Here is a 161578-nt window from a genome sequence, read left to right as displayed (position 1 = left end):
CGCGATGAATCAGGAGGAAGACGCGATGAATCAGGAGGAAGACGCGATGAATCAGGAGGAAGACGCGATGAATCAGGAGGAAGACGCGATGAATCAGGAGGAAGACGCGATGAATCGCGTCTCTACAAGGGGGGATCGCAAAAACGATCGCATTCCCATTCTGTTCACGATATATGTTTTATTAGGGGCGATCGCCTCTGCCACAGTTTCCCCTAAGATAACCAAAGCACCTGGAAGAATTTTGATAGCTTTGGTTCACAACACAAGTTCGTTTGAATTTATAGTCGGTAGCTTAGGCACAATGAAGTTAAAAGTCAAGTATAAAAGCTAGTTACTTCCATCATTTCCAGTGATTGCGGCATAATAAAAACTAAACCTTGAAATTATGAAGTAGGCAATGAATACTACCGATAATTCTCCGATGGATGATGGGTCATCAGCAGATTTGATCTCTGTCGCCGAGTTGCAGCAACAGCTTAATGACTTACTCCAGCAACTATCTCCAGAACGATTACAGGTGCTGACTGATTTTGCTGCTTATTTGGCAAATGCTGAAAGCGAAGCTGCAACGCAAGAGCTTTTGGCAATTCCTGGATTGTTAAAGCGAGTTAAGCAAAATCAAGTAACGCCTAAAGCCCAATACACCGCCTGGAGAACTCTTCGCTCTGATGTATGAAGTTATTCTTCATCCCGATGTCCAGGAAGTTTATGTCAATGCTGACAGAGCTTTTGCTAAGAAAATTGCCCGATGTTTGCAGCAGCTAGAACAAACTCCTCGATCGCACCCCAACATTAAAGCCCTGAAGGGAGATTATGCAGGTTACTATCGCTACAGAATCGGGGATTATAGGGTCATTTATTCTATAGACGATGAAGTTGTGCAGGTACTTGTTGTAGCGTTCACTCATCGCAGTGAGGTATATAAACCATAAAGGTGATCGCTTAATCAATTCATCGCGGCGATCATAAAGAGCGATCGCTTTCTTGCTAATTCTGCAAACAATATTAATTGGCGTAAATGCCGAAAACCGCCTTCAGCAAGGAGGCTCACCAATCGAGGTTTTAATCTGGATGATTAACCAGTGTATTCCAGTTCTGAAACAAGCCAGCAATTTGCAAGAAAAACAGAAAAAAAGCCTGTTACCCACACATCGCCGTTCTGAGAATAAATAATATCACAAGCCCTTCTTTGCTTGCAGAGAGGGGCTGTGGCTATATTGGTTGATTTATATAGGAATCCGGTTTACAGCGATTTTCAGGTAAATATACCACGCGGTAGGGGCAATTCATGAATTGCCCCTACGACAGATGTGGTTCAAATACATGAAAACTGCTGTAATTGCGTGAAAAAATCTAATAACAATTTAATTAATGATTGCAGCACATCCTTGGTTCAAATTCAAGACGCGATGAATCGCGTCTCTACAAGATGTATGGTCTATTTGTTACGTTCTTTTTTTAAATTGGTATAAATATGGCGTTTCTCGATTGCGTGCAATCCGGTTCGGATCGGGTTTTTTGATAAAAATTATAATAGATGACAAAAACGCCTTCCTTGTAGAGACGGCGATTTATCGCGTCTCTCTTGTTCGTCCCAACGATTTTTTGTCTATCGTCTGTTAAAGTATGGCAAAGACAGCCGAGAATAGGAAATGACAGGCGGAGTACGCAAAAGCGATGCCTGCGGCGGGCTACACCTACGCATTCGTAAAGCCACCATTACGCGGTTAAAATCGACCGCAGACTCAAAAGCGGCTTTGACACAGACGGCGTAACGAGCAACAAGCAGGCATCATTCACGGTGAATGATGCTCATTGCTTGGCGTAGGCGTAGCCCGCCGCAGGTATCGCACGATCGCACCTTAGTAGTTAACAAAATGCGATCGCTGCCCGTCTCCTTCATTCAGATTTGCTTAGAGGAAGATGTTCCGTGTCACTAAATGACTACAGTCTTATTTTGCACTGGCAACACCACCTTGTATCAGTTAAAGCACTCTGGCACTTGAGAGCGCATAGAATAAGTAAATAGGTCATTAGTCATTAGTCCTTTGTCATTTGTAAATGACCAATGCCCCATGCCCAATGCCCAATGCCCCATAACTAATAACTAATGCGTAATTTTATCAAACAAACTTTTGCTAGTTTAGTTGGCACCTTATTAGGACTAATTATTTTCGGTGGTTTGGGAACCACTGGACTGTTCTTGCTGGTATTGGCCGCTACTTCCTCTAAAGATACTGGGCCAAAGGTGAAAGATAAGTCCATGCTGGTTTTTGACTTGTCAATGAAAATTACTGATAGTGAACCTAGTTCAGACGAAGTGTTTCAAAACACAATATCAGGTGTGGATGACGAGAGAATGGCACTCCGCAAAGTTGTAGAAACTTTAGAGAAGGCGCGGCGCGATCCGCGAATTGTCGGGATCTACCTGGATGCAACTAGCGCCAGCCAAGCTAGTAACGTCGGCTATGCCTCCCTGAAAGAAATTCGGAAAGCGCTGGAGGAGTTTCGCGCAGCTGGCAAAAAGATTGTCGCTTATGGCAGTGATTGGAGTAAAAAGGAATATTACGTCAGTTCAGTGGCAGATTCCATTATAATTAATCCTCTGGGAATGATGGAAGTCAACGGTTTAAGTTCACAACCGATGTTCTACGCGGGAGCATTGCAAAAGTACGGTATTGGTGTTCAAGTCGTGCGGGTAGGGAAGTTTAAGGGAGCCGTTGAACCGTTTATCCTCACTAAGTTGAGTCCAGAAAACCGCGAACAAACTCAGAAATTATTGGATGATGTTTGGGGAGAGTGGCGCACTGCTATAGGTGCAAGTCGGAAAATTCAACCTGAACAGTTGCAGGCGATCGCAGATAATCAGTCCATACTAGAAGCCACAGAAGCCAAAACTAACGGTTTAGTTGATCAAGTAGAATACCCCGATGAAGTGGTTAATGACCTCAAAAAGTTGACAGATAGCGATAAAGAAGACAAAACATTCCGACAAATTAGCCTGAATAGCTACGCAGAAGTTTCCGGCAAATCCTTGGGTGTAGAGCGTAACTCCAAAAATCAAATTGCCGTTGTTTATGCTGAGGGCGAGATTGTCGATGGTAAAGGTGATGATGGGCAAGTTGGAGGCGATCGCTTTGCCAAAATCTTCAACAAACTACGCCAAGATAAAGATGTGAAGGCCGTTGTATTAAGGATTAATAGTCCTGGTGGTAGCGCTACCGCAGCCGAAGTTATGCAGCGAGAAGTGAAATTAACTCGTCAGGTCAAACCAGTTGTGGTGTCAATGGGTGATGTCGCCGCCTCTGGTGGTTATTGGATTGCTAGCGACTCTAATCGCATTTTTGCCGAACCAAATACCATTACAGGCTCTATAGGGGTTTTTGGGATGCTATTTAATGGGGAAAAGCTGGCCAATAACAACGGCATCACCTGGGATTCGGTGAAAACTGCACGCTATGCTGATAGTCAAACAGTTTCGCGTCCGAAATCGCCCCAAGAGTTGGAACTTTATCAACGCAGTGTTAACCGTATTTATAGTATGTTTCTGAATAAAGTTTCTCAAGGTCGGAACCTACCAGGACAAAAAGTTGCAGAAATTGCCCAAGGAAGGGTTTGGTCTGGTGTGGCGGCCAAGGAAATTGGTTTGGTAGATGAAATTGGTGGTTTGAATACTGCGATCGCTTATACTGCTAAAGAGGCAAAACTAGGAGAAGACTGGGAAGTGCAAGAATATCCTCGCACTAGCAGCTTTGGAGAACGCTTTTTTGGGCGTGCAACAGAAGAGGCGCGGACTGCTTTAGGAATTGAGTCGGCGCAAGTCAAACAATCCAATCCCCTCACCATTGAATTCCAGAAACTCCAACAAGAAATCGGGATTCTGCAAAAGATGAACGATCCACAGGGGATCTACGCCCGTTTGCCTTTCAACTTGAAGATTGAGTAGATGCTTTTTTGAGCATCAGTGGGCAACCCATTCACAACTACTACTTTGTCAAACTAGTAATAAAGAGTTCGTAGTCAGGACTTTAGTCCTGACTACGAACTTGCTTACCCATCAATTTAAACTTGACACACTACTAGGGCGAGGCGCATGAATTGGCCTCGCCAGCCATAAACCAGCTGACATTTGCAGCCCTGATGTGTAGAGTAGTTGAGAGTCAATTACCATCTCTAACTTTTGACAGAATTTTAGATTTAAAATTTTGCTGAGGCAGCCCGCTTAAATAGTGGCTCAACTATGGAAAAATCTAAAATTCTTGATTCAGACCAACTGTATTCACATATTAAGCCCAGTCTAAAATACAAAATTGAGTAAAACATCCATCTATGGCTAGAAAAACACAACGCCTTTTGCTACTAATTATTTCCTGTAGTGTGACTGGTGTAATTTTAGGAGGTACTGCTGGTTGGGCAGAAAGTAATCTCTGCTTGGAAGACAGTAAGGTTACAAGTCAGTGTCTAACCCAAGATCCAATCCAAAAAACTATTGAAGGAATGAGTACCGGATTGTTAGCTGGGGCTGGGGCTGCTTTCGGTGCAGTATGGCAGTTACGGCATGAAGATTGAGCATGAACTACCACTAACCCGAAGTTTCGGGTTAGATTAGGTTCCTGTACGCGGTCAATCATCCTGATTTATGTGGCTTTGGAAGAATACCAATCTATTAATGCATGAGCAAATTTCTGGTGTTGTTCAGCTAGATTTTGAGGAGAGATGAACTGAGCATTGCCCATGAAGCGGTACACCCAGCGACAAAACTCCTCCAGCGATCGCTCAGGAAGTTTAACAATATAATCTATGCAAGTAGGTTTGCTATATGTCTTATTCATAAGTCTGGGTTAATCGCCTGGATTGGTAAACGAAATAATCAGCTTTTTGGTCACTTACGTTGTTTTATTGACAAAAGCTAGTCATCTCAAAATTTTTAACGTTCTGCTGCTTTCTGTGTGACTGAGGCAGTTGGATTTAGACTTGAAGTGATGGCAATACTGCTCGGTTAAGGTGGATAGTCATTGGAGATCCCCCTTAGTCCCCCTTAAAAAGGGGGAAAATAAGGCATTTTGAGCAAGCCTTTTTAAGGGGGGTTGGGGGGATCGACTCTTAACCGAGCAGTATTGGAAGTGATGGGACTGGAGGAAAGACTGGTGACGAGAGCAATTGGTCTAGAGCAAATTATTGCCCAAAAGGTTCTTACCTTATCAAAGGAACAACAGCAGCAAGTACTTGACTTTATAGAATTTCTGCAATTGAAATCACTAACAGTGGAGTTTAAGCACCATGATGGCACGCCAATGTCTGCTTTAGAAGCAGCAGGAGACTTAGTTGGCTGCGTGGATTCTGGGCCTGGGGATCTCTCGACAAACAAGGAGTACCTTAAAAGACCATTAACAGAATGAAGCAAGCGGTACTGCTAGATACAGGGCCATTAGTAGCTTTAGTCAACCGGAGAGAGCAGTTTCATAAATGGGTGACAAATCAGTTTGGACAGATTGAACCACCTTTGTTAACTTGTGAAGCGGTAGTTACAGAGGCTTGTTTTCTCTTACAGAATGTTTATGGAGGAGAAGCAGCAGTAATTTCTTTTGTACAAAAGGGAATTATTCATCTCCCGTTGAGCTTGAGTGAAGAAGCTGGGGCGGTTTATGAGTTGATGCTGCGTTATCAGTCTGTACCGATGTCGTTAGCGGATGCCTGTTTGGTGAGGATGGCAGAACTGTATCCTACTCGTGAATTGCTCACATTTGATAGTGATTTTAGGATTTATAGGAAGAATCGGAATCAATTAATTTCTGTGATTATGCCAGAAGAACTGTGAGACTACAAATTTTAATCCCTAATAGGGATTTTGGTTATTTGCAATATCAATCCCTATTCAAATGAAAGCTTTGCTGTATTTGGTTTTCGAGGTTCAATTGCCTGAATGTAAAAATTATAACTTATAACATTGTGATTGTAATTTGGCTAAATGTAAATCCCTGAGAACTAATCTCCATAAAATGTGCGAATTGTTGAGAAATGCGTTCGCGTTTTTAGTGGCAGAAGTCTGACAACAAATAAATGGCTAGACACTATTAGAAAGAAGAAAGCTGATTTATATGAAAAACTATGTAATAATAAACCACCTTCTAAAAGACCTGATTTACTATTCTTCGATGCTCAAACTCATCCTTTAGGTTCCCCAAATATAAAAATACAAGATAATTGAAAAAATAGACAATTCTGGCTTCCATCCCCAACTCGTCTACCCAACAAGCATTACATATCTAGAGAATACCTTACACCAACGGAGGTGCGATCTCTTTTGATTGGGGCGATTTATGACATTTCAGCATCTGCGTGTGAAGTGAGTTTTAAGCACCTCATGCCAATAAGAAAAAGACTCGAACTAAGATAAAGCCTGCTGTTGAGTTTATTGCTCCTTTTATACATTTACAGCCAATGATTTCCATGCTTTCTGACAAGCCAATTGTCTAACTGTGCTAACACTTAGCTGCAACAGACTGAATCGATATCTGGGTTGGGATGCAAAGAAGCAAGCGTATGGACGCATTTGCATTCAGGGTAGCTTATAGAGAATAATCACAAATAAAGCAGCTTTGGCCTCTTCATGCGAGATAATAAATATAAAATATGGCGATCGCAATCGATTTTGGTACTAGCAACACAGTCATTGCTCGTTGGAACCCTGTCACCCAGCAGCCAGAAACCCTGAATCTACCAGGTTTATCAATTAAACAAAGTCTCAATCCGCCACTGATTCCCAGCTTGGTTTATGTTGAAGACGCAACCCAAAATAAAGTCTTGGTAGGGCAACAAGTGCGCGATCGCGGTCTTGACCTCAAGGGCGAAACCCGATTTTTCCGCAGCTTCAAGCGCGGTATCGGTGCAGATATCCAAGGTTTCTTACCAGAATTAGATGGGCAAATTGTCACCTTTGAACAAGTCGGGCAATGGTTCCTCACCAAAGTAATTGAAGAACTAGCACCCCTGCAAGGTGGCTTAGATTCTCTAGTACTAACCGTACCCGTAGATAGTTTTGAAGCCTATCGTCACTGGTTGGGGAAAGTTTGTCAAGCACTTCCCGTTGAACAGGTGCGAATGCTAGATGAACCCACAGCCGCAGCCTTGGGTTATGGCTTGGCAGATCAGGAAATTCTCTTGGTGATTGACTTTGGTGGCGGTACTTTGGATTTGTCCCTTGTCCGATTGGATCGAGGCGTACAAGCAACTACCAAGCCACTAGGATTTATCCTCAAGTGGGGTAATAAGTCCTTGGCTGAAGATTCAAAGCAAAAAGTTAAAACTGCGCGTGTCCTGGCGAAAGCTGGGCAAAATCTGGGCGGTACTGATATTGATAACTGGTTAGTAGATTACTTTGCTAAAACTCAAGAGTTGGCGGTAAGTCCCTTGACAACAAGATTGGCAGAACGGGTAAAAATTCAGCTATCAACTCAAAACCAAGCTAGTGAAGTTTATTTTGACGATGAAACATTTGAAAGTTATGAACTGGAACTAAATCGGGACACTTTTGAAAATATCCTCAAAGAACACGCATTTTTTGAGTTATTAGATGAGTCGATGACAACACTGTTGCAGCAAGCAAAACGCCAAGGCATAGAACTTGCAGATATTAATGCAGTTTTGTTAGTTGGTGGCACAGTGCAATTGCCGGCAGTGCAGACATGGATCAAACAGTATTTTCAGCCAGAAAAAATCCGTTGCGAACGTCCCTTTGAAGCGATCGCTCAAGGTGCATTACAGCTAGCCCAAGGGATACAAATTAAAGACTTTCTCTACCACAGTTATGGTATCCGCTACTGGGATCGCCGCAATCAGCGTCACAAATGGCATTCTTTAATTAAAGCTGGACAAGCATATCCCATGAGTCAGGCGGTGGAATTAGTCTTAGGCGCTTCTGTGGAAAATCAGCCCAGCATTGAGTTAATTATGGGAGAATTGGGAGCAGAGACAGGTAATACCGAAGTTTATTTTGATGGCGATCGCTTAATTACTCGCCGTCTGGATGGTAGTGAAACCAGCGTCAGACCCCTCAACGATCAAGAAGGCGCGAGGACAATTGCCCAACTGACACCAGCCGGATATCCGGGAAGCGATCGCATCAAAATTGTCTTTCAAGTTGATGAGCAACGCTTTTTGCGAATCACCGTTGAGGACTTATTAACGAATGATACACTTTTGGAGAATCAACTTGTGGCACAGTTGAGCTAGATATAATTTCACTGTTTTTAATATCAAAGGCAACAAATATCATCTGATATAGGAATCCGATTTGATATATGTATGAAAAAATCTAAGTATGTGTAGTGGCGTGGCAAGCTTAAAATAGTGCATTAAACGTAGGTTGGGTGGAGCGGAGCGCAACCCAACATCCTGATATATGTTGGCTTTGGCAAAGCCTCCAACGCCACTTGCTACAACGCTCTTAACCCGCGCAACGCAGTGGCTCCCCAACAAAGCAATTTTTTTGCAACATTTTAGCCTTGTCACGCCACTACGTATATTTCAAAAATCAAATATGAGTCCTATAGTTGACTTGGTTTACAGTGACCAAATAATTTATCTTAAATACATTTTGACGCACGCAGAATACGATCAGGATAAGTGGAAAAATGACCCTTACTTTTAACCGTGAAACTTATGCTATAGCGGTTCCCATTCAGATGCAGTACAACGTTACATCACGAGGTGTAGGGGCACGGCAATGCCGTGCCCCTACGGGTGTACCTCACGTAAACGATAACTGCTATAGTTTGCTTGCTAAATCTCAACCCAAGGTTATTAAAACAGATGAAGAAAATGAGCAAGCTATTGCACTAGCCCAGGAACTATCTCATCGAGTTAACCGAACTTTGGAAGAGTCAGCATTATTAGATTTGTTGGTCACTCTGATAGAAAAGTATCAGGATGAGCATTATCCAATAGAAGAATCAACGGCACACTCAATGCTCCTCCATCTGATCGATGCTCAGAGTGTTAAGGAACCTGAGTTGGTAGCAATTCTCGGTTCAAGAGAGGTTGTTTCTCAAGTTATGAGTGGCAAACAAGAAATTACCCAGGAGATGGCTAAAGTATTAGCGAACTTTTTTCACGTTGATACTAGTTTGTTTGAGAATTAGGCGATGTCTACCACGGGCTACGCCTACGCTTTTTCGCATTGCAGCCAAGTTATTTCTATTTGCCCATTTTTAACCATCCAAAAACTTGATTGACAGTTAGTGCAAGTTCAATTTCTGGTAATACTGGCAAAAAATCTTCTCCCTGGAGTAGCACTGGCTGTTGCTCTGGTAGAAATACCAAGATACTCAAATCATCAGGGTCAAGAAACCATCCCAGGCGGCTGCCATACTTCAGACAGTGAAGAATGTTGCCAATTACTTTGTTGGGTTTCTGTTCTGGCGAGAGAATCTCAATCGTCCAGTCTGGCGGAAGTTCAAAATTATCAGGTACTTCATCATCAACAGTGAACGGTATACGTTCCCACTGAAATACAGCTACATCAGGTATAATTGAACGCCCCCCAAAAGTACACCGTAATTCGGGAAACCCATAGGCAATCTTCTGATTCTCCGTGACTTCATTAACAACACCACAGAGTTTACCTTGTAAGCGGCTGTGTCTCCCTTTCGGCATTGGCTTTTGAATAATCTCTCCGTTAATATATTCACTTGCAGGCTTTGTTTCTGGGAGCTTCAGAAACTCTTCCAATGTGAGAGGTTGAGTTATTATGACGCTCATAGCTCCTAAATCCCTCGAAAACGTGTTTTTAGTCTAGCAATATGTATAGACAGGTGGTTAAATTCGTTAACGCACCCGTCCATACATCAAAGGAAGAATTGCAACTCTTAATTACGAATTATTTCCGCACTACTACTAAAGTTCCCATTGAAGTCCAGTTGTAAAGATTACGAGCTTGCTGAACAGGTAAATTTACGCAACCGTGGCTGACTGGAGTCCCAAAACGCTTATGCCAGTAAGCACCGTGGATAGCATAACCTCTGTAGAAATACATTGTGTAAGGAACATCAGGAATATTGTAGTCCTTGCCTCGCATCCGGTGAGTGCGATACTTAGAATTAATCCGAAATCTACCTAGGGGTGTAGGGGTCGATCGCTTACCTCCAGAAATGCGGTATGAATAAACAAGTTTATTACCTTCCCATGCCCGTAACCGTTGCTCTGACAGGTCAATTTCAATCCAGCGAGGTTGGGATGTTTGCCTGATATATCCAGTGATGCTGTTTTCATCGACTGACGTGGCTGTTGCTGTAGTCGAGTTTGGTGTACCTGTTAACGGTGATGACCAAGAGAATAAAGTCATTACCATTAGCGCCACGCCTGTACAAAAAGTTCCTGAGGAACGAATTCCACCACCGCGAATCCAGGATTGCATTATGCCTCACCTTCTAAACTACGCAAAAATCATGAAGCGAAGTAATTTTTTGGAACATGACAAATTTCCAGATTTACTACTCGCTTTGTGTGCAGGATTTACGCAGTTCATCCGCTAATGCTTCTCAAGACAAGTCCAATACAAAAAATCTCTCATTTAAATGCCTAAATGCAAACTTTCCCCAATTCATATTTGCATTTGTAATTTCACACAGTAATCGTCAGGATTTACGCTGATTTTTTGGGCAAATCGTTAAATGCCCTCTTCTATATTTTATTTCAAGTTCAGTAATTCCGACTCCGAAGATTCCCAGCATAAAATCTTGCTGGGAATTACTTAATTGTCTTGATTTATTGTTATTTCGGATTTTGCTTAAACTGCCTTCCGACTGCTTTACGTACTATTTAGTGATGACTACTGGTGTCCCTACCGATGCCCACTCGAATAGCCATTTTGCATGTTTAGGTGAGATATTCACACAGCCGTGGCTCACTGGAGTACCAAATTTTTTATGCCAGTAAGCTCCGTGAATAGCGTAATTACCTTGGTAAAACATCGCATAAGGAACGTTGGGAACATTGTAGTCTTCTCCCCGCATCTGTGTAGTTTTGAATTTGGATTGAATCTTAAAAGTACCAACAAGGGTAGGAGTGGATTTTTTACCGGAGGAAATAGCACTTCCATAAACTACTCTGTCACCTTCCCAAGCTATTAATTGTTGCTTAGAAAGATTAATTTGAATCCAGCGCTGATCCGATTGTTGTAATGTCTGGATTGTTTGTGCAATCACTTGCTCTTTGGAATTTGCCCAAACTTCACTCGTTCCAGTAGTAGTAAAAACACTTAAGGACAGTGCTGTACCAGTGAAGAGTATTTGTAAGCGACGCACCCAGTCAGGATAAATCAGTCTTTTCATTTTAGATACACTCACACTCAAATAATGGGGTCTTGAGAAACTTATCAGGTTTCACTTTTATTTCCATATCTATTACTTTAATAGACGTGAATGTTTGATGATTTGATTCTAAGTTAACGTAACTGTCCCATGAGGTTTTTTGCCTGAGTTGCGATCGCTGGCCAATTTCCTTCTGTGACAAGCTTTTTGGGAAATAATTCACCGCTCAAACCAACAGCGATCGCTCCGGCTTGTAAAAATTCTTTCGCATTTTCTAGAGTCACGCCGCCAGTAGGAATTAAGGGAATCTGACCCAGTGGCCCTTGCAAACTTCTGATATAATCAGCCCCTCCCACTGCTTGCACGGGAAACACTTTTACACAACTAGCACCCTGACTCCAGGCGGTAACAATTTCTGTGGGAGTCATAGCTCCTGGTATGATAGGCACATTTTGTTCTTGGGCTGCTTGAATCATTTTCAGATCAACGTGGGGTGTGAAGAGAAATTGGGCACCAGATGCGATCGCTTCTTCTAACTGCTGCACATTGAATAGCGTACCAGTGCCAATGATACAGCCTGGTAATTTTGAGCGTAGTTGACTGATTAATTCCCCAGCGCGATCGCTATTCCAGGTAATCTCAATTAGCTGCATTCCCCCAGATGCTACAGCCATTGCCATTTGCTGTCCCACTTCAATTTTAGGGGCGCGGATGACTGCGATCGCTCGGTGTTTTTGCAACTGTGATAACCAAATTTGATTAGGCATTTTAACTGGGGACTAGGAATTGGGACTAGAGAATAGTTTTAACTCTAGTAAACACCTAATTTTCAATACTAATACCCAGTCCTCAATCCCCAATTCCCTTAAAACTTGCTTCTTGCATCAAGCTATGAGATATTGTACATAAATAACAGTAAATCTATCGACTTACCGTAATTTATAATTAAATGCCTCAGCGTTTGGGTATAAAGGAGTAATTAAAATGACAATTGCAGGAAAAAACACAGCAGCATCCTTATCAATCACTATTCATGATTCCGAAAGCGTGGATATAGGCAACCTGTGGAAGCTTGTGCGACTACGTGCAAATGGATTTTGGTGGCACACTAAGTCATATACAACGATTCTGGGCGTTATGCTGCTGACCTTGGTAAGTCTGATTTTCCTAAGTATGCATTGGTCTTACCGCAGACTATTCCCATTTATCAGCCATCGTCTCAATCGCCTGATTTTGCTTTCTTTACATTACTTTAGAGACAGTCTTTGAAAACTCAGCTTAATTCTTCTAGTAGAGGAGAGAGCTAATTAAAAAGGCATATACTGCAATTACCAAGCAATAGTTTGATCAGCTCCTAGTTAAAGACCTACTAGGAGCTTTTTTTTAATTGATTATCTACCTTAATTGGGTTATATATCAAAAAACCTAGTAGTAATTAACTATTCCTTATGGATATTCTTAATTAATTCTGATGGTAGATGGATTCAGGAATGAACATAGTTAATATGTATTTGTAAGTCGAAAATGTTTACCAACTTAACAACAATGAATATTCTTGCTTGGATTGTTTTAGGTCTAATTGCTGGTGCGATCGCAAAAGCTATCTACCCCGGTCATCAAGGTGGCGGGATTCTAGGAACAATATTATTAGGAATCATCGGTGCTTTCGTTGGCGGTAGTTTAGGTGTATTCTTCAGTACGGGAACTTTAGCTCTAGCAGCTCCTACTTTTAGCATTCCAGGTATTGCAGTAGCAGTTCTTGGTGCAATTGTCGCAGTTTTCTTGTGGAACTTGTTAAATAACCGCAGTGCTGTATAAAAATAAAATTGCGGTGAATCAATTAGGACTTACGCAAAACTACACCTGGTAGGGGCAATTTATCAATTGCCCTTAAGAAGAAAATCGCTGTTTCGGTTATTATTTGCGTAACTCCTGTAAATAACGAATATTTAGCAAATTCATTTAACTATTTTTAGTTGTGGTTTAAATTAAAAAAATAGCGTCACCACGATTACAGGTAGGCGTTATTTTTTTGATTGCAAAATTATTAAAATTAGCACTAGTAGTCTGTCAAGAACTAATTGACGAATAAATTTTCTGTAGAGACGGCGATTTATCGCGTCTCTCTAACCGTCAAAATGAATTTGACAGACCACTAGTAAGACGAAATAGTAATTAATTAAGCAAAAGTTGCTGTCCAGATTCCCTACTTATTGAATAAGTTGGGGATCTAAATCCAAAGCCTAAAGTGAGTGACAGCAAAGTTACTTCTAATTTAAATAAATATAAATACCCTAGAACCTACAGATTTTATGAAATTTTCAACAAGTTGCACTAGTCGCTACACACAATCCGACAATGTTTCGTTAAGCTGTAAGCGCTATGATTAAAGTTTATTGAACGTCTTATGCACTGGTTGTTATCTGGGCCGTTGAGTACAGAAAAATTGACGGTTAACATTGCAGGATTGCCTGTATCGTTGCAAGGTAAGAAGCTGGTGCAGTTGTCAGATTTTCACTATGATGGTTTGCGGCTGTCGGAAGATATGCTAGAAAAAGCGATCGCAGTTACTAACGAAGCTAAACCAGATTTAATTTTATTAACTGGTGATTACGTAACTGACGATCCGATGCCGATTCACCAACTGGTACTTCGACTTAAACATCTGCAAAGTCGCAGTGGTATTTATGCTGTTCTTGGCAATCACGATATATTCTATCACAAACACGCAAAAGCAGAAATAACAAAAGCCCTGACTAGCATTGGAATTCACGTCCTTTGGAACGAAATCGCCTATCCACTAGGAAAAGAATTACCACTCGTCGGACTAGCGGATAGTTGGTCAAAGGAATTTAATCCGGTACCAGTTATGAACCAGCTAAACCCCGACACACCCTGCATCGTTTTATCTCACAATCCAGATACGGCAGAGATATTACAAGCATGGCGAGTCGATTTACAATTATCTGGTCATACTCACGGTGGTCAAATCGTGATTCCCGGAATTGGCCCCGTGGCGTTGTTTTACGAAAAGCTTGTGGAAAAAATACCCAGAAAAGTGCGGCGTAGAGTTCCCTTTTTACAAGTAGATGTTTCTGTAGTCAACCATTGGGAATGGGCACAGGGTTTCCATCGGGTAGGAAAAAATCAGCTATATGTCAATCGTGGTTTGGGAACTTACCTCCCAGGACGCTTATTTTGTCGCCCAGAAGTGACTATAATCACGCTACAAGGTGAGTAAGTCATTCCAAATTGAAAATAAAAGAACGCAATCATAGCAGGTATTTTGGCTAATAAGTACCTGCAAACTCCGGCAAAACCTGCTTAGTTTCATCAGATAACATAATTTAAATCAATCAATTAATTTTATCTGGAGTAGATGACATAAATTATTGCATTTTATCAAGTTACATTTTTATTTTTGGTAAGCTGTAAGCGCTGGTATGAGGAGTATCGGTTAGCTTATGCATTGGTTGTTTACGGGACATTTAAGAGTAGATAAAATAACGGTTAAGATTGCAGAACTTCCTGCATCTTTACAAGGTACAACGTTAGTGCAGTTGTCAGATTTTCACTATGATGGTTTGCGACTGTCGGAAGATATGCTAGAAAGAGCGATCGCACTTACTAACGAAGCTGAACCAGATTTAATTCTATTAACTGGTGACTACGTAACTGACGATCCCACGCCGATTCACCAATTGGTGCTTCGACTCAAGCATTTGCAAAGTCGCTGTGGTATCTACGCCGTACTTGGGAACCACGATATCTATTACAGCCACTCCAAGGTAGAAGTGACGCAGGCGTTAACTAGCATTGGGGTGCATGTGCTTTGGAATGAAATCGCCTATCCACTCGGAAAAGAATTACCACTAGTAGGACTAGCTGATTATTGGTCACAGGAATTTTACCCCGCACGAGTCATGAATCAACTAGACTCTGTTACACCCCGCATTGTTTTATCCCATAACCCAGATACAGCCAAGATATTGCAACGATGGCGTGTAGATTTGCAACTATCTGGTCATACCCACGGTGGCCACATTGTAATTCCGGGCATTGGGCCTGTAGTACTCCATTACAAAAAGCTACTCAAACAAATTCCCAAAAAATTAAGGCGTTGGGTAACATTTTTCTTCGGAGACTGCTCGAAAGTGGTGCGATATTGGGAATGGGCGCAAGGGTTTCACCAGGTGGAACAAAATCAACTATATGTCAATCGTGGTTTAGGAACTTACCGCCCAGGACGTTTATTTTGTCCGCCAGAAGTGACTGTAATTACCTTAATTCGTCATTAGTCATTGGTCATTGGTCATTGGTCTAAATAAATAACACTCAACGCAGAAACCGCCGGAAGCTACGATGGATAAATATCAGCAGCTTGGGGCGGTTTCTTGAAGATTGGAGAATTCAGAATTTAACTAACTCAACTAATGTGGACAGCATTTGCAATCGCTCTACTCCAAATTGCACATCCTTATATTCCAACTAGACAGGCATTTTCTGGCTGTGCGTTCTCAAACCTCCAAAACAACTCATTGAACTCAAGGTAAAAACACATTCAATGGATGCCATAAGTTTAGAGCGATGTCTACGACGGGCTATGCCTACGCAAGAACATTAGAGCAGGAGGCACAGGCTCTAACTTCAAAAGTTTTTGTTTAACTTTTAACCTGTTTGTACCTGGCTCTTAATCTAGCATTATGTTTCTTAAGCTACACTACATCTTTACTAAACTTGAATACCCTTAATTTATCGCAATAATTCCCAAATATTGCTTAAAAATTGTCCCACTTGTTATGTATTGGCGTGAATGCCAACATTAATCATGTGGGCTGAAAGTTCAGAAGCCGTTATTGAGCAGAACCGCCTGGAGTAGTATCACCTGCGGTAGAAGAACCGCTATTAGATGTACTGTTTGACTGGTCTACTCCTTGAGGTGGAGTGGTTTTAGAGGTATCACTTTTCGTACCTGGAGCGACAGTATTAGTAGAACTATCGCCCTTATTGTTATTACTAGTTGGGCTCGTCGCCGGACTTTCTGCTGCTTTAGGGGTTGGTTGAGTTACAGAAGGTGCTTTTTCTGCCGCAGGCTGTTGGGGTGGAATAGTAATGTTAATATCCGGTTGGCGAGGTGCAGATGGAGGTATAACTTGCTGTTGTGGAACAGGAACAAGAACAGGTACTTCCCTAGTTCTTTCGATTATCGTCCTTTGTGGTTGAGGAGATGCACTAGGGGTTGGATTACTCTTGCTCGGTACAGGAACCAAGACCGGCACAGTATTGTTAACGGCTGCGTTATTCTGCTGGTTGAAGTACCAAACCCCACCTATAACCAAACCAAGCAGGGAAGTAACGATAATACCCAATAGCAAACCACGACTAGCATTGTCATTGTCACGCTCGGCTAAATCAGCTTGCTGATTGCTACGCTCAGTATTTCGACCTTGTATGTAACCGTTACTGTAAGAGTTGGGATTAGCTGTGCTGTTCTTGACTGTTTCAGTAGTTCGCGTCAAGTCAGTGTGAGTATTACCATTAATATCTGTGTAAGATTCTTGCTTGACTTCACTGTTTTTGCTTTCGCGTTCATTGGAAATAGACATAGGTGTTGATTTCACTCCTCAAATAGGATATTGACAAACTAAAGCTTTGTAAGAACAAAAGGTTTTAATGAGTCGAAAAATGTATGTTGCTGATAAGAATGAGTTTTATTTGCTACTTCATCTTTGGTAATCACCAGTATAAATTCTGTGATCAGCAAGTGACTCTATCTCTAGGGAGTTAATACTTAATCTTAAGAAAGAGTATCCCAAAGATGGATGTTATTAAGCTGTCAGATGATGTTTTGATAAAACAATCTAGAAATTTACTCAAATCATCTAAATTTTTAATTTGTCGTTAGATATCGCATCGCCAAAGCTTGATAGTCATGTCTCGACTACCAGTAGTAAGGGTTTTACCATCGGGACTGAAAACCACAGAGTTAACCCAATCTGAATGGTTATCCAAAGTGTAAAGTTCTTGTCCAGTGCTAACATGCCATAGCTTTATAGTATGATCTGCACTACCACTGGCAAGATGATGACCATCGGAGCTAAAAGCGATGGAACAAACATAATTATGATGTCCGGCAAGTGTGTTAATTAGCTTACCTGTATTGATGTTCCATAACTTGATAGTCTGGTCATAACTGCTACTAGCTAAAATTTGTCCATCAGGGCTAATGGCGACACAAGTCACCCAACCTGAAAATCAATTTTGGTGGAAGTGGAAATAGATTGATTTGTCTCATTTGGCTGATAAGACTTTAACCTTGCATAAGCTTGATTGATTTCTTTGATTTTTTCTTCCGCTTCTAGCTTTTGGTGCGGTTCAAGAAAACAATCTGGATGCCAAGTCTTAGCCATCTGGCGGTAAGCTTGCTTAACCTCGTCAACAGACGCACCCGGTTTTAATCCCAGAATATTGTAAACATGATTTATGTCAAAGCGATCGCTCATACAAGGAATACTAAAAAATCAGCAGCAAATCTTACTATACTTAGTATTCCCAAACATAAGTATTATCTAACTCCAGGTATGATGTCGCCATCTGAAGCAACACGCAGTATGGAAACATTACTCGTAAATAATCAAGTGCGATCGCCTTGAGTTTATATTAGAAACTGTGACTCAGCAGGGGCTAAACGCCCCGCTACCGCTAACAGAACTCATAATTGGAGCAAAGTAACTGGTGAGCAGCTTATTACAAGGAGTCAACCTCTACTTAATTGGTAAGATGGGCGTTGGTAAGACGACAGTAGGGCGCTTACTAGCAAAGGAACTGGGCTATGGGTTTGTGGATACCGATGATGTCATTGCCCAAGCAACAGGTAAATCTATTAATCAAATATTTGCCGAGTCAGGGGAAGCAGCATTTCGCCAGGTAGAAAGCGACGTGTTGGCACAAGTCTGTGCTTTTACAAAGTTGACTATCGCAACCGGTGGGGGTATTATATTGCGGAGAGAAAACTGGGGTTACTTGCACCACGGTTTAATAGTGTGGCTAGATGCGCCAGTGGAGCTAATTTACAGCCGATTAGCTGAGGATAGCACAAGACCACTGTTGCAAGATCCTGATCCTAAAGGGAAATTGCGATCGCTCCTCGAAGAACGAATACCACTTTACTCCCAAGCCGATTTGCGAATCCCCGTGGGAGAGGGAGATACACCTGAAGACATTGCCAAGCGAGTACTTGAGGGAATTCCTAGCGTCCTCAAAAAACCTGTTTCTCATTAATGGGGATGGGAAATATCAAGCAGTATTCGGACAGATGCAATTGGTGCAATCAATCAATATCAAACAAAATCCACCTAAACATGAAAGTTTTCGGTGGATTTGTTACTTATTCTGAGTGGATCCGAGCAGAGTCGAACTGCTGTCCAAATTGGGTATTGACCCCCCGCTCATTCACAGGTTTAGCCTTTCTGACCCTCAAGGCGGGAATCGTTCATTATCCCGAACGTAGGATGCTCTGATTTAATCTTAGCCAGCAAGCCAACCAGAGAACGCTTACTAGAGCATCCGTTGGGGTTTGGTCTTCAGTCCTTAACGGAGTCAAACTAAAGACGCTCGAACCTATAAGAGGCGTTTAGGCAGCTACTAGAGCTTCCCGACGAGCAAAGTTAACGATGTTGTTCGCATTTACTTTTTTTTCGAGCCTTTGATTTCCGAGAGGAGACTCACTCTCGACCTGAATCACAGAGCAGCGTTCGCCAACCTGTCGAAACCGTGACGGACCCATGCGCTTTATATTTCAATTATAATACGCGATTTGTAATTTGTAATTATCAAAGTCAGAATATATGGCTCCAATTACTGAAAATAGCCAATCACTAATTTTCAAATAACTAGCAATTGGCTATTTTCTAATTATCCACAACAAGTATTTTTCTAAGTTAGTGCTTCTGCACCACCTACGACCTCAAGAAGTTCTTGGGTAATTGCAGCTTGTCGAGCTTTGTTGTAAGACAAGGTGAGGGTATTAATCAGTTCACCAGCATTTTCACTGGCATTACTCATAGCTGTCATCCGCGCTGCTAGTTCACTAGCCGCCGATTCTTGCAATGCCCGCAATAGCTGGTTACTGAGATACAGGGGTAACAAAGAATCGAGAATCTGCACTGGGTCTTGCTCGAAAATCATGTCAGGAGCCAAGGTGCGGACTTGCTTACTTACTTTCTCCCGTTCGACTTCAAATTTACCGCCACGGGTTGTTAAGCGGAAGATTTCGTCATCGGCTGCTTCTAGACCTTGAGTATCTAGAGGAAGTAGGGTTTGCACCACAGGACGAGAGCTAACCAAGGAAAGGAATCTGGTATAGATTAATTCGATGCGGTCAACTTTTTCCGAAAGGAACAAGGAAAGTAGTTGGTCAGCAATGTCATTGGCTTCGGCGGCGGTGGGAATTTGCTCTAAGCCGCTATAGGTGGCATCAATGGGCTGATCGCGGCGTTGAAAGTACTGGGTGGCTTTGCGTCCGACTAACACAAATTGATAGTTTAAACCTTCTGCCTTGATTTCTTTGGCGCGGTTTTCTGCACGACGGATAACGTTATTATTGTAGCCGCCGCATAGACCGCGATCGCCGGAAATTACCAACAGCCCAACGGACTTAACTTGGCGTTTTTTGAGTAGTGGTAGGTTTGCTTCTTCAAAGCGCAGACGGCTTTGCAAACCATATAATACTTGTGCCAAGCGATCGGCAAAGGGGCGAGTTGCTAGCACTTGTTCTTGCGCCCGACGCACTCTAGCCGCAGCTACGAGTCGCATGGCTTCTGTGATTTTTTTGGTGTTTTTGACCGACTGAATGCGATCGCGTATTGCTTTTAGATTGGCCATATTTTTTTCCTTAGTAGTTAGTCATTTGTCCTTTGTCATTAGTCAGTAGTCATTAGTTCTGTACCAATGACCAATGACCAATGACTAATGACTAATTACGCTGTTGCTTTGAAGGTCTTCTTGTATTCGGCGAGTGCTTCCTTCAAGGCTGCTTCTTCTGCGTCACCTAGTGCTTTGGAGGCTTTTACTCCTTCGGCATACTGGGTTTTACCAGTCTTTAAGTAGTCCCGCAGACCTTTGGTGAAGGTGGTTATTTGATTTACAGGGATGTCATCTAAATAACCATTAATACCAGCGTATAAAATTGCTACTTGCTCGTATACCGAGAGTGGCGAATTTTGTGGCTGCTTGAGAAGTTCGCGCAACCGTTGACCCCGTGCTAACTGGTCTTGAGTGGCTTTATCTAAGTCAGAAGCAAATTGAGCGAAGGCTTGCAGGTCGTCAAATTGGGCTAGTTCCAATTTAATCTTACCAGCAACTTTTTTCATTGCCTTGGTTTGAGCGGCAGAACCCACGCGGGATACGGAAATACCAGGGTTTACAGCCGGACGGATACCAGCGTTAAACAAGTCAGAAGACAAGAATATCTGACCATCGGTAATGGAAATTACGTTGGTGGGGATGTACGCTGAAACGTCACCAGCTTGAGTTTCGATAATTGGTAGGGCGGTCATACTGCCTTTACCTAATTCGTCACTCAACTTTGCGGCTCTTTCTAACAAGCGGGAGTGGATGTAGAATACATCTCCGGGGTAAGCTTCGCGTCCGGGTGGACGACGTAGCAATAGGGACATTTGGCGATAAGCTTGGGCTTGCTTGGAAAGGTCATCATAAATTACCAGGGTAGCTTTGCCTTTGTACATAAAGTACTCAGCAATAGTTGCGCCTGTGTATGGAGCTAAGTATTGTAGGGTTGCTGGTTCACTGGCACTAGCAAAGACAACGACGGTGTAATCCATCGCGCCTTTTTCTTGCAATGTCTGCACCACGTTAGCTACGGTGGAAGCCTTTTGACCGATGGCAACGTAGACACAAACTACATCTTCTTCTTTTTGGTTGATGATGGTGTCGATGGCGATCGCAGTTTTACCGGTTTGGCGATCGCCAATAATCAATTCCCGTTGACCACGACCAATGGGAATCATGGAGTCAATAGCTGTGATACCCGTTTGCATGGGTTCGTGTACAGATCGACGGGCAATGATACCGGGTGCTGGAGATTCAATCAAACGGCTTTCTGAGGATTTGATTTCTCCCTTACCATCGATGGGAAGACCCAAAGCGTTTACAACTCGTCCAATTAAGGCTTCCCCTACGGGTACTTGGGCAATTTTACCAGTAGCGGTTACAGAGCTACCTTCTTGAATTTCCAGCCCTTCACCCATGAGAACCGCGCCCACGTTGTCTTCTTCTAAGTTCTGGGCGATGCCAATTGTGCCATCTTCAAATTCTAAGAGTTCCCCAGACATCGCCTTTTCCAGACCATAAATCCGGGCAATACCGTCACCAACTTGCAGAACGGTACCAACATTAGCAACTTTGACCTCTTGATCGTATTGCTCGATTTGTTGTTGGATAATGCTACTAATTTCGTCAGGTCTAATTGATATGCTCATGTGTCTATCTTTTTTGCTTTGGAGACGGAAAAATTCAAGAGTTAGGAATTAACAGTTAGGAGTGATGAGTTAAGAGTGATGAGTTAAAAATGCAAAAATTACAAGTTAAAAGTCAAAATAAATTACTATTTACTTAACTCCTAACTCCTAACTTCTAACTCCTAACTTCTAACTCCTAACTTCTAACTTTCTAACCACTGGTTAAGCGCAATGAAAGGCGGCGTAACTGACCCCGGATACTAGCGTCAATTACCTGCGAGCCTACTTTAATGATCACACCACCAATTAACTCGCTGTCTACCTTGGTTTCTAGTTCTACCTGGCGAGCATTGGAGATGGCGATGACCTTTTGGATGATTGCCTGCTGTTGAGCTTCTGTGAGGGGAACGGCTGAAATTACTTCCGCTAATACGGTTTGATTCAGCTGCCGCAACAGCGCCAGATATTGTTCAAAAATTGATTCCAAGAAGGCAATGCGGCGTTTGTCTACTAAAACTAACAAAAAGTTGCGTAAGTAGGGGTTAGCGCCTTCACCGAGTATTTGTTTGATGAGAGCTTTTTTGTTCTCAGACTGAATAAACGGGTTGCTGAAGAAGTTATGTAGCTGTTTGTCTGCCCTGAGCAGTCCCAGGAAAGTACGCGCATCTGTCCCGAATTCTTCTGTCAAATTTTTTGATTGCGCTATTGACAAAAGTGCCTGTGCGTAAGGTTGGGCTACTTCGGCTGATGCTACTTGACTTGTCATACATTGCCTCCCAGTTGTGCGATGCTGCGGTCAATTAAACTTTGTTGAGCATCGTCGGCAATCCCGCCTTTAAGTTGCGATTCGACTTTTTGCAATGCTAGTGTAGCAACTCGTTGCCGCAGTTGAGCGATCGCTCGATCAGTTTCAGTATTTAAATCTGCTGCTGCCGTTTGTTTCAAGCGTTCTACGTCTTGCACTGCCTTCGCTAACAAAGCTTCTTTCGCTTTTTGGGCGTTTTCTTCAGCAGATTGGCGGATGCGTTGTGCTTCTGCCTGAGATTGCTTCAACTGCTCTTGCGCTTTCGATAAGGCAGCCTTTGCCTCTTTTAAGCGTCCTTCTGCTTCCTGAATTGAGGTGGCAATATTGGATTGTCGCTCGTTCAGGATGTTGCTTAAAACTTTACGTCCGAAGTAGAATAATATGCCAATCAGAATCGCTAGATTTATCAGGTTGGTTTCAAAAATGTCTAAGTTTAGACCGAAACCACCTTCTGCTGCGCCTTCTGCCAATTCAGACCCAACAGCGTTCGCTTCTGCGGCAAGTAATAAGAATGTGCCCATGATACCCATTTACAAGTGCGCTGCTCGCTTGGTAATACGTTGTATTTTCCCTTTGGGAAATGAAGTATCTTCCCCCTTTGGGAAATGAAGTATCTTCCCCTTTGGGAAATGAAGTATCTTCCCCCTTTGGGAAATGAAGTATTTTTTCCCGAAAGGAAATAAAGTATCTTTTCCCGTAGTAAATAAAGTATCTTTATCCCGTAGGGAAAAAGTGTCTTGATTTGACACTTAAATTTTGCGTTCTGGACTAGGGACCAGTTGCGCGTATGCTTTCATAGAACCAGTCTCGTTAACTTATCTAACTGGAGTTGGCCCCAATAGTTTTTCTAGAATCTGCCTGCTTAGAGCATCAACTTGTTGCTCTAAAGTGCGAAAAGCTTCCTGCTTTTGTTTTTCTATTTCAACAGCAGCTTGTTCTCGTTGAGACTGAGCTTCCTGTTGGGCTTCAGCGATTTTCTCAGCAGTAATTTTTTTAGCTTCCAGTTGAGCGGCTTCTACAGTCGCTTGCGATTGTCTGCGAGCGTCTGCGAGTTGCTGTTCATATTCGGCGGCTAAACGCTCGGCTTTTGCCAAGCTCTCCCGCGACTCAAGGGTATTCGTTCGGATATAATTATCGCGATCGTCTAGTACCTTGGTCAGTGGCTTATATAAAATTGCATTCAACAACGCTGCTAATAGCAGGAATTGCAATGCCATGAAGGGCAAGGTAGCATCGAAATCAAACATTTCTCTCCTCTTTGGCTGGAGTAGCAGGTTTAGATGGCTAGCAAAATCATCCAGCCTTTGATATTTTAGAAACCCAGAGCCAACAGGGGTCAAGGTATTTTGGATTTGCAATTTTAGATTGACGACTTGAGATTTGTTCAGAAGACAAGGTTAGGCAATGTACCCAAAACTCTTGATAATCCAAAATCCAAAATCTAAAATTGTTAGTCAATTAGAGCGGATAACCAAAATATTTTCGATTGTAGAGGCGTGATGGTTCACGTCTCCACAGTCACAAAAACTTTCAGGTATTAGGCGAAGGGGTTAGCAAACAGCAATACCAGAGCAATCACTAGACCATAGATAGTCAAGGATTCCATGAAAGCCAAGGTCAATAGCAGAGTACCGCGAATTTTTCCTTCTGCTTCAGGTTGACGAGCAATACCTTCTACTGCTTGTCCAGCAGCATTACCTTGACCAATACCAGGGCCAATTGCAGCTAAACCAATCGCTAAAGCAGCAGCGAGAACTGAAGCAGCCTGAACTAATGGATCCATGTTGATTTTCCTTGCTTTGATTACAAAACTAACAGACATTACGTTAACGATTAGAACGTGTTTTTCACGCTGCACTGGGTTCTTCAGATCGCGCTTTGCGATGTTTTGAGCGAATATGCTCTTGGAACTGTGCTATCAACTGAGAAGCTTAATGCTCCTCATGCTCTTCTTCACCATGTCCCTCTATAGCCTCATGAATGTAAGCGCCGGCTAGGGTGGCAAAAACCAGGGCTTGAATGGCGCTGGTAAATAAACCCAAGGCCATTACAGGCAAAGGTACAAATAGAGGAACTAGCAGCACCAGCACCGCTACAACCAATTCATCCGCCAAAATATTACCAAATAGCCGGAAGCTTAGGGAGAGGGGCTTGGTGAAATCTTCGAGAATTGCGATCGGCAATAGAATGGGTGTCGGCTCGATATATTTCTTAAAGTAGCCCAAACCACGCTTGCTAAAACCTGCGTAAAAATACGCTAAAGAGGTCAGCAATGCCAATGCAACAGTCGTATTGATGTCATTGGTGGGAGCTGCCAATTCACCCGAAGGTAGCTTGATGAGCTTCCAGGGAATTAGCGCCCCTGACCAGTTCGATACGAAAATAAACAGAAATAATGTGCCAATAAATGGCACCCAAGGGCGGTACTCTTTCTCACCGAGTTGGTCTTTCGCCAAACCACGAATAAATTCTAGGGCATACTCCATCAAATTTTGGATGCCACTAGGAATTCTTTTTGCATTGCGAGTAGCTGCTATTGAAGCCACTACTAGAATGCTAATCACAAACCATGAGGTGAGAAAAACTTGCCCATGAATTTTAAGATTGCCCAATTGCCAGTAGAAATGATGACCTACTTCTAATTCGGCGAGGGGAAAAGAATTAAAGGCGTTTAAGACACTAAGCATTTGCATTCTTCAAGCATTTTCCCCAACGAGCGAGGATGGGATTACTATGTTTGTGAGCCTGACTTTTTAAGAATCAGGAATGAACGCAATTTGCACCATATAGACGAGCAGGGTGGCTTTGTAAGTTAGAAACCCCAAAAATATGGGTAGAATCTGTAGCTCACGCCATTGAGTTGCCACGATCATTACTCCCATAAACAGAGCAAAACGAGTTTTGCTCAGACTGGTTTTCTCACTACCGAGTTGCTCAACGTCTTTAGCCAGCATTCTTAAGTAAACCACACCTGTACACGCCCCAATTAAATAATTTAGGGCAATGTTTAAGGAATAAAAAATCCACACAGAGATAAAAATAACCCCCGTCAAGACAAGCGTGATTACCAATAATCGCTGGAAGAGTTGATAAAACTCTTGCATGGAGTTACCTGATTCTGTGTCTTCAGAACCAGTTTTAGCATCTTGTTGCGTTGTCGGAGTGGGCGCAATTGATTCGTCAGACAAGCTCACGGGACTTGAAACCAGTACAGTTAAATATGATGACTGCACATTCAGTCAGATGAATCATATCACGATCCGGTAACAATACTTTAGGAAAAAACAATTAACTTCTTGGCAACGTTAGATAGTCAGTAAATCACGCTCACAGTAGTGAGAGTGCGGCTGATGAGGTGAGAAGGTGAAGGGAGAATTATCAAGAATTACTGCCTGCAAAATTCAAAATTTCTTCCAATTTCGCTTTTTTTCGGTGAATAATTGTCCTCCAGGGTTTTTGTATAACTAGCATCTTGGTGCTTCAAATCAAATGGTGCTTGAGGAGCATAGACGCGGGCTGCAAATCAGAAATTGTAGAGTAGCAGATCGTCGTTAGACATTGCACCACTGCTGAATTCCCAAAAACTCCAATTCTTTGGATGTACGATAACGCCTTTCTTGGGCACTTTACTAATTTACATTAGATTTACTAAAAGTAGTGATGGGCGATCGCTCATCACCACGAGTATAAATTGCTCTGATTAACTCCGTATCAAAATCCAATAATCCAGGCGATTAGAAATCGCGGCTACACAAACTCTCGTCCGCCTGCGCGGACTAACATCAAAATAGGCTTTCAAATTTAATCTGACGAGAGTTAAGCTGGTGTCAACAAAATCAACTGTTGCTGCACAAGCCTTCTTACTTCATCCAATCCCAGTTCTACACCTGCCAAAATATCTGCAACTGTGGAATTATTATCACATCTTTGCATAAACTCAAACTCTGCTACTGATAAATTAACAATCTGGTAATCGTAATTAAAGAAACATTGACTGGGAAATCCCTCAATACAAGGATTAAGTTCGGGAATCGCTGTTATTAGGGTGTTATCGTCTGACCAGTCGGCTTTGATTAAGGGAGGACGACCGAGGAAAAACTCGTAATGAGTGACTTCTGGATCTAGTAATTCTATCAGACGGTAAAGCTGGCGATCGCTCAATTCTTTTGCCCGTTCGACTAACTCCGGTGCTTTACCCAAAAGTCTCTCTAAATCCCAAAAACTCGGATTCGAGAAACCAATAAATTCTAATCCCGAAGCATCAATTAATTCAAATAGCGTCTCCGTGTTGTAGTCAATTTCTTGGGGATGAACGTACATATCAGCAAAGTATTCATCCTTGTTGTTTTCTAGTGACCAACGTTGTTTATCGTATTTGACAATTCGGTTATTTTCTGGTAGGGAAGAAAATATTTGTCGTCCGACTTGAACACCATCGCGGTAGTCGCCTTTTTTGTCACCTTGAATCAGTGCGATCGCTTTTTGCATCAGTTGAATTTCCCAGCGTCCCAATTCCCCATACACAAAAATATGCATTAAGCCGCCTGGGGCTAACTTCTTCGCCAAAGCTTGAATACCGCGAATTGGATCGGGGGTATGATGCAAAACGCCAACACAGTTAATTAAATCAAACTCACCTGGTAACTCTTCCACATCAAACAAGCTGAGGTGATGAAATTCCACGCGGGTAGCCCCTGAACGCTGACAACGTTCTTTGGCTACACCTAAAGCGCCAGTACTGAGGTCAATTCCCACAACCGAAGCTTGAGGATTGAGGTGAACTAGGTACTCTGTACCCACACCAGTACCGCAACCTGCATCTAAAATCCGAATATCTTGCTTTTGGGGTTTTTGACCTGTACAGAAGTTATGAGCGGCTAGCCAATTCCAGCGCCAGTTGTAGCCTGGAGGTGGTTCATCCAACAGGGCTTCCGGCGGAAAGGGGTAGGTATTGTAGAGTTTGGCAACAGCAGCACTAACAGTTTGGGAATCGGACATGATGAGGAATAACGCAGCATTACTGAGTTTAGCGGATAGTGGCAAAGATTACTATTGCTTATAGCGCTTATCAGTTGAGTCCAATACAGACCTAACCCCCAGCCCCAACCCTTGTAGCGTTGGGGGGTAAGATTCAAAGTCTCTCTCCTTTTAGGAGAGAGGTCAGACTGTATTGCATACAAACGATAAGCGCTATATTTCCTGCTACTTATCCAACAGCAAAGTCAGTAAATTCGCATTTATAAGGAGCGTGAAATCCTAATACAATATCTTCTTTTGATACTCCAGCAGCAACTAATTCATTAGCGATGCCGATTTCTGTACCATCTCTTTGTATCCAAATTTTGTTGTCTTTGATATCAACATTTCTGGATGACTCCATAAATTCTCCGTTGTTCTTTCCAGCCAATACTTAAGACTTGATAATGATGGCGTTCTGCGTCCAACAACAACTGAACCTCTGTGCCATTAGCCACATCATTAGCGCAATGGGTACTTAAAATATCTTGAATGATTTGAGAGTAATTTATTCCTTCCATAAAACAATATCTTTCAGGTATACAGATAATTGCGATCGCCATCAGCCCATATATTTTAGGCAGGGAAGTTGTTTCAGTAAAAGCACTAGTGTTTAAGTATTCATTAGCCAATAAAATTTAATTATATATTTTGTATAATAATTTACTCAATCAGGAGCATTAAATGGCTGTAGGAATGCCTGAATTTGTTGAAAATCCAGAAAATCGTTGCCCTGTAATTCTCTTGCTTGATACTTCTGGCTCTATGACAGGTAAGCCTATCCAAGAGTTAAATCGAGGACTTGTTGCTTTCAAACAAGATGTACAAAAAGATTCCCAAGCATCGCTGAGTGTGGAAGTAGCCATGATCGCATTTGGCCCCATAGTTAAACTCACGCAAGACTTTGTAACGATTGACCAATTTACACCGCCTACATTGGAAGTAGCTGGTGTTACGGCAATGGGTGCAGCGATTGAGTATGCTTTGGATTTTCTAGAAAACCGGAAACAGACTTATAAAGACAACGGTATTCTCTATTATCGCCCTTGGGTGTTTTTGATTACAGATGGAGCGCCAACTGACTCCTGGAATTCAGCCGCGCAAAGATTGAGAGAAGCAGAAGCACAAAACCGACTGTCATTTTTTGCGGTTGGTGTAAAAGATGCTGATATGAATATCCTCAAACAAATTTCTCCTCCTGAACGTCCACCAGTTACGCTAAATGGCTTAGATTTTCGTGAGTTGTTTGTCTGGCTTTCTGCTTCGATGAAACGGGTTTCTAGTGGCAAAGTAGGGCAAGCTGTAGCTTTACCGGCTATGGGATGGGGTCAAATTACTAGTTAGAGGAAATTTTGTGAATTGGAAAGCTGTTGCACGTTCTGCGATTGGAACAAGTCATCAAAAACAGGGGATAGGTTGTCAAGATTATGGGGATTATCGCATCTTTGATGATGTGATTGTAGGCGCTGTTGCTGATGGTGCTGGTAGTGCTAAACATTCTGATGTTGGTTCTCGGTTGGCGGTAGAAACAGTACTCAAATGCTTTTCTGAAATTAATGAATTTCCTCAGAAGCAAGATTCTCAACCACTATCCCAAGAAGAAGCTCAGAAAGTGTTTGCTGAGATTGTGAACAAAGTTATTACAGAATTACAGAAGCAAGCAAATGAAGAAGATTATTCTATCAATGATTTAGCTTGTACGTTATTGGTTTTCCTGGCAACTCCTGACTGGGTTGCAGCTATGCAAATCGGGGATGGATTTATTGTAATGCGTTCCCAAGAGTCAGAATATCAACTGTTGTTTCAGCCAGATAAAGGTGAGTTTGCTAATGAAACAACTTTTATTACCTCAACAAATGCACTAATAGAAATGCAGGTAAAGGTCATTAACGAAAAACAAGAGTTTATTTGCGCTTCCACTGATGGACTAGAAAAAGTAGCAATTCGTTTGAGCGACTGGAAACCCTTCTCGCCTTTCTTTAAACCTTTGGAGGAATACTTGCACGAACCTGTTAGTGAGGAGGAAGAAGATAAATATCTGACGGAATTCCTCAACTCTGAACGGCTAAATTCTCGCACTGATGATGATAAAACCTTACTTTTGTGCTTCTTTGATAGAGAGTAAAATTCGATAACACCAATAATGACGAAGCTCACTGTTTACGGGGTTCTAGCCATTATTTGAATGGTAATAAGTATCAAGGAATGGAAGATTTACGGAAATCTGCAAGCTTAGGAAACGAAAAAGCTAGGGAAATCCTCAAAGATGTTAAATAATAGCCAGATAATCAGTAATGTAACCATGTATTATACAAAAATGACAAAAGCAACATTCCAGAAAAAGCTGCTGTAGTTCTAGACACTCAGCTAGTGGTTGAGAAAATCAAAGAAAGTATTTATAATGAGTGTAGTACTACAAGTTGACATTAGTGAATTACCTCCAGAAGTTCAAGCTACTATCAATCTTATTTCCGTAGGGGGTTCTTACCCTCATAGCAAAGATGGCATTGTGTTCAAAAACCTTGAAGGATTACTGCCACCACAACCGCGAGGATATTACAGAGAGTACACAGTACCAACTCCCGGATCAACAGATAGAGGTAGTCGCCGTCTCATTACTGGGCAAAATGCCGAACTTTATTATACTGCTGATCACTACAATAGCTTTCAAGAAGTCATCTACTAGTCGTGATAAGTAAGGAGGAATATATGAGTGAATTTCTAAATATTTCGTCAATAGATGTAAAACAAGGCATACGTGAAGCAGTGGAACAAATAGCCGCAGAACCGGGAACTAAAGTTTTTTATTTTGATGGTACAAAAATTAATAGCAAAGAAACATTTTTAAGTAAAGCTGCTGAAGCAATGCAATTTCCTACATACTTTGGTGCTAACTGGGATGCTTTTGATGAATGTATCACCGATTTAACATGGTGTCCGGCTGAGAGATACGTCATATTTTATGACCATGCTGATATCTTTGCTCAAGCTGAACCTACACAGTACCAAATAGCATTGGATATTTTAAATTCAGCCAAAGAATACTGGGAAGCTAATAATATTACTCTGAATTTTTTAACTATAAATAGGTCAATTTAGCCTTGAGACAAATTAAGATATAGTCCAATCTTCTAAACTTAAATTAGGAACTCTCTCAAAATCCTTCCGGTTGCGAGTAACTAAAATCCCATTCACTGACAGCGTAATTGCCGCAATGCGTAAATCTTGAGTACCAATGCGGATTCTTTGACGCATTAAGTCTTCGTAATAATTGATAACATACTCGTTAAATCCTAGCCAGTATGGAGTAAAACATTATTAATAATCAACGTCAACTTATTCCCAGAGAGGGCAGTATAGGTACTTATGGGAACTTACTCAAATTAGGAAGTAGAGGCGATAACCTTACACCTCATCATATACCTGCGGATGCTTTGATGAAAGCTAAAGTTCCTGGTTATACTACAGATAAAGGAATTGCCATTATGATGGAACATTTATCACCAGGAAAAGGAGGTCGTCATCGGCAAACAATTTCTTACGGTAAATCTCCTAATTTAAGCTTATCAGCAAGAGAAATATTGGCCCAAGAAGTTTGGGATGCGCGTTCTATTTATCTTCGTCAAGGTTTGTACAATAGAGAAATCAGGAAAAGTTTGCAAGGTTTAATTAACCTGAATAGACTAACTTGGTAAGGTATTTTTGATAAAGTAGGTTGAAACCCATGAATCAAAACAATCTATTGGCAATTTTAAGAGAAAATCGCTTGATGCAAAATCAACAGCAAGTTACCGACTTTGAAAATGCTTTAGCTGAAATAGCTGATAATCCTGATGAGCAAAATTTATCTGCATATCATCTTGTTTTAGATGATCAATGTCAACAGGCAGAAGTGATGTTCAGCTTAATTCATTTTCTCGAATCTTTTGATATAGAAGAACAAATTGCGGCTTTTATTAAAGTTGTACCCCAATTAATGATCAATGCACCTGAATGGACAAGAATCATTCATGACAGGATTTTAAATGATCATTCAGCTTGCCAAGTTTATCAAAAACTTTTACACTCAGCTAATTTGAACACACCTCATTTTCTCTATCATCTATTGGAAGAAAGTATTATAAATAAATCAAAAATTAAAGAAAGTTTGTCTAGTATAACTCAATAAATATTAAAATACTTTGGCGATCAAACTCAGATTAAATTCTGAGGAGTAGTAGATTACCCAGTTTTTTAGGTTGTAAATTTTAAGATATAGTCCAATCTTGTAAACGCAAATTAGGAACTTTCTCAAAATCTTTCCGGTTGTGGGTTACTAAAATACCATTCACCAACAACGTAATTGCCGCAATGCGTAAATCTTGAGTACGAATGCGGATTCTTTGACGAATCAAGTCTTCTTAACAATTAATAGCATACTGATCAAATGTTAGCGATACCTAGGGTAGGCTTTGCCAACGCACATTTTTGAAAAACTCTAAAGTAGCCTGTAGCTTTGCGTTACTAGTGGATGACTATTTTGAAATAACGGCGTTTTTTGATGAAAATTCTAAATCACAAAGACGGCGATTTATCGCGTCTCTTACCTTAACCGAACCGTATTGATTTGACTCCGTTCCGCTTCTATATATTCCAACACCTCAGCAAAAAGAGGGTTATCTTTGTGCATTCCCGCAAATTTCATCCAAGGATGTTCGGTTTGGGGAGGTTCAATTTCCAAAGTCACTATTTCTGGTTCTCGCTCTTGTAAAAGTTGAATTAGTTTCTCTAGTGCTTTTTCTTTAGTCATACCAGAGGCTTTAAAATCTGGCAAGCCTAGCACTGTCGCACTAACTCCGCCATCTTGTTGATTTTCAATCAGCACATCATAAGTTAACTTTGGTGTAGTTGTTATAGAGGTACTTTTTACAGCTAAATTCATAATATTTTGATCTTTCAAGTTTGATATTAATTATAACATTTAGGTCAATTTAGCCTTGAGACAAATTAAGATCACTGACTTGGTTAATTTGTGGTTTGATTTTGATCGTATTGTCTTTTGCGATCGCACCAATGATTTACAACCAATCAGAGTTTGATTTACGCTGTGAGTGGGGTCTACAAGGAGTTGCTCAACTCGCTCCCATCAGTGATGTAGTTGTGATAGTTGATGTTCTCTCTTTTTCCACCTGCGTAGAAATTGCCACCAACAACGGCGCAATAATTTTCCCCTACGCAATGAGAGATGAGTCTGTCATAGATTATGCCAAATCAGTGCGAGCAGAATTGGCAAGTCATAGACAACGTTGGACAATAAGTGGATATTCTCTCTCGCCAAAATCGGTGCTTCCGATTCCTGCTGGAACTAGATTAGTTTTACCATCACCTAATGGCTCTTTTCTGACCTTACATACTGGGAATATACCAACTTTGGCTGGTTGCTTGCGAAATTGCCAAGCAGTGGCGCAGTTTGCTCAAAAGTATGGTGATAAAGTCGCTGTGATTCCTGCCGGTGAAAGGTGGAAAGAAGATGCTAGCCTACGTCCTGCATTTGAAGATTTAATTGGTGCTGGGGCAATTCTCAATTATTTACATGGCAGTCTATCACCAGAAGCTGAAGTGGCTGTGGCAACATTTCAGGCTTTCCAGCACGATTTATTAGGCTACTTGAAAAAATGCAGTTCTGGTAAAGAGTTGATTGAAAAAGGTTTTGAGTCAGATGTTGAACTGTCCGCCGCCTATAACGTTAGTGATTGCGTGCCTTTCTTTACTGATAATGCTTATGTAAATTATAGGCTACAGGCTTAATTAAACGTCGCACTGATTGGTTTGGCAATATTTGGCATTATCTATAAACTCTTGCAACTTATTCAAGGGAATTATCTGCAATGATGAGCCACCTTGCACCTCAGCAGCGATGTAAGCAAACTTTTGTCCGCGATAAAACTGGTCACGTCCAACTTTGGTGACATATCGAGACTTCTGAAAGTCATCGGCAATATTAAAATTATAAATATTTTGTAACAATTTCACTGCATTGGCATTTTTTGTGGTGAACTTTAGGCGTTTATCACCACTAACGGTTATGCCTTCTTTATTCACTGTCCCATTTTCTCCGGTGACATCAGCATAGAAGTATAAATTTCCCTTTGTACCCTCGTAGCCGTGGGCTTCGCTGTTGTATCTCAGAGTTGGTAATTGAGGTCTAGTCTTTGCCCACTTAACAACAGTGTTGATGTTTTGTTCTGGAAGCGCATTTGCCGGAGTGACAGCTAAAATAATTGCGATCGCAGACAAAGTAACATTGAATAAATAGTTAAATTTACAACTCTTATGCATAGTATTTTCCCTATATATAAATGCTGATAGTTACAGATTAAACCACCACAAACTAAGAATTCCTTCCGGTGCAGTTTCAGATGTAAGTATGAATTCATCAGTAGCAAAAACAACTTAACATCGACTAATAACCACTGTCCAGTGACTAAGTATAAAATTTTATTAATTGGTAGCGAATTCTTTGCGTGCCTCTGCGCTTACCTCTGCGCCCCTACCCTACGGGAAGGCGTTCGCGTAGCGTCTCGTAGAGAAGCACCTATGCGTTTAAATAAAAAATAAATCGGCACACAGTTCCCAACTTCTACTTAGTTACAAAACTTAGATATTATCTCAGTCAAACTAAGGTATGCACTTTTAAGACTAGAGGCATTCAAGATACAGGTTCTACATACTTCTTAATAAACCCGCCTTGAGAACGCAAAACGTTCTAATCTAAAAGCTAACTGGGTTAATTTACTGGCAGTTTTGCAGGCAATACTCTCAAGCTCATAAAGCATAGACACAACGATGTGTCAAGCCTCAAAACGATCCAGACTTAACACATAAACGCTTATGATGGGAGTTTTACAAATCCGATGAGTGTTAAGGCGAGTGGTGGAAGCTCGGTTGCGCGTCCGCAACTATATCAAACCCTAACGGTAGCGACAATTACCCAAGCGGAGCAGCAAGACCGCTTTTTGGGAAATGGTGAACTAAGTGAACTGGCAAGCTATTTTGCATCTGGTGCAAAGCGTCTAGAAATTTCCCAGACGCTGACGGACAATGCCGAGATTATCGTATCTCGTGCTGCCAACCGGATTTTTGTTGGTGGTTCGCCAATGGCTTTTTTAGAAAAGCCCAGAGAAGCAGAATTAGTAACTGCTGGTGGTGGTGCAAATGTTCAACAAGGGATGCAACTAGGAACTGTAACCTACGTTGAAAGTCGTGGCGGGTTCCTAGAAAATTTACGCTCAATCTTCAACTCATCCCCCAGTGGTCCGACACCCGCAGGTTTCAGACCAATTAACATTGCTCGTTATGGCCCAAGCAACATGGCCAAGAGCTTGCGGGATTTATCCTGGTTCTTGCGTTACGCTACTTATGCGATCGTTGCTGGCGACCCCAACATCATAGCGGTGAATACAAGGGGTTTGCGGGAAATAATTGAAAATGCCTGCTCTGGTGAAGCAACGCTAGTAGCTTTGCAGGAAATCAAAGCCGGGTCACTTTCATTTTTCCGCAACGATGCTGAGGCTACAGAAATTGTGTCTCAGTACATGGATGTTTTGTTAACAGAATTCAAAGCAGCCACACCTTCAAATAAAGTTCGCCAACGCCCCTCTAGCGACCAGCAAGGGTTGCAACTGCCGCAAATTTACTTTAATGCAGCAGAACGTCGTCCCAAGTTCGTCTTGAAGACTGGGTTATCAGCTAGCGAAAAAAATGAGGTAATCAAGGCCGCATATCGGCAAATCTTTGAGCGCGACATTACCCGTGCTTATAGCTTATCCATATCTGACCTAGAATCCAAAGTCAAGAATGGCGACATCTCGGTGAAAGAGTTTGTCCGTCGTTTAGCGAAATCTCCCCTTTACCAAAAACAGTTTTATCAGCCTTTTATTAACAGCCGAGTCATCGAACTAGCTTTCCGTCACATTTTAGGACGGGGGCCAAGTAGCCGCGAAGAAGTACAAAAATACTTCTCGATTATTTCTAATGGTGGCCTACCAGCCTTGGTAGATGCCTTAGTCGATTCTGCTGAATACGGTGATTATTTTGGTGAAGAAACAGTACCCTACCTCCGGGGTCTGGGTCAAGAAGCCCAAGAATGTCGCAACTGGGGACCGCAGCAAGACCTGTTTAACTACAGTGCGCCTTTCCGCAAGATACCTCAGTTTATTACCACATTTGCTGCCTACGAGCAACCGTTACCAGATCAACATCCCTACGGTTCTGGTAATGACCCCTTGGAAATTCAGTTTGGGGCGATTTTCCCGAAAGAAACTCGCAACCCCAGCACCCGTCCGGCTCCTTTTGGCAAGGATACCAAGCGCATCCTGATTCACCAAGGGGCAGGGATTAATAACCAAAATAGCAATCCCAAAGCGCGGGGTGAAGCTCCTGGTACCCTTGGTCCCAAGGTGTTCAAGTTAGACCAGCTACCTGGTACTAGAGGTAAAAAGGCTGCCAAAAATTCTAGCGTCAGATACTCCGAAAGCTCCACGCAAGCACTGATTAAAGCTGCTTACCTGCAAGTTTTTGGTCGTGATTTATACGAAGGTCAGCGCCCGAAAGTATTAGAAATTAAGCTGGAAAACGGCGATATCTCGGTGCGGGAGTTTATCCGCGCTTTAGCTAAGTCAGATGTATTCCGCAATCTGTACTGGTCATCGTTGTATGTTTGTAAAGCGATCGAGTATATTCACCGTCGCTTGTTAGGTCGTCCGACTTATGGCCGTCAAGAAATCAACAAATACTTTGACATTGCGGCTAAACAGGGCTTTTACGCGGTAGTTGATGCCATTATTAACAGCGTAGAATACAGCGAAGCATTTGGTGAAGATACAATTCCTTACGAACGGTATCTGACTCCTAGTGGCGTATCAGGGCGACAATTACGCGTTGGTAGCATTCGTGAAGATGTTGCGGCAAAAGTCCAGAAGGAAATAACGCCGAGCTTTGTAACACTGGGTACAGTGACCGAAAATCGGTCAGAACCAGATATTCAGTTCCGCATTAACCAAGGTGTCAGCAAGCAACGGGAACAAACCAAAATCTTCAAATTGGTGGCGAATACCAGTGATAAAGTTGCAGTGCAAACTTTGATCAGTGCTGCGTATCGTCAGATATTTGAGCGGGATATTGCACCCTACATCGCCAAAAACGAATTTACGGCGTGGGAAAGCAAGCTGGGGAATGGCGAAATTAGTGTGAAGGAATTTATTGAAGGTTTGGGTTACTCTAACCTCTACCTGAAAGAGTTCTACACACCTTACCCCAACACCAAGGTAATTGAGTTAGGAACCAAGCACTTCCTGGGACGTGCGCCACTAGACCAAGCAGAAATCCGCAAGTATAACCAGATTTTGGCTACTCAAGGTATTCGTGCCTTTATTGGTGCTTTGGTAGATAGTGTGGAATATAACCAAGTGTTTGGTGAAGATACAGTGCCTTACCGTCGCTTCCCAACCCTACCTGCGGCAAACTTCCCGAATACAGAGAAGTTGTACAACCAGCTTACCAAGCAAAACGATGATGTAGTTGTACCTAGCTTTAAGCCAGTACAGCCGCGCGTTGGATCGACTACTACTCCGCTTTTAGCCCAGGCGATCGCAGATATAGCAGCGCATACAAACGGTAAGCCCTCATTTGCTGAACTGGGTCGTTCCTACAACGATGGTAGCGGACAATCCGTAGAACAGGGTGTGCGTAAACATGCACGGATTTTCCGTCTAACGGAAAGCACCAACCAAGCCGAAACACAACAGGCAATTAACGCCATTTACCGTCAAGTGTTGGATGTATTTAGCGGTGAAGTGCCTGATAATTTCCGCCGTACTGACTTAGACAGCAAACTCCAGAATGGTGAAATTTCCGTCCGCGAGTTTGTGCGTGAACTAGCCAGTTCCGAAATCTATCGCCAGCGCTTCTTGTCACCTTATCCTCATGCCAAGGTGATTGAGTTCCTCTTCCGCCACCTGTTGGGGCGTACACCCGCAGATCAGGAAGAAATTAGCCAGTATAACCAGCTGCTAGCCGATAGCGGTTTGTCAGCTGCTGTAGAAGCGATAGTCGAAAGCCAAGAATATAGCCGCTACTTTGGTGAAGATGTTGTGCCTTACAACCGCTTCCCATCTCTGCCAGCAGGTAACATCTCGGTAGTGTAGCGGTTGATTAGGGAATAGGGAATAGGGAATAGGGAATAGGGAATAGGGAATAGGGAATAGGGAATAGGGAATAGGGAATAGATTATTTCCAGTCCCCAGTCCCCAGTCCCTAGCCCCCAGTCCCCAGTCCCCATTCCCAGTCCCCTGTAACCCTTCCCCTGCCCCATTCGTAACCTTTCGTAATAACGCTCTCAGATTGCAGCTAAAACAGTGAATTCTGAAAAGCAATATTACAAAGTGTTAAGAGCAGTCATAAATGCTCAACAGAATGCCGGAAAATGTTTTGCGGAAGGTAACTGAGTTTAAAAGCTTGTGTACTTATGTGGACTCAAGCAAACTCGTAATTTATCAGCCGTAACAGTTATCAAACTGTTGTGTCTAAAAGAACGAGAAAAGAAACTCAGTAAACCAAATTTAAAGTCGCGCCAGTTTAATCAAATCCTGGTTTCATTCGTATTGGAGGAATCCATTAATGAGTATCGTCACGAAAGCTATCGTGAATGCTGATGCAGAAGCCCGCTATCTCAGCCCTGGTGAGTTAGATCGGATCAAATCCTTCGTTGCAAGTGGTGAGCGCCGTGTGCGGATTGCTCAAATTTTGTCAGAAAACCGCGAACGGCTCGTTAAGCAAGCTGGCGATCAACTGTTCCAAAAGCGTCCTGATGTTGTGTCTCCTGGTGGGAACGCTTACGGTCAAGAATTGACTGCTACTTGTCTGCGTGACCTAGATTACTACCTCCGCCTCGTTACCTACGGTATCGTTGCTGGTGATGTTACCCCCATCGAAGAAATCGGTGTTATCGGTGCCCGTGAACTGTACAAGTCCTTGGGAACTCCTATCGATGGTGTTGCTGAAGGTATCCGTGGGTTGAAGAATGTAGCTGGTACATTGCTGTCTGGTGATGATGCTAGTGAAGCTGGTAGCTACTTCGACTACCTAGTTGGCGCTCTTCTAGGATAGGGTAAAGCTGTTTACCTACTTAAACAGAAGTATTGCAATACGGTTGGAAATAAGGAATTAACAACATGGCTCAAGACGCAATTACCGCTGTCATTAACTCCGCAGACGTTCAAGGTAAATACCTTGACTCTTCTGCTTTAGAAAAGCTAAAAGGCTATTTTGCCACTGGCGAACTACGGGTACGTGCTGCTAGCACCATCAGCGCTAACGCTGCTGCGATCGTTAAAGAAGCTGTAGCAAAATCTTTGCTATACTCTGACATCACCCGTCCCGGCGGCAATATGTACACCACCCGCCGCTACGCTGCTTGCATCCGTGATTTGGACTACTACCTCCGCTATGCCACCTACGCTATGTTGGCTGGCGACCCTTCCATTTTGGATGAGCGTGTATTGAATGGCTTGAAGGAAACCTACAACTCTTTAGGAGTTCCCGTTGGTGCTACCGTGCAAGCTATCCAAGCGATTAAGGAAGTAACCGCTAGTTTGGTTGGTTCTGACGCTGGTAAGGAAATGGGCGTTTACTTAGACTATATCTCCTCTGGCTTAAGCTAAGAATTAGTTTGCGCTTAAGAATTTAGGTGCGACTTTATTAAGGTCTGGAAATCAGCCGTGAGTGCTAGAACGGTATATTGCTTATCTTGGTAAATTATCAGTGATGAGTGTTAGTGGTCTAGTATTGATGTTTGATTTCCAGCCTTTGAATGATTAAAAGATTTGCACTCAAGATTTTGAGATAAAAAAGTTTTCACAAAATATACAGGAGATTTTCAAAATATGTCCCGTTTGTTTAAAATTACTGCTCTAGTTCCCAGCCAAACCCGAATTCGTACCCAACGCGAACTGCAAAATACATACTTTACTAAGCTAGTTCCCTATGAGAACTGGTTCCGCGAACAGCAACGTATTCAAAAAGCAGGTGGCAAAATCATTAAGGTGGAACTGGCAACTGGTAAGCAAGGCGCTAATACTGGCTTATCGTAATTCTGTAAATAGAACATTATTTTAGGAAATTGGTAAGAGGTCGAGAAAGACCTCTTTTTTGTGGCTCGGATTTCTGCAAATCAACAGTTAAACATATTTAAAAGGCGATATCCGCGAGTATAAAGCGGAACTGGAGCGTCAGGATTTTGTCTATTCTTAGCCTGTTCAACAGTTTCATCAAACACAATTAGCCTTTCCTTACCAACCTTCAGCCAGTCTTCATAAGGGATGCTCATATCTTCTTCAATACCACCAATATTAGGTGCTACCATCGCTCGGTAAGCTTCATTGAATTTTCTGCGGAACCGGAAATCTACTGAAATTCTCAGACCTTCATTTTTCCTTCTTACTGTTTGATGCAATCCACGGGCATCATTAAAGTACATTGTGCCATGTTGTAGTTGTGCTTCGGTGTAGGAGACAACCATCGGAATATCCCGACCTTCATCGAAGTCTGACATCACCTGCATAGATTGTAGTTCCATCTCGCGGGGCATTTCACCTGCTTCGATGGTTATATTATCGATGTCACCAAATAATGGCAGAACCACTACAGTTGCATCAGCAGCCACACCTGCCCAGACATCGCTATGGCACTTTGAGCTAGCGAAGGGCAAACCCAACTTCTTGGCATCAGTTTTGCCGTAGACCATGCGAAGATTGACTGGTAAATCCACTGCATCAATCAGGTCATTTGCTCCTAGTTGGTAGAAAGCCTCTGCGACGCTCTTTTGAAAAAGGTTAAATGCCAGAATGTGTTCTCGCTTGGGCATTAAAAGACCAGTGCCGGTGTAGTTGGGCAAAGTACTTCTTGCTTCTAGTAGTCGTTCAAGCATTTCAGCTTCCGAAAGAATGATGGGACTATTCAGACACGCTGAAATATAACCCGCAGCAGCAATTCGGATTTGCTGGAATAACTCAGGCTTTAATGTGTGTTCAAACAGTAGTCGGTATTGTCGCTTTGTAGCAATTTTATCAGCAAGTTCGTCAAAGAGGCGATCGCCAAGTTCAGAAAATGCGGTCGCACGTTCATATTGTAAGCGATCGCGCACTGGTGATTCCGCTAAGAGTTCTTCTAACATCATTTCTTCCAACGTTATTCTAAATTGGCTAAATGCATCCAAAGCCAGTTCGTTTTCAAAACGAATCTAGCTATTACAAAATTAACAATATTCTTCTTTTTATACTTCGTAAAATATACTGTTTTATTTCTCTTACTTATCTTGATTAAAAGAGTTAATTTTAACTTTGTTAGTAAAGCATAGATGAAGTTCCAGCTTAAAAATCGAACTATCTATATGTGAAGCTACTATTAACTAAGTAGTAACCCAACTTCATGAAGTTAAATGTAATTTAGCTGTTTATATTTAAAGAAATTAACAAGATGACAATTTCGGGGTAGCTACTCTTTTGAAAAGGCTAGTTTTTAAACACAAAATCGACAAGTAAACTAAAATCGGTAAGATCAACCTTATCAATAAAACAGATTCATTATTAAATTATAGATGTTCAGGATTTTAGTCCGATCAGACTCAATTAAGTAATCATAAATCAAGTATAAAATAACACTGATAAATGTCAAATGTGAATCACAAAAACTCAACTAAAAACTTATATAATCGCACAGCATCAGAGTGGATTAGAGGAGAACCTACTTCACTGTCAGACTTTACAGCCCGCCCTTTTGTACTAGAGCTTTGTGAGCCTGTTGCTGGGTTGCGAGTACTTGATATAGGTTGTGGAGAAGGTTATTGCAGTCGAGAATTACGCCGACGTGGTGCTGCACAAGTACATGGAATAGACCTTTCCCAAGGCATGATTGCAGCAGCAAAGTTGCAAGAAGTAGAAGATGCATTGGGTATTAGCTATGAAGTAGGATGTGCTACCAATCTGAAGCAGTTTGATGATGGCGAAATTGACCTAGTTGTTGCAGTATTTCTATTTAACTATTTGACAATTGCTCAGACCCAAGAATGTATGGCAGAAGTTGCACGCATTCTTCGTCCAGGCGGTCGATTTGTATTCAGCGTTCCCCATCCATCTTTCCCATATATGCGGGAAGCGGCATATCCGTTTTATTTTCAAGTCGAGGGTGCAGGCTACTTCAGCAAACGAGATCAGCAGTTTCCTGGTCGTATTTGGAAACGAGATGGTTCTTGGCTAAATGTCCAATTGATTCACAAAACTCTTGAAGATTACTTTAATGCTCTGAAAATGGCTGGCTTCAATACCATGCCAACTTTACAAGAATTGCGTGTGACTCCAGAACATATCGCAATAGATGAATCATTTTTTAGCCCCTTAGTTGACCAACCCCTCCACCTAGCCCTACAAATATCACGATGACACAAACATCTTCTTTAGTTAGAAATTCCTTCCGTGAAATAACAGTTAATCATCCTCTATGGAATCATGAGTTCTTAACTCGCTGTCGGGCTGGAAATTTATTTTTACCAGACATACAGGTACTAGCTGTTCAAATGTACAAATTCTCCAAAGAATTTAATCGGATCTTGGCTAGCATTTTGTCTTGCTGCCAAGATGAAAGTAGTCAGTTAGTCATTTTGGAAAACCTATTTGATGAAATGGGACAGGGAGATATAACTCAGTCTCACCCAGAATTGTTTCGTCAATTTACCCGCGCACTTGGTATCGACGACGAAAGTCTGATAGCACTACCCACTGCACCTGAAACTCTCGCCCTTATTGAAACCTACTTGCAGATGCCACATAAGTACGGCTATTTAGCTGCATTGGGTGCCGTCTGTTATGCTTCCGAAGGGATTGTTAATTCCCTGTACACGCAACTATACAAAGGAATTGTTGGTGCTGCTCCCTTACCCAAAGAATCGCTGATCTTTTTTGAAGTCCATATTGATGTGGATGATAGTCATGCAGCGAAGCTAGCAGCAGTGATTGAACCTCAAATTACCACGAATGAAGAGGATGTCAAGGTAAAGCTGGCTATTACAGAAGCTATGGATGCCCGTGTCCAATTTTTTAACGGAATTCAGCGCCAAGTCTCTAAATATAGCTTGTATCCTGATGCATGGCTGATTTTTGATGCATCGCTGTAGTAGTTTTTCAAGCTTAAATTGATGGGTAAGCAAGTTTGTAGTAAGGACTTTAGTCCTTATTTTCTAAGCACTCAAGCGCTTACTACAAACCTCAAAATTAGCTGGGCAAAAGGAATAAGTGAAAATACGGTTGTAATAATGAGTATTTGTAGCATTAAAATGCTAACAGTTTTCCCTATTTTTTCGGTTTTTAAAGCTGTAATCAAATATTTCCAGGTTTGATTACAGAAAATTTTGTCATTTAAATAACCCTTTTAAGGAATTAGTTGTTGAGTCTTGGGCAAATTTACAAAACAAAATTAGGTGCAGCAAGAGGAGGCTCCATGTACGGATTAGTGAATAAGGCAATTCAAGACATGGTGTGCAGTCGCTTTGGCGAAGATACTTGGAAAGAAATTAAGCACAAAGCAGAGGTGGATGTAGATGTTTTCCTCAGTATGGAAGGCTATCCCGATGACATCACCCACAGGCTGGTAAAAGCTGCTAGTGTCATTCTCGGTCTATCTTCCAAAGATATTATGCAAGCCTTTGGGGAATTCTGGGTTCAGTACACAGCCCAAGAAGGCTATGGCGAAATGATGGATATGAGTGGAGATACACTCCCTGAGTTTTTAGAAAACCTCGACAATCTTCATGCTCGTGTGGGAGTTAGTTTTCCCGAACTTCAGCCCCCATCATTTGAATGTACTGACATGGAGGAAAAGTCTCTGAGCTTACATTATCGCTCTGATAGAGAAGGGCTAACGCCAATGATTCTTGGACTAGTCAAAGGATTGGGAAGCAGGTTTGACACAGAAGTTCATATTACCCAAACCCAAAGTCGAGATGATGGGGCTGAACATGATGAATTTTTAGTGATTTATAAACCAAATTGAGTGCAGTAGCATGGCTCCTCCTCACCTTACACTTTCACCAGAGTCGTTGACGAAAGCTTTTCCCTTCCACTTTGCCTTTAGCCGTAATCGGGAAATTATCCAAACTGGTGATGTCTTAGAGCGCATCAGTCCTGAACCATTGGTTGGTAAATTCATTGAGCAGCATTTCCAGATCAATCGCCCAAAAATTTTGGTTGATTTTGATGCTATTAGTAAACAGTCTCGTGCCCTGTTCATATTAGAGTTTCTCCACAATGGAATGCATCTCAAGGGTCAGATGATGTATGAACCAGAGCAGGATGTGATATTTTTTTTAGGTTCTCCCTGGATTACAAATACAACTAGCCTGGCTCCTGTGGGTATCAAACTCAAAGACTTTGCGATTCATGACCCAATTGTTGATTTTCTCTTTCTACTACAAGCTCAGAACATCGCTTTGGCTGATGCCAAAAAGTTAACAAGTGAACTGAAACAGCAAAGGGCACAACTACGGAGTGCGCTACAAATCAAGGAGAATTTAGCGGAAATTGCTGAGGCTCAGTCTAAAAAATTGGAAAAATCCCTTCGTGACTTACAGCAAGCTCAAGCCCAATTAGTCCAGGCTGAGAAAATGTCTAGTCTGGGACAGTTAGTTGCAGGAGTCGCTCACGAAATTAACAATCCTGTTAACTTTATTTACGGGAATTTGAAATATGCAAAGGATTATACGGAAGATTTGCTGAAGCTTGTGCATCTCTACCAACAATTCTATGCCAATCCTGCCTCAGAAATTCAAGAATACATTCAGGAAATTGAGTTAGATTTTTTACTAGATGATTTGCCCAAAATCCTCAATTCGATGGAAGTAGGAGCGGAACGGATCTCTGAAATTGTCTTGTCCCTGCGGAATTTCTCTCGTCTTGATGAAGCGGAGAAGAAAAGAGTTGATATTCACCAGGGAATTGATAGTACTTTGCTGATTTTACAGAGTCGTTTCAAGAATAGTGTTGAGCATCCTGGGATCAAAGTAGTGAAAAATTATGGAAATCTGCCTTTAGTAGATTGCTACGCTGGTCAACTCAATCAAGTATTCATGAATATTATCAGTAATGCAATCGATGCGCTCGATCACTATAACAGTAAACGTGCGATCGCAGAAATTCACGGCAGTCCTAATAAAATTACAATTACTACGGAAGTCATTGAAACGAATTGTGTGATCCGAATCGCTGATAATGGTTCAGGAATGACGGAAGCAGTTAAGGAAAGACTGTTTAATCCATTTTTCACAACTAAGCCTGTAGGTAAGGGTACAGGATTAGGTTTATCAATTAGCTATCAGATTGTAGTTGAAAAACATGGAGGAACACTGAAATGTCTATCAGAGCCTGGGCAAGGAACTGAGTTCTCGATTGAAATTCCCCTATCTATGGACAAACAAGTAGTTAATTACGTGAAATCATTAAGTTTAATTAAATAGACATCTCCAGAAATTAAATATGCGTTAACCAGAACCCTTGTAGAGACGTAGCAGTGCTAGGTCTCTACATTCTTTTTCACCAGATGTCTATAAAATAGTACTTTATGTTTGCAGGATCGCGATGCCTTCTCTAACGCTACGCGTAGCTTTCTTGTAGGACTACTGGGGGGCATAGCCAACGCAATTTGTCAGAAATGTTGAACTAGCGGTGTATTTAAGTTGACAACTCGAAGATTTATGGTTGCCAAGCCTACTTATGAGTTATAAGTTATGATTTATGAGTTTTATTTCTAACTCCTAATTTCTAACTTTTTACCTGTACTGATCGTGAATCTACGCCGCCTGATTCCAATTTTTGATAGTTCAGTCTCCAACTGGGCTTTAGAAGCGCGGTTGTTGCGCTGGTTAACGTTGATTTGGCTGTTCGTCGGCTTGATCATGCTATTTTCAGCATCCTATGCCGTTGCTGACGCTCGTCAGAATGATGGGTTGTACTACTTTAAGCGTCAACTGCTTTGGGTCTTAGTTTCGTTAATCGGATTCAATATTATTGTTAATTTGCCGTTGCAGAAAATTTTGGGACTATCCCATTGGTTTTTATTGCTGTTTTTGGCGTTAATTTTCGTCACCCTGATCCCCGGATTGGGAAAAAAAGCTTTTGATGCAGCGCGTTGGATTGCGATCGGGCCAATTCCAATTCAACCCTCAGAATTAATTAAACCTTTTTTGGTGCTGCAAAGTGCGCGGCTTTTTGGTCAGTGGGAACGAATCAGTTGGCGGGTTCGCTTGGCTTGGTTGGGTATTTTCGGTCTGGTACTTTTAGGAATTCTTGCCCAGCCTAACTTGAGTACAACAGCACTTTGCGGTATGACTATCTGGCTAATTGCTCTAGCATCTGGATTATCTTACAAGTACCTGGGAGGAACAGCAATTGGTGGAGTGATGTTGGCAATACTCAGTATTAGCATTAAAGAGTATCAGCGTAAGCGCGTGATGTCATTCCTCAATCCCTGGGCGGATGCTACAGGAGATGGCTACCAGTTGGTGCAAAGTCTACTAGCCGTGGGTTCTGGTAGAACTTGGGGTTCTGGATATGGGCTTTCTCAACAAAAGCTGTTTTATTTACCAATTCAGGACACCGATTTTATTTTTGCAGTGTTCGCTGAGGAGTTTGGCTTTGTTGGCAGTATGGTATTGTTGGCACTTTTAGCGACATTCGCCACTCTCGGATTAATGGTGGCGCTGAAGGCTAAAAATACAGTACATCGATTAGTAGCGATCGGTGTGACGATTTTGATGGTGGGACAATCATTGCTCCATATCGGTGTTGCTACAGGTTCTTTGCCGACTACTGGCTTACCTTTGCCCATGTTTAGTTATGGTGGTAATTCCATGATTGCCAGTTTAATAGCTGCTGGATTGCTGATTCGGGTAGCACGCGAGAGTAGTGAAGCTGAGGTAGTTCCGTTGCGAAAACCCCTGTTTGAAAATGGGCGCAGACGCAGAGCTTTTCAGAAAAATCGGAATTGAGATCATGTCCGTATAAACTCAAGTGAAAGGTTATTAGCCCCACTCCCTCAAAATTGCTAGACTGAAAAAAGTTATGAGGACGGAAACTATGACTGACAAAAATCGTTCTCAATGGGACTTAGGCAGGTTTATCGAAACCCTGACTTACTTTGAGGTAATTCCTTTCCTTAACTGGGTACAACAGTTAATCCAAGGTCGTCCTCAGGATAATCAAGATAGACCCAATGGAGGAAGAAACGTGGGTGTAATATTAGTAGCAGGTGCAACAGGTGGTGTAGGTAAACGAGTGGTGCAGCGATCGCTCCAACAAGGTTATAAAGTTCGCGCCCTAGTTCGAGACATTGACAAAGCTCGGTCAATTCTTGGTAATGATATAGATTTAGTAGTTGCGGATATCACGCAACCAGAAACTTTAAATCCTTTGGTTATGGCTGATATCCAAGCTGTAGTTTGTTGTACAGCAGTGCGTGTACAACCAGTTGAGGGAGACACAGCAGATAGAGCCAAATACTATCAAGGTGTTAAATTTTACCAGCCAGAAATTGTTGGCGACACCCCAGAAAATGTAGAATATCAAGGTGTCAAAAACTTAGTTCAAGCTGCGGCAAAATATTTACCCGAAGCAAAGGAAAAACTAATATTTGATTTCACCAAGCCATCAGCAGAATTAAAGGATAACTGGGGAGCATTGGATGATGTCGTCATGGGTGGCGTGAGTGCCAGTAATATCCAATTAGTAGAAAATACAGCTTTATTTGCTGGTAACGTCTCCACCGCTAACTCTGGCGGATTTGCTTCTGTCAGAACTAAGAATTTTGATCCACCCTTCAACTTATCTGGTTACACAGGTGTAAAATTGCGCGTCAAAGGTGATGGTCAGCGTTATAAAATGTTTCTGCGGACAGATACAAAATGGGATGGTATTGGTTACAGCTATTCCTTTGACACCGTAGCTGATACGTGGATAGATATTCACATTCCCTTTGCAGATTTGATTCCCGTCTTTCGGGCAAAAGTTGTCAAAGATGCCCCGCCAATTGAGCAAAGTAGAATTTGCTCATTCCAACTGATGTTGAGCAAATTTGAATACGATGGCGCTTTAAATCCCAAATTTTCTCCCGGTGGTTTTACTTTGCAATTGGAATCAATTAAAGCTGATGGTGGGACAACCTTACCACAATTTATCCTCGTCAGTTCAGCAGGTGTAACTCGTCCCGGTCGCCCTGGCATTAATTTAGATGAAGAACCGCCAGCAGTAAAATTAAATGACCAATTGGGAGGAATTTTAACTTGGAAGTTGAAGGGAGAAGATAGTTTAAGAGAAAGTGGAATTCCTTACACAATTATTAGACCTTGTGCTTTAACTGAAGACGCAGGTGGTATGGAATTAATATTTGAGCAAGGTGATAATATTAGAGGCAAAATCAGCCGTGAGGATGTGGCAGAACTTTGCGTACAAGCGCTAAAAATAGGAAAAGCGTCTAATGTCACAGTTGAGGTGAAACAGCGAGAAAATACTGTCAACTCTATCGATTGGCAGAGTTTATTTTCTAACTTACAACCAGATAAAAAATGAAGTATATACAGATTTTTAGTCTGTAACCAGATTAGCAAATCCTGCTTAGATAGACTGTTAGAAGAAGTCAGCTATTGATATGGAAAAAATCAAGGTGCTAGTAATCGCCGGGATTTTAGTAACAATTCTCTGGGGCAGTTTTTTTTCCAAAACTGCCTCATCGCAGCAAGTAGAGTCCCGTATCAACAACTTGGAAGCAGATTTTAATCGGATCGAGTCGCGGTTAAATCAGATAGAATCTCAACTAGGACAAGGCCGCCAGTCTCCATCGCCAAGAACAACACTTACCCCACGACAATCAACTGCTTCCAGAGGGAATTTATCACAGCCAGATCGGATGTTTGATCGGCTTGCAACTTTGGTGATTGAACTGAAGCAACAAGTGAATAAATTAGAGGAGCGAGTTGCTAAATTAGAAACTCGTTAAGGAAATCCACCTCCACAGAAGCATTGAGTGCGATCGCTTTTTCAACTTGATCATCCCACTTCTATGGGAACCACCAGCTTCCCCTATTGCTGTAGAACTGAAAGCGTCCAAAGCCCAAAAATTGACCGTGAGATTTTTCACCCACAGGGAAAGCTGTGACACCCAATAAGTAGACACCAGAAAAGCTGGGATTACTTACAGGGCGGAGGGCGATTGTAACTATCTGTCCCGGAGTTACAGGTGGGTTAAAGTTTACAGAAACAGTGCGTGTCTCGCGGTCATTTGTGACTGCACCTAATGTAAGTTGCGTTTCTTTGCGATCGCTTGTTCCAACAAATGCGCGGGTATCGTTAAGATCATAGCCGATATTTTCTGCTCCCTCCTTCTGTGCGATCGTTACCTTCTGGAGGGATTCTCCAGCATTTTCCGGCACATTGATCGTAAAATAGTAAGTCCCACCCCAAACATTTACATCTTTGTAAGTAGTTGTGGCATTAACAAGTTTCGGCGGTTCGACAAAATAAACTGTGCCATCTCTGAGCTGCACAGCCTGAGTCACCGGAACCGCAACTTCTGCAATCCCTATTGATAACGAGAGTGTTATTCCAAACAAAGTTGCAACGCGCATAATTCAGATATAAAAAACGCACTCAATCCAATTCTAGTTCTTTAGGAATCAGTGAATTGGGATTGACACTCTCAGGGCTGAAGCCACTGAGATTCTACGGACAGAGGAGAATTCGGAAGAATCCAAAGTCTAACTCTCGCTGCGGTCGTCAAACACCGCCTACCCAGTAAGCCTAAGTCGATGCTTAGATTGCTGGCTACTTTTCGCAAAATATTCGCGCTGCCGTTCAAATCTGCATTTACAATTGAACCATTCGCTGACCGATACAAACCACGTTCAATTCGTTTTCCAGATGCTTTCCAACCGATAGGTTTATCACCATATTTAGGTAGGGAGTCTCCATCAAGAAAAGATGCTTTTGACGTGTAGGCTTCCTCGGTTTCAATAAATCTAATGCCGTGTAAATCACACAGTTGTTTTAATCGGTCTTTGAGTTGACCCAAAGGCATTTGAACAAACTTCTGATTGTTCACTCTACCCATGTTGGCAGATTCTTTAAAGCCTTCGTTCCAACCGATAACTAGCGTCCCATACCGTGTCTTAGACAGTGGTCAATAACTAATTTTGCTGCCTTATTAATGCCGTCGCGCATTTGGTGGTTACGCTTACGTGTTACACGGTCTAACCATCTGTCCCAATAGGCTTCTGGTTTCCCGGACTGACGTGTTGATACTTTCTTGTTCCACAACTGATTCATTGCTTTCATTGTACGAGCATCAATCAGCAAGGAATTACCCAATGTATCAACACAAGCTGCTAAATTATCCGCAGTTCCAAGGTCAATAGACAATGCCTGATTTATGTCTAGCCTGTGTTTTTGTTTATTTATTTCATAAGACATCTCAAGGTAAAAAGCACCATTCTTAGGCAGAATTGTAAACTCTTTTACCTTTGAATAATCAATGTTTGATGGCATTGGGAGAAAAAACTCAGACACTCCAAACCATCTTCTAACCGTTAACCCCAAAGAAAATCTAAGTTGCCCATCAACAATAACTGGTCTTTGACCTCCCTTGGCGCTAGCCTCTCCCTTTGGGAGAAGGGGAGACGCTAACGCGAATGCGGTTCGTTCATCATGTAGTTTGGCGTCTCTTCATACAGAATTGGCGTAAGTCCTAAAAAATATAAAAATGTAACAAAAACTACAAAATTCCGATTTTCCCAAAAAACAAGGATAAGCTAGGCGTACATATATCCAGTTCGCAAATATACTGCGATAGGAAAAAAAATTATGATTTCAAAATCACTGTTGCTGCCAGAACCTGCTTCTCCAGCGCATATATGCCCATTTGACCAAGCCTGTAGCTACTTAGAAGCAGCAGCTAAAGAATTAAATTTAAATCAGGGTTTGCTGGAAATTCTCAGCCACCCACGTAAGGTTGTCACGGTTTCCATTCCTGTGAAACTAGATGATGGAGAAATACAAGTTCTTGCTGGACATCGGGTGCAGCACTCCGATGTCTTAGGCCCCTACAAGGGTGGAATTCGTTACCATCCAGCTGTGACATTGCGCGAAGTATCAGCTCTGGCAATGCTGATGACCTGGAAATGTGCCTTGTTAGGTATTCCTTATGGTGGTGGGAAGGGTGGCATTCCCATAGATCCCAAACACTACAGTGTGGGCGAATTAGAGCGAATCAGCCGCCGATATATCAGTGAGTTGATTAAAGATATTGGGCCTTCCGTAGATATTCCAGCACCGGATATGGGTACTTCTGCCCGTGAAATGGCTTGGATGATGGACACTTACTCTGTAAATGTTGGTCATGCTGTACCAGGAGTTGTAACTGGGAAGCCCCTTTCTATTGGTGGTTCCCTGGGACGGGAAATGGCAACCGGACGTGGTGTGATGATTATTGTGCGTGAGGCGCTAGCAGATCAAGGTAAATCCTTGGTAGGAATGCGAGTAGCTATTCAGGGTTTCGGCAACGTCGGCTGTGCCGCAGCAGAATTATTATATGAAGCAGGCGCAAAAATTATCGCTGTTTCAACTGCTGCTGGCGGAATATTTTCCGAAGTTGGTCTTGATATTCCCAAGTTGAAAGTCTACGCGGCTGAAAATCGTAAGAGTATTGTGGGTTTCCCGCAATCTGTACCAATTAGCAATGCAGATTTATTAACTTTACCCTGCGATGTCTTAATACCAGCAGCTTTAGAAAACCAGATCACTGAAGAAAATGTGAATCAGGTGCAGGCAAAGATTGTGGCAGAAGCAGCTAACGGGCCGGTTACTCTTGAGGCTAACTTGGCGTTAGAGGCGCGGGGTGTGATCGTGCTACCAGATATCTTGGCCAATGCTGGCGGTGTGGTAGTCAGTTATTTAGAGTGGGTGCAAGGCCTTTCCTACGTATTTTGGGATGAGGAACGCGTCAACCGCGAAATGGAGCATTTGATGGTGCAAGCCTACCGCAAGGTAATTCACCAGTCGGAGGTACGGCAAATTTCTTTAAGGTTAGCAGCTTACACTTTAGGAGTGGGTAGAGTGGCTCAGGCATTGACTGATAGGGGTCTTTATCCTTAATTATTGATAGCGACAATTTTTGAGGTATAATAAATCGTCAGTGGGCAAAATTTTAGGCGATCGCTCACTGATGATTTCTCTATTAAGTAAGTATTATAAGTATTATTTACGCCGCTCTACTCAAACTTGTTGTGAAAGCCAATACGATCAAAAACTAACCAGGATTTTTACGAGATATCTATAATATGTGGCTAGTAGTAGTTTTTATCTGTTTTGGTTGGATATTATCTTTATGTTTGCATGAGTTTGGTCATGCAATAGTAGCATATTGGGGTGGTGATACTTCTGTCAAGGATAAGGGCTATTTGACCTTGAACCCACTCAAATATACCGAACCGAGCTTGAGTTTGATGATGCCGTTATTTTTTCTCCTGATTGGTGGTATTGCTCTACCTGGGGGAGCAGTTTATATTAATCACAGTCGATTACGCGATCGCAAATGGAAAAGTGCGGTTTCGGCTGCTGGCCCAATTGCCAATTTGATTCTAGCTTACCTGCTATCACTGCCTTTTCAATTTGGTTGGGATTCTTTAGCTCTCGAAAATCCAAATTCAGTTTTATTTGCTTTGATTACTGCCCTAGCTTATATAATCTCCCTAAATATCTATGTCGTTTTGATTAATTTATTACCTATTCCTGCCCTAGATGGTTATGGAATTATCGAACCGTGGCTGCCACAACCAATTCAACAGCAAATCAATAAGGTTGCTAAATATGGAATTTGGATATTGATTGGTTTGTTATGGTTTGCCAGACCTTTTAATCAATTTTTATGGAATTTCACTCATACAATTAGCGAATATCTTCATCTCCCAGAAAATTTAACTATTTTAGCTAATGCAATATTTAGAGAGAATTCGCGGTATTTAGTTATCGGATTAGTTTTGGTTTTATGGATATTTAGAGATCAAAACCAAGAGTTACAAAAACAAGGTGATAAATTAGTCTCATCGCGACAATATGAGCAGGCGATCGCTTGCTACGACAAACTAATTAAAAATAAACCCAAAAATGCTGATGCTTGGTATTGGCGGGGCTATGCGTTTTATCGTTTAAACAAACATGATGAAGCGATCGCCTCCTACGATCAAGCAATTAAAATTCAAGCAGACTACGCTAATGCTTGGTATTTACGCGGTTATTCACTTTATTTTTTGCAAAGATATGTAGAAGCAGTTGATTCATATAAAAAAGCTTTGGAAATCAAATCTGATGATCCACAAATTTGGTACTATCAGGGGATTGCTCTTACAGATTTAGGACGCAATGAAGAAGCTTTAACAGCATATAAACAAGCGATCGCAATTCAGTTAGATTTTTATCAAGCTTGGTATAAACAAGGCGAAGCTTTGGCAAAATTACAGCGTTATGAAGAAGCGATCGCAGCCTACGATCAAGTAATAGAAATTAGACTAGAAGATAGTAATACTTGGTGGTTACGAGGACAAGCTTTAGCAGCACAGAAAAATTATCAAGCAGCCTTAGACTCATGCAATCGAGCAATTACAATCTATTCTGACTTTTATGGTTTCTGGTTGGATCGTGGCAATGCACTCTATTATTTACAGCAATATGAAGATGCGATTGCCTCTTACGAAAAAGTTATTGAATTGAAGCCAGATAACATCAATGCTTGGAATAATAAAGGTGGCAGTTTGATGAAATTGCAACGTTATGAAGAGGCGTTAGTTGTCTACGAGCAAGCAATTGAAATTAAATCTGACAGTGCTGATTCTTGGTATAACAAAGCCTGTTGTTACGCACTACAAAACAATGTAACTCTAGCAATAAAAAACCTAGAAAAATCAATCAAACTTGAATCAAATAGATTGGAAATTGCTAAAACTGATCCTGATTTTGATCCTATTAGAGAACATGAGATGTTCCAAATTTTCGTTGACGAATATAGTTAGTCTAAAATAGAGACTATTGCATCCCAATTTACTATAGTAGTTATCGCTTGATGGTATGAGTATTGGTAAAATAAATTTAATTTATGTATGCCTGCTAAAGATATATTTCATAATACAGTTAAAACAGCCCTCGAAAAAGATAAATGGACAATTACTGACGAGCATCTATTTATTCAAGTTGAGGATATTGATTTTTACATAGACTTAACAGCAGAGAGAATTTTAGCTGCTGAAAAAACTGGTAAAAAAATAGCAGTAGAGATAAAATCCTTTTTAGGAGCTTCAGACGTAACTGAATTCCACCTAGCTCTTGGTCAATGTCTCAACTACCGTTCAGCATTGAGGTTGACAGAACCTGATCGGATTTTGTATTTAGCCATTCCAGTAGATGTTTATAATGAGTTTTTTAGTCGGAAGTTTATTCAAAGAATTATTGGCGAATATCAACTAAAATTACTAGTTTTTAATCCAGAGCAAGAGGAGATTGTTATATGGAGAGACTAAATTATCAAGAAATAGTCCAAAAAATTCTGGAAACTCATGCCACAAATCGCTCAAATAGTCAGACAGAAGTCAAATTGTTATTTGATACTGAGCGCGATCGCTATCAAGTTATGAATATTGGTTGGCAAGAGCTAACGCGAATATTTGGTTGTATTATTTATGTAGAAATTAAAGATGGCAAAATTTGGATCGAACGCGATGGAACGGAAATCGGAGTAGCTAATGAATTAGTAGAAGCTGGAGTTCCTAAGCAAGATATAGTTTTGGCTTTTAAAGCCCCATACAAACGAAAATTTACTGAGTTTGCTGCTAGTTGAAGCACATAGGAGTTAGGAAATCTACGGCAATTAGGGAAATAACAACTTTATAGAGATCGCCTTGTCTTGTAAGCTAACGCACCTTTTCAATTATCGGTGGAATGTCTATGATGCTGTAAGCCAGAGAGCGATGTCTACGACGGCTACGCCTACACAACTTCTTGCGATCGCCCCAGCACACCAAACTATTGCATACGCGCATCTCTCATCAAAGCCATTTTAACCGAGGCGCGATCGCTCTCTCTAACAAACAAAGTAACTCGATCATAGCTCTTCCTGCATGATGGAATCGTAATCCTGCCCCGTAACGTCGCAATGATACTTGATCAGAAAGCACTACTAAACTAATAAACACTTATTTCATCTAGTCAAACTTTTTACTGACACTATTTTCTCAGCTTCATCTACCGTAATTTGCGCTAGCCCAAATTGTTCAATTACTGCTGCATTTGTTGTCAAATGTCTACTCACCTCAGCCACTCGGTAATGACTTTCCTGTGAAGCTAAAGCAGCTGGCAATAATAACTGATCTGCTAAATGTTCATCCACTGCTGCGCCTGTGTAATGAAACTCAAGGAGTTGCTGACAAGCAATCTCTGCAACCGTCTCCGCCGACAACCGCAAACGCCCAAATCCACCAAAGCCAGTCAAACTGTTCTCATATTCAGCAGTTAAAAAAATACCCGCCCCAGGTGCCACGCCTCTTTCTCGCAAAGTCTGTACAGTAACTTTCAAATGGGCTGATCGTAACAAATTCTCCGCCCGATTCGCCATGCGTTGGGGAATATGAGAAGGCAATTCCGTTACCACTGCTAGCCCCCGCACCTGTTGTAAATCTCCGCGTTCCAACAAGTTGATCCCATTGAGTTTACCACCGCCATCCACCTGCAACTCTACCTCTCCCCCACCTTGGGGAAACCACCCCCAAGCGCCTAACTTGACTTGGGCTTCCACTCCCATGCGTTGCAGTATCGGCAAATAAACTTGCTGAATATACGTCACTGTCGGGCTAAAATTTACATGAGTTCCGCCCTTGAGTGTTACCTGGGAATTGCCAGATGCTAGTGCCAAAGGTAAAAGAATTGTCTGTAAAACTAGAGCGATCGCACCGGCAGAACCACCAAGTTGTGCTTTACTAACATCAAAGGTATAAATTCCCGCTTGCACACCACTACCTGGAATGAATTCCAGCACCATCGAACCCAAAGCATCACCCCGTAGTTGGGCATTACAAATTCTCGCCGCCGCCCGAACTGCTGTTAAGTGTTGTGCTGCTAATCCTGGCTTTTTGCGTCCGGCGCGAATGCCTGAAATCAGTATGGGTTCGCCGGTGATGGCGGCTAGACTTAAGGAAGTGCGAAGAACTTGTCCGCCTCCCTCTCCGTAGGAACCGTCAATTTCAATCATGGGCGATTTTGGGATGATGGATTTTGGGTTATCTCCACGGTTCTTAAAATCAAACCACAAATTATAAACGTCCAGCAACTAGCTTTTTGGAAGAAGGTTACACAAATATACAGAGAAAGTTCTGATATTTGTTTGTGTAGTTTGTTAATTTGGAATTTGGAATTGAAGAACCTTGCTTTTACCGGGGTTCATCAACCTGTATGGATCAGCCATTTCTTTAAATTTCAACTGCTCAGGATCAATAACTTTTCTGCCACCATCTTCAATAATACACGTATGAGGATTGGCAATACTCACACCATGTTTTTCATGATAGCGGATAATCTCATTGAGGCGTTCTTCTGTGGTGTAGCGCACAAGTTGCAAAGCACCAGGAACTACACCACCATTCACCCGAAAAAATTCCAAATGCATCATTACCTCATCGCCGAAGTGATGATACATATGATCTACCATTTGCAAACTTTTATCCCCAGGAAACATACTTTGTAAATAGGTAATTGCAGTATCTACATTCCTGGCGTGTAAGGTGGTGTGGTTCCAGCTAAATTCTGCTAAATGTGTACCTTTGGCTGCTTCCTCGGCTGGTTTTTTATAAGTAACCTGGCCGCCGTATTGCTGCACCAAACCCGGTAAGAATTCCAAACTAGATTCAGCAATTATCAAAAGTACTGGGTGAGTCCCTTCAGGAATGTACTCTTGTAGGGCATGAAAGTATTGGGGAATTGGGGATGCAAAGACAGAAATCAACTTCTTAATCATGCCATCAGCATTGCCAAGCGCCTGACCAAACTTTGCTGCTGTCATAAACTCGTCAAATGTCACAATCACTTCGGCCCAAGGATAAGCTGGCCCTAAAGGGATTTCGACTTCAGTGATAATGCCGTTAATTCCCCAAGCATGATTGACTTTTTGTACATCGTCGCCGCGTAATTCGATCGCACGGGGTTCATCTTCTACAGTTACCACTCGCAATGCTAGGATATTACCGCGATCGCCTAATAACCCATATTGGATCGAGCCAATGCCCCCACTTCCCCCAGCAATAAATCCGCCAATTGTAGCTGTACGGTACGTGGAGGGTGCCATGCGGATTTCCCAGCCGATTTCTCGTGTTTTTTTATCTATAGCTGCCAACTTCATCCCAGCTTCTACCCGCGCCACTCCTGGCTTCATCCAAAGAATCTCTTGCATCCGCGTCATATCTAAAATTACGCCACCGTGCAAGGGTACGCATTGCCCATAATTTCCGGTGCCAGCACCGCGCACAGTGATGGGTACACGGTGTTTCGCACAGGCGGCTGCAACTTTTAAAACCTCTGCTTCATTGGTGGGACGCACTACGATATCTCCAACTTTTCCCTCTAGTTTCGGCACAAGTACGGGGCTAAAGTTGTGGTAATCCTGAGATAATTTTGCTACTTGAGTGGAATCGGTGATGGTTTCTATGCCTTCTAGAGAATTAATCAGGGCATCTAATTTTGTCGTCATATATATCCTTTTTTTAACGCAGAGGGACGCTGAGGGAAGCGCATAGGCGCTTCGCCTTCCCGCAGGGTAGGTTCGCAGAGAATTAATTCCTCTGCGTTCCTCTGCGTAAACCTTTGCGTTCCTTTGCGTTTTCAAATCCTAGTTTTCTTGTTTCACTGCACTTTCATGCCACTTACTTAATATAAGGTCAGATAAGGCGCTCAAGCTGATAAAAATTAGTACACCCAACCCAGTTGTGAGAAATAATGCTGCAAACATCCGAGGAATTTGTAAGTTGTAGCTGGAGATTAAAATCTGGTAAGCAATGCCAGATTTTGCCCCACCAGTACCCGCAACAAATTCGGCAACCACTGCGCCAATTAATGCTAAACCACCGCTAATTTTTAAACCACCTAAGAAATAGGGCATAGCGCTGGGTAAACGGAGATACAGCAGTGTTTGCCAGCGAGAAGCTTTGTAAAGTTGAAATAAGTTGAGCAAGTTTCGATCAACGCTCTTGAGTCCTAGTGTAGTGTTGGATACGATGGGGAAAAAGGCCACTATCCAGGCACAAACTACTAAGGCAGCGAAGGTATTATTTTTTAGCCAGAGGATAATTAAGGGTGCGATCGCAACTATGGGAGTTGTTTGTAAAATTACTGCATAGGGAAATAAACTGCGTTCAATCCATTTACTTTGGGTGAACAAAATCGCCATTAGTAAACCAGAAATAGCCGCAGCAATAAAAGCAACGACTGTGATTTGCAATGTAATTAATAGTGATGGGAAAAGCTCGTTCCAGTCAGTAGTTAAAGTTTTAAATACTAATAAAGGGCCAGGAAGGATATAAGGAGGTAGATGTGTTATCCGCACAAATATATCCCATAGCAATAATGCTATAATGCCAACCACCATTGGAGCTAAAACGTCAGCCGAAAAAAACTTTCTGGATGTTTTTTGAGATTGAGTGCGACGGACAACCGGCATATAAATTCAAAGTTAAATGTTAAAATTTTAGCGATATTACTATTGCACGTAATATACTACAATCCAGTATTATCCTAACAAACATTATGGTTAAGCATTTATGAAAAAAGCCATCACACATCAAACTACTTTACTATTTATCTGCTCTATGCTGCTGGTAGCTTGTGGTAAAAGTGGCAGTAATGATGCAAATTCCACAAATAATCCAACAGTGACAACAGGTGCAGCTAATGCTATTCCTATCGGTATCGCCTTTGCCCAGACGAGTAATATAGCATTACTTGGTCAAGAGGGAACTGATGGAGTAAAAATTGCTGAGAAGTATTTTAATAACAAAGGAGGTATCAATGGTAGACCAATTAAATTAGTTTATCAAGATACTGGTGGCGATGAAGTTGGAGCCATTAATGCTTTTCAAAATTTAATTAGTAAAGATAAAGTTGTTGGCATTGTTGGCCCTACCCTATCACAACAAGCTTTTAGCGCTGATCCCGTAGCAGAACGCAATCAAGTTCCAGTTATTGGAGCATCAAATACTGCTAAAGGTATTCCCGAAATTGGTGATTATGTGGCTCGTGTTTCTTCATCTGTTGCTGTTGTCGCTCCTTATTCGGTGAAAGCTGCACTCAAACAAAATCCTAAAATCAAAAGAGTAGCTGTATTTTACGCTCAAAATGATGCTTTCAATAAGTCGGAAACAGAAATATTTCAGAAAACAGTTACAAATTTAGGATTAGATTTAGTCACAGTCCAAAAGTTTCAAACTACAGATACCGACTTTCAAGCTCAAGCCAGCGATGCTATAAATTTAAAACCAGATTTAGTGATTATATCCGGGTTAGCTGTAGACGGAGGTAATTTAGTTAAACAATTACGAGAACTTGGTTATAAAGGGATAATTGTTGGTGGCAATGGTTTTAATACATCCCATATATTTTCTGTGTGCAGAGCGTTTTGTGATGGTGTGATTGTAGCTCAAGCTTATAGCCCTATCTACGACAGTGAAATTAACACTGCATTTCGCAAAGCCTACCTTGAACAATATCATAGAGAACCACCCCAAGTAAGTGCCCAAGCTTTTGCTGCTTTACAGGTATATGTAGAAGCTCTGCAATCTTTAGATAAAAAAAGCAACATTAAAAAATTAAACCTGCCACAATTGCGTACAGAATTGAATAAGGAGTTACTAACAAAAAAATATCAAACCCCTCTCGGTGAAATTGCTTTTACACCAGTAGGTGATGTAATTCAAAAAGAGTTTTATGTTGCACAACTCAAGATGGAACCAAACGGTGTCAATGGTAAATTTTCTTTTTTAAGCATCAAATAGTAAATATAGCGCTTCCTAATCAGATGAGGTACATCTTAAGCCCCCTCCTCGCTTGCGGGGAGGGGGTTGGGGGTGGGGTTGTTGTACCTCACTCAACCGAAAACCGCTATATTAGAAATCATCTCAGATTTGTACGGCTCATAGCTTCAGCAAGATGCTGAGAAACTTCCCGGCAATATTGGTTATAGAGCAATGATGTCCGAAAGTTATCGTCACGGGGATAGGGAGCATCAATTTCTATATCTGCTACAATTCGTCCGGGATTTATCCCCATAACTAGCACCCGATTTGATAAGTACACTGCTTCGTAAATATTGTGGGTGACAAAAACCACCGTCCAGTGATGTTGATGCCATAAATCGAGTAAATCACCATTGAGTTTGCTACGAGTAATTTCATCTAATGCCCCAAATGGTTCATCCATCAACAGAATATTTGGCTGAGTAACTAATGCCCTAGCAATTGATACCCGCATCTTCATTCCACCTGATAATTCGCGGGGATAGTTCTCTTCAAAACCCTCTAATCCTACCAGTGCTAATGTCTGCTGTACCAATTTTTGGCTATCTTTTTTAGACATTCTCCCCAACTTTAGCGGTAGGCGCACATTCTCTCTGACGTTTGCCCAAGGCATGAGTGCAGCATCTTGGAAAACAAAAGCCAGATTTCTTGCTTGCTGAGTTACACCCCAATCAATACTACCAGAACTTATGCGTCCCAATCCGGCAATCACACGCAGAATTGTACTTTTACCACACCCGGAGGGACCAACTAAACTGACAAATTGCGACTCTGGAATTACTAAATTCAGGTCTTGCAGGGCAACAGTACCATTGGTGTAGACCTTGCTAATCTGATTGAGTGTGATAACGGGACGGTTACTCATTCATTCTGGAGATTAAAATTTGACTGTATCAGAAAATATGGAAAAGATGCTTAATGGTCAACCTATCAGTTAAAACTCAAAATATTAAAAACTATTAATAACATTTTTTCTAGTTGCAAAAAAATTGTAGGTTGGGTGGAGGCTTTGCGTAACCCAACATCCTGATATATGTTGGGTTGCGCTCCGCTCCACCCAACCTACGTCTAATGCACTATTTTAGCCTAGACAGTCCACTACGTGTATTTCAAAAATCAAATACTAGTCCTATAATTATCAGTTCAAACTCAAACTATTAATAACATTTTTTAGAGTAGATGTTAACTAAATGTTCCTATAAATACTGGTAATGCAAATCTGAGTAGTATCGATTTGAGTTGATTGGAACAACATAGTGTTAAATTATAAAATTACATAAAATAGCAAAATTATGAGTAAGCTGATAGCATTCGGTTGGTATGGAGGAAAATACAGCCATCTTGACTGGCTTCTACCACTCTTGTCAAAAACTACTCATTACTGTGAGCCTTTTGGAGGTTCAGCAGCAGTTTTGATAAATAAAGAACCATCACCTGTAGAAACTTACAATGATATTGATGGCGAATTAGTTAACTTTTTTCGTGTACTACGCGATGAGAAAAACGAACTCATCAGGGCTATTACTTTCACTCCTTTCTCAAGACGTGAGTTTGAACTTGCTATTTCTCAACCCACTAAAGAGCTATCTAATTTAGAACGGGCTAGACGATTTTTTGTCCGAGCTAGACAAGTGAGAACAGGATTAGCTCAAACAGCAAGTTACGGTAGATGGGCACATTGTTTGTTGACAAGTCGTGCAGGTATGGCTGGGGCTGTCTCAAGATGGTTAGGAAGTATAGATGACCTTTCTAAAATAGTTCAAAGATTTCAGCGAGTTCAAATAGAAAATTGCCCAGCAATTGAAGTTATTCAAAGATATGACAACGAAGAAACACTCTTTTACTGTGACCCTCCTTATCCACATGATTCCCGTGGAGACAGCAATGCTTATGGCTACGAGATGACAGATGAAGAACATCGGAAACTAGCTTATGTCCTTCATAATGTCAGTGCTAAAGTTGCTATCTCAGGATATGACTGTACCCTGATGGAGGAATTATATGGTGATTGGCGACGTATTCCAGCACCATCAAAGTCCTGTCATTCTGTTAAAAAGTTACGTACAGAAGTCCTCTGGACAAACTATAACCTAGAATATCAACCTGTACAAATATCTCAAAGTAAGTCCAAAAAATCTAAAAAAGCTATTATGTCAATGCCTCCAGAGATTCTTAACTCAGCCTTTGATAGAGCATCCGAATACATTAGAACGGGTGATGCAATGATGATTGCTCCAGAAATTGTTGATAGAGTCGAATTTGTATGTAGACACCCTCAAAATAAGGCCGGAATCAGGCTTTTATTAGCTTGCTTATTAGCGAAAGTTCATCAACCTCATCTAGATATTCGTAAGCCATTTACTGAAATTGGTACAAAAGATTCTTACTCTGGTCGTTTTTACGATGAATCATATATAGCATTTTTTATTAATGAACGTAACTTACAAGATGTATGCAACTCAACAACTGCTTTTCTAACACCTGCACTTCGTACTAAAGCAATACCTTTAACTTTAGATGCTAAGTTGATAGGAAAACCTGCAATATTATACGAGACTGTTATTCAACTATTTGACGACGTTTTTACAGAACGTGTAGCAACAGAAGACCTGCTTGTAGAAACTATAAAATGGCTTTTGATTCTAAAAAAAGAGAAAGATCAACGCATTCAAAGTCTTATTGCTAATTTAAACACTCTAGATGATCAGGCAATTCCTCTTTCTGCTGAAGCAATTGTAAAACTTATTAGACAGCATTTGGATTGTCCGAGAGCAAGTCGTTTACCAGTGCTGATTGTAGCTGCTGCTTATCAATCGGCCTCAGAACATTTAGGAGAACGATGTTTACCGCTTGAAAGTCATAATGCAGCTGATAAACAAACTGGTTCTTTAGGGGATATTGAAATCAGGCTCATCAATGGGAACAATTTAGTAACCGGCTACGAGATGAAAATGAAACGGATTACTATAAATGACATCAATAATGCCCTGCAAAAAATTACCCGAAGAGTAGAAAAAACTGGATATAAAATTGATAATTACATATTTATAACTACTGAAACTATAGATAAAGATGTAGAAGACTATGCTGCTAATCTCTATGAAAAGACAGGAGGGATAGAGATTGTAGTACTTGATTGTGTTGCTTTTTTACGGCATTTTTTGCATTTGTTTCATCGTTTACGGATGCAATTTGTGGAGGAATATCAAAAGCTTGTGCTTGCAGAACCTGACAGCGCAGTTAGTCAACCCTTAAAGGAGGCTTTTTTAGCATTGCGCCAAGCTGTTGAGTGTGTGGAAGTGGAAATCAACTCAGATGTTGAGACTGAATTGGATAGTCCACTTTGAAAGGTAGCTAAAAATTTGGAGAATAGCAAGCGATCGCTTACGTGTTGTAATAGCTTACCCCTTTGTTCACAAATTGCAAGGTGAAGGCATCTTTGTAATTAGTGTTGGCATCGAAAACACCTGTTCTAACCAAGTTGTCAAAAAAAGATTTCCAGCGTTCTTCTTTCATTGCACCGATACCCAATTGTTGAGCATCACCTCCAGTGATTATGGCATTTTCTTTCAGCTTCTCAAGGTTAAAGTTTAACTGCTCGTCAGTAATGTCTGGATTGTCTTTCTTAATCAACGTATTACCTGGAATTGGCTCATCAAGGTAGCTATACCAGCCTTTAATTGAGGCATCAACAAATCTCTGTACTAAATCTGGGTTTCTTTCTACTAGTTTTTTTGTGGTTTCAATGGTAAAAGCATAGGCATTGTAACCATAATCTGCTAATAAGATCACTTGTGGTTCTACCCCTCCTTTCTTTTTAATCTCGAAGGGTTCAGCTGTTAAAAGACCTTGTTGAATAATATTTTTATCTTTCAGAAATGGTTGTACATCAAAGTTATAGGGGCGCTTTTGGTCGTCTGTAAAACCGTACTTTGCCTTTAAAAATGGCCAGTATGTAGCTTCGCCACCAGAACCAACAAGAATCTGTTTTCCTTTAAGTTTTTCCAGCGAGTCGTTACCAGTACCGGGGTGAGTGATTAAAACTTGAGGATCTTTTTGGAAAATAGCGGCCACTGTAACTATGGGAACGTTATCTCTGGAAGCTCCAATTGCATCACCAGCATGTCCCATGATTAAATCAACAGATCCCCCCATCAACAATAAGGTGTAATTACCCCTTGGTCCACCTGGTTTGATGGTGACATCTAATCCATGATCTTTATAAATACCCGTCGCTAGAGCCTGGTAAAAACCGCCATACTCTGCTTCCGCCACCCAATGAATGCTAAAAGTGATTTTATCTAGTTTGCTATCAGACGTGGAGTTAGAAACAGAAGTTACTGGTGATGTTTTGCTATCGTTTGTACAAGCTGCTAACATTCCAGTACTTACTGCAATTGAGCTATATTTAATGAATTTACGGCGATTGATGCCACAGATTCCATTTCCAGAGTCATCTAGCTGACTCATCTAATACCTCTCATTTTTACGGAAATAGAGTATTTAAATATACTCTAAATTGTTGGTAGAATTATAGTATAAGATTATCATAACCGCTAAGGTTTTATTTCCATATTTGGCTCAGGTGGGTGACAATTTGCTTAAAAATATAATCACCTAATCATCTGGAAATAATATGTAAAAAAACTTATATGAAAAAACAATGAGCTTCTGCATTAATCCTCACTGCCCAAACCCGCAAAATCAAAACTCTACGTTATTTTGTCAGAGTTGTGGTTCGGAATTGTTGCTTGAAGGGCGCTATCGAGTAGTAAGTGTACTGGGTGGTGGTGGCTTTGGGAAGACTTATGAGGTAATTGAACGCAGTGGTACAACAAAAGTTTTGAAAGTTTTGCTACACAGTAACCCCAAGGCGGTATCGCTATTTCAGCAAGAAGCTCAAGTCTTAAGTCAGCTGGATAATCCCGGAATTCCCAAGGGAAAAGGATACTTTAACTTTTTGCCCCAAAACAGTCAGGAGCCTCTGCACTGTCTGATTATGGAGAAAATCGAGGGACTAAATCTCGAACAATACCTGCAACAACGTAATTACCGCCCGATTGATCAAGAGCTAGCACTTGAATGGCTGCTGGAATTATTTACCATTTTACATCAAGTGCATCAGCAAAACTTTTTCCATCGGGATATCAAGCCGTCCAACATTATGCTCAAAGGCGATGGACAGCTGGTATTAATTGACTTTGGGGCGGTGCGAGAAGTCACACAGACCTATATGCTAAAACAAGCTGCTGGACAGGTAACAGGTATAAATTCTCCTGGTTTCACGCCACCAGAGCAACTTAATGGTCAGGCGGTTTTAACATCAGATTTTTTTGCCATAGGTCGCACTTTTGTCTATTTACTTACGGGCAAGGTACCAACGGATCAAGATATTTACGATATCAATACTGATGAGGTGCGATGGCGCAATTATGCTTCTAGTGTTTCGCCATTATTAGCAGATTTAATTGATGATTTGATTAAGCGATCGCCTAGTCAACGTCCTCAAAGTACCAATGTAATTTTACAACGGTTAGCCGAAATTGAACGGGCATTGAAAAGACAACCCAATCGAGCCTCGCCCAAAAATTCATCAAAACCCAAAATAGGTTCACAGTTGCGCCGTCGCTTTGGCTTGAGTGTCGGTAACACATCTCCTTTGGTGATGGTAATTGGTGGAGCAATTGCCGCTAGTGCAGTAATTTTATTCATAATTCCGTATCTGATCCGTTCTGACTGGTTTTCTTTGATAAAACCTAACCCAGCCGAAGAATGGGCAAAAAATCTGACTTTGGTAAATACGTTAACTGGTCACTCTGACGCGGTATCATCTGTAGCGATCGCACCCGATGGACAAACCATCGCCAGTGGTAGCCACGATCGAACAATCAAGTTATGGAATCCGCAAACAGGCAAACTAATCCGCACTATTTACGGACATTCACTACCAGTTTTATCAGTTGCAATCAGCCCCGATAGTCAAAACCTGGCTAGCGGTAGTCTCGATGAGACAATTAAGCAATGGAATCTTAGTAACGGTCAACAAATTCGCAGCATTAAGGCAGATGGTTATGTCGCTTGGAATAATGCCATAGCAATCAGCCCCGATAATCAGTTTATTGCCACTGGCAGTACAGATAAGACAATTCGGTTATGGAATTTTGCCACCGGTCAACGGCTACGTACCCTTTATGGGCATTCACTGCCAGTTTTATCGGTAGCCATCAGTCCCAATGGCCAGACCCTTGCCAGTGGTAGTACAGACAAAAGCATCCGGTTATGGAATCTCGGCACCGGACAACAACTTCATACCCTCTCCGGGCATACAAGTTGGGTGACTTGCCTCGCCATCAGCCCCGATAATCAGATCGTTGTCAGTGGCAGCCTTGACAAGACAATTAAGTTGTGGAATGTAAACACTGGTGAATTACTCCGCACCTTATCAGGGCATTCCTACTCAGTTTTAGCAGTTGCCATTAGTCCCGATGGTCAGATTATTGCCAGTGGTGGTTTAGATGGGGAAATTCGCCTGTGGAATCTGGAGACGGGAAAACTTCTGCACACAATTTCTGGACATACGAAACAAGTTGTTTCCCTTGCCATCAGCCAGGATAGACAGACCCTTGTCAGTGGTAGTGCAGACGACACAATCAAGATTTGGCGATCGCCCTAAGTCTTTTGATAAAATCCTACTCCTTTATTGACAAATTGCAAGGTGAATGCATCTTTATAATTAACCTTGGCTTGATAAATTCCAACATTAACCATACTGTCAAAGAATGATTTCCATCGTTCCTCACTCATCGCTCCAATACCTTGTTTTTCTGCTGTACCAGAAACGATAATTCCATAAGCTTTCAGCTTTTGAATCCCATAATCAATTTGTTCATCCGTCATTTCTGGATTCTCTTTTTTAATCAGCTGATTACCTGGTTGGGGATTTTTTAAGTAGCTATACCAACCTTTAATTGACGCATCAACAAATCGCTGCACTAAATCGGGATTTTTTTCTACTAGTTCTTTTTTTGTTTCAATAGTAGTTGCATAGGTTTGATAACCATAATCTGCTAATAAAAATACTACTGGCTTAAACCCGCCCTGCTTTTCAATAGCGAAGGGTTCAGATGTGATATAACCTTGCTGCGCGGAGTTTTTGTCAGTTAAAAAGGGAGCAGGATTAAAGTTGTAAGGACGTTTTTGATCGTCGGTAAAACCGTACTTAGCTTTGAGAACAGGCCAATAGGTAATGTTAGCAGAAGCAGAGACATAAATTGGCCTACCTTTGAGATCGGCAAGAGTTTTAGTTGCTGTGTTGGGATGGGCGATGAGACACTGGGGATCTTTCTGGAAAATTGCTGCGACTGTGATTTTGGGAATACCTTGTGCTATGGCGTTCACTGCATCAATGCCATAACCCATAAAGAAATCTACCGCACCCCCCATCAACAATTGAGTACCACTGGGAACCTGGGGGCCACCCATTTTAATAGTGACATCTAAACCGTACTTTTTGTAAATACCAGTGGCCATCGCCTGGTAAAATCCGCCGTGTTCTGCTTCTGCTATCCAGTTTGTACCAAAGGTAACTTTATCCAACCGAGAACTGCTATTTGATGGTTGGTTACTGTTAGTACAAGCAGCAAAAATGCTGCTACCAATGCAGATAGAACCGTATTGAATAAAATGGCGGCGACTAAGGCGATGAATTGCTCTTGATGAGGGTGATGACGGATTCATAAAACAGTATAATCTCTCTCCTATTTACCGTTGTAGCTGAATCTAAATGTACATTCTAGAATCAACTTTTGATTCACCAGCGAATAGGGCTGAATTTCGAGAGCGCGTTGAAAAGCTCGAATCGCTTCACCATATTCTCCTAGTGCCGCATAACACAAGCCCATACCGTGAAGTGCTCCAAAGTGTATTGGATTTATTTGCACAACCATCTGACAATCTGCGAGAGATTTTTGATAATCACCAATACTGTAATACAGGAAAGCCCGACGATTCCAGGCTTCGGCAAAATCTGGCTGCTCTTTGATTAATGCTGTCAATGCTGTTTCCGCTTCAGCAATTTCACCTGCATCCAGTAACTTTTGACTGCGGTCAATTATTTCCAGCCCATAGATTCCCTTTTGCTGAAACCATATCCGCCAGATTTTTCTGGTTGCCTTGTCCCGGACTGTGGCATCGGGGTTTTTCAACTCTTCAAGTAAGGAATTGATAGATAAAGAATCCATGAATTTGAGATCAGTGAATATACCTTTGTATTAACTTTCTCACAAAATATATCTATTAAATCATTTTTAAAGTCATCTTTAAATTTGCGGTGATTAATTGCTATTTATGAATTTTCTGTGTTGTTTATTCTATTCAGCAATACGACTAAGGGACTGACAAATAAAAAAACATCCCAAATTTTTTGTGGGATGGGTGTCCCCACCCGTCCCAGATTTAGAGCGCTCATGTTGCCCACTCCACAAAATGGATAATTTATTTCTTGTCAGTCCCTAAGGGACTTCCAAAGAAAAAAATATTCCAAAACTGACGCAAAAACCTCTGTATTTCTCCTCTCTCTGTGTTCTCTGCGCCTCTGTGGTTCGTTTATTTGCATAATTTATTTCTTGGAAATCCCTAATACCAATACTGCGTAGGTTTTGGCTAAAAAATAAAAAACTCCACCCACAAGGGTATGGGGCATGGGGAAGAAGTTACCTGTTTGCCCAATACCCAATGCCCCAAGCGACGGGACGACTATCCCTCTACAGACACTCTTGGGATGGAGTTTCCCGTCGCTTTCAATAAAAATGTGTAGGTTGGGGAGCCAGCGCAGTCTTCTCCCAAAAGGAGAGGCTAGCGCCTTTCCTTCGGAACGCTCCGCGAACGCATTTACGCGTAGGCGTAGCCCAACCTAGGCATCGCATCCAGCAACTATTTGACCAACTTAAGTAAGTCGGTGAGAAAAATTCAATGTATATGAAGAAATATAAATTAGCTGTAGGGTGTGTTATGCCTTATAGCAACGCACCTGAGATTGTTGACGGTGCGGCGCTTGGCGACAACACACCCTACATGAAAATTCCTTAACATAGCTGGAAACATTAGCACCGACCAACTTACATTTGAGCAGGTAATGTCTGTCTCTTCTTAAAATTAATTTTAGAAGCTCTTTTCTATGCAGCTTCATATTAAATTGGTATGAACCTATAAATTATTTTGTCTGAAGATAGAATAATATAATGATACCTTTCCCTCTTTTGGCTATTACTTTAATTCTCCAAGATGAATTTAACCGTTAAATAACTATGTACAACGGACACAAATATTTGTCATAAAAACATCGTTAGATAGAAGAATTAAAAGTTGTCTAAAAGTAATCTATAGAGATTGCAGCGCTTTTCGAGCAAGCAACAACTAATCAACATACGACATACTTTAGGAACAAAGAATATGAGTATCGAAGATAAAGCAAAAGCTTTTGCTAAAAACGTCGAAGGAAAAGTACAAGAGGCTATTGGCGAAGTAACTGGCGATCCTAAGGATAAAGCTGAAGGTAAAGCTAAACAAGCTGAAGCTCAAGTCCGTCACACTGCTGAAAATATCAAAGATGAAGTTAAAAAGACTTTAGACTAAGCTGGACTTTATCGTAAATAAAAGGGTTTAAGACCCCTCTTTCTACACGTAGTATAAAGTTAAGTCGGGGATTGAAACCCCGACTTAACTTATTTTTAATTTTGAATCTTGAATTGTCAACTGTGTTTTACCTGAGATTTTTAGGAATTTTTGACAATAGCGATCGCAAAAAATTTTCTCAAGCTATCACTGATTTTTTCAAAGCATCCCGATATTGACTTTTCACGTTATGTGGAAAAGCCACGAAACACCTAACCCCCAACTCGTCGCGGGAAGGGGGAAAATTCAAAGTCTCTCTCCTAAGAGGAGAGAGAAATAGAAGCGAGGTTTTCCAGATACCGTGAAAAGTCAGATCCCGATATTGACCCAGCAGAATTCAGGAGTCAGAATTCTGAAGTAAAACAGGCTTTACGCCAGGGTTTGAGACTTAGGTCGTGTACAACACCCAACTTGAAATTCGCAGTAAGTAATAATTTTTTGTCTGCCTACTTTTAGTTTTCACTAGTTACAGGTAGACCTATAGTAAATGTACTACCCTTGCCTGGTTCAGATGTCACCTCGATTGTGCCTTGATGTGCTTCGATAATGCAGCGAGATAGATATAGTCCTAAACCACTACCAGAACGTTGGTGTTTCCCTTGGCGAAATCGCTCGAATAATATTGCCTGATCTGGTTGAGAAATTCCTGGACCTGTATCTTGGATATCAATATTCACAGCTACCGCAGTGAGATAACAGTGAATATCTACAGAACCTTTATCTGTAAATTTGATGGCATTGCCGATAATATTTGTCAAAACTCGCCGCAGTTCTACGCGATCGCCCATGACGGTGCTTGTAGTTTCGCCTTTATCAAGGTTTACAGCCAATCCTTTTTCTTCAGCTAAGGGAGTTAATTCTTGGGAAACTTCACTAACTAATTCCTGAATATTGCAGGGAGAAATTTTTAAGGTTTTGCAGCCCGCTTCATGACGATAAACTTCTAACAAGGTATTTACCATTTCCAGCAGGTCTTGATTGCTGCCAATCATGGTATCAATTATTTCTTGCAATTGTGGCGAAACTTCGCAAAACCTCCCTTCCAGCAATAATTTTAATACGCGGTTGGAGGCTACCAACGGTATGCGTAAATCATGAGTAAAACGCGAGACAAAATCTGCCCGGAGGTTAGCCATCTGGTCTCGTTCGTCGATACTATGCTTAAGGCGGAGGAGCGATCGCACTCGTGCATGAAGTTCATCAGGATCGAATGGTTTACGAATAAAGTCATCTGCACCAGCGTCAAGTCCTTCAACGACGCTAGACTCATAGTGAGCCGTGAGCAGCAAAATGGGGATAAATGGCAACGCCTGATTCTGTCGGATGCGTCGAGTAAATTCATAGCCATCAATCCCTGGCATCATCACATCTAAGAGAATTATGTCTGGTGGTGACTCCTCAACCATAGCCAGAGCCATTTTGCTATCTTCCACCAAGCTAATTTCATAGTCCTCATCTTCTAGGACTGCTTCTAATACCAGTAGATTGTCAAAAATATCATCGACAACGAGAATTTTATCTTTTTTGACAGTTTTAGTTAAAGACATGGCTAAATAAAAAGAAGAAGTGCTTGGCTATCCCTAGCAAATCTAGTAATAGCTTACTTCACCAGTGCTGAAATTATTAGAGATTCACATTTTCCTTTAAAGTTTCCTAAATTAAACATCCTTTTCTTAAGTAATTATACTGACAATCTTTAATTAAGTGTATGAATTAATAATTGTAGCTATTTTTAGATTAAAAATTGGTTACCATAAAACATCTATCATCAGGTTAATGTATTCAAATATTTTTTGATTGAGTTATATTATCATATCAAAACTCTTGCCTTAGAAAGGCTTACGAGATAAGGTTATTTATGTCTAATGGTAGATGAACTTAGGGGAATAATACCAAACGCATTGCTTTTTGTATAAAATCCCGAATCGAAGAACGAGATTATTTTAATCTGTACTTGAGATAAATAACGGTAAAGTTAAGCAACTATGAGTGAAATCAAGATCCTCGTGATTGAAGATCACAACCTGACAAGAATCGGCTTACGGTCTGCCTTACAAACTCAGCCAGAGTTTAACATTGTTGGTGAAGCAGCCAATGCAGCCGATGGGATCAAGCTTCTGAAAAGTCTCAAACCTGATGTTGCTACTATTGACATCGGCTTGCCTGATATGGATGGTATTGAGCTAACACGCACATTTAGGCAATATCAAGGAGAAAATGAGGATTATACCACAAAGCTGCTAATTTTAACAATGCAGAATAGCGAACAAGCAGTTTTAGCAGCTTTTGCAGCAGGTGCAGATTCTTATTGCATGAAGGATATCGAAACTGAGAAACTAGTGGAGGCTGTGGAAACGACATACTCAGGTAGCTCATGGATCGATCCAGCGATCGCAGACCTTGTGCTACAACAAATACGTCAAGATTTCCCCGATGGCAGCAGAGGCGCATCTGGAAAAAGAGTCATGATTGAAGGTATTGACCCAGATGTTGAGAAAAGTATCGTTGGCTATCCTTTAACTAATAGAGAGATGGATGTTTTAGAGTTGATTGTCGCTGGGTGTGACAACGCAGAAATTGCTAAAAGGCTCTATTTAACAGTCGGTACTGTAAAAACTCATGTTCGAGGTATTCTCAATAAACTCTGTGTTGCTGATCGTACACAAGCTGCTGTTCGTGCTTTGCGGGCTGGATTAGTACCGTGAGCAATTAAAAATCTTTCTTCCCCACTTCCCACTCCCCACTCCCAACTCCCCAGTCAATTGTTTTTAGTTAAAGCGATTACCTGGGACAAAGATTTATAAAGAAATCGTTACATACTTTAGTACAATGACATAATTGACAAATAAGTATTTTTCCTCATATACATGATAGCGGATCAATTTCCCTGGCTTACCGCAATTGTCTTGCTGCCACTCGTTGCTTCCCTGCTCATCCCTGTGCTGCCTGATAAAGATGGCAAGCGCGTGCGGTGGTATGCACTGGGTGTAGGTATTGCAGACTTTGCTTTGATGTGCTACGCCTTTTGGAAACATTACGACCCCAGTAGTGCTAGTTTTCAGCTCGTCGAAAATTATGCCTGGGTACCTCAGTTAGGTTTTAACTGGGCGGTATCAGTCGATGGACTTTCAGCGCCACTTGTGCTTCTAGCAGGATTTGTCACCACACTCTCGATATTTTCGGCTTGGCAAGTTGATCACCGTCCCCGCCTCTTCTATTTTTTAATGCTGGTGCTGTATTCGGCACAGGTAGGGGTGTTTGTTGCCAAAGACCTGCTGCTATTTTTCATTATGTGGGAAGTAGAGCTGATTCCCGTCTACCTACTAGTTTGCATTTGGGGTGGGCAAAGGCGTCGTTATGCGGCTACGAAATTTTTATTGTATACCGCAGCCGCTTCTATATTTATTTTGGTGGCAGCCCTGGCAATGGGGTTATACGGCGGCGGTGAGATGACTTTTGACATCACCGCCCTGGCCAAAAAGGAATATCCCCTTGGTTTGCAACTGCTACTCTATGCAGGGTTGTTGATTGCATTTGGTGTCAAGCTAGCTGTTTTCCCGATGCATACCTGGTTGCCTGATGCCCACGGTGAAGCATCTTCTCCTGTATCGATGATTCTAGCTGGCGTATTACTAAAAATGGGCGGATATGGGCTAATTCGCCTGAATCTTGAGTTACTTCCCGATGCACACATTTATTTTGCGCCGGTTCTCGCAATTCTGGGTGTTGTCAACATTATCTATGGTGCATTGAACTCCTTTGCTCAGACCAATATGAAGCGGCGTTTAGCTTATTCGTCGATTTCTCACATGGGGTTTGTGCTGCTTGGCATTGCGTCATTCACTGATTTGGGAATCAACGGCGCGATGTTGCAGATGATTTCTCATGGTTTAATTGCATCGGTACTGTTCTTCTTAGCTGGTGTTACTTACGATCGCACCCACACAATGGTAATGAAAGATATGGGCGGTATTGGTCAAGCCATGCCCAAAGTCTTTGCTCTGTTTACAATCGGCGCGATGGCATCCCTGGCACTTCCTGGTATGAGTGGCTTTGCTGGCGAACTCTCGGTATTCGTTGGGATGACAAGCAGTGACGTTTACAGTTCGACTTTCTGCACCGTCACAGTTTTTCTCGCCGCCGTTGGAGTCATCCTCACACCTATCTATCTACTTTCCATGCTGCGAGAGGTGTTTTATGGTAAAGACGCAGCACTGCTATGTGACATTAATAATGCAGGCTTGGAAAATCAAGAAGATGACGGAACAGTTTGTTTTGGTACAGACTGCTTCGTGCCAGAAGATGCAGTCTACGAGGATGCTAGACCCCGTGAGGTGTTTATCGCTGCCTGTTTTCTGCTGATGATTATTGGTATTGGTTTCTATCCCAAGATGGCGATGCAGATGTACGACGTGAAGACAGTCGCAGTCAATGCTAATCTTCGCCAGTCTTATGCCATAGTTTCGCAAACCAATCCCCAGATTTATGCTAAGGGTTTCTTGGTTCCGCAAATTTCCGAGGTTGAGGTAGCGCCCGTTTTGGGAACTTTGAAGTAAGCTTTTTGACTAATATTTTTGTCGAAAAGAGCCAAAGCTATGTATTTTTCTGAGGAATAACAGAGTATTGATAGCCGATCACTATGGATAGGCTATCAATGCCAAATCATTCTCAGGATGCCCAAGATGTTTTTTCTGGAAAAGCTCCTTTTTTCCAATTTTGCCAAACCTTTACTGCTGCTCGTTGATAAAATGCCTGCGAGTTTTGCTCTGGGGTTTCTTGAAGTTCCTTAATTTCTCCACTCAATTTATCTATCCATAAAGAGCCAAGACGATCTTCATGTGGGCCAAAGCGGTAAGTAACGCCAATCTCATCCTCCTTTTCTTTTAGAATCAATACGTAAAAAGCCATAACAAATTAATGTGGTCTGTAAAAGTTGGATACTTCAGTTTTAACTCATTTGAGTTATGCTTATGTTACTGGGGGACTCCACAAACGACCAGAGCGTTCAGTTGCTTTATTAATGAACTAAAAATCAAGCTATGAATACCACAAAAGAAAAAGTTCAATCTCTGCTGAACCAATTGCCAGATGATTGCTCAATCGAAGATATTCAATACCATCTGTATGTAATTGAGAAAGTTAGTCGTGGATTAGAAGTAGCCGACACAGAAGGAGCGATCGCACAAGGGGAAGTTGAAGAACGTTTGAGCAAATGGCTTATCAAGTAGTTTGGTCTCCTAAAGCACTAGAAGATGTAGAAGATATTGCCACATACATATCTCGTGACTCGGCTGCTTATGCTGCGGCAGTAGTTCAGAGGATAATCGATGTAACTCGTAACTTGAGTAACTTTCCTTTCTCAGGTCGAATAGTACCAGAGTTTGATAATGATACTATTAGGGAAAAGTTTGTATATAGCTATCGAATCATCTATCGAATTCAGGGTGAAACTTTAACTATTGCAGCAGTGATTCATGGAAAAAAACTATTCGATAAACTGGATGCAGATTGAGGATAAGTCAAAGTAATGATAAAAGTAAGGTACAAAATTGGGTTATTAAAAGTAGCAGTCTGGTTGATTAACGAGCTTGATGTTTCCTGACTTATAGACAAATACCATAGCTCATGATCAAATCAACCCTTTACATGAGATGCTGGTTGATGATTAGTGAGTTTTGCCAATGTCTGTTGTTTCTGCCATCACCGTTACCGTTCCCGCCACAACTGCGAATTTGGGGCCTGGTTTTGATTGCATCGGTGCAGCATTAAAGCTGTACAACGAGTTCAAGTTCACTCGCCTAGAAGAAGGTGGGCTAACTATTCATGTCACTGGTAAGGAAGCTGAACGAGTCCAAACTGATGAGAGTAATCTCCTCTACCAAGCGTTTGTCAAGTTCTATCAACATATAGAGCAGACGCCGCCAACTGTGAAAATAGAGATTAAGCTAGGTGTCCCATTGGCAAGGGGTTTGGGTAGTTCGGCCACAGCAATTGTTGGTGGGTTGGTTGCTGCTAATCAACTTGAGGGTACGCCGATGAGTCAGTCGCAGGTGATGGAGTTAGCGATCGCAATGGAAGGACATCCTGATAATGTAGTTCCAGCTTTGTTGGGAGGATGTCGTCTCGCTGCTACCAGTGGTGCAGCTTGGGAAATTTGTGATATTCCCTGGCATAAAGATGTTGTACCAGTTATAGCTATTCCTGATTTTGAACTTTCCACTTCCGAAGCGCGAGGCGTTCTTCCAACTGAGGTGAGTCGCGCCGATGCTATTTTCAATACGGCACATTTGGGGTTATTGTTGCGCGGCTTGGAAACTGGTAACGGACAATGGTTAAAAACAGCTTTACAAGATAGATTGCATCAGCCCTATCGGAAAGCTTTGATTCCTGGTTATGATGCTCTCAACATTGCAGCTGTTAGTGCTGGTGCTTATGGTATGGTAATTAGTGGTGCGGGGCCGACACTGTTAGCTTTGGCGGATAAATTACACTCGGAGGCTGTGGAAGCGGCGATGTTAGCGGCTTGGCAAGAAGAAGGAATTACAGCCGAGGTGCGATCGCTTGCTCTCGATATCCAAGGCGCAAAAAGCTTTTAAAAAATCAGATAACTATCTTACTCAGCACTTAGAACTCGATTTATGGAGCAAATTCAGGCTGAAATGGCGGCGCTTAACTCTCAAATTCAGATTCTTTTAGAAGAACGCGCTGCACTCACTATTAATAATGTAATTTCTGGCGAGAATGATTCACCCCAGGCAATGGTGGAAGCGTACCGCCGTCAAGCCAGGGAAAATGCCCAATTATCAGTTGAACTCCAAGGCATAGATGCTGCGATCGCCGCCTTAGAAGGCAAGATCAAACAAAAACAAGGTAAGTTAGTGCGATCGCAAGTTCAATCAAAACAACTTATTCAACAACAGCAGCTAGAGGAAGCGAAAGAAGTCGCACAGGTTCATGCTGAACGCATTAATCAACTAGCTGGAGAGCTGGCCGCAGAAGTCCGTTTTCTTAAAGCTTGTGCCAATCAACTGAGTCCAATGTATTGGCAGATTTATTACAAGCCCTTCATTACTGGGTTTAAGACAATCTCCGTTCCCTATGTCCGCTCAGACGGGGAAGTGTGGACAATTGTCAACCGAATTGTTTAATGTCAGCATTTCTAAACTAGAAATACTTTACTAACATTAATTTTTTCAATAACCATTTGACATCACAAGACAGTTGGTGAAGAAGGCAGAAGGCAGGATTCCTTCTGCTTTCTGCCTTTCTTGCTAAAATCGTCCATATCGAGAGACTTTAACCCATGACGCAAGATTTTGCACTTTTAAAGCGGATATACAATGTTTTCGACCCATTTCGACCCTTACCTGCTGGCGATCCAAAATATGTAGATTGTCAGGCTGTGCGGGGAGATGGCGACATCCTAGTAGAAATAGGTAGAGAGATTTTGTATTCAGACAGAATGACTTGTCAACTTTATGCAGGTCATCGCGGTGCAGGAAAGTCAACAGAATTGCTGCGGTTGCAAAAATATTTAGATGAGGAAGGCTGCTTTGTGGTTTATTTTGCTGCCGATGAAGCAGATATTGAGCCAGAAGATGCCCAATATATAGCGGTTCTCGGTTGAGTGAGGTACAAGAACCCCACCCCCCAACCCCCTCCCCGCTCTTCGAGAGGGGGCTTAAGATGTACCTCACTAGATTGAGAAACGCTATACAGATATTCTCTTAGCTTGTACACGACACTTATTAGAAGCGTTAAAAGATAATGCTAAATTTTTTGCGAAGCTTGGCATAATCGGGGTACTGCATTATCAATTTTAGGACGGCATGAAGAAGCGATTGCCTCCTATGACCAAGCATTGAAATTTAAACCTGATTACGATGAAGCTTGGTATGACCGAGGAAATGTTCTTTACCACTTAGGATGTTATGAAGAAGCTATAGTGTGTTTTGATAAAGTACTGAAAATTAAACCCGATAGCCACTTGGCATGGAATAATAAAGGCTATTTACTACTTAAAAAATATTCTAATGACGGAAAAGTAGCTATTTTTGAAAAAGCCTTAGAAATTAGTTTGAGCTTACACAATTCTTATAATCAAGATTTTTCTAGAGAAGACTTTAAACTTTATGAAGAAGCTCTTAGCAACTTCAATAAAGCGCTTGAATTGAAGCCTGATTTTGAACTAAGTTGGGCAAATCAAGGTTGTAGCTTGTACTACTTGGGTCGTTATGAGGAGGCACTTGCCAGTTGTAATAAAGCTCTTGAATTTAAACCTAATGACTATGTAGCTTGCTTTAATAAAAGCTTTGTTCTTATAAAATTAAGACGTTATCAAGAAGCTATTACTAGCTTAAATGAAGGTTTAAAAATTAAACGTGACAATCATATTGCTTGGTATAATAAGGCTCGAATTTATGCACTTATAGGTAATAGTAAACGAGCAATAAAAAGTTTAAAAACCGCAATCAAATTAAATTTTGAAGAAAGTCGAAGTCTGGCAAAAACCGATCCTGATTTTAATACTATTCGTGAAAATAAAAAATTTAAGTTTTTGATTGAATAATCTTTCTCTGGATTAAACCGTGTGCCAGTAGCAATGGAACAGGAATGTACGCTAAGACCAAGATGCTTACTGTATTTGAGTTTTAGTGTTCACCCTAAAATATGTCTATTCCTATGATAACAATTTTTATTACAGGAAAAATACACTCATTACCTAAATAATTGGTGAGTATGAGGTGTTGAAGAAAATAGGAATTTTATCGTTATCACAGCAATTAGTGGGATTTAGACAAAAAACGAAAAAAAACCTCAAATCTATATAGGACTAGCCCTTTCAAGGTGAGTAAATATTTTGCTCAAAAAACTCCTCTTTAATCTCTTAACTCTGTGTTCTCTGCGTCTCTGTGGTTAAATAAATTACTTTTAAACCGCAGAAGCAATAGAGTTGCCAGTGCGTTGGGCGGGTTCCCCGACTTGTTCGCGTAGCGTCTCCCCCTGGGAGAAGCAACTGGCGCAGCGCAGAGAGGAAAACAGAGATTTTACGAGTCACCTTGAAAGGGCTAATCCTACTATATACAGATTTAGTTTGACATCGTTTTGCTTGGTATATTGCAATAGCTGGATTTTAGCCATTTTTGAGCAATTGGTCTATTTCCCCTACCCTGCATAGGTTTGAGGCTTCTTTATACCTCAAAAATGTTCCAGAAAATGTAACGATTTTGTAACGGTAGCTAAGGCCACCGTTTTTTGTTGACGTTGCAAAAGTTTACATTTACAATAGAAAACGTCAAAATCCGATAAGTATTTATTCTTATTTATCCTGGCAAATTGACATTCGATGAGTATATATTCTCATCAAAAAGCAAAAACTTAATCTTTTAGACTTCAATAAAGGTTACAAAAGTAAAAATTGCTTAATATAATGTAACTAAAAGCGAGAAAGCAAATTGATTGTCAGAAGTGATGAATGCTATTGAATTTCCCTGGCTAACAGCCATAATCCTCTTACCCTTGGTGGCTGCCTTAGCCATCCCCCTAATCCCAGACAAAGAAGGTAGAACTGTCCGTTGGTATGGTCTGGGAGTTGCTTTGGCCGACTTTGCACTGATGATTTATGCCTTTTGGTATAAGTACGACTTCCAGAGTTCAACACTCCAACTTGTAGAAAACTATCCTTGGATACCGCAATTGGGTTTGCATTGGGCGGTGGGGGTTGATGGTTTATCGATGCCCTTACTACTTCTGACAGGCTTAATAAATACCCTTGCAATATTCGCGGCTTGGAAAGTTACCATCAAGCCGCGATTATTTTATGGTTTGATGTTAGCGATGTACAGCGCCCAGCTTGGCGTATTTGTCGCCCAAGATTTGCTGTTGTTCTTCCTAATGTGGGAAATCGAGTTAGTACCGGTTTACCTGCTGATTTCCATCTGGGGAGGACAAAATCGCCGTTATGCGGCTACCAAATTCATTCTTTACACCGCCGCCGCATCAATATTTATCTTAATTGCCGGTTTTGCAATGGCATTCTCTGGAGATACCGTCACCTTCGACATGGCGACTCTGGGAATGAAAGAATACCCCAAAACCTTGGAATTATTGGTTTATGCAGGTTTCTTGATTGCCTTCGGTGTGAAGCTGCCAATTTTCCCTTTACACACTTGGCTACCTGATGCCCACGGTGAAGCATCAGCACCCGGTTCAATGATTTTGGCTGGTGTGTTGTTAAAAATGGGTGGTTATGCCCTCATCCGCTTCAATGTGGAAATGTTGCCCAATGCCCATGTGACTTTTGCCCCAGTGCTAGCAATTTTGGGTGTGGTGAACATTGTCTACGGTGCTTGCTGTGCCTTCGCCCAAACCAATCTCAAACGCCGCTTGGCTTACTCTTCAATAGCCCACATGGGGTTTGTGCTGATTGGGATTGCCTCTTACACAGAACTGGGTATTAGTGGTGCAGTGCTACAGATGGTTTCTCACGGCTTGATTGCTGCAAGCTTGTTCTTCCTGTCTGGCGTGACTTACGATCGCACCCACACCTTGATGATGGATAAAATGGGCGGTATGGCGAAGGTAATGCCCAAAACCTTTGCTCTATTTACCATTGGTTCAATGGCTTCTCTCGCCTTACCGGGAATGAGTGGTTTTGTGGGTGAGTTGATGGTATTTCTGGGTATCGCCACCAGTGATGTTTACAGTTCCAGCTTTAAAGTTGTAGTTGTGCTGCTGTCAGCAGTTGGCGTGATTTTGACACCGATTTATTTATTGTCCATGCTGCGTCAAGTGTTCTACGGTGAGCAAAGTCAAGAGTTACACTTGGATGCTGTAATATCTGATGTCAAACCCCGCGAAATATTTATTACCGCTTGTTTGTTGCTGCCAATCATCGGAATCGGGTTTTATCCCAAGTTGGTAACGCAGACTTATGATGTGAAGGCAGTAGAATTAGCCGCCCATGCTCGTCAAGTTCTACCAGTCGTTGCCCATCAGCAACCATCAAGTCTATACTCGCGGATTTTCTCTGCACCAACATTGGCTAATTCTCAAGTTGAAAGTTCGATTAATATTTCTGAGTAAATTAACTTCCGATTAAGGGGCTGCAAGTAAATTCTAAATATTCAGGGGAATAAAGGGGTGGTTACGAAACCACCCCTAAAATTTTGCCAAGATATATCCTAAAGACAGGTGAAGCCCCCAAATATGAATTATGACCATTAACTTAGCTATAGCCACAGAAATTATACCAATCGTCTTGCAATTCCAACCTGCGATCGCACTAACTGACGATCAGTTTTATGAGTTTTGTCAGCTAAACGGTGATTTTCGCATTGAACGTAATGCTGCTGGAGAATTAGTGATTATGCCCCCTACTGGTTCCGAGACTGATGAACGCAACTTTAACTTAGTTGGGCAGTTGTGGGTATGGACAAAGCAAGATGCTACAGGTGTAGGGTTTGGTTCCAGTGGTGGGTTTACTTTGCCTAATGGTGCAGTGCGTTCTCCAGATGCAGCGTGGATAAAACGCGATCGCTGGGAGGCCATACCAGAGGAACTGCGAAAAAAGTTTGCGCCGATTTGTCCTGAGTTTGTGATTGAATTGCGTTCCCAGAGCGATCGCTTGCAAATTTTGCAAGACAAGATGCAAGAGTATATAGATAATGGCACGCAACTTGGTTGGTTAATTGATAGAAAACAACGCCGAGTTTTTATTTATCGTCCTAATATTGCAGTTGAGGTATTAGATAATCCTAAGACACTTTATGGTGAACCGTTGCTACCTGGGTTTGTTTTGGATTTAAGTCAGGTTTGGTAGGGTATAAATACAAAATACTCAACCCAGTTTGGAAAAAAGCGCCTTAGAAAATCTACATATTAAAACTAAAATAGCTACACTCAAAGCATAATAAAATAAAAATGCTAGGAATCTAAGCTGATGTGCAGCTAAATTGTATAACACGAAAACCTAAAATTATTGTAGTGCGGGCAGCGTTCGACTGAGCGCTCACGCCGAAGTCTTGCCCGCCTCGCATATACAAATTAAATACGCAACAGCTTATGGCGGCGAAAGACATATTCCATGATGCAGTAAGACGCGCTTTAGAGAAAGAGGGTTGGCTCATTACTAATGACCCGCTTTTCCTCCGTTTTGGTGGTTTGGATATGTACATCGACCTTGGTGCAGAGAAAGTTTTAACAGCTGAACGAAATCAAGAAAAAATTGCGATTGAAGTTAAAAGCTTTGTTGCTCCATCTACTACAACTGAATCTCTAGGACAGTATCTCAAATATCAACTAGCGCTTGAAGAAGAACAACCTGAGAGACTTCTATCGGAAAGATGCTGAGAACCCCCGAAGATGTAACTTGTAGCGGTGCGGAAAGTTACATCTGTGCTTCTAGCCGGGGGATGAAAGCTATCCGCCTGATTTATCAGGCTTGCTCGTTTTATTTGATTGCTCAACATATTGTCTGACAGCCTCCCTAATCAAATCATTTATCGACCGTTCTTTTTTCTTGCTTAATTGCACCAACTCTTCGTATTCTTCTTTAGAAAACCTTGCACTAAATCTACTCATGACATCGAATATATGTTATATTGATGTGATGATGGTACTGAAGGAGGTATCGCTAATGAACTTATTAGTCGAGGTATACCCAAAAAAGACATAGTTTTGGCTTTTCATTCCCCCTTTAAACGACAATTTACCGAGTTCGCTGTTGGTTAATAAGGCTGAGGGTTGAAAGAAAGTCAATCACTCTTGATTAAAAGAGTTGAGTTTAAATAACTTTAATCCCTAAATTTTTCGTGATTTAGGATATAGCCACCTACTAAACAAACGGCTAACTCTAGGCATAACAATATATGTCAACAGCAAAACCATAGTAATCGTAATTATCAACGAAATAATTAAGGGAGGTAAACCGCGAAGCAGGGGCGTTACAAATGTAGTCAACAAATTAATTAACACAAATACAGCCGCCCAAGTTAGCAATGCGGTTTTATAGCGCGGTGGAGTTTTCAGTGGTTGACCAGGAAGAGAAAACCAAGCTTCTAATCCACTGACTTGTTGAACATCAGGATCAGATTCAACTAAATGTTTACCTTGATCCAGCCAATATTCGCGATCGCGCGATGTCATCCACACCTTTAAATTGTCATAACCGTCAAACCGAAAGATGATCGCATATTCGTTTCGTACCCCAAGCTGCGGACGAATCACATTTGTTCCCAGATGACCCGTATAGGTTCTGGAAACCCTGGTAATATCTTTTAACCAAGCTTCATAAGCGGTTTCGCATCCTGGTTTGACAACTTGTGTAATGACTACGGTTACAAATTGATCGTCCTGTTCCATCTCCATTAGTTATACCACTATCAAGTTAGTAAGCAGACATCTCCAGCAATTAAATATGCGTTATCCATAACTCTTGTAGAGACGTAGCAGTGCTACGTCTCTACATTTTTAAATTTGAGATTTTAAATTTAAAATCCCAAATTTAAAATCTCAAATTCGGTCACGCTCAAGTCAAGGGATATCCAGCTTTTCCAACCTCAAGCCGAACAACATTAGCAGGAACGACACCTGTAGGCGGAGGTAAAAACATTCCACCATTGGTGACAACATAAATCGCGGTGCGATCGCTCTCACCTTGACCAAAAGCTACAGCTGTGCTACCAATTACACCTGCCTCGGCTTGAGCAATAATAGTAGTACTTCCATCCTTTGCAATTCGGATCACACTGTTATAAATGTGTGTCGCTCCGTAAAGATTGCCTTCCACATCAAAGGCGAAGTCGTCAATATTAGTTTGCTCAACAAAGATTTCTGGCTCACCTGGTTGGTTTACAGCATCAATGGGAATCCGCAATAGCAACATTTTTTCCGTATTTGAAACGTAGAGGAAATCACCAAAACGCTTCAAACCATTTGCCGCCGGAGTGACGTTTTCCGAATTGCTACGAGCAAGTATTGGATCTTCTAGCCAAATTGACCCCAGGCGTTGAGCAATATCAATCAGCCAAATTGCACCCCGATAAGAATCTGCCGTCAAATACTGAGTGTCAGAAAGTGGAGTTATGCCATTGAGAAATATTGCATCTGGCAGTGTCAGTAAGGTTTCCACAGTGCCATCATTGGCAACTAACGAAACCACTGGTATAGAATCAGCATTCCAGCCTGTTGCCACCAAACCCCCGTTAGTAGTGAAAGCAAGACCACTTACCTTGCCCTCAACAGTGGCATGAATCTGCTGATTGCCATCTGGACTAATGCGAACAATCTCGCCAACTTCGTGATTAGTTACAAAGATTGTGCCATCTGGTGCGTAGGCGTAGCCCGCCGCAGGTATCGCTAAATTTTCTAAAAAAGTATTGACCGGGAATGAGGCAATAATCTTAGCAGGTGCTAATTCAATCTGTGTACCTACGTAAATAGGCGGTAAACCTGCGGAATTTTCCATATTAACCTACCACTGTAATTGAATTGGACTACCAAACTTTCGCATCTCTGCAAAAAACTGTCCTTGCGCTCCGCCATCGGCAAGTGTTGCCAAATAGACGGCGGTTTGCGCTCCTTCTTCTGCCGTGAATGGGGCATTATCTCCCCCTATATCAGTCTTCATCCAACACAGCGATCCTGCTTTGAGTCGTCATTTTTATGACCTTCAAACTGGTTTTAAGTTTACTTTACTGAGATGTTGTAAATTAAGCAAATTGATTGCAGCAATATATTTTATGACTTACACATTGACAAGAAATACCAAATATGAATTAGGTTGAAAACCACATCTTTTGTAAGTAACATTGCTTATGGGTGTCAAGTCGCTTCTCTACGAGACGCCAAAGGCGAACGCTCTAATTAAAAATTGCAAGATGCTCTCCCCTTCTCCCAAAGCTACGGTGTACACACAAGTCTTATAACCTAGCCCCACAACGTTTTGATCCCCCCTAACCCCAGGGCTGTTTCATTCCCTAAAAGGCTCTGATTTACAAGCGTTTCAAGCAAAAAAGTCAGGTGACTAAAAAATCTGATTGGGCGAGAAAATCGCGTAGGCGTAGCCCGTCGTAGACATCGCACTGAAATTTACTCGTTGAGGTGGTATCTTTTCGATAACCAAATCAAGCAAATTTCTGACTTATACTATTGACAAAATCTCTAAGAGTTCGAATGAAACAGCCCTGCCCCTAACCCCCCTTAAAAAAGGGGGGGAAAGAATCAAAGTCCCCCGATTTATCGGGGGATCAAGCCACATTTTGCACTTAGCACAAAGATGTGTGTACACCGTAGTTCTCCCAAAGGGAGAGGCTAGCGCTAAAAGGGTGTTTGAAAAGTTGTTGGTTGTGATTTTAGGTACTTAATGATCCCCCTAACCCCCCTTAAAAAAGGGGGGAACCGGAATCAAAGTCCCCCAATTTATCGGGGAGCCACTGCGTTGGGCGGGTTCCCCGACTTGAAGCACGTGGCATGGATTTAGGGGGATCTAGAACTTTTTGCTACCGTTCAGAGGACTTTTCAAACAACCTCTAAGGTAAAAGACTCGCTAACTATCATTGCATTTCTGTGACGTTCATCTTTACTAAGTGATAATGAATGTATTGCTTAAGGGTTTTCATGACGGAATAAATGAATATTCTTTGGCGTTGAGCGAGTTGATTAGGTTTCAATCCCTAATAGGGATTTTGATGAATTGCAATTTATTCATCGCCTACCTCTGCCCAGAATCGTGCTAATGTTTCAATCCCTAATAGGGATTTTGATGAATTGCAATCCATGAGGTCGTCTACTCCTTTGCCATCTTCTGATGTTTCAATCCCTAATAGGGATTTTGATGAATTGCAATAATAATAATAATGGAGATGGATACGCCTATACCTTGTTTCAATCCCTAATAGGGATTTTGATGAATTGCAATCTTGCTGTCTTATGCTGTCATTCGTTTTCACCTGTTTCAATCCCTAATAGGGATTTTGATGAATTGCAATCCATTGCGGGTTATCTGGAGTCATTTGCCTCCGATCGTGTTTCAATCCCTAATAGGGATTTTGATGAATTGCAATGTAATGCACTAGGTATTACGAAGTTAGCGGAGGGTTTCAATCCCTAATAGGGATTTTGATGAATTGCAATTGGATGGTGATTACGCTTTCATGATCGATGCTACGTTTCAATCCCTAATAGGGATTTTGATGAATTGCAATTTAAATACCTTAAGGCAGTTAAAACTGATTTGGCGTTTCAATCCCTAATAGGGATTTTGATGAATTGCAATCAAGTTTGTTATTATAAGATTCCGGTTTATGATAAGAAGTTTCAATCCCTAATAGGGATTTTGATGAATTGCAATTGAACAAAGCTCAAAGCCATGGCCGCACCAAAAGGGTTTCAATCCCTAATAGGGATTTTGATGAATTGCAATCAAGGGGCGGGAAAATTTGTACCAATTTTTCCCTAATCAGTTTCAATCCCTAATAGGGATTTTGATGAATTGCAATGATACATTTCATGTTGAGTTCCCAGGTAGTATTGGTTTCAATCCCTAATAGGGATTTTGATGAATTGCAATGCGAAGTATGGAGAATAAAAGTTAGGTATATGTTTAATCAGTTTCAATCCCTAATAGGGATTTTGATGAATTGCAATCCTACATACAGTACATTTCTTAATTCGTACTGTTTCAATCCCTAATAGGGATTTTGATGAATTGCAATCTGACGCGCCTTCGGCGCTGCCAGACACGAGGGCAGTTTCAATCCCTAATAGGGATTTTGATGAATTGCAATCCCCCAGAAATTGATATATGGGCAAGTGCCATCGGAGTTTCAATCCCTAATAGGGATTTTGATGAATTGCAATCTATCACGTAGTCATACGCCATTGAGATCGCGTTTCAATCCCTAATAGGGATTTTGATGAATTGCAATTAGGTGCGCCAGTTGCATCATGAGCAGAGACTGCCCGTTTCAATCCCTAATAGGGATTTTGATGAATTGCAATGAAGCCGAAACCAAGTATCCTCAAATATCTGAGGAAGTTTCAATCCCTAATAGGGATTTTGATGAATTGCAATAGATTGATTCCTCAATTAGAAATCTTGCAGAAGAGTTTCAATCCCTAATAGGGATTTTGATGAATTGCAATTCCTGGCAAGATGACATGATTGAGAATATTGGAAGTTTCAATCCCTAATAGGGATTTTGATGAATTGCAATACTCGTTTTCCAAGATTTAAATTTATACCGGGAGTTTCAATCCCTAATAGGGATTTTGATGAATTGCAATCAGGCACTTATTATTCAGCAACACGCGCAAACAAGGTTTCAATCCCTAATAGGGATTTTGATGAATTGCAATAACGCCATAGTGTACATACCTGGGGTAGTTGATGTTTCAATCCCTAATAGGGATTTTGATGAATTGCAATTTTGCCCCCTAGATTTTTCCACCTATTACAGCTAGTTTCAATCCCTAATAGGGATTTTGATGAATTGCAATCCATCCAAAGCGTCACTTATGGCGCTCTTACATTGGTTTCAATCCCTAATAGGGATTTTGATGAATTGCAATTAAGCCTCCCCCAAGTTCCCCAAAAGCGATTGCAGTTTCAATCCCTAATAGGGATTTTGATGAATTGCAATGATATACTCAATACCGCTCAAGCTATGGAAAAACTGGTTTCAATCCCTAATAGGGATTTTGATGAATTGCAATTCGTGCGCCGTTGCTAATGGAATGTTTATTTGAGTGTTTCAATCCCTAATAGGGATTTTGATGAATTGCAATGGCGGGAGCCTGAAAGCCTTACTATATTTAGTTTTCAAGGTACGGTTGCGCGAGTCTAGAGTCATCATAGCATTAGAGAATTCCTTTGGGAAGAGTGCCAGAAAAATTTAAAGGCTAAAACCTTGTTTTGATAAGCATTTCAGAGGTTGCGCGGATGATAATTGGTCTATTAGTGGGGTGAAATGCTTGCTGGTGTTGGGATAGAAGCACTTTTCTCGGGCTGGAGAATTTGTACACCTACCCTTCCGCGCAAACCCAGATGCGTTTTGCCTTCCCACAGGGTTAGTAACATTACAGTTGGGATTAAAATCGCTGACCTGTGGTAACTTCAAATCTAACTTCCCCTTGGTCGCTAATTCCTAAGTCGCCTCGAATTAGCCCAAATGATGACTTAACTCGCAATCCTAAACCGTAACCAAAGCCACTTCCAGGTTTGTTTCGCAGTACTCCTGGTTCTCCTAGCACGCTTTCGCTAGATCCAAAATCTGAGGCGAAGTCTGTAAAAAGAACTCCTCCGATTGACTTTACAATTGGGAAACGATATTCCACTGAAGCTAAACCATAACTCCGACCACTGGCAACTTTACCATAATCGTAACCCCTGACAGAATCTAGTCCGCCAATATTAAAGGCATCTGCTGGTGGGAAGTCTCCAATAATCGTGCCAATTTGGAAATTAATCGCCAACATTTCTGGATTCTCAGTTAGTTTACCATTACCGATCCAACTGACTGGTAAATACTGAATATAATTTCCCTTTAGGCGGTTGCTGGAAATATTACCCAGTCCAATGGGAATCGCTTGCTCTGTGCTGAGGGTGAGGATTGATCCTTGAGTCGGATTTTCTCGGCGATCGCGTTGATCTCTAGATACGGCAAATGATACTGTAAATAAGTCATCAATACCAGTACCGCTCACAGATAAAGGACTCCCTAAGCTATCGACCTGTGCAACGTTATATTCTCCATCGCGTAGGCTAATCCTGGTATAGTTCAGACTCACAGATGTATCCCACTCATCAAAAGATCGTAAAACTCCCACAGAACCGCCAAATCTTCCCTCGCGTACTCTGTCACCGTTAGACAATCTGATATCTTCGTTGAAGGTTCCTGATATATTTCGATTACGAAAAGCTCTAATGGTGTAGCCTAAGCGGTTTGGTTCTTCAGGACGATAACGACTAGTGAACTGACCATTAAACTGGACATCTTTACCGCTAATCTGCACAGTTGTATCTAATTTATCGTTAAGACCACTAATATTTGCATCTTTATAACCCACCCGACCGTATAGCCCAACATCGTCGTTATCACCGCCTCCTAAGATTAGAGAAGGGAAGCTACGCTCTTTGATTTCATAGATAAGATTAACGCTGGAAGTATCTTCTTGTCGATAAACATTGACTTGATTAAATGACTCTAATCTCCTCAATCTTTGCAAGTCTGCTTTCAGTAAATCTTCACGGAATACCTGACCAGGTTTGAGTTTCAACAGACTAATGATAAAATCTTTCTGAGTCCGCCCTTTAATCGGCTGACCTTTGTCATCGAGCAACTCATCTTTGTTATTAATAAAATGAATCTCGATATTTTTGACAATTCTCTGGGAAAACTCGACAGATTGAGCATCTACTGGAGTTGCTCCGATATAATCACCATATTTGGCATACCCACCTTCTATCTGTAATGTCGGTTTTGGTGTCACAATACTACCAGCACCATTGTCAGTATAAGATTGCGATTCTGCAAGAGCCTCTGGATTTTCACCATTCGCTAACATTAGTGCGATCGCAACTACAGCTATTTGAATATGCATAAATAAAGTTTTATCATTACACCCTTTCTTCTGTAACTAATGTCAAACTAACCCATTCGCCTTTCTCGTTGTAACTGCGAATCATCCTTTGGCGCAGGTTTGGCTCAATTAACCAACCCACTTCCAGAAATAAGGGTTGACGTAACTGCACCTTGAGCGGAGAAGTTGCAGAAGCTCCATCTGGTAACATTAATACTTGTATCTGCTTTTCTGGCTCTTGGTCAAAGAGGATGATGGAATCTTTGATAGTAGCAGTTGAGGTAATTGTGCGATCGCGAAAAGAGGTATTTTGAATTAATCGCCCAGCACCATCAAGTTGTAACTTTAAGGTTGTAGAGTAAGTATCAGGCGAACGCCAATCTGGATATATCGTCACTGCTTGGCCTTGCCATTCTCCCAACAAATCATTTATCTGCAAAGTTGGACGTTCTGCTACTGGCGTTCCAGCGAGATGTTCTCGAATTAAGATTAATTCCTTTAGCTGACCGGTTTTATCAAACAGTTGCACCAGACGCAAACGCCGATTTTCATGAACTAAAGCAAATTCTGCCCCAAATTCAGAAAATGGACCTAGTTGAATTACACCTTCAGAAAATGAACCGGTTTCAAAAAATAGTAGACCCCCACCCACAGAACTAAATTCTCTGATTAAATCTTGTCCCAAACGGTTCAGAGTTAGGCGCACTCTCTGATTGTGGTTTAAATGTTCTAGAGAAAGACGACTAGGAGTATCTTTCAGAAATGTACCTTGGGGAGAAAAATTGGTAAATGAACCTTCCCAAACACCGAGGTTCTGCAAAAAACATTCCCATTGCGATTTTGTCATTGGTCATTGGTCATTGGTCATTGGTCATTTGACAAGAAAAAACACGATTTGCTGACAAGCTCAGAGGCTTCAGCCCTGAGTAGAAGCAAACGGTAGTTTTAACTGCCTTGAAAATGGTAGAATGAAGTACATCTAGTAGGAATAACCGCAGCTACGAGGAAACAACCTAGTACGGAGAAATCCCGGCAACGGACATATCCGACTCGATTCGGAATAGTTAAAGGGCAAATAATGGCAGGTTGCGGAGTAGTTATTATTTTTCAATTTTGTGGACTCTGAAAGATAAAGGAAAAGTAAGCACAATGCCAGCATTAAAAAATAGTTGGTTTGAGTGTCTAGGGTGTTTTTGCCAGCACCATTGAAAGTTCAGATTTGGACTCTTCAAGAATCCCTGTCCCTTTAGGGCTGGGAGTGTCAACAATGCCTATCCTTTAGCAAAATGTCGGACAGCAAATAAGCTCCCCATTAATCCTACAGCTGCACCGAAACTCATAAGAATCAGGGGCAATAATAAAATTTCTGCTGGAGTGAGTTGCACTCTGTTGGTGATGACTTGGATAAACTCAGGTTGATTGACTAGCAACTTACCGAGAAACTGTTGAATCAGAGAAATAAAACTCCAAGCGATCGCACCACCAACTAAACCAAAGGCAATTCCTTGTAAAATAAAGGGGAGGTAAATCCAAGCAGAAGTCGCTCCCACTAGTTGCATAATTTCAATTTCCTGCCTTCGTGCCATGACAATCAGCCGAATTGTGGTGGTAGTCACTGCGATCGCAGTTAAAGTCAGAATAATCGTAATTGTTAAAGTAATCCAGTTCAAGCCTTGGTGCAACTGGGCAATACGTTTCACTGCTTCATCCACATACTGCACCGTCTCAACTCCTCGTAACTTAGCCAACTGCGTTGCTAAGGTTGGTACAACTTGAGAATTTCGCGCTTTCACCTTCATCTCATCAACTAGAGGATTGTCACCTAGTTGCTGAGTAGCACCCTCAATATCAGAAATTTTCATTTCCTTCACTAACTTAGTCCAAGCTTCCTGTTTGGTAATGGTTTTTATCCCCGCCACCTCTGGCATTTTTGCAATCAGTGGCTCAATACTTTCGATCTGTGTATCCGGTTCCAGGTAAACTGATACTTCTAGCTGGCTACCAAACTGGTAGAGAAGTTTTTCCACTTGCCAAGAGGTTTGCAAACTCAAGCCGAATAAAAACAGTAACACCGTCACAGTACTGATAGCTGCCCAATTCATCCAACCTCCCCGCAATAAACCGAGGAAAGTTTCTTTGAGTAAGTAGTCAAGTTTTGTGAGAGATTTAAACATACATCACCCCAGTCAAAAATTCATAACTCATAACTCATAGTTCCCAATTCCCTACTCCCCATTCCCCACTCCCCACTCCCCATTCCCCACTCCCCAGCTTGATACAATTAAGATAGTAGGAATTTTCACCATTTAGCCATCGAGACTCATGCCCTCTGAAATTGCTGTAGAGAAAAAAAAGTTAACAAATCCACCTTTGGAGCTTCATTATTTAGGCGATCGCGTGTTGCGTCAAGCTGCAAAGCGAATTTCTAAAGTAGATGACGAACTCCGCCAAATAGTGCGCGAAATGCTGCAAACTATGTACAGCAAGGATGGCATTGGTTTGGCTGCGCCCCAAGTGGGAATTCACAAACAACTAATTGTCATCGACTTAGAACCAGAAAACGCAGCTAATCCGCCCTTGGTGTTGATTAACCCCATCATTAAACAAGTCAGCCGCGAACTCTGTGTTGCCGAAGAAGGATGCTTGAGCATTCCGAATGTATTCCTGAACGTGAAGCGCCCCGAAGTGGTGGAAATTGCCTATAAAGACGAATACGGTCGTCCCCGGACATTAAAGGCTAATGACCTCCTCGGACGCTGCATTCAGCACGAGATGGATCACCTTAATGGCGTGGTATTTGTAGACCGTGTGGAAAACTCCTTGACTTTAGCCCAGGAGCTATCTAAGAATGGCTTCTCGTATCAAGCGGTGAAACCAATAGTATAGGGGGGCAGCTAGTGTATTTAACTCCAAAAAGCAGTTTATTTCTGGGTGGTTCTTGTGTAAGTGCCATCGCCGCCGTCGGTTCAATTTTTGAACTCGGTTATGGACACCCGGATTTTGGTGTCGCAGCCACAGCAATTATCCTGGTATTGAGCATTCCACTCACCGGATTATTTTTCTTTGCCGCAGTTAAGGATGCAAGGGCTAACATGAAATAAGCATCAGGTACATAAAAAAGGTAAGGGAATGAAGGAAAAAGGCAAAATTCATTCTTTTACCTTTTATTTTTGCTCGATCCCCCCTAACCCCCCTTTTTTAACGTGAGTTCGATGAACCTCTCCCTCCCAGCCTCCCTCTCCGAAACGGAAAGGGAGGAGCCAATTATTCAGCTTTTTGCTCCCCTCTCCGTGTCGGAGAGGGGCTGAGGGAGAGGTCAAATAAGACTTGTCGAACTCACGTTTTTTTAGGCTCCGGTGTATACACAAGTCTGTTTTTCCCTGATATCTCAGAATTACCCCCCTTAATCCCCCCGATATATTGGGGGGAAACAAGAAATCTATCTAGTTCCCTCCCCTTTATAAGGGGAGGGTTAGGGTGGGGTAATTCGACAGACTGGTTGTGATTCGATAACTTGTGTACACCGTAGCCTTAAAAAGGGGGAATCTCAAGAGCCAACTTTTTAAGGGGGTTGAGGGATATCTTATGCGTAAATCCTATTCATCTTGAACTGCACCTAAAGCTTTCAGCGTTACTAACTGCGCTGCGGTTAACCCTGTAACTCCGGTGATATTCATTTTTTCGTAGGGTTTTAGCGATCGCAATGTTTTTAGGCAATCACCCGTCATTACATCCCAAAGCTTAATTGTCTCATCTTGGCTACCACAAATCAGGGTTTGACCATCGGGACTAAAGGCAACTGACTTTACCCAATTAGCCCCCTGCAAAGTTTTAACACACTTGCCATTATGGACATCCCATAATTTTACGGTTTGGTCTTCACTAGCACTAGCTAAAATTTCACCATCGGGACTAAAGGCAACTGACCAGACTCTGTTACTATGTTGTTGCAAATTTATCAAGCATTTGCCATTATGAACATCCCATAACTTCACCGTTTGGTCATCACTGCCACTAGCTAAAGTCTGACCATCTGGGCTGAAAGTAATTGACCTGACGCGATTGCTATGTCCCTGCAAAGTTTTGATACATTCTCCCGTAGAGACATCCCATAACCTGATTTTTTGGTTTTCACTGCCACTAGCTAAAGTTTGACCATCGGGACTAAAGACAACTGATCTTACCCAACTGGTATGCCCTTGCAAAGTTTTGAAGCATTTTCCGGTGTGTACATCCCATAATTTCACCGTTTGGTCGTCACTGCCGCTAGCTAAAATTTGACCATCAGGACTGAAGGCAACTGACCTAATTCGATTAGTATGTTCCTGCAATCTTTGCAGGCATTGTCCTGTTTGAACATCCCATAATTTAATTGTTTGCTTTTCACTGCCGCTAGCTAAAATTTGACCATTAGGACTGAAGGCAATTGAACGTACCCAACTATTATGCCCATCTAAAATTTTGAGGATCTTATCGTTACGGACATCCCATAATTTCACTGTTTGCTTTTCACTGCCACTAGCCAAAATCTGACCATCGGGACTGAAAGCAACTGACCTTACCCGATTGGTATGCCCTTGCAAGGTTGTTAAGCACTCACCATTATGGACATCCCATAACTTCACCGTTTGGTTTTCACTACCACTAGCCAAAGTCTGACCATCGGGACTAAAAGCAACTGACATTACCCGATTACTATGCCCATGTAAGTTTTTCAAACACTCACTTTTACGGACATCCCATAACTTCACTGTTGGGTCGTCACCACCGCTAGCTAAAATTTGACCATCGGGACTAAAGGCAACCGACCATACCCGATTAGTATGTCCCTGTAAGGTTTTCAAGCACTTTCCATTACGGACATCCCATAACTTCACCGTTTGGTCGTCACTGCCACTGGCTAAAATTTGACCATCAGGACTAAAAGCAACTGATCTTACCCAATTGCTATGTCCCTCCAAGGTTGTCAAGCACTCACCATTGCGGATATCCCATAATTTAATTGTTTGTTTTTCACTGCCACTAGCTAAAGTTTGACCATCGGGGCTGAAGGCAACTGACCTGACTCGATTAGTATTCCCCTGCAAAGTTTTCAGACATTTTCTGGTGTGAACATCCCATAATTTTACTGTTTGGTCTTCACTACCACTAGCCAAAGTTTGACCATCGGGACTGAAGGCAACTGACCTTACCCAATTACTATGTCCCTGCAAAGTTGTCAGACAATTACCATTTCGGATATCCCATAACTTTACTGTTTGGTCATCACTGCCACTAGCTAAAGTTTGACCATCGGGACTGAAGGCAACTGATTTTACCCAACTACTATGTCCAGTACAGGTAAAAAGTAGCTTTCCATCGTCAACTTGCCACAAGTAAGTCTTGCCATCAGCATCACCCGTAGCTAAAAGTTTTCCATTGGGGCTAAATGCTACTGACGAAATACTAACTAATGTTTCTGCAAAAACGGATTTAGCTAAATCAGTATTGGTAAAATTCACTTGATGCAAATTCACGCTTTGTAAATATGCTTGCCAAATAGTTAGATGAGAAAAGTCGTAGCCGCTTAAATCAGTTTGGAGTTGACAAAGAATATTTAGCAGATTTCCACCCGCGTACCCTACTGATTGTGGAACCTGTTGCAATTGCAATAAAATTTGCGATAGATGATTTTCGAGATTTTGAGAATATCTATAGCGGTTCTCGTTTACGTGAGGTACACCCGTAGGGGCACGGCACTGCCGTGCCCCTACACCTTGTGATGTAATGTTGTACCGCATCTGAATGGAAACCGCTATAAAAGTATTTGATAACCTATCTATAATTGGTTTAATAATCAGAGTGATTTGAGTGTTTCTAATATAATCTTTTGCCGTAGCTTCCATTAAAGCATGGCTGATAAATAGTCTAATTTCACCTGTGGTAATTTCGTGACAAACCTCTTCAATTAATCGGTCGATCATATATTCCATCACCACAGACTGGAGGGTGAAAAGTGCTGTCCTTTGTTCAATTAGCGATCGCCTCCGTAAAGATTCTAGCGCCTCCAGTACTTCCCTTTTGGGTAATGGACGCACAATATCATCTAGCAACTCGTCCAGAGAAACTAACTCGCGCTTGATTGCTAGCCAGTAAATTATTTCTTTTTCGATCTCTGACAACCGCTCAAATTGCTGATCTAGTAAATTCCGAGTGTCGCCAAAAATGATCTCGCCTTCAGCAAGAAAGGCAGCGATATCACCAGCAAACAACTCTCGAATTGGTTCAGAGACTAGCTTTAATGCCAAAGGATTGCCGGAATACTTCTCAATTAGCTTGCCCCATTCCTCTTGTAACCCAAATAACCCCTTATCTTGGAGAATTTCTTGCCCTTCGGTTTCTCCTAAGCCGACTAAGGATAATGTTCTGACTGGTGATGCTTCTCCTTCTAAAGGAGCAAATTCTTTGGGTTTTTCCCGAGATGTCAGCACCAAGCAGCTTTGATGTGTTTCTTCCCCTACCCGTCTCAGTAGTTGACCATAATCTTCATATTCTGGTTTATAGTGTCCGGCGCGATCGCCTGATTGTAAAATTGTCTCTACATTGTCCAATACCAAAAGACAACGACGCTCTCGTAAATAATTAATCAGCAGCGTGACTCTCGCATCTACGGTTTCCGGCAAATCTGTTTCCCTCCCATCAGATAAAAATCCGATCAGGTTTGCCAACATCTCTGTGACAGGTGGCGCATTGCGGAGACTTCGCCAAATCAAATACTCAAAATTCCCCTGAACTTCCTTTGCCAGTTTCACAGATAAAGCAGTTTTGCCAATTCCCCCCATTCCCAATATTGCCACCAGTTGGCATTTATCCTTGATCAGCCACTGCCTTAGCTGAGACAATTCTGCTATGCGTCCATAAAAAACGCAGATTCCAGGCGCTTGACCCCAATCTTGGCGGTTTTGGGTAATATTCTGTGAAGATGCTTGATATTCAGACTCGATAACTTGCTGTAACTTAGTGAGTTTACCAGGTCCGTTACCAGTAACATCAAATTTTTTGTAAACTTCGCTTAATCTTTTGCGTACTGCTTCGGCGCTGATTGCCAATTCTTTAGCGATCGCATTTGGCGGTTGTCCCTGCACGGCATATAACAACACCTCGATCTCGCTGCTAGACAAGCACCGTTTTTCGGCTAAAGCCAAAAGAACGTTTTCGGGAATCATATTCAGACTCATACTCACTACACACCAATGTTATCTCACTCGGTGAGATAACATTACTGCCAATGACTGGTTCCCAACCTGGAGGCTAGGAACGAGACTAAATCAGGTAGGGGCAATTCATGAATTGCCCCTACTACAAACTCTCAAAAGTAGCTTGACAAAGCACTACTTTGTTTGTGCAACTGGCTTCACACGTAAACCCTCTATCTCATCAACCGTAGGAGTAGCAATGAGCGATTCTTTTCCTGTGAGACCTGATGTAATTTCTACTTCAGTACCATAATCTCGCCCAACGGCAACTTTTTGATAATGCACGGTTTGATCTTTAGTTACAATTGCTACTTGCGTACCTGCGCCGTTAGCGACTAAGGCACTATCTGGTATAACAAAGGGAGGATCGTTGCGATTAATGGCAAATTTGACACTAGCATACATCCCAGGTCGCAGCGTCGCGTCCGAATTGCGTACTTCTAATTGTGTTAGCAAAGTGCGAGTATTTGGATCTATAGCGTTGCTAGTACGCACTACTTTACCCGTAAACACTCGTTGTGGTAACTCTCTGACTGTAATTTGCGCTGTTTGTGCAGTCTGGAGTGACTGTGATAAACTCTGCGGAACATTCACATTCACGTTTAGCTTGTCATAAGCAGCAATAGTATAAAGGCTGGTATTGCTATTATTGGTGTTGCTGGTACTGATGCTACTACTAGTACTGGTGCTAGTATTACCTGCTGAAATTAAAACACCTGTATTGACGTTACGTTCGGTAATTACTCCGTTAAAGGGAGCAGTAACTTTCTTATAAGACTGTAATACGGTATTACGCTGGAAATTTGCTTGACTGGCGTAGACGTTAGCTTGTGCTGCTTTGAGGCTAGCATAGTCAGAACTAACAGTGTTTTGTGCTGCCTCAACGTTGGCAATATTAGCCTGATATGTGGCATATTTTGTATCTGTATCTTGTTGAGCTACTGCACCTTTGGTAACAAGGAACTGCCAGCGCTCCCAGCTTTGACGTGCTATCAATAGATTAGCCCGGGCTTGCTTCAAATCAGAAATACCTTTAGCTAAATTAGCGCGACTTTGAGACACATTGGCTTGTGCTTGCACTAACTCTGCATTTGCTTGCAGAACTTGCTGATCGGTGTCTGGTGAATCAATCTCTGCCAACAACTGACCGGCTCGGACGCGATCGCCAATATCTGCGTACCATCGCCGTAAATACCCAGTACTACGAGCGTAGATGGTCGTTTGATTAAGGGCTACAACACTGCCAGGTAGTTCCAATTTGGTACTAGCAGTAGCGCGAGTGGGAGTAAACACGTTAACAGAGGGGATGGTGCTTGCTTCCTTGACTGCTGCTTGTAATTCTGACCTCTGGCTTAACCGGGGCAGAATACCTATAGCCAGTAGGCTAGCAAAAAAAACAACACCAACTACAGCCCAACCAATTCCACCGATACCGCGCTTTTGTTTTCTAGAAGTCGTTTGTTGTTCCGAATCAGGAGATGGACGATGTTGAGAATCCATAAATAAACCGTTCCATATTATCTAGTTTGCAAAAATTTAGCAGCTAGAGTCATTACCATCATTGGCTTTGACAATTTTGTTCTTTGTAGTCTGTCCGAATTGCATACTTTAACGTGAGTTCGACAAGTCTTATTTGACCTCTCCCCCAGCCCCTCTCCGCTTCGGAGAGGGGAGCAAAAAGCTGAATTTTTCCTTGCTCCTCCCTTTCCGTTTCCCAGAGGGAGGCTGGGAGGGAGAGGTTCATCGAACTCAGGTTACTTTAGACATCAACCGAATTTAAATATGCGTTATCCAGAACCCTTGGTAGGCACAATTCATGAATTGTGCCTACGTCATTTTCACTTCTATGTCTATGACTTGCCTTGAGATGATGATAACGAGTATGCTGTCTTTGGATCTGAGAAATTTAAATTGTCTTCATCCTCATCAATAGGATGGGGTGGTTGACGGCGCATAATGCTGTATACGACAGGTACAAAGATCAGAGTAGCGACTGTTGCAGCTGACAAGCCACCAATTACAGCGCGACCCAAGGGTGCATTCTGCTCACCACCTTCACCAAGACCAAGAGACATTGGCACCATGCCGATCAGCATGGCTAAGGCAGTCATCAATACAGGACGCAACCTTGTATAGCCCGCCGCTAACGCTGCTTTATAGGCATTTTCCCCTTCTACACGTTGCTCATTAGCAAAAGTGATCATTAAAATACTGTTTGATGTCGCCACACCTATACTCATAATTGCACCCATTAATGAAGGGACACTAAGAGTAGTGCGGGTAACAAACAGCATCCAGATGATCCCTGCTAAGGCACTTGGCAGTGCCATCATAATAATCAGGGGATCGAGCCAAGATTGGAAGTTCACCACCATTAAGCAGTAAACCAACACAATTGCAAACACAAGTCCTAAACCAAGTCCCAGAAAGGAAGAGTTCATCGTTTGCACTTGCCCTCGGACAGTTATCTGACTACCGCGAGGCAATTTTTTCTGATAATCAGCGATAATTCGATTTACATCGCTGGCAACTCCCCCAAGGTCACGACCAGAGGAGTTAGCGTAGATATCGAAAACTGGCTGAATATTATAGTGATTGACAACTTGCATCACTGTGTCGCGTTTGACACTAGCCAAGTTACCTAAAAGTTGCGGTGCAGTTTGACCGTTGCTAACTGGCGTATTTTTCAGGCTGTCAATAGAGTCAAGTTTATACTGGGGAACTTGTACAGCAAGGGTGTAACTCACACCTTTTTTGGGATCGAGCCATTGGTTGATTGCAGCTTGACCGCTTGAACTTAAGGAAGTGAGGACGCTATTGGCAACATCACGCTGAGTCATACCCAGTTGTTGAGCCTCGGTGCGATCGACATCAAGCCGTAATTTAGGAGCATCGACAACTTGCTGGAGATGTACATCTACAGCCCCAGGAATGCGCGTCATCCTGGCGGCGATTTGTTGGGCAATTTCAAAGTTGCCCTTTGAGTTTTTTAGAGGGCCAGATATTTGCACGTCAACAGCAGCAGGCAAACCAAAATTGAGAATTTGAGTTACAATATCAGCCGGCTCAAAAAAGAAGGTGTAGCTGGGAAATGTCGCTTTCAATTTCTGGCGGAGTTCCTTGACGTAAGAAAAAGTTGCACCAGATTCTTTTAGGGACACAAGAATATCAGCATCAGCCGGCCCAATTGTCGCACCGTTGTAGCCATAAGTAAGGTTAATGCCACTGTTGGGTAAGCCGATGTTATCTAGAATCAGAGCGAGATTGTCCTTTGGTACAGTTTGACGGATAACGTCTTCGACTTGGCCAACAATTCTTTCTGTCTCTTCCAAACGAGTACCAGGTAAGGCTCGAACGTGTAGGCTAAATTGACCACCATCAACTTCAGGGAAAAAGTCTTGACCGACGAACGGTAACAAAACTCCTGCACTGACGATAAATGCACCAAACAGCACAAAGACTATACTGCGGTGATTTAATGCTGAGTTCAGGACACTATAGTACCAACTGCGAAATTTCTCAAATTGTCGATTGAACTTTTCGTGTAGCTGCCATATCCAATCTTTCTTCACAGGTTTGGCAGTTTTCGTTGTTGTCTCTTGTGTTTGGCGATCGCTACCATTGTTGTTTTGAGCTGGTGAATCTATATAATGGCGATCGCTACCATTGTTGTTTTGAACTGGTGAATCTATATAATGGCTGTCGTTACCATTATTGTTTTGAACTGGCGAATCTAGGTGATGGTTATTGTTGCCATTATGATCCTCGTTTTCTCTATGCCAATCCGCTTCGTATGGTAAAAGATAACTTGCCATTGTCGGTACTACAGTCCGCGATAGCACATAAGAAGCAAGCATCCCAAATACTACCGCCATCGCTAGCGGCACAAATAGATACTTTGCGACTCCACTTAGAAACACGACCGGCACAAAGACAATACAAATACATAATGTTGCGACAAGTGCTGGAGTGGCGATTTGCTGCGCCCCATCTAAGATTGCTCGCTTGATTGCTTTACCTTGTCCGAGATTTCGGTGGATATTTTCAATTTCTACTGTGGCATCATCTACAAGAATGCCAACTGCTAAGGACAAACCACCTAAGGTCATGATGTTGAAAGTTTCTCCCAAACGACTCATGACAATGATCGAAACCAGCATTGAGAGAGGAATCGATACGGCTACAATTACAGTGCTGCGCCAACTTCCCAGGAAAATCAAAATCATCAGCGCGGTAAGACACGCTGCAATCAATCCTTCTTTGAGAACGCCTTGAATAGAAGCTTTCACAAATACAGATTGATCGAACAAAAATGCTAAATTCAGTTCTGGGGGCAAGGTGGATTGGATGCGAGGCAAAGCTTTCTTTACTCGCTCAATTACATCAATGGTCGAGGCATTACCACTCTTAAGAATACTAAGTAAGCTCGATCGCCTGCCATTCTGACGTACAATGTTCGTCTGTACACCAAAGCCATCTCTTACCTGGGCGACATCATGAATGTAGGTAACAGTACCATTAACTTGCTTAATCGGTAAGTCGTTGAGGGCTGACACCACATCTGGACTATTATTGATTTGGACGGCGAAGTCGCGATCGCCGATCTTCATATCCCCTGCGGGCAATACCAAATTTTGGGCACTGACAGCATTAGTCACATCTTGGGCAGAAACCCCATTAGCCAACATCGCTTGGGGATCGATATCAACCATGATTTGCCGAGGTTTACCACCATAAGGCAGAGGTATACTCGCTCCTTGCACTGTTGCTAATTGGGTACGGACGAAGTTGGTAGCATAGTCGTTGAGCGCTTGTTCTGGCAAGGTTTTGCTACTAACACTCATCTGGATAATTGGCACAGAAGAAGCGTTGTATTGAATGATGAATGGCGGTGTGATCCCCGGTGGTAAAGGGCGGAGAATTGTTTGGCTGACAGAGGTAATTTGAGCGACGGCTGAGGCGATATTAGCGTTGGGTTGGAAAAAAACCTTAACGACACTAACACCACTCAAAGATTGAGACTCGATGTGTTCGATGTCACCAACGGTTGTTGTCATGGCGCGTTCGCTAATGGTGACGATTCGCTGTGCCATTTCCTCAGATGTGGTACCTGTGTAAGTCCAAACTATGCTGACAACCGGAATGTTAATTGCGGGAAAAATGTCAACTGGTGTACTAAATATCGTGACTACACCCAGGATCACAATCATCAAAGCTGCGATCGCGAATGTATACGGAAGACGTAAAGCAATTTTGACGATCCACATAGTTAGTTAGGATACTTCAAAAGTTTTGGATGTTAAAGCTGTTCTACTGAAGTTGGCGTTTGAGCTAATTGGAGTTGTTCTGTTTGAAGTTGCTCAATTAGCCACTCAATCTCCGATTGGATAACTTCAATTGCACGTTTTTGCAATTTCGCTCGATATAAATCATCAGTAATTTCAAGTGCTTTTTTCTCTACCAGGCGTAACCGACATAACATCAATCGATGTTCAATTAACTGCACTCGTTCTTCGGGTAACAAATAACTAAAGAAAAAAAATTTGATTAAGAACCGCGCTCGCGCATTTACCCAACTTTCATGAGGATATGCCAACATCTCTTGATACCAAGTGGTTTTGCCGAGAGGTGTAATCTGATATACTTTTCCACAATGTCCAGCTTCTTGTACCTCTTCCCCACAGAGCATCACTTGATCTTGTTCTTCCATACGCTTCAAAAGCGGATAAATCCCGCCATAGTTGACACAAATACTGCAACTCATAAACATCTCTAGTTGCTGCTTGAGCCGATAACCATTTAATGGCTCTCGCTGTAAGAGACCTAATACTGCCAGCTTCAGCATTTTGCTATATCAATCTGATATGTTAATCAACCATATCAAATAGAGTCTTTTTAGCCAAGTACTTAAGGTTGAGTTGTCAGAGTTTTTTGTGATGTTGCAGGGAGTGGGGAGACCTAACAAGAACAGCCCCAACCCTTGTAGCGTTGGGGAGTAAGATTCAAAGCCTCTCCCCGAAGCGGAGAGAGGTTTGGAGAGGGGTCAAAGTGTATTGCTTCCATTGGAGAACCGCTATAGTCATCAATACCGGACAAAGATGAGCATTGATTATGGGGACTTCGAGCGGGTTTGTAGTATTTTATGCTATTTCAATAATTTTCTTGAGAGTTTCCCTTGACCTAAGTAACTAAGTTACTTTATAGTGAGTATGACAGCTAAAATCACGGTGACTTAGTAAGGTTACGGGTGAATAAAAGAAACTTAGTGAGTAAGAGATCAAGGCAAAGGCTGGAAGTGTAAATTCTGAAAAAGGCAAGTAGACAAATTGCCTGTAGGAATTTCGAGGGTTCAATGCACGTAGTGTGTATTCTCTGCGATTACGGGCATTGAGCGCCTAATTTGTGATATCCAGATGGCCCTGGGAATTCATCAAAGAGCTTAATTTTTCACGATCTGCAAATATCAAGACCACCCTCGTTGACATTCCCACTCCATTCAGGAGTAGGACTGTTGTGTACCTTGACTTGGTTAGGACTTACGCAAAATATCTCTCAAACTCTTATTTCTCCGTGTCCTCTGCGCCTCTGTGGTTCGTTATTCCGTAACTCTTGCGTAAGTCCTATTGGTGTGAGTAAAGCTGTGGGCATTAGCTGTTTCCTTAGTGTGGTCGGGGGAGCGCGATCTGCTGCCTAGATTCAACTTTCAAAACAGGAAAAAAACTATGAAACCCAGTCTTAAAGACAACGATAGTTTGCTGTTCAAGTGGTTTTGTCAAGGACTCAAATATTTTCTGCTGGCGCTGCTGGGTCTTGCAGTAGCCTTTGTTGTGTTTCACACTTTTGGGGCTAACGCGATCGTTGGGATGCTTTTATCCGAAACTCTACGGTTATGGGTTGAGAGGATCGCAATTTTCTTAGTCTGTCTATTTGCGATCGCTATGATTCTTGAGTCTTGCGGTTAATCGTAGGAGAACCAGCTTTTACAGATTGCTTCGTTCCCAGTCTCTGACTGGGAATGCCTACACTTGCGGCAGAGCCGCTATGAGGTGCATTTCCAGCCAGAGGCTGGAAACGAGGTTTTAAAAGAGTTTGAGCTTAAATTGACACCAATAAGCATTGCTGTCCCTACCGTGTATTGCTTCCATTGGAGAACCGCAATACTAAAATAGAAGAATGCTGTCAACTCCGACTCAACTACTGCGACTGTCTCAAGGACAACTCAACTTACTAGAAGCTTGTCCGCGTAAATTTCAACATACCTATCTAGAAAAACTCAATTCGCCCTCAAATCCAGAACAAGAAGAACGGCTAACTTTGGGTAGTCGCTTTCACTTGCTAATGCAGCAGCGAGAAATGGGTTTACCAATTGATAGTTTCCTACAAGCAGATGCTCAACTGCAAAGCTGGATGCTCGGTTTTGCTGATGCAGCCCCAGAAATCTTAACGGCTGCATCTGATAATCAAACTTTCCGTGAAAGTGAACACTACCGTACCTTGCAAATTCAGGACTATTTACTGACGGTTATCTATGATTTATTGATTGCAGATAACCAACAAGCACAAATTCTCGACTGGAAAACTTATCCTAAACCACCCAATAAACGCAAGTTAGAATCCAACTGGCAAACACGGCTTTATATGTATGTATTGGCAGAAACTAGCGACTATTTGCCAGAAAAGATTTCCATGACTTACTGGTTTGTCCAATCTGAGGGCAAACCGCAAAATATTAAATTTAATTACAACACTGCTCAACACACACAAACAGCAAAGAAACTTAATCAACTATTAAGCCAGTTAACTAATTCGTTGGAATCTTACCAAAATAATCAGCAGTTTCCTCAAGTGGTGGAGGGTAGCAAAATTTGTGATTATTGTCAGTTTGCCAAAAGGTGCCATCGCATCCCAGAAACTGAAAAAACAGTGAAAGACTCATTGCCAAATTTTGACAGCATTCAAGAAGTCTCACTTTAATCTTATCCGCAGGATTGTGTTGCTAAAACAAATTTATTATACCTATAGACTCTTGTGTAAAGTTAAAAAGTAATATAGAGTCCTTTGAATCTAAAATAACTGAGGATCAACCCCCAATCTAACAAAAGTTCAGAGTTTAGAACTTTTAAGGTAATTCTCATCGGAAATTAATTTAATTACTAGTAAATGCATTTAGATTATTAATTAGACAAGTATTTGCGGAGTTGAGAAGACAATGAAATAAAAATATTTAGCAATCTTTTGGGAATGGCTGTAATTTTCACTGTCGGTATGCAACAGAGGTAAGTTCAAATCAGCTAGAACTAAAGATGTAGCGGTTGATAGTAACTTTGTATTTAGCAGTTTTATTTTTTATCAAGTCTTATTAAACACCTGAAGCGTAACCATAACAGTGAAGCAAGTTATCAAAGTTGGGATAAATATAGATCCATTTTCCTTACAGTCACGCCTCACAGTTGGTATTGGCGCATTTTCAGCTTTGGTATTAGGTAGCCTCGCTACATGGACTAGTTGGAAAATGCAGCAAATTTTAGTTGATAGTCATAAATATAATATAGAGCAAATTGCCAAGCGGTTGCCGCAAGATGTGCAAATTTATAGTGAAATGATGCAACCTGAAACTGGATTGCAAAAGGCTATTAATAATTTGTCAAATACCAACACATTATTGTGGCTAAAAAGTCCTGATAATAAGGTTCTAGTCAAATCTACGACTTTAGATTTATTATCTGATACTACGGTAGATGAGTTAATGTCCCTGACTAAAATGCCGATTAAACCACAAGTTTACAAAGTAAATGAAAGATACTTTGTTTTATGTGGTAGTTCTGTGCGAGTGCAGGGGAAGTTAATGGGTGAGTTATTCGTAGTTAAGGATATTACCCGCGAACAGAGAATGTTTGTGGTAATGGTACAGAGTTTAGCTATTACTAGTATTTTGGCAATTATTGTTTTAACTGCTGCGATCGCATTCTATATCAAACGTTCTCTGCAACCTCTGCGCCAGCTAAATCAAATGGCTTCTGTGATTTCGGCTGAAGATTTAGGACAAGCACAGCTATATCTAGATAATGCACCCAGTGAAGTTAAAGAACTAGCTCAAACCTTAACTATGCTGTTATCGCGTCTTTCCCAATCATGGGAGCAAGAGCGAGAATTTGTGAGTAATGTTTCTCACGAATTACGCACACCTTTGACAATTGTACATGGTTACTTGCAAAGCGTATTACGAAGGCAGAATAACTTAACTCCAACTCAACAAGAAGCTTTAGAAACTGCGGCCTCGGAAGCGGAACGTACTATCCGGTTGCTACAAGATTTACTTGATTTAGCACGAGCAGATAGCGGTTACTTATACTTTCAAATGAAATCTTATGTGCTGAATGACTTGGTTGAAGAAGTTGTCATGATGGCAGAAAAATATAGCGATCGCACAATTACAATCGAGTCAAAAATTTACCCAATTGAGGTAAAAGCAGACTACAGTCGCCTGAAACAAGTGTTATTAAATTTAATTGATAATGCGGTTAAGTATTCCGAAGCTGATACACCCATAATTTTTAACTTAAATCAGCTTCAAGACAAGGCAATTATTCAAGTTTGCGATCAAGGTTATGGCATTCCTTTGCAACAGCAAGCACGGATATTTGAAAGATTTTATCGCGTTGATGAATCCCGCTCTCAGACTACTGGGGGTTGTGGTTTGGGTTTATCCATTGTCAAGACACTTGTAGAAGGTATGGGAGGTAGTGTCAGTGTACAATCCAAGTTGGGGGAAGGGAGTACGTTTATAATCAGTTTACCCACATATATCGCAATCCTGAATCATTCGTAAGAAAGAAGATCCCCGACTTCTAAAAGAAGTCGGGGATCTGCGGGTTGCAATTCTCACATTACCCGCAAGATCCCGAAAATATGACAGCACACATTCTTTTGGTGGAAGATGAAGTCAAACTGGCGCGATTTGTCGAATTAGAACTTAGTAGCGAAGGATACCGAGTAAGTGTAGCCCATGATGGCATCGCTGGTTTGACTTTAGCGCGAGATTCATCACCAGATTTAGCGATTCTGGATTGGATGCTACCAGGCTTAACAGGCTTGGAAATTTGTCGCCGTTTGCGAGCAACAGGTAGTACAGTACCTGTGATTTTGTTGACAGCAAAAGATGAAGTGAGCGATCGCGTGGCAGGATTAGATGCAGGAGCCGATGATTATGTAGTTAAACCCTTCAGCATCGAAGAACTACTAGCTAGAATTCGCGCTCATCTCCGCCGCACCCAAGAAACAGACGAGGATTTGTTGCAATTTGAAGATTTAAGCTTAAATCGCCGTACTCGTGAAGTCTTTCGGGCGAAACGAAGCATTGAGTTAACAGCAAAAGAGTTTGACTTATTAGAATATCTCCTTTCACATCCCCGTCAAGTTTTTACTAGAGACCAAATTTTAGAGAAAGTTTGGGGTTACGACTTCATGGGTGATTCTAATATTATTGAAGTTTATATTCGTTATTTGCGAATCAAGTTAGAAGAAAATAATGAAAAACGTTTGATTCATACCGTCCGTGGTGTAGGCTATGCACTCCGGGAGTAATCTTACTTAAAACTCTGAGAAGGGAACAGTAGAGTGAACAATAACTGTTGGCAGTTGGTCAAAATCACAGTAACTATCCACCGGAATATCCTACCAAATCTCAGAAAACTTAAGCGGCTCCACCCTTTATAGCGGTTCTCGCTTGGGTGCAGTACAGTTTTGACCTCACTTCCATTCCTCTCTCCTAAAAGGAGAGAGGCTTTGAATCTTACTCCCCAACGCTAGAAGGGAAGGGGCTGTTCTTGTTAGGTCTGTATTCCATGCAATTGGGAACCGCTATAATATAGGGATGGAGTCGCTTACTACAAAGCTTTAATTATTCACGCACAATAAACCCATATTTTCTGAGTACAGTTTTGGCTTGACTGCCAGATAGAAACTGCACAAATTCCTTAGCAGCAGAAGTATTTTTACTGCTTTTAATTATTGCTACTGGATAGACAATTGGCGAGTGAAACTTATCATCAGCCGCGACTACGACTTTTACCTTGTTGGAAATTTTGGCATCAGTGGCATAAACTAAACCTGCTTCGGCATTACCACTTTCTACTGCTGCCAAAACTTGACGGACATTGTTAGCAAAGACCAATTTTGACTTCACCCGATCATAAAGTTTCAATTTCTTTAAGACTTGCTCACCATATTGACCGGCGGGTACACTTCTGGGTTCACCGATCGCAATTTTTTTTATCTTACTATCTGTTAAATCGTAGAAGCTAGTGATGCCAACAACATCCTGAGCCACAATCAAGACTAGACGGTTATTTGCCAAGTTAGTACGGCTACCAGGTAGCAAGAGTCCTTTTTCTTCCAAGGCATCCATTTGCTTTTTGCCAGCAGAAATAAAGATGTCTGCTGGCGCACCTTGCTCAATCTGTTGCTGCAATGCACCAGAAGCCCCAAAGTTATAACTAATATTGATATCTGATTTACTTTGTTGGTACAAAGGCTTAATTTCTTCCAGCGCTTCTTTTAAGCTGGCGGCTGCGGACACGAGGATGTTGGTGTTTGACTGTGCTATTACAGGAGAAGGACTAACCAATGGTAAACCAATTGCTAGCAGCAAGCCAGCAACCGCTACACCCAGGAAGCCAAAAATTTGTCTTCTTTTCATAGAAAAGGCGTTTGAGAGGTTTCTTTCATAAAATTGATGCTAGATAAAATAGTACCAATAATACCAAGATTTTCCCAACTTTATCGGTAAAGCTATGCCTAGAAAAGAACAAGGGTGGGTTACATTCCAAACCTCAGAAGAGGAGCGAAAGATTTTGGAAGAATTTTGCGGCCAGTCTCACCGAACCAAGACTGAGATTCTTCGGGAACTGGTGCGTGGTCTTAATCAATACTCTTTATCATCAAACTTGCTACCAACTATAAACACAGAAAAGGAAGATATCTACACTCAACAGCCTGAGATAGAAATTAGTGTTCAAAAGAAACCACTCAAGGTTAGCTCTCGTAATATTCTCAAGGGTGTTGTCAAGCGAGTTGTTACCGGAGCCGTTAATAGTGAGGTAACGCTAGAGATTGTTCACAAAGTTGAGTTAACTTCAATTATCACCAGAGTATCTGTAGAAGAGTTGGATTTGTCTGAGGGGAAAGAGGCTTATGCCGTGATTAAGTCCAACGATATAGTTATTGCCAGAGAATAGACTGTGGCGAAGTCTCTGAACAATTACTCAAGAAAAAGGATCAAATTTTTCTCACGAAATGATTCCAGATTGCCGTACAAATTTCTTAATGGTACGCAAAGAAATTTATCTGGGTAAACCGGGCTACAGACATATTTCGTAGCCCTTGCTTACCACTCTGTAGCTTAGGAAAGCACTGGTTGTGCTTCCAACTTCTCGGTTTTGTTCTTCAAGATGGTTGGTAATTCGCTATTGAACGCCTCACCTTCAACTACTTGCGATCGGAAACCATCGGGGCCGACTGGAACATCCCCGGTGATGGTAGTGCGATAAAGCACACGCTCGACTTCCAGATGATCCAAGTCTTGAGGGGCTAAATGTGAGGTGGCGCGGTTGTCCCAGAATGCAATGTCACCGTTGTTCCAACGGAAGCGGGTGGTGTAGGCGGGCTTGGTGATCTGGTAGAAGAACAATTCAAGCAGCAGATCGCTCTCTTGTCGTGATACGTCAAGAATATGCGAGGTAAAACCAGGGTTCACGTACAAGGCGCGTTCACCAGTTTCAGGATGAACCCTTACTACTGGGTGGATTGAGACTAGTGGATTGGCTGCGATGCGCTGGGCAATCCTGCTCTCGTTGGGCAGATTCAAACGCGCATTGAAGCGATGTTCGGCTTTCAATGTATCTGCTAGCGCCCGCAGGGGTGCTGACAGACCCTCGTAGGCTGCGACTAGATTTGTCCACTGTGTGTCACCACCGAAACTGGGAACATTAACCGCACGCAAAATTGATGCCGCAGGTGGGTTGACAACTGCTGTCACATCGGTATGCCAGCGACTCTCATAGCTGGAACGGCGTAGACCATTGCGCCGTTCGTAGCGGCTACGGTCAATGGGCAGAATTTGCGAGAAGCCTTCAATTGGCTCATCTTCGTGGGGATGTGCATAAGTCACTTCGCCGAAACGAGCCGTGAACGCAATCTGTGCCGCATGATCGATGTTTTGACCACGAAAGAACACGACTTTCCACTTCAATAGTGCTTGACGAATTTCTTTGACTGCATCATCGTGCAAAGGACGCGACAGGTCTATGCCGCTAATTTCAGCACCGATAAAACCAGCTACCTGTTTAACTTCAATGTGTTTGTTGCTCATAATGAATTCTCCATAGTTTGACCTACAGGGCGGTGTTCGCACTCGTTCGTTTACTTTAGATATGTTGCTTGCATTTAATGGCTACATACCAAAGGAAGCGATCGCTGTTAAAAACTATAATACTATAACTTGATTGATATGCCGTAGTATATAGTCAACATATTTTAGACTGCCAGAACAACGGGAAGTAGGGGCAATTCATGAATTGCCCCTACGACAGATGTGGTTTTTCAAATGATCCATCTAAAGACAGTTGGAGTCGGGGATTTAAACCCCAACTCAACTGATACTACGTGTAATGGTTGGGGTCTTAAACCCTTGAATTTACGATAAACCCAGATTCATAATCTAGTCAGTAATCATGGAAAATAGAAACAAGCACAATTGATTAAATAATGGCAACAAAAATTCCTGTCACAGTGATCACAGGCTTCTTAGGTAGTGGAAAAACCAGCCTAATTCGCCACCTGCTACAAAACAACCAAGGACGCCGCATTGCGGTTATAGTCAATGAATTTGGCGAACTCGGTATTGATGGCGAATTGTTAAAATCCTGTCAAATTTGCCCAGAAGATGGTGAGGGCGACACTAATATCTTTGAATTAACCAACGGCTGCTTATGCTGCACCGTACAGGAAGAATTTTACCCGACGATGCAAGAGTTAATCAAGCGGCGAGATAGCATCGACTGCATTTTGATTGAAACCTCTGGTTTAGCCTTACCAAAACCCCTAGTGAAGGCTTTTCGCTGGCAAGAAATTCGCAACGCCGCTACTGTGGATGCGGTGATTACCGTGGTAGATTGTGCGGCGGTAGCGGCGGGGACATTTGCTAGCGATCCAGAGGCGATCGCAGCCCAGCGCCAAGCAGATGATAATCTAGAACACGAAACACCCTTGCAAGAACTGTTTGAAGACCAACTTGCTTGTGCAGACTTAGTGGTGTTAAATAAAATTGACTTGGTAGATGGCGAGACAAAAGCTAGAGTTGAGGAATTGATTAAGCAAGAGTTGCCCAGAGTGGTGAAGATTGTCGAGAGCGATTGTTCTCAAATTGATGCATCTATATTATTAGGATTCCAAGCCGCAGTGGAAGACAATTTAGATTCTCGTCCCAGTCATCACGATACCGAAGAAGACCACAACCACGACGAAGAAATTACCTCAACTAATTTAATTTTGGATCGTACCTTTGACCCAGAAAAGCTGCAACAGCAGTTGGAAATATTGGTACAAGAACAAGAAATTTACCGAATTAAAGGCTTTGTGGCAGTGCCAAATAAATCTATGCGCTTAGTGATGCAAGGCGTGGGAAGCCGATTTGATAAATTTTACGATCGCCCTTGGAAACCCGAAGAGTCCCGGCAAACGCGCTTAGTTTTCATCGGTCGTGATTTGAAGTCTTCAGAAATCGAATCACAACTTGTAGCTTTATAAGTATACCCAGATCCCCAACTTGTTTGAGAAGTCGGGGATCTATTTCTTGAGAGTTATGAGTTATGAATAACTAGTTAATTCAAAACAATAACTGAAAATTCTTCACTTTACAAAAGTATGACGATCTCTCAACTTTTTAACTTCGCAAACCTTTTCGTGTTGCCTTTTTGGGCGTTGATGATTTTATTACCAAATTGGAAAGTTACACGGCAGATAATGTCATCATATTTGCCCTTTGTGCTGTTAGCTGGGGCGTATGTGTATTTGTTTATCAACAGCATTACGCCAGAAAATGCCCAAGCTTTATCGAATCCCCAATTAGCCGATATTGCGCGTTTTTTTACAGATGAAACGGCTGCTGCAACAGGTTGGATTCATTTTTTAGTGATGGATTTATTTGTCGGGCGCTGGATTTATTGGGAAGGACAAAAAACAGGTATTTGGACAATTCACTCCCTTGCACTGTGTTTGTTTGCTGGCCCTATGGGGTTACTGTCTCACATCTTGACTGACTGGATTACTAAGACATTTTTCCCTAAATCTCAGCAGAATGAAGCGGTGACGGTAGGAGAAAAAGCTGCGTCATAATGTAAGTAGGCGAGAATAAGGGACTTCCAAGAAATAAATTATCCAAAGAAACGAACCACAGAGACACAGAGAACACAGAGAGAGGAGAAATAGAGAGGCTTTTGGGTCAGTTTTTAGGACATTTTTTTATTTGGAAGTCCCTAAATCAAAGTAGATTAAGTAATGTAAAAAATCTTGAGATCAGTTCGTAGTGAGCGGCTCGATCCCTCAAATGAGGACTTTAGTCCTCTCTACGAGACGCTTTGCGTAGCAAGATCCCCGAAGGGGTACACTACAAACCCTGAATTATTCACGCCGCTCTACTTATGATAGGGTAGCACAGATGTGCTACCCTAATATTACCAATTACCTGATTTTAAAATCAATTAAGCGTTGTCGTGTCTATAGTCAGCATCTAACCAACAGCGTGGTAGAACTTCACCTGAAGGAAAAACAAGATTTTCTTTTTTAAAACTATTAGTTTGCTGTTCTTCTTGACCTTCTTGGTCTTTTGCGTGAACAACATCACTATTCGGATCAAGTAATTCCTGAATTTCAACAATCTTTACCAATTCGCCACTATCTTTGACTTGTAAAAGCATAGAAATTGCCTCAATGAGTTTGCATGGAAGTTCAAAGCGAGTCTCAAGATAAACTCGCTCAAATCTCAACCGATTTTGAACGCGGAGATTCCTTAATTGTTAAAGGAAATTTTTATCAGATATCCACACATAAATTACACGAGATTGATTGGTGTGTATCTGTTGAGTTAATTTTTATAAATATAGACACAGCAAATAGATACCTAATCCAGAACCTCAAATCGAATCAGGGAATGCTGATTAATAAAATTGTCCAACTAAGATGATTTTAGTTTTAGTGATTAGAAATCACGTTGATATTTTTCCAAAATATCTACTAAAGTCACCTGACATTGCAGGGGTAGTAAATCGATTAAAGGAATTTCACGTTTCCCGCCGCCAATTTTTATTGGAATCGATGCCAAGACTTGTAAAACTCGGTCTTCGTTAACAGTGTTGGAAGTAATTAAAGGATACAGTTGCTCGGCAACAACTGTATGCAGTTTGGCATTAGATAAATAAAGATGCCATTTGGCAACATCTATGTAGACGCTTTCGCCAATTTCAGCTGCTAGGGCTTCTAGTAGTTCTGTGGTGTTAGTCTTAGCCATAAAAATAACCCTACATTAAGAAAAAGTGCGAAATCTCAGGCTTTTTTACATTATGGCTCAATTAACAGCCTAATTCTACTACCAGAGGTTACAATCACCCCAGCATGAGTAATCCATCTTCAGGTGGATTTGGGTGGAGTTTCGCTGTAGTTAGCGATCGCAGCAATATAAATTAGATGTACCAATACTATTGCTGTCCAACTTGCAGTCAATAACGGCAGCCACTCCCAGGTAGTGGCTTTTAAGATATGGAAAAACCATAACCCAGAATTAATAGTACCAGCGATCGCCAGATGCACGGCAAAATTCATCCGGTCATCGATCTTGCGGTAATCAGGGTCTTTGCGATCGGGTTTGCGAGGCCAACGAGGAGGCATAAATATTTGTTACAGATTAAATACACCCTACTCATTCTAAGCTTTTTGGGGCATCTAAAGAATAGGGAGTAGGGGTATGTTGTAAGCTGATTACATAATTATTGAATTAAATTACGGGGTCTTTTATGCAGTTGCGCTCACTCACAGTTGTTTTTATTTCTTGTCTCATCACCTTTCTCTCGTGGGCGATCGCTCCCCCATCTCTAGCCCTGACACAGATTAAACTATTTGATGTATCTTATAAAGATTGTCCACCAGAACTAGCACAAGGGGCTGTTATCAGTAGTGGTAGTGCGGCTGCTAATTGCTTTATTGTCATTGGCAAGGCAGAAAATGGCACTAATAAAACAGTCTACGACGCAGATATTTTTGGACGCATCTATGATGCCAACAATGACTCAGTGATGCAAAACCGCACTCGTTTAGGCTCTATTGTCGAGGTGCCACCAGGAATTAGCGATTTTGAATTGAGAATTTCTGTACCTGCAAATCAGCCTACTCCGTTGAAGCTAAAGCAGTTCAAGGCTGCCGGCTTTAGCGGTCAAGTACGTAAGTAATAAATCTTAAATTTTCCCGCTACAAGTCCCGCACTTGATCCAAAGATTCAGTATCGAGATGAATAGCGGTTAAATACGAATAGTCACTTCAGAGAGTGAATCGGTAAACAATAATCTCTTCTATAAATTCTAAAACTTTTCTATCGTAGAATATGGCATCAGTTTTAAACTATTGCATCCATAAGGGACTTGCGTGAAAATAAAGTACCAGTAAACCGAGTTTCGACTGCGCTCAACTCTCGACGGCTGAGGGTTGAGCACAGCGATGCACTGAGCGTAGTCGAAGTGTCGAAACCCGGTTGGTTGGGACACTATTAACCCGCAGATCCATAATTATTATTAGCATTCACACTGAATAAGTCTGAGCTTGTTAGCCCAGACCTAAAATTTATTAGTTGAACATGGAGTAAACTGCAAATTCTGTGTTATCAGACGGATTGCAGACCACCACCTACTATTTGAAGCAGTATAATAGCTAACATTGGTGAAAAATCCATACCGCCCAGTGGGGGAATGATTGAGCGGAACAGATTTAGATAAGGATCGGTTATCTGGCTCAAAGTGGTAAATGGTTGGTTGTACCAGTTGATATTTGGGAACCAGGTCAATAGAACCCGAATAATTAGCAAAACAGTATAAATCTGAATGAAAGTAGCCAAGGTGTTAATCAGAAGGTACATGGATTTTTTGGTTTCCTACTAAGTGTCAAACGCGGTCTTATCTTTATAATTTTAATTTAGTCCATGCCATGCTGTTTGCGGATTCTACACTTGACACTTTCACCACGCCTGAACAAACTTCAGGAGTCTTTAGTGAGGGAGCGGTCATTGCTTGCTTGGGGTGAACCGCTATTCACATTTCCCAGCTGATTTCGGACTTCATCGATTGTGGCATTTAGCTGGGCAATTTTATCTTCTAGCGATCGCCTGGCCGTTTCTATGCCAATGCTCTCACTTTCTGAGGCTTTCATCTGACGACGCTTTGCTGCTATTCTCTTAGCTTCGGCTTGGCTATCTGTCAGTTCTGTCTCCTCCTCTGCTAGCAATTGGGGATCGCGTCGAGAAGCAATCAGTGCGCCGATAACACCGCCAAATACACCACCAACAAACGCCCCTGCTATAAAACCACTACCAAAACCATCTCGCTGACTCATATCTTTACCGCCTTCAACAAACCTTGCAACTTTTACAGTAGTTATGCTATTTTCTCCTACCCTAGCTGCATACTAGCTTAAGTCCCAAAGATGCGATCGCCTGCATCTCCCAATCCCGGTACAATATATCCCTTGCTGTTCAGTTTTTCGTCAATAGTAGCGGTGTAAACTATTAAACCTGGATAAGCTTCACTCAATTTTTGCAAAGCTGGTGGAGCCGCCACTACACAAACAATCCTGGTCAGGGATGGGTCGGCACCCCGTTGTGTCAATTCTGCCATCGCCGCCATAATTGACCCTCCAGTTGCCAACATTGGATCGGTAATTAACACTCGTGTTTGGGGGTCAAATTTTTCTGGTAACTTGTTCAGATAACAATGAGGTTGCAGTGTCTCTTCGTCTCGCGCCAAGCCCAGGTGATAAATTGATGCCAATGGTAATAAAGTCTGCGCTCCCTCAAGTAATCCTAGTCCAGCCCGCAGAATTGGTACTACTGCCATCGGCACTTGCGGATCAATCACCGTTGCTGGACAGATATCCAAGGGACTCTGCACCGATATTTCTTGGGTCGGCAACCAGTCTCGTGCAGCTTCATAAGTTAGCCATCTTCCCAACTCAGTCATGGCACTGCGAAATAATACTGAAGGTGTGCCTGCATCACGGGCAACTGCCAGCCAGTGTTTGATCAGAGGATGGGGTGGAACGTAAACGCGCAATTGTAGCGTCATAGCCAGAAATAGGCGCCTTTTTATTGTACAAGAACTGAAACACCATAATACTCTTTCCTGCATCCGGCTGACAGCTAAAAATTTACGCTCTCAATTTTATTGATAAATATTTTCATTAGTAGTTGACATAAATTCTCAGTCAAGGCTATATTCTTAGAAAGTGTTCTCCTCTCTTTTAAGGATCGGCAGACGGGATTAGCCAGCAGTAGCAGGCTCGTCCCTCTTTTTTTTGATTGGGCCTTGGGCATTGGGAATTGGGGAGAATAACTAATTACTAATAGACTTATCCGTAAAAGAAAAAGACCCCTCTCCAAACCTCTCCCCGTTGGCGTCAGCCTGTCGTCAGACAAGCGGAGAGAGGCTTTAAAAACCCCCTTCCCTGGTAGGGAAGGGGGGAAGGGGGGTTAGGTTTGCGTATAATTGTGTGGGATCTAAATCTTTTCTGGAGATGTCTAATGACTAATGACTAAAATGCAAGATATTGATGCGATTGTGATTGGTTCTGGGATTGGTGGATTAGTAACAGCGACCCAGTTAGCGGCGAAGGGAGCGAAAGTACTGGTACTGGAGCGTTATTTGATTCCAGGTGGTAGCGCTGGTTATTTTGAACGCCAAGGCTATCGATTCGATGTTGGCGCATCGATGATTTTTGGGCTGGGACAGAACGGTACTACTAACTTACTCACCCGTGCATTATCAGCTGTAAATGTCAGCCAAGAAGCGATCGCAGATCCGATACAGATTCACTATCATCTACCCCAAGGTTTAGACCTGAAGGTTGACCGGGTTTATGAAAAATTTTTGCAAAATCTTACTGCTCATTTCCGCCATGAAGAACAAGGGATTCGTCGCTTTTATGACGAATGCCAAAAAGTATTCAAGTGCCTCAACAGCATGGATTTGCTGTCGCTGGAAGAACCTCGGTATCTACTGCGGGTATTTTTCCAGCATCCTTTGGCGTGTCTCGGTTTAATTAAGTATCTGCCCCAAAATGCCGGGGACGTGGCGCGGCGTTACATCAAAGACCCGCAATTATTGAAATTTATCGATATGGAATGTTATTGCTGGTCGGTGGTTCCATCAGACATGACACCAATGATTAATGCGGGGATGGTCTTTTCTGACAGGCATTATGGGGGAGTTAACTATCCTAAAGGCGGAGTGGGACAAATTGCCCAAAAACTGGTGGAAGGTCTAGAGAAGGCTGGAGGTAAGATTCAGTACCAAGCTAGAGTCACGAAAATTCTTACAGAACAGGGAAAAGCAGTAGGTGTGCAACTGGCTGATGGTAAAGTATATCGGGGTAAACGCATAGTTTCTAATGCTACACGCTGGGATACATTTGCACAATTACTACCAGTAGATCAGATGCCAGATAATGAGAAAAAATGGCAACAAAATTATCAAAAATCTCCCAGCTTTTTGAGTTTGCATATCGGGGTGAATGAGTCAGTTTTACCTGCGGGGACAGAGTGCCATCATATTTTGCTAGAAGACTGGGAAAAGATGACAGCAGCAGAAGGCACAGTTTTTGTTTCGATTCCCACATTGCTTGACCGAGATTTGGCACCTAATGGATATCACATCATTCATGCTTTCACACCTCACTGGATTGATGATTGGCAAGAACTTTCTCCGAGTGAGTATGAAGCGAGGAAAGAAGAGGCAGCTTGGCGAATTATTGACCGCCTAGAGAAGATTTTTCCAGGTTTAGATGCTGGATTAGATTATTTAGAGGTGGGGACACCTCGCACCCATCGCCGCTTTTTGGGTCGTGAAGATGGCACTTATGGGCCAATTCCTCGGCGGAAGTTGTGGGGGCTATTAAATATGCCCTTTAATCGCACAGCTATTCCAGGACTTTATTGTGTAGGGGATAGTACCTTTCCAGGTCAAGGTTTGAATGCAGTAGCTTTTTCTGGGTTTGCTTGTGCCCACCGCATTGCCGTAGATTTAGGATTGTGATTACAGAACTTTTTATAATTGTGCTTTAATGGTGGGCGGCTTTTGTTCGTTTAAGAATCTTCCTCACACACAAAGCGATCGCTAATGCTACTCACACACAAAGAAAACATTGTAAAATTTAGCTGGTTTCTACCCAGTTTCTTAAGCTTGCTGCTGTTTGGCTCCCCTGTCAAAGCGACTATGATCGCAAATTGGCATTTTGATAGCAATCGCAATCATCTAGACTTCACCACAGATGAGAATATTCAACCGAAAGTACAACTACTTACCAACCCAACTCGTTTGGTAATTGATTTGCCTGGAGTTACACTAGGATATCCACAAACTAGTCAAAGAGTAGGGTTAGTAATTCAAAATATTCGCATCGAGCAGTTTAACGCAGAGACTACCCGCATGGTAGTTACTTTAGCACCAGGTTACACCTTTGACTTAGCACAGGTGAAACTGCAAGAGGAATCGCCTAATCATTGGTCTGTGCAGTTACCCAAGCCATTACCACTGACTGCAACCCAGCCGAAATATCTAGAAATCACTCCGAGTATTTCTCCAACAGTGAGTGATAATAGCACTCTGTTTGCTGGCGTGGTTCCGATGCATTCACCGATGAAAGCGCTGGAACCTCAAATTAAAGCCTTGATGAGTCGCTACAGTTTTCTGAAAACAGGAATGTTTTTCTTGGATTTGGATACTGGGGATTATTTAGATATTGGAGGCGATCGCGTTTTCCCGGCTGCAAGTACGATTAAATTACCAATTCTCATCGCCTTTTTCCAGGATTTAGATGCTGGTAAAGTCACCCTTCAGGAAATACTTACCATGCGGCGTGACTTAGTTACCAATGGTTCTGGAATTATGCAATATGAACGAGTTGGTAAGAAGTACACGGCTTTGGAAACCATCACTAAGATGATTACTATCAGTGACAATACCGCCACTAATATGATTATCGATCGCTTGGGTGGAGCGGCGAAACTAAATCAGCGCTTCCGTAGTTGGGGACTGAAAGACACAGTAATTCGTCATCTTTTAGCTGACTTGAGAGGGACTAACACCACCAGTTCTCAAGATATGGCGCGGGTGCTGGCTTTGGTTGTGAATAACAAGCTAGTTTCTTTACAGAGTCGAGAACAAGCCTTAGATATTCTGCGTCACACCACAATTCACACACTACTTCCCGCCGGTTTGGGGAAAGGTGCAGTTATCGCTAACAAAACCGGAGATATTGGTTTTCTCATCGGCGATGCGGGATTTATTACTATGCCCAATGGTAAGCGCTACTTGGCCGCCATCTTCGTCACCCGTCCGTATAAGGACACCAGGGGGAGAGACTTTATCCGTCAAGTTTCCCGATTAGTCTACGATTATTTGAATCAGCCAAATCCTGTAGCTACGCTTGAGTCGCCTAACAGTACTACGAGGTATTAAAAAGGCGGTTGGTATTGTAGCATTTCCTAATCACATGAGGTACATCATAGTCCCCTCCTCGCTTGCGGGGAGGGGGTTGGGGGTGGGGTTCTTGTATCTCACTCAAGCGAGAACCGCTATAGATTAGATAATTGTGATTTTTCTTGCGGCTTTCGTAGCTTTTTCCCTAGCCTCTTCGACATTCACACCCTTCGCCAAAGCTACGCCCATTCGTCGATATGGATGGGCATTAGGTTTACCAAATAATCTAATATCTACATCTTTTTCTGACAAAGCATCGGCTACACCTGTAAAAGCAATAGAATCAGATTTTTCGGAAGCTAAAATTACCGCACTTGCTGATACTCCTAGCTGTTCTATATGAGGAATTGGCAAGTCTAAAATAGCTCGTAAATGTAGTTCAAATTCATTGAGATTTTGTGAGATTAATGTCACCATTCCCGTATCGTGGGGTCTGGGAGACAGTTCGGAAAAAATAACTTCATCTTTGGTAATAAAAAATTCAACGCCAAAAATTCCGGCTCCTCCTAAAGCATCAGTGACTTTTATCGCTATTTCTCTTGCTTTTAATATCTTATCTTCAGAAATTTCTGCGGGTTGCCACGATTCTTGATAATCTCCTCGTTCTTGGCGATGACCAATAGGAGAACAGAAAATTGTCGGTGCATTCCACTGTTTAATTGTCAATAAAGTTATTTCGATTTCAAAGTTAATAAATTCTTCGACGATGACCTTTTGACTATCTCCTCTAGAATTAGCGATCGCATAATTCCAAGCCTTCTCAACCTCACTCTTATGCTGCACTACAGACTGACCTTTTCCAGAGGATGACATCACAGGTTTAACAACATTAGGAAAGCCAATTTCATCAGAAACGGTAATCAATTCTTCTAGAGTTGTTGCATAACCATATTTAGCCGTTCTGATGCCTAATTCTTGATGTGCCAGTTCCCGAATTCTATCACGATTCATTGTATAGTTAGTAGCCGCCGCCGTCGGTATAACTGTAATCCCTCGCTGCTCAAATTCAATCAGTTTTTCTGTTCTGATTGCTTCAATTTCTGGTATAATAATATCTGGCTGGTGTTTGGTCACTACAGCTTCTAAATCATCAGCACTGAGCATAGAAATCACTTCATAAGCATCAGCAACTTGCATAGCTGGAGCATTGGCGTAGCGATCAACAGCAATTACATAATTACCAAGACGTTGAGCTGCGATCGCAAATTCTTTGCCTAGTTCTCCTGAACCCAGTAACATCAATTTTTGGGGCAACTTAATATTCATTAACTTATCCAGTCAATTTCAACTCAATCATCTTATAATTTTTTGTGTTTTAATTATCATTTTCTGAATAATTAAATCTAGCTCCACGTAGTTGTAAATCTTGACGTTGCAGATGATTTAAACCAGTACCTACGCCAAGCTGACATTTATCTACTAAAGTCTCTAACCAAATAGTCTCGTTAAGAGTTGCACCTCGTAAATCTGCATTTCTCAAGTCAGCTTTGGTAAAATTTACAAATAAAAGGTCTGCATCGATTAAACTACTACCTCGGAGATTTACTTCTGATAAGTTTCCTCGAATGAAGTTTACACCATCTAAAATTAAACCAGATAAATCTGCTCCTACAAGATTAGGAAACTTTAACTGACTTGGATATTTTAAAAACCGCATTATACAGATTATGTTTGCTTCATTTAGCTGTATTTTTGTTAAAAAATCATAACGAGCTATACCCAGTTTTTCAAGAAGTTGTAGACGCTGTGGGGGACTTTGTTCTAGAAACTGGATGGCTGTATAACGTAAGTCTTGAGTAGGGATATTTAACATTATTCTTAGATAGTCGTGATATTTATGCCGATTAAAAATTTAACCGTCAATTTAGGCAAATAATAAATAATATCATGTCCGCTTGATTACTTACTCAACCCCAAGAACCCCACCCCCAACCCCCTCCCCGCTCTTCGAGAGGAGGCTAAGATATACCTCATGTGATTAGGAAACGCTATAAGTGAAAAACAAGAACCCCGACTTCTCAAAGAAATCGGGGTTCTAACATTATCGATAACTACTTACCTAACGTCCTACTAACAATGCTTTCGTAGCAGATTCGCCCGCTAATCTCACGCGCCTTGCCAACTGGAAGTTTAACAACGCTAGAACACTTAACTCAGCTAGGAATGCCATAAAAATTGTTGTCACCCCAGAGTATTCTATAGCTGCCCAAGGAAAAGTTGAAAATAACCAGACAGTAGGATATTTCGATGGGGAGATGTCAATAAATTGTAGAATCATCGGTGGTAGAAACATTGCTGTTCCTAAAGTTCCAACTGCCCAGAAAGAACGCTTGGGAGTTTTTAGCAAAAGTATTAATTGGGCGATGGTAGCGGAAATCATCATTAAGCTGATAGACAAACCTATAGCTAAAAGTACTTTAAATCTGTCAATATCATTACTCAGCCAAGTTTGGCGATCGCTTGCATCAAAAACAGATGTAAGTGAAATCCAAACTAGCCAGGGGATAGTAACAATTGTCAGATTAATAGCGATCGCCACAAGTGCAGGGCTTTTTTCAGCCGAAATTAGATCCTGCCATAATTTTTTCCGGCTAGAAACTCCTTGATGTCGGTATCTTGCCCAATCTTGTACATCTTGACGATGAGGGGAAAGAACGACAATCAAACTTAAAATCAACAGGGAGTTGTACACTGCCAGCAAAACGAGATTTCCCGCAACCCGTTCATCCCATGCTTGATTATTTAGACTAATTTGTACGCTAAATCCCCACATCATCAACTGGCAAAACGCTACTAGAAAATAACTTTGTTCCTTGCTGATTATTGACGCTTGAGGATTACGGAAGCAACGTTTAAGAGCTTGGAAAATACCGTAACTACATAATCCAAAGTTCAGCAAATGGAAACCAACAACACTAAAAACACTTGTCCCTAATGGTAAATAGAAAAACTGCAAGTTTCTCAGGGGAGAACCATCGTATACATCAAACAAGTTAGGAAATAGATAATTTGTTACATCCCAAGGATTAAAAAGTCTAAACCAAGCAGTTGAATTATTTAAAGTGCTGTTATCAGACGATGCCGCCACCATTGTTATGAACAAAAAAAGCAAAAGTAGACCACTACCTAGCCAAGGCTGAAAACCGCTAAAGGAACGACTAAATAAACCAAATAGTAGTGCAGCACTGTAGAAGAAAATACAGCTAGCAGCAACGATTGCGTAGTAACTCAAAATGTAATTAAAGGCAATTTGGGCAGAAAGTCCAGCCCACAGATGTAAAGGAAGTGCTACTAAGATGAACAGATAAATTAAACTCGGAACTCCGAGCAATTTCCCAGTCAATATACTTGTTTCTGATTGGGGACTGAGACGGATAAAATTCAGTGTGCCGCGACTTTCTTCTTTCGCTAAATCGTTAATTAGCAAATAAGTTCCGGCAACTAATAGTGTAAATATAAAAATTACACTCAGCGTCAGGAATGTATGTTCCCAATGCTCTCGCCACCAATTATCATCGGCAAATTCGTGTAACTGATATGAAAAAACTAACCATTGCAGTACTAAGGATATTGTAACTGCGATCGCTACATTAAAAAATTTCAGCCGTCCTTTGAGTTCCCGGAATAGTTGCGGATTCCAATCGCCGATTTTGTCTATTAAATTGGGCATCATAGAAAAAAATCTCCAAAAATGGGGAGTGATATTTATTGACGTATTAAGATGCTTGTTTGTGACCTAATTTTAAGAAAATACTTTCTAAGTCTTCTTGTGTGCAGTGAAAATCAGTCAAAGGAATGCCTGCTTTGATGAGCGATTGCAACAACTCAGCACTATCTTCATCTTTGCCCGAAAAATTCACCCGCACGCTGTTTTTTCCTGTTATTACCTCCCAATGTTCTACTAAAGGATGATGTTTTAGTTCGCTCAAAAGCGTCTCTAGGTTCCCCAAAGTTGATAACACAATTTGCTGATGGGCTAGACGTTGATAAAGTTGCTGTAGGGAAGTACTTTCTACCAAAAAGCCAAGTTCCATAATTCCCACAGAAGTACAGAGTTCCGCTAAATCACTGAGAACGTGGGAAGAAATGATCACAGTCATCCCAGCTTCTTGCAAAGCCTTAATGATTTCCCGAAATTGCATCCTAGCAATGGGGTCAAGCCCAGAAACAGGCTCATCTAGTAATAGTAAAATTGGTTCGTGGATAACGGTTCGCGCTAAACTTAAGCGCTGTTTCATCCCCCGCGACAGAGTAGAAATCTGACTATTACGTTTATTCCCAAGTTGGATTAGTTCTAAAACCTCATGTAAGCGTTGAGTGCGGCGTGGTTCTCGCAAACGATACAGACGCGCAAAATAATCTAGGTAATCCCAGACTGTTAAATCCTCATATAACGGGTAGTCATCGGGTAAGTAGCCTAGACGACGCTTGAGTTTGGGGTTACTCTTGTCACGGAGCAGGCGATCGCCATTAATATAAATCTCACCCGTAGTTGGTTCCTCAGCAGTCGCCAACATACGGATGAGAGTTGTTTTACCCGCGCCATTAGGCCCAATCAGTCCATATACTTCCCCCGCCTGAATTTCTAAATCAACATCATTGACAGCAACGTGTCGGTCAAATTGCTTAGTTAATCCACGAGTGCAAATTGCTAATTCTTTTACCATTGCTGCTGGGGTGCGGCTTGAGATTAACACTTAACCTAACCTCTTTCTATAGCTTTTGTCAGTCTGGTTTCCGAAATTGAAACTGAATTTTTGTAAAGTTGCTTTGCGTAATGGACATTATTTGCACTACTTCATCAAAGCTTTAAATAGTACCAATATTTAACTTTTGCTACTGGGAATACTAAAACTAGAAATCTCTAGGTCTTCTCAGTTAATCAGGTAAAAATTGTATGGATTTTGAATCGATTATAAATATACCTGTTATCGGGCAAACTATTACTTATGCTATTGACGATGGTAGGCAATGGGGACTATGTTTTACCAACAACTTTTATTGGGCAGGTAATAGAGATAACATTGCAAATTTGATGATATTAGAGTCAACCGTTTGGTCAGTAGGCAACGGTATTTTCAGTGGATTCATCGGACTAGCCGGAATACCTACTGATATTGGGATTACTTTGTATTCCAATGTGAAACTAGCATCAGCTCTTTTTACCCTTTATGGCATTGATATAAGAAGCGAATCTGCGCGAATACTAGTTTTAGCTGCTGCGGCTGGAGTGAGTGTATCTGAACTGGCTAATCAATTAGGAACTAAAGTAGGCTCACAAGCTATTCAAAAAGCTTTGATGTCTATTCCTGGGAAAACTTTTGCTGAGATAAACAAAGCTTTAGGAATTAAATTAATCTCCAAAGCAGGCGAGAAAACTTTAGTCAACGTAGCAACAATGATGCCTTTTATCGGCTCTGCTGTCAGTGGTACAGTAAATGGTCTAATGATGAATGCTTGCGGATATTCGGTGATTGCCTTCATCAAGGTTTGGAATAGGTCATAAATTGGTAAAAGTAGCAGAGGCGAATGGCACTAAGTTAAGATACAGCCCTTGCCCCTACTGGTTCCCAGCCTGGAGGCTGGGAACCCATTCTGAGAGGGCTGCCGCCTCCTCTTTCTTGACCGGAGGCAGCAGCCCATTCGGAATACATTCCCAGCCTGGAGGCTGGGAACGAGGTTAGATAAGTCTTTGGGCTTTTCTTAGTGCCATTCGTAGCAGAGGCATTGTTGTATGTCTCTGAAGAGGAACGATAGCAAATTGAAGCCCGGATTGCAGTGTTGCTAAAGTCTTCAATGACAAGCAGACAGGAGTCCATAGCCAAGCTAAAGCAGACAATAATTTAGGTTCTGACTACCAGCCGCAGCAAAGAAAAGTCAAAAGTTAAAAGATAAATTTGTCATGATGGTAAAAATCACCCATCTACCTATTAACTCAGCACACAAGATGACTGAAGCAACAGCAACTCGTCGCAACACCTACATCCAAGAAACCGAGCCAACGATTCATTACCTGGTGGCAATGTCCCAACCAGAAACCCATCTGTTTGAGGTGACTTTACGCCTTGTAGATTATCCCTCGCCGATTCTCGATTTAAAACTGTCAGTATGGACACCCGGTTCCTACTTAGTCCGGGAATACGCCAAGAACTTACAGGATTTTGTGGCTTTTGCAGAAGATAAGCCTTTACCTTGGCGGAAAATCAGTAAAAATCATTGGCAGGTAGACAAAATAGGTGTTTCAGAATTAACTGTACGTTACCGCATTTTTGCCAATGAGCTATCAGTACGGACAAATCACTTAGATACCACCCACGGTTATTTTAACGGTGCAGCACTATTTTTTAGAATACCAGGTTGGGAAAACCAACCCATTGGCGTCACCATCGTACCATCACGCCCAGAATGGCAGATAACTACTGCTTTGCCACCCGTTGATAAAGAAACAAATACTTTCTTAGCTGGCGATTTTGATACTCTTGTTGATACTCCCTTTGAGATTGGTAGCCACCAATTATATAAATTTGAGGTTTTGGGAAAACCCCATGAACTGGCAATTTGGGGACAAGGTAATTTCCAAGCCCAGCAGTTAATTGCTGATATCCAAAAAATCGTCGAGGTAGAAGCGCAGATGTTCGGCGGTTTGCCTTATGAAAGATACGTGTTTTTGCTACATTTATTTAGCCAAGCTTTTGGGGGTTTAGAGCATAAAGATTCTTGCTCCTTGATTTATCACCGTTTTGGATTTCGCGCTCAGGATAAATACGATCGCTTTCTCCAATTAGTGGCACACGAGTTCTTACACTTGTGGAATGTCAAACGAATTCGCCCAAAAGCATTAGAGGTTTTTGATTACGATCAAGAAAACTACACACCATCATTGTGGTTTTGTGAGGGTACTACTAGTTACTATGACTTGTTAATTCCTTTACGGGCGGGAATTTATGATGTTAAGTCGTATTTAAATCACTTGGGTAAAGAAATTACCAGATATGAAACGACACCAGGGCGCAAGGTACAACCCCTTTCCGAGTCGAGTTTTGATACCTGGATAAAACTCTATCGCCCGGATGCCAATAGCGGTAATTCTCAAATGTCCTACTATTTAAAAGGAGAAATGGTATCGTTATTGCTAGATTTACTGATTCGCTCTATTCACGATAATCAGCGCTCCCTGGATGACGTGATGCTGAAAATGTGGCTGCAATTTGGGAAAGCTGAAATTGGGTATACCCCAGAACAGTTGCAGGAAGTTATAGAATCTGTTGCCGGCATCGATTTGACTGATTTCTTGAAACGCTACATTGATGGCACTGATGATTTACCCTTTAATCAGTATTTAGAACCCTTTGGCTTGCAGTTGGTAGCTGAACAGCAGGAAGAACCTTACTTGGGTGTGAAAATAAATACAGAAAATGGGCGGGAGATGATTAAGTTTGTGGAAACTGCCTCACCTGCACAAGTAGGGGGAATTGATGCAGGTGATGAGTTGTTAGCAATTGATGGCATTAAGTTAGCGGCGGGTGGCTTAAGCGATCGCCTGAAAGATTACCAACCAAAAGATAAAATTGAAGTCGCAGTTTTCCACCAAGACGAGCTGCGTAGTTATTCAGTCATCCTCGCGTCACCACATCCCACTAGATATCAAGTAAAACCTGTTGAGCATCCTAACTCCACACAACAGCAAAACTTTGCTCGATGGCTGGGGGTTGCGATCGCAACTGTTTCATAAAGGGAATTGGGAATTGGGAATTGGGAATTGGGAATTGGGCATTGGGCATTGGGAAAGAGGAGGCAGGAGGCAGGAGGCAGAAATAAATTCTTTAATTTTGAATTTTGAATTTTGAATTGATTTCTCCCTCATCTCCCAGTCCCTAGTACAACACGGCGTAAATAAACCACCCATTCAAAATCAATGAAATGCTTACGCTGTATTAATTTTGACTTTTGACTTTTGACTTTTGACTTCCGCCTTTCGGTACTAGTCCCTAGTCCCTAGTCCCCAGTCCCCACTTCTAAGGCGTTCTCACTGCCCCAGAGTAAATCAAACCCCGTTGCAGATCCAGCGTTATAATCGCCCCATCCCGAATCACTTTCGTTGCTTGCTTCACGCCGACAATTACTGGCACACCCAGACGTAAGCCAATGACCGCCGCGTGACTTGTGAGACTTTCCTCTTCCGTAATAATCCCGGCAGCTTTCCGAATTGCCTCCACAAAATCAGCACTAGTGCGGGGTGCAACCAAAATGTCTCCGGGATTAAAGTTACTAACATCCATACCAGTATTCGCCACCCGTGCGCGACCACTGACTAAACCTTGTCCGAGTCCAATTCCGTGACCTAGTACCGCCGTCACCACTTCTACCTTAATCAAATCCGTGGAGCCGGAAATTCCCTGGAGTGTGCCAGCAGTCATCACGACTAAATCTCCCTCAGACAGTAACTTAAGTTCCTGAGCTACGTTAATCGCAGCTTGAAATGTCTGACCAGTGGAAGGTAATCCTAGTACTAACAACGGTTTTACTCCCCACACCATCTGTAGCTGCCGTGCTACATTCACATGGGGTGTCACTGCCAAAATCGGTGTACGCGGACGGAACTTAGAGACATTGCGAGCTGTCGCCCCAGTTTGCGTTAGGGTCATGATTGCTGCTGCACCTAGTTGTTCGGCAATTTGACCAACAGCTTGACTTATGGCATTAGGAATGGAGCGGCGGGCATCTCTCGAAGAACGCAAATTTAAGTGTTGAACTTCTTCCTGCTCCATCCGCTCGGCGATTCGTGCCATCGTCGCCACTGCTTCTACAGGGAAGCTACCCACTGCGGTTTCATTGGAGAGCATCACCGCGTCCGTACCATCTAAAATCGCATTTGCCACATCCGATACTTCGGCGCGAGTGGGACGGGGATTGCTCACCATGCTGTCTAACATCTGAGTAGCAGTGATGATGGGAATCCCCAAGCGATTAGCTGTGGCAATTAGCCGCTTTTGGAGTACGGGAACATCTTCTGCGGGCAATTCCACCCCTAAGTCGCCTCTGGCAACCATTACGCCATCACACAAAGCTAGAACCGCCTCCATTTGTTCTATAGCCTCGTGCTTTTCAATTTTGGCAATCACTGGCACTTGCTTGCCTGTACTAGAAATTAGTTCTTTAATTTCGATCATGTCCTGGGGATTGCGGACAAAAGAAAGTGCTACCCAATCCACACCCTGATCTAGACCAAACATCAGATCCTCTCGGTCTTTGTCGGTCATTGCCTTAATTGACAGGTAAACGCCGGGAAAGTTTACGCCTTTGTTGTTAGAAAGCTTACCAGGTACGGTGATGCGACAATGTAAATCACCTTTGTCTCGATTAATCTCCTCCACCACCATTTCTACTCGCCCATCATCAAGGAGGATTTTTGCACCAACGGGGACTTCTTCGGCTAAATGATCGTAGGTGACGCAGCTAATTTCTTGCGTACCGACCACCGGGCGATTTGTCAAGGTGAAGCGATCGCCTTTTGCTAAAACTATCGATCCGTTGTCAAATTTCCCCAAGCGAATTTTTGGACCCTGCAAGTCTTGGAGAATAGCCACTGGCTGATTTAATTCAAAAGCGGTTTGCCGAATTAAGCGAATACTACGCTGATGGTCGGCATGAGTTCCGTGGGAGAAATTTAGCCGCAGCGTCGTGGCTCCCGCTTCAATAATCGCCTTGAGCATTTCAGGACTGCTAGTGGCGGGGCCAATAGTAGCGACAATTTTTGTCCGGCGCAGAGAATCTCTTAGTTGCATAGGGGCTGAAGTTAGGGAGCTATCTGGGAAGTTATCGTAACTTAAGTGGCATCTCCTTTTCAGTTACTGCTATATCAATAGATATAAGCAGTTAGAGAGGGTTTATGGGAGAGTGGGGGCTGTGGGATAGACTAGATATACTACATCAATTTTGTATCCATCCTCCCCAAGAAGGAGTTTCTGCCATAAACTTCTTGCCGATTCTCATACCTCACTTATCAGTAAAGACTAGGCTTCGTCTGGAATCATAGCGTTATTCATCTGCTGATATGCGAAGATGTAGATAAATATTGCTATACAAAACTTTGCAAAAGTTTATTATTCCCTAATATTCATCAGGATTCTCCGAGAAACCCCGTCGCTCTTACTCGCGGGGAGGGATAGGAGGCGAGTGAGGAGCCTCACCCCATTCAAAACCGACTCTTCATCGCTCTCGGAATATGGGGGTGAGCGACGAATGAGCAAATCTTCGACATCACCGAAGAGGCGGAGGGGCAGGGAGCAGGGGGCAGGGGGAGCAATCCCTGTCCCGAAGCCGTGGAGCGGAGCGAAACATGGGTTGAGAGCAACGCCCTTCTAGGGCGCTCTTACTGGGGCGGAGTACAAGCTCCGTCTCAGTTTTCCCCCTTGCTCCCTGCCCCCTGCTCCCCTGCTTCTTTTGACTACGCCTTTGTTGTTGTTTTCGCTATAGAATGGGGATATCAGCGAAACTAATGCTTATGTACTTGACTCAGAAAAACCAAATACGCGATCTTAGTAAGACCGAATTCTTGGCTCTGAGAGAGTTGTGTCGATTGAGTAAGAACCTCTACAACGTGGGTCTTTACACTCTTCGACAATATTACTTTCAAGAACATAAGCACTTGCGCTATGAATCTGCTTACCATCTATGCAAAGACAACGAGAACTATCAAATTCTCAACACTGACATTGCACAGCAAACATTGAAGGTAGTAGATAGAACATTTCGCAGTTTCTATGGATTGATTAAGGCTGTTCGATCTGGAACATTTCAGCAGAAGGCGAGGCTTCCTCACTACTTGCCTAAAGAGGGCTATTTTGTGCTGATAATTCCGCGAATCAAAGTCAAGGATGGAAAGTTTCAATCTGGGAATGAAAGATGGCATTAGTATTGGCAGTCGGAATAACCAAAACTTTGTCCAGATCCCTTTCTATTCTTTGAGAAACAAACTTAAATCTCTCTGTGAGCGATATGGGTTGATCTATCAAGAGCAAGAAGAATCTTACACCAGTAAAGCGAGTGCTTTGGATGATGATGAAATGCCCATCTACAATGCCGACAAGCCGGTTGCCTACCAGTTTTCTGGTAAGCGAATTAAGCGAGGATTGTATAGAAGCAAGGAAGGACATTTGATTAACTCAGATACTAACGGTGCTGCAAATATCGGACGTAAAAGTAAGCAGAATGGTTTTACCGGACTGTGTAGAGGCTGTTTGGCACAGCCGTTAAGAATCAAAGTCTACTAAGGCTTTGCCGTCTTGAGAATCCCCGTCTCTTTAGAGCGGGGAGTGTCAACGTATATTTGTAATGTTTGGTAAAGAAGGAGTCAATGTCAGAAATGATCGCATCGGAGGCACAAAAGCCACTGACAATCCCACCCAAGGAATTTTTAGCGCCTCCTGGTGATTTCAATCCCACACTACTGTTGTTTTCTGTAGCTGTGACAATGCTGGTACTATCCAACTTTGGTTACTGGCTTTGGGAATGGCCGCACTGGCTATGTTTTAGCATTAATACCATTGCCTTGCATTGTGCTGGAACGGTAATTCATGACGCCTGTCACCAATCTGCTCATCGTCACCGGGTGATAAATGCGATGTTAGGGCATGGCAGTGCTTTGATGCTAGCTTTTGCTTTTCCAGTATTTACGCGGGTGCATTTACAGCATCATGGCCATGTCAACCATCCTAAAGACGATCCAGATCATTATGTCTCTACTGGTGGTCCTCTGTGGCTGATTGCGGTGCGGTTTTTGTACCATGAGGTATTTTTCTTTCAACGGCGACTGTGGCGGAAATATGAGCTATTAGAATGGTTCATCAGCCGTTTAATTGTTGGTGTAATTGTTTATATATCAGTGCAGTACAACTTTTTGGGTTACATTCTGAACTTTTGGTTTATCCCGGCTTTTGTGGTGGGGATAGCACTGGGATTATTTTTTGACTATTTGCCCCATCGTCCTTTTGCCGAGCGCGATCGCTGGAAAAATGCTCGCGTCTACCCTAACCCAGTTCTCAATATTCTGATTATGGGACAGAATTACCACTTAATTCATCATTTGTGGCCTTCGATTCCTTGGTATAATTACCAACCTGCGTACTATGTGATGAAGCCCCTGTTAGATGAAAAAGGGTGTTATCAAACTTCAGGATTGTTGCAGAAAAAGGACTTTTTTGAGTTTGTTTATGACATCTTTTTAGGAATTCGGTTTCATCATCAAAAAGAATAGAGTTGTTGTATGAAGTGAGTTTAGAACTATTTGCCACAAGATTAAATGGCGATCGCACCCCTTGTATACTCAAGCTGTTGATTCAAATTTGCATTTGGGATGCGTAGACGCAGCCCAACCTAGGCATCGCACTTTTAGTTGGTACAAGAGTAATCAATTGGATCGCTCTCCAAACAAAGCCAAATCAGTAATTTTGGTTGGTGATGTATGCGAGCAATCGCAGTAATTAAACTCACACAGAACGCCAATTTTCGATTTGCAAGTTAGGTACTCTTTGAAATTCTCGGACATTAGATGTCACCACAATATGATTATTGATTACTGCGGTGGCTGCTATAAGTACATCATAAGCACCAATAGGTGAACCAGCTAATTTAAGAAAGCTTCTGATGTAGGCTGCTTGTTCTGCTTCTTTTGAGTCAAAAGGTAAAATTGTAATTGAACCTAATAATATTTCAATAATTGATTGGATTTTAACAGCGCGTTGTGGGTTTATAGCTAATCCATATTTCACCTCCATAACTGTTAGAGATGAAACAAAAATTTCAGTAGGAGAGATTAACTTTATTCGCTTGAGGGTGTTTTCTTCTCCTTTGACAAAATCACTAATTACGCAAGTATCCAGTAGATAACCCATACATAATTAAAGTTCTATTTCGTTCGGTGGTATTAGTTCCTCTCGATATGATTCAAAGATAATACTTTCTTTTATACCTGAATATTGCATGATTATTTCTGGCCATTGGCTGGGTTTAGTTTCTAGGAAGGTGACAAACACTAAACTTTCAGTGATACCTTCTGGTGTTTCAGCTAATTCAATTTTGCCGTTTTTATAAATTCCTTGAATTGTTTTTAACATATAGCTTACCTCCTACATAAATTTTAATCTATAGGACTCATATTTGATTGTTTAAAAAATTTAGTATAACTCAAAGAGGCTTCTTGACTGTTGTCCGTTGAAATTGATGGACAAGAACTCATCTTTGACAACATCCACCCCGAAGGAATTTCCAGAGTAAGCTGGATTAATAACCTATACTGCCCTGCCCAAGATTTAGGCGGCAATTTCCAAATCACTGAAACCGATTTTTCAGCTAGAGGGACAGATGGTTGATTTGTATGACCTAATCCACAATATACAGAAACGTCCTGCCATGTATTTCGGACGAGCTTCTATATCAAACCTCCGCACTTTTCTGGCAGGTTACTGTTTTGCCCGTCGCCAGATGGGAATTACTCAAACACTTCAAGAACAGCAATTTTCAGAATTCCAAACTTGGATTCAGCAGAGATTTAATTTAGCTTATAATCAGACTTGGGATCAGATTATTCTATTTTTCTCCCAAGATGAACATACTGCTTTAGAGCAGTTTTTCAACCTGTTTGACGAATTCATCCAAACAGAACATCCTAGAGGACCTCAACCGAATACAACAAATAATTTGATAGTGGTTTCAGGAACTCAACAGTAAAAGAAACTTTAAATGGATGCTTTAGTTCAAGAAATCGACACAAAACTACACCAATGGCAACCTGACATTGCTCAACAAGTGCGACAATGCCTTGCAGAGATTATTGAACTGGCAGATCAGAATGCTTTAGATATTCTTCGTTCAAGAGTGGTTGAACAAGAAGTATTGGATTTGATTGATGAACCTGAAACTTAGTGAAGTGTGGCTGGTTGATTTAGGACTTATCATTAGGTTTGACTGCAATTCTCCAATACTGAAATGTTTCACCTCCAATCTGATCACTATTTTCCCGGTATATTTGCCGCAAGCACTCATAAAATCCTTGGGCTTCATTCTCCAATCCAAATGTCATTAAGCATTTTAATATACGGGTGATGCGAAGATAATTGTGGTCAAATATACAGACCCATTCACGTTTACGATTCAGATAGTCTTCTGACTGGCTGACAACTATTTTTCCATTATTACTCTCGTGACGTTGCAATCCATAAAACTGAAGCATGACAGTGAAGGAGCGCAACAAATTTTCACGTAGGTGTGAATTGTTGTGAAATGCTTGAATTACGTCCTCATCAACGATGGGTGCATCACGATTGAATGCACTTCGCTCAGGCAAAGGAAACAACCACTGAATGTAATCGTGGGCACACTCTAATTCTTCAAAATTCCAAGCCCAAATATCTTGAATCATGCGACCTTCTGAATCTCTTTGCTCCCCTAAATAGAACGGAACAAGCATTGCAGTGAGTTGTTTTTCATGATTCATTGCAAATTACCTTCACAAATCAACAACAGTAGCTAATTTTGTAGTTTTTTACACGAATTTTATTAAATAATTTACACTTTTGACTTCACTGCTGGCTGTGATGCTTGTAAAGTCTGAGGCAAACTCCAGTCGGGACGCAAGCTAGCGGCGTTGCGTAAATAGATATGATGAACCGAGGCAGAAGCTGGCAGATAAGCGTGAATTAAGAACCGAATGCAACGCTGTAAGCTGCCTTCAACGTGCATTTGCTGCACATCCAACATGGCCACATTATCCCAACCCGGACGCGCCCTGGCGATCGCAGCTGGAAAAATAGCATCCAAATCGCGTGTCACCGAAAAAGTCACACTAATCATGTCCCTAGGCTGGAATTGATTCCGGTTTTCCAGTTCATCTAGTAGTTCTTTCACTACCTCTTGCATTGCCTCAACAGTATTTTCGGCAACTGTTGTTGCTCCGCGAATCGCCCGCATTTGCCAGTCCACGCCAAAATCCTCCTTAAAAAACAAAAGTGAGGAATTAGGAGTTGAGAATGAGAAGTTAAGATTTTTAACTCCTAACTCCTGTACAGACGCGATTAATCGCGTCTCTCCTAACTCCTAACTCATATTAGGGTCGATATAACCACAACGGTAAACCACTGGTAGACATTTCAAATTCTAGCCAATCAATGCCGGCTCCAATTCCTGATGAAAACTGACGACTCCCCGGTAGAACGCGACTCAATAAGGGTTTACGTTCTTCTAGGGTATAGCAGAGAGTTTTTTCTGGGTCAAGACCTACCAGTTCGGCTGTCCAGCGACGAGCATCTTCTTCTGTGCCCAGCCGGTCTACAACACCCAATTGTAGGGCTTGCTGTCCAGTAAAAATCCGACCATCGGCGAAACTTTTTACAGCTTCTACTGTTAAAGAACGGCCATCAGCTACCGTTTGGACAAACTGCTGATAACTTGTGTCAATCAACTCTTGCAGGATGATTTCTTCTGGTTGAGTAAGTTGCCGATCAAAAGCCAAAATGTCTTTGTAAGGGCCAGACTTAATTACCTGGAAGGAAACACCGATTTTTTCTAGCAAGCGTTCCAAGTTATTCCCGCGCAAAATCACACCAATACTACCTGTAATCGTCCCTGGGTTGGCGACGATGTGTTCGGCTCCCATGCCGATGTAGACTCCTCCAGAAGCCGAAATATTGCCAAAGCTAGCGACGATTTTGATTTTTTCGCGCAAACGCTTCAGGGCGCTGTAGATTTCTTGGGAATCTCCGACTGTACCGCCAGGGCTATCGATACGGAGCAATAATGCCGGAAACTTTTTTTCTTCTACAGTTTTCAGGGCTTCTAGGACGCGTTTGCGAGTAGCACCGGCGATCGCACCAGTAATTTCAATCCGCGCAATTTGTTTTTTAAACTTGGGCTTAAACGGCCAAATCATGAGCTGTCAACATACCTCGTAATAAATTCAATATAAGATGCTCAACGGTCAGACGACCTGCTTTGCTCTGTTAAGAAACATGAGCAGGCGTTGTGAACATCAGGATTTTAAGGAAAATTTTATATTTTTCAGTGAGCTTTATTTGCTATTCTCGATCAATGCTAATCAAGTCCTTAAAGATTGCAGGTAACACAAAATGCCAAACTCTAGTCTAACGTCCAATCTGATGAGTTAGCAGAGATTATTTTAGATGCTTTGCCGAATTTCAAATTACCAAACCCTTGTTCTTCTGGCTTTTTGGCTTTTTGAGGTTCAGTTTAATAGGGTCGCGCACCTGCACCAGTTGTTAGTAATTAATAACTAAATAACTAATAAATATTTAATCAATAACTTGGACACTGAATTTAATTAATAAAAATTCATTCAGCAACGTTAATCTGTATTGAGGTTAAGACCAGTAGTACTTTCACTTTTGGAAATATCACTTTTCCCTGTCTCGTACAGCCCATGAGCGCCTCACGAAACTGTTTCTACTACTTAGTCAATTTATTCGTAAAATTTGATACTTATAGTAAACGTACATATCAAACAGTGCCCCAACGAAACTACAGGTCAAGCTAATTACAAATAATCCGCGTAGGGGAGTCCCACTGCCAAAGGTGGCGAGAAAATGCATAATCTCAGTAGCGATCGCCTCAGTCAACTCTTGTAAGCCAGGGAAGTGACCAATGAGGGATAGAAATAGCAATCCGCCACCAACGAGGAACATAGGAACGACAAAACTAAAAATGATCGTCAGTAGTAGGGAGCGGAGAAAGTTAGTAAAAATAGTCATTTCAGACAAACTCCGTGAGTAGAGATGACAAGAGCTAGATAGCGGGTTGTCATTTTCTACAATACGGGCGATCGCTCCAGAGCAAACAATCTGTCAAGAATCTTAAGTTTTCATTAAAAGAAATGGCTACTAGTTACGGCAGATGCTGGGGATATAAAAAATGACTTAAATCTATAAAAACCTTGCAAAATCAAGGTTATATCCAAGATTGGCACCTATTTATTGCTTTGCAGCACGTTTAATAACAGCTTCATTTTCTGAGAGCGTCTTTAATCTAAGTTAATATTCAGCCTTCTTAAGGGAGTGGGGAGTAGGGAGTAGGGAGCAGAGGGGAAAGAGGTAATTTTTAATTCTCCCCATTCCCCATTCCCATGACTTCCGCTATTCTTAAGGCAGTTACCGAGTTAGCTACAGAACATTGAACCAGACTAAATCCAAATCCAATTTAGGAGAATGGAGTCAGCGACTGCTGGCAGCGATTTTTCTGGGTGGACAAGTACTAGTTCACCTATTGAGGGGCAAAATCCATCGGCGCAACACCTTAGAACAAATGGCAGCAGTTGGGCCAGATTCCTTATTTATTGCCCTCTTGACGGCTATTTTCGTTGGTGCTGTGTTTACCATTCAGGTGGCGCGGGAATTTATCAACTTTGGCGCAGGAAACATTATCGGTGGAGTGCTTTCTATAGCGTTGACACGAGAACTCGCTCCCGTTTTGACAGCAGTGGTTTTGGCCGGACGAGTCGGTTCTGCCTTTGCAGCAGAAATCGGTACCATGAGGGTCTCAGAACAAATCGATGCCATGTTGATGTTAAGAACAGATCCAATCGATTACCTCGTTATTCCCCGCGTCCTTGCTTGCTGTTTAATGCTACCAATTTTAACCCTCCTGTCTTTGCTAACAGGGATGTTTGGGGGATTCATGGTTGCGATAAATATCTACAATCTGTCTGATACGGTATTCTTAGACTCAGCCCGTAACTTTCTTGGAATCTGGGATATTTTTAGCGCCATGATTAAGGCGTGTTGCTTTGGCATTTTAATCGCCGTAATTGGTTGCAGTTGGGGGTTGACGACAACAGGAGGAGCCAAAGGTGTCGGACAGTCAACTACAACTGCTGTTGTGACTGCCTTAATGATTATATTTGTGAGCAACTTCTTTCTTTCTTGGTTAATGTTTCAGGGGACTGGCAGTGCATTTATCGGCATGTAAAACTGATGAGTTAGGAGCAAAGCCGGAGATGCTCTGCCTTCGTTTAACAGTTAAGGGTTATGAGTTCAAACTCCTCACTCCTAACTCATGACTCCTAAAATAGATCAAGATGCCTACTAATAATGAAAGCAGGATTTAAGACTGTGACCAGTTCATTTGCTCCTAACACCACATCAACTGTGGAACTCAAGCCTAGTTACAATATACCTATAGTGTTGGTGATTACCGCTATTCCACTACTGTTGATACAACCGTGGGTAGGCTCCATTTTCACACTGTTTGGTTTGTTTCTCATGTTTCAGGCGTTAACGCTGCGTTTGCAATTTACTGCCACCGACTTAGATATTTACAGAAGCGAAAAATTGATTCGGCGCTTTCCTTACCAGGAATGGCAAAACTGGCGGATTTTTGGGAATCGAGTCCCCATCCTGTTTTACTTTAAAGAAATTAAAAGTATTCACTTTTTACCGATTTTATTTGACCCCAACACCTTGAAAACTTGCTTAGAACAACGTTGTCCGCGTATTTAGTGCTGAGTAGTTTTGATATAGACTCATAACTCAGCACTCATGCTCAGGACTTTTGTGGCTGGTCAATTGTAATATTTCTGAAAGCTATTTATTCGCGTCATAGGAATTACACTATTGTTTATGAACCCAGAGGCATCTCAAACCCCAGAACCAATTGATGAGCAGTTGGCAGAAAAACTAGAAGAGAAGAATGCTGTTGAACATCCATCTGTTGAGTCAGTGGTAGAAACAGAAGCCATTAGCTCATCAGAAGATTACACAACTTTTGAGCCACTCATTTCCAACGCAGAAGTTGTAGATTCTACAGTAGAGCTAACCGAAAATTCCAATGGCGAGTTTGTCGCCGAGTTAGAAGCGGAAAATGTCGTACTGGGATCAGACATAGAATCAGGAAATTATTCATTATATACAGAAGCAGAGGAGCGAGTGGCAGAGTTGCAGAGCGCCCAAGCCGCTCTCAAGTCAGAAATAGCCAAACTGCAAGCTTCTTACAAAAACCTTCAGGGACAAGTGAGTGAAACTCAAACCTCACTGGGACGACTCGTGCAAGAGTCGCTGGTGCAGTTAGAACAACGCAAACAAACCCTACAAATTTCTGTAGAACAATTAGAACGCCGTCAAGAACGTATCCGTAACGAGATGCGAACCACTTTTGCTGGTACATCCCAAGACTTGGCAATTAGGGTGCAGGGTTTTAAAGACTATCTCACGGGTAGTTTACAGGATTTGGCCTCTGCGGCCGAGCAGTTGCAACTGACACCAAGAGTGGTGGAACGAGAAAAACCATCTGTAAAAGAAGCTAAACCAGTTGAATCCCAACCTGGAATACCCCAATTTGCCCAACAGCAGTTTCAAGATACGACAAAGCAAATTCGCCGCATAATTGACCAATACCGCAATAAACCAGATTATTATGGACCTGCGTGGCAACTACGCCGGACTTTTGAACCAATCCACGCTGAACGTGTATCTAACTGGTTTTTTACCCAAGGGGGACGGGGCGGTTTGCGGACAATGGGTAGCCGTTTACAGAATATTCTAATTGCCTCAGCAGCAATTTCGATATTACACAAGCTGTATGGCGATCGCGTCCGTACTTTAGTTTTAGCTAATACACCTGAGCGATTAGGTGAATGGCGGCGCGGCTTGCAAGACTGTCTGGGAATCGGTCGCCCAGATTTTGGCCCAGACCGGGGTGTGGTATTATTTGAAGCATCAGATGCTCTGGCTCAAAAAGCAGACCGATTGACGAAAGCCAATCAACTGCCCTTAATTATCATTGATGATTCAGAAGAGCAAATCAGTTTATCACTGCTGCAATTTCCCCTGTGGTTAGCTTTTGCTCCTGACCCCAAAATAGTGAGAAACTATGATGACGACTTTTAAATTAAATGAGTCATTAGTCACTTGTACTGAGCGCAGCCTCTCGTAGAGAAGTATTGGTCATTAGTCATTAGTCAAGAGATATTACTCTTGACTTTTTTAAATTTTGAATTTTGAATTTTATTATGGCTATCTGGTTAACTTTGTGCTTGCTAATTGTGCTTATAGCTTACCTGCTGGGTTCTTTTCCCACTGGGTATATTGCTGTGAAGCAGTTAAAGGGTATTGATATTCGAGAAGTTGGTTCAGGTTCCACTGGCGCAACTAATGTACTAAGAACCTTGGGGAAAGTACCAGGAGCATTGGTTTTAGTAATTGATTCCTTAAAGGGAGTATTAGCGATCGCTCTAGTTTACTGGTTGTTCAATTTTGAGCCAATTCAAAACTATATACCTCCAACGGTAGATGCACAACTATGGCAACCGTGTTTAGTAACTTTAGCTGGGTCAGCTGCCATCCTGGGACATAGTAAATCAATTTTTTTGGGCTTTACTGGTGGTAAATCTGTTGCTATCAGCTTGGGGATTTTATTGGCAATGAGTTGGCAAATAGGTTTAGCAACAGCAGGTGTGTTTGCCCTCGTTGTGGCGATATCGCGGATTGTCTCTTTGAGTTCAATTGTCGGGGCGATCGCAGTTCCCATTTTCATGCTACTTTTACATCAACCCTTACCCTATATTCTGTTTGCAATTGCCGGTGGGTTATATGTGATTTTGCGCCATCGCACTAATATTGAACGACTGCTTGCAGGAACAGAGCCAAAAATTGGGCAACCTGTAGCGACAGAACCAGAACAAACTGCATAAACCAAGAATCCCCAGGCTTGAAGCTGTGGGAGTTGTCAAGAACGAACCTTACCTTTAATTAAACGGTGGAAAAGGCGGCAAGGCCACAAAAAAGCTCCACAAATACTTACTGAGGCGATCGCGGCCACAACTCGCCAAGTCGAACTAGTCCCAGTGCTAGACTGTGAAGGATGAGCCTGTGTATTTTTAGCTAGTTCTGGCATTGAATGAGATAGCTGACTGGCTGTACTCACCCCTTCAATGGCTGCTCCAATTAGATAAGCTCCTAGGGCGATTACTAGCCAGTGATTCATAATATTCAATTGTTTGAACTCTGAGCGTATACTTGGCAGTGAGCAATTATTTGATTTCTCGTACTTAATGATTGCCGCCTTGTCCAAAGGATAATCTACCTTCAGCCGTATCGCGAATTAGGGGCAGTTTAGATTTTATATAAGTATTAAGGGTGCTATCTGCCTGGGCATCAATCCCCTGTTTAGCTTTTAACTGATGGAGGAGCAATTGTACTAAAGCAGCATCGTCGAATTGGAGCAGGGTGCTGACCTGGGTAGACTCGATTACAGCCCAGAGCTGTTGCATCATTTTGGCAGTGACCATGAAGCCTGTAACCTCTTAAGCTTTTCTTCATATTTACACGAATTTGGAATTTGTGGTTAGTTTTTATCTGAAGATTTATAAAGATAGAGGCTAGAAACGCCTGATTAAGTAGGTAGGTATAATTAGACATAAAATAAAATCCTAGTTCGTAGTGAGCGATTCATCGCTCAAAACAAGGATTGTCAGGACTAAAGTCCTGACTACAAACTTTAAGTTATGATGTATCTCAATTGATTTAAATACAACAATGCCTTGCAAGAGACCTATTGTGAAACTCTCGCACAAGCTCCTTCTTGGCCAGAAGGATCGGCAAAAATTGCTAAGGTGTGATATTCAGGGTTATCTGTTCCATATATCACTCGAAAAGTATACAATTTGTTTCTACCTTGCCCTTCGGTAACAACTGTTAAAAGTGTATTACTAGTGTTAGGAAGTCCGGGAATATCCAGTTTTTTAATTCGTCTGAGTTGTATTACATTCGCGGCTGAGTTTTTACAGTCTCCCGAACTACTATTAGGTTTTGGACCATACTGCATACATACTGGTCCATCAAAGTCTATAGTTACTTGTGATGGATCGTTTAACCAAACTTTTTTAATTACTTCTCCAGCCGGAATAAAGCTTAAATTTGTTCCTTCTTGATACCAAACGGTGATCGTAGGTATTAGTCCCCCTAAACCCTGTGCTTGACAGGAAAATATAGAACGCAGAACGGCGTTATTAGCTACGGCCCGACCTAACAACAAGAACATAGCAACCGAGAAAATTAAGGAAGCTATAGGTAGGAAATAAGAACGTTGTGTGGTATTTCCTGACAATTTAGTATTATTTTTCATGGTTGCAAATATCTAAAATTGGTATAAATCCTACCTTCTAAAACTGGGTTGGTTGATTAACGTATATTTCAACATTTGTGCCGGCTGGCAAAAACCAAACATTATTTTGTTGTGACATTTGGGCGATCGCCTGTTGATTACGTTGGGCAATTTGGGGTACTATAGAGTTCAAACCACCTTCCACAAGCCCAGCTGCAAGGTTGCGTTGGGGCTGACTGACAGTAGTAATTGTTGTGCTGCTACTGGTGGTGCTGCCACCGCCGGTGGTATTGGGGGTGCTAGTGGTAGTAGTAAGTGGTATAAGTTGAGTATTAGGGACATTGATTAACTCTGCGGCTTTACTAATACCCCCCAAAACGAATAGTCCTGTATCCATTGATGATATGGATGAACCTTGACTGGGAAATTTATTTGCGATTAAAGGTTTACCTTGGGTACCGCGAAGAATAATCGCATTGTTGGGTAAGCTTTGTTCTATAGAGTTGCCATTATTTGGCGAGATAACTTTAACTACGTTCATCTGCAAAAGACCTTGGTCGGAAAGGGAACGAATTTCAGTGAGGAATTCGGTGTTTGCAGGTAGAGCGATCGTACCATCCTTAGATTTTAGGGGTTCTTGCAATCGGATCACAAATACGTTTTTGTTTTCGTCTGTGTCACCACCACCACCACCACCGCTTGACTTACTACTTTCCCCAAATATCGCTGTCGCTAACACAGCTTTCGCACTACTCCCAACTGCTACAGACTTCTGTCCCTGCGGTTGCGCTTGACTAACCACAGGAGTTTGGCTAGCATTGGGGCTTGGTGTCTGTTCTTGGGTATTATTATTTACAGGTTCAGAAGCGGCTGCAATAGGTTGATTGCTAGCATTTACTTGACCATAGCTACCTAACTTTGATAACCTGATCCACTCTTCAATGGGGCTTGGTGGAGATGGTGGAGTTATATTAACTACTGGTTGAGTGTTTGGGTTGACAACTGGTAGTTGGGGTGATGGCAAAGGTTGATAAGTAGGTGCTTTAACGATGGGAGCAGCCGCCACTGGTTGAGGTATGTAAACTGTTGGTGCGGGTGTTGGGATCACGTTCTGTCTATCTATGGAAGAAACTGACGGTTTTTGTAAGGCTAGTGTGGGCGTTGATTTAGCAATTCTGAGTTGTTGTTGGGCGGCTTTTACCAGTTGTGCTTGTTCAGTCAGGGCTAATTTCGTTTTGAGAGTATCTACTTCACCTTCTAGCTGTTGAGAGCTAGATTCATCAATGGGCTGCGATCGCACTTCTGGTGAGACAATAGTTTTTGGCTTTTGATTGCTGGTACTCATCAACCGGGACAAAAACACACCACCGACCAAAACTATCGCTAAGGTAGCAGCACCTACCAAGGCTAACTTTGCAAAGGGATTAGATGAGAGGGATTGCTGAGTCTGAACTTCTTGTGGTTGAGAAATCAACTCTTGCGGCGTTGCAGGGTCTTCTGAACCTTCGGTATCGGTAGAAGAAGAAGGTTCTTCTTCAAAGCCGACCAACCTTGACATCCGTGATTCCCAATCTAAAGATTCTACTTCTGGTTGGCGATCGTCGGTGTTTAGAGTAAATCCATTTTGGAGAGGCGTTTCCGTAGGAATTGAGTATTGAGTCATGGTAGACCTTGGTTGGGATTTACAGAACAATTCTTATCTTGGATTTCACAGACATTATAAATTTCTAGTCTGGCTTCACCAAGGCGGTAAGCTGCGAAGTACGACGGTGGTGCTGCATTTGGTAGTGAAGTCGCTGGTTTCTCTATTGATCTAACTAAAATTTGTTTATTAAAAGAAACTGATTTTCCCAACTTATCATAACCGCTAAAAATCAACTGATTGGCAAGCATCTCCACTTTCCACTTTCCCTTGCCTATTTCTGTAGGCTGAGAAATTTTTTGAATTACTAATACATTCTCCGTTCCTCTATTAACATTTTCAAATTGGCTATCTGGATTTAAATTAGTAAGTTGTGACTTAAGTTTTTGTTTAAAATCATCAGCTACCAGTTGGGAGGTAATTTCCCAGACTTGTGTGGGCGGTTGTTGCTCTGACCAGGTAAGCATTAAGCTCATAGTTTCACCCACAAAACGCCGAATAGTCTCTGGTTGTCGTTCTAAATTTTGTTGAGGGTCTACGGTTATAGCATGACCATCAACAAGTTGTACTAAACTTTGAGGTGTAAGTTGCTGACCTAACTGTTGTAACATAGAACCATGAAATATTAGTAACAGCAAGGTAAATAGATGTAAACCAAGGGTTCCTACTGCCAACAGTGGCAAGGGGCTATTTTTCTTATTTTCTGGTTTGAGTAATTGCATTAATAATTGATTATATAAATTGGACTATGAGCCAGCGAATTAGAAATCTATTATCGGATAAAGCTATCAGATGTTTGTCCACTTCCACATTGCTTTAATTGACCTCCGTTCAGGTTGTTGTAGTTATCTAGCAAACATAAGTTACGAATTTCATAAATTTCTAACCTATCAGTGCGGACACTATAAATTGCTTTTTGGAGGTCGGTGTCATTATCGGCTTGGGGATTAGCAAAATAATCTGCTGCACGTACCAGGAAATCTTTATTAAAAGGAGTTATGAGTTTTGCACCACCGACTCGGTTTTTTTGAATTAAGTTGGCTACCATACCCACTCGCCATTTACCTGGGGCAATTTGTTTTGGCGGATAAACCCGCTTAATAACTAATTGTGATGTCATCACTTGGTCGGGATTTTCAGAGAAAACTTCTGGCGGTGTCATTTCTGCAACTGTGCTTAAGAAACCTTTGCGAAAGTCTTCTGATAAGGCAAAACTAGCTACCCAACTGCTGGTACTAATTCTTTGGCTACCACCTTGAGGTGTGTTAATAAGTATTCCTAAATCGGATTTGGGGTTTGCGACTTCTTCAATAGTTTGTGGTGGTAGGGTTCCAGACCAGGTAAACATTGATATCATCGTTTTACTGACGAATTGGCGAATTGCTTCTGGTTCTCTTGCTAAATCATCAATATTAGCTACTGGTTTACCGTCGATTAATTGCACAAAGTTGGGAGGCTTTCTCAGACTGAGTTGCCGGATATTTAACCCTTGTAATATGAATAAAAATAAAACTAATATATGTAAACTGAAGGTAGCGATCGCAAAAACTGTTAAAGCACTTCCCGTTCTTTGTCTTTTTTCTAGTAAACGCACCATTTCCTCACCTCCTCCTGCAAAAAAACTTCATCTATTATATATGATGATTTGCATCTACTATATGTTAGGGTGTGTGATCCCGTAGACTAACGCACCCTAACCTTTGGATGGTGCTACGTGTATTTCCAAAATAAAACCAGATTCTTATAGTCAACAGTTACGACACTTGCCAAAATTTTATTCATTTGGAATTTCCTATATCCTCTCCTTTACTAAAGAAGCCGTATTGTTGATAGCGCTGAAGACTGCAAAACCGCCAGCAGCAGCCACAAGTAAAGATAAAATTGGTGCTAAAATTCCCAGAAAAATGATGAACCACATTAAGTCTGGATCAACATTAGCATTTTGACCTGGGCCATTGACAATAACTGCGGCAGTCAGCACGGCAATAATATTAAATGAAATTTTGGCGATTCCAATAGATAAAAACCCAGTCAGCCATGCAAAAATTGGTTTACCAGCTACAGGTAGCAAAGACCCACCTACCGCTATTGGCCCTAAAGCTGCTATCAGCAACATACTAGCTTCGATCAAATTCTGAAATGCATATTGCAAGGAAACTAAAAAGTTTTTGATGCTTGTTTGAACTGTAGAACCTAACAAAGAATTAAATGAGGCTTCTGACACACTGCCAGTGCCATATCTAATATTATCTACCTTAGTTTGTAGTCTAATTATCCAGCTTTTATTTCCATAAATATTTCTATATTTCTGCCAGAGAATGTTGACTTTTTCACTAGCTTTGACAAAGCATTGACTCTGTTGTTCGCCAGTAAGTGACTGGCAAGGACGCAGGAAAGAACCAGCTACTTCTTCAGCAACACTCATATTCAGTGCTTGTTGGTAAATTTTATTCGCATCTGCTGTTACTAATACTTGCTGATTCACAGTGTTTAAAAAATTCCGCACTCCCAGTGTCAAACTAGAAAGCATACTTCCCTTGGCTGAATTACTTAAGAGTAATACCACAATAAAAGGCCAAATTAAAGCTGATATGGGACGGGTATATTCGTAGGATAGTAAGTCTCTGAGGAATTGTATCATAAAAAATAACAGGGTTCCTACCGCAAAAAAAATGCCCAGATTTGTCAGCGCTCCATACAAGTTATTACTGGTGTTATTTTGTAATAAATCCAGCCATTGTTTGTCCCAACCTTCGGCAATACTTTGGGAAGTTGCGGTGCCATTATCAATAATCTGATCAATGCCTACTTGGGCAAAAATTAGTTTAATAGCAAGTTGCATTTTGAGTTTATGGGCTGTTTTTTTGAGATTTCGTAGGGTGCGTTACCTTCGTAACACACCATGCTGGATGTTTTCGGTGGTTTACACCTTCTATGGAAAATTAGAGTTTTATCCTCAAATAGTCCTTATTAGGTTTTCTGCCAAACAAATCTAGTTGAGAAGTCGCTCGTAAAAGTCGCGCTGCTTCTGTAGATGTTTCTACTCTGCGAGCGCGATTTGCCTCTTCCGACTGCTGAGAAATGTTTGCCAAATTTAAGTTTGAATATTGCAAAGACTGATTATTTTGTAATGTCTGAGCAAATGTTTCAGCTACAATTTTTACTTGTTCCTGTTGAATTTTAAGGGTTTGTTCTTGATTAGCGCCTAGCAATTGTGCTAAAACCGCAGCACCTGGGTCTGCAGTAGCGATTTTACTATAATCAATGTTAGAAGGAATTAAACTGAGTAAACTTTGGCTCTTTTGGTCGGCTGTCTGAGCAAATCCTACAATATCTTGCAGACTTTTCTCAGTATTTTCTAACTTCGCTTTTGTCCTAATTTGTCCATTTTGACCGAGAATACCTACCGCCACTCCACGGGTAATTAGACGATTGAGTTCACTACTAACTAAATTTCCACGGACTGCTGAATTATTCTCAAAGCGGTCTGCTCTAGAGTCGGAACTAGAAGAGTAGAGAATCAAATTATCACGAAGCTTTTGTCCAGCTCCCACGGGATCAGGTATCCTCAATTCTCCCTTGGAATTATTCAGAGCATATTGACTCTGTACTTCTACAGGCTTTAAGTTGTCGCTCAGATTATATTGAAGGTAATTTTGCAAATCTGTGGAATATGATTGAAAATCAGTCCAAACCTGGCCTAAGTCGCCCGTCTGAATTTGTGCCATTGCTGGTAGTATTGCCAGAGATAACAAAGTAAAAGTGAAAATGGTAGTTTTTCTCATACATCTGTGCCTGAAAAAAGTAGACGATATTATGTAGTGTATTAGCTGCTTACAGAACCTGATTAACTACTACGTAGAGTTGCCACTAACTGGCGTGCAAATGCAGAAATTGCTTCATATTTATTGCTGTGAGACTGCATCATTTTACTACGTGCAGTTTGTTCAGACGGGTTATTAGCAACTGCTGCCAATTGTTCGTAACCTGGATAATAACGGCAGAATGTATAAATACCGTTATCATCTAGTAGCCATTGGCTATAAACGCCTTCTTTCCGAGGAAAAAAGCTTTCTGAGGCATTACGAGAAATAACTTGGCGGGGATATTTCAAGATGTCTGCAAAACTGTCAACTGCAACTGGCTGAATGCGTCCAATCAATCGTGTTGTCAGGTTTTGCAAAATTTTCGATGCGGCTTTAGATTTGGCAATGGTATCAGGATCTTGTCCTGATAAGATGACTCTAATGCCGGCTTTAGCACCGTTCGCACAAATTCTGCCAACTAAGTCGGAAATTTGCTCGAATTCAAATAAAATTGGCGCTTCATCGATAAAGAATATGGAAGCGGGACTACTTAATGCGCGTCGTAATGCTGCTGAATATGCACTCAATGATAGTACGGCGGCATCTTCACTATCTGATAGGTTTCTGAGAGCAAAAACTAAAAGTTGTGCATCGGTAGGAAAGCTAGATGGTGCAGAAATGGCTTGTCCCACGCGGCTAGAAAGCCAAAATCGCAAGCGCAGCTGAATTTGACTCAGACCGTCTTCAACTCTGCCACTTAAGGAACTTAGCTGCAAGTGTTCTGGTGAGCAGAAAAAGAGAAAATCTTTTAAGGTTGGGGTTTTTTGCCAAGCATGAGTGCCAAATCCTCCCGCCATCGCCTGTCGATATCGCTCTTTGATGCCCTCATCTGCAAAGAAGGCTTCTAAAGCTAAGTTGAGGAGCGATCGCACGGTTTGCGATAAAATCTGACTTTCGGTAGACGATCCTAAAACCATTGTCATTAACGCTGATTCGAGGAAGGCGGTATAATCGTTGAAGCGATCGCGCTGTTGTTCTGGTTCTAGCGATCGTAAATCTGGCTGTTCAAATAAGTTATTCGATTGTTTGGATATATCAAAATAGGCTCCATTTGCCCCCATAAACTCTGTGTAATCAGTAAAAGTAGATGTCCCATCAGGTTTAGGGAAATCTAAGGCCACAACTGGAATCCCATGCGCTAAAGCTTGAGTTAAAATTCCTGACACCAACACCGATTTACCAGCACGAGTTGTCGCAAACAAAGCTAAATTTTTGTGTTGATTAAATAAATCTAAATGTACGGGTGTTCCGCCTTCTTCAGCAATCAACTCAAAGCCTTGTTTATCACCCCGTTTAGTTAAAACTAAAGGCATTAATCCAGGAACTTCACTGGTTAAATATAGCTGGCGACGGTTGAAGGGGGTTGCTAATAAACCTTCCCAAACTATCGGTAGAGTTTGCAGCCAAATTTTCCAAGCATATTCAGTTTCCCTAATTACTCTGGCTGGACGTTGAAAACAGTTTTCAATATATCTTGTTGCCTCATCTAATTTCTCGACAGTTGGACGATGTACTAAAATGACAACACTCGTATAAATCGGGACTGCACCTTCAAATAATTGTTCTTGGGCTGCTACCGATTTCTTTAACTTTAATTGAGCATTGACATCAATAGTTTTACTTTTTTCTTGAGCCATAATTGTGGTCATATTTGACTGCTTCAGCACTCGTTGCAGAGTAGTTTTCACCATTGCTGGATTTGCAGCAGTCAACTCACAAAAAATCTCTGTATCTACTACTGTTTCTCTGGCCAACAGTTCCCATAGATAGCGCAGTTGCACAGATTTATTCGGCCAACCGCCCGGTTTTTCGAGAAATGACAGTGCGCCAATATAACGATTGTTAACATTAACCCAACGGCGATCGGCACAAGGTACACTAGATTCCATCAGCAAAGTTGTGCCGTGGATATTCTCTATCAGCAATTTAGTACTAGCTAAATCTGAATTAACTTGCTCATGCAGTCCTTGTTCATCTAAAGTCATTAACTGGGGAATATCTATTGGATCTGTATCATTAAACCTTCTCCAGACTTCTCCCCAGAGTTCATCAGCTTTCAAAGGCTTGACATCCAAGCCCATTTGGTTAGATAAAATTTGTTCCCAACGGAGAAAACCCTGTTTGTAAGCATTTGACATCAGGGTTTCAATGCGTTGGTTTTCTACTTCTGAGAGTTCACCTTTGAACTTCAACCACCACGATTCAGCTTTGACTAAAAGCTTTTCTATCCAATCATCTCCATGTTGGGAGTTGGATTCAATGGTGTAAGTGACATAAATCCGCAAAAATTTAGGCTTCCGAATCCCAGAAATAGTTAGTTCTTTGACTCTGGCTCTCTCGGCCATCAACAAATATTTGATGTCTCGTGATGGCGCATTTTTTATTAGTGTTGCTAATTCTTTTTGGCGCTCCTTATCTGAACTAAAAGAACCCAAGTGCAGTGTCATTCTTTCACCGCTAGGGATGTCTTTTAATCCGGCTTCAATGTTATTAAAAAGTGTATCTATTTGTTCAGGTCTTAAGGTGGTATGAATTCCCTTACAATCAAAACCAAAAACAAAGCAGAACCGATCTTTTTGAGTGCCTTTTGTCAAAAGGTAAGCGCCAATATCACGTCCATTCATTGCCACACGCAGCATTGTTGCCAAGTGCAAGGCATCTTCAAATGGTGTTAATCTACTTTCACTTCCGGCGATGCCGACGCTTTGTTTTCCGATTTTTTGCTTCATGGTTAACTTCCAGTAAGCTTTGATAACGAGCAAAGCCTCTTGTCCAAGCGGGAACGCCGATAAATTTACTTAAAAAACTCCAACTCCTACCACCAGTTAAAATCCACCAAGTTCCTATTCCCCAACCGGTAATTAGTACTGTCCACAACCATTTTTGAAACTCTTCTTGGAAAAGACCCCCAAAAATCCCATTGATCATAAAATAGGAGGCTAGGGCAATTACCGTCCAAGGAAGAATTTGATCGGCAGGAATTGGTCCTAACGAAGGTTGGCTTCCCAGAACCTGATTTACTGGACGAAATTCTTGTTCCCGCTCTTGAGACATTTGAAATATTTGAATTATTTACTGCTATCGCCAATTACAAAGCGTGTGAGTACATCAGCAATGGTAACAGCAACAACCACTAATAGGGGAGTTCTGGCAATGCTTTGCCAATCTTCATCTTTACGCACTGCGTTAATCACACCAACTAGAGAGATGGCAATATAGAGTAAGTAAATCGCCCGCAACACATTAAATATCAAACTTACTGCTGTGTCGCTACCACCAGCATTGGCTCCTGAACCATCTTGTAAGGTTTTTTTGAAAAACTTTTCAGCTTCGCCAAAAAACTGTGCTTGTGCGGGGGCTGCAAAACAGTCTAACCAATATAAACTGAGAAGGATCGCTGCTGCTAAAATTTGTAATCCTATTAGCGATCGCCTTGGTAAATTAAACTGCTGCCCAATTTGCTGGGTAATAACTGCAATTAAACTACCAACTAGTAAGCAAAACAGCAGGATAGGACTTCTTAGGCTGATAACGCTAACGAATACAGCACAAGCAATCAAAAAAGGTACAGATTCAACCAAAATAGCCAGACAGGATTTAAAACCCTGTCTGAACTTATGAGATTCTTTCGCCGCACTACCAGTTAAAGCTTTGAAAAAGTTTCTCTCGTGAGAACCTTGTCTAGACATTTGCTAATTTTCCTATGGTGTACTATAATTTATCTTTTATCAAATTTTACAGTTACTACAATTTAACATGCTTTAACATCATTATTAATCAAATTCTGAGCTTGTACTAGAGTTCTACATTATTATGAAGTTAAGTTAACATAATATTAAGATTTATATAAAACTCAATATCTCTGATTTGAGAGGCTGGATTGCAAATCTCGATATTGAACTGCTAGAGTCCTTCTCGACTTTGAGAATCTTCTCATACATTTAGCTAGCTTTGATAAACTAACTTCCAAGCCTTGACTTTCCTTACCTCACAGGGATTTTAGGCTAAGTGCTATAAGTTTTTGCAGTTTGGCGTAGACGTGTAGAGGTGAGCCAACGCGATCTTAAAGGTTTCCCTGATGAGCGACTGACATTCAATGTCGTAACCAGTGCCGAGTAAAATGAGACCAACTCAGCACAAAGAAAGTCTGAAGGCGATCGCCTTCAGACATTGAAAGAAATACATATTTATTTTGAGCCTCAAGTGCCACAAGAAATAATGCATCCTTACTTCAATCCCCTAAATCTATCTATGAACTAACTCAGCACTGATATCATGTCCGCATAATTAGTTATGATTCCCACAGTCATTGCACCCCACCGCTTTGTCTCCCCTCCCGAAGAGCGGGGAGGGGAGACAAAGCGTAGCTTTGGCGGGGTGGGGTTCTTCAGGTTTGATAAGTAATCAAGCGGACATGATATGGCTCAACGCCCTGCTATCACTAACATAACAGCACCCCTGAACTGGAGACTTGTCAAGAGACATCGCTCTTTGAGTGGCTCTCTATAGACTGGATATTTGTGAATATACTCAAGGAGATTTTGATTATTGTAGAAAAATGGTCAAATCCAAATTTGAACGATTACCATTTTTCTACACACAAATTAGATTTCAGACTAAGGTACAAACTTAAACACAGTTCCTAAATTAGAACTACCGCCAAAAGAGGCGGTACCGTATAAGGCACCACTTGAGAGCTGAATTAGCGTGGACTGTGGCGTTGCCCCGTTAGTGCCATTAAAACTAATTAAGTCGGTGATGGTTGCCCCAGTCAGCTGATAGATAACTCCTTTGTTATTTGCCCCACCAGCAGAAGCTGTGCCATAGAAGTTACCATTGCTTGCTTTTATGAGTGCAGCTGTTGGGTTAGCCCCATTAGTGCCATTAAAACTACCAACTAAAACGGGTGTACCCCCACCGATGGGAACCTTAAATATAGCTCCCTTATTGTTAGCTCCACCCACTTTAGTGGTGCCATAGAGGAATCCACTAGATTCAATTAATGCAGCCTGGGGATTTGCCCCATTAGCGCCACTAAAGCTATATGAAGTCAGTACTCCTGCGGGAGTTAACTTGAACACAACTCCTTGACCACTTGTTCCACCGGCAGAGGCAGTACCGTAGTAGTTTTTATCGGTAGCTGATAGCAATCTTGCTAATGGAGTTGCTCCATTAGTACCGTTGAAGCTGACAACGGTGGTTAGTGTACCGCCAGTGGTGGGAACCTTGAATACAGTTCCTTTATTATTAGCCCCACCTGTAGAGCTTGTCCCCCACAATATATTGGCATTAGCATTGTCCGCAATCAGTCGGCCTGCTGGGTTAGCCCCTGGATTGATCCCACTAGCACCTGTGAAATTCACAAGAGTTGTCAGGGTTGTATAAGTTGTTTCTGCCAACTTAAACAGAGTGCCGAGATTACTCGTGCCACCTGTAGAGGTTGCCCCATATAAATTGCCATCGGCTGCTTGGAATAATCTAGCGACTGGATTAGTCCCTTTGTTGATTCCAGATGCTCCGGTGAAGTTGACCAGTGTGGTCAGAGTAGTGAAAGTAGTGGTAGGACTTAACTTGAATGCAGTTCCATTACCAGAAGTGCCACCAGCAGAAGTGGTTCCATAAAGAAGTTGATCTTTCGTATTCGCAAGTACACCAGCTGTTGGCGTAGCTCCGTTGGTGCCGTTGAAATTTACAACAGTAGTCAATGTTCCAGCAAAGGCTTGTTGGAAGGGTAGTACTAATGAAGAAGCCAAAACAGTTAGGGAAGTTAAAATCAATACCCTATTTTGGCTCTGGCGTTGTTTGTACAGATTAATCATGTTTATTGAATACCTCAAAAAAGTTTAGTGGAGACGGAATCGTAGCTAGTTCTAAGGGACTGACAAGAAATAAATTATCCATTTTGTGGGGTGGGCAACATGAGCGTTCTAAATCTGGGACGGGTGGGGACACCCATCCCACAAAAAATTTGGGATGTTTTTTTATTTGTCAACCCCTAACGGATTTTGTGATGGCTGCGACTCACGATTAATACCAATTTGAAAAATGATTGCTGCTACAGATATAGTTTGGGAAGCCAGTGCCTCAAAATCTTGTATGTGTTGGGTTTAACCCCGTGATCTACAAGATATTGCTATAACTTTAGTCTGCGTATTGAGCATATTCTGATCTAAAAATTGGTATAGTTTACCAACTCATACACTAAAAAAAATTAGCGCATTGAACTAGTACGACACGGCGGAAATAAAGCAACCATTTTAAATAGCCAGAAAGCCTACAAAATAAGCATTCTTTCTTTTTACTTTTGCCTTTTTACTTTTGCCTTCTTGAACTAGGCATTAGTGAGAAAATGCCTTAGATGTTGGTATAACCCTATTTGAAAAGGAATCAGAAAGCCTCTTTCTACCTACACCACAAAACCCGTACTAGCACTGAGTCAATAACGTGAATGGCACGATTAATGATTTCGTTACGTAGCATAAACCACTATTTATTTTTTTTGACGTCGTGAAAAACACAAAAAACAGTGAAAAATTCACAATTTTGGCAGAAATAGCCGTTAAGTTTCGATTCAAAATAGGTTCAGATAGTGTGCTTTTTGTCAAGAAAACTGATGTATTTAGTAAATTCTATTAAATACTCATTAAAACCTCTAAAAAATCTTAATCACCAAAACCACATACTCAGCGAAAATTTCCGATTTTACTCTGACAAAAGAATAAAAAACGCAAAAAAACTACTTTTCAAACACCTCTAAATTCCAGAAATATATTTAAGTTTTTTAATCATTCCATAATGTAATCATGACTTGAGCTTTACCTTGACATTATACTGTTGATTTCGTTGGCAGAATTTGACAGCTATTATTCATAGCAGTCCTAAAAGATTTGTGATGTGAAATACCGACTTTCTTTACTTCGCACCTTAGCGGTAGATTGTCGCAAATTGCTGCACATCTGCATGAGAGAAACTGGTTTTCATGATTCAGATAAAAATGCCATCCGAAATAAGTAAGTGGATAAAATTAAACATGGCTTTTTAAAAAGGAATAAGAGGCTGAGGATGGGAATTGACGCATGATTCATAGTACCTAGCAACCACTCCCTTATACCAAAGCCAATAAATGTTTATTTATATAAACTTACTTTGTGAATGTAGAGATTTTAAGTAGCAAATAATCATGTAACAGGGTGGATTAGTAATAGCTTAACGCCCTCTAAATCTTTAAGGTTTTGCCTTAAATTTGCTCTACATTCTTCAGAGTTTTGTGAAAATCTTTGATTGATTAACAACCCTTCTTATGCAAATTCATTTTGCTTATCCAAGGTTGTTGGCAATCTCCAATTAATTAACTTCAAGGAGCTTGAGATGGTTTTTTATCGCGGTCGCCTAAATACTTTGACAAGTACAATTTCAGTACTTGCTATCACAATTGGTTTAGTAGCAGGTCAATCTGCTAGTCAGAAATCTTTAGCTCAGACCTCCACCAGCCCTGCCCGAGCCGGAGTCACCTCCATAAATGGTGTAGGTGCAAGCAGTGTAAATACTTTGTTTGTCGGTACAGGAACTACCGCTCCTCTTAGCCCACAAGGTTCATGGTTTAACGTTTACGGTATTGGAAATCCTTCAACCCTCAATCCTCCCGGAGCAATCAATGGGACTGTCACATTTAGATATGCTCCCGTTGGTAGTGGCGCAGGGGTAACAGGTTTTCTCACTCAAACCGTACCACCAGTACCACCTAATACTAGTACCATCTTAGCCCCAGTCTCTTTTGCAGCTACTGATGCCCCCTTAGTAGGTACAGAAAGAGTTACTGGCGCTCCCAACGATGCTCCCACCCCCGCAGGCACCCCCCAAAATCCTGTTCCATACGTCCAAGTTCCTGTGATCAGCGTCGGAATTGCCTTAGCTTACAACCCCAGTGGTCTAAATATACCAGCAGCTGGACTTAAGCTCTCACGAGCTACTTACATTGGTATTCTTAACGGCACTATCACAAATTGGAATGCTCCCCAAATTAGAGCAGATAACGGTGGCGCAATAATTTCAGTAAATAAGCCCATCGTTGGAGTCTATCGTAGTGACAGTAGTGGTACTACTCTTGCTTTAAGCAGTCATCTGAAGGCAGCATTTCCTACATGGAACAGAGGAGTTGGTGAAGCAAGTACTAATACTGGTACTCTACCACCAGCAGCAGGTACAGTTATTTGGCCATCCAATTTCACAGGTGCCTCAGGAGGTGGAGCTGTAGCCACCAAGATCCAAACTACTCCTGGTGCAATTGGTTATGTGGATAGTGCTACGCGGTTAGCTAAGAATCTACCAGCTGCTCTCTTACAGAACAAGGCACTTGTTTACAATTCCATCTCATCAACTACAATTTCAAATGCTTTTGTCGGTGCGACTGACCAAGATCCAAATCCCCGCCGGATTAAAATTGTAGTCACTGATCCAACAGCTGCAAACGCTTATCCCATTGTTACCGCATCTTACGTGTTATTTTATGACAAATACGCAGACGTTAAGGTAGCGAATGGTATTAAAGGATTCATCAACTGGGCTTTAGGAGTACCATCCATTCCTGCTAGTCCCGACCCGAACGCTATAGCTATAGCTCGTGGATATGCTCCTCTTCCCACTGCGATTAAAACTCTGTCTCGTAATCTTGTCAATACTTACGTGGATACCACTTTTAATCCAGCTCCATAATTGCGTGAATACCATTATTTGGTCTTAAATGCTCTTGGCTCTCTTAGGTTTATCAAGAAAATCAATAAGCGATAGCACGCTTGATTTTCATAGAATTCTGGATTATTACCAGAGCCGGAGTTTTTCCGGCTCTGTTCCTGAAAGCTAATTGACACTGTACTCAGCTAAAAATAAGGGTTTGAGTCAATGGAAAAGATTGCCTACCCTACTTTATGAGATGATGCGATCGCAATCAGTATTTATCCTTTCCTTGGCTTAAAAGTCAGAATTAATAGATTTTTTGTGACTTTTTACCAAATATCTATCGGTTATAATTTTTTTTAAATTTAACCTATCAAATATGTTAATATTATTAGTTTGGTGTCTCAAAATTAGAAACGTGGCAAAAAGAGGGGATTTGCCGTTGTATAAATGGAAACCGATGCTGAAGAAGTAACCGCTATTCAGGCGTGTAAGAGATATCCAACGGATGGGTCATAGTCTCAGGGTTAATAGAGCTAATACCTTTAGAGACAAGAGTCTTCAGCATTCCAAAAATTTAAATTTTAGTTAGCCGAACTGTATTGGAATACATCGTGTGACACTGATACATCTAACTGTAAAAAAATGTGCTAAGAAGAACGGACAAGTCTAGTGTGTCACAACCCAGACAATATACGGATACTACTTGAACTTATGCCCACGGATATAATTACCCGTCCTGAGTCCCTCACAGAAGATTGCTTCTTTACTTACGCCCTTGGGACTGATTTACATGATACTAATTTGACAGCCAAATATTTACGCCGAATCAGAAAAGAAGATAAACCATATATCGATATCGCTGTTTCTCCCAGGCCGGGCTATCGGTTTGAGGTTTGCCTTATCCCTGTTGAAGGGTTTGCTCAAGAAACAATATTGACAAAAGATGGGTTCGCCAAAGCTTTAGCGATTATTTGTGCTGTATCTAACAAAGCTAGGAAGCGATTCCCTTCAGGAAATGGACAAGATATAGTCAGGTGTCAATTTAGTAACTTAGCTGATGCAGTAGCTGTTGCAAATAGACTCTCTGCATTGCCTTCTGATATGTATGAAACTCTCGCCAAGTTACCAAATGCTTTGTAATATTGCATTTGCTTGAATGTTGATTATTAGGACTGATGCGGAGATATTTTAATGGTACACAACTAGACGGACAAGAGAATAAAAAACTCAATAGTTCATATTTCATCTTTTCAGAAAAGGCTTGTTATACAAGACTTTTGACTTTAATGTACAATAATTCAAAGTGAATTTTTTTTATGCCTACAAGTCCTTTGCGTGAAGAACCTCGTAACCAGCGAGCGCCTGTAATTCGTACAAGTAATGAGTTTATTCTTTTGGAATGGCTAAAGTCAACTGGTCGTCTAATTGAGCGTGAACATCAAGAATCTGAGTATCTAACTGAAGTAGAAGAAATTTCGGAAATGATAGACCTTGATGATATCCCTTACGATCATGACGATGACGATGCTGATATGGATTTAGAAGCCTAGTATTTTAATTCGTAATGACGCTCGATGACTCGCTAACGTAATTCGTAATTGTTGTACTGCAAGTGCTGCATTTAGTCTGAAAGGTTAAGATTCCCGGCTTTTTAGAGAAGTCGGGAATTTTATAGCGCTTCTCTGTTGAGTGCAACACAGACCTAACGCCCAGCCCCTTCCCTACCTGACAATTCAGCAGCATCTGGAAAACCTCACTTCTATTTCTCTCTTCCTTTAAGGAGAGAGACTTTGAATTTTCCCCCTTCCCTCCTAGGGAAGGGGGTTAGGGGGTTAGGTTTTTGGTGGACTTTTCCACATAACGTGAAAAGTCAGCTTCCCTACAAGGGAAGGGGAGTAAGATCAAAGCCTCTCTCCTCTTAGGAGAGAGGTCAAAGTGTATTACATCCAAGCGAGAAGCGCTATAGTATTAAAATGCAAGTGGGTTTAATTGTTGGACTTGAGTAATAGATAAAATAATTGGCCATTGCTGACTGTAACACCAGCGCGATCGCCTGCTATTTTCCCAGTACCTAAAAAATAATCTACTCTACCTGCACCTTTAATTGCGCCTCCGGTATCTTGGTCAAGAACATAGCGACTAACAATGCGCTCTTCCATTTTTCCGGTAGGATTAACAAAGGGAATGGAAGCGCGAATCAACGCTAAAGCACCAGGAGGCATGAGGGATTTATCTGTAGCAATAGAACGCTCTGCTGTTAATGGTACGTTGATAGAACCTTGGGCTGGTTCGCCGTGGTTTTCTTGAAAAAAAACAAAGCTGCGATCGCGCGGTATATAAATATTTAATTCTTGGGGATGCTTTTGGAAATAGTCGAGAATAATTGGCAGAGTTATACCTTCTAGAGGTAATTTGCCATCATTCACTAATTGTCGGCCAATGCTTTTGTAGGTATAAGCGGTATTACCTGCATAACCGATTGTTGTTTGAGTACCATCGGGAAGCTGAAGTCTCGCAGAACCTTCAATTTGAGCTAGATATGGTTCGAGGCGATCGCGAAACCAAAACAACTCTAATCCTCGTAATTTTCCTTTTGCGCTTTGCAAACCATCTACTCCTTCCAATTCTTCGCGTGTAGGATGAGGTTTAGCCCAGGAGTTGAAATCGGGAGGTAAGCGATAAACAGGATAGCGGTATTCTGTAGTGGAGACGCGACTGGCTGCGTAGAGTGGCTCATAATAGGCGGTGAATAAGACGGAACCTTTGTGATCTTTACCCACTGATTGGTAAAGAACAAATTCTCGTTCGATGGCTTGATGTAATTCTGTGGCAGAATTAGTTTTTAATAGAAGTTCGCGGAATCTTTTCAAGCTATTGAAGACGCGATCGCGCGTAATCCCAGCCACCGGATAGTTTTGATAAGCAGCCGCCGCATTAGCTGTTTGCAGGTATTGGAGACTGTGAGCGATCGCACTAATCAGTGCTTTTTTATCTGGTATTTGTCCATAGACAACTTCATCTAAACAAGAGGCATCACCTTGACAACAAGTAACTGGTAGTCTCTGAATTAATGGTGCTTTTTTCTTTTGTGAAAATGCATCTTGATTTTCAGCAGTCAAGGATACTGGTATATCCCATTTTTTCACCTGACATTCTGGCGAAATGAGTTCTCGATGCGCCAAGGATTGCATTCGCACCAGTAAAACCGACAAAACTACAGGTAAGCTGATGGCGATAATTTTATTAAACTTCCCTAACCAAGCAAGCGTCTTCTTCATCAAAATTAAAAATTTTTGAGATTATCCCACCTCACTCAAATTCCAAAATCAAAAACCGAAAATAATTTAATTATTTCACAACACAAAATTTTTCCCCAATTCCCAATACTTCTCTACGAGAGGCTGCGCCAACGACTTCTCTACGAGACGCTACGCGTAGCTTCCCCGGAGGGGTACGCTCAGTACAAGTGCCCAATGCCCAATACCTATTCATTCATATTACGATAAGTAGCAACGGCAGAAGGCGATATCCGATTCAAATATCGGAATATCCAATATTTGAAAATGGTATCTAAAATCACTGGAAAGGTGGCAATAAATAAGAAGATAAAATCTCTATTTGCTGGTAATCCCCAATGGCGTGATATACCTTCTAGAAGTACTTCCCAGCCGTGAGGAGAGTGGAAACCTACAAATATATCAGTGAACAAAATGATGATAAATGCCTTGGCACTATCACTAAGTCCATAGACAATATTATCAAAGAAATCTTTTAGCACAGCAATAGAAGACTTGCTGACTAACAACAACCAGATAAAAGCACCCACCGAGAAAATATCGGCAAAAACATTTTTGATCGCACCAGAGCTTTCGTGACGAAATTCTTCAGCAAGCTCTATAGCCTTATTTTTCATTTCAGTTTCCAGCTGCTCAGGTAACAGTGGAGGGGCTTTGATAATGAGATTTTGAAACTTGAGCTTTTCTTCAAATCTTTCTAATTCTACAAGGGCTTCCTCTTCCATTTCGGAATTGATAAATATCTGCATTTGCTCTGCGTTTCTAGACCGATCAATAATTGGGCCGACTACGAAAGCTTTTGCTATCTGATGCGTTAAAAGTGGTACGATAATTAATAGTAAAATAAACCTGATAGATATTATTGTTCTTCTTTGAGTCTGACGAAAACTCTGAATTACCTCTTGTTCAGCATTAGGGTCTAATTCAACTTGCAAACGACTGATAGTACTTAAAATAGAACGGGGCAAAACACCAACTGTATCGGTTTTGCGCTGGACTTTTAGTTTTTTATCCGAGTCTTGATTGGGTATTTTGGGTGGCAATGTTGGAGTATTGACGAGCAGCGATTTGTCGTCAGACATCACAGAGTTAACTGGTAGATTTGGAGGTCTAACTACTAAAGCTTTGGAAGTTGTTTGATCGGAAATTGTTGTGTATTTGGATATAACTTGATCGATAAAGTTTAGCTTTTCTAAAACCAAAGAAGGACTTAAATACTCTATACCTGCTTTCTCGGCAGCTTTTTGATCCTCTTCATTTAGGAACCAACGGCTTGCTTTCAACTCTGTAAGCCGCATCCTCGCAACTTTTAATAGCTTGTTGAGGTCTGACTCAAAATAATCCATCACACTGTTACTGTATGTGGCTGAGTCAGGGTCTATTTTATTACCATTGAAATGCTTGTTTTCTATTTCCTGAATCTTTAATGCTGCATCGTAAGCCTCATCTAAAGAACGTTCAGGAGTCTGTAAGTACCATCGATAAGCAGCAAGTAAGAAAGAATAGATTTTTTGGCTAAAAACAGAGTTTTTCATTGCAGACAATCATCCAGCATTATTTGGTGACTATTAACCTTAAGTTAACGCACGAGGTATACTAGCAAATCTACAAGGGGAAAGTTTGTGGTTTCTCATTCGGTTTGGATTGTTGGCACTAGTCGCACTGGTAAGACGGCTCGCTTGGTTGAGCAATTTTGTAATTGGGTAAAATCGGAAAATAAATATACTGGATCATTTTATACTAAAAAATCAGCAAATAAAAAAAGTAGTCATGTCGGCGAATTTTCCGATCTTAAGCAAACAGAGCCGGGAGTTTTAGTCTTAGCTGCCAATGATGATAATCGTCGAGAATTGGGAGATATTATTGTTACATCTACCTTCGGGAAATATCCGGTTCGGGCGAAGACACCACTAGGTTTTTTTCAGGATGAAGTTATTTTATTTTGGCCGTTGCTAATTAACTCGTTGAACCTAAAGGCACAGTTTCCTGTAAGGTTGCGACCAGAAACAGAACAAGAATTAGCGACTAAACTCTGGCGTTCCCAATTAGACGAAGAAATTTTACGTCTTGCGGGAGTGAATGAGTCTCGCCTGGTGCGTCGCATCCTAGACTTGTTGCAATTAGCAGCTTACAGTGGTATACCTTGCGAAGATATTGCCCAGATTTTGGCAAGAGGTTTGGGGGAAAATACCACAACTTTAGAGCCGGAATTTTTAGCATCTTTGCTCCTAAATTGGCGTAACTGGTGTTTAGAGAGGGGGTTACTAACTTATGGGATTATTACTGAACTTTATAGTCAGCATTTATTAAGCGATCGCAATTACCAGCAGCATCTAGCTAAACGCTATCAGGCGGTACTGGCGGATGATGTCGATGACTATCCTAGCGTAGCGCGTCTCTTGTTTGAATTGCTATTAGATCAAGGTGCAGTTGGCGCGTTTAGCTACAATCCTGATGGTGCAGTGCGATTGGGATTGGGAGCAGATCCCAACTATCTAGAAGGGTTAGCAAAGCGTTGTCGGGTAGAAATTTTGACCGGGCCGCCTCCTGAGTCCCTTGGTGAGGATCTCACTAAACAGATGGTGGAATTAGTCACAGAACCGATGGTACTGTTGAGTTTACCTGAAATTGTGCATTCAATTCAAACCACCTCCCGCGCCCAATTATTGCGGCAAACAGCAGAGGTAATTGCTAATGCTATCCAATCTCAACAAGTGCAACCAGAAGAAGTGGCGATTATTGCACCAGGTTTAGATGCGATCGCTCGTTATACTCTAGTAGAAATCCTCATCAAGCAAAATATCCAGGTAGAATCGCTCAATGATCAACGTTCCCTAATTAGTTCACCCGTCATTCGCGCATTACTGACCATGCTGGCACTAGTTTATCCCGGCTTGGGACGCCTCGTAGATCGGGATGCTGTGGCAGAAATGCTGGT

General features: G+C 41.7%; 159 protein-coding genes, 1 other RNA gene, 6 pseudogenes and 1 CRISPR repeat array (1 of these 167 running past the window's edge). Of the genes and pseudogenes, 85 read left to right on the top strand and 81 right to left on the bottom strand.

The genetic code is table 11. The annotated features are described in order from the left end of the window. From V7K97_RS27710 to V7K97_RS27680, 7 genes and pseudogenes are all read left to right on the top strand, one after another. A pseudogene (locus V7K97_RS27710) lies at positions 1-331 on the top strand (hypothetical protein); the annotation flags it as partial. 66 nt (positions 332-397) lie between these two features. Further along, positions 398-676, top strand: coding sequence for a hypothetical protein (locus V7K97_RS27705; protein WP_334804175.1), 279 nt, complete (start codon positions 398-400; stop codon positions 674-676). Continuing rightward, positions 669-932 (top strand): type II toxin-antitoxin system RelE family toxin, encoded by a 264-nt coding sequence (locus tag V7K97_RS27700; RefSeq protein WP_334804174.1) that lies wholly within the window; start codon positions 669-671, stop codon positions 930-932. The genes V7K97_RS27705 and V7K97_RS27700 overlap by 8 nt, the downstream gene beginning before the upstream one ends. 52 nt (positions 933-984) lie before the next feature. After that, positions 985-1173 carry a hypothetical protein gene (locus V7K97_RS27695; protein ID WP_334804173.1) on the top strand — a complete coding sequence of 63 codons (189 nt, stop codon included), beginning with the start codon at positions 985-987 and terminating at the stop codon, positions 1171-1173. A gap of 479 nt (positions 1174-1652) precedes the next feature. Then, positions 1653-1775, top strand: coding sequence for a hypothetical protein (locus tag V7K97_RS27690; RefSeq protein WP_334804172.1), 123 nt, complete (start codon positions 1653-1655; stop codon positions 1773-1775). Between the two features lie 335 nt (positions 1776-2110). Further along, positions 2111-3946: a signal peptide peptidase SppA gene (gene sppA, locus V7K97_RS27685; protein ID WP_334804171.1), complete on the top strand. Its 1836-nt coding sequence runs from the start codon at positions 2111-2113 to the stop codon at positions 3944-3946. A 383-nt stretch (positions 3947-4329) separates the two neighbouring features. After that, on the top strand, positions 4330-4569 hold the full coding sequence (locus V7K97_RS27680; protein ID WP_334804170.1) for a hypothetical protein: 240 nt from the start codon (positions 4330-4332) through the stop codon (positions 4567-4569). A 68-nt stretch (positions 4570-4637) separates the two neighbouring features. On the opposite strand, the gene V7K97_RS27675 is transcribed toward V7K97_RS27680, so the two are convergent. Continuing rightward, positions 4638-4832 (bottom strand): hypothetical protein, encoded by a 195-nt coding sequence (locus tag V7K97_RS27675; protein ID WP_334804169.1) that lies wholly within the window; start codon positions 4830-4832, stop codon positions 4638-4640. Between the two features lie 315 nt (positions 4833-5147). On the opposite strand from V7K97_RS27675, the gene V7K97_RS27670 reads away from it, so the two are divergent. From V7K97_RS27670 to V7K97_RS27650, 4 genes are all read left to right on the top strand, one after another. Continuing rightward, a complete protein-coding gene (locus V7K97_RS27670) occupies positions 5148-5399 on the top strand; it encodes a hypothetical protein (RefSeq protein WP_334804168.1) in 252 nt (83 codons plus the stop codon). After that, on the top strand, positions 5396-5818 hold the full coding sequence (locus V7K97_RS27665; protein WP_109011687.1) for a type II toxin-antitoxin system VapC family toxin: 423 nt from the start codon (positions 5396-5398) through the stop codon (positions 5816-5818). Before V7K97_RS27670 ends, V7K97_RS27665 begins: the two co-directional genes overlap by 4 nt. An 815-nt stretch (positions 5819-6633) precedes the next feature. Further along, positions 6634-8232: an Hsp70 family protein gene (locus V7K97_RS27660; protein ID WP_334804167.1), complete on the top strand. Its 1599-nt coding sequence runs from the start codon at positions 6634-6636 to the stop codon at positions 8230-8232. 401 nt (positions 8233-8633) lie between these two features. Next, on the top strand, positions 8634-9140 hold the full coding sequence (locus tag V7K97_RS27650; RefSeq protein WP_334804166.1) for a helix-turn-helix domain-containing protein: 507 nt from the start codon (positions 8634-8636) through the stop codon (positions 9138-9140). A 55-nt stretch (positions 9141-9195) separates the two neighbouring features. On the opposite strand, the gene V7K97_RS27645 is transcribed toward V7K97_RS27650, so the two are convergent. The 4 genes from V7K97_RS27645 to V7K97_RS27630 form a co-directional block, all read right to left on the bottom strand. Further along, on the bottom strand, positions 9196-9759 hold the full coding sequence (locus V7K97_RS27645) for a Uma2 family endonuclease (RefSeq protein ID WP_334804165.1): 564 nt from the start codon (positions 9757-9759) through the stop codon (positions 9196-9198). 118 nt (positions 9760-9877) lie between these two features. Next, positions 9878-10414, bottom strand: coding sequence for a L,D-transpeptidase (locus V7K97_RS27640; RefSeq protein WP_334804164.1), 537 nt, complete (start codon positions 10412-10414; stop codon positions 9878-9880). 400 nt (positions 10415-10814) lie between these two features. Beyond that, positions 10815-11330, bottom strand: a complete 516-nt coding sequence (locus V7K97_RS27635) for a L,D-transpeptidase (protein WP_334804163.1) — start codon at positions 11328-11330, stop codon at positions 10815-10817. Positions 11331-11443: 113 nt separating this feature from the next. Next, positions 11444-12076 (bottom strand): bifunctional 4-hydroxy-2-oxoglutarate aldolase/2-dehydro-3-deoxy-phosphogluconate aldolase, encoded by a 633-nt coding sequence (locus tag V7K97_RS27630; RefSeq protein ID WP_334804162.1) that lies wholly within the window; start codon positions 12074-12076, stop codon positions 11444-11446. Between the two features lie 217 nt (positions 12077-12293). On the opposite strand from V7K97_RS27630, the gene V7K97_RS27625 reads away from it, so the two are divergent. The 4 genes from V7K97_RS27625 (at position 12294) to V7K97_RS27610 (ending at position 15607) form a co-directional block, all read left to right on the top strand. After that, positions 12294-12578, top strand: coding sequence for a hypothetical protein (locus V7K97_RS27625; protein ID WP_334804161.1), 285 nt, complete (start codon positions 12294-12296; stop codon positions 12576-12578). A 276-nt stretch (positions 12579-12854) separates the two neighbouring features. Beyond that, positions 12855-13127: a GlsB/YeaQ/YmgE family stress response membrane protein gene (locus tag V7K97_RS27620; RefSeq protein ID WP_334804160.1), complete on the top strand. Its 273-nt coding sequence runs from the start codon at positions 12855-12857 to the stop codon at positions 13125-13127. Between the two features lie 589 nt (positions 13128-13716). Continuing rightward, positions 13717-14550: a metallophosphoesterase gene (locus V7K97_RS27615; RefSeq protein ID WP_334804159.1), complete on the top strand. Its 834-nt coding sequence runs from the start codon at positions 13717-13719 to the stop codon at positions 14548-14550. Positions 14551-14773: 223 nt separating this feature from the next. Further along, entirely contained in the window at positions 14774-15607 is an 834-nt protein-coding gene (locus V7K97_RS27610; RefSeq protein WP_334804158.1) for a metallophosphoesterase, read from the top strand. Between the two features lie 555 nt (positions 15608-16162). Here V7K97_RS27610 and V7K97_RS27605 read toward each other — a convergent pair. From V7K97_RS27605 to V7K97_RS27595, 3 genes are all read right to left on the bottom strand, one after another. Beyond that, positions 16163-16915 carry a hypothetical protein gene (locus V7K97_RS27605; RefSeq protein ID WP_334804157.1) on the bottom strand — a complete coding sequence of 251 codons (753 nt, stop codon included), beginning with the start codon at positions 16913-16915 and terminating at the stop codon, positions 16163-16165. A 295-nt stretch (positions 16916-17210) separates the two neighbouring features. Then, entirely contained in the window at positions 17211-17552 is a 342-nt protein-coding gene (locus tag V7K97_RS27600; RefSeq protein WP_334804156.1) for a WD40 repeat domain-containing protein, read from the bottom strand. Continuing rightward, a complete protein-coding gene (locus V7K97_RS27595; protein WP_334804155.1) occupies positions 17549-17812 on the bottom strand; it encodes a J domain-containing protein in 264 nt (87 codons plus the stop codon). The genes V7K97_RS27600 and V7K97_RS27595 overlap by 4 nt, the downstream gene beginning before the upstream one ends. Between V7K97_RS27595 and V7K97_RS27590 the strand changes: the two genes are divergently transcribed. Together V7K97_RS27590 and V7K97_RS27585 are read left to right on the top strand one after the other, a co-directional pair. Further along, on the top strand, positions 17786-17962 hold the full coding sequence (locus V7K97_RS27590; RefSeq protein WP_334804154.1) for a hypothetical protein: 177 nt from the start codon (positions 17786-17788) through the stop codon (positions 17960-17962). The two genes, V7K97_RS27595 and V7K97_RS27590, sit on opposite strands and share 27 nt — an antisense overlap. An 82-nt stretch (positions 17963-18044) precedes the next feature. Beyond that, positions 18045-18590 carry a shikimate kinase gene (locus V7K97_RS27585; RefSeq protein ID WP_334804153.1) on the top strand — a complete coding sequence of 182 codons (546 nt, stop codon included), beginning with the start codon at positions 18045-18047 and terminating at the stop codon, positions 18588-18590. Positions 18591-18703: 113 nt separating this feature from the next. Here V7K97_RS27585 and ssrA read toward each other — a convergent pair. The 12 genes from ssrA to V7K97_RS32180 form a co-directional block, all read right to left on the bottom strand. Continuing rightward, positions 18704-19093: a transfer-messenger RNA gene (gene ssrA / locus V7K97_RS27580) on the bottom strand. Between the two features lie 151 nt (positions 19094-19244). Next, complete coding sequence (locus V7K97_RS27575) at positions 19245-20192, bottom strand: F0F1 ATP synthase subunit gamma (protein WP_334804152.1); 948 nt, start codon at positions 20190-20192, stop codon at positions 19245-19247. A gap of 95 nt (positions 20193-20287) precedes the next feature. Further along, on the bottom strand, positions 20288-21808 hold the full coding sequence (gene atpA / locus V7K97_RS27570; protein ID WP_334804151.1) for a F0F1 ATP synthase subunit alpha: 1521 nt from the start codon (positions 21806-21808) through the stop codon (positions 20288-20290). Between the two features lie 190 nt (positions 21809-21998). Next, positions 21999-22553, bottom strand: a complete 555-nt coding sequence (gene atpH, locus V7K97_RS27565) for an ATP synthase F1 subunit delta (RefSeq protein WP_334804150.1) — start codon at positions 22551-22553, stop codon at positions 21999-22001. Continuing rightward, entirely contained in the window at positions 22550-23122 is a 573-nt protein-coding gene (locus V7K97_RS27560) for a F0F1 ATP synthase subunit B (RefSeq protein WP_334804149.1), read from the bottom strand. The genes atpH and V7K97_RS27560 overlap by 4 nt, the downstream gene beginning before the upstream one ends. A 285-nt stretch (positions 23123-23407) precedes the next feature. Beyond that, positions 23408-23839: a F0F1 ATP synthase subunit B' gene (locus V7K97_RS27555; RefSeq protein ID WP_334804148.1), complete on the bottom strand. Its 432-nt coding sequence runs from the start codon at positions 23837-23839 to the stop codon at positions 23408-23410. Positions 23840-24129: 290 nt separating this feature from the next. Continuing rightward, positions 24130-24375 carry an ATP synthase F0 subunit C gene (atpE, locus tag V7K97_RS27550; protein ID WP_013192016.1) on the bottom strand — a complete coding sequence of 82 codons (246 nt, stop codon included), beginning with the start codon at positions 24373-24375 and terminating at the stop codon, positions 24130-24132. Between the two features lie 148 nt (positions 24376-24523). Continuing rightward, positions 24524-25285 carry a F0F1 ATP synthase subunit A gene (gene atpB, locus V7K97_RS27545; protein ID WP_334804147.1) on the bottom strand — a complete coding sequence of 254 codons (762 nt, stop codon included), beginning with the start codon at positions 25283-25285 and terminating at the stop codon, positions 24524-24526. A 60-nt stretch (positions 25286-25345) separates the two neighbouring features. Continuing rightward, complete coding sequence (locus tag V7K97_RS27540) at positions 25346-25786, bottom strand: ATP synthase subunit I (RefSeq protein ID WP_334709486.1); 441 nt, start codon at positions 25784-25786, stop codon at positions 25346-25348. Between the two features lie 622 nt (positions 25787-26408). Next, on the bottom strand, positions 26409-27590 hold the full coding sequence (locus V7K97_RS27535; protein ID WP_334804184.1) for a class I SAM-dependent methyltransferase: 1182 nt from the start codon (positions 27588-27590) through the stop codon (positions 26409-26411). Positions 27591-27798: 208 nt separating this feature from the next. Further along, entirely contained in the window at positions 27799-27972 is a 174-nt protein-coding gene (locus V7K97_RS32185) for an element excision factor XisI family protein (RefSeq protein WP_442938932.1), read from the bottom strand. Next, the gene (locus tag V7K97_RS32180) at positions 27950-28240 is read right to left on the bottom strand and encodes an element excision factor XisI family protein (protein ID WP_442938931.1); all 291 of its coding nucleotides are present in this window, start codon (positions 28238-28240) and stop codon (positions 27950-27952) included. Before V7K97_RS32180 ends, V7K97_RS32185 begins: the two co-directional genes overlap by 23 nt. Positions 28241-28292: 52 nt before the next feature. On the opposite strand from V7K97_RS32180, the gene V7K97_RS27525 reads away from it, so the two are divergent. From V7K97_RS27525 to V7K97_RS27510, 4 genes are all read left to right on the top strand, one after another. Beyond that, on the top strand, positions 28293-28952 hold the full coding sequence (locus tag V7K97_RS27525; protein WP_334804146.1) for a vWA domain-containing protein: 660 nt from the start codon (positions 28293-28295) through the stop codon (positions 28950-28952). A gap of 10 nt (positions 28953-28962) precedes the next feature. Next, positions 28963-29733: a PP2C family serine/threonine-protein phosphatase gene (locus V7K97_RS27520; protein ID WP_334804145.1), complete on the top strand. Its 771-nt coding sequence runs from the start codon at positions 28963-28965 to the stop codon at positions 29731-29733. A gap of 276 nt (positions 29734-30009) precedes the next feature. Next, a complete protein-coding gene (locus V7K97_RS27515) occupies positions 30010-30294 on the top strand; it encodes a ribonuclease domain-containing protein (protein WP_334804144.1) in 285 nt (94 codons plus the stop codon). A 23-nt stretch (positions 30295-30317) separates the two neighbouring features. After that, positions 30318-30707 (top strand): barstar family protein, encoded by a 390-nt coding sequence (locus V7K97_RS27510; RefSeq protein ID WP_334804143.1) that lies wholly within the window; start codon positions 30318-30320, stop codon positions 30705-30707. A 12-nt stretch (positions 30708-30719) separates the two neighbouring features. Here the strand turns inward: V7K97_RS27510 and V7K97_RS27505 are convergent. Continuing rightward, positions 30720-30860 (bottom strand): annotated as a pseudogene (locus V7K97_RS27505) (type II toxin-antitoxin system VapC family toxin); the annotation flags it as partial. A 185-nt stretch (positions 30861-31045) separates the two neighbouring features. Here V7K97_RS27505 and V7K97_RS27500 point away from each other — a divergent pair. Both V7K97_RS27500 and V7K97_RS27495 read left to right on the top strand, forming a co-directional pair. Next, entirely contained in the window at positions 31046-31303 is a 258-nt protein-coding gene (locus V7K97_RS27500; RefSeq protein WP_334804142.1) for a hypothetical protein, read from the top strand. 29 nt (positions 31304-31332) lie between these two features. Then, positions 31333-31776, top strand: a complete 444-nt coding sequence (locus tag V7K97_RS27495; protein ID WP_334804141.1) for an Imm30 family immunity protein — start codon at positions 31333-31335, stop codon at positions 31774-31776. A gap of 79 nt (positions 31777-31855) precedes the next feature. Here the strand turns inward: V7K97_RS27495 and V7K97_RS27490 are convergent. Next, a pseudogene (locus V7K97_RS27490) lies at positions 31856-32002 on the bottom strand (type II toxin-antitoxin system VapC family toxin); the annotation flags it as partial. A gap of 188 nt (positions 32003-32190) precedes the next feature. Next, positions 32191-32529: a hypothetical protein gene (locus V7K97_RS27485; protein WP_334804139.1), complete on the bottom strand. Its 339-nt coding sequence runs from the start codon at positions 32527-32529 to the stop codon at positions 32191-32193. Positions 32530-32630: 101 nt separating this feature from the next. On the opposite strand from V7K97_RS27485, the gene V7K97_RS27480 reads away from it, so the two are divergent. Next, complete coding sequence (locus V7K97_RS27480; protein ID WP_334804138.1) at positions 32631-33395, top strand: 2-phosphosulfolactate phosphatase; 765 nt, start codon at positions 32631-32633, stop codon at positions 33393-33395. Here the strand turns inward: V7K97_RS27480 and V7K97_RS27475 are convergent, their stop codons facing one another. Next, the gene (locus tag V7K97_RS27475; RefSeq protein ID WP_334804137.1) at positions 33396-33926 is read right to left on the bottom strand and encodes a hypothetical protein; all 531 of its coding nucleotides are present in this window, start codon (positions 33924-33926) and stop codon (positions 33396-33398) included. A gap of 575 nt (positions 33927-34501) precedes the next feature. Here V7K97_RS27475 and V7K97_RS27470 point away from each other — a divergent pair. From V7K97_RS27470 to V7K97_RS27455, 4 genes and pseudogenes are all read left to right on the top strand, one after another. Beyond that, a pseudogene (locus tag V7K97_RS27470) lies at positions 34502-37777 on the top strand (phycobilisome rod-core linker polypeptide); the annotation flags it as partial. Between the two features lie 487 nt (positions 37778-38264). Then, positions 38265-38753 (top strand): allophycocyanin subunit alpha, encoded by a 489-nt coding sequence (gene apcA, locus V7K97_RS27465; RefSeq protein ID WP_094341663.1) that lies wholly within the window; start codon positions 38265-38267, stop codon positions 38751-38753. 65 nt (positions 38754-38818) lie between these two features. Further along, entirely contained in the window at positions 38819-39307 is a 489-nt protein-coding gene (apcB, locus tag V7K97_RS27460; protein ID WP_069068902.1) for an allophycocyanin subunit beta, read from the top strand. Between the two features lie 222 nt (positions 39308-39529). Continuing rightward, positions 39530-39736 carry a phycobilisome linker polypeptide gene (locus V7K97_RS27455; RefSeq protein ID WP_012411143.1) on the top strand — a complete coding sequence of 69 codons (207 nt, stop codon included), beginning with the start codon at positions 39530-39532 and terminating at the stop codon, positions 39734-39736. An 80-nt stretch (positions 39737-39816) separates the two neighbouring features. On the opposite strand, the gene V7K97_RS27450 is transcribed toward V7K97_RS27455, so the two are convergent. After that, positions 39817-40821, bottom strand: coding sequence for a hypothetical protein (locus V7K97_RS27450; protein ID WP_334804136.1), 1005 nt, complete (start codon positions 40819-40821; stop codon positions 39817-39819). A gap of 490 nt (positions 40822-41311) precedes the next feature. On the opposite strand from V7K97_RS27450, the gene V7K97_RS27445 reads away from it, so the two are divergent. The 7 genes from V7K97_RS27445 to V7K97_RS27415 all read left to right on the top strand — a co-directional run bounded on the left by V7K97_RS27445 (position 41312) and on the right by V7K97_RS27415 (position 48680). Further along, positions 41312-42082 carry a class I SAM-dependent methyltransferase gene (locus tag V7K97_RS27445; RefSeq protein ID WP_334804135.1) on the top strand — a complete coding sequence of 257 codons (771 nt, stop codon included), beginning with the start codon at positions 41312-41314 and terminating at the stop codon, positions 42080-42082. Continuing rightward, complete coding sequence (locus V7K97_RS27440) at positions 42079-42813, top strand: TenA family transcriptional regulator (protein WP_334804134.1); 735 nt, start codon at positions 42079-42081, stop codon at positions 42811-42813. Before V7K97_RS27445 ends, V7K97_RS27440 begins: the two co-directional genes overlap by 4 nt. 323 nt (positions 42814-43136) lie before the next feature. Then, the gene (locus V7K97_RS27435) at positions 43137-43688 is read left to right on the top strand and encodes a heme NO-binding domain-containing protein (RefSeq protein ID WP_334804133.1); all 552 of its coding nucleotides are present in this window, start codon (positions 43137-43139) and stop codon (positions 43686-43688) included. 10 nt (positions 43689-43698) lie between these two features. Then, a complete protein-coding gene (locus V7K97_RS27430; protein ID WP_334804132.1) occupies positions 43699-45147 on the top strand; it encodes an ATP-binding protein in 1449 nt (482 codons plus the stop codon). Between the two features lie 327 nt (positions 45148-45474). Further along, entirely contained in the window at positions 45475-46677 is a 1203-nt protein-coding gene (locus tag V7K97_RS27425; RefSeq protein ID WP_334804131.1) for an FtsW/RodA/SpoVE family cell cycle protein, read from the top strand. 88 nt (positions 46678-46765) lie between these two features. Continuing rightward, entirely contained in the window at positions 46766-48253 is a 1488-nt protein-coding gene (locus V7K97_RS27420; RefSeq protein ID WP_334804130.1) for a CIA30 family protein, read from the top strand. 79 nt (positions 48254-48332) lie between these two features. After that, positions 48333-48680: a hypothetical protein gene (locus V7K97_RS27415; protein ID WP_334804129.1), complete on the top strand. Its 348-nt coding sequence runs from the start codon at positions 48333-48335 to the stop codon at positions 48678-48680. 61 nt (positions 48681-48741) lie between these two features. On the opposite strand, the gene V7K97_RS27410 is transcribed toward V7K97_RS27415, so the two are convergent. From V7K97_RS27410 to V7K97_RS27400, 3 genes are all read right to left on the bottom strand, one after another. Then, on the bottom strand, positions 48742-49308 hold the full coding sequence (locus V7K97_RS27410) for a DUF2808 domain-containing protein (RefSeq protein ID WP_334804128.1): 567 nt from the start codon (positions 49306-49308) through the stop codon (positions 48742-48744). Positions 49309-49379: 71 nt separating this feature from the next. After that, positions 49380-49790, bottom strand: a complete 411-nt coding sequence (locus V7K97_RS27405; protein ID WP_334804127.1) for a zinc ribbon domain-containing protein — start codon at positions 49788-49790, stop codon at positions 49380-49382. Positions 49791-49828: 38 nt separating this feature from the next. Further along, positions 49829-50224, bottom strand: a complete 396-nt coding sequence (locus V7K97_RS27400; RefSeq protein ID WP_334804126.1) for a transposase — start codon at positions 50222-50224, stop codon at positions 49829-49831. A gap of 315 nt (positions 50225-50539) precedes the next feature. Between V7K97_RS27400 and V7K97_RS27395 the strand changes: the two genes are divergently transcribed. The 4 genes from V7K97_RS27395 (at position 50540) to V7K97_RS27380 (ending at position 54563) form a co-directional block, all read left to right on the top strand. After that, the gene (locus V7K97_RS27395; RefSeq protein ID WP_334804125.1) at positions 50540-51829 is read left to right on the top strand and encodes a Glu/Leu/Phe/Val family dehydrogenase; all 1290 of its coding nucleotides are present in this window, start codon (positions 50540-50542) and stop codon (positions 51827-51829) included. A 185-nt stretch (positions 51830-52014) separates the two neighbouring features. After that, positions 52015-53742, top strand: a complete 1728-nt coding sequence (locus V7K97_RS27390) for a tetratricopeptide repeat protein (protein ID WP_334804124.1) — start codon at positions 52015-52017, stop codon at positions 53740-53742. An 87-nt stretch (positions 53743-53829) separates the two neighbouring features. Continuing rightward, positions 53830-54246, top strand: coding sequence for a XisH family protein (locus tag V7K97_RS27385; protein WP_334804123.1), 417 nt, complete (start codon positions 53830-53832; stop codon positions 54244-54246). Next, positions 54234-54563 (top strand): XisI protein, encoded by a 330-nt coding sequence (locus tag V7K97_RS27380; RefSeq protein WP_334804122.1) that lies wholly within the window; start codon positions 54234-54236, stop codon positions 54561-54563. The genes V7K97_RS27385 and V7K97_RS27380 overlap by 13 nt, the downstream gene beginning before the upstream one ends. 360 nt (positions 54564-54923) lie before the next feature. Here the strand turns inward: V7K97_RS27380 and rtcA are convergent, their stop codons facing one another. The 3 genes from rtcA to V7K97_RS27365 all read right to left on the bottom strand — a co-directional run bounded on the left by rtcA (position 54924) and on the right by V7K97_RS27365 (position 58427). After that, complete coding sequence (gene rtcA, locus V7K97_RS27375; RefSeq protein WP_334804121.1) at positions 54924-55970, bottom strand: RNA 3'-terminal phosphate cyclase; 1047 nt, start codon at positions 55968-55970, stop codon at positions 54924-54926. Between the two features lie 144 nt (positions 55971-56114). Further along, positions 56115-57461 (bottom strand): FAD-binding oxidoreductase, encoded by a 1347-nt coding sequence (locus tag V7K97_RS27370; RefSeq protein ID WP_334804120.1) that lies wholly within the window; start codon positions 57459-57461, stop codon positions 56115-56117. Positions 57462-57599: 138 nt separating this feature from the next. Then, a complete protein-coding gene (locus tag V7K97_RS27365; RefSeq protein ID WP_334804119.1) occupies positions 57600-58427 on the bottom strand; it encodes an ABC transporter permease in 828 nt (275 codons plus the stop codon). A 100-nt stretch (positions 58428-58527) separates the two neighbouring features. Between V7K97_RS27365 and V7K97_RS27360 the strand changes: the two genes are divergently transcribed. Then, positions 58528-59757: an ABC transporter substrate-binding protein gene (locus V7K97_RS27360; RefSeq protein ID WP_334804118.1), complete on the top strand. Its 1230-nt coding sequence runs from the start codon at positions 58528-58530 to the stop codon at positions 59755-59757. A gap of 118 nt (positions 59758-59875) precedes the next feature. Here V7K97_RS27360 and V7K97_RS27355 read toward each other — a convergent pair whose 3' ends face one another. Next, on the bottom strand, positions 59876-60643 hold the full coding sequence (locus V7K97_RS27355; RefSeq protein ID WP_334804117.1) for an ABC transporter ATP-binding protein: 768 nt from the start codon (positions 60641-60643) through the stop codon (positions 59876-59878). A 427-nt stretch (positions 60644-61070) separates the two neighbouring features. Between V7K97_RS27355 and V7K97_RS27350 the strand changes: the two genes are divergently transcribed. Continuing rightward, the gene (locus V7K97_RS27350; protein WP_334804116.1) at positions 61071-63125 is read left to right on the top strand and encodes a DNA adenine methylase; all 2055 of its coding nucleotides are present in this window, start codon (positions 61071-61073) and stop codon (positions 63123-63125) included. Positions 63126-63162: 37 nt separating this feature from the next. Here the strand turns inward: V7K97_RS27350 and V7K97_RS27345 are convergent, their stop codons facing one another. Then, positions 63163-64248 (bottom strand): ABC transporter substrate-binding protein, encoded by a 1086-nt coding sequence (locus V7K97_RS27345; RefSeq protein ID WP_334804115.1) that lies wholly within the window; start codon positions 64246-64248, stop codon positions 63163-63165. A 193-nt stretch (positions 64249-64441) separates the two neighbouring features. Between V7K97_RS27345 and V7K97_RS27340 the strand changes: the two genes are divergently transcribed. Then, entirely contained in the window at positions 64442-66451 is a 2010-nt protein-coding gene (locus V7K97_RS27340) for a serine/threonine-protein kinase (protein ID WP_334804114.1), read from the top strand. Here the strand turns inward: V7K97_RS27340 and V7K97_RS27335 are convergent. Then, complete coding sequence (locus V7K97_RS27335) at positions 66448-67515, bottom strand: ABC transporter substrate-binding protein (protein WP_334804113.1); 1068 nt, start codon at positions 67513-67515, stop codon at positions 66448-66450. The two genes, V7K97_RS27340 and V7K97_RS27335, sit on opposite strands and share 4 nt — an antisense overlap. Before the next feature lie 20 nt (positions 67516-67535). Continuing rightward, entirely contained in the window at positions 67536-68018 is a 483-nt protein-coding gene (locus tag V7K97_RS27330; RefSeq protein ID WP_334804112.1) for a tetratricopeptide repeat protein, read from the bottom strand. 1210 nt (positions 68019-69228) lie between these two features. Between V7K97_RS27330 and V7K97_RS27325 the strand changes: the two genes are divergently transcribed. Next, a complete protein-coding gene (locus tag V7K97_RS27325) occupies positions 69229-69411 on the top strand; it encodes a CsbD family protein (protein ID WP_334804111.1) in 183 nt (60 codons plus the stop codon). Between the two features lie 491 nt (positions 69412-69902). On the opposite strand, the gene V7K97_RS27320 is transcribed toward V7K97_RS27325, so the two are convergent. Then, entirely contained in the window at positions 69903-70997 is a 1095-nt protein-coding gene (locus V7K97_RS27320) for a hybrid sensor histidine kinase/response regulator (protein WP_334804110.1), read from the bottom strand. A 438-nt stretch (positions 70998-71435) separates the two neighbouring features. Here V7K97_RS27320 and V7K97_RS27315 point away from each other — a divergent pair, with 438 nt between their 5' ends. After that, positions 71436-72155, top strand: a complete 720-nt coding sequence (locus V7K97_RS27315; protein ID WP_334804109.1) for a response regulator transcription factor — start codon at positions 71436-71438, stop codon at positions 72153-72155. Positions 72156-72317: 162 nt separating this feature from the next. Then, entirely contained in the window at positions 72318-74006 is a 1689-nt protein-coding gene (locus tag V7K97_RS27310; RefSeq protein WP_334804108.1) for an NAD(P)H-quinone oxidoreductase subunit 4, read from the top strand. A gap of 112 nt (positions 74007-74118) precedes the next feature. Here the strand turns inward: V7K97_RS27310 and V7K97_RS27305 are convergent, their stop codons facing one another. After that, positions 74119-74358, bottom strand: a complete 240-nt coding sequence (locus tag V7K97_RS27305; RefSeq protein WP_334804107.1) for a hypothetical protein — start codon at positions 74356-74358, stop codon at positions 74119-74121. A gap of 131 nt (positions 74359-74489) precedes the next feature. On the opposite strand from V7K97_RS27305, the gene V7K97_RS27300 reads away from it, so the two are divergent. The 10 genes and pseudogenes from V7K97_RS27300 to V7K97_RS27255 all read left to right on the top strand — a co-directional run bounded on the left by V7K97_RS27300 (position 74490) and on the right by V7K97_RS27255 (position 81929). Further along, a complete protein-coding gene (locus V7K97_RS27300) occupies positions 74490-74678 on the top strand; it encodes a hypothetical protein (protein ID WP_334804106.1) in 189 nt (62 codons plus the stop codon). Further along, positions 74663-74962, top strand: coding sequence for a type II toxin-antitoxin system RelE/ParE family toxin (locus tag V7K97_RS27295; protein ID WP_334804105.1), 300 nt, complete (start codon positions 74663-74665; stop codon positions 74960-74962). Before V7K97_RS27300 ends, V7K97_RS27295 begins: the two co-directional genes overlap by 16 nt. A gap of 169 nt (positions 74963-75131) precedes the next feature. Further along, on the top strand, positions 75132-76046 hold the full coding sequence (thrB, locus tag V7K97_RS27290) for a homoserine kinase (RefSeq protein ID WP_334804104.1): 915 nt from the start codon (positions 75132-75134) through the stop codon (positions 76044-76046). 42 nt (positions 76047-76088) lie between these two features. Further along, positions 76089-76598 (top strand): hypothetical protein, encoded by a 510-nt coding sequence (locus V7K97_RS27285; protein ID WP_334804103.1) that lies wholly within the window; start codon positions 76089-76091, stop codon positions 76596-76598. A 155-nt stretch (positions 76599-76753) separates the two neighbouring features. Beyond that, positions 76754-77071: pseudogene (locus V7K97_RS27280) on the top strand (ATP-binding protein); the annotation flags it as partial. Between the two features lie 153 nt (positions 77072-77224). Next, positions 77225-78019 carry a tetratricopeptide repeat protein gene (locus V7K97_RS27275; RefSeq protein ID WP_334804183.1) on the top strand — a complete coding sequence of 265 codons (795 nt, stop codon included), beginning with the start codon at positions 77225-77227 and terminating at the stop codon, positions 78017-78019. Between the two features lie 902 nt (positions 78020-78921). Then, positions 78922-80535, top strand: coding sequence for an NAD(P)H-quinone oxidoreductase subunit 4 (locus V7K97_RS27270; RefSeq protein ID WP_334804102.1), 1614 nt, complete (start codon positions 78922-78924; stop codon positions 80533-80535). Positions 80536-80665: 130 nt separating this feature from the next. Next, positions 80666-81271 (top strand): Uma2 family endonuclease, encoded by a 606-nt coding sequence (locus V7K97_RS27265; RefSeq protein WP_334804101.1) that lies wholly within the window; start codon positions 80666-80668, stop codon positions 81269-81271. 242 nt (positions 81272-81513) lie between these two features. Continuing rightward, the gene (locus tag V7K97_RS27260; RefSeq protein ID WP_334804100.1) at positions 81514-81801 is read left to right on the top strand and encodes an element excision factor XisH family protein; all 288 of its coding nucleotides are present in this window, start codon (positions 81514-81516) and stop codon (positions 81799-81801) included. Beyond that, the gene (locus V7K97_RS27255; RefSeq protein WP_334804099.1) at positions 81795-81929 is read left to right on the top strand and encodes a hypothetical protein; all 135 of its coding nucleotides are present in this window, start codon (positions 81795-81797) and stop codon (positions 81927-81929) included. Before V7K97_RS27260 ends, V7K97_RS27255 begins: the two co-directional genes overlap by 7 nt. On the opposite strand, the gene V7K97_RS32175 is transcribed toward V7K97_RS27255, so the two are convergent. After that, entirely contained in the window at positions 81871-82032 is a 162-nt protein-coding gene (locus V7K97_RS32175; RefSeq protein WP_442936849.1) for a ribbon-helix-helix protein, CopG family, read from the bottom strand. The genes V7K97_RS27255 and V7K97_RS32175 overlap by 59 nt on opposite strands. A 30-nt stretch (positions 82033-82062) precedes the next feature. On the opposite strand from V7K97_RS32175, the pseudogene V7K97_RS27250 reads away from it, so the two are divergent. Continuing rightward, positions 82063-82182, top strand: a pseudogene (locus tag V7K97_RS27250) (element excision factor XisI family protein); the annotation flags it as partial. 69 nt (positions 82183-82251) lie between these two features. Here V7K97_RS27250 and V7K97_RS27245 read toward each other — a convergent pair. The 6 genes from V7K97_RS27245 to V7K97_RS27220 all read right to left on the bottom strand — a co-directional run bounded on the left by V7K97_RS27245 (position 82252) and on the right by V7K97_RS27220 (position 91205). Further along, positions 82252-82812 carry an antibiotic biosynthesis monooxygenase gene (locus V7K97_RS27245; RefSeq protein WP_334804182.1) on the bottom strand — a complete coding sequence of 187 codons (561 nt, stop codon included), beginning with the start codon at positions 82810-82812 and terminating at the stop codon, positions 82252-82254. 166 nt (positions 82813-82978) lie between these two features. Further along, positions 82979-83917, bottom strand: coding sequence for an SMP-30/gluconolactonase/LRE family protein (locus tag V7K97_RS27240; protein WP_334804098.1), 939 nt, complete (start codon positions 83915-83917; stop codon positions 82979-82981). A 6-nt stretch (positions 83918-83923) separates the two neighbouring features. Continuing rightward, positions 83924-84079 (bottom strand): hypothetical protein, encoded by a 156-nt coding sequence (locus V7K97_RS27235; RefSeq protein ID WP_442936901.1) that lies wholly within the window; start codon positions 84077-84079, stop codon positions 83924-83926. Positions 84080-85114: 1035 nt separating this feature from the next. Further along, positions 85115-87237: direct repeats of the CRISPR family, unit length 37 nt; unit sequence GTTTCAATCCCTAATAGGGATTTTGATGAATTGCAAT. A 303-nt stretch (positions 87238-87540) separates the two neighbouring features. After that, complete coding sequence (locus tag V7K97_RS27230; RefSeq protein ID WP_334804097.1) at positions 87541-89052, bottom strand: BamA/TamA family outer membrane protein; 1512 nt, start codon at positions 89050-89052, stop codon at positions 87541-87543. Positions 89053-89068: 16 nt separating this feature from the next. Beyond that, on the bottom strand, positions 89069-89878 hold the full coding sequence (locus V7K97_RS27225; protein WP_334804096.1) for a DUF3598 family protein: 810 nt from the start codon (positions 89876-89878) through the stop codon (positions 89069-89071). Between the two features lie 424 nt (positions 89879-90302). Continuing rightward, the gene (locus V7K97_RS27220; protein ID WP_334804095.1) at positions 90303-91205 is read right to left on the bottom strand and encodes a cell division protein FtsX; all 903 of its coding nucleotides are present in this window, start codon (positions 91203-91205) and stop codon (positions 90303-90305) included. A gap of 148 nt (positions 91206-91353) precedes the next feature. On the opposite strand from V7K97_RS27220, the gene def reads away from it, so the two are divergent. Then, positions 91354-91917, top strand: a complete 564-nt coding sequence (gene def, locus V7K97_RS27215) for a peptide deformylase (RefSeq protein ID WP_334804094.1) — start codon at positions 91354-91356, stop codon at positions 91915-91917. A gap of 11 nt (positions 91918-91928) precedes the next feature. Next, complete coding sequence (locus V7K97_RS27210) at positions 91929-92132, top strand: hypothetical protein (protein ID WP_334804093.1); 204 nt, start codon at positions 91929-91931, stop codon at positions 92130-92132. Positions 92133-92627: 495 nt separating this feature from the next. On the opposite strand, the gene V7K97_RS27205 is transcribed toward V7K97_RS27210, so the two are convergent. From V7K97_RS27205 to V7K97_RS27190, 4 genes are all read right to left on the bottom strand, one after another. Next, complete coding sequence (locus V7K97_RS27205; protein WP_334804092.1) at positions 92628-96248, bottom strand: NB-ARC domain-containing protein; 3621 nt, start codon at positions 96246-96248, stop codon at positions 92628-92630. 153 nt (positions 96249-96401) lie between these two features. Then, on the bottom strand, positions 96402-97766 hold the full coding sequence (locus V7K97_RS27200; protein ID WP_334804091.1) for an efflux RND transporter periplasmic adaptor subunit: 1365 nt from the start codon (positions 97764-97766) through the stop codon (positions 96402-96404). 350 nt (positions 97767-98116) lie between these two features. Continuing rightward, positions 98117-101533, bottom strand: a complete 3417-nt coding sequence (locus V7K97_RS27195) for an efflux RND transporter permease subunit (RefSeq protein WP_334804090.1) — start codon at positions 101531-101533, stop codon at positions 98117-98119. Positions 101534-101565: 32 nt separating this feature from the next. Then, positions 101566-102111, bottom strand: coding sequence for a PadR family transcriptional regulator (locus V7K97_RS27190; protein WP_334804089.1), 546 nt, complete (start codon positions 102109-102111; stop codon positions 101566-101568). A gap of 877 nt (positions 102112-102988) precedes the next feature. Between V7K97_RS27190 and V7K97_RS27185 the strand changes: the two genes are divergently transcribed. The 4 genes from V7K97_RS27185 to V7K97_RS27170 all read left to right on the top strand — a co-directional run bounded on the left by V7K97_RS27185 (position 102989) and on the right by V7K97_RS27170 (position 106850). Continuing rightward, positions 102989-103228, top strand: a complete 240-nt coding sequence (locus V7K97_RS27185) for a hypothetical protein (RefSeq protein ID WP_334804088.1) — start codon at positions 102989-102991, stop codon at positions 103226-103228. Between the two features lie 211 nt (positions 103229-103439). Further along, positions 103440-104240 carry a PD-(D/E)XK nuclease family protein gene (locus V7K97_RS27180; RefSeq protein WP_334804087.1) on the top strand — a complete coding sequence of 267 codons (801 nt, stop codon included), beginning with the start codon at positions 103440-103442 and terminating at the stop codon, positions 104238-104240. Between the two features lie 412 nt (positions 104241-104652). Beyond that, positions 104653-106095, top strand: coding sequence for a sensor histidine kinase (locus tag V7K97_RS27175; protein WP_334804086.1), 1443 nt, complete (start codon positions 104653-104655; stop codon positions 106093-106095). A gap of 80 nt (positions 106096-106175) precedes the next feature. Continuing rightward, positions 106176-106850 carry a response regulator transcription factor gene (locus V7K97_RS27170; protein ID WP_334804085.1) on the top strand — a complete coding sequence of 225 codons (675 nt, stop codon included), beginning with the start codon at positions 106176-106178 and terminating at the stop codon, positions 106848-106850. Between the two features lie 316 nt (positions 106851-107166). Here the strand turns inward: V7K97_RS27170 and modA are convergent, their stop codons facing one another. Further along, positions 107167-107964, bottom strand: a complete 798-nt coding sequence (gene modA / locus V7K97_RS27165; protein ID WP_334804084.1) for a molybdate ABC transporter substrate-binding protein — start codon at positions 107962-107964, stop codon at positions 107167-107169. A gap of 94 nt (positions 107965-108058) precedes the next feature. On the opposite strand from modA, the gene V7K97_RS27160 reads away from it, so the two are divergent. Further along, complete coding sequence (locus V7K97_RS27160) at positions 108059-108502, top strand: TOBE domain-containing protein (protein WP_334804083.1); 444 nt, start codon at positions 108059-108061, stop codon at positions 108500-108502. Between the two features lie 164 nt (positions 108503-108666). Here the strand turns inward: V7K97_RS27160 and V7K97_RS27155 are convergent, their stop codons facing one another. Beyond that, a complete protein-coding gene (locus tag V7K97_RS27155) occupies positions 108667-109635 on the bottom strand; it encodes a TauD/TfdA dioxygenase family protein (protein ID WP_334804082.1) in 969 nt (322 codons plus the stop codon). Positions 109636-110030: 395 nt separating this feature from the next. On the opposite strand from V7K97_RS27155, the gene cobW reads away from it, so the two are divergent. Then, entirely contained in the window at positions 110031-111071 is a 1041-nt protein-coding gene (cobW, locus tag V7K97_RS27150) for a cobalamin biosynthesis protein CobW (protein WP_334804081.1), read from the top strand. A 117-nt stretch (positions 111072-111188) separates the two neighbouring features. After that, positions 111189-111659 (top strand): ABA4-like family protein, encoded by a 471-nt coding sequence (locus tag V7K97_RS27145; RefSeq protein WP_334804080.1) that lies wholly within the window; start codon positions 111189-111191, stop codon positions 111657-111659. Positions 111660-112024: 365 nt separating this feature from the next. On the opposite strand, the gene V7K97_RS27140 is transcribed toward V7K97_RS27145, so the two are convergent. After that, entirely contained in the window at positions 112025-112240 is a 216-nt protein-coding gene (locus V7K97_RS27140; RefSeq protein WP_334804079.1) for an acetyltransferase, read from the bottom strand. 23 nt (positions 112241-112263) lie between these two features. Between V7K97_RS27140 and V7K97_RS27135 the strand changes: the two genes are divergently transcribed. Next, the gene (locus tag V7K97_RS27135; RefSeq protein ID WP_334804078.1) at positions 112264-112506 is read left to right on the top strand and encodes a hypothetical protein; all 243 of its coding nucleotides are present in this window, start codon (positions 112264-112266) and stop codon (positions 112504-112506) included. Positions 112507-112521: 15 nt separating this feature from the next. On the opposite strand, the gene V7K97_RS27130 is transcribed toward V7K97_RS27135, so the two are convergent. Together V7K97_RS27130 and V7K97_RS27125 are read right to left on the bottom strand one after the other, a co-directional pair. After that, complete coding sequence (locus V7K97_RS27130) at positions 112522-112830, bottom strand: DUF3181 family protein (RefSeq protein ID WP_334804077.1); 309 nt, start codon at positions 112828-112830, stop codon at positions 112522-112524. Positions 112831-112949: 119 nt separating this feature from the next. Further along, on the bottom strand, positions 112950-113207 hold the full coding sequence (locus tag V7K97_RS27125; RefSeq protein WP_334804076.1) for a hypothetical protein: 258 nt from the start codon (positions 113205-113207) through the stop codon (positions 112950-112952). A gap of 125 nt (positions 113208-113332) precedes the next feature. On the opposite strand from V7K97_RS27125, the gene V7K97_RS27120 reads away from it, so the two are divergent. After that, positions 113333-113764: a biotin carboxylase gene (locus tag V7K97_RS27120; RefSeq protein ID WP_334804075.1), complete on the top strand. Its 432-nt coding sequence runs from the start codon at positions 113333-113335 to the stop codon at positions 113762-113764. A 428-nt stretch (positions 113765-114192) separates the two neighbouring features. On the opposite strand, the gene V7K97_RS27115 is transcribed toward V7K97_RS27120, so the two are convergent. From V7K97_RS27115 to upp, 3 genes are all read right to left on the bottom strand, one after another. Then, a complete protein-coding gene (locus tag V7K97_RS27115; RefSeq protein ID WP_334804074.1) occupies positions 114193-114444 on the bottom strand; it encodes a YggT family protein in 252 nt (83 codons plus the stop codon). A 119-nt stretch (positions 114445-114563) separates the two neighbouring features. Further along, positions 114564-114917, bottom strand: coding sequence for a hypothetical protein (locus tag V7K97_RS27110; protein ID WP_334804073.1), 354 nt, complete (start codon positions 114915-114917; stop codon positions 114564-114566). Positions 114918-114994: 77 nt separating this feature from the next. Beyond that, a complete protein-coding gene (gene upp / locus V7K97_RS27105; protein ID WP_334804072.1) occupies positions 114995-115645 on the bottom strand; it encodes a uracil phosphoribosyltransferase in 651 nt (216 codons plus the stop codon). Between the two features lie 462 nt (positions 115646-116107). On the opposite strand from upp, the gene crtH reads away from it, so the two are divergent. Continuing rightward, positions 116108-117610: a carotenoid isomerase gene (crtH, locus tag V7K97_RS27100; RefSeq protein ID WP_334804071.1), complete on the top strand. Its 1503-nt coding sequence runs from the start codon at positions 116108-116110 to the stop codon at positions 117608-117610. Positions 117611-117694: 84 nt separating this feature from the next. Then, on the top strand, positions 117695-119035 hold the full coding sequence (locus V7K97_RS27095) for a serine hydrolase (RefSeq protein WP_334804070.1): 1341 nt from the start codon (positions 117695-117697) through the stop codon (positions 119033-119035). A gap of 123 nt (positions 119036-119158) precedes the next feature. On the opposite strand, the gene purT is transcribed toward V7K97_RS27095, so the two are convergent. From purT to V7K97_RS27075, 4 genes are all read right to left on the bottom strand, one after another. Next, the gene (gene purT / locus V7K97_RS27090) at positions 119159-120322 is read right to left on the bottom strand and encodes a formate-dependent phosphoribosylglycinamide formyltransferase (RefSeq protein WP_334804069.1); all 1164 of its coding nucleotides are present in this window, start codon (positions 120320-120322) and stop codon (positions 119159-119161) included. A 49-nt stretch (positions 120323-120371) separates the two neighbouring features. Next, positions 120372-120869 carry a pentapeptide repeat-containing protein gene (locus V7K97_RS27085; protein WP_334804068.1) on the bottom strand — a complete coding sequence of 166 codons (498 nt, stop codon included), beginning with the start codon at positions 120867-120869 and terminating at the stop codon, positions 120372-120374. Positions 120870-121115: 246 nt separating this feature from the next. Next, positions 121116-122729 carry an ABC transporter permease gene (locus tag V7K97_RS27080; RefSeq protein ID WP_334804067.1) on the bottom strand — a complete coding sequence of 538 codons (1614 nt, stop codon included), beginning with the start codon at positions 122727-122729 and terminating at the stop codon, positions 121116-121118. A 43-nt stretch (positions 122730-122772) separates the two neighbouring features. Continuing rightward, a complete protein-coding gene (locus V7K97_RS27075) occupies positions 122773-123723 on the bottom strand; it encodes an ABC transporter ATP-binding protein (RefSeq protein ID WP_334804181.1) in 951 nt (316 codons plus the stop codon). 230 nt (positions 123724-123953) lie between these two features. Here V7K97_RS27075 and V7K97_RS27070 point away from each other — a divergent pair, with 230 nt between their 5' ends. Further along, entirely contained in the window at positions 123954-124562 is a 609-nt protein-coding gene (locus V7K97_RS27070; protein ID WP_334804066.1) for a hypothetical protein, read from the top strand. A gap of 441 nt (positions 124563-125003) precedes the next feature. Beyond that, positions 125004-126788 (top strand): M61 family metallopeptidase, encoded by a 1785-nt coding sequence (locus V7K97_RS27065; protein ID WP_334804180.1) that lies wholly within the window; start codon positions 125004-125006, stop codon positions 126786-126788. Between the two features lie 283 nt (positions 126789-127071). Here the strand turns inward: V7K97_RS27065 and pyk are convergent, their stop codons facing one another. Beyond that, positions 127072-128841, bottom strand: coding sequence for a pyruvate kinase (pyk, locus tag V7K97_RS27060; protein ID WP_334804065.1), 1770 nt, complete (start codon positions 128839-128841; stop codon positions 127072-127074). Between the two features lie 713 nt (positions 128842-129554). Here pyk and V7K97_RS27055 point away from each other — a divergent pair. The 3 genes from V7K97_RS27055 to crtR all read left to right on the top strand — a co-directional run bounded on the left by V7K97_RS27055 (position 129555) and on the right by crtR (position 131312). Next, entirely contained in the window at positions 129555-129971 is a 417-nt protein-coding gene (locus V7K97_RS27055; protein ID WP_334804064.1) for a hypothetical protein, read from the top strand. Continuing rightward, complete coding sequence (locus V7K97_RS27050) at positions 129955-130329, top strand: zinc ribbon domain-containing protein (protein ID WP_334804063.1); 375 nt, start codon at positions 129955-129957, stop codon at positions 130327-130329. The genes V7K97_RS27055 and V7K97_RS27050 overlap by 17 nt, the downstream gene beginning before the upstream one ends. Positions 130330-130421: 92 nt before the next feature. After that, entirely contained in the window at positions 130422-131312 is an 891-nt protein-coding gene (gene crtR / locus V7K97_RS27045; protein ID WP_334804179.1) for a beta-carotene hydroxylase, read from the top strand. A 232-nt stretch (positions 131313-131544) separates the two neighbouring features. On the opposite strand, the gene V7K97_RS27040 is transcribed toward crtR, so the two are convergent. Together V7K97_RS27040 and V7K97_RS27035 are read right to left on the bottom strand one after the other, a co-directional pair. After that, positions 131545-131949 carry a type II toxin-antitoxin system VapC family toxin gene (locus tag V7K97_RS27040; RefSeq protein ID WP_334804062.1) on the bottom strand — a complete coding sequence of 135 codons (405 nt, stop codon included), beginning with the start codon at positions 131947-131949 and terminating at the stop codon, positions 131545-131547. Between the two features lie 6 nt (positions 131950-131955). Next, positions 131956-132171: a hypothetical protein gene (locus V7K97_RS27035; protein ID WP_118167444.1), complete on the bottom strand. Its 216-nt coding sequence runs from the start codon at positions 132169-132171 to the stop codon at positions 131956-131958. Between the two features lie 90 nt (positions 132172-132261). On the opposite strand from V7K97_RS27035, the gene V7K97_RS27030 reads away from it, so the two are divergent. The 3 genes from V7K97_RS27030 to V7K97_RS27020 are packed head-to-tail and all read left to right on the top strand — an operon-like array spanning position 132262 to position 132979. Further along, complete coding sequence (locus V7K97_RS27030) at positions 132262-132426, top strand: papain fold toxin domain-containing protein (RefSeq protein WP_334804061.1); 165 nt, start codon at positions 132262-132264, stop codon at positions 132424-132426. Beyond that, positions 132419-132784 carry a hypothetical protein gene (locus tag V7K97_RS27025; protein ID WP_334804060.1) on the top strand — a complete coding sequence of 122 codons (366 nt, stop codon included), beginning with the start codon at positions 132419-132421 and terminating at the stop codon, positions 132782-132784. Before V7K97_RS27030 ends, V7K97_RS27025 begins: the two co-directional genes overlap by 8 nt. Positions 132785-132796: 12 nt before the next feature. Then, positions 132797-132979: a hypothetical protein gene (locus V7K97_RS27020; RefSeq protein ID WP_334804059.1), complete on the top strand. Its 183-nt coding sequence runs from the start codon at positions 132797-132799 to the stop codon at positions 132977-132979. Positions 132980-132998: 19 nt separating this feature from the next. Here V7K97_RS27020 and V7K97_RS27015 read toward each other — a convergent pair whose 3' ends face one another. The 4 genes from V7K97_RS27015 to V7K97_RS27000 all read right to left on the bottom strand — a co-directional run bounded on the left by V7K97_RS27015 (position 132999) and on the right by V7K97_RS27000 (position 135816). Beyond that, positions 132999-133550 (bottom strand): opioid growth factor receptor-related protein, encoded by a 552-nt coding sequence (locus tag V7K97_RS27015; RefSeq protein ID WP_334804058.1) that lies wholly within the window; start codon positions 133548-133550, stop codon positions 132999-133001. Between the two features lie 71 nt (positions 133551-133621). Next, positions 133622-134035 (bottom strand): chorismate mutase, encoded by a 414-nt coding sequence (gene aroH, locus V7K97_RS27010; protein WP_334804057.1) that lies wholly within the window; start codon positions 134033-134035, stop codon positions 133622-133624. 124 nt (positions 134036-134159) lie between these two features. After that, complete coding sequence (gene sppA, locus V7K97_RS27005) at positions 134160-134981, bottom strand: signal peptide peptidase SppA (RefSeq protein ID WP_334804056.1); 822 nt, start codon at positions 134979-134981, stop codon at positions 134160-134162. A 541-nt stretch (positions 134982-135522) separates the two neighbouring features. After that, a complete protein-coding gene (locus V7K97_RS27000; protein WP_334804055.1) occupies positions 135523-135816 on the bottom strand; it encodes a hypothetical protein in 294 nt (97 codons plus the stop codon). A 418-nt stretch (positions 135817-136234) separates the two neighbouring features. On the opposite strand from V7K97_RS27000, the gene V7K97_RS26995 reads away from it, so the two are divergent. The 4 genes from V7K97_RS26995 to plsY all read left to right on the top strand — a co-directional run bounded on the left by V7K97_RS26995 (position 136235) and on the right by plsY (position 139748). Beyond that, positions 136235-137029, top strand: coding sequence for an MlaE family lipid ABC transporter permease subunit (locus tag V7K97_RS26995; RefSeq protein ID WP_334804054.1), 795 nt, complete (start codon positions 136235-136237; stop codon positions 137027-137029). Positions 137030-137151: 122 nt separating this feature from the next. After that, positions 137152-137559: a DUF3119 family protein gene (locus tag V7K97_RS26990; protein ID WP_334804053.1), complete on the top strand. Its 408-nt coding sequence runs from the start codon at positions 137152-137154 to the stop codon at positions 137557-137559. A 120-nt stretch (positions 137560-137679) separates the two neighbouring features. Next, the gene (locus tag V7K97_RS26985) at positions 137680-138945 is read left to right on the top strand and encodes a DUF3086 domain-containing protein (protein ID WP_334804178.1); all 1266 of its coding nucleotides are present in this window, start codon (positions 137680-137682) and stop codon (positions 138943-138945) included. 122 nt (positions 138946-139067) lie between these two features. Beyond that, positions 139068-139748, top strand: a complete 681-nt coding sequence (gene plsY, locus V7K97_RS26980) for a glycerol-3-phosphate 1-O-acyltransferase PlsY (protein ID WP_334804052.1) — start codon at positions 139068-139070, stop codon at positions 139746-139748. Between the two features lie 35 nt (positions 139749-139783). On the opposite strand, the gene V7K97_RS26975 is transcribed toward plsY, so the two are convergent. The 12 genes from V7K97_RS26975 to V7K97_RS26920 all read right to left on the bottom strand — a co-directional run bounded on the left by V7K97_RS26975 (position 139784) and on the right by V7K97_RS26920 (position 152487). Next, positions 139784-140041, bottom strand: a complete 258-nt coding sequence (locus tag V7K97_RS26975) for a hypothetical protein (RefSeq protein ID WP_334804051.1) — start codon at positions 140039-140041, stop codon at positions 139784-139786. Between the two features lie 64 nt (positions 140042-140105). Next, on the bottom strand, positions 140106-140345 hold the full coding sequence (locus V7K97_RS26970) for a hypothetical protein (RefSeq protein WP_334804050.1): 240 nt from the start codon (positions 140343-140345) through the stop codon (positions 140106-140108). A gap of 263 nt (positions 140346-140608) precedes the next feature. Further along, entirely contained in the window at positions 140609-141181 is a 573-nt protein-coding gene (locus V7K97_RS26965) for a hypothetical protein (RefSeq protein ID WP_334804049.1), read from the bottom strand. A gap of 37 nt (positions 141182-141218) precedes the next feature. Then, on the bottom strand, positions 141219-142823 hold the full coding sequence (locus tag V7K97_RS26960; RefSeq protein ID WP_334804048.1) for a hypothetical protein: 1605 nt from the start codon (positions 142821-142823) through the stop codon (positions 141219-141221). Then, a complete protein-coding gene (locus V7K97_RS26955) occupies positions 142820-143524 on the bottom strand; it encodes a hypothetical protein (protein WP_334804047.1) in 705 nt (234 codons plus the stop codon). The genes V7K97_RS26960 and V7K97_RS26955 overlap by 4 nt, the downstream gene beginning before the upstream one ends. A gap of 50 nt (positions 143525-143574) precedes the next feature. Further along, positions 143575-144399, bottom strand: a complete 825-nt coding sequence (locus V7K97_RS26950) for a hypothetical protein (protein ID WP_334804046.1) — start codon at positions 144397-144399, stop codon at positions 143575-143577. A gap of 195 nt (positions 144400-144594) precedes the next feature. Then, positions 144595-145644 (bottom strand): hypothetical protein, encoded by a 1050-nt coding sequence (locus V7K97_RS26945; RefSeq protein ID WP_334804045.1) that lies wholly within the window; start codon positions 145642-145644, stop codon positions 144595-144597. A 100-nt stretch (positions 145645-145744) separates the two neighbouring features. Then, positions 145745-146587: a hypothetical protein gene (locus V7K97_RS26940; RefSeq protein WP_334804044.1), complete on the bottom strand. Its 843-nt coding sequence runs from the start codon at positions 146585-146587 to the stop codon at positions 145745-145747. Positions 146588-146649: 62 nt separating this feature from the next. Beyond that, entirely contained in the window at positions 146650-149397 is a 2748-nt protein-coding gene (locus V7K97_RS26935; RefSeq protein WP_334804043.1) for a hypothetical protein, read from the bottom strand. Next, positions 149351-149722, bottom strand: a complete 372-nt coding sequence (locus V7K97_RS26930; protein WP_334804042.1) for a hypothetical protein — start codon at positions 149720-149722, stop codon at positions 149351-149353. Before V7K97_RS26930 ends, V7K97_RS26935 begins: the two co-directional genes overlap by 47 nt. A gap of 14 nt (positions 149723-149736) precedes the next feature. Further along, the gene (locus V7K97_RS26925; protein WP_334804041.1) at positions 149737-150357 is read right to left on the bottom strand and encodes a hypothetical protein; all 621 of its coding nucleotides are present in this window, start codon (positions 150355-150357) and stop codon (positions 149737-149739) included. Positions 150358-151284: 927 nt separating this feature from the next. Next, positions 151285-152487: a choice-of-anchor tandem repeat GloVer-containing protein gene (locus tag V7K97_RS26920; RefSeq protein ID WP_334804040.1), complete on the bottom strand. Its 1203-nt coding sequence runs from the start codon at positions 152485-152487 to the stop codon at positions 151285-151287. Between the two features lie 1549 nt (positions 152488-154036). Here V7K97_RS26920 and V7K97_RS26915 point away from each other — a divergent pair. From V7K97_RS26915 to V7K97_RS26905, 3 genes are all read left to right on the top strand, one after another. After that, complete coding sequence (locus V7K97_RS26915; protein ID WP_334804039.1) at positions 154037-155380, top strand: substrate-binding domain-containing protein; 1344 nt, start codon at positions 154037-154039, stop codon at positions 155378-155380. Between the two features lie 675 nt (positions 155381-156055). Further along, positions 156056-156484, top strand: coding sequence for a hypothetical protein (locus V7K97_RS26910; protein WP_334804038.1), 429 nt, complete (start codon positions 156056-156058; stop codon positions 156482-156484). Positions 156485-156660: 176 nt separating this feature from the next. Next, the gene (locus V7K97_RS26905) at positions 156661-156894 is read left to right on the top strand and encodes a DUF3134 domain-containing protein (protein ID WP_334775704.1); all 234 of its coding nucleotides are present in this window, start codon (positions 156661-156663) and stop codon (positions 156892-156894) included. Between the two features lie 435 nt (positions 156895-157329). Here the strand turns inward: V7K97_RS26905 and mltA are convergent, their stop codons facing one another. Next, a complete protein-coding gene (gene mltA, locus V7K97_RS26900; RefSeq protein WP_334804037.1) occupies positions 157330-158622 on the bottom strand; it encodes a murein transglycosylase A in 1293 nt (430 codons plus the stop codon). A 206-nt stretch (positions 158623-158828) separates the two neighbouring features. Continuing rightward, on the bottom strand, positions 158829-160184 hold the full coding sequence (locus tag V7K97_RS26895; protein ID WP_334804036.1) for a proton extrusion protein PcxA: 1356 nt from the start codon (positions 160182-160184) through the stop codon (positions 158829-158831). Between the two features lie 78 nt (positions 160185-160262). Between V7K97_RS26895 and V7K97_RS26890 the strand changes: the two genes are divergently transcribed. Next, positions 160263-161578 carry the 5' portion of a recombinase family protein gene (locus V7K97_RS26890; protein ID WP_334804035.1) on the top strand. Its footprint extends 946 nt past the window's final position, so 1316 of the gene's 2262 nt are visible here — the first part of the coding sequence; its start codon is at positions 160263-160265; the stop codon falls past the right edge of the window.

It is taken from the genome of Nostoc sp., assembly GCF_036917815.1.
Taxonomy (GTDB): Bacteria; Cyanobacteriota; Cyanobacteriia; order Cyanobacteriales; family Nostocaceae; genus Nostoc.
The sequence above is the reverse complement of the archived record's forward strand: the minus strand, read 5'-3'. Positions and strand labels throughout refer to the sequence as shown.

Bases quoted from the DNA above. Each gene is read 5' to 3' on its own strand.
- V7K97_RS27705 (WP_334804175.1), top strand. From the start codon at position 398: ATGAATACTACCGATAATTCTCCGATGGATGATGGGTCATCAGCAGAT.
- V7K97_RS27700 (WP_334804174.1), top strand. From the start codon at position 669: ATGTATGAAGTTATTCTTCATCCCGATGTCCAGGAAGTTTATGTCAAT.
- V7K97_RS27690 (WP_334804172.1), top strand. From the start codon at position 1,653: ATGACAGGCGGAGTACGCAAAAGCGATGCCTGCGGCGGGCTACACCTA.
- sppA (WP_334804171.1), top strand. From the start codon at position 2,111: ATGCGTAATTTTATCAAACAAACTTTTGCTAGTTTAGTTGGCACCTTA.
- V7K97_RS27680 (WP_334804170.1), top strand. From the start codon at position 4,330: ATGGCTAGAAAAACACAACGCCTTTTGCTACTAATTATTTCCTGTAGT.
- V7K97_RS27675 (WP_334804169.1), bottom strand. From the start codon at position 4,832: ATGAATAAGACATATAGCAAACCTACTTGCATAGATTATATTGTTAAA.
- V7K97_RS27665 (WP_109011687.1), top strand. From the start codon at position 5,396: ATGAAGCAAGCGGTACTGCTAGATACAGGGCCATTAGTAGCTTTAGTC.
- V7K97_RS27660 (WP_334804167.1), top strand. From the start codon at position 6,634: ATGGCGATCGCAATCGATTTTGGTACTAGCAACACAGTCATTGCTCGT.
- V7K97_RS27650 (WP_334804166.1), top strand. From the start codon at position 8,634: ATGACCCTTACTTTTAACCGTGAAACTTATGCTATAGCGGTTCCCATT.
- V7K97_RS27645 (WP_334804165.1), bottom strand. From the start codon at position 9,759: ATGAGCGTCATAATAACTCAACCTCTCACATTGGAAGAGTTTCTGAAG.
- V7K97_RS27640 (WP_334804164.1), bottom strand. From the start codon at position 10,414: ATGCAATCCTGGATTCGCGGTGGTGGAATTCGTTCCTCAGGAACTTTT.
- V7K97_RS27635 (WP_334804163.1), bottom strand. From the start codon at position 11,330: ATGAAAAGACTGATTTATCCTGACTGGGTGCGTCGCTTACAAATACTC.
- V7K97_RS27630 (WP_334804162.1), bottom strand. From the start codon at position 12,076: ATGCCTAATCAAATTTGGTTATCACAGTTGCAAAAACACCGAGCGATC.
- V7K97_RS27625 (WP_334804161.1), top strand. From the start codon at position 12,294: ATGACAATTGCAGGAAAAAACACAGCAGCATCCTTATCAATCACTATT.
- V7K97_RS27620 (WP_334804160.1), top strand. From the start codon at position 12,855: ATGAATATTCTTGCTTGGATTGTTTTAGGTCTAATTGCTGGTGCGATC.
- V7K97_RS27615 (WP_334804159.1), top strand. From the start codon at position 13,717: ATGCACTGGTTGTTATCTGGGCCGTTGAGTACAGAAAAATTGACGGTT.
- V7K97_RS27610 (WP_334804158.1), top strand. From the start codon at position 14,774: ATGCATTGGTTGTTTACGGGACATTTAAGAGTAGATAAAATAACGGTT.
- V7K97_RS27605 (WP_334804157.1), bottom strand. From the start codon at position 16,915: ATGTCTATTTCCAATGAACGCGAAAGCAAAAACAGTGAAGTCAAGCAA.
- V7K97_RS27590 (WP_334804154.1), top strand. From the start codon at position 17,786: ATGATTTATGTCAAAGCGATCGCTCATACAAGGAATACTAAAAAATCA.
- V7K97_RS27595 (WP_334804155.1), bottom strand. From the start codon at position 17,812: ATGAGCGATCGCTTTGACATAAATCATGTTTACAATATTCTGGGATTA.
- V7K97_RS27575 (WP_334804152.1), bottom strand. From the start codon at position 20,192: ATGGCCAATCTAAAAGCAATACGCGATCGCATTCAGTCGGTCAAAAAC.
- atpA (WP_334804151.1), bottom strand. From the start codon at position 21,808: ATGAGCATATCAATTAGACCTGACGAAATTAGTAGCATTATCCAACAA.
- atpH (WP_334804150.1), bottom strand. From the start codon at position 22,553: ATGACAAGTCAAGTAGCATCAGCCGAAGTAGCCCAACCTTACGCACAG.
- V7K97_RS27560 (WP_334804149.1), bottom strand. From the start codon at position 23,122: ATGGGTATCATGGGCACATTCTTATTACTTGCCGCAGAAGCGAACGCT.
- V7K97_RS27555 (WP_334804148.1), bottom strand. From the start codon at position 23,839: ATGTTTGATTTCGATGCTACCTTGCCCTTCATGGCATTGCAATTCCTG.
- atpE (WP_013192016.1), bottom strand. From the start codon at position 24,375: ATGGATCCATTAGTTCAGGCTGCTTCAGTTCTCGCTGCTGCTTTAGCG.
- atpB (WP_334804147.1), bottom strand. From the start codon at position 25,285: ATGCAAATGCTTAGTGTCTTAAACGCCTTTAATTCTTTTCCCCTCGCC.
- V7K97_RS27535 (WP_334804184.1), bottom strand. From the start codon at position 27,590: ATGTCCGATTCCCAAACTGTTAGTGCTGCTGTTGCCAAACTCTACAAT.
- V7K97_RS32185 (WP_442938932.1), bottom strand. From the start codon at position 27,972: ATGGAGTCATCCAGAAATGTTGATATCAAAGACAACAAAATTTGGATA.
- V7K97_RS27525 (WP_334804146.1), top strand. From the start codon at position 28,293: ATGGCTGTAGGAATGCCTGAATTTGTTGAAAATCCAGAAAATCGTTGC.
- V7K97_RS27515 (WP_334804144.1), top strand. From the start codon at position 30,010: ATGAGTGTAGTACTACAAGTTGACATTAGTGAATTACCTCCAGAAGTT.
- V7K97_RS27510 (WP_334804143.1), top strand. From the start codon at position 30,318: ATGAGTGAATTTCTAAATATTTCGTCAATAGATGTAAAACAAGGCATA.
- V7K97_RS27500 (WP_334804142.1), top strand. From the start codon at position 31,046: ATGAAAGCTAAAGTTCCTGGTTATACTACAGATAAAGGAATTGCCATT.
- V7K97_RS27495 (WP_334804141.1), top strand. From the start codon at position 31,333: ATGAATCAAAACAATCTATTGGCAATTTTAAGAGAAAATCGCTTGATG.
- V7K97_RS27485 (WP_334804139.1), bottom strand. From the start codon at position 32,529: ATGAATTTAGCTGTAAAAAGTACCTCTATAACAACTACACCAAAGTTA.
- V7K97_RS27475 (WP_334804137.1), bottom strand. From the start codon at position 33,926: ATGCATAAGAGTTGTAAATTTAACTATTTATTCAATGTTACTTTGTCT.
- apcA (WP_094341663.1), top strand. From the start codon at position 38,265: ATGAGTATCGTCACGAAAGCTATCGTGAATGCTGATGCAGAAGCCCGC.
- apcB (WP_069068902.1), top strand. From the start codon at position 38,819: ATGGCTCAAGACGCAATTACCGCTGTCATTAACTCCGCAGACGTTCAA.
- V7K97_RS27455 (WP_012411143.1), top strand. From the start codon at position 39,530: ATGTCCCGTTTGTTTAAAATTACTGCTCTAGTTCCCAGCCAAACCCGA.
- V7K97_RS27450 (WP_334804136.1), bottom strand. From the start codon at position 40,821: ATGATGTTAGAAGAACTCTTAGCGGAATCACCAGTGCGCGATCGCTTA.
- V7K97_RS27445 (WP_334804135.1), top strand. From the start codon at position 41,312: ATGTCAAATGTGAATCACAAAAACTCAACTAAAAACTTATATAATCGC.
- V7K97_RS27440 (WP_334804134.1), top strand. From the start codon at position 42,079: ATGACACAAACATCTTCTTTAGTTAGAAATTCCTTCCGTGAAATAACA.
- V7K97_RS27435 (WP_334804133.1), top strand. From the start codon at position 43,137: ATGTACGGATTAGTGAATAAGGCAATTCAAGACATGGTGTGCAGTCGC.
- V7K97_RS27430 (WP_334804132.1), top strand. From the start codon at position 43,699: ATGGCTCCTCCTCACCTTACACTTTCACCAGAGTCGTTGACGAAAGCT.
- V7K97_RS27420 (WP_334804130.1), top strand. From the start codon at position 46,766: ATGACTGACAAAAATCGTTCTCAATGGGACTTAGGCAGGTTTATCGAA.
- V7K97_RS27415 (WP_334804129.1), top strand. From the start codon at position 48,333: ATGGAAAAAATCAAGGTGCTAGTAATCGCCGGGATTTTAGTAACAATT.
- V7K97_RS27410 (WP_334804128.1), bottom strand. From the start codon at position 49,308: ATGCGCGTTGCAACTTTGTTTGGAATAACACTCTCGTTATCAATAGGG.
- V7K97_RS27405 (WP_334804127.1), bottom strand. From the start codon at position 49,790: ATGGGTAGAGTGAACAATCAGAAGTTTGTTCAAATGCCTTTGGGTCAA.
- V7K97_RS27400 (WP_334804126.1), bottom strand. From the start codon at position 50,224: ATGCCATCAAACATTGATTATTCAAAGGTAAAAGAGTTTACAATTCTG.
- V7K97_RS27395 (WP_334804125.1), top strand. From the start codon at position 50,540: ATGATTTCAAAATCACTGTTGCTGCCAGAACCTGCTTCTCCAGCGCAT.
- V7K97_RS27390 (WP_334804124.1), top strand. From the start codon at position 52,015: ATGTGGCTAGTAGTAGTTTTTATCTGTTTTGGTTGGATATTATCTTTA.
- V7K97_RS27385 (WP_334804123.1), top strand. From the start codon at position 53,830: ATGCCTGCTAAAGATATATTTCATAATACAGTTAAAACAGCCCTCGAA.
- V7K97_RS27380 (WP_334804122.1), top strand. From the start codon at position 54,234: ATGGAGAGACTAAATTATCAAGAAATAGTCCAAAAAATTCTGGAAACT.
- rtcA (WP_334804121.1), bottom strand. From the start codon at position 55,970: ATGATTGAAATTGACGGTTCCTACGGAGAGGGAGGCGGACAAGTTCTT.
- V7K97_RS27370 (WP_334804120.1), bottom strand. From the start codon at position 57,461: ATGACGACAAAATTAGATGCCCTGATTAATTCTCTAGAAGGCATAGAA.
- V7K97_RS27365 (WP_334804119.1), bottom strand. From the start codon at position 58,427: ATGCCGGTTGTCCGTCGCACTCAATCTCAAAAAACATCCAGAAAGTTT.
- V7K97_RS27360 (WP_334804118.1), top strand. From the start codon at position 58,528: ATGAAAAAAGCCATCACACATCAAACTACTTTACTATTTATCTGCTCT.
- V7K97_RS27355 (WP_334804117.1), bottom strand. From the start codon at position 60,643: ATGAGTAACCGTCCCGTTATCACACTCAATCAGATTAGCAAGGTCTAC.
- V7K97_RS27350 (WP_334804116.1), top strand. From the start codon at position 61,071: ATGAGTAAGCTGATAGCATTCGGTTGGTATGGAGGAAAATACAGCCAT.
- V7K97_RS27345 (WP_334804115.1), bottom strand. From the start codon at position 64,248: ATGAGTCAGCTAGATGACTCTGGAAATGGAATCTGTGGCATCAATCGC.
- V7K97_RS27340 (WP_334804114.1), top strand. From the start codon at position 64,442: ATGAGCTTCTGCATTAATCCTCACTGCCCAAACCCGCAAAATCAAAAC.
- V7K97_RS27335 (WP_334804113.1), bottom strand. From the start codon at position 67,515: ATGAATCCGTCATCACCCTCATCAAGAGCAATTCATCGCCTTAGTCGC.
- V7K97_RS27330 (WP_334804112.1), bottom strand. From the start codon at position 68,018: ATGGATTCTTTATCTATCAATTCCTTACTTGAAGAGTTGAAAAACCCC.
- V7K97_RS27325 (WP_334804111.1), top strand. From the start codon at position 69,229: ATGAGTATCGAAGATAAAGCAAAAGCTTTTGCTAAAAACGTCGAAGGA.
- V7K97_RS27320 (WP_334804110.1), bottom strand. From the start codon at position 70,997: ATGTCTTTAACTAAAACTGTCAAAAAAGATAAAATTCTCGTTGTCGAT.
- V7K97_RS27315 (WP_334804109.1), top strand. From the start codon at position 71,436: ATGAGTGAAATCAAGATCCTCGTGATTGAAGATCACAACCTGACAAGA.
- V7K97_RS27310 (WP_334804108.1), top strand. From the start codon at position 72,318: ATGATAGCGGATCAATTTCCCTGGCTTACCGCAATTGTCTTGCTGCCA.
- V7K97_RS27305 (WP_334804107.1), bottom strand. From the start codon at position 74,358: ATGGCTTTTTACGTATTGATTCTAAAAGAAAAGGAGGATGAGATTGGC.
- V7K97_RS27300 (WP_334804106.1), top strand. From the start codon at position 74,490: ATGAATACCACAAAAGAAAAAGTTCAATCTCTGCTGAACCAATTGCCA.
- V7K97_RS27295 (WP_334804105.1), top strand. From the start codon at position 74,663: ATGGCTTATCAAGTAGTTTGGTCTCCTAAAGCACTAGAAGATGTAGAA.
- thrB (WP_334804104.1), top strand. From the start codon at position 75,132: ATGTCTGTTGTTTCTGCCATCACCGTTACCGTTCCCGCCACAACTGCG.
- V7K97_RS27285 (WP_334804103.1), top strand. From the start codon at position 76,089: ATGGAGCAAATTCAGGCTGAAATGGCGGCGCTTAACTCTCAAATTCAG.
- V7K97_RS27270 (WP_334804102.1), top strand. From the start codon at position 78,922: ATGAATGCTATTGAATTTCCCTGGCTAACAGCCATAATCCTCTTACCC.
- V7K97_RS27265 (WP_334804101.1), top strand. From the start codon at position 80,666: ATGACCATTAACTTAGCTATAGCCACAGAAATTATACCAATCGTCTTG.
- V7K97_RS27260 (WP_334804100.1), top strand. From the start codon at position 81,514: ATGGCGGCGAAAGACATATTCCATGATGCAGTAAGACGCGCTTTAGAG.
- V7K97_RS27255 (WP_334804099.1), top strand. From the start codon at position 81,795: ATGCTGAGAACCCCCGAAGATGTAACTTGTAGCGGTGCGGAAAGTTAC.
- V7K97_RS32175 (WP_442936849.1), bottom strand. From the start codon at position 82,032: ATGAGTAGATTTAGTGCAAGGTTTTCTAAAGAAGAATACGAAGAGTTG.
- V7K97_RS27245 (WP_334804182.1), bottom strand. From the start codon at position 82,812: ATGGAACAGGACGATCAATTTGTAACCGTAGTCATTACACAAGTTGTC.
- V7K97_RS27240 (WP_334804098.1), bottom strand. From the start codon at position 83,917: ATGGAAAATTCCGCAGGTTTACCGCCTATTTACGTAGGTACACAGATT.
- V7K97_RS27235 (WP_442936901.1), bottom strand. From the start codon at position 84,079: ATGAAGACTGATATAGGGGGAGATAATGCCCCATTCACGGCAGAAGAA.
- V7K97_RS27230 (WP_334804097.1), bottom strand. From the start codon at position 89,052: ATGCATATTCAAATAGCTGTAGTTGCGATCGCACTAATGTTAGCGAAT.
- V7K97_RS27225 (WP_334804096.1), bottom strand. From the start codon at position 89,878: ATGACAAAATCGCAATGGGAATGTTTTTTGCAGAACCTCGGTGTTTGG.
- V7K97_RS27220 (WP_334804095.1), bottom strand. From the start codon at position 91,205: ATGTTTAAATCTCTCACAAAACTTGACTACTTACTCAAAGAAACTTTC.
- def (WP_334804094.1), top strand. From the start codon at position 91,354: ATGCCCTCTGAAATTGCTGTAGAGAAAAAAAAGTTAACAAATCCACCT.
- V7K97_RS27205 (WP_334804092.1), bottom strand. From the start codon at position 96,248: ATGAGTCTGAATATGATTCCCGAAAACGTTCTTTTGGCTTTAGCCGAA.
- V7K97_RS27200 (WP_334804091.1), bottom strand. From the start codon at position 97,766: ATGGATTCTCAACATCGTCCATCTCCTGATTCGGAACAACAAACGACT.
- V7K97_RS27195 (WP_334804090.1), bottom strand. From the start codon at position 101,533: ATGTGGATCGTCAAAATTGCTTTACGTCTTCCGTATACATTCGCGATC.
- V7K97_RS27190 (WP_334804089.1), bottom strand. From the start codon at position 102,111: ATGCTGAAGCTGGCAGTATTAGGTCTCTTACAGCGAGAGCCATTAAAT.
- V7K97_RS27185 (WP_334804088.1), top strand. From the start codon at position 102,989: ATGAAACCCAGTCTTAAAGACAACGATAGTTTGCTGTTCAAGTGGTTT.
- V7K97_RS27180 (WP_334804087.1), top strand. From the start codon at position 103,440: ATGCTGTCAACTCCGACTCAACTACTGCGACTGTCTCAAGGACAACTC.
- V7K97_RS27170 (WP_334804085.1), top strand. From the start codon at position 106,176: ATGACAGCACACATTCTTTTGGTGGAAGATGAAGTCAAACTGGCGCGA.
- modA (WP_334804084.1), bottom strand. From the start codon at position 107,964: ATGAAAAGAAGACAAATTTTTGGCTTCCTGGGTGTAGCGGTTGCTGGC.
- V7K97_RS27160 (WP_334804083.1), top strand. From the start codon at position 108,059: ATGCCTAGAAAAGAACAAGGGTGGGTTACATTCCAAACCTCAGAAGAG.
- V7K97_RS27155 (WP_334804082.1), bottom strand. From the start codon at position 109,635: ATGAGCAACAAACACATTGAAGTTAAACAGGTAGCTGGTTTTATCGGT.
- cobW (WP_334804081.1), top strand. From the start codon at position 110,031: ATGGCAACAAAAATTCCTGTCACAGTGATCACAGGCTTCTTAGGTAGT.
- V7K97_RS27145 (WP_334804080.1), top strand. From the start codon at position 111,189: ATGACGATCTCTCAACTTTTTAACTTCGCAAACCTTTTCGTGTTGCCT.
- V7K97_RS27140 (WP_334804079.1), bottom strand. From the start codon at position 112,240: ATGCTTTTACAAGTCAAAGATAGTGGCGAATTGGTAAAGATTGTTGAA.
- V7K97_RS27135 (WP_334804078.1), top strand. From the start codon at position 112,264: ATGGAAGTTCAAAGCGAGTCTCAAGATAAACTCGCTCAAATCTCAACC.
- V7K97_RS27130 (WP_334804077.1), bottom strand. From the start codon at position 112,830: ATGGCTAAGACTAACACCACAGAACTACTAGAAGCCCTAGCAGCTGAA.
- V7K97_RS27125 (WP_334804076.1), bottom strand. From the start codon at position 113,207: ATGCCTCCTCGTTGGCCTCGCAAACCCGATCGCAAAGACCCTGATTAC.
- V7K97_RS27120 (WP_334804075.1), top strand. From the start codon at position 113,333: ATGCAGTTGCGCTCACTCACAGTTGTTTTTATTTCTTGTCTCATCACC.
- V7K97_RS27115 (WP_334804074.1), bottom strand. From the start codon at position 114,444: ATGTACCTTCTGATTAACACCTTGGCTACTTTCATTCAGATTTATACT.
- V7K97_RS27110 (WP_334804073.1), bottom strand. From the start codon at position 114,917: ATGAGTCAGCGAGATGGTTTTGGTAGTGGTTTTATAGCAGGGGCGTTT.
- upp (WP_334804072.1), bottom strand. From the start codon at position 115,645: ATGACGCTACAATTGCGCGTTTACGTTCCACCCCATCCTCTGATCAAA.
- crtH (WP_334804071.1), top strand. From the start codon at position 116,108: ATGACTAAAATGCAAGATATTGATGCGATTGTGATTGGTTCTGGGATT.
- V7K97_RS27095 (WP_334804070.1), top strand. From the start codon at position 117,695: ATGCTACTCACACACAAAGAAAACATTGTAAAATTTAGCTGGTTTCTA.
- purT (WP_334804069.1), bottom strand. From the start codon at position 120,322: ATGAATATTAAGTTGCCCCAAAAATTGATGTTACTGGGTTCAGGAGAA.
- V7K97_RS27085 (WP_334804068.1), bottom strand. From the start codon at position 120,869: ATGTTAAATATCCCTACTCAAGACTTACGTTATACAGCCATCCAGTTT.
- V7K97_RS27080 (WP_334804067.1), bottom strand. From the start codon at position 122,729: ATGATGCCCAATTTAATAGACAAAATCGGCGATTGGAATCCGCAACTA.
- V7K97_RS27075 (WP_334804181.1), bottom strand. From the start codon at position 123,723: ATGGTAAAAGAATTAGCAATTTGCACTCGTGGATTAACTAAGCAATTT.
- V7K97_RS27070 (WP_334804066.1), top strand. From the start codon at position 123,954: ATGGATTTTGAATCGATTATAAATATACCTGTTATCGGGCAAACTATT.
- V7K97_RS27065 (WP_334804180.1), top strand. From the start codon at position 125,004: ATGACTGAAGCAACAGCAACTCGTCGCAACACCTACATCCAAGAAACC.
- pyk (WP_334804065.1), bottom strand. From the start codon at position 128,841: ATGCAACTAAGAGATTCTCTGCGCCGGACAAAAATTGTCGCTACTATT.
- V7K97_RS27055 (WP_334804064.1), top strand. From the start codon at position 129,555: ATGCTTATGTACTTGACTCAGAAAAACCAAATACGCGATCTTAGTAAG.
- V7K97_RS27050 (WP_334804063.1), top strand. From the start codon at position 129,955: ATGAAAGATGGCATTAGTATTGGCAGTCGGAATAACCAAAACTTTGTC.
- crtR (WP_334804179.1), top strand. From the start codon at position 130,422: ATGATCGCATCGGAGGCACAAAAGCCACTGACAATCCCACCCAAGGAA.
- V7K97_RS27040 (WP_334804062.1), bottom strand. From the start codon at position 131,949: ATGGGTTATCTACTGGATACTTGCGTAATTAGTGATTTTGTCAAAGGA.
- V7K97_RS27035 (WP_118167444.1), bottom strand. From the start codon at position 132,171: ATGTTAAAAACAATTCAAGGAATTTATAAAAACGGCAAAATTGAATTA.
- V7K97_RS27025 (WP_334804060.1), top strand. From the start codon at position 132,419: ATGGTTGATTTGTATGACCTAATCCACAATATACAGAAACGTCCTGCC.
- V7K97_RS27020 (WP_334804059.1), top strand. From the start codon at position 132,797: ATGGATGCTTTAGTTCAAGAAATCGACACAAAACTACACCAATGGCAA.
- V7K97_RS27015 (WP_334804058.1), bottom strand. From the start codon at position 133,550: ATGAATCATGAAAAACAACTCACTGCAATGCTTGTTCCGTTCTATTTA.
- sppA (WP_334804056.1), bottom strand. From the start codon at position 134,981: ATGATTTGGCCGTTTAAGCCCAAGTTTAAAAAACAAATTGCGCGGATT.
- V7K97_RS27000 (WP_334804055.1), bottom strand. From the start codon at position 135,816: ATGACTATTTTTACTAACTTTCTCCGCTCCCTACTACTGACGATCATT.
- V7K97_RS26990 (WP_334804053.1), top strand. From the start codon at position 137,152: ATGAAAGCAGGATTTAAGACTGTGACCAGTTCATTTGCTCCTAACACC.
- V7K97_RS26985 (WP_334804178.1), top strand. From the start codon at position 137,680: ATGAACCCAGAGGCATCTCAAACCCCAGAACCAATTGATGAGCAGTTG.
- plsY (WP_334804052.1), top strand. From the start codon at position 139,068: ATGGCTATCTGGTTAACTTTGTGCTTGCTAATTGTGCTTATAGCTTAC.
- V7K97_RS26975 (WP_334804051.1), bottom strand. From the start codon at position 140,041: ATGAATCACTGGCTAGTAATCGCCCTAGGAGCTTATCTAATTGGAGCA.
- V7K97_RS26970 (WP_334804050.1), bottom strand. From the start codon at position 140,345: ATGGTCACTGCCAAAATGATGCAACAGCTCTGGGCTGTAATCGAGTCT.
- V7K97_RS26965 (WP_334804049.1), bottom strand. From the start codon at position 141,181: ATGAAAAATAATACTAAATTGTCAGGAAATACCACACAACGTTCTTAT.
- V7K97_RS26960 (WP_334804048.1), bottom strand. From the start codon at position 142,823: ATGACTCAATACTCAATTCCTACGGAAACGCCTCTCCAAAATGGATTT.
- V7K97_RS26955 (WP_334804047.1), bottom strand. From the start codon at position 143,524: ATGCAATTACTCAAACCAGAAAATAAGAAAAATAGCCCCTTGCCACTG.
- V7K97_RS26950 (WP_334804046.1), bottom strand. From the start codon at position 144,399: ATGGTGCGTTTACTAGAAAAAAGACAAAGAACGGGAAGTGCTTTAACA.
- V7K97_RS26945 (WP_334804045.1), bottom strand. From the start codon at position 145,644: ATGCAACTTGCTATTAAACTAATTTTTGCCCAAGTAGGCATTGATCAG.
- V7K97_RS26940 (WP_334804044.1), bottom strand. From the start codon at position 146,587: ATGAGAAAAACTACCATTTTCACTTTTACTTTGTTATCTCTGGCAATA.
- V7K97_RS26935 (WP_334804043.1), bottom strand. From the start codon at position 149,397: ATGAAGCAAAAAATCGGAAAACAAAGCGTCGGCATCGCCGGAAGTGAA.
- V7K97_RS26930 (WP_334804042.1), bottom strand. From the start codon at position 149,722: ATGTCTCAAGAGCGGGAACAAGAATTTCGTCCAGTAAATCAGGTTCTG.
- V7K97_RS26925 (WP_334804041.1), bottom strand. From the start codon at position 150,357: ATGTCTAGACAAGGTTCTCACGAGAGAAACTTTTTCAAAGCTTTAACT.
- V7K97_RS26920 (WP_334804040.1), bottom strand. From the start codon at position 152,487: ATGATTAATCTGTACAAACAACGCCAGAGCCAAAATAGGGTATTGATT.
- V7K97_RS26915 (WP_334804039.1), top strand. From the start codon at position 154,037: ATGGTTTTTTATCGCGGTCGCCTAAATACTTTGACAAGTACAATTTCA.
- V7K97_RS26910 (WP_334804038.1), top strand. From the start codon at position 156,056: ATGCCCACGGATATAATTACCCGTCCTGAGTCCCTCACAGAAGATTGC.
- V7K97_RS26905 (WP_334775704.1), top strand. From the start codon at position 156,661: ATGCCTACAAGTCCTTTGCGTGAAGAACCTCGTAACCAGCGAGCGCCT.
- mltA (WP_334804037.1), bottom strand. From the start codon at position 158,622: ATGAAGAAGACGCTTGCTTGGTTAGGGAAGTTTAATAAAATTATCGCC.